Here is a 230,686-nt window from a genome sequence, read left to right on the forward strand (position 1 = left end):
TGGGCGCGCCCGCCACTTTGCGCGCCCCCCACAACACCACGCCATGTCCAAGAAAACCGCCGCCAAGCCCAGCCTGCACCGCAAACACAGCGCCATCGTCGTTGATGGCGTGGAACGCGCGCCAAGCCGCGCCATGCTGCAAGCCGTGGGCTTCAAGCGCTAGGACTTCAAGAAGTCGCAGATCGGCATCGCCAGCCTGTGGAGCATGGTGACGCCGTGCAACATGCACATCGACCGTCTCGCCAAAGAGGCCGCCAAGGGTGCGGACGCCGCAGGCGGCAAGAGCATCATTTTCAACACCATCACCATTTCCGACGGCATCTCGATGGGCACGGAGGGCATGAAGTACTCGCTCGTGTCGCGCGAGGTCATCGCGGACTCGATTGAGACGGTGGTTGGCTGCGAGGGCATGGACGGGTTTGTCGCCATCGGCGGTTGTGACAAGAACATGCCCGGCTGCCTGATGGCGATGGCGCGTTTGAACCGTCCGAGCGTCTTTGTCTATGGCGGCACCATTTTGCCAGGATGCGTTGGTTTGGAGAAGAAAGACGCGGACATCGTCACGGTGTTTGAAGCGGTCGGCAAACACGCCAACTGTCAGATCACCAACAAACAGCTCGTGGACATCGAAGAGCACTCCATTCCCGGCGAGGGAAGCTGCGGCGGCATGTACACCGCCAACACGATGGCCAGCGCCATCGAAGCGCTCGGCATGTCTCTGCCGAACAGCGGTGCGCAAGCCGCCGTGTCGAACGAAAAACTCATGGACTGCTTCGATGCCGGCGCCGCCGTGGTGAACATGATCAAAAAAGGCATCACACCACGCCACATCATGACGAAGGAGGCCTTCGAAAATGCCATCACACTCATCATCACCCTCGGCGGTTCGACGAACGCCGTGCTGCACCTCATGGCGATGGCGCACAGCGCGGGAGTGAAGCTGGGCATCGAGGACTTTACCCGCATCGGCAAGAAAACGCCCGTGCTCGCGGACCTCAAACCAAGCGGCAAATATCTGATGAACGACCTCGTCAAAATCGGCGGCACCGTGCCGCTGATGCGCATGCTGGTCGCGGAAGGTCTCATGCACGGCGACTGCCTCACCGTCACCGGCAAAACGATGAAGGAGAACGTCAATAACTCCAAAATCGTGTGGCCGAAAGATCAGCAGATCGTGCGTCCGCTGAGCAATCCGCTCAAGAAGGACAGCCACCTTGTCATCTTCAGGGGCAATCTCTGCCCCGAAGGTGCCGTGGGCAAGATCAGCGGCAAGGAAGGCCTCAAGTTCACCGGCAAGGCCATCGTGTTCGAGTCCGAGGAGACCGCGCTGCAGGCCATCCTGCACGGCAAGGTCAAAAAAGGTCACGTCATCGTCATCCGCATGGAAGGACCAAAAGGCGGCCCCGGCATGCGTGAGATGCTCTCGCCGACCAGCGCCATCATGGGCAAGGGATTGGGCAAAGACGTGGCGCTGATCACCGACGGACGCTTCAGCGGCGGCAGCCACGGTTTCGTCGTCGGCCATGTCACGCCAGAGGCCTTCGTCGGCGGCCCGATTGCGGTCATCAAGAATGGCGACGCCATCACCATCGACGCCGAGAAGCGCCAGATCACGCTCGGCATTCCTGCTGCGGAACTCAAAGAGCGCCTTGCCAAATGGAAGCAGCCAAAACCACGCTACACGCGTGGTGTGCTGGCGAAGTATGCCAAGCTCACGAGCAATGCGAGTCACGGGGCGGTGACGGACTTGGGACTGTAAGGCAGCTCCAAGGCGTCAAATGATCTTCAAGAAGTGGTCAAAAGGTGTGTCATGGACCTCCTTGATCACGCGCTGATGAATTGGCCTTCATCTCCTTGAACTTTCCGACGCGTCCTGCGTCTGAAGTATGCCATGCGTGTCCTGTTTTGTCTGCTGCTCCTGCTCCGCCCGATTCAGGCGGAGCAGTGCCTCGTGCTCGGGGACAGCCTGACAAAGGAGTATGAGGCGGAATTTCCGGGCTTGTATCCGCAGAATCCGGCTGCCTGGCAGGCGCGGAATTGGATTGAAATCCTGCATCAGCACCGCACGGACTGGTTCGACACCGGAACGTGGGATGTCTATGCCGATGCGCGCGCCACCGGCCATGCTCATAACTGGGCCTTGCCCGGAGCGACGACTGGCGAGATCAAATCCATCCTCACCAATTTCTTCAACCAGTGGTGGGTCAACTCGCTGAAAAACCACATCCGCTATGATGTGGAACGCGTGGTCATCTTTGCCGGTGGCAATGATGCCGACAGCTATTACGCGAACCTTTACAACGGACTCGTCGGTCCCGAGGTAACGAACCCGACGCTGAGCAATCTGCAATGGCTCGTGGGCTGGGTACGTGACCTGAATGCCACAGTTCCCATTATGCTCGTGAGCATACCGCATGTCGGTTGCACGCCGAAGATCCAGCAAGGCTACCCGACTGATGTTGTGAAGACCGCACGCGTCTCTACTGCCATGGATGCGCTGAATGCCAGCCTCGCCAGCTACGCACAGTCACAGGGCATCGGTTTCGCGCCAGGTGTGTATGAATTCACGAAGGCGCTGATCACACAGCCCTTCCGCATCAAGGGCATCGAGTTTTATCGTGTGGCGGATGCGGATGCCGGCACGCGTTATGCCTTTAGCGGCGACGGCTTTCATCCCAACACCTGTGCGCACACGAAGATCGCGCAGTTGATCGTGGAAGCCTTCAATTCCAAGTATCCTAGCACACCGATTTCGCCGCTGGATGACGACTACATCATCACGAACGTACTGGGGCTCGATCCCAACATCCCTTTCAACGAGTGGATGATCTCGCAAGGATCTACCGGTGCCTTCCATGACGATTCTGATGGCGATGGTGTGCCTAATTTATTGGAATTCGCGCTCGAAGGGTTCGCCGCTGACCACGCTGACACCGCAAACCTGCCTCAGCCGGTCATGCAAAGCGGCGCATTGACCCTAACCTACCGTCCGCGGGTGGTGTTCACCGAATGGGGCAGCCTGAAAGCTCAATCATCCCCCGATCTGGCCACATGGACCGACGTACCCGCCGCTCAAACCATGACGAATCCCGATGGAACTATCACGGTGAACGCCGCCTTCATCAACCGGGGCTTTGTCCGCCTGAAGGCAGTGAAGTGATGCTGCCATGGCCTCACTCCGGCACGATGATCTGATCTTCGGGCTGGAGCTTGATGTCGCGCGCTGGATTGGCGCTGATGTCCTTGAGGTTGACCTCGGTGGTGACACCGTCGCGAATCAGTTTGGTGCGGCTGGGGTGGGCAAAGTCAGAGAAACCTTTCGCTACACTCACGGCTTTCATAATGGTCATACCAGAGTTGTAAGGCACCGGGCCGTTCTGTTTACAGCCGCTGACGACATAGACCATTCGGGACGGAGCCTCGCCACCATCAATCGAAATGGTGACGGTAGGACGCGTGTAAACTTCGCGCTCGATGTAGGCTTGCTCAATGGCACGTTGAAGCACGGAAGGCTTGAGACCAGCGGCTCGAACCTCGCCGATATGCACCAGATTGATGGTGCCACCATCACTGACGCTGTACACCTTGCTGATCTGGGTGACGTCAGCGTCGGGAATCCTGCCGATGGAGAGGGCGATCCGATCACCAGATTTGAGCGCGAGTTCGCTGTTCTGTCCCTGAACAGAATTCAGCACAAGCGTAGAGGCAGCAAGAATGCAAAGGAGAAGTCGCGTGTTCATTGCCGTATCATTGGTTGTAATCAAAATCACTCCGGCACGATAATCTGATCTTCGGGCTGGAGCTTGATGTCACGCGCTGGATTGGCGCTGATGTCCTTGAGATTGACCTCGGTAGTGACGCCGTCGCGGATGAGTTTGGTCTTGCTGGGCTTGGCGAAGGGGGTGAAACCGCCTGCGGCGCCGACGGCCTTGAGGATGGTCATGCCGGAATTCCACGGAATGGGACCGTTCTTGCCACAGCCGCTGATGACATAGACCATGCGGGCGGTGGCCGCGCTGTCATCGGTGGAGACAGTGACAGTGGGACGTGTGTATATTTCGCGGGCAACGTAGGTCTGCTCGATGGTGCGCTGAAGCGTGGAGGGCTTGAGACCGGCGGCACGAACTTCGCCGATATGGAGGAGATTGACGGTGCCGCTGTCGCTGATGGTGTACACCTTGCTGATCTGCGGCACTTCGTTGTCGGGAATACCGCCGATGGAGATGGTCACGCGGTCGTTGGCCTTGAGGGCGAGTTCGCCGTTCTGGGCGTGTGCCGGAGCCAACACGAATGCGCATGCGGCGAGGATGCAGGAGAAAAGGTGTGTTTTCATAACGGTGGTGGTGATTGAGGAGGGTCTAAAAAACATCGTCGCCATCCAAACGCGCGAGCGGCTGTGGAGTGCCCAGAGCGGGAGCGGTGGTTTCGGTGCGGATCTTGCGGCGACGTGACTTGCCGCTCTGGCCGCTGCCAGGGGTGTTGGTAGGCGAGTAGTAAGTGTAGTAGCTGGTGTAGTACTGGTATTGGGCGTCGCTGCGGAGATCGACGTTGTTGAGGACGACACCGATGACCTTGCCGCCGACGTTTTCGACACTCTGTTTGACGCGCATGAGCATATGGCGAGGCAGCTTGCGGTGCTGTACAACGATCATGGTCATGTCGGCCATGTTGGCGAGCACGGAGGCGTCGCTAACACCGAGGATGGGCGGCGAGTCGATCAAAACGAGGTCGAAGCGGCTTTTCACATCGGCGATGAGATCGACCATGCGCTGGGAGTTGAGCAGACCAGCGCTGTCGGCGGGCAACAGGCCACTGGGAAGAAAGAACAAGTTTTCGACTTGGGTGCGAATAACGACATCTTCGAGGCGGATGTCGGTGGTGAGGTAATTCGTAAGGCCGGTGGCATGGCTGACATCGAAATACGTGTGCATGCTGGGGCGGCGCAGATCGGCATCAATGAGCAGGACATTGTAGCCGCCTTGGGCGCAGACGTAGGCGAGATTCACCATGGTGGTGGATTTCCCCTCCCCTGCCCCGCCACTGACGACGCTGAGGCAGTTGGCGTCGGCTGACTTGCGGTTGAATTCGATGTTCGTGCGCAGAATCCGGTAGGCCTCGGCATCGGGATTGAAGCCACTGGAACGATGCAGCACACCGACCCCCTTTGGCACCACGGCAAGCACGGGAACGCCGAGGAAGCGCTCGACATCATCAAGATTCTTCACCGTGGTGTCCATGTACTCGAGGAAGAAGGCGAGACCGAGGCCGAACATGAGACCAAGCACTCCACCCAGCGCGAGGTGCAGCGGCACATTCGGCTTGGCGGGTTTTCCCTCGGGTTCCGCCTCTGAGTAGATGGTGGCAGGGGATTTCACGAGTTCGATGCCCGCCTTTTCCTCGAAGAAGCGCGAGCGCATCTTGACGAGCAGGTCTTCGAGATAAGTGACCTCGTCCTTGGCAGTCTTGTACTCGTTGTAGAGCGACTGCATGTTCATGATCTCCTCTTTGGCGTCGTCGTTGTAGGTCTGGAGCGACTGGCGCTTCTTTTTGGCACCATCGAGCCGGTTTTGGAGCCCCGCGACGTGCGCCTTGGCCGCTCCTAGAATGAGAGCCTTGTATTGGGTGACCTGGCTGTCCACGCTGAGCACTTGGGGATGCATGCGACCACGGCCCTCGTTGATCAGCCCCTCACGGGCCACTTGCAGTTCCTGGAGCTTCGAGGTCATCGTCGCGATGTTTTGATTCTCCAGTTTGAGGCCGGAAGCCTGGGCAATCAGATCATCGGAGCTGAGATTGGCAATCTGGTCGATCTCGGTCTGCAAGGTGAGGATGTCCTGATCAGACTGCATGAGCAATTGCTCGCGTGACATCTGCATGTTTTCTTCCGAGGTGCGAATGTCGCTGCCTGGATTGAGCGAACTGCCGCCGCCGACGATCCAATCGCCGACGATGCCGGCTTTGCGCTTGGCTTCTTGTGAGCGCAACTGGGCCTGACGTCGCAGATCTTCCTGATCAGAGATTTGCTGCTGAAGAACCGTGAGAGCTTTCTGCTTTTTTTCGCCCTCGATGTTGTTGCGCTGCGCCATGTAACTTTTAGCAATTTCATTGGCAATGGTGGCCGCGAGTTGAGAATCCTGGTCGTAATAATCAATAATAACAAAGTCCGAACGCAGCATGGACTGCGTCTCAAGGTTGGCGCGCAGACGGGCCAGCGCGGCCTGGCGGTTGGGCAGCTCCCAGCGCTTGGCGAGTTCGAGTTTTTCGATAACCGGATAGAGCGTGGTGGGCTTGGTGATCGTCTCAAACTGCGTTTTGATATATTCTTGGGTGAAGGCAAGACTGTCTCCACGGTTTTTGTCGAACACATTGATATCCTGCGTGATGCGCTCGATGGTCATCTCGACATGTCCGCGATACTTGCGCGGCATGATGTAAGTGAGCACTGCGGCAGCAGCAAAAATGAGGAGGAAGGAAAGCGAGATGAGTCCAAACCGATTTTTGACCACCTGCCAGGTGTCCATCGCATGCTTTTGCAGTTCTGTGCCTGACTCGTTCATGCCTGCTTGGGTGAAAGTAGTTTGGAGAGGTTAAGAAAGTGGTCTGGAAATGCCGCCAGCGGGAGATTCGTGGTGTCCGAAACTGCCCGCCGGCGGATTGGGTGTCTGGCTGTTGGGGGGACTTAGAAAGTGGCCGTGGCGCCGAGTGAGACGCGATGGCGGTCAAATTCACGCAACGCGTCGTCCGACTGTAGCGTGGAGAAGGAGTAGTTGGCGTTCAGATTGAGGTTTTCGAGGAGTTGATAGCCAATCCCAGTGGAGAGCAGCGCAGAGTGTTCGTTCACGTCTGTTCCGGTGGTGCCGTTGTCGAACTGGCTGAACGCGTAGGATGCGCTTGCGTTGGCACTAAGCCGCTTGGTGAAGTAGTGGCTTATCTGAAGACCCGTGTTCAAGCCATAGCGGCTGTTGAAGGCGGCGAGTTCGGCCCCATTGAAGCCAAGCGCCGCAAACCAGCGCACCATGGTCTGTCGTGCAACCGCGTAATTGAGGGCGGCTTCTGCATAAGGAGCCGTCTTGCTCACGCGGTCTGAATCGTAGAACTCAGCACCACCACGCACTGACCCAGACATGCGCTCACTCCAGGCGTGATCGACTCCGAGCAAGGCAAACTGGGAGGTGTAGTTCTTGTCCGCTCGCGTGGCATAAGTGGCCATGCGATAGCGATATTCCGCCGTCAGACTCGTGCGTTTGGAAATAGCATAAGCGAACTGCTGGGCGAACAGATGCGTGTAGCGATCCTCAGGATCGGCCACCAAATCGTCCTGGTAGCCGATGCCATCAAGCGTATACGAGGTTGTGGTGGAGAGGCGTGGAGACCAAGCATAGCTGACGTTGAAATTGTTGTAGCCATACAGGTACTGTCCGTTCCAAAGCGTCGTGGACGCACCATACCCAAAAGCCGTGCCAGGATCCACGCCGTAGGTGGCATAGAAGTTATTGCTGATCTTGAGACGCTCAGAGAACCGGTGCTCAAAATTGAAGGTTCCACGGGCATTGTAAAATGTGCCGCCAAAGCGTGGCACGCCGTCAATGTAATGGATGACACTGGTGTCGAGATTAAAACTCCAAGGTGTCGTGCGGTCAGGATTCGTATAAGCCGCTCCCACGCCACCCTGCACATACCAAGACTCAATGTCTTGCACGAGCGGAGAATTCACTCTGTATTTGAGGAAGTCATATCCACCCTGCCCTGTGAATGAAAATGTGAGCGGCTGTTCAGTCTTGAAATCCGCCGAGTAGTTCTGAATCGCCACCAACCCCTGGCCCCTAAGTGCGGCAGGGCTGAGCACAGCGGCTGCCAGAATCAGCATTGCAAATCGGAAGTTCATGGTGGTGAAGATCGGCGGTGGGTATGAGGAACAGTGGAGGAATTACCCCGCAGTTTCGTCATGGAGTGGCTGCAGCCGGCGACACCGGATCACAGCAGCAGCGGTAGGTGGGATCACACGGAAGCGGACCAGAGGAAGGTGGCTGGATGAGGTACACACCTCGGATGCTGGCCGGGATGAAGAAATCCTCTTCCTGAACCGGAATAACAGGATTTTTGCTTGGGTTTTTGTCCGCGACAGTCACTGGACGCACAACCTCATCGACAGGAGCCACGGCTGCCAGTCCTGGAACCACCGAGATTGCAGCCTCGTTGATAACCGCAGCCATTTTGGGTGCCACTGAAACAGCGGTTTGAACGATCTGACCCGCAAGCGTCGCATCTGCCTTGGAGGCAGTGATTGCCGCTTTCACGATGTCAGCCGCGCAGCCTTCGTTAATAACAAGAGCGTCTTCGACGACCATTAGGACCTTGGAGGGGTCTTTTTCGACAGCGACCCGGACGTCGTTGGAGATTTCCGTGCAGTTGCCCGTTGATTGCGCCGTGCCAACGGGGGCAAAGGCAAGCATAAACATGCAGGTAAAAGCACTCGCAATGCGAGAAATGAATACAGCTTTCATAAGCGGCTTTGAATTTTAGATTTACAGGAATGAACGTGTTCTCAGAGCGGGTAGTGGGAATCGAACCCACATGGCCAGCGTGGAAGGCTGGAACTTTACCATTAAGCTATACCCGCAATTAATGTTATAGTAACACGTAACATCCTGCTGCCGCAAGATATTTTTAGAATTAACAGGAAGTTTTTGAAATTTCAGAATGACTGATGGATTCAGAACTCGGAATTTTCAGATCCTTCGCTTTTTAACTCTATCTGGTTAATTAGCACGCCTGAGCGAGCTGGCAAGTGTCGTCATGAGGGGATTTTCCGAACCCATTCACGCGCCCCCTCTTCGTATGCCATTCATTTGTAATTACTTAAGCTGCTTCACTGTAGCTTTGACAGGCTCATAATCCTCGCCATTCAGGCTCCGAACCACGTTTTCGAGCCAATCTTCGAGGCTTTTCTGCATTTCAGGCACCCGCTCCGGCTGCTCAGCCAAAAGAACGGTGCTTTCGTCGGGGTCATTCGCAAGGTTGTAGAGTTCCCAACTCAGTTCATGAGTCTGCTTGTTCTCGATACGGTGCAGTTTCCAAGGCCAATCAAGCCAGGCGGCATGGCCGGGAAAAGTGTTCAGCGGGACAGGATCGCCGATTTTCCCAGCATCTGGGCGGACACGTGCTGGATCGTTGGGCTCCTCACCCCGGGATTGAGCGGCAAGAAGCTCGTCCATCCAAGCCTTGGAAGGCGTGCCAATGCCTTTGGTGCCCGATTCCCAAAAACCGATCGGACGACTGCGCTGCTGCTCCTGACCTGTCAGTAGCGGCATGAGGTCGATGCCATCCAACAGCGGCTGCCTTTCTATGGCCACTCCAGTGATTCCAAGTACGGTGGGATAGATGTCGGAAGTGACACAAGGGGCTTTGATGACTTTGGGTTCACGAAAGGCAGCCGGCCATTCAAGCAAAGCGGGAACTGCAAGGCCCCCCTCGTAGATCTGTCCTTTGAAACCGCGACGCCCACCAGCAGATCCCACCTTCGGCAATGCACCATTGTCGCTGCAATACCACAACAGTGTGTCTTCACGCAGATCGAGTTCACGCAGCTCGGTCCTCAATCTGCCAAAGGCGCGATCCATGGCCGTGATCTCGCCATAGAAGTTCTGCTGTTTCTCGGGAAGTCCCGCATAGTGCGCCTTGTCTGCTTCCAAAGCCTGATGCGGATCATGCGGCGACCCAAACCAGACCACGGCGAGAAAACGCTGCTTCTGACCCGCACAGCGACGGATGAATTTCAATGCTTCCTCCACGGTGACGTCGGAGCTGTCGCCTTTGAACGGCACCGCCCTGCCCTCCACGCTGAGCACCGGATCAAGGTCGAAAAAATTGGGAGAGGAAACCCATTCATCGAATCCGCTGGCTCCAGGGCTGACCGGACTGGCTTTTTGCACGGAACCCAGGTGCCATTTGCCGAAATGCCCCGTCGCATAACCCGCTGTCTTCAGCGCCTCCGCGATCGTGGTCTCCTGTGGCCGCAATGAATGCCCCCAGGAGAAGCAGCCGAAGCGATTTGGCGTGCGTCCTGTCATCACGCTTCCACGCGTCGGTGAGCAAACCGGTGCCGCGGCGTGAAACTGGTCAAATCGGATGCCCTCTTTTGCCATCGCATCAAAATTCGGCGTCTTGAGATGCGGATGACCGTTGTAAGCCATGTCACCCCAACCTTGATCATCCGCCATCACGAGCACGATGTTCGGCGCACCGGCCGCGGCGGCATGACAAGTGACTAAGAGCCAAAAACAGCCGCCCCAGATCAAAAAACATTTCATGACCAGATGATAACCAGGGTCCCGGTCGCTCTGAAATCAAAAAATCAAAGCCACTTCACTTCATGGGAAAGCATCGTGTCATCATCAAACACGAAGCGCCCCATGAAACGGCGGCGTTCCACCAGCGTCTGCGCGAGCCAGTGAATGTCATCGGCCCACATTTGATCAAAAGGCAGGACATCAAGCGAAGTCCAGAGCGGCACGGCCTCGGGAGTTTCAATTGCCTCGCCTTCATGCTCGGTGGCGACGAAGACATCGACGTGCATGCACAGGCCATCGACAAACTGAAACCAAAGCTCGCCATGGTGAACCGGGTTCAGGGCGGTGACGCCGAGTTCCTCCTGTGTTTCGCGAACGGCGCATTCGGTGGAAGTTTCGCCGGGATCGATCTTGCCTCCGGGCCCGTTGATCTTGCCGGCACCGAGCCCGCGTTTTTTGCGGATGAGCAGCACTTCACGCTTTGCCTCGTCGATGACGAACATCAGCGTCGCACGAACCCCGGGCTGCCAGTTGTGCCAGTCGATGATCACCGTGGTTCAGCGTTTTTTCCACGGCAGGGCGCGCAGCCAGCGTTTGCCGCTCTTGATGTCCATCGACTGCGCGAGGATCTCGGTGTCTCCAGCGTCGAAGTCCTCCGCACGCGGCAGGCCTGCGGGCAGATCCATCGCCGGTTCGGGCACTGGCAGAGACTCCGGCAAAGGCGCGACAACAGGCTTTTGATTGAGCGGCACCACGGAATTAAGCGGCACCACCAGACCGCCGGAGATGATCATCTTCATCGCCTCTTCGATGGTGATCGGCGCATCGCTGACCTTGTCAGAGTCAACGACGAGCAAAAAGCCCGTCATCGGGCTGGGCGCGGTGGGCAGCAGCACGCAGGTCATCGCCTTGCCGTTCTGCGGATCGCAGTACTGGCCGGTGGCAAAGCCGATCATGCGCATCCCGGGCACGGGATAGTCGATGTAAACGACGCGCTTGAAGCTCTGCTTGGCGCCACCGAGACCGCGAAAGGCGTCGATCACCTGCTTGAGCGGCCTGTAGATGACCGCCACCAGCGGGATGCGCAGCAGCAATTTATCAACGACGGTGACGAAGTGGACGCCGATGACGTTGGTGGCCATGAAGCCGAGGCCCAGAATGGCCAGCAGCGAAAACAGGAAGCCGATGAAGTTGGTGACGTTTTCGAGCTTCGGATCCTCGATGTTCAAGACTGTTTCCTCGGAGAGTTCGTTGACGAGGCTCACCACCTGGGCCAGCAGCGGTTTGCTCCAGCCGTGCAGCAGGTCGTAGATCGAGAACAGAATCCAGAAGGTGATGATCAACGGCAGCGCCAGCGCGAGCCCGGCCAGGAACTTGTTGCGCAGCCAGACGCCCCAGCCTTTTGGCGCAGGTGCCTCGGGCATTGGAATTGGGCTGGGTGTTTCGAGTGCCATGTCAATAAGCTTCAGTGCGTGGATGAGAACGCACGGTGACCGCTTTGTTCAGCATTATTCTGCGGTCATGCCTAATTACGCGCCCACCAGCATTCTGGCCGGGTTCTCGATGCAGTCCTTCACGCGGATGAGGAAAGTGACGGCCTCCTTGCCATCGACGACACGGTGGTCGTAGCTGAGAGCGAGATACATCATCGGGCGGATAACGACCTGGCCATCCACCGCCACAGGGCGCTGCTGAATGCTGTGCATGCCAAGAATCGCGCTTTGCGGCGGATTGAGGATCGGTGTGCTGAGCAGGGAGCCATAAACGCCGCCATTGGAGATCGTGAAAACGCCGCCGGTGAGGTCACTGACCTGAATTTTGCCTTCCTTGGCCTTCGCGGCGTAGCCGAGAATGTCTTTTTCGAGATCAGCGAAGCTCTTCTGATCCGCATCACGCAGCACGGGCACGATCAAACCACGCTCGGTGCCGACGGCGACTCCAATGTCGTAATAGTGCTGCTGCACGATCTCATCACCTTCCAAGCGCACATTGATCTGCGGCACGGCTTTGAGGGCTTCAACAACGGCTTTGATGAAGAAACTCATGAAGCCGAGTTTGATGCCATTTTTTGCGACAAAGCTGTCCTGCAGCTTGGAACGCAGCGCCATGACGTTGCTCATGTCGCATTCGTTGAAGGTCGTCAAAATGGCAGCCGTGCGTTGCGCGCTGACGAGCTGATCGGCGATCTTTTTGCGCAACGGAGTCATCTTCTTGCGCGTCACGCGGCCATCGGATGAAGCGGGCGCTTTCGCAGCCGGCGCGGGAGCTGGTTCCGGCTTTGGCACGACCTTGAATTCGGTGACGTTGCTCGGTTTCGGCTCAGGCTTCGGTTCTGGTGCCGGCTTGGGTGCTTCCACCGCCTTGGCAGCAGGAGCGGCGACGCTTTCATCGATCTGGCCCACAACCGCGCCGACTTCCACATCGTCACCCGGTTGCTTGCCAATGTGCAGCGCTCCGCTGGCCTCGGCGGTCACTTCAGCGGCGACCTTGTCTGTTTCGAGCGTGAGCAGGATGTCGCCGACTTTCACGAAGTCGCCTTCTTTGAAGTGCCATTTGGCGATTTGACCACCGGCGACGGATTCGCCGAGTGCGGGTATTTTGATGTCGGAGGGCATGACGGGGTGTTTTGGAAAATGATCAAGCGTTGAAGGCGGCCTCGACCAGGTTTTCCTGTTCGAGCGTGTGGATGGCCTTTGATCCGGCGGCGGGGCTGGAACTGCGCTCGCGGCCAGCGTAGCGGAGCTTGTGGTTGGAGAGCTCTTCGAGGCGCGGGCGGATGTAGTAGTGGGCGCCCATGTTGCGCGGCTCCTCCTGGCACCAGATCCATTTTTTCTGCGCACGCGGATACTTGGCGACGATCTCCTTCAGCATCTCGTAGTTCAGCGGGTAAAGCTGCTCGATGCGGATGATGGCGGCGTTCTTGATCTTGTTCTCGGCGCGGAATTCAAGCAGATCATAATAGACCTTGCCGCTGCACAGGATCAGGCGCGTGATGCGTTCCGGCGGGGCGAGGAGCTGGTCGTCATCGAGCACTTCCTTGAAGGTGGTGCCTTCGGCCATGTCGCTGAGCTTGGAGACGCACTTCGGATGGCGCAGCAGGCTTTTGGGCGTCATGACGACGAGCGGCTTGCGCGTGCTGCGCTTGAGCTGGCGGCGCAGCGCATGGAAATACTGCGCGGGCGTGGTGAAATTGCAGACCTGCATGTTACCGCCGGCGCAGAGCTGCAGGAAGCGTTCCAGCCGCGCGCTGGAGTGCTCGGGGCCCTGGCCTTCGTAACCGTGCGGCAGCAGAAGCGTCAGGTGACAGGGGCGCTGCCATTTGCTTTCGGCGCTGGCGATGAACTGGTCGATGATGACCTGCGCTCCGTTCACGAAGTCGCCGAACTGCGCTTCCCAGCAGACGAGCAGATTGCTGGTGAGCAGCGAGTAGCCGTAATCAAAACCGAGCACGGCGGCCTCGGACAGAAGACTGTTGTACACGCAGTAGCGGCCTTGCTCGGCGGCCAGGTTGTTCAGCGGGATATGGCGCTCACGTGTCTGCGAATCATAAAACACGCTGTGGCGCTGGCTGAAGGTGCCGCGTCGCACGTCCTGGCCGCTGAGGCGGACGCCATGGCCTTCGGTGAGAAGCGTGCCAAAGGCCAGGGACTCGGCATAGGCCCAGTCGATTCCTTCTCCAGCCTCCAATGCTTTCTTGCGGGCAGCGAGGAAGCGTTTGGCGATGGTGGGATGCAGATTGAAGCCCTCCGGCACTTCCAGAAGACGCTCGCCCACTTTTTTCAGGTCCTTGAGTTCGACGCCGGTCTTCACCGGATGGTAGTCATATGCCGCCTGCGGCATCGCCATGCTGCCTTCAAATGGATTGCCGCCATCGGCGTGCTTGTCACGATCAGCGAGCGTGGTGATGCCCTGTTCGAGTTCGTCTTCCAGCTCGCGCTGCAGCGCGGCGGAACCGGCTTCGTCAAGCACACCCGCCGAAGCGAGGTCGAGACGGAACAAGGTCGCGGTGGAAGGATGCTCGGCGATGGAGCGGGCCATGTTCGGCTGGGTGAAGCCGGGCTCGTCCGTCTCGTTGTGGCCATGTCGGCGGTAGCACACGATGTCGAGGATCACATCCAGGCCAAAGGTCTGGCGGAATTCGAGCGCGAGCTTCGTCGCATGCACGACTTCCATCGGGCAGTCGCCATTCACATGGAGCACAGGCGCCTCGATCATCTTCGCCACGTCGGTGCAGTAATGCGAGCTGCGGGCGTCCTCCGGCATCGTGGTGAAGCCGATCTGGTTGTTCACGATGACGTGGATCGTGCCGCCGGTCTGGTAGCCGGGGAGCTGCGAGAGATTGAGCACTTCCGCCACGAGACCCTGGCCGGCGAAGGCCGCGTCACCGTGGATGAGCACGGGGATGACTTTTTTGCGGTCCTTCGTGTCGCCCAGCGCGCGCTGGCGGGCACGGGCCATGCCTTCGACGACGGGATCCACCGCTTCCAGATGGCTCGGGTTCGGCGCGAGCATCACGCCGATGGAATCTCCGCCGCTGGTCTGGCGCACGGTTTCAAAGCCCAGGTGATACTTCACGTCACCATCGCCACTGACCATGTTCGGCACATAGTTTTCGCTGAACTCGTAAAAGAGATACTCCAGCGGTTTGCGCAGGAAATTCGCCAGCACGCTGAGACGGCCGCGGTGCGCCATGCCGAGGATGATTTCCTTGCCGCCGTAGGCCGGCATGCCTTCGAGAATGGTCTCCAGCGCCACGAGCATCGACTCCCCACCTTCCACCGAGAAACGCTTCTGCCCGACGAAGCGGCGGTGCAGGAAGCGCTCAAAGGTCTCCGCCTCCAGCAGCCAGCGCAGCGCGTCGATCTGCGCCTTTGCCTCCGGTTTGGCGTCCAGATCGCGGCCTTCGATGCGCTCCAGCAGCCAGGTGCGCACCTCCGGGTTGTGGATGTGCATGAACTCGAAGCCCGTGCGTCCGCAATAAATGCGCTGCAGGTCCGCCAGCATCGTCTTGAGCTTCATCGGCTGCCCGCCGCGGAACAGATGCGTCTGCACATCCTCTTCGAGCTCGTCCGCCGTGAAGCCGAGGCCCGCCAGCGTGAGCGAGGGAATCTCCGGCCCTTCCTTGTCCAGCGGGTCGAGATGCGCGGCCGTGTGGCCGAGTTCGCGGAAGGCATACAGCGCGTTCGACACACGCATGCGGAAGTTCAGCGTCTTCTCGGAGAGCGGTGTGCCTGCCCCGGCGGCCGACTCCGCGCCTTTCGTGGCCAGACGGGCCATGCCCAGTTCAAAACCTTCAAAAAACGATGACCACAGCGGTTCGACGGAACCAGGGTCTTTTTTCCAGTCCACATACTTGGACTCAAGGAAATCCGCATTGGCGCGGTACGGCAAAGTGGCACTCATGATAGGGGGCGTGGAGAATGCGCCCTTTCGTTCCGAGTGCAAATGCGGAAAGGCAGGATTTGCCGCTCTTTTCGTGGGTAAACCGCCATCCCCAACAACGGCGCGTTTGCGGGCAACGCACCCCGCCTGCCTCACGCTCCCGCCAGCTCGGAAACGCTCCATCCCAACTCGGAGAAGCTCGATACGAACTCAAAAAAACCTTTTCCGAGCCGGAAAACGCTCAATCCGAGTTCGGAAATGCCCGGCCCGGGCGCGGAACAGGTCGGCCACCGTTCGGAAACATGCAGACCGAGTCCGGTGACGTTCGACCCCGATTCGGAAAAGGTCGGCTACCGTTGGGAAAGACTCGATCCGCGATCGGAAATGCCCAACCCGAGTCCGGGGAAACTCGACCCCGATTCGGTCCTGCATGATCCGAGTCAGGAAAAGTTCAGCCGCCGTTGGGAAAGCCTCGATCCGAGTCCGGGGAAGCTCAACCCGAGTTCGGAAACGCTCAATCCGCGCTCGGAAAAGCCTTTCCCGAGTCGGGAAAAGCTCAACCCGAGGAGGGGTGTGGGGTTCAACGCTTTGATTTCCAATGGGTCATCGGATTTCTTTCCTGATTCCCTCCCCTTGGTTTACCACTCCTGGGGTTACTGCCACCAACTCCATGTTTGGCCGGACGAAATCGTGATTTGCCGCCACCCATTCGCGATTTGGCGGCACGCAAAGCCGGGATGACGGCTGTTGGGCCGGGATCGACTGATGGAAATCGGCTCCTGGACGAACCCATCCGCGCAGGACGAGCGAACCGGTGTCAGGGTGCGAAAGCGGGACGGGCATCCATTCTCTTTGGCATGGATGGCGGGCGTGGCGGGTCTTCAAGTCCCCATCCAACGTGCTTGCGACCCCATCTTGGTTTGGGCAGAATGGCCGGAAACATGAGTGCTTTGCAGCCCCCAGCCATGCCGTCTTCCGAATCATGAGCACCGTGACCACTGTCAAGAATTTGCACCCGCCTTGACGGATGCGCTGCGGAGCGGGATGATGGGTTGAAATGAGTTCCAGATGGAAAACTGCGGCGCGAATCCTGGTGGCGTTTTTGTTACTCATGGGCACGTGGTGGCTGTGGGTGATGCGGGGGCATGAGGGCCGCACTTTGGGCCGCCTGATCGATGCCCGGGTGATTTCGCAGGCTCATCACTGCCGGCTGCTGTTTTCGACGGGGCATTTCCGGGAGAACAGGCATGTTTTTGAGTGCGCGGCCGGAGACATCCTGGATGCTGACAAGGGAGGTGTGGCTTTTCATCCGGTTGACTTTGAGAATGAAAATCATGCCAGATTCTTTGCAGAGCGCATCCGCCCGCTGATGGACGGCTGCATTCAGCCGCCGGTGGACTGGAAGAATGCCGTGGTCTGCAATGGCGAAGGCAAGGGCCTGCTGACTGAAGTGTTCACGGTGAAGGCCGGAAGCCGATGCTTTGTGGTGCTGGATGTGTTTTAGAAAAGGAAATGGGAAAACGGGGTCGGTGTGCAACTGGCTGACAAACCAAATCGAGAAGAACGCAAGCGGCCGGGTTCCCCATGGGAGGCGGGGCCGAATGATCTGAGATCATCCGCAGCGGCGTGCGCCCTCTTTTTTCTTGTATCAACAGCGGTTTTTTGCCACAAACACACTTCACCCAGGCCCGTTTCACCCCGTTTCCTTGAGTGGAGGCTTGCGATGTTCTTGAAACACACATATTCTCTTTTATTGCTGCTCATTTTTTCGGGCACCGCTAATGAATGCATTGCGGAGAATGAAAAACGCATTGTGGTAATGTCTCCACACCGGCGAGTACTACCACATACCTCGCTCGCTGATTTGTCCGCAAAGCTGGATGCCGATTCCGTCTATTCACTACAAGTCGTTGCACTCACATTGCCCATTGGAAGCGATTGGGTAGTGCTTCAAGGGTTGCCGTTCAGGAAACTCAACGAACTATTCCTCTGGATTTCATGTGAAGAGGTCAAAGCTGGTGCTTTGAGCTCCCTAGCCCACCTGCCTCTTGCCACGCTCTCAATTTTTGCCAACACATCTGGAGCGACAATCGACGTTTTGCCAATCATGGGATTAGCCGAGCGATTGGAGATAGGTGATCCAGATGCTTTTTTCGGGAGGAAGCGCGAAATTGATATGGCGAAAATACATCTAAAGTTTCCCACGCTAAATACGCTTGGGTTGCCGAAGGAGTGGATCGACGCACATCCTCAGCAAGTCATCGTGCTCAAGGCTAGCTTCATTATTGTGAATGTTGACATTGGTGCAAAAATGAAATCAGCAATCGAGTTGCTCGAAAAAAACGGAGCAGATCTATTCATTCAAACTGAAAAATGAACCCGTACGCCAACCAATAGCGGGAAGCGGCAGATGTCACCGGATGCCAACCAATGGCAGATGAACCCACGAGCCAACCAATAGCGCGGGACGTGCCAGCCAATTTGGGAAAATGAAGTTATGACCGCCGCTTCGTCTGAGCTATGAACATCAACCCACCGTCAAGAATTTGCACCCGGACCCCGTTTCCCCTCTGAAATAGCTATGAAGACGTCACTTGTATTGGCCGGCATTGCAATGTGTTCTCTATTTGTCGACTGTGGGCGTCGGGGAAGTGGAAGCACGGTTCGGAAGGCCTCGGCCTTGGATAATGTGAGAATCGCCCTCTTACGAGAGGTGAACGAACATATTTTGAGCAAAGGTATCGAAGAAAAAGTGCCAGTAGATAAAGCAGTTTATGAGCTGGTAGCGCACCACCAAGAAAGGGTCGGATTTTGGGTTTCTATTCAAGGGCCAAAAAATCGAGTATGGATCGTAGAAGACGAGAAGGCAGCGTTGTTGTCTGATCCACAAGATATATATTATAAAAGAATACTTGGTGTTAAAAAAGATGGTGCTGTAGTTGCGACTGACGCTGGGCTCTTAAAAAGAGAGTTTCCATTTGATGGTGCCAAACACTTTTTCATCGAACCAAAAAATGAAAAATGAACCCGCGCGCCACCAATAGGGGAAACGGGGTCGGGCTGCAACTGGCTGACAACCCAAATCGCGAAGAACACAAGCAGCCGGGTTGAGCATTGGAGGCGTGGCCGAATGACCTGAGATCATCCGCAGCGGCATGCAGGCTCGGTTGATCCCGAAGCCGTCAGGCACTTGCCTTCACTCCGGCCAGGTAGCGCAGCACCTTCGCCAGCGTGGGGCGCATGTCCTTGCGGTCCACGATCATATCGACGAGGCCGTGCTGCATCATGAACTCGGCGGTCTGGAAGCCGGGAGGGAGGTCGGCATGGGTGGTTTCCTTCACCACACGCGGTCCGGCGAAGCCGATCATGCACTTCGGCTCGGCGATGATGATGTCGCCGAGGGTGGCGAAGCTGGCGGTGACGCCGCCGGTGGTCGGGTGCGTGAGCACGGAGATGTAGGGCAGGCGGGCTTCCGAGTGGCGGGCGAGGGCACCGCTGGTCTTGGCCATCTGCATGAGGCTGAGGATGCCCTCGTGCATGCGGGCGCCGCCGGAGGCGGAGAAGACGATGACCGGCTTGCGCTCGGCGGTGGCGGCCTCGATGGCGCGGGTGATTTTTTCCCCCACGACGCTGCCCATGCTGGCACCGAGGAAGCGGAAGTCCATGATGGCGACCAGGACGGCGATGCCCTCGATGGTGGCGTGGCCGGTGACGACGGCCTCGGTGAGCCCGGTCTTGGCCTGGTAGGCCTTCACCTTGTCGAGGTAGCCTTTGAAGCCGAGGGCGTTCACAGAATCGAGATGCTTGTCCATCTCGACGAAGCTGCCCTCGTCCACCAGGCTGGCGATGCGCTCGTCGGAGCCGATGGTGAAATGATAGCCGCAGTTCGTGCAGACGCGGAGGTTTTTGGAGAGCGCCTGCTCAAACAGGCTTTCGTTGCACGAGGGGCACTTCGTCCAGAGGCCTTCCGGCATGTCGCGTTTCTTCTCGCCTAAATCGTCAACAGAGCGTTTTTTGAAAAATCCCATGGTAGGTCAATCGGTGTGGACGTCCTGCGATGACGGACCTGATAGAGCGTCTCCCCGAGTGGCATGTCGCAGGAGTTGCCGGAAGGAAAACCACCCGGCGTTCGCACTGTCAGGCCCGGCGAGAGCCGGACGCGGGGCCGATCCTAGCCGCGTGCCGCGGTGATGACCACCACTTTTTCTACCCCGCCCTCACGTCGCAAAATTCGGGCGCACTCGCTGGTCGTCGCTCCCGTGGTGAAAACATCGTCCACCAGGAGAATGCGGCGGCCCTGAAGGTCGGTTGGGCGCTGCCAAGGCCGTGGTTTGGGCAAAGCAAATGCCCCGCGCAGGTTCCGCAGCCGCTCGTCGCGATCCAGATTCGCCTGCGTCTCGGTCGCACGGACGCGCACCAGCGCTTTCGCAGCAGGAATACCGGTCAACTGCGAGAGCCGCTGGCACAGCTCCCAGCTTTGGTTGAACTCCCGGTCCAGCTCGCGGCTGCGATGCAGCGGCACCGGCACCAGCAGCCAATCCGCGAGATTTTCCCGCGCCAGCCGGGGCTCCTCCAGCACCCGCAGCATCAGCGTGGCCAGCGCCCCACGCAGATGCAGGCGGCGGTCATACTTGAACTGATGAATCAGCTCCCGCATCGCCTCCTCGGCACGACAGGCCGCCACGGCGAACTCAAACTCCAATTTCCGCCCGCTACAGTTCATGCAGCGGAACTCGTTCGTAAAAGCTCCGTCATACACCTCGCCGCATACCTTGCAGTAAGGCGGCTCCACCAGCGGCAGCGATTCCTCACAACTGCGGCAAAACCAGGCCTGTGCACCAGAACGCGGTGTCTCCTGCGGCAGTGGTATGCGGCAAACGCTGCACAAACGCGGATAAACCAGATCCACCACGGCCGCCCACGCCGTCTGCAACATTCGTTGCAGACGTGATTCGGCGGGTGGGCCAGGAAAGGGCATGGCTGAAGTTAATGGCGATTTGCAGCAAGCCAACTGCGAGCCTAATTGCCCGCATGGCACGCATCGGCACCCCCCTCTCCTCCACCGCAACGAAAGTCATGCTCCTCGGCTCCGGCGAGCTGGGCAAGGAAGTCGTCATCGAACTGCAACGCCTCGGCTGCGAGGTGATCGCCGTGGACCGTTATGCCAACGCCCCGGCCATGCAGGTGGCCCACCGCAGCCACATCGTTTCGATGCTCGATGGCGAGGCGCTGCGCCGCCTCGTGGAAGTCGAAAAGCCCAACTGCATCGTCCCCGAGATCGAGGCCATCGCCACCGACACGCTGCTGGAACTGGAACAGGAAGGCTATCGCGTCGTCCCCACCGCCCGTGCGGCCAAACTCACGATGAACCGTGAAGGCATTCGCCGTCTTGCCGCTGAAGAACTCGGCCTCAAGACCTCGCCGTATGTGTTTGCGGCCACTGAAGAGGAGTTCCGGGCGGCGATTGAAAAAATCGGCATGCCCTGCGTCGTGAAGCCGATCATGAGCAGTTCCGGCAAGGGCCAGAGCGTGGTGAAAAAGAAGAGCGACATCGCCAAGGCCTGGAAATACGCCCAGGAAGGCGGACGCGCGGGCAAGGGCAAAGTCATCGTCGAAGGCTTCGTCGAGTTCGACTACGAGATCACCATGCTGACCGTGCGCCACGTCGGCGGCACGTCGTTCTGCGCCCCCGTGGGCCACACGCAGATCAAAGGCGACTACCGCGAGTCCTGGCAGCCGCATCCGATGTCCAAAAAAGCGCTCAAAGCCGCCGAACAGATGGCCGGGGCGATCACGGAGGCGCTCGGCGGCCGCGGGCTCTTCGGCGTCGAGATGTTCATCAAAGGCGACCATGTCATCTTCAGCGAAGTCTCCCCGCGTCCGCATGACACCGGCCTCGTCACGCTCATCTCGCAGGACTTGAGCGAGTTCGCGCTCCATGTGCGCGCCATCCTCGGTCTTCCCATTCCCAACATCCACCAGCACGGCCCCAGCGCGAGCTGCGCTGTGCTCGTCGCGGGTGAATCATCCCAGGTTCAGTTCGGCAAGCTCGACAAAGTCCTCGCCGAGCCCGACACCCAGATCCGCCTCTTCGGCAAACCGAACGTCAGCGGCCAGCGCCGCATGGCCGTGACCCTCGCCCGTGCCAAGACCATCAACGAAGCCCGCGCCAAGGCCCACCGAGCGGCGAAAGCGATGCAAATCCGGCTGTGATGCAATTCATGATTGCGCCCGATGGGCGGGTCATGTTAACACCGTGCCATGCCTGCCACCGCTCATCTGAGCCACCTGATCAAACTGCTCGACGACGAGTCGGAGGTGGTGCGTCAGGCAGTGAAGCAGGAGCTGACCGGCATGCGGCGGGAACTGCCGCAACACATTGAGACGCTGGAGACGCCGCTCACCGCCGATGAAGAGCGACTTGTGGCGCAAATGCTCGAACCGGCACGCCGCACCGAGTTGGAAGAAACCTGGATGCGCTGGCGCTGGATGGAAGGCCCGGACGCGCAGCTTGAGGAGGGCCTGAGCCAGCTTTCCGCCTTCCTGAACGGTTGGAAGACGCAATCCTCCAACCTGGCGAAACGTCTCGACGCGATGGCCGAGGAGGGGTTTGCCGAGCAGGGTCGCATGGATGCGCACGAACTCTCGCAATGGCTGTTCGCGCCGCATGGCGGCATCACGCGTTTCCGAGGCAACAGCAAAGACTACTACTCGCCCGCGAACAGCAACCTGTTCTGGGTGCTGGACACCGGCCTGGGCAATCCGATCAGCCTGTGCTGTCTCTACCGCCTGCTGGGGCAGCGTTTTGGCCTCGAAGTCGAAGGCTGCAACTTCCCCGGCCATTTCCTCTCCCGTGTCACCTACCGCGAACAAACGTGGCTGGTGGATTGTTTCAACCGCGGCCGCTTCATGCTGGCCGCCGACGTGGCCAAACACCATCCCGCCGCCAATCCCGGCATGGAAGACCTGATCCGGGAATCCGCCACCGCCGACGGCACCCTGCTGCGCATCCTGCGCAACCTTGATGAAGCTTACGAACGCCTCGGCCTCCTCCATGAGCGCCAGTTCATGCGCCGTCTTGCCGTGAAGCTGATGGAAGATTAAGGCGCGGCGAGTTCCTTTTCCCAAGCGGCGAATTCGGGCGAGGCAAGGAACTCGGCGTATTGGGCGTCATCGGCCAGCGCTTTGCGGTCAAGCACCTGGCCGAAGTTACGCTTGAACGCGCGCAGCTCATCCGCCAGCGCCTTGTAGTCCTTGCGGGCGAGATGCACGGTGATGCGTAAATCGACGATCTCCGCCATCTTGGGATCCTCCTTGGCGGCCTGATCCGCCAGTTCCAATGCCCCCGGATAATCCTTCATCTGCAACCGTGTGCCACCACGCAGGTATTTGAGATAAGGATCGCCACCGACGACCGCCTCCACCCGTTTCAGACATTCTTCCGCACCCTTGAGATCGTTTTCCATGTACAACAGATCCACCATGAGGAGATCCGTGGTGCTGTCTTTGCCGAGAATGTCCGGAGCCGCGCGCAGGGCCTCCTTGTACTGCGTCTCGACCTTGTCGGAGGAACTCAGCGACATGAGCGCCTGCAGGCGCAGGATGAAGAAGATGCGCTGGGTTTTGAGTTCCTGGGGCAGTCCGTCGCAGATGCGCAACACCTCGGCCATGTTTCCAGAACGCATGGCCTCGTTGATGCTGACAAGGTAACCCGACACCGCCTCGTCCATCTTCGGCATGCCCAGCAAGGCCGCCAGACCGCCCCCCGCCGATTTGGAAACCATCGCCGCGAGCGCGTTACGCGACTCCTCGGACGCCGTGGTGGCAAAGATGTAATTGAACATGTCCACGGCACGGAAGCTGTCGCCCTCAGGCCTGGCCATGATGTCGATGTAGTTCACCGCGCCCTCGGCCGATTTCACCCGCAGCAGCACGGCGGGGAAGCCCTGACGCTCACGTGCCCGCAGAAAACGCACCTCTCCACCCAGCACGCTCCACATCCAGCCGCCTTCGCGCTTTTTGATTCCCTGCATGAATCCGGCGCGCATCTCGGTGCTGTTCGGAATCCCTGTGGGGAGCTTTCCAAAGACCCGTGCGGTCAGTCCCTCGGCGTCCTGCAAGGACATCACCCTGGCCGAGTCTTTCTTGCTGAGTGCCTCAGCCAGCTCGACCCCGAACCGTTCCAGCGCCTGCTTTTGCGCGGCAGTCAGCGGCGGCGGCGGATTGAGCGCCGGCGTTTGCTTGTTCTTAATCTCCTGAGCCATTGCCTGCACGCGGCGGAAGGTCGGAATCGCCAGCGCGGCCAGTACGCCGACCACCAACACCACCACCCCGACAACGATGACCACGATCACGCCGGTGCTCATGCCTTTCCGTGGAGGAACGGGCAATAGCGGCAGATTCGGAACAGGCGGCAGGAGGTCAGGCGGATTCATTTTCGCAGTCTGCGACAACCAACGCCGATTTGGCAAGCCTCGCGGTTTTCCGCCTCGAAAAAATCACAGAAACCGCAGCAAAATCGGCAGCAAGTCTTCCACCGTCTGCTCCGGCCACAGTTTGCGGTCGGTCATCAGAGCGGTGTCGAGCGAGCGATGCTCAGGCCAGTTCGGTTCAGTGGGAATCTGCGGAATGACCTGAGCGAGGATGGCTTTCGCGGCAGCGACATTCGCGTGGAGGTGGCCGATGACGGATTCGGCGGTCACAGCTTCCTCCTCGACTTTCCAGCAGTCGTAATCCGTGATCATCGCCAGCGTGGCGAGAGCGATCTCGGCCTCGCGGGCGAGCTTGGCCTCGGGCAGGTTCGTCATGCCGATGACATCAAAGCCGAGCTGGCGGTGCGCGTTGGATTCCGCCCGCGTGGAGAAGGCGGGACCGTCCATGCAGACGTAGGTGCCGCCATTATGGACGCGGCGTCCCTGCGCCACGGCGGCGTCATGCAACAACACCCGCAGCTTGTCGGAAATGGGATCACCAAAAGCAACGTGCGCTACGATGCCACGGCCAAAGAACGTGTGCTGGTCACGGCGGCTGGTGCGGTCGAAGAACTGGTCCGGCAGCACGATGTCACGCGGATGATACTGCTCCTGCAGGCTGCCGACTGCGGTGACGGCGATGATCCAGCGCACGTTCAGGCTGCGCAGCGCCCAGAGGTTGGCGCGATGATTCAGCTCCGTAGGCAGGAGGCGATGACCTTTGGCATGCCGTGGCAGGAAATAAACGCGACGCCCGTTCAGCGCGCCCGTCACCAGCGCGTCCGAAGGGTGTCCAAACGGCGTTTCCACGGTGATTTCCTCGCGATTTTCGAGACCTTCAAGGTCGTACAAACCGGAACCGCCGATGATGCCGATGGCTGGAGGGAGATTTTGACTCATGCGGGCAGGGTAAAAGGCACGGAGCTTGCTTCAACTGGCATCAATCCATGACATTGAAAATGTCACCTGTTGAAGGATGAACAGAATCGTCGAAAGTCGCGTCTGAATAGTGCCGTTTAAATCCAAGTCTGCTGTCATGAACGTTCCACGTCTCCCACTGCTGCTCCTGCCCGTCATCGTGCTCACCTCCTGCTCGATGCCTGACATGTTTGCGTCCACCACACCGCACAAGATCAAGCTCAAGGACGGGCGCGAGGTGCCTTGCAAGGGGGCGCCGCAGTATCAGGAAAAGACCGGCTACTACCGCTATCGCACACCCGACAAACGTGATGCCGTCATCCGGGCGGATGAGGTCGCGACCATCGTGGAGCAGCGTGCGTGAGCATGCGCCCGCTCGTGCTCGCCTCAGCCTCCCCGCGTCGTGTCGAACTGCTGAGCCAGGCGGGTTTTGATTTTGAAATCGTCGTGCCGCAGGTCGAGGAAGCCCACGATGCTTCGCTGACGCCGGAACAGCTCACGATTGAAAACGCCCGACGCAAAGCGCTTGCCGGCAGTCTCCAGAAACCCGGAGCTCTCGTGCTCGGCGCTGACACACTGGTTTACGTGGATGGCGACCCGCTGGCCAAGCCTGCCGACATGGACGAAGCGCTGCGCATGGTGCGCCGTCTCTCAGGCCGCACTCACGAAGTCTGCACCGGTGTGGTGTTTGCCTGCGATGGTCAGGTGGAGCGTGAACTGCATGTGATCACGCATGTCACCTTCAAGTCGCTCTCCGAAGCGATCATCCGCGACTATCATTCCCAAGTGAACCCGCTCGACAAAGCAGGTGCCTATGGCATCCAGGCATGCACAGACATGCTCCTCGACCGCATGGAGGGATCGTTCACCAACGTCGTCGGTCTGCCAGTGGATGAAGTCATGACGGCGCTGTGTGCACTTCAAAGCTGACCCAAGGGCCTCAGCGCAACAGGTCCTTCCCTTGCACGATCTTTCCGTCCGCCATGACGACAGTGAATTTACCACCGTTGCGCCTGGCCATTTCATCAAGATCCCTGGCCGCGTCCGGCGTTCCCAGCGCCGTGGTGTGGATGATGGTGCGCTTGCCGCGGCTGTTTTCGGTGGTGACGGCATTGATCCAGCCTTGTTCGTCGCTGCGGTTCCCGTCCGTCATGAAAAAGATCACATCCGGCTTGGGGCTGCCCTTCAAGGCCATCAGCAGGCCGCTGCCCCAGTTGGTGCCGCCGGGATTGTTCGATTCGGCGATGATTTTCTTGCTCTTGCCGATGTTTGCCGGGTTCGTGGCGAGGTAGCTGAAGCGCGGGATGCTCACATTCCGGCTCGTCGCCGTGATCTTCCACTCGTAGTTGCTCAGCGCCCGCATGTCGTTGCTGTCCACCATGTCATGTGGCCAGGCAAAGTCGGAGAAGAAAAGGATCTGGTAGGCCGTGCCGGCCGCCATCGCGCTGATGCTTTTCGCCAGTTCCTTCTTGAGCAGGTCAAAGCGCGTCATCATCCCGCTCCCCTCCACGTTCATCGAGGCGGACATCGAGCCGGACACGTCCACCACGAACACCACATGCTTCGCCGTCGCGGTGTTGCCCAGGAAGGAGATCTTTCCTCCCGCTCCACCCGTGGTGACGCCAGAGCCGAACGATCCAAACGAGGTGCCGAGATTCAGATCGCTCGCCGTCGCCGAGAAATCGACCGCCGGCATGGCGATGTCGCTGACACCGGTGGACAGCAGCGGTGAAACCGAAGCCGCCATCGGACTCGTCTGCGGTGCTGCCGAGGTGACCTTCTTCCACGATTCATTCTCCAGTTCCTCCACCGCGCTCGTCGCCACGATCTCCGGCGGCGTGAAGTCCATCATCGGCACATGCATCAGCAGCAGGATGAAGGCGACGACCACATGCACGCCGACAGTCATCAAAATGGCCCGCTTCTTGGCGTTCTTGATTTCGTTGGTGTTGTCCGCAGGCGCGGCCTCTGGATCTGCGGCCACCCCCGTGTGAACCGCCGGTGCCTCTTGTTTCGGCGCGGGCGCTGGCCCCTGCGGCAACGGTGGCGGCCCTTCCGTGCGCGATTGCTTCATCGTCAGCGGTGCTGGTGCCGCCGGGGTGAATTTTTTCTCCTCCTTGGCAAAGGAAACCTTGGGCGTCGCGCGCGGCTCCGCACGCCGTGGCACCACCGGCTCAATCGTCTCTTCCGCAGCTGCAGCAGCCCGTGCTTTCGGCGTGAGGATGGTCGGCGCGTCATCAAAACCCTGCTCCGAGGCAAACGCCCTCCACATGGCGCCTCCATCCTGCGCTGCTTCGGCGAGAGCCGGTGGATGATCCGCGTCTGGTTCAAACACGCGCACCTTATTGACTGCCGTCGGTGCTTTCACCGGAACTGGCGGCGCCGAAACCACCGGCGGAGGCGTGTAAGCCTCCTCATGCACCGGTTCAGGTGTCTCCACCGGCTCTTCCTCATGGGCTTCTGGCTCCGCAGCGGCAGGCTGCGGTGGTTTTGCACCCCACAGCTCTTCCTTGACCACATGCTTCTCGTCCGCCGAATCGACGGTGGGCAGGAAACTGAAATCATCGTGAACGTGCCGGGCCATGGGTGGGTGATTCTCGCGGTAAACTTACGCCATTCAAGGAAGTTCCGCCCAAGTTCCGCGCGTCACGCCGAGCTGGCTTTGGGCCTTCAGATCGCGCCAGATCTCCTCGCCATCGCGCTGGCCGGCCAAAAGCTCCTGATAGGTGCGCAGGACGATCATCGCCTCATCCGCGTCCTCTTCGAGCAGCTCCACGCGGAAGCAGCGCAGGCCGTGCTCGCGGAGTTCGGCAAAGAATTCCGCGCCGGTTTGAGCGACGGCGTTGAACAGCGTGTTCCGACAGCCCACGTCGGCTTTCAGCGGGTGATTCATGCCCACGCGGTCACGCAGATGGACGCGGTGTTTGTCACAGGGGCGACCGCAGTTGGTGAAATCGGTGCCGTTGCTCAGGAACGCCGCAAAGACGCAGTGCTCCATGTGAAACATCGGCATGTGCTGATGCAGCGTGAGCTCAAACCACGAGGGCGGCGCGGCGGCGAGCAAATCGACAACCTGCTCGATATTGAGGTCGTAGCTGATCGTGAGGCGCTCCAGGCCGGTCTTTTTCAAGATCTCGGCGGTGAGCGGATTGGCGACATTGAGCGAAAAATCGCCCGTCATCGGGATGCCGTTGTCTTTGAAGTAAGCGATGGCTCCGAGATTGCGAATGAGCACGCCATGCGGTTCCGCACGCTCGATAAGCTTGAAGAAGCCTGCCTCGCCGGATTTTTGGATGCGTGGTGTTGCCAGCCAGACCTGCGCAGTATCGCTGGCGGCCTTGATGTGCTTCACCGCGTCCGCGTAACGACGGATGTCCTCGAAGTCGAGGTAGAGACGCGGGATGCCGAGCACCAGCGCGGCGTCGATGTGCGCCGGCGTGCGACACAACGCGAATAATTGCGGAATGTGGATCGCGGATTGCGGATTGGAGGCGCGAACAGACTCCAGCATGCTTTCGAGCGTGGTCGCAGGCTGCGATTTGGGCGATTCCGAATTCCGAATTCCACATTCCGCAATCAACTCACGTCGCATGCGGTTCAGCTCGCTGATCGGCAGCATCACCTCGCCTTCGACATCGAATTGCACACTGCCGAGTTCGAACTCGGTGCCGCCGAGGCGGCTGAATTGCTCGATGAAGGCGGACGGCGTCAGCGGTCGCTTCATCGCGGCCTGCAACGCCATGGTGGACGCCATGCTGTGAGCACCGCTGCGCACGACGAGCGGCTCCCCGACTTTGCCCGTGACATGAAGATCGAGCTGGCGCTGCTTCCGAATCGGGATGTCTCCCTCAAACGACTGCCGCAGCGCACGATTGAGCGCGGGATCACTCGTTTTGAAGACTCGCATGCCGATCTGGACGTCTTCCATGCGCAGATGACCGTGGCGGAAGCTCAGGGCGCTGCCGCGCATCTCATAGACGCTGCCGCCTTGCTCGTAGTTGGTGTCGGCAAGGTTTTCAAAGACGACGCCATCGCCAGGCTTCATGGCGATGTGCAATTCATCGAGTTCGAGCGTGTCCGCACCGAGGATGCGTGTGACCTGGCCGACATACGGACCGCGCTTCTTGCCGTAGTAAGCGCCAACGAGTTCCTGATGGTTCACGCCATGCATCCAGCCGGGATAGAGTCCGCGCGAGAAGGTCATTTCGAGCGCATATCGGTCTGCGTCGCTCGCAGGAGCCGGTTGATTGGCCAAGGCACGATCAATCGCCGCACGATACACTTGCGTGACACCGGCGACGTATTCCGGCGTCTTGAGACGGCCTTCGATTTTGAAACTGCGGATACCGAGTTCGATCAGGCGCGGGATTTCATCCACGGCGGCGAGATCCTGCGGCGAGAGCAGGTAGCGCTTGTCGCCAAGATCGCGCTGTTCGCCATCGACAATCATTTCATACGGCATGCGACAGGCCTGCGCGCATTCGCCACGATTCGCGCTACGGCGGCCCAGCGATTCGCTGGTGAGGCACTGCCCGGAGTAAGCAACGCATAACGCTCCATGCACAAAGACTTCGAGTGGCACATGCGCGTCCTTGAAACGTTCCAGCTCGCGCATGGAAAGCTCACGCGCCAGCACCGCCTGGTCGATGTCGAGCTGCTTGGCGAATTCGAGGCCCTCGGGTGAGGTGATCGTCATCTGCGTGCTCGCATGCAGCCGCAGCTTCGGCGTGAGCGCCTTCACCATGCGTGCGAGGCCAAGATCCTGCACGATCACCGCATCCACACCGCTGTTTTCGAGCAAACGAAGCTGCGTTTCGGCATCCGGCAGTTCCTTGGTGAAGATGAGCGTGTTGAAAGCCACGTAGCCCTTCACGCCATGCTCATGGAGGAACTTCATCAGCTCCGGCAGGTCTTCCGCAGTGAAGTTGTCCGCCCGCAACCGCGCATTGAAGCGCGGCATGCCGAAGTAAATCGCATCCGCGCCGTTTGCGACGGCTGCACGCGCACAGTCCCAATTACCGGCGGGAGAGAGAAGTTCGGGACGTGGCAAAGTGGAGGACGGCATGCGGCCTATGGATACAGGCGCGCGGCCATACACTCAACCGACGATGATGCCCTTCGCTTTGCGTTCTTTCTCGCGCTCAAGGAGCGGGATTTTCTCAGCGGTTTCGAGGACTTGAACACCCTGGTCACCGATCTTGGCGAAGGTGAGGCCATTGAGGGCGGGGACTTCGGTGGTGAGGCGTTTGAAGACGTCTTCGACGGTGTGGATGCCGTTGGAGCCGCCGAGGGCGACGATGAGGTCGCGGAGGATTTCCCAGGTGTCGTGGGCGTTGCCGGGGGCTTTGACGGCCTTGTTGAGGCGTTGGAGGCGGCCGGTGACGTTGATCATGCTGCCGCGTTTCTCGGCGTAGGCGGTGCCGGGGAGGACGACATCGCTGAGTTCGGCGCTGGCATTGGCCAAGATGTGAAGCGATGCGATGAACGGCACTTTTTCGAGATCGCGCTGCGTAAAACCAACTTTGAGGAGGTTTTCACCGAGGGCGAGCACGGCGCGGAGGCGGCCACGGCTCATTTGTTCGGTGATTTCAGCGAGTTTGGCTCCGGGTTCGATGCCGAGGATGAGTTTCGCGCCGTTGGTGTTCGGATTGAGGTCGTCGGCGCGGAGGTAGTTGTCAGAACCACCAGTGCGCGGGATGACATCGACGTTGGTGGTGCCGAGTTGGGCGGCGAGGTGCTTCACGAAGAACAATTCTTCATTTGTCATGCGGGCGCTGGCGATGATGGCGATTTCCTCGCCCTTCTTGCCGGCCAAAGCGGTGGCGATGTTGCTCAGCGCGGCCTTCCAGGTGGCGATGTTGTGTTTGCCGCCGGTCTTGATCATCGGATCGGTGAGGCGGAACTCGCTGTTCACGAAGTGGAAGTCGAGACGGCCTTGGTCACACATCCACGAGGAGTTCACGTCGTTGTTGTCGCGCGGAGTCTGGCGATAGACGGTATCGCCGCGTGCGCCGATCTCCATGTTGCAACCGCGGCCGCAGCCGGTGCAGATGCTATTTGTCTCGCTGAGGAACCACACGCGCTGCTGGAAGCGGAAGTCGTTGCTCGTGAGAGCGCCGACGGGGCAAATATCGACGGTGTTGAGCGAGTAGTTGTTTTCGAGGCGCTTGCCAGGATGCACGGCGAGTGTCGTGTGGCTGCCGCGTTCGGTGAAGCCGAGCACGGGATCGTCGGCGATCTCGGCGGTGAAGCGGATGCAGCGGCTGCACATGATGCAGCGCTCGTCATCGAGGCGGACGCGGGGGCCGATGTCCACGTTCTTCGGCTTCTTGACCTTGTCTTCGCGGAAGCGGCTCTCGCCTTTGCCGTGCTCGACGCTGAATTCTTGGAGACGGCACTCACCAGCCTGGTCGCAAATCGGGCAGTCGAGCGGGTGATTGATGAGGAGGAACTCCATCACGCCTTTGCGGCATTCCTGCGTGAGCAGCGAGTCGGTGCGGATGCCCATGCCTTCGGCGACGGTGTTGGCGCAGGCGATGACCGCGCGGGGCATCCAGCCGATCTTTGGCATGCCGTGCTCGTCTTTTTCAGGCTCGGTGCCGGGCGCGGGACGCGGCGGCATGCCCATCTCGACAAGGCACATGCGACAGTTGCCGGGGGAGGACAGTTTCGGGTGGTAGCAGTAGTGGGGGACTTCCGCTTTGGCCTGCTTGCAGGCCTCGATCATGCGCGTGCCTTTGGGGAATTTGAGCCAGACGCCGTCGATCTGCACGTTCACCAGATCGGCAGGCGGTGGTGGGGCGGGAGTAGCGGCAGGGGCTTCAGCAGGGGCAGGCATGAGCAAAAATGGGGACTGGCGTCGATTATCGGAGCCGCATGGAGTGCGGCAACCCGATTTTGTGAAAAGTTTCACAAGCGCCCAGGCATGAGTCTTTGCCAAGCGGCTGGCGCGTGCCATTCATGCGCCCCGCCATGCCCATCCCGGTCATTTTGAATCCCGCCGCACGCAGCACGAAGGCCGCCGCGCTCGAACATGCCCTGCGCAAGCTCACTCCTGAGCCGGAGCTGCATCTGACCAAGGGTCCGGGCGATGCCGCCGTCATCGCCGAATGGCTGGCGACCGAGGGCCACGAACTCGTCGTTTCCGCCGGTGGCGACGGGACGATGAACGAGGTGCTGCAAGGCATCTGCCGGGCGAATGCCCGCCGCAAGCCGGGCGAAAAGCACACGGCACTCGGGGTTTTACCGCTCGGCACGATGAATGTGTTCTCCGTGGAGCTGAAGCTGCCAGGCCGAGACATCGAAGGCTGCTGGCGGAAGATCACGAGCGGAACGCGGCAGGAAATCGATCTCTGGATGGCGAACGAGCATTACTTCGTGCAACTCGGCGGCGTGGGTCTCGACGCGCAAATCGTGCAGGACACGTCGTGGGAACAGAAGAAGAAATATGGCCCGCTCAGCTATGTGCTGAGCGCCGTGAACGTGCTGATGCAAACGCCGCCGACGCTCAGTGTACAAATCGACGGCAAAGCACCACTTCTAGGCACCGTGGTGCTGATTGGCAACGGCAGGCACTACGGCGGACCGTTTCCACTGTTCCGCGATGCCTCAAACACGGACGGCCTGCTCGATTTGATCATCTTTCGCGGTCTGGGCGGCATGGAATTCATCCAACTGCTGCGCGGCATGCTGCTCGATGGTTACCAAGAGTGCGAGTACCTGGACTACATCCAGGCGAGCGAGTTCACCGTGACGTCGGACCGCGGCGAGGCCCCCGTGGAGCTGGACGGCGAGCTGGCGGACCTGAGCGCCCCCGTGGTTTTTCGTCCCGCGCCGTTCCGCTTGAGCGTGATCGCGGGCTGAACGAGTCGCGCTTCGGTTTGAAGCGGGAAGGCTTGTCTTCGGCATCACCACGACGCGGCGGACCGCTCTTTTTGCCGCCACGCGTCGGTTTGAAGCTGCGTGGTTCGCGCGCTTCGGGTTCGCGTTCGCTAAGGTCACGCCCCCTTGGTGGGCCGCCCGCTCTGCCGCGAGTAGGTTTGGAACGCCGCTCGCCATCCTTGGAGCCTTTTCCACGAGCCGGTGGCCGGCCTTCGGATTCGCCTTCTGCCTCCGCGGCGGGATTGCGCTCGAGACGCGGCTTGGCGGGCTCTTCTTTGAAGAAGCGCTCGACCTCCGTCGGTGTGAGTTCTTTGTAGGCGCCTTTGGCCAGACCGTGAAGCTTCATCCAGCCGATGCGGATGCGCGTGAGACGTGTGACCTCGTAGCCGAGGTAGTAGAGCATCATGCGAATCTGACGCTTGAGGCCCATCTTCAAAACGATGTGAGCCCGGTAGCCGGTGTCCACCCAGGCGCGTTCAGCACGGGCGAAACCTTCCTCGGTCATCATGCCTTTGACGAGTTTCGCCATCACTTCCGCGTTCAGCGGCTGATCGACGACGACTTCGTATTCCTTTTCTGCTCCCTGGCTCGGATGAATGATCCGGTGGGAAAGATCACCTCGATTGGTGAGGAGAATGAGGCCTTCACTTTCTTTGTCGAGACGGCCGACGTGATGCAGGTTCTGATACTTGAGCGGCAGCAGATCGTAGATCGTCATGCGCTCATGCGTGTCGCCACGGGAGCAGAGATAGCCCTTCGGTTTGTTCAGTGCGAGGACGACCGGCGTCTCGGTGCGCACTGGAGAGCCATCGACAACGACCTTGTCGTCAGGCTGCACCTGGGTGGCGAGTTCCTTGATGATGTGGCCGTTGATCGACACACGCCCGCCGAGGATGATTTCCTCCGCGCCACGCCGTGAGGCCACGCCGCACTGGCTGAGATAACGATTGAGGCGCACGGGAAAGCCTTATTCCGGCTTGGTCTTCGGCAGGTTCGTCGGGAGACGGCCTTCCTTCCAAAGTCCACGGGATTTGAGCAGCTTGACGCGCTCGCCGCGCTTCAAAACACTGCGCTTGGTGCCGACGGAGCCGGAAGTCTTGAGGCTGCTATGCTGGGACATGGTGAATAAAGGGGCTGGGGGTAGTCTGAAAAAGGGCGCGGAGAATAGCCGCCCGCTCCCAAGGTGCAAGGGGTTTGTGCAGGGGAGAACCGCCTCAGTAAAAGCTGCCAAAAACCGGCGGAATCTCGCGCACGACCACCCGCAGGCTCAGCCCATGGCGGCTCAGTTCTTCATCAAGGGCATCATCCGTCTCCGGTCCGGCCTCCAGCACCTTCTCCACCCAAGGACGGTAGGTTTTGGAAAAACGGGAAGCATAGGGATGTCGTTCGTCGTTCCAATGCTTGAGCAGCCGCTTTTTGGCGGAGGGCCGCTTCCACAACAAGCGACCATACTCCAACCGCGCCTGATCATGCAGGAGCAGGGGCCAGCGGTCATGGATGGAAGGGTTCATGGAACTCACGAAGCATGCCACATACCGGCAGCACTGCAATGATGCTCAAATCAGACCCAGGCTGGCGGCGAAAGCCTCATGCGCCCGGTCCCGAGCTTCATTTCGCGCGATTTTGGGCGCCAGCAGATCGGCAACCGCAGGGACGATCACTGTCAGTGTGTCGCGATACGTTTGAGAAAAGGCACGATCTCGCCATCCCACCGGCAGATGATCCAAAACCATGCGCGGCATCAGATTCACATGCCAACCGTGTGTCTGCTCAAATTCGCTGCCGATCAGGGCATCGTAGGCCAGTTCGGCGACTGCATCACTTTCTGTCACCGGATCGGCATCCATGCTGTTTTCAGGCAGCGGGTCGTCGCGGCCAATCCTCGCCACATGCCAGAGAATGGCCGCCGAACCGATCAAAATCATCTCCGCAGGTTCTGTCAGCCGTTCCCCCCATTCGTTGAGCCAATCGGTGACCTGATGCGGATGGCTCAATTCTCGCTTCGGCATGGTTGTGTCAGTTTGAAGTTACCCCAGAACCTTCTTGCGCACGATCTCCGTGACCATCTTCGGGTTCGCTTTCCCTTGGCTGGCTTTCATGGCCTGGCCGGTGAACCAGTTCATGGCCTTTTCGTTGCCAGCCTGGACTTCGGCGACTTTGTCGGGGTTGGCAGCGAGGATCTGCTCCACGATGGCCTCCAGGGCGCCGGTGTCGCTGACTTGCTCGAAGCCTTTGGCCTTGATGATCTCAGCGGCGGGTATGCCGGTCTCAAACATCTCTGTGAAGACCTCCTTGGCCTGATTGTTGGAGATTTTGCCAGCTTCGACAGTAGCGACGAGCGCACTGAGCGCCTCTGGCTTCACCGGGCATTCAGAAAGGCTGAGCGAGCGGTCGTTGAGAGCACCTAGGAGGTCGTTGATGACCCAGTTGGCTATCTTTTTGGCCGGAACGACCTTGTCGGCGGCCACAGCGGCCTCGTACCAAGCGGCCAGTTCTTTCTCGCTCGCGAGCACCCCGGCGTCGTAAGCACTGCAACCGTAGTCCTGCTCAAAACGGGCGCGTTTTTCGTGCGGCAGCTCGGGAACCTGAGGTTTCATCTTGGCGACGAGTTCGGCCGTGCGCACCGGGAGCAAATCGGGATCAGGGAAGTAGCGGTAGTCGTGCGCGTCCTCCTTGGTGCGCATGAGCGTGGTCTCGCCACGGTCATCGTCCCAACGGCGGGTGCTTTGGAGGAGTTTTTCGCCGCGATCGAGAGCCTCGGCCTGCCTCTCGGTTTCAAACTTGATCGCGCGACGCACAGCGGACATCGAGTTGAGGTTTTTGAGCTCGATCTTCGCTCCGAGTTCCTTCTGGCCTTCGGGGCGCAGGGAAATGTTCACGTCGCAGCGCAGGTTGCCCTTCTCCATGTCGGCATCGCTCACGCCGCCGTAGATCAAGATCTGCCGCAGGCTGGTCAGGTAGGCGAAGGCCTCCTCGGCGCTGTCGATGTCCGGTTCGCTGACGATTTCCATCAGCGGGGTGCCGGCGCGATTAAAGTCGAGCGTGGTGAACTTGTCGTAGTGCGTGGACTTGCCCACGTCCTCCTCCAGATGAATGCGCGTGAGCTTCACCACCTTGCCCGGATTGGTGATGCTCTTCTGCGCGTCCTTCGGATATGCGAGATCATACAGCGGCACGCCACCGCCAAGGCACAGCGGCATGTCGAACTGAGTGATCTGGTAGTTCTTCGGCATGTCGGGGTAGAAGTAGTTTTTGCGATCCCACTTCACCACGGGCGGCGTTTCGCAGCCCAGCATCATCCCGGTGAGGATCGTCTTTTCGATGGCGGCCTGATTCAACACCGGCAGCGCTCCGGGCAGACCGAGGCAGGTGGGACAGGTATGCGTGTTCGGCTCCGCTCCATACTCGGCAGGGCAGGCGCAGAACATCTTGCTGCGCGTCGTGAGCTGCGCGTGAACTTCGAGACCGATAGTGAGGATGTACTTGGGCATGACAGGCAATGAGCCAAGCCAAAGCCGAAATCTCAGGCGGATGCAAGGGCGAAGCGGGCAAGCGGGCGAGGAAACCTCTTGGACACAACGATGCTAAAGGCTATTTTCAGACCATGCCTGCCGTCGCCACCCGTGATCTCGCCAGCCTCATCGCCGAGGAAGCCGCCACGCTTCCGGCGGAGAAGCTGTCCTCCGTGCTCGATTATGTGCTGTTCATCAAACAGCAACATACCAAAAACGAAAACGGTGATGCGGCGTGGGAGCGCATCATCAATGATCCACGGCCCCGCCCCAAGTTGCAGGCATTCATGCAGGCCGCGCTGGCGGAAGGCAGCGAACCCTTGGATTTGTCCCGGTTGTGATTTCACGCGCCACACCTGCATTCTGGCGTTGTCTGAATGCGCTCTCGCCGCAGGATCAACAGGCAGCCAGGAAAGCTTATGACCTGTTCATGGAGGATTGCGGCCACCGTTCCCTGCGCTTCAAGAAGCTGGAGGGAGAAGCAGATGTGTGGTCCGTACGTGTGAATCTCAATCTGCGAGCCGTCGCGCAGCGCTCAGGTGACACTGTGACGTGGTTCTGGATCGGCACGCACAAGGAGTTCGACCATCTCTTTGCCTGATCCACGTCTCAATTCAAACGCACCGGCTGCGGGCGCTGATAAACGACGGAATCCATCGCTTGTTCAAGCGCCAATCCGCCCAGCACCGGCTGCAAATCGGGATGATTGGCAGTCTCCTCGACTTTTCTCATCTGCATCAGCCCGGCAAAGTCCCGGTTGTCGATCGCCTTGCGCACGGCCGGGTCGTAGCCGAGTTCGACGATGCGGGGATGATTGAGAGCCTGGGCGGCAGCGGGATTTTGCGCGGCAAGCTGCTGCCACATGCTGCCCTCGGGCCAGAGGATCAGCAGACGGGCGAGATTCGCGGTGGGCTTGATGTCGTAGGGATCGAGCCTTTTCGCCACACCGCCGAGGAAGCTGTTGTCGATGCGCTGGCTGAGGCTGTACCAGAAGGATTTGGCCTGGCTTCCCACCTCGCCGCCCTTCTTTACGATCTCGGCGGCGTTTTCCATGCCATACAGGCTGCCGACGAGCCGCAGCACCATGCTGCCGATCCACAACAGCGCTCCCGAAGGAAGGAAGCTGATGATCAGCCCTTTCCACCCATCCAGGCCACCGAGCATTTTCAGCAGGCCGAAAGCGGCAAGAAAGTACGTTCCCATTTTGCAGAGGAAGTAGGTCAGCAAGCCGGCCGCGACGGACAGCATCAGCAGGCGATCCGTGGTGATGTTGATACCTGCCGCGCCAAAAATCTGCACCCGATGACGGAACACATACCACGCCGCGCCCACAGAAACCGCCAGTGTCACCGCGCCGAGCAACTGCTTCACCACGCCACGTGAAAAGGCCAGTCCGGCGGCGAAAGCAATGAAGCCCACGATGCCGATGGTGGCCCACATGCTGGAGGGCACCTTCTGGACGGTCTGGAGCACTTCACTGGGATTCGGCATGGATGCGGTGGGATGGGACGCGCGCCATCGTAACATCTCCCGCCGCGCTGTCTCGCACGAAAATGGCTCAGCACAGATCCTGCATTTCCCGCATCTTCACATGCGCGGCTCCGCGATTGAGGAGTTCCTCCGCCAAAGCCTTGCCCGCAGCCAGATCCGCCGCCATGCCGGTGATCACGAAACCCGCCGCCGCGTTCAGCACGGCGATGTCGCGCTTCGCCCCCTTGATCGTGCCTGCCAGCACGCCTTCAAGAATCATCGCATTCTCCGCCGCATCGCCGCCCACCAGTTCATCCAGCGCTGCCTTGCCAAAGCCGAGCGTTTTCGGGTCGATCTTCATCTCGCTGAGTTTGCCACCCGCTATCTGGCAGACTTCGTTCACGTCCAGCGTGGAAAGCTCATCCATCCCCTGCCCTGCCCCGGCGCTGCCATGCACCACCCACGCTCCCTTGCGTCCGAGCTTGAGCAGGATTTCGCCAAAAGCCCGCGTCAGCTTCGGATCGAACACGCCGATGAGCTGGTAGTCCGGCCTGCCGGGATTCAGCAGCGGCCCCAGCACGTTGAAAATCGAGCGCTGGCCTTCGGCGGCGAGCAGCTTGCGCGCCTCCGCCACCGCCTTGAAGGCCGGATGATACAGCGGCGCAAAAAAGAACCCGAGGCCGATGGTCTCGATGCCATGCACGACTTTCTCCACCGGCAGTTCGATCTTGATGCCCAGCGCCTCCAGCACATCCGCACCGCCCGCCTTCGAGGTGATGCCACGATTGCCATGCTTCGTCACACACACACCGCCTGCGGCCAAAATGAACATCGCTGTGCTCGACACATTGAATAGATGCAGTTTGTCGCCACCCGTGCCGACGACATCCAGCATCGGTCCCGGCAATTTGGCGCGATCAATCCCCGGATCGACCGCCAGCTTGAGGAATTCATTCACAAAGGCCGCGATCTCCTCCGGCGTCTCGCCTTTATGCGCCAGCGCCCGCAAAAAGTCCGCCTTCGTCATCGCCGTCACCGCCGGATCGACCAGGCACGCCGCAGCCTCCGCGATCTGGGCCTCGGTGAGATTTGTTCCCTGGGTCAGGCTGGTGGTCAGTGATTCCATGATTTGATTTTGACCAAAGCGCAGTGTTTAGCAAGCCCACCTGCATGAACCTTCCGAAACGTTGAATCCAAATTCCCCCATCCTCGGCATCGACCTCGGCACCACGAACTCCCTCGTCGGCGTCGTGGACAGCGGTTTTCCCATTCTGCTGGCCGATGAAAACGGCAGTCGCAGCACGCCAAGCGCCGTCTGCATCGCTGAAGACGGGACAATCACCGTCGGAGCCGTGGCTTTAAGACAACGGGCGCTGCATCCCACACGCACCATCACCTCGGTGAAGCGTCTCATCGGACGCCGTCCCGGAGAAGGCGGCTGGGTGCCGCCGTATGTCTTGAGCGATTTGCAAACCACGCCCGTCGAGGTTTCAGCGGAGATTTTGAAGCATCTCAAGGCCGTCGCCGAACGGGCGTTGGAGCAAAGCGTGTCACAGGCCGTCATCACGGTGCCTGCTTATTTCAACGATGCGCAGCGCAATGCCACGAAGCGTGCCGGTGAACTCGCCGGACTCGAAGTCGTGCGCATTTTGAGCGAGCCGACTGCCGCAGCGCTCGCCTACGGTCTCGACAAACTCGGCGAGCATCAAAAAGTGGCCGTCTATGACCTCGGCGGCGGCACCTTTGACATCTCCGTGCTCGAAATGCGCGATGGTGCCTTCCAAGTGCTCTCCACCGCCGGCGACACGCAACTCGGTGGCGATGATCTCGACCGCATGCTCGCCGGATTCATCGCTGAGAAGCTCAATTTGTCCGCCAAAGACATCCGCGTGCTCGAAGCGGCGGAATCCGTCAAAAAACGGCTTTCAGTCGATGAAGCAGCCTCGTTCGATGGTTTGGACATCACACGTGCCGAACTCGAAAAAATAGCCCGTCCCTGGATCGAGTGCACGCGCCTCCACTGCCTGCGTGCTTTGAGCGATGCGAACCTCAAAGCGGAGCAGCTTGATGAAATCATCCTTGTCGGCGGAAGTACGCGCATGCCGCTGGTGCGCGAATATGTGCGCGAACTCTTTGGACGTGAGCCGAACACCTCGCAGAATCCTGATGAGGCCATCGCGCTCGGTGCCACGATCCAGGCAGGCATCTTGAGTGGCAGCTTGCGTCAGGTGTTGCTTCTCGATGTCACGCCGCTCTCGCTCGGCATCGAAACCTTCGGCGGCTTGATGAACATCATCATCCCGCGCAACACGACGATTCCCGCCAAGGCGGGTGAGATGTTCACCAACGCCGTCGCCAATCAAGACAGCATGCTCATCCGCATCCTGCAGGGCGAGCGTGAACTGGCGAAGGACAACTGGGAGCTCGGCCGCATCGAGGTGCCGTTTCCGCCCGGCCCAAAAGGCAGCGCGCGCGTGGGTGTGCAGTTCAGTTTGGACGCGGATGGCATTTTGAATGTCCTCGCTCGCGATACCGCGACGAATCAGGACACCACGCTCGAAATCAGCGGCACCGCGATCGACGTGGAAGACGAACGCGTGGAGCAGATGATCGCCGAAAGCGTCGATTTAGCCTTCGAGGACATGAACGAACGCATCTGGACCGAGGCAAAACTCAAAGCTGAGGAACTGCTCCCCGCCGTCGATGCCGCGCTGGCCCAGCTCGGTGAGTCCGTCGAAGTCCGCGCCTGCGCCGCCGAAGTGCGCCGCCTGCTCGATTTGCCGGAACATGATGCGCGTGCGCTCAAAGCAGCAAATCAGCAGCTCGACGATGCCACGCAATCACTCGCCGTGATGCTGATCGAGCGTGCGATGGAGGAATCCTTGGCACGGCGCGGGCTGGTGTGATTTTCTTATTCCTTTTCCAGCACCCTGCCGCTAGCATCCGGCGCAAATGAGCGAGGAAAATCCCGGCCCACGTTCCACAGCAGGCATGAGCCGCTGGACGCCGCCTGCATCAGAACACATGCAGGCCATGCTGCCGCAGTATGATGAGTGGTCGCTGCTGGGCTGTGGCGGCATGGGCGCTGTTTACAAGGCCAGGCAGGTTTCATTGGACCGCACGGTCGCCATCAAGGTGCTGCCGCCGCAGGTTGCAGAAGACGAGGCGGAATTCGTCGAGCGCTTCAAGAACGAGGCGCGCACGATGGCGAAGCTGAACCACCCGGCCATCGTGGCCGTGCATGATTTCGGCGAGACCAGCGACGGGCTGCTCTACATCGTCATGGAGTTCATCGACGGCACGGACGTGTCAAAGATGATCCAGGCGCAGCGCAAGCTGCCGGTGGACCACGCGCTGGCCATCACGGCGCATGTTTGTGATGCGCTGGCCTATGCGCACGAGCATGGTGTCATCCACCGCGACATCAAGCCCGCCAACATCCTCATCAACATGGAGGGCGCGGTGAAGGTGGCCGACTTCGGCCTGGCCCGCATGCATGATCCAAGCCAGACCAGCGGCCTGACGCAGGGCGGCATGACGATGGGCACGCCGGACTACGTGGCGCCGGAAGCACTGATCACCGGTGTGATGGTGGACGGACGCGCCGACCTCTACGCCGTGGGCGTGATGCTCTACAACATGCTCACCGGCGAGATCCCACGCGGTTTCTTCCAACTGCCGAGCGAAAAAACCAACTGCGACACACGCTTCGACGTCATCGTGCGCAAAGCGATGGAGCAAGATGTGGTGAAGCGCTACCAGACCTCGCGTGAAATCCGGCGTGACCTCGATCAAATCCTCACCGTGCCGGTGGCGAAGGCAAAAACCGCCGCGAAAGCAGCCGGCGGCATGCCGCCACGCCAGCGCCAGCACGTTCTGCCGCCACCACCGCCAAAAAGCACGCCCTGGGGCCTGATCGCCGCCGCCGTGATCGTGCTGGGTGGTGTGGCATTCTTTGTAATGAAGTCCGGCGATTCCAAATCGCCGTCCCAGGAGATCGCGAGGGCAACGCCCAGGCCAGAAATGACAAAAACAGCTCCTGAGCCGAAAAAGCCTGAAGCACCGAAAAGAACGGAGCCAGCGTCGATGCCCGTCGTCGTGCGGACCGATCCCGACGCACCCAAAGGCAGTCCGCTGTCGGAGCTTCCAGTGCTCAGCCATGCGGGGCACCATTATCAGGTGGTTGGGAAAGAAACGAGCCAGGCCGCGGCACAGAAACACGCGGAGAGCCTCGGCGCGCATCTGCTCACGATCACAAGCCAGGCGGAGATGGACTGGCTGGACCAGACGCTGCCGCCTTTCTTGAAACAGGTGCCGCAGTGGATGGCCACCATTGGGGGCAGACGTGAGGGCGGCGTTTGGAAGTGGATCACTGGCGAACCTTTTGAGTACACACGCTGGGACGGCGCGCTGTCAGCGCCCGATGTGGAGCCTGAGAAGAAATTCGCACTCAAGCTCACCGCCAAGAACGGCACAGCGACGCTGGTCTGGGGCAACGGCCACTTCGACGGCAACCGTGCCTTCATCCTCGAATGGGACAGCACACCGAAGACTGTTCCCGCGCCAACACCGCCAACGATGCCGCCCGTCACCGAAAGCGAGGCTGCTAAACGGCTGCGAGAGCTGGAAACCAGCTTCCGCGCGGCGCTGGAGCGCGATGTGTTGAGCAAACACCGCGAGAAGCTGGCTGATTTGAACGGCAAGTATCTCGCCGCACTCGACCGCTCGCTCGCCACTGCCACGGCGGCTTCAGCCTTGCCGGAGGCGCTCGCCTTGCGCGATGAGAAACAGCGCATCGAGACCCAGGGCCCGCTGCCCACCGATGATGCGCCCACGCTGCCCGCTCCTCTGAAAACATTGCGCTCCACTTACCGCACGAGCTTGAAGCCCATCGAGATTGAACAACACAACAACCGGATCACGCTGTTTTTGAAGTATGAGGAGGTGCTGAAGGCCTTGCAGACAGAGTTGACCCAGTCTGGCAAGCTCGATGATGCGAAGCTGGTGAGCGAGCGCATGAGCGACATCGCCCGCGAGCGCACCGCCGGAATCAGCGAGGCCAAAGAACTGCTGCCAGGAGGTGGTGAACTCATGCTGAAGAAATCCGAGCGCTTCACCTCCACGGAGAAATTCACGCCACCTGTGGAGTTCACCATCGTGGCCAAAACGCAGAAGAACGACCTGCGCCTGGCCTACTCCGCGAAGCAGTTGATCTTCAACTGGGAGTTACGCCCTGATGAGCTGCGTCTCGACAGCGATCCCGGCGGAGGCCGACATGCCCTGGGCAAAGGCCGCATTCCGGAGGACACTTTCGTCACGATCCACTGGCGCGTGTATCCCCACATGCAGAGCATCAGCGTCGATGGTGAGCGGCGCTATCTCCACTTTGGCGACTACACGAAGGTGGACCAGCCACTGGAGATTTTCCCGCTGAACTCCATCGTCACGGTGAAATCGGTCAAGACTCGTGTCATCGACATCAAAACACTCGAAGAGCGTGTCTCCAGCGTGCCGGAGATGAGGGAAAGCCTGCTCAACAAGACCGAGTGGGCCGGCAAGCTCACCATCCCCGCCGGTGTTTACCGACCCATCCGCCGCATCGACATCGGCGCTCCCGGCAAGAAAGATCCAAAAGCGCAATACGACGAGCAGCGCTGTGATGTGACGAGCCTGCCCGGCATGCGCATCGAGAACGTGCGCTTCCACATGCGTGAAGGCTCGTGGAAAGTCGCAGGCGGTCACTTTCGTGATGTGAAGATCACCGCCGACCTGGGTGGCAGCTTCGAGGCACGCGACAGTTTGTTTCAAGACTGTGCTTTTTCCAAGGAAGGTGCCTGGTATGTTGCGTGGTTCAGCAGCAAGTGGAACTTCACTAACTGCGTCTTCTCCGGCTCCTTCATGCAGAACTGGAAGCTGGGTGATGTGGGCGTGAAGCTCGACGGCTGCACCTTCCACGGCGTGGATTTGATCCCCATCGGGATCAAGGAGGACGCGGGAACGGAAATGACCAAAGACTGGCTCAGCATCCAGAACTGCCGCTTCATCAACTGTCGCGTGCCGGAGAGCTTTGCGCTCGCCACAAAGAACTGCGTCTTTGAAAAATGCACCTTCGGCGAGCCGGAGGAGAAACTGCCGGTCAAATCACCGCTGAATACCGTCATCTACATCCAGGACTGTGCCAACACACCCAAGGCAGGTCCCGGACGCTCCATTGAGGCGAAACCCGCCACTCAACTGGGCGGCAAGGCCGGTGCCGCGCTGCCCTATGTGTTCACGAACGAGCGACTCGACTTCCAAAGCCCGCCACCTTGAGCTGCGGTCTTCTGTGGTCACCGCACGGCACCTGTGCCGTTCTCTTTGAAATAAGCGTCACGCATGCGGCGGAGTTCCTCGAGGCGTGAAGAGATGGCGGTATGTTCGCGCTCCTTCTCGACCTTCTGCTGGCGGACGAAATGATTGTTGTCGCCAATGTTACGCCAAGGACCGGCGGGGACCTCGCTCACATCGACAAAGCGCCAGTCACAACGGGACATGCTTTTCAGCCCGAGGTAATCACGAATGGCAGGGGAGATGTCGATACCCGCGCCATTGTTGCTGTTGTTTTTCGGGCGGGCGTTGCCAAAGACATAATCGTAGTCATCGGTAACAAAGGGTCCACAGTCCTCCCACTGGGCATAGCAGACGCGGTTGCCATGCTTGATGGCCACCCACTGGCCCTTGAGAACAGTCCTGCCGGAGCGGGTGTAGCGTAGCTTGAACCACGGGATGACCTTGGAGGCCTCGGGCTTGTGCGAGTTGTAATCAATGCAGTCGTTGTAGGGCAGCGCCACATAAAACGGGTTCTGCCTCGGTGTGAAGCCCACCGGCGTGAAATTGTCGGTGCGCTTGGTGGGATCGGGGTCGTCATAGCCGCCGAAATTATCCATCCACTTCGTATCCCATGAGCTTTTGTCGTTCGGTGTGGGATTGTTCTCCGTCGGCTCCTCACCCACCCAGAACACAGTGGCGACAATGTCGATTTTCCACGGATACCTCGCGTACTCCAGGTGTGGCATGGGAGGCGAGCTGAAATTGGGCAACGAGGAAGCGATGCTCCGGGGCGGCGGCGGGGCAACCGGCCTCGATACCGGGACGGCGGGCGATTTGCTTTTCAGCGCCACCGGCGCGGTGTCACGCTTGTTGAGCGCCGCCACGGCTCCGGTCGCTGAAACTGATGATGCCCCCTGGCTGAATGCCGATGCCGCCGTCACGAGAGACGCGGCGACGATCATAGAACTGATTGAGCGTTGGACAGGCATTGGGGGTGGTCCGAATTGGCGAAAATGTAGCAGGTTCACCTGGTAAACCGCAATCTGTAATTCACCAAGCGAGGCGATGCTGCCCGGAGAACCAGATTGTTGTGGTCTGCGAAGCATCAACGCCAAAGGATGGACAAACCCTGCATGCGGCTGTTCAAAGCGCTGTCTCGGACCTCTTCCGCACCACAGCCGCAATAATCTCAATAGCGCCGCAGCGTGGAGTCCTGCGGCGCGCGTGACTTGTCTGTCTCAGGATAATCCAGCGTGTAGTGCAGCCCCCGGCTCTCATGACGGCGAATGGCGCATTCGACGATGAGGGAGGCGGTTTCGACGAGGTTGCGCAGTTCGAGAATTTCGCTGGTGACGCGGTTGTTCCAGTAAAACTCCTGCACCTCGCGCTTGAGGTTCCGCAAGCGGGCGGCGGCACGCTGGAGACGCTTGTTCGTGCGAACGATGGAAACGTAGTCCCACATCAGCCGGCGGATTTCATCCCAGTTGTGGTAGATGACGACGATCTCGTCATTCTCCACCACGCCGCTGGTCTGCCACGGGCGCAGTTCGTAACTCTGCTCCGCCTGTTTGCCCGGCGGGATCTTCTTGAGCAGGTGCGCCACAGCCCGCTGCGCGGTGACGCAGCATTCGAGGAGCGAATTGCTGGCCAGTCGGTTCGCACCGTGCAGTCCGGTGCAGCCGACCTCTCCCACGGCGCACAAACCACGCACGCTGGTGGCTCCGTTCACATCGGTGAGCACACCACCGCACTGGTAATGAGCGGCGGGCACCACGGGGATCGGCTCCTTGGTGATGTCGATGCCGACTTCGACACAGGCCTTCTGGATGTTCGGAAAATGATGCGCGATGAAGTCAGCCGGCTTGTGACTGATGTCGAGATACACGCAGGGGCCGCCAGTGCGTTTGATTTCATGATCGATGGCACGGGCGACGACATCACGCGGAGCCAGCGAACCCCGCTGATCGTAACGCTGCATGAATTCCTCGCCGTCCTTGCCAATCAAGCGTGCCCCTTCGCCACGCATGGCCTCGGTGATCAAAAACGACCGCTTCTGAGGATGGTAGAGACAGGTCGGGTGGAACTGGATGAACTCCATGTTCGAGATGGTCGCCCCCGCACGCCAGGCCATCGCCACGCCGTCGCCCGTCGCGACACGAGGATTCGTCGTGTACAAATACACACGTCCGCAGCCACCGGTGGCAAGGATCACGCGATCCGAGCGGAAGGTGTGCACCTCTCCGCTGGTTTCATCGAGCACATACAGTCCAAGCACGCGGTCTTCGGAGACGAGGCCAAGCTTGGCCGTCGTGATGATGTCTATGGCGTAATGATTTTCGTGGATCGTGATGTTCGGCTTCGCACGCACGGCAGCGAGCAGCTTTTCGGTGATCTCACGCCCCGTGGCGTCCGCAGCATGGAGCACACGACGGGCGGTGTGGCCGCCTTCCCTGGTGAGATCGAACTCCAGATGCCCGCCGGGAGACTCACGCTGGTCAAAATGCACACCCCACTTCACCAGATCGGCGATGCGTGCCGGGCCTTCGCTCACAATCGTGCGCACGGCCTGTTCTTTGCACAAATCGGCTCCGGCAATGAGTGTGTCGCTGACGTGTTTCTCAATCGAATCGTTTTCTGCCGTGACGCAGGCGATGCCGCCCTGCGCCCAGTTGGAATTCGAGTCCAGCGCACCGCGTTTGGTGATCATCACCACACTGCCATGCTCCGAGGCGTGCAGGGCGGCCACGAGACCACCCGCGCCAGTTCCAACGATGATAAAATCCGCCTCAATCATGGGTGATGCCTATCAGCGTGGAACAGCGAAGATGCAAATGCGCTACCACGCCGTGCCAAGATCCCAGCGCGATGCCAGGGCAAGCAGATCGGGACGCATCGGCCATTCGTCCGCACGCGGTTCCTGGCCTTCGTGGCGCTGGCTGGCGCCTTTCAGCGCCATGCAGCCGGTGTTGTCACCGATCTGGCGAATCGTTTCGACTTCCTCGGCGCTGAGCACGTTTCCCGCAGGCAGGGCGGCCAGTTCGTCGAGTTTGCTCTCGATGCTGCGGGCCTCTGCGCCGGCTTCCTGGATCAAGGTCGGCACCACGCTTTTCACGGGTGCGTTGGCCAAAGTCCACTGGCAGGCCAGTTGGATCATGGTGAGGCCATGCTTTTCGGCGATGGGGCGGATTTTTTCGATCTTCTCGTAGCCGTGTTCAACCCAGCCCGCCGGCCGGAAAGCACGGTGGTCGCCATCGCGGAACTTGTGGCCGGGTTTCACGTCATCATGGAACAAGCCGCCGTAATCGACGACTCGCGCGAGAATATCGACGCCGTTCTTCTTCGCCGCCGGCAGCACATGCTGACCGGGCCAAGGCTCGAACGGGTTCAAAATGATCATCGCCCAGTCCATGCGATCGCCGAAACGCTCGAAGCAGTCGATCATGTCGAGCGTGAAACCATTGGCCGGTCCGGGCGCAATGCCGAGGCGATCCGTGAGACCTTTGTTCTTCAGTGCGGTGAGACCGTTCCAGACATCTTCGCTGGTGTAACCGACCGTGTCGGGGTTGTGCAGCATGAGGCAGTCAAACTTGGCCACGCCGCAGCGTTTCAGCGATTCCTCCGCCGCCATCGTGAGATAGCTGCCGTACTGCTCCGGCTTATGCAGTCCGGCGTCAGTGAAGCGCGGGTAGCCCTTCGATCCGGCACGCAGTCCGGTGTAGAAATCATGACCAACAATGCCCACGAGACAGTATTCATCTCGAGGCAGGCCTTTCAAAGCCTCGCCCAGCATCGAATCGGCACGTCCGGCGCCGTAAACGTCGGCCGTCACGAAGGTGCGCACACCTTTCTCGAAGGCGCTGCGAATCATGGCGATATAGCGCTCGTCATCGAGCATTTCACCGAAGTGCATGAATTTGCCGCCGCTCCAAGTTCCGTAGGCCGTCCGTGTCAGGTTCATAAAGTATCTAGTTGGGTTTTAGGGGCGGATACATACTGAGTCCGCCCGGCCTTTCAAACAGGGATCGCACCATCACCGGGGATGAACGCAGGATTTGGCAAAATCGGCCCAGTCACACGGAATTGGGTTACCGCCCCACCTCTTTGACCAGCAGATCGGCAATCTTCTCCGCCGAATTCTTCACCGCGAGCTTTTGCGCCGCTTTCTTCATTTCTCCGGCCTTGCGGGGATCGTTGAAGACGCTGCGCACGGCATCGGCGAGGGTGTCGGCGTTGAGATCCTTTTCAGGCATCAGGCGTGCGGCGCCGGCCTTGTCGAAGATCTCCGCGTTGCGGGTTTGATGATCCTCGGCGGCGAAAGGATAGGGCACGAGCAGGCTCGGAACACCGAAGTAAGCGAGTTCCGCCATGGATGAGGCGCCTGATCTTGCGATGGCGAGATCAGCGGCACGGTAGGCGAGATCCATGCGGTGGCAAAACGCGGCCACGTGCTGCTTGAGCAGCGGCACCTTCGCGTAAACATCACGCACCTCCTCGTAATCGGTCGGTCCGGCGATGTGCAGCACCTGGATGCCCATTTTCTCAAATTGATCGAGTGCCTGGCCCACAGCTCGATTCACACCACGTGCGCCCTGGCTGCCGCCCATGACGAGCAGCGTGCGCCTGTCCTTGTCGAGTTTGAAGAAGGCGCGTGGATCGTCGCTGTTTTGTTTGCGCATGCTGCTGCGGATCGGTGTGCCGACGACACGCACATCTTCATGCTTGGGGAAGTGTTGTTTGCAGGCGTCGAGGCCGCACAAGACGATGTCGCTGTAGCGTGCGTTAAGCTTGTTGGCCTTGCCGGGGATGGCGTTGCTTTCGTGGATGAGTGTGGTGCAGCCTTCTTTACGCCCGGCATACAACGGCGCAAACGAGGTGAATCCGCCCATTCCGAGCACAACATCCACCTTGTGGTCGCGGATGAGCTTGCGGCAGGCCTTGGTGCCCTGCCAGAGACCTTTGAGGAAGCCGATCATCTTTGGCGACCACGGTTTCGGCATGGCGAGAAACGGCATTTTCTCAAACCGCAGTTCCTTGTGCCCGGAAGCGGCCAGGGAGTCGATTTTCTTTTCGCTGATGAGCAGGGTCACGTCGTGACCGCGTGAGGCCAAAACCTCACCGACGGCAATGCCAGGGAACAAATGCCCCCCGGTGCCACCACACGCGATAAGCACGTGGACGGACTTCGAATTTTTCTGTTTCACTGAGATTCAAAAGGCTAAAGCTGTGGAGTCCAGCGGCGCTTTCTGCGGATCACGGGGAGTTGATCCCAGGTCAGATGCACGCCCTGGCGATGGATGTTGATCAGGATGCCCACCGCGACCATCGCGGCAACAAGACTGGACCCTCCGTAACTTACGAAAGGCAGCGGCAACCCCTTGTTCGGCAGCAAAGCAGTGGTCACGCCCATGTTCAAGAGCGCTTCCATTCCGAGCAAAAATGTCACTCCAGCGCCCAAAAGCTTGCCAAACCGGTTCGGCGCATAGGCCGAAACGACCATCCCGGCCATCACCAGCACCGCGAAGGCGAGTACGACCGCCGCCGTGCCACGCAGGCCCAGTTCCTCGCCCACCATGGGGAAAATGAAGTCCGTGTGCGCCTCGGGCAGGTAGGACAGCTTCATGCGTCCTTCTCCGAGACCGCGACCTTCGATGCCACCGGAGCCAAAGGCCAGCTTCGACACCCATTGCTGCAAACCGAGGCCCTCCTTGTGCTTTTCGAGGTCGAAAACGACCATCACGCGCTCAAGCCGGTTCGGCAGATACTTGATCCCCGCCCACAAACCACCGGCACACATCAAAACAATCAGCGCGAGATAGCGCATCTTCGTCCCGGCCACAAACATCACCCCCAGGCCGACGACTGAAGCCAGCAAGGCACTGCCAAGGTCGAACTCGCAGCCGATCAGCGCCACAATGCCGGTCAGCATCAACCCCGGGAGCAGGAAACCCCGCACGAACGTCCGCGTCAGCGCCTCATGGGTCGCAAACCAGCCCGCCAGCGCGATGATGAGCGCAATTTTCGCGAATTCGGACGGCTGCACTCGGAAACTGCCCACGCCAAGCGCCTGCAAACCAATCCAGCGTTTCGAGCCATTGATCTTCACGCCAATCATCGGCACGTAGCACAGCGCCAGCAGCACTGCGGCGGCGATCAAAATATGCCAGCGCCAGCGCATCCATGCATTGTAATCAATCACAGCGGCAAACACACACGCGACAGTCGCCACGCCCAGCCAGGCAAGCTGCCGCCACAGCGTCACATAGTCTTCACCACCCTCCTGCGCGATCTCAAACGTCGTGCTCGCCAGCATGGTGATGCCCAGCGCGATCAACGACAGCGCCGCAAGAATGAGCAGGATGACGGAATGTCTGGCCATGGAGCCGGGAACGAAAGTTTACTTCGCAGGGATCACCAGCTTCATCCCGTCACGCATGGCGTTGGGATTCTTGATGTTATTCGCCTTCTGAATGGTGGCGACAGAGACACCGTACTTGGACGAGAGGCGGTAAAGCGTCTCACCCGACTTCAGTATGTGCGTGCGGGCCGGAGTGGCTTTCGCCGCAGATTTGGGCGGAGCGTCAGCGGTCGTTTTTTTCGTCGGCTCGGTTTTCTTCGTCGCCGGAGGTGTGTCGGCGATCTTTTTCAGCATCTGCGTCGGCGACGGCACGGGATTCGGTTTCACAAGCGGCTTCGGCTCCGCCTTGGCGACCAGTTTCGGCTCTTCCGTGGGCTTGGAAACCGCCGGCTTGCTCGCCTTCACCGTCGGCGCGTCTTCCTTCAGGAGTGAAACGGGATGCGGATTGGAGGGTGGGGGAAGCGGTGCTGTTTTGGTTTCCGGTGCAGGCGCAATCGCCGGCATGTCAGCCGCGGATGCGAGTGATGGTGTGGCAGGCGGAGCTTCGCTCGGTGCCACGAGGGACATCGGCGTCATGGCGGCGGCGGAAAGGCTCGCTGGCGCATCGGCAGGCTTCACGGCTTCGCTGGGAACTTTCGTCGCAGGCGGCTGATCCTGGAGGGGAAGAGCCTTCGACACCTCCTCCGTGGCCGCCAGCGGTTTCAGCGTCTTCGGATCCACTGGAATCGCGCTCGGCACAGCCTGCTTCGGCACGCGCAGCATCGTTCCAGGACCGATTTGCAGCCCTTTGTCGATCATGTTCATCTTGGTGATCTCCTCTTCCGTGGAGCCGAACTTGGCCGCGATGGATTTGATCGAATCCCCCGAACGCATCTCGTAGTTGTCATGCTGCTGCGTGTCCGCCGCAGCCTGTGCCTGGGCGCTGACAATTTCAGGCGCGGCCTGTGGCAGACCCGAGGCGGCACCCATTGCGCGCGCTGCCTGCGTGACGGACTGCTGCGGCGTCTTCTCGTCGTCCATGTAATCATAAAAAATGATGCCGCTGATGAGGACGACATGAATCAACAGCATGACGACAAACATGCGCGCCATGCCGGAATTCGGCTCGTGCTGGTTCCATTCTCCCTCTTCCGTCACGAGCGCCACGCGATGGCGGTGCCGCTCACCATCCATCAGGTTGAGCAGCAGTTTGGATTCTTTGGTCTTGGGTTTCGTCTTCATGGGACCTTGGGTTGGTGGGAGTTTGTATTTCAAAATTTCATTTCAAGGCGTTTACGGCGTCACGAAACACCTCGCCGCGCTGGGCATAGCCGGTGTACATGTCAAAGGAGGAGGTGCCGGGACTGAGGATGATCGCATCGCCGGCCTGCGAAGCTGCGGTGGCCAGGCGCACGGCGTCGGTCATGTCCGTGGCACGCTGGCAGGGCAGCAGATCGCCAAACGTGCGCTCAAGCTGCGGCGCGATCTCGCCGATGAACACCATCGCGCGCACCTGGCCATTCAACTCGGCGCGCAGCGGCGTGTAATCGAGCTCCTTGTCCTTGCCACCGGCGATCAGCACAATCGGACGCTCCTGCGAACGCAGACAGGCTTCCAGCGCGTGCAGGTTCGTGGCCTTCGAGTCGTTGATGTATTCACGGTTGTGCAAGGTGCGCACCAGTTCGCAACGATGCCGCGGCGGCTCGTAGCTCTCCAGCGCATGCAGCATGCTGGAGTACTGAAGACCAAACACGCGACCGGTCATGAGCGCAGCGAGCACGTTCTCCATGTTGTGCTTCCCGCGCAGTTTCAAACCGGCCGCGCCGCCGATTTCCTGGTCGTGATAATAAAATTTGCCCGCGTTGTAGGTGTAACCGGCCTCGGCGCCATAGGCGGAGAACGTCCAGCGCTGCGCCTTGCCGGAGGAGACGCTTTCACCTGCTCGCACGATGGCGACATCATCTGTCCTGACGTTTTCAAAGATGCGGGCCTTCGCGGCGAAGTACGCCTCCATGTTTGGATAGCGGTCCAGATGATCGGGCGCGAAGTTGAGCCACAGGCTGGCCTTCGCACGGAAGTTGCGGATCGTTTCAAGCTGGAAGCTGCTGATCTCAAGCGCCAGCACGTCGTAACGCGCGCCGCTGGCGACGACCTCGCTCAAGGACACGCCGTGATTGCCGCAGGGCAGCGATTTCATGCCGCAGCCATTAAACAGCGTCGCGATCAGCTCCGTGCAGGTGCTCTTGCCGTTGGTGCCGGTGATCGCCGCCATCGGCATGTTCGTGAGATTAAAGGCAAACTCGGTCTCGCCGACGAGCGGGGTGCCTACATCGGTGAACTTCTTCGGCAGCGGCCAGTGTTCGTCCAGACCAGGGCTGATGATGACCTGCTGAAATTCACCGGGTTTCACCTCGAGATCACGCGCGGCCTGGCCAGTGACCGATTGGAAGCCTTCGGCTTCGAGCTTGTCGGTTTTGACCGCGTCACCCTCGTCAAACACCGTCACCACCGCGCCATGCTGGCGCGCCAGAAGCGCGGCACCGAGGCCGCTGCGCCCGGCGCCGAGAATGGCGAGGTGTTGTGAGGCGAATTTCATGAATCAACGAAGCTTGAGCGTGGCGAGGCCGAGCATGGCAAAGAGCAACGAGAGCACCCAGAAGCGCACGATGACCTGGTTCTCGTGCCAGCCGCCGAGCTCGAAATGATGATGGATCGGAGCCATGCGGAAGATGCGCTTACCGCGCTTCTTGAAGCTCCAGACCTGGAGGATGACGCTCATCGCCTCCATCACAAACACGCCGCCAACGAGCGCGAGCACGATCTCCTGCTTGCAGCCGATGGCGAGCGTCGCGATGCAGCCGCCAAGCGCGAGCGAACCGGTGTCGCCCATGAACATTTTGGCGGGATGCGCGTTGAACCAAAGGAAGCCAAGGCACGCGCCAGCCAGCGCCATCGCGATGATGGGCAGTTCATTGGCGAGGCTGTTGTGCGCCACGCCGAGGTAGTCCGAATAGCGCGCGTTGCCGCAGATGTAGCCGAACCCGGCATAGGCGAGCGCCGTGGTCAGTGAGCAACCGGTGGCGAGGCCGTCGAGACCGTCCGTGAGATTCACTGCGTTCGACGCGCCGACGATGATGAGCGTGAACAGCGCTACGGCAAAGAGGTGCATGTCCGCAATGACGGCGTCCTTCACGAACGGCAGGTATAGAGCACGCAGGGTGATGCCGTTGTCGCCAGGAACCACGTAGGCGAACAAAACACCCGCCAAAAGCGCCACCGAGGTCTGCCAGACAAGCTTGGTGCGCGCGCTGACACCTTTGGAGTTCTTCTTGCTGATCTTGAGGTAGTCGTCGCGAAAACCGAGCGCACCGAGGCCGATGGTGGTGAACAGGACGATCCACACCATGATGTTGTCCCATTTCGCCCACATCAGTGTCGAGATGACGATGGCACCAAGGATCAAAATGCCGCCCATCGTCGGCGTGCCGGCCTTCTTGCCGTGCAGTTCATAGAGTTTGTGCACTTCCTCGGCGGAGCGGATCGGCTGGCCGATCTTGAGCGAGATCAGTTTGCGGATCAGGCGCTCGCCATACAGCAGCGAAAGCACAAAAGCCGTGATGGCGGCCCCGCCGGCACGGAAGGTGTGGTACTTGAACAGGTTGAGCACCTTGTACAGGGCGGCATCATCGCTGATCCACTGATGAGCGAAGAGCCATTCCCTGAGTTCGTAGAGCCAGTACATCATGATGCGGAGAAGTGCGTGAGAACCTGTTCCATGCGCGCGGAGCGGCTGCCTTTGAGCAGCACCACGTCTCCCTCGCGCAACCACTCGCGCAGACGAGCCGCACAGGAGGCGTGATCGGGAAAATGGCGGGACTGCAGCGTGCTGTTCGTCCGTGCGGCGGCGGCACTGATGAGCGCAGCCTCGTCACCGCCCACCGTGAAAACAGCGGTGAGGCCGAGAGAGCCGGCAAACTCACCGACGCGACGATGTTCGGCCTGCGCAATCGTTCCAAGCTCGCCCATGCGGCCCAGTACGGCCACGCGGCGGCTGTTCTCACCGCCCAACGTGCTGAGCGTCCGCAACCCGGCGATCATGCTGTCAGGATTGGCGTTGTACGAATCATCAATGAACTGGATGCCGTTGACGACCTTCGGTTCGACACGACCGCCGGTGAGTTTCGCGTGATTCAAGGCATCAGCGATGTCCGCGGGGGCAATGCCCTGCCGCCAGCCCATGCACGCGGCGAGCGCGGCATTGCCGACCATGTGCTCTCCGAGAACGGGCAGCCGCGTTTCGACTTTTTCGCCGCCGAAATCGAGCGTGAAGGTGGTTCCAGTCGCATCGGCGCGCAGGTTGCTGGCGAAAACATCCCCGCAGCCGACTCCAGCCGTCGAAACGCTGGCCTGGCAGTGGCGGGCGATGGTCTCACTGTATTTGTCGTTCGCATTGAGCACGACGACACCACTGCGCTTCACCTGCGCTGGCAGCGTGGCTTTTTCCCACGCAATCGCATCCTGCGTGCCCATGTGCTCGATATGGGCCATGCCGACATTCGTGAGGATGCCGGCGTCCGGATCGGCGATGTCGGTGAGCACCTTGATCTCACCAGCGTGGTTCATGCCCATCTCCGTGACGCAGCATTGATCGCCCTCGCGCAATGAAAGCAGCGTGAGCGGCACGCCGATGTGGTTGTTCAAGTTGCCAAAGGTGGCGCGGGTCCGCAGTTTTTTCGCCATCACGATGGCGGCAAGGTCTTTGGTCGATGTTTTGCCATTGCTGCCGGTCAAACCGATGATCAGCGGCGCGTGATGCTGGCGATAGCCACGCGCCATGTTTTGCAGGGCGATCAAGGTGTCGCCCACCTCGATCACGGCGCAGGGCAGCGAGCCCCAGGCCGGATTGATCTTGCTGACGACGACTACAGCGACGCCGGCGGCGGCAGCCTGCGGGATGAAATCGTGCGCGTCGAATTTGTCGCCAACCAAGGCGACGAACACGTCCCCTGCAATGATCTTGCGCGTGTCGGTGCTCACATTCTTCACCAGACGCGATCCATCACCACGCAGCGTGCCTGCGGTGAATTGGGCGAGAATCTGGAGTGGAATCGGAATCATCGGTCGTGGTCGCGGAAACCACGCTGGGCTTCACGTTCGGCGGCTTTATCCTCGCGATCCTGGGCGCGGGTGGCTTTGAGATCGTGCAGGAACTGGCGGGCGATCTTGCGGTCGTCGAAGGGATGCTTCTTGCCCTGGATGTCCTGGTAGTCTTCGTGGCCTTTGCCGGCGATGAGCACGAGATCGCCCTCCCAGGCGTTTTCGAGCGCCACGCGAATGGCTTCGCGGCGGTCGGCGATGATGGCGTGTTTTTGCGGGCGGGTAAAACCAGCCTTCGCGTCATTCAAAATCTGCTCGGGATCTTCGGTGCGCGGATTGTCGGAGGTGAGCACGCAGATGTCGCTGCCTGCCTCGGCGGCGGCGGCCATCTTCGAACGCTTGGTGCGGTCGCGATCGCCACCGCAGCCAAATACGGTGATGAGACGGCGCGGACGCAGCGCACGGGCGGTGCGCAGGGCGTTTTCGAGGCCGTCGGGCGTGTGCGCGTAATCGACGAAGACCTGGAAACGTGAGTTTTCAGAGACACGCTCCATGCGTCCCGGCACCTGCGGCGCGTTGTGCAGGCTTTTGACGGCCTCGCGCAGATTCAAGCCGACGCCATGCGCGGCAGCGAGAGCGCCGAGGGCGTTGTACACATTGAAATCGCCGATGAGCGGCAGACGCACGAGGAAACTGCGGCCCTTGGCCTCTAGCTCGAAAGTGGTTCCGGTGAGATCGTAGCGCACGTTGATGGCGCGGAACTCACAACCGACGCCGAAGCCAAAACGCGTGACGCAGCCGGTGTGCTCAAAGCGCTGCGCGAGTTTGCGACCCCAGGAGTCATCACCATTGATGATGAGCGCCGAGCGCGGCGATGCGGCCGTGATTTCAAACAGACGCACCTTGGCCTCAAAGTACTTCTCCATCGTGCCGTGGTAATCGAGATGGTCCTGCGTGAGGTTGGTGAAGATGGCGGCGGCGAAGGGCAGGCCGAAGACGCGTTCCTGATCGAGCGCGTGGGAGGAGACCTCCATGGCGCAGGCGCGGCAGCCGTTGTCACGCATGGAGGCGAGCAGGCCCTGGATTTCGAGCGATTCGGGCGTGGTGTGCGTGGCGGGCAGTTGCTCACCGTTGCCAAGATCGTAAAACACGGTGCCGAGCAGGCCGCTGCGCATCTGCGCTGCATTGAACAGATGATGCAGGAGGAAGGCCGTGGTGGTCTTGCCGTTGGTTCCAGTGACACCGGCGATGATCAGTGCTTTGGCCGGGTGCCCGTTCAAGGCCGCCGCCGCCTGCGCGAGCGCGATGCGCGAGTGACGCACATGCACCCAGGGCACGGTGACATCGTCCGGCGGAGCCTGCTCGGCGATAATCGCGGCAGCGCCGAGTTCAATGGCCTTCGGAATGAACGCGTGACCGTCCGCGTGCGTGCCACGCAGCGCGACGAAAGCAATGCTTGGACCCGATTTGCGCGAATCATAAGCGAAGCCAGCGATCTCAGTATCGAGGTTGCCGGAGACGGCGGGTTTGTCGAGATGCGGAATGAGATCACGCAGTTTCATTGCGCACCTCCTTTCGAGGCAACTTTGATCGGACGTTCGTTGCGGATGGAGAGATGATCGAGCGTCTCGCGCACGACTTCGGCGAAGATGGGCGCGGCAACGCGGCCGCCGCGGATCATTTTTTCGCTCTCAGCCTTCGGATCGTCGAGCATGACGAGGCAGACGACCTGCGGCTTTTCCATCGGGGCCATGCCAATGAAGGAAGTGAGGTAGGAGCCCTCGATGTAGCGCTTCTTTTCAGGATCGTAACGACGGGTGGTGCCGGTTTTGCCACCAACGCGGACCTCGGGCATGGCGGCACGGCTGCCAGTGCCTTCGAGCACGACGCCTTCGAGGAAATCGCGTAGCGAAGCAGCCGTTTTGGCGGTGCAGACCTGCCAGACGGGCTGCGGCGGAGTGATTTCGTTTTCGCCGGTGGCTTTGACGACACGGTCGACGAGGCGCGGTTTCATGAGCACGCCACCGTTGGCGATGACGCCGTAGGCCATGCACATCTGCAAGGGTGTGACGGAGACCTCATAGCCGATGGGCATGCGTGAATAGGTGGTGTTGCTCCATTTGCCGGTGTTCATGTAGCCGGCCTTTTCGCCCAGAAGGCCGATGCCGGTGACGCTGCCGAAGCCGAAACGCGAAGCGTAGTCGAGCATCATGTCCTGGCCGACGCGCTTGCTGATTTTGTACATGCCGATGTTACTGGAGTGGACGAGGACGCCTTTGACGGTCTGCATGCCGAGCGGCTCGTCGTCGCTGAGCTTCACTTTCCGGACTGGATCTTCGTAGAACATGTTGCCGCAGTCGATCTTCTCGCCGGGAGTGACCTTGTTATTGTCGAGCGCGGCGGCCAGGGTGATGACCTTGAAGATGGAGCCGGGTTCGTAGGGTTCCGCGATGACGTGATTGGTCCAGGTGCTGACATCGGGATTGCTCACATCACGATGCGGACGCGCAGCCATAGCGAGGACGGTGCCGGTGGCGGGCTCGGTAACGACGATGACAACGCGGCGGGCATTGTTGGCCTTCCAGGCGCGTTCGCAGATCGCCTCGATGTTGTCCTGAAGCTGCATGTCGATGGTGAGATGCACGTCGTTGCCGTGTTGCGGCTCGACGACCTGACCACGATAAGCGGGAAGCTCGTGGCCAGACTTGTCACGCTCGATGAACTGCTCGCCGGGGGTGCCGGTGAGTTTGGCATCCATGAGCTTTTCAACACCCCAGCGGCCTTTGTTGCCGGTGTCGGTATCGCCAAGCACGAGAGATAGGCGGTCCTTCGCAGGGAAACGGCGCGCGACGGCGGGACGCAGGTGGATGCCGAAAAGGTGTTCGGCTTTGAACAGGATACCCCACTGTTTCGCGGTTTCTTCATCCACCTGTTTGGCAAGGACGATCTCTGGCTTGTCCGATGCTATTTGCGCGCGGAGCTCTTTTTCCGGCAGCGGCAGAATGCCCGAGAGCACCCTGGCGACATGGTCATGGTAGGCGGCGAGGGTGCCGGCCTCATCGAGCTGTTCTCGCAATTCAATTGCCCGCACCCCGCGCACAGCGGCAAGATGATGGCGCACGGTGATGATCTCGCGCAGATGTGTGCGGTCCGTGTAAAGCTCGCTCACGTCTTCATCATGCGCGAGGTATTCGCCGTTAAGATCTTTGATGGCACCACGATGCGCAGGCAGGACGATGTGGCGCTGGTATTTCTGCGCGGCGAGGGCTGCAAGACGCGGCGATTCCTTGATCTGAATGACCGCGAGCCGCCAGGTCACGAGCGAAAAGCCCGCCAGCAGCACAAACAGCAGCAGCAGCATGCGGCGGCACACCGGGCGGTCACGACGGAGCTGGGTTTGATTTGGAAGAGGCTGGCTCACGGATTCTGGGGTGTAGTTTGAGCAAAGGAAGGATCCAGCGAGGGTGCCGAGGCAGTTTCTTCAACAGGCTGCGGCGGCAGCGGTTTGAGCATGATCAGACTGCGCTTCGTGATCTGACGCAGCAAGGTGCCCGCACCGGTGAGACGCGGCTGCACGCGATCACGCGTGAGCAGTGTTTCAATGCGGTTGTTCAGGGCGAGGATCTCTGCCTGCAGCAGGCGCATGTCGGACTCGACCTTGCGCTGCTCCTCACCGAGGGCACGCACACGGTTTTTGCTCACCACGATGCCGAGACCCACGAGCGCCAGCGAGGCGACGACGATCAGGATCGCCGTGATCGTGGGCAGGCCGAGGCTGTTGCGGTAGCGGTTGCGCTGGCGAGGTTTCATACGGGAAGACGTTCGGCGACGCGCAGCACGGCGCTGCGTGCACGCGGGTTCATTTCGATCTCGTGCGGAGTGGCCTGCACAGGCTTGCGTGTGATAAGTTTGAGCACGCAATCAGGATTTTTACGCGGCTCCGGCCATTCCGGCCGGTCGAGAAATGGGGCGGAGAGATGCTGCAGCGTCTGTTTAACGATGCGGTCCTCCAACGAATGGAAAGAGATCACCGCCAGCCTGCCTCCGGGTTTCAACCAGCGCGGGGCGGCGGCGAGAAAGTCGTGCAGCGCGGCGAGTTCGTCATTCACGGCGATGCGCAGGGCCTGAAACACAAGTGTGGCCGGGTGACGTTTCCCACGCTTCGGCGATGCGGCGGCGACGATGTCGGCAAACTGGAGTGTGGTTTTGATGCGACACGCCGCGCGCGCCTTGATGATCGCCCGGGCGATGCGACGGGCATTGGGCTCCTCGCCATATTCAAAGAAGAGTCGCGTGAGCTCAGGCTCGTCCGCCGTGTTCACGATGTCCGCCGCCGTGCGTGGCGATTCGGTGTCCATGCGCAGATCGAGCGGGCCGTCTCTCATGAAGGAGAAACCACGGGCGGCATCGTCGAGTTGATGACTCGACACGCCAATATCGACCAGCATACCGTCAAAGCCGGAGACGCCGGTCTCTTCAACGATCTGCGGGAAATGACGGAAATTGCCGCGCAGCGCGCAGAACTGTGCCGCATAAGACTTCAAACGCTCTGTGGCATGCTTGAGCGCATTCACATCCTGGTCCATCGCGACAACACGTGCGCCATGCTGCAGGAGCGCTTCGGAATGCCCGCCACCACCGAGCGTACCGTCGAAAAAAAGCTTCCCTGGAGCCGGCTGGAGCAGTGAGACCACCTCGGCAAGCAGCACGGGTGCATGATAGAAAGGCAGATTGCGCGTGGGTGATTCGGGCGGGGCAGGTTCCAACGAATCTCCCCCTCCCCCACCGCCAGGTCGTGTTACCAAAGTTCCACGCCCCCAAGGCATCAGGTCGTCCATCGCATCGGTCGCACCAAACCACGGCCACCCGCCCACTTGAGAAAATCCAATCAGTCTGGAAATCCCAACAAGCAATGGCCACGCAGGCAACCGCCTCCATCGGCTTGACCGATGCGAGAGGCGCGGCAGAGGGAATCCAATTGCAGCAGGTGCGTTCATAAAAGAAGCTGAACATCAAACTGCCTACCCATGTGAAAGAGTGGCATAAATGTCATAAGACTAAAATTCTAACTAATCCTTATAATCGAGAGATCATATTCTTGGCAATCGTCTATTTTCAGAATTTTTGCTTTCAGGCAGAATTACTCCAATACTGTTCATTCGATCAACTGGAGATTTTAGAGATATCCTCAATTGGGCCAACTGAGATCACCCTCCAAACAGCCTTCCATGGGCATGAATACAGCCAAGTTTGCCCGTCTCGACAACGATTAGAGGCGCCAACCGCCTTCTCCCGCTTGGCACTTCTTTTACAATTTGCACCAGAATACCAAGAGGAATCTCGACAGATGACCGGAAGTATTGCTAGCCTCGCAGAAATTGAAACAATTCCGACCCACTAATCACCATGGCCAAGAAACCTGCTCCCAAAAAGGCACCCGCTAAAAAGAAGCCCGCCGCTAAAAAGAACAAGCCGACGCCAGTGAAGAAAGCGGCCAAAAAAGCAGTTCCGGTAAAGAAAAAATCAATTCCGGCAAAGAAGCCGGTGAAAGTGAAGTCAAAAGCACCTGCCAAGCCCATGCCCGCCGCGCCTGCAAAGAAGCCTGACCCGGCACCAGTGCTGAAACCCGTCTTTGAAGTCCCGGCACCGAAGCCACCCGTACCGCCCGCGCCTGTGGCACCGAAGATCGTCATGAAAACAGGCGCAGGTGGTGCCACCTCATTGACCGTCGCCGGGCAGGCCTCCGCAGGTTCTGCGGCCAGTGGCAACACGCATCCTGCCAACATCATGGTGCTCGTCAGCAGCGGTGGCTGGCCTGTGACCGATCTGACAAAAGATCACTTCACGTTGATGGAATACTTCGAGGTGCCCGGTCAGCAATCCCCTTTCAGCAACAACATCACCTCCTTCCGCAATGTCGGCACGGGAGCCTATCTGCTCCAGGTGAAGCCGATCAATGGCACTCCTTGGCGCAGCGGTCATCATCTCGCCCAAATTCTCGTCTCCTCCGCTGATGATCGTCAGGGCCAGGGCGGGGTGAAGCTGATCATCCGCTGATCAGCCACACGCGAGATTCGTTATCGACAGCAGAATCGACTCCGCTAGCATGGCAGAATGAACCGCCGTTCCTTTCTTGCGCAATCTCTCGCCGCCACCGCTGCGGCATCGTTCTCCCGAGCCGGTACCGGCTCAAAGCTGGCCATTGGCCTCGATCACTTTTCTGTCCGCGCCACCGGCTGGAAAGCCGCAGATCACATCAACTACGCGGCCTCGCTCAAGCTCAACACCATCTTCCTCTCCGAACTCGGCGTTTTTGAAAACTTCGAGGAAGGCTACTTGAAAAGCCTCAAAGAGCAGGCTCATCGCGTGGACCTGCAAATCTACGTCGGCACCGGCAGCGTGTGTGAAAGCTCCAATACTTGGAAGACCGCCAACGGCACCGGTGCGGAACACCTCGCCCACACCATCCGTGTCGCCAAGATGCTCGGTTCCCCCGTCGCCCGCTGCTACCTAGGCAATCAAAAAGACCGCTCCACCGACGGTGGCATCGACAAGCACATCGAAAACACCATCAAGGCCATCAAGGCCAACCAGTCCCTTGCCGAGGCCGAGGGCATCAAGATCGCCATCGAAAATCACGCGGGCGACATGCAGTCCCACGAACTCAAGGCGCTCATCGATGCCGCCGGCAAAGGCTATGTCGGTGCCAACATCGACCCCGGCAACGCCGTCTGGGCGCTGGAGGAGCCTTTGAAGCACCTCGAAATCCTCGGCCCGCTCACCATTTGCAGCAGCGTGCGAGACAGCATGCTCTGGGAAGATGAAAAAGGCGCGGTCGTCGTGCAATGGACCGCCATTGGCGAAGGCCTTGTCGATTTCAAAGCCTACGCCAAACGCTTTGCCGAACTCGCCCCCGGTGTCCCGCTGCAAGTCGAAACCATCTCCGGCTTCGCCCGCCCCTTCGAGCACCAGAAGGACGAGTTCTGGAAGATCTTTCCAAATCACCGCGACACCGACATGTTCAAGGCCTGGCTCGCCATGGCCAAGCGTGGCAAAAAAATCGACAGCTTCAAAGCACCCGACGGTCCTGGCAAAAAAGACGCCGAAATCGCCTACCAAAAAGGCGAGTGCGAACGCAGTTTTGCCTGGCTGCGCGCAAATGCGTGATTGCACATCGCCCCGCTTCGCGATACATCGCCGCACGTCCGATGCGTGGATAGCTCAGTGGTAGAGCGGCTCGTTTACACCGAGTTGGTCGGGGGTTCGAATCCCTCTCCGCGCACCACCCCTGTTCCGTCATGCCCACCTGCCAGATCGAGGAGTATCAAGACAGCCAGCAGGCGCGTGCCGAACTCATCCCGTGGCTCATCGCCAGCGACCCACAGCCGCTCTCCATCGAAATCTGGCAGCGCCGCCTTTCCCACTGGTGGGATCAAAACCCCTTCGCCAGCCTGCGAGCCGAGCGCGGCTGGCTGCTGCGACACGAAGACAAAATCGGCGGTTTCCTGGGCCTCATTCCCACCTGCTATGCGGTAAACGGAAGGCCTGTCCCCGCCTTCATCGCCTCCACCTGGCGTGTCGATGAGGCACATCGCAACGCCAGCCTGCCCATGCTCATGAAATTTCGGCGGATGGCTGCCGAAACGCTCACCGCCGACACCACGCCAACACCCAAGGTGCAGGCGCTTCTTCAACGCAGTGGCTGGAGCTGCCTGACGGACATACAGCGCCGATTTGTCCCGCTCGGTCTGATTCAAAAAATCCTCCAGCACCGCTCCTGGCCGCTTTTGCCCTCTGGGCGGCGGATCTCTCGCGATCCCTCCGAGGTTCAACGCATCGCCGCATCCTGCATGTCATCCGCAGGCATCGAAAAATGGATCACGCCGGAATATCTTCGCTGGTTCGCCGCCTCACCGATGCGCAGGCACGAGTTCATCGGAGTCATCGACGCCTCCGACTGCCTCAGCAGCTATATTTTCATCACGCCAAAACGCATTCGAGGTCTCCCCGCATGGATGGAGATCGATCACTTCTCCGTTTCGTCCGACTCCGAAGAGCTGCATGCCCTCGTCGGCGAAATCGTGCGAAATCCATCCCTGCTTGGCAACGAACGCCTGCTCTCGCTCGCCGCGTTCCCTGGTGATACCTCATGGGATGTCACTCCCGTTTTGCACCAGCGCACCGAACACGTCTGCCACTGCTTCGCAATTCCAGAGGCTCTCGAAACACTCCCCAAACGCACCGTCCTCGCCGAGGGCGACTGGGGCTTGTGACCCAGCCTCAGACCAGCTTCTCAATCACCGCCAGCAGATGATTGCCCGTGGCAAACGTGTCCACCGTCATCATCTCGTCGGGAATCTGCACACCGAGCTGGCTTTCAATGTCCATCAGCAGGTCGATCGAGGCCATTGAATCCAGCCCGAACCTGCCCAGATCTTCGTCCATCGGCACCGCTTGATCCGCGCCAACAAAGCGCAGATGCGGGCGGAGGATTTCCTGGAGCTTGGGGGCGAGGTCAGTGGCGGTCATGTCCACACGGCCATAACAAAGGTTCACTCCACGCGCAAGTTCGCGTGCCAGCACGGCAGGAACCACGTCTCCACCACCTCCGTGCCGCGATAAGCCACTTCGGCGGGCGTTTCGTGGCTGAGGAAACCGATCAGGCTGGCCGTCAGCCCATACGCGCCCACATTCGGCACCGCCAGCACATCCCCCACCTCCACGGGAGCCATCTTCTGACCTCGGGCCAGGCTGTCCAGCGGACTGCACAATGGGCCCACCACATCCGCCACGATCTCACCCTCGCGTTGCGCCGTGAGATTCTGTAACGTGATCGCCGCACGAGGAATACGCCCCAGGCCCGACATGCCGCCCAGGTGATGAATCCCCGTGTCCAGCACCACAAACGTCTTTGTCCCCGCCTGCTTCACGTCCAAAACCGTCGTGATCAATGTCCCGCTGCCCGCGCACAAATAACGGCCTGATTCAAAGCAAAGCTGCGCCTTTCCATGCAGAGGCGAAGCCTCCCACGCCGCATCCAAAGCCACACGCAAAGCACTCAAATCAAGTGCGTCAGCGTCACTCGCATACGGCCACGGAAAACCGCCACCCGCGTTCACCACGCTGCATTCAAAGCCCAGCGCGCGCGAAACACGCTCCGCCGTCTCCAGCGCGCACTGCGTGTTCTTCACCAGCGCCTCCACCGAGGCCACCTGCGTGCCGAAATACACATGCACACCGTTCAGCGTCACATTTGGCAGACGCAGTTTTTCCGACGCGCCGTCCGCCAGCAGCAGCGCCTCCTCGAAGCCGAACTGACTCTCCACCCCGCTCATCGCCAAACGTGCATCGGGAACCTGTTGTGGGTTCACCCTCACCATCGCGGTGATCTCCACCCCCGCGCTCACCGCCATCTTGGAAAGCCGAGCCGCGTCTGTGAAGCTCTCGCAGGAAAAATGCCTCACACCTTGGTCTAACGCCGTTTGAATCACCCTCTCCGTCTTCCCAGGTCCACCGAGCACGATACCGTCGCTGTAACCCGCGCTCTGCGCCGCCATCAATTCGCCCTCCGACGTGATTTCCGCGCACACACCCTGCGCGCGCAGCTCGCGTGCGATCGCAGGCAGAGGGTTCGCCTTGAACGAGTAAAACAATCGCGATCCCTCCGGCAACGCCGCGATCAGTATTCGCGCCCTCTCTGCGACCACGTCGAGATCATACGCAAACAGCGGAGAACCGTGTTTTTCGAGGAGTTGCCGGGCAAAATCAGCGTTCATGAAATCGACGTTTGAAATAGCAAGCAACTCCAGCAGACAAAGCTGAAGCAATGAACAAGTGAAGCACCAAAATTCGTTGGTCCAAGCGAACATACCACGCCTCTTGACCAATGTCCTGGTCGTGAACGAGCCATGGAAACACCAGACCGTACTCGGTGCGTGTTCCACGGAAGAGCCTCGAAGGGTCGGCTCTCTTGCTCCACTGTCCACGCGCTGTCCAAAGATTCTCTGGATACGCTCCAATCGGGTTGGAACGCCAAGGCAGCAGCAACACGAGGGCGATGAAGAGAATGGTGATGCTGAGAAAGAAGGTCTTCATGCTACTTCAACAACCCCCGCAGCGCCTTCCGGTCCACCTTCTGGTTTCCCGTCTTTGGCAGTTCCGGCAGAAAGATCACACGGTTCGGCACCTTCGCCGACTCGAGCTTCGAGCTTAGCGCCATGACGATGGCCTTTTCGTCCAATCCCTCGCGCGAGACAGAAACAAACAGGCACAACTGATCCCGCGCCTCGTCCTTCACGCAACCGGCCGCCACCACATCCAGAATCCGGCAGGCCTCCTCCTCCACCTCCGCCGGGCTCATGCGATGCCCCTTGTGCTTGATCAGGAAATCGCTGCGCCCGTGGAAATGCAGAAAACCCTCCGCATCCACGCTGCCGTAGTCACCGCTCACCAGCACGCGCGTGCGCCCTTCGCCGATGAAACGGTAGCGCTTTTCCGTCTCCTCCGGTGCTCGCCAGTAGCCGAGCGCCAGATGCCGTCCGCGCACGCACAACTCGCCCGTCTCACCCGCCGGCAGGCGATTTCCGTTCGTATCCATGGCAAACACCTCCGTGCCATCCAGCGCACGTCCTACCGACTCCGGCTTCGTCTCCAGCTCCTCCGGCAGCAGGATTGACACCCGTTTGCACTCCGTCAGCCCATACATCGGAAACACCCCCGCCTGCGGAAACAACTCCCTCAGGCTTTGAATATAACTCTGCGGCAGATGATCGCCCGTGTTCGTGATCACACGCAGCTTCGGCAGCGGCACAGGCCGGTAGCGCTGCATCTTGATCAAACCACCAAACAACGTCGGCACGCCCGGCAGCACCGTGATCTCCTGCGCCGCCAGAATGCGTGGCAGTTCCGGCCCCGCCATCTCCGGCCGGCCGATGAACACGCTCGCGCCCACCATCGCCGCGTAAAAAAGCTGGTACAGCCCGTAATCGAACGACAGCGGCAGAAAAATCGCCACGCGGTCCTCCACACGATACCGCAACCGCGCCTGGATCGCCGCTGAGACGAAGCGCACATTGTCATGCGTCAAAATCACCCCACGCGGCGTGCCCGTCGATCCCGACGTGAACACCAGAAACGCCGGATCTTGATCAATCCCCGGGAACGGCACTGGCGCAGGGTCGGAATTCGCGGTCAGTGCGTCAAACAACACATCATCGTCACGCTTTGCCGCGTTCGCCTCCGTCCAAATCACCGGCACATCGCTGATTTCATCTCGCAGCGCCGCCGTAACTGAGTCGAGCAGCACAAGCTTGGGCTCCGTCTGGTCCAGAATGCGGCGCAGGCCCTCAGCCTTGATCTGCGGATTCAAAATCGCCGAGATTGCTCCGATCTGCGCTGTCGCGAAGAATATCAGGATCGTCTCGATACAGTTCTCCGTCACCATCACCACACGATCGCCCTGTTTCACTCCCCGCACATCCAGCCAAGCCGCGATACTCGTGATCCGCCGCCACGCCTCCGTATACGTCAGCGCTTCATCTCCATGCCTCAGATACTCTCGCTCCGGCCACTGCCTCGCCGCCTCGCGCACATACGCCGCCATCGTCCAGCCGACTTGCTGTCCGTCAGGTAGAAAGGTGTGGTTTTCGAGCATCGTCATTCAAACAGATAAAAACGCTACGGTCCCGTCCGTACGAAATCAACCGCCGGGGACTCATTTTCCCGATTACCCTCAGGTTGGCCTGGCTGTGACTATCAGATGTCGTCCGCGCACGGCCATGTCTGACCCTGCGGTCTCCCAGAATCCACGCTCCTCGTCCGTCCGTGCCTTGCGCACGCGACGGCGAGCGTAGAGCAGCGCCGGCAGGGACAAGATTTTCTCATGCAGATGTTTCGCCACCGATAACGGCTCGGAAACGATTTGGATCTGATCAAATCCTGCCAGTTTCAAGTAGAGGTAAAGCTGCGGCCAGTTCCACGGCATGATGTGCATGTGGCTGCCATAAACGATCTTGCCAGCCAAACATGGGAACGAAGGAAAAAAACCGCGCGCCAGATACTGCAAGCGGGCCTGCGGATACCAGACATTCGGAGTCGTGACCACCAGATGCCCGCCTGGAGTGATGCAACGCTTGAACGCTTGAAACAGTAGCAGCGGGTTGCCCACATGCTCGATCCCCTCGCAGCAGCAGACGAGGTCATAGGTGCTGCAGTCGGCAGGCAGACCTTCATTGAGATCATGTTTCCAAACACGTCTGTAGCCCTCGGCAGCGGCTTCATACAGATCGATGCCATCGAACTCTTCCCCATGCCCTTGGGCCTTCAATCCCTTGACCAGCCAGCCATCCCCTGATGGGGCATCCAAAACGGTGGTGAACTTCTTATCTTTGAGCCATGCAAGGACGGCTTCTTGGCTGGAGGGAGGCATTGATAGAGTAGGAGAACAGCCTTTTGCCACGGCAGTACGCTGCCGTCAATCAATGCTCATCTCCCCACCCGCATCCACTTCACCGCCTGCATCCCGCTCGCCAGCTCCTTCACGCGGATCTCCCAGGTTCCGGGATCTTCATTCGGCGCAAGGCTAAGGTCGAGTTCGACGATGCCATTCTCAGCGGCGTAAAAGCCGCTGCCTTCGGCCGATGTGCCATTCGCATCGCGGATGTCCACACGCACCGGGATCACCGCTTTTGTCGGTGCCTCCTGCGTGGTGGTGATGCGTGCGCTCACTTTGGCCGTGTTGCCCAAGGTGGCGTTTTCCGGCACGGTAAGCTGAATGCCGAGCAACGGCTTCGGCATCACCATGAAGATTTTGCCGTCGCAGGGGCCGAGTTCGACGGGCCAGCTCATCACGCCCTCCTCGCCGCGCTTCGGCACAATGAATTGCGTGCCGGTCAGCTCATACACATTGGCCGATTCGGCCTTCAGGCTCACGATTCCCTTCGAAGGGAGCCCGTTCTCCATCACGAGGCCGTGCTGGCCGACGTAGCTGCCGGCCTCGCGATGGTCGTTCACGACGAACACATACAGCGCATCGCCAAACCTCCGTGTGCGCACGATGATCTCGGGATTGTCGCAGTTCGCACGCTGTGGCAGCGCAAAGCCGCCGAGCGTCTTCGCAAGCGTCAGCACCTTGGTTTTGTCCTCAGCGGCCTTTTTCTCGCGTTTGAAGGTCTGAATCGTAAAGTCGGCCTTCAAGCCGGGGCAGAGAAACTCATCGGCCACGATCTTGCCGCCCTTCTTCTGCCAATCGGCAATGCGGGCGACGACGGACTTCGTCAGCACATCACAAAACGGCATGACGAGCACCTTGCGACCGCTGAGGCCGCTTTTGAGCAGCGTTTCCTCATAAAGGATGTCCGTCTGCACATGCGCATGCTGAAGCGCGAGCCACACGTCCGCCTCCCAGCCGTTGTTAGAGCCGTAACCGCCGCGTCGCGCGAACATCTGCGAGGTGAAGCTCTCCAGAAACGCGACTTCGCTCCTTTCGTCAGGAATCGCCATCAGCGTCGGTCCCAGCGGCTCGATCACGTCATGGATGAGCTGCTTCAAAACGGGCGCGGTGTTCGGATTCGTGAAGCGATAGCCGCCGGGGCTGTCCGTCTGCACCAGTGACTGCCAACCGTGATACATGATGCCCTGGATGGGCCGCGCGATCTTCGTCCAAAGCGCCTCTTTCAAATGCATCGGTGCGATTGTGATGTAGGCGGCCTCGGGATCGTGATCCTGCCACGCCACGACATCACCCGGTTCCTTGCTGCCGATGGGCGCGGTCTGCGAGCGATACCAGATGAGCTGCGTCATCTTCATCACACGCTGGTTCTTGCCGCTCGCGGCGCTCATCGCGAAAAGCTGATCTGCGCACATGCCGATCTTTTGCGGATCAGGATAGGTGTAGGTCCAGTGCGAGATCACATCCACTCCACCGCCCGCGCCGCTGATGCTCGGTTGCCGCACGGCGGGATCAAAAAAAGTCCACACCTTGCCGCTGCTCTTCACGCCCTTGTGCAGCGACGTGTGCAGGCCATTCCAGCCATCGCCGACGGTCCAGAACCAGCGCAGGTATTTCAAAATCGGATGATCATCCGCGATCACATGATCCGCTGGAAAATCCTTCAGCTTTGTCCAGTCCACGCCCCACTTCGCAGAGACTTCCGCAGGGATGTCCGCCCCGGCGAACTTCTTGTAAGCCTCCACATCCACCGCATTGAAGCTTACCTGATTGTTGTCACGCACCTCCGTGTCGATCAGCGCCGTGGTGAATGCCGGATGATCGCCGTAGGCCTTCGCCACGCTCATGCCCACCACTTGGAAAAAGGGTGCGAACTCCGGCGTCGATGCCGCGATGTCCTGCCGCGCATACGGCTTCCCGGCGCGATCCACGCGCAGATTTTTCGGATCGCTCTCCAAAGCGCGGCTCGGCGAGAGGCTGGCGACGACTTCGAGGCCGTTTTTCAGCGCATCATCGAGCATCTCGCGATTCTTCGCGATCACCTCCGGTCTCGCGGGCGGTGCGATGGCCCTGTTCTGCCACAGGGTGCCGTAATCCGCGCCGAGGCCGATGAAGTGGGTGAATCCAATGTCTTTGAGTCGCGGAATCTCGCCGCCACCCGCACCCCACATGATCACCGGCATGCGTGGCGGCATGCGCGCCACGATTTGCAGCGTCGTGGACTGCTCGGTGGCGTAGTCGCCGATCTCAAACCTCGCCCGCAGGACGTATTCTGCGGCTTTGAGCGCCGTGTTGAGCACATACTTCGCCGTGAAGCTCTTTCCGGCCGCGAGATCGGGCACGATGAAGTTTTCGTCCTTCGCACCCAGATTCACCGACAGCTTTGCGCCTGTCATTGTTTCGCGCCGCAGATTGGTCACCACGATCTCAACCGGCTTTGCCGTCTCCAGGCGCCGCCACACCTGCCGGGTGCTCGTGATCTGCATCTGCACACGCTCAAAACTCAGCACACCCTCGCAGATGCGCGCCTCGTCGATCAAACCGGGAAAGCCGCCGTAGTTGCTGCCCAGCCGGTCACCGATGCTCAGACCCTTCGGCCCTGGCGTCACCGCGCCGTAGCCTTCGAGCTTCGAACCGCCTGCCGCCGTACCATTGCGATAAAACTTCCCTTCGCCCGCACCATCGTAAGTGAAGGCCACATGCTGCCACACGTCCGTCTCGGGCTTGAACGGCAGCGAGTAAATCACCTTCGACTCCGCACCGAAGCCCAGAGTCACAAACATGCGCCGCAAGCCGCCTTTGTCCGCCTCGCCGATCTGCCACTGGTAGTCCGTGTGATCGACATATTTCTTGTCGAGCAGATAGCAGCGCAGCTCCGGTTTGAACTCCGCCTTCGCCTTGATCCACATCTCCAGCGTGAAGGAACCTTTGACCGCCTTCACCTCCACCAGCGCCGCGTGGCGCTTGTCCTGCACTGGAAATCCCGGGAATGACTCCAACGCGCTGCCGAATTTGCCCTTCGGATTCAATGCCGCGCCTTGCAGTTTCAGGCCGTCCTCTTTTTCAAACGACCAGTGCCCGAGGATGTGCTTCCCGGTTGCATCATCCTTCGTGTAACCTGTCTCCCAGGTTTCCTGAAGAGCATGTGATGCCCATGGAAAACAAAGAACGCTGAGGAAAAGCAAACGAGACGGTTGGAACATGGCTCACAGATACGAAGCTGAATGCGGCCTTTGCTCAGCTAACACAGTCACGATCACGCTTTCACCGCCCACCGCAGCTTCGCCGGACCCGCACGCGGATTGTCGCGCGTTTCCTGCGATGACGGACGGATGACCTCGTCATTGGCGGCTCTGAAGAGGCCGCTGCGCAGGCCGTCGCGGAAGAGGTGTTTCACGCGGCGATCTTCGCCGGAATGGAAGGTCAAAATGGCCACGCGGCCGCCAGGGCGCAGGCAGTTCGTCAATTGATGCAGGAAGGTGTCCAAAGCCGTGAATTCCTCGTTAACGGCGATGCGCAGGGCCTGAAACACGCGGCGCACGGTGGTCTCGCGTTCTTCTTCATCGACGCGGCGTGGCAAGGCATGGCGCACGGCCTCGGCCAGCGAGCGGGTGGTGGCGTGGTCGGTGCCAGCGAGTGCATCGGCCAGCAAAGCGGCGTGACGTTCGTCGGCGTTTTCTTCGAGAATCGTCTTCAGTTTCGCTGCGGAGAGCTTGAGCAGCAGGTCACGGGCAGCGACTCCGCGCTGCGGATTCATGCGCATGTCGAGCGGGCCGTCGTGTTTGAAGCTGAATCCGCGGGCGGGATTGTCGAACTGCATTGAGGAGCAGCCGAGATCGGCCAGCAGCAAGTCCACGCCATCGCTCCAGTCCAATTCAGCGAGCGCACGCGGCAATCCGGCGAAGTTCATGCGTTTCACGACGAGCGCAGACTCCTCGCAGCCGTCGGCTCGCAGCCGTGCCTCGGTGCGCACGATCTCGATCGGGTCTTGATCGAGCGCGAGCAGCGTTCCGCCTGGCTGCACGGCTTTCAGCAACGCACTGGCGTGTCCGCCGTAGCCGAGCGTGCAGTCCACGGCGCGTTCGCCGGGCTGCGGGGCGAGAATATGCATGATTTCGTTCAAGAGGATCGGCACATGCTGACCGGCGGGCGTTTTGCCAGAGGCACGCACCTTGGCGATGGTCTCGGCGTAGCGCTCGGGGTTCAGCTCCTTGTATTTGTCCTCGAAACGACGCGGATTCTTGCCCGAGTAGCGCGGACGACGGCGATGCGGTGTTGGAACCTCGGCTTCGCTCACAACTCGTTGTATTTGGCGTTGGAACCGCGTGCTTTCGACACGGGATAGCGCGTTTCATTGCGCTCCACCTTGTCGAGCATCGCCTGACCGAGATCGACACCGAGGTTGTGAGCGAGTTCGAAGAGCAGAATGCCCACATCGGCCATTTCATCCTTCAGTTCCGGCATCTTGTCCTTCACGCGCTGCTCGATCTGGTCCGGCTGCTGCCAGACGAAGTGCTGCAGCAGCTCCCCCGCCTCGGCGGTGATGGCGATGGCGAGCTCCTTGGGGCTGTGAAACTGCATCCAGTCCCGGGCGTCGCGAAACGCGCAGATGCGCGCGGTGATTTGTTCGATGCTCATGGGTGCATGATGCGACGCGCACCCGCAGGAGCAACCGCGAAGGCGACAAGATGCGCACAGTTAGTCACAAGGGAAGGATTGACGCGCAGGAGCGTATCAAGGATGCTTCACCATGAATATGAAACACATCACCGCTCTCGCCGCCTGCCTTTCTCTCACCACCGCCCTGCATGCCGCCGAGGATCCACCGGTGGACTTCGTGAAGCAGATCAAGCCGATCCTGGCCGACCGCTGCGTCGAGTGCCACAACTCAGAGACGCTTCTCGGTGAGCTCAATCTGCAAAATCGCGAACTCGCCTTTCGCAAACGCAAGCCAGGGCCGGCCATCGTTCCCGGAGAACCGGAAAAGAGCATGCTCTACCTCGCGCTCACGCTGCCGCCGAAGGACAAGAAGGCCATGCCCGCCACAGGCCACCGCATTCCGAAAGACGAGGTGAACACCATCCGCCAATGGATCAAGGAAGGTGCCAAATGGCCGGAAGGCAAAGACGGTGCCGTGGCGGCGCAGCGCAAGAAGTCATAAAACGACGCACGGCGCTGCGGCGGATGTCATTCTGTGGGATTTCGCATCGCGATAATCCCTTGAGCAATTCGATGGCTGTCGGGGCTTGTAACTCGTTAGAGAGGCGGGAGGATGTGTGTCCGCAGCCATGAAACACCCCGGTCTTCTTTCTCTCTTCTTTTTCGCGACGCTAGGCCAACTGTCAGCCGTCGAGATTCCACCGGGTGGCAGCGATGTGCGTGGAGAGGCGGCATTGCAGGCGAACTCGTCCCCTGAAGCTGGAAAGGTGGAGTCGCTCGCGATTGGGAAACGCATCACCATCACCAAGCCGGATTCGGCCAAGGCTTACTCAGCGCAGTTCACGGCTCCGATTTCCACCGGCATCGCGAAAAACGAGCGCGTGCTGGCGATCATCAAGGCGCGGGTAGTTGGCAGCACGGAGTCCGGGGAGGTGTTGGCAAAATTGCAGCTTCGTGGCGCGCCCTACACCGCGTTTGGCGACGCCATCGGTGTCGGCATCCAGCGCGAGTGGACGGAGCAGCCCGTGGTGTTCATCACCGATGACGTGGTGCCAGCGGACAAGGCCGCCGTGGTGCTCCTGTGCGGGCAGAAGGAGCAGAGCATCGAGGTGGAGAGCGTCCGCGTGCTGAAGTATCCGGCCACGACGGATGTGAGCAGCCTCCCGCGAGCCAAGCTGGTCAAACGCAGCTATGCAGGCCGCGAACCGGATGCGCCGTGGCGCAAGGCGGCGCTGGAACGCATCGAGCAGCATCGGAAGGCGGATCTGTCGATGATCGTGAAGGGCGAAGATGGCAAGCCGCTGGCGGGGACGGAGGTAAAGCTCTCGTTGCGCCGCCATGCCTTCGGATTTGGCTCTGCGGTAGTGGCGAAACGCTTCAGCGGCGAAAGTGAAGATGACCGGCGCTACCGCGAGATCGTGGACAAGCTCTTCAGCATCGTGGTTTTTGAGAATGACCTGAAGGATGGCAATTGGTCGCCGGATTTTGATGCCGCGCGCAAATCGAGCCGTAACGCGGAGCTGGACAAGGCCTTCGCCTGGTTCGCCGAGCGGCACATCGACGTGCGAGGTCATTACCTCATGCAGGTGGCCACGCCGTTCAATCTGCACGGCATCAAGGACAACGCGGTAATTCGCGAGCGCACGCTCGACAGTGTGCGAGAGCGCCTGGCCTTTGTGAAGGATCGCGTCGTCGAGTGGGACGTGATCAATCATCCCATCGCCTGGGATGGCGCGGACATGCTGAACAAGCGCCCCGGCCTGGAAAAGCTCGACCGCGAGGTCTTCACGCTGGCAAGATCGCTCACGAAGCTGCCTTTCTTCATCAATGAGGATCAGGTCTTCCGACCAGGGCCGCAGCATGACGACACTTTTGCCTACATCGAGGCGCTGAACGCCGACGGCTTCACGGTCGCGGGTCTCGGCAACCAGGCGCACTTCCATGAGAGCTACCTGCCGTCCCCGGAGCATCTGCTGGCGGTGACGGATCGTTTCGCGAGGATCGTGCCGCATCAGTCCATCACGGAATACGACATCGTGACCACCGAGGACGAGGAACTGGCGGCGGACTACACGCGTGATGTGCTCATCGCCGTCTTCAGCCATCCGGCTTACACGAGTTTTCTTCTCTGGGGCTTCTGGGAAGGCTCGCACTGGATACCAGAGGCGGCCTCATGGAACAAGGACTGGAGCATCCGCAAGCGTGGTGAGGTGCTGGAGGAATGGATCGGTCGAAAATGGCGCACCGAGGTGACATTGATGACCGACGCGAACGGCATGGTGAAATGGCGCGGCTTCCCCGGCTGGTATGAGGTGCATGCGGCGGGCCAAAAGCCGGTCGTTTTGAAACCACAGTGGTGAGGAAACCCCGAAACCACATCCGACAATCAAAGTTGAAGCAAGGAACACCATGAACACGACCTTCTTCCACATTCCGCAAAGCCGCCGCGCCCTTCTCCGCAGCCTGCTTCTCACCACTGGCGGCATCATCACGAGCGATCTTTACGCCGAGGCGCTCGCACTCACGCCGCGTGCGACGGAGGGGCCGTATTATCCCGACCATCTACCGCTGGATCAGGACAACGATTTAACGCAGATCATCGGCGGCAAAGCGCCCGCAGGCGGCATCGTGACGGAGTTTGGCGGGCGTTTGCTGAATGCGGATGGCAAGCCGCTTTCCAATCACGTCATCGAACTCTGGCAGGCAGACACGAACGGCTGCTACATCCACAGCCGTGGCACGCAGAAGGGCAAGGAGCGCGATCCACAGTTTCAGGGCTTTGGCAAGATCACCACGAACGCGAAGGGCGAGTACCGCTTCCGCACGATCAAACCCGGCCTCTACACGGGCCGCACGATTCACTGGCACATCGCGGTGAAACAAGGCGACAAGCGCATGCTGACCACCCAGTTGTTCATCGCCGGTGTGCCGCAGAATGACCGCGATGGCATCCTGCGTGGCATGGGCACCGATGCGCAGCGCCTTTCGGTGATTCGTGAGTTCAAACCGGTCAGCAAGGAGAGCCAGGAACTCGTCGGCACTTGGGACATCGTGCTCGGCAAGACTCCGGAGGAGCCGGAGCAGCGCCGTGGAGGTCCGGGACCACCGCCGCCTCGTGGTCGCCGTGACAGCGCGTCTGTGGGCGATCAAGACATCAAAGACCTACTGTTTGGGCCTGCGCCGTTTTGATCTGAGTTTTTAGCCGGTCACTCCAGAGCCGCCTAAAGGCGGGACTACAATACTCAGAGGCTTCACTTCTTCGGCTGTCGCTGGCGCACGCACTCAAACAAGCACACGCCGGTGGCGACGGAGACGTTGAGACATTCGACTTTGCCTGCCATGGGGATCTTAACGAGGAAGTCGCAGTGCTCCCCGGTGAGGCGGCGCATGCCGGGGCCTTCCGCGCCCATGACGATGCCGATGCCGCCTTTGAGGTCGATGTCGTAGAGGCTCTGCGTGGCTTCATCGCCTGTGCCGACGAGCCAGATGCCGAGTTCCTTGAGCTTGTCCATCGCGCGGACGAGATTGGTCACGCGGATGAGCGGGATGTTCTCCGCCCCGCCGCAGGCCACGCGCACGACGGTTTCACTGATCGGCGCGGATTTGTCCTTCGGCATGATGACAGCACAGACACCGGCCGCGTCAGCGGTGCGCAGGCAGGCACCGAGATTATGCGGGTCCTGCACGCAGTCGAGAATGAGCACCAGCGGACTTTCCTTGCCTTCGAGCAACGTGGCGATGTCGCCCTCCTCATAGATGCGCACCTTGTTGTCGGAGCTGGAGTGGCGGTTCTGACGGGCGATGGGTTGTTGGGGACGCATGAGATTCAGTGGATAGTGGGCCGTGAATGGGATTTGGCAAAATGATAGAAGCGCGGGCTTGAAGGCTGTGTGAAGTGACGGGAGGAGTTTGAGATGAAGGCATCTCTCAAGCGTTGGTGGTCGCGAATCGCCGTTTTGGCGGCGCTGGGTGTCGCATTCGTGTTTGGGTGCGAGTGGTGGGTCGCGAGAACGGCGAAAGGGAGCTGTTTCGATGACATGAAAGCGGTGCCAGAGGCTCCGGTGGCGGTTGTTTTGGGCACTTCACCGCGCTTGGCCGATGGAAGGGCCAATTTGTTCTTCCTCCCGCGCATGGAAGCGGCTGCCGCGTTGTTCAAGGCGGGCAAGGTGAAGGCGTTGATCGTCAGCGGAGACAATGGCACGCGGGGTTACGATGAACCGACGGAGATGAAGCGCGTGCTGGTGCAGATGGGCGTGCCTGAGTCGCGGATTGTGTGTGATTACGCAGGTTTCCGCACTCTGGACTCGGTGGTGCGGGCCAAGGAAGTGTTCGGGCAGCAGCGGCTGATTTTTGTTTCACAGGGATTTCATAATGCGCGGGCGATCTATCTGGCTCGGGCATTTGAGATCGAAGCGTGGGGCTTGAACGCGAAGGCCGTGCCGGTGACACTGTCGGTGAAGACGTTCCTACGCGAGAAACTGGCCTGCGTGAAGGCGGTGCTGGATGTGAACGTGCTCGGCACACGGCCGAAGTTTCTCGGCGAGAAGGTCGCGGTGCCGGTGGAGTGACCTACAACCAAACTGTTAGCGCACGGCGCAGATCAGGGCTGGGGGTGACACGCAGTTCCTCGCCCACTTCCAAACGGGCCTTGTGGCCGTTTTGACTGATCTCGAGGAAGACGGGAAGAGTGCCGGGGAATTGAGAGAGAACCTCGTGGATGCGTTCGAGATCGGTCTCATCGTGCTGGCGGGTGTTAAGGCGCAGGACAATCGGTTTGGGCGGCGCGGGCGGCTTCGGTGGCGCGGGCAGCGACGGATCGGGATCGTTCGCGTTGCGGGGTTTGGCGGCTTTGGGCTTGAGCGGCTTTGCGTCGTTGCAGGTGACGCGATTGCCGTCGGTCTTTTGATCCTTGCTGACACGAATGCGGAAGGCCATCACGGCACCATCGGCGAGCACGTCCTTGAGCTTCTCGTAGTCGTCGCTCCAGCACATCATCTCCTGCACGCCGGTGAAGTCTTCCACTTTGAAGGTGGCAAAGGCCCGGTTGTCCTTTTTCGAGTAGCGCACCTCAAGCTGGCTCAAAATGCCGGCGATGGTGTGGGTACTGGCTTTTTCCTTCGTGTCGATCTCCTCAATGGCGGCGATCTTGGTGAGCTTCACCGAGTCGAAATGGCCGCGGTAGCTGTCGAGCGGATGGCCGCTGACATAGAAGCCGAGCAGTTCTTTTTCAAAGGCGAGCACCTCGTCCGTGCTCCACACAATGGAAGGCGTCTCAAGTTCGTTTTTCTTCGATTTGGGCTTCGCCAGATCGAAATCATCGAAGAGACCGCCTTGTCCGGATTTTTTGTCCTTCTGCATCGACGCGGCGGAGGCCAGCACCTGCTCCAATTTGGCAAACATGACGGCGCGCAGCTCGCCGGTGAAGTCGAAGGCTCCCGATTTCACAAGCGCTTCCATGAGCTTCTTGTTCACAGCGCGGTTGTCGAGTCGCGCGGCGAAGTCTTCGAGACTGGTGAAGGGGCCGTTTTTGGTTCGCTCCTCGATGGCGGCCTCCATGGCGCCTTCACCAACGTTTTTGATGGCGCTGAGACCATAGCGGATGGCGTTGGGATTTTCCTCCTCGGTCTCGAAGCGTTCGGGCGCGAACTTGAGCGCGGATTTGTTGATGTCGGGCGGCAACACCTTGATGCCCATCTCAAAGCACTCGCTGACGAAGTTCGCTATCTTGTCGGGATTGCTGATTTCGTAGCTCAGCACCGCCGCCATGAACTCGACGGGGTAGTTCGCCTTCAAGTAGGCCGTGCGATACGTCACGATGCCGTAGGCAGCGGAGTGCGACTTGTTGAAGCCGTATTGCGCGAATTTTTCGAGCAAGTCGAAGACGGCGTTGGCCTGCTTGTCAGAGATGTTGTTCGTCTTGAGGCAGCCTTCGACGAAGATGAGGCGCTGGCGGGCCATTTCGGCGGCGTCCTTCTTGCCCATGGCACGACGGAGCAAGTCCGCTTGTCCGAGCGAAAAGCCAGCGAGCACGTTGGCGGCCTGCATGACCTGCTCCTGATAAACCAGGATGCCGTAGGTCTCCTTGGCGATCTTTTCGAGCAGCGGATGCGGATACTCGACCTTCTCCTCGCCCTTTTTGCGTTTGATGTAGTCCGGAATGAACTGCATCGGGCCCGGGCGATACAGTGCGAGGATAGCGATGATTTCCTCGATGGTATCCGGGCCGAGCTGCTTGCAGGTGTTGACCATGCCACCAGATTCCATCTGGAACACGGCGACCGTTTCGCCGCGTTTGATGAGATCGAAGGTCTTGGTGTCTTCGAGAGGCACATCGGCCACTTTGAAGCCGGGAACGCGCTTGTTGATCCAATACTCGGCCTCGTGGATCACCGTCAGCGTTTTGAGGCCGAGGAAGTCCATCTTGAGCATGCCGAGCTCGGTGAGCGGCTTCATCGCGTATTGCGAGAGGATGGCGTCTTCCTTGTCCCGCGTGAGGGCGATGAAGTTGTCCAGTCTGCGGTCGCCAATGACGACGCCGGCGGCGTGAACACCGACACCGCGTGTGAGACCTTCGAGGAAGGTGGCGTGCCGCCAAAGCTCCTGCGCGTTGGTGTCGGCTTCGAGCTTCGCGGCGAGTTCGGGGTTTTTCTTCACCGATTCCTCCAGGTCGATGTTCAGCTCGTTCGGGATCATCTTTGACAGCGTATCGCTGTCGCCGTAGCTCCAGCCGAGCACGCGACCCACGTCGCGGATGACCGATTTGGCACCCATCGTGCCGAAGGTGATGATGTGGCAGACGCTGAGATCGCCGTACTTCTCGCGAACGTATTGGATGACTTCCGGGCGGCGTGTCTGGCAGAAGTCGATATCGATGTCGGGCGGGCTGACACGCTCGGGATTGAGGAATCGCTCGAACACCAGTTCGAAGCGCAACGGGTCAATGTCAGTGATGGCGAGGCAGAAGGCGACGAGCGATCCGGCGGCGGAACCGCGGCCCGGGCCGACGGGAATGTCGTGCTCGCGCGCCCAGTTGATGAAGTCCCAGACGATGAGGAAGTAGCTGGTGAAGTTTTTTTCCTTCAACAAGGCGAGTTCGACCTCCATGCGCTCGTGCAGCACCTCGTCATTGAGCGCACGATCACGGCCATAGCGGCGCTCCAGGCCTTCCATCGTGAGCTTGCGCAGGTATTCATTGCGATCGCCGCCGTCAGGCATCGGATACTGCGGGTAGCGTTCGATGGAGGTGGAATCGAGATGGATCTTGAGATCGCAGCGCTCGGCGATCTCCAGCGTGGCGTCGCAGGCCTCGGGCACCTCGGAAAAAAGCGCGCGCATTTCCTCGGCAGTCTTGAAATAGACCTCCGGGGAGTAGGTCATGCGGTTCTGATCGTAGATGCTCGCACCGGTGCCGATGCAGATCATGATGTCGTGGGACTCGTGATCGTTGCGGTTCAAAAAATGGACGTCGTTGGTGGCGACGGTTTTGAGGCCGTACTGCTTTCCCCACTCGACCATCTGCCGGGCGCTTTTGCGCTGGGCCTCCATGTTGTGGTCCTGGATTTCGAGGTAGAAGTTCTCGGGACCGAAAATGTCACGGAACTCCTGCAGGCTCTTTTCGGCCTCGTCCTTGCGGTCGGAGAGCAGCAATTCGTTGATCTCGCCGTTGATGCAGCCGCTGAGGCAGATGAGGCCCTTGGAATGTTCGCGCAGGGCATCTTTGTCCACGCGGGGCTTGTACCACTGGCCTTCGAGATGGCCTTTGGTGATGAGTTTGGAGAGATTGTCGAAGCCCTCGTTGCTTGAAGCGAGCAACGTGAGGTGGGAGGAGCGTTTGCGGCCAGGAACCTCGTTTTTGTCCATCATCGAGCCTGGCGCGAGATAGGCCTCGCAGCCGAGGATGCTCTTCACCTTGGCCTTCTTGGCGGCCATGTAGAAATCGATCGCCCCATACAAATTGCCGTGGTCGGTCATGGCAACGGCGGGCATTTCCAGCTCCTTCACACGCTTCATGAGCGTGTCGATGCGCACGGCTCCGTCGAGGAGCGAGTATTCGGTGTGCAGGTGGAGATGGACGAAGGAATCGGGCATGCGGCGGGGGGCAGGACTAACCCCGTTTCGGAGAGGTGAACAAGAGGGAGTTGTTCACAATGGGCCATCGCTACGCGGCCTTCGGTGGAGCCGGTGATGGTGGCGATAACGCTTCAACAACTGCCAGCCGACAGTGACGATGATGCAGGCAACGGAGAGCGCGATGATGAGGTAAAGACGATTGGAGTTGGAAGGCGGAAGTGGTGCCGGGGATGCGGGAGGAGGTTCGGCAGCCTGGGTGAACTGAAAAGCCCGGCTAGTTTCACCCGGAAAAATCACCTGCGGACGCAGTTCGGCTTTCCCCGCCTGGGTGTGCAGCAGGATCAGGCTGGTGTTGGCGTCTTTGGCAAACTCGATCTGGAATGTGGCCGCCCCTGTTGGCACCCGCCCTTTGACGGTGGCGAGCAAATGCACCTCCTGAGTGTCCTCTTTGAACGGCGTGTTGTCGGCTCCGTCGATGGCCTGGACCTCACAGGCGGGCAGGACGCTTTTTTGACCTCCAAACAGCACGCCGAGCGCACTGGAGAGGTATTCCTGCGCTTTCTGATGCGTGGCGGCCATCTGATCCGGTGTCTGCTCCCGGTACCATGAGGCGGGGACGGGGGGCAGCGTTGTGGGATCAGCGGCCAGGAAGGTTCGTGGATCCACATTGATGCGCAGAACGTAGCTCTGATCGGCGGCAAAATCCGCTTCGACGGTCATGCTGGGAACCACATGGGCTCGTGCCATGCCTGTGGCGGCCGTGACGACCGGAAAGACGATTCTTAGGAGTCGTCTGCGGAAAATTCGAAGAAGCATGGGCACATGGTGGAGATGCTCGCGCCAAATGGCAAATGCATCGTGGTCACAGGTTTCGATCCGATTGGAGGGTTGTTTTTCCAGCCAACGATTTTTCTCCAAGAAAGAAGCTGCGAAAAACCTTGTAGCTAGAGCATGACCGCGCTTGACTAATGGTGCGCAAATTGCTTCAAAAAGATATTCAGCAACCAACCCGCATGGGAGCCACACTCAAATCAGTCGAGAAAGGTCAGGAGATTGTCCTGGAGGACTTCAACCTGATCGGTCGCAGCCCGGATGCTTCCATCCGGTTGCTGGACGGCGGTGTGTCGCGCCAGCATGCCACGATCCGGCGTGATGGGCAGTTGTTCTGGGTCTCTGACCTTGGCAGCGCGAACGGCAGCTTCGTCAATGACGTGGCCGTGACCACCGCGCGCGCGCTGCGCCATGGTGACCGCGTGCAGTTCGGCACCAGCATTTTTGTTTTCGACAGCCAGGATGAAGAGCGCCCCCCGAGCGAGTCCAGCAACGTCAGCACTCAATCGCTCCACACCATCGCCCTGCCGGTGAAGACCGTGAAGGCCACGCTGCTGGTCGGCGACCTGCGCAATTTCACCTCCATCTCCGCCCAGCTCAGTGCCGAAGAAGTCGCCGCCATGCTACGTGAATGGTATGCGCAGTGTGAGCAGGTGCTGAAATCTCGCGATGCCATCATCGACAAATTCATCGGCGACGGTGTCTTTGCCTACTGGCCCGGTGACGACCACACCACCCGCGTCAGGGCCACCGAGGCCGCCAAGCTGCTCAGCAGTCCCGACGCTGGCAACTCGCCCAAGCGCAAATGGCTGCGGGAGAACATGAATCTGGAAGTTCACTGTCACGTCGGGTTGAACATCGGTGATGTGGCGCTCGGCGCGATGGGTCGCGGGGTGAACACTGCCGTGGGTGAGGCGGTGAACGTGACCTTCCGTATCGAAAGCCTGACCCGCAAACTCCAGGTGCCCGTGCTCGCCGGTGCCCCATTCCTGCATGGCTGGCCCGAAGGACAGCAGCTTTATCAAAACGCAGGCGTGCATCCCGTCAAAGGACAACCGGAACCCGTCGAAGTTTACTCGCTGCTGGATTTCCCGACGGTGTCGCTCTGACCGCTGCCGGCGGCCAGATACGAGGCCATGTCATCCCGCGTCATTCGGTAGAGCAGCCACTCGCCCATGCGCTTCGCGCCAAGACGTTGCTCATAGACCTGCTGCGCGTTCACATTCCAGTCCAGGGCTGTCCACTCCATGCGGCCACAACCGCGCTCATGCGCGAGGCACACGGCTTTTTTTAGCAAAGTGCCACCCACACCGGCTTTACGCCGCTCCGGCAGCACAAACAGGTCTTCGAGATACAATGTCGGAAGCGCTAGAAAGCTCGAATACGTCTCCACGAGGATCATGTAGCCGCAAGGCTCAGCATCCTCGCTCACAAACGCCAGCCACACTTCAATACGAGGCTTCGCCCCCAGCGCATCTTCGATTAATCTCGCCTGAGCTGCTTCTTCCGGCGGCGGAAGTTTTTCAAACTCCGCCAACGCCACCACCAGCCGGCAAAACGACGCCACATGCTCTCGCGAGAGCGGCTGCAGCTCGATTTGAAGCTTCGCACTCATGCCAATAACGCCGGATCACCAAACAAGGTGAAATTGGCCGCCTCCGTGATGCGCACGTTGAAAATCTCGCCCACATGGCGATCACGATTGCCTTCAAAGACCACGATACGATTGGAACCCGTGCGACCGGTGAGCCGCGCCTCATTCGTCTTGCTCGGCCCTTCGCATAAAATCTCGACATCCTTGCCCACGAGCGCGTCATACATCGGCAGTGCGATGCTATTCACCAGCGACAGCAAATCCTGGTTTCGCTCCTCTTTCACGCGCTCAGGCACCTGCATCGCCTCTTCCATCTCCGCCGCAGGCGTGCCACGGCGTTTCGAGTAACGAAACACGAAGGCATTGTCGAAACGGATGTCTTCAAAGAGTTTTCGCGTCTCCAGATAGTGCTCCTCCGTCTCACCGGGGAAGCCCACGATCACATCCGTCGTCACCGCGATGTCTGGACGCGCCGCGCGAATGCGCTGCACGAGTTCGGTAAACTTCGCTGTCGTGTAAGGCCGGTGCATGCGCTTCAAAATGGCATCGCTGCCGCTTTGCACCGGCAGATGCACATGCTCGGCCAGTTTCGGCAGGTAAGTGAATGCCTCGATCAAATCCTTCTTGTAGCCAATCGGATGCGGACTCGTGAAACGAATGCGCTGGATGCCCGGAACCTCATGCACGGCCTCCAAGAGCTGCACAAACGGGCTTTTGCCATCGACGGTCGGAAACTCGTGCCGGCCATAGAGATTCACGATCTGCCCCAGCAATGTCACTTCCTTCACGCCACGGTCTGCGAGCCGCCGCACTTCCTCCAAGATGTCCGTGATGGGCCTGCCGCGTTCCTCGCCACGCGTGTATGGCACGATGCAGAAGGTACACTTCATGTTGCACCCCTGCATGATGCTCACGAAGGCGCTTGCTTGCTTCTCCTTCAGCGTGTGGTCACGGATCGTGTTTTGCGAGGCTTCTTCCTCATCCACATCGACAATGGAGAAGCGCTCCTCGTCCATCTGCCGCGCTTCCTTGGCCCGGATGATTTCATCCACATAATCCACCACGCGATGATACTTCTGCGTGCCGACCACGAGATCGACCTTGGCCTTGCCCACCAGCTCGCTGCCGCGGCTCTGCGCCATGCAGCCCATGAATCCAGTCACCAGCGGCACCTTGCGCCGCCGCACCATGCCCATCTTGCCCAGTGCCTTCTGCTCCGCCTGGTCACGCACGGAGCAGGTGTTGATCAACACCACATCCGCATCCAGATCCGTCCCCGTCATGGTATAGCCGCGCTCGACGAACATCTGCGACACCTGCTCGGTGTCGCGCTCGTTCATCTGGCATCCGTAAGTCTTGATATGGACGCGTGGCATGTCTGCGGGGCGCGGAGAATACCCACGCCCGCCCCAAAAACAACCTCCTACGCCTTGATCTCAAAGATCGCCTCGACTTCCACCGCCGCACCCGTGGGGAGCTGCGCAAAGCCAAGAGCGCTGCGGGCGTGGTAGCCGTCGCCTTCTTTGCCGAAAATCTCATGCAGCAGGTCGGAGCAGCCGTTGATCACCAAATGCTGGTCGCTGTATTCCAGCGTCGAGTTCACGCAGCCGAGCACTTTGATGACCTTCAGACCATCCAGCGTTCCATGCGTGTCCCAGACGGAGCGCAGCACCTTCTCCGCGCAGTTCTTCGCCGCCTTGTAGCCGTCCTCGGTCGAGACGCCTGCACCCAGCTTGCCCTTGAGATCGCTGACGTGACCGGAGGTGAGGAGCTGATTGCCGCTGCGGATGCAGAGGTTCAGGTAGCCGGGGGCTTGTTTCGTGAAAGTGAGGCCGAGGGATTCTGCTTTTTGCTGGGGAGTCATGGTGGGAGTGAGAAGTGGATGCAGAATACGATTTGGAAAACGAAAACTGGCAAACCACCGCATTCAAACTCCCCCAGCCTTCACCTCGCGGCCCATCTGCCACATCAGCTTGTCTAGCGCCCCACCTAGACCCTCCTTGCGGCCATTGAGCAAACCGGCCCAGCAGAGGCCTTTGGCGGTGTGGACCATGATCGTGCTCGTGCCGGGCAACGAGCCGCCATGCCACCAGTTCGGCACCTTGTTCACGCTCCAGCCGCGCGCATAGCTTCCTCCCACGCCAGCCGTCGTCATCGTGCGGATTGAGTCCGGTTTCAGCAGCTTCGGCAACTGCGATGCGAAGCGCACCAGATCGCCCGCTGTGGCGATCCATCCGCCGTGCGAATCCATACGCACCACGTTCATGCCATAGGCCGCTCCCGGCTTCTCCGCGTGATACATGACCTCCTTCGACTGACGCTCCGCCAGCGTGTTTCCGGCGATCTTCATGCTCGTGACACCACATTTCGCCAGCACTTGCTGCGTGATCAGCGCCTCGTAGGGTAACTTCGTCACCTTCTCCAGCACACGGCCCAGCACGCAGTAGCCGAAGTTCGAATACGCGTAGTGCTCACCCGGCTTGTGCGTCTGTTTTTGGTTCGCCAGCGTCCACGCGATGAGTTCATCGTGCTTCATCGCCGTGTTCTTGAACATGGGGTCGTTCTTGTCGTTCGCCCAACCGCCGCTCGTGTGCGTGAGCAGATGATCGACCGTCATCGAGGCCACATCGCCGCTGTGATCGCCACCGAGGATGCCCTGCGGGCCAAAAACCTTGGTGTCGAGTTTGAGCAGCCCTTTTTCGACGCACATCATGATCGCCGTGGCCGTGATCGGCTTCGAGATGCTGGCTATACGGAAGCGGTGCTCCGGCGTGACCGCTTCCTTGCCTTCTGAATCCGCAAAGCCGTAGCCTTGCTCGAATTCAATCTTTCCATCCCGGCCATAGGCGATGCTCATGCCCTGGATGCCATGCTCGCGAAGAAATCCCTCCGCGATGCCGCGAATCGTCGCCTCCTCGGATTTCTCCGGCGTGACCGCAAAGACCGGCCATGCGGCCAGCGAACCCACAAATGCGCGTCGTTTCATACGGGCAGCATCACACCTTGACGTCTCCCGTCCGTCAATGAAAACATCCGCATGGTCAAATCCCTCGCGTTGCTTTCCTTGCTCACCTGCTGCGTTCACGCCCAGGTCGTCGATACCAGCACGCTCATCGGCAAAGTCGTCTGCGGTTATCAGGGCTGGTTCCGCTGCGAAGGCGATGGCAGCAACAACGGCTGGCATCACTACGCCGCTGGCGGAAAATTCGAACCCGGACACGCGCACATCGAGATGTGGCCGGATGTGAGCGAGCTGCCGCCGCAGGACCGCTTCGCCACGCCGTTCAAGCATGCCGACGGTCGCACCGCCGAGGTCTTCAGCTCCGTGCGCGAATCCGTCGCGCAGCTTCATTTCAAATGGATGCGTGACTACGGCATCGACGGTGCCTTCGTGCAACGCTTCGCCACCACCACACGCGACAAGCACTTCCGCGAGCCGATGGACCAGGTGCTCTCACACTGCCAGGCCGCCGCGAAAGCCAACGGACGCGGCTGGACGCTCATGTATGACCTCAGCGGCATCAAAGAAGACAGCATTCAACTCGTGATAGACGACTGGAAACGCCTCATCACCGAAAAACGCCTCGACCGCGATGGTTCCGCTTACTTCCATCATCACGGCAAGCCGCTTGTCGCCCTCTGGGGCCTCGGCTTCAACGACCGTGCGCCGATGCTCGATGAATGGTCACGCCTGATCACCTTCCTGCGCGATGATCCCGTGTTCGGCGGCTGCGCCATCATGCTCGGCGTGCCCTACTACTGGCGCACGCTCGATCGCGACTGCGTCAAAGACCCCAGGCTCCACGAACTCATCTCCCGCGCCGACATCGTCAGCCCGTGGGCCGTGGGAAGGCTCGGCACGCCGCAGGATGCCGCCAATCGGATCGAGAAAACCTTGAAGCCGGACGTTGCGTGGTGTGCGGAGCGCAAGCTCGACTACCTGCCCGTGATCTTCCCCGGCTTTAGCTGGCAGAACCTCTCCAAGTCACGCGGCCAGGAAGCCAAGTTTGATGCCATTCCACGTCTTGGCGGCCAGTTCCTCTGGTCACAGGCGCTCGCGGCCAAGCAGGCCGGTGCGCAGATGCTTTACGTCGCCATGTTTGACGAGCTGGATGAAGGCACCTCCATTTTCAAAACCATGAATCAGCCACCTGTGGGCGACAGTCGATTCCTCGCCGAGCCTGATCTGCCGAACGATCATTATCTCTGGCTCACCGGCATGCTCGGCAAGCTGCTGCGTGGTGAAGAATCGGCTGAAATGCCAGCACGTTGAATCGTGGAGCGCGAGTATGGCGAAGCCTACTCGCCACTTGTCTTGCTCAGCGCTGTCAAACAGGCCACGCCGTTCCCTTTTCCACCTTTTGGCAGCCTTCCACGCGGCAGGAAGGTCAGGCGAGTAGAATACTCGCGCTCCCTCACGACAAGTCCGACGCCAGCACCGAATTCGCGGCACGCAGCGCCAGTTCCTTCGCCTGTGCGATCACGCGCACCGGCGTGTTGTCGAACAGGTAGGCATGGCAGCTCGGGCAGGTCACGGCACGCGTCACCACGATGGAACCACAGCCTTCGCAGACTTTGTACTGCTCGGGATGGGTGGCGATCTTCTCCGCCTGCTTCAGACGTGAATCGGGTTTGTGCTCGTGCGCGCTCATGAGACGTGCGCATGCTACGACGCACTCCGCCACGTGCAACCTTCGCGATGCCAAACTTGCGCTGATTTTTGCTCTTGCTTTGTGAATGTTAAGCACCCGTTCAACCCAACCCTTCGACACTCCATCCGTCGCGATACTTCCGTGTGAGCTGGGCATTCAGCTCGGGCTTGTTGGTGACTTTGCCTGCTGCGGCGTCCCATTCGATCCAACCGCCGGGATTGCGCTCGGCAAGCACACCGAGAAGCACAGCCTCCGTCACAGGGCAGCCGTAGGTCGGCAGATCGGTGCTGGCTTTCGCGCCTTTCATGCAAGCATCGACCCAGTCGGTGTAGTGATTGGCGATGCGCGTCTTCGGATAGGTGTGGCCGGTGAAATTCGCCTCGGGCACAAGCCACGGGCGCTGGCTGTGCGGTTTGAAGATGCCGCCGTTCTCGCCGATGAAGAAAATGCCGCTCGGGGTGTCCTTGGTGAGAACGCTGGGCTTGATGACGCGGCTGTCATACGGATAACCGCCATCGCTCCAGGTCATCTTGATCTTGTCACCCGCAGTGAGTGGTGTGCCGGGGAATTCGAGTTCGAGATGGCGCTTCTGCGCGTAGAGATCACCCTTGCTGCCTTCGTCGAGGCAACGAACGCGTGTCGGAGCGGCGAGACCGAGACAGGCGAAGACGACATCGAAGTAGTGGCAGCCCATGTCGCCCATCATGCCGACACCGAAATCGACCCACGAGCGCCACATGGACGGATGATACGCGCCTTCGAGGAACGGCACTTCGTTCGCGACGCCGAGCCACAGGTTCCAGTCGATGTGCTCCGGCACGGTATCGGCCTGCCCTTTACGTTCGGTGACTTTCGGCCACCAATTCGCCTTCTTGTTCTCCCAGCAGATGATTTCCTTCACCTTGCCGATGGCCCCGCTCTTGATGAGATCGACCGCCAGCGAGGTTTCGATGCTGGAGTGCCCCTGGGTGCCCATCTGCGTCGTCACGCCGGCCTTCGCCGCCTCAGCGCCGAGAATCCGCGCCTCGTGGATGTGATGCGTGAGCGGTTTCTGCAAATAGACATGCTTCTTCGCCCGCAACGCCGTCACCGCCTGCGCCGCATGCATGTGATCCGGCGTGCCGATGGTGATCGCATCGACCGTGTCGCCAAGCTTGGCAATCATCTCGCGATAATCACGAAACGTTGCCGCCTCGTCGAGCCGTTCCTTTGCCTCTGAGCCTTGATGCTCCTTCCGCCGCGAACTCTCGCCACGCTGCGCCAGTGCCAGCGTCTTCGCATCCACATCGCACATGCCCACGATGCGCACTTTCGCATGCTGCAGCACGCTCATCATCGTGTTCCCGCCCATGCCACCGACGCCGATGGACGCGACCTGGAACATCGAATTCGGCGACTTCGCGCTCAGGATGGAGGGTGCGGAGACATAAGCGGCGGTTTGTTTGAAGAAGGAGCGTCGGTTCATGAGGCCGTGTGAACGTGATTTCATGGGGTGCTCTCTCACGCGACAGCGTCCTGGAGTGCTCCAGTCCTCTGGAGCTTTCCGAACGCCAAGGGACATTCGAAAAACGCCGGAGGACCGGCGCACTCCAAAACGCTGACGCGCTTGCCAAGCCCGTCCATTTTCGACAACCTGCCCTCATGCCCAAGACCATCGACTGGCCTCACGCACCTCCGCACCGACTGACAGAGCGCGGCACCTACTTCGTGACAGCCGCAACCTATCTGAAAGCCCATCACTTTCGCAGCCCACAACGCCTCGAAGTCGTGCAGCGCGGTCTTTTGACGGTCACCAAAGAATATGGTTGGAATCTGGAAGCGTGGGCGATCTTCTCCAACCACTACCACTTCATCGCCAAATCACCGGCTGATCCAGGCTCGCTGTCAGAAATGCTCAGTGTGTTGCATGTGAAACTCAGCGGCTGGGTGAACAAGCTCGACAAGATGCCCGGTAGAAACGTGTGGCATAACTTCCGCGAGACTCAGCTTACACACCCTACGTCGTATTTCGCCCGCTTGAACTACACGCACGGCAACGCGGTTCACCACGGCTTGGTCGCCATAGCCAAAGGCTACCCTTGGTGCTCAGCCGCGTGGTTTGAGGAAACCACAAGTCCCGCGATGGTGAAATCCATCCGCCGCTTCAAGACCGACAAGGTGAAGGTGGAGGATGAATTCGATGTCGATCCAGACTGGTGAACCGTATGGAGCGACAGCGTCCTGGAGTGCGCCGGTCCTCCGGCGCTTTCGAGAGCCGAGTGGCAAACATCAGCACCCACAACTCCGAAGGCCAATCTTCGTCTCGCCGCTTCTCGAAAGGTGTTGATCCAACGCTTCGTCGGAAAGCTCCAGAGGGCTGGAGCACTCCAGGACGCTACCGCGCTCATCGCACGCCTCACTTCACCGCCACGCCCGCCACCTTCCGAATCTTCAGCAACATCGGAAAGCACGTCTGCAAGCCAGCGCTGTCGTGCTCATTCCTCGCGGAGCTGAGGGCGGCGTGGACGAGTTTGTCCTGATCCTGGACCCAGTTGGCGGCGCGGAAGAAGATGGGGCGTTCGTTTTCTTTCTCGCGGATTTGCACGCCGTTGAGGCCGATGTCATCGACGATGACGCCGTGTGGCAGGCCATGCACGTCGAGGTTGATGAGGCCGTCGTTGCCCTGGCGCACGGCGCGAATCCAGGCCTTCACGGTCTGGCCGGGGACGAGGGTGATTTCGAGGGGCTTGGTTTCGTCTTTGATCTCGCGCATGACGGCTTTGCCGCCGTTGTCGGGCTCCATGACGATGATGAACTTCGGCACAGCACCGAGCGTGACTTTGCCGAAAGTTCCGGCGTCGTGCGTGATGCCTTTGCCCTTCGCGGTGATCTTGAGCTGGCTCCAATTGGCATCCGCTTTGGCATCGGGCGCGGCGTGGAGTGATCCGCTGATCAAATCGTGCCCGGCTTCGATGAGGAGCGGCGAGGAGGCGAAATAACCCTGCGGCAGGCCGGTGATGTCGATCTGGATGGGATCGTCGAAATCATCGACACGATCCGCGCGGAAGGAGAAGCCGATGGAGGCTCCGGGCATGACGGTGGGGTTCGCGCCAGCGAGTTTGACGGTGAAGTCGGGCTTCGGCTCGCGGATGGTGAGGGCATAGACGAAGCGCTCGCCGTTCCATCCGCGTGTGTCGGTGACTTTGACGATGTAACGGCCATCAGCAGGCGCGGTGAAGGTGAGGCGCGAATCGCTGCCGAGCTTGCGGTCGTCGCTGTCGTCGTTGGCGTAGTTGAGCGTGAAGACGGGCAGTCCGTTCGGCACGATTTGGCTGCCGATGGGGCGTGGCTCGACGACGTAGCAGGGTTCGTCGAGCGAGTGGGAGGTGGCGCTGGTGTCGAAGTAGGCGCGGCGTTTGCCGCCGTTGATGTAGAAGAAGCAGCCGCCATCCGGCCCACGCGGCATGCGCACGATCTTCATCACGTCGCCATTGAAATAGACGAACTCGTTGAGCTCCATCTCCTCCCAATTTTGCAGGCGGATGTCCGGGTTGTTGGCATCGACGCTGCGGAAGTTGTTGTAGCTGTCGCGCACGGCCTGGAGCATCACGCGCGGCACCGGCTGGCCGTCAGCGTGGAGGATGTCGAGCTTTGTGTCGGCAGGAGAACCGGCTTGGGCGGCGAGCGTCTCGATGATCCACGTCTGGCCTTTTTTAGCGGTGAAGTAGAACGAGTTTTCCAACTCGTTCGGGAACTCCGGAGAACGAGTTGGAAAACTCGTTTTACGTCCAAGCACGCCATTCACCGTCACGGGAGCGGTCACCTCATGCGTGGTTGTGCCATCGACATGCATGCGAGCACTCGCACGCAGCACCGGCATCGAGCGGAAGCGCAGCGTCTTCGCATCGAGCGGCACGTTCATCAGGCCTTCTTTGTCGGCCTTCATCATCACGCTGGCTTTGTCGCCGAGGTGATGGCCGATGAGCGTGACTTTCGTGTCCTTACCGACCTGCGCGGCGAGCGGTGACCACGCGGTGACATATGGCAGTGCGCCAATGGTGAGGCGATACGCATGATCGGCGCTGCCATCCATCGTGGTGTTGCTCACGAGCACGATGTAGTCGCCATCGGCAGGCGCTTTCCAGGCGAGGAAAGGATCGCTGCCGCTGTCGAGGCCGCGATTCACGGCGAGCACGGTGCGGTTCGTGTCCATGATCTCCAGCGTGGGGGATTTCGCCGTGCTGCCGATCTGCGCCACGGCCAGATCGAGCACGAGTTCCTCGCCTGCCTTCGCGGTGAAACGATACGCGTCGTGCTGGCCGATCTCCGTGAGCGTGCCCCACAGACTCGCGGGCAGGTTGGCGACAACGACCGGCGCGGCTTTGAAATCAGCGGCGGTGGAGGTCGTGGGAGCGATGTCATCGGCAAAGAGTTTCACTTTCGCCGTCTCGCCCTGAGCGGTGCGGGCGGAGACTTCATAACCGCCACGCGGGAGGTCAGCGGGCACTTTGACTTTGAACACGAGCTTCGTCGGCGAACTGGCGGCGGCATCGACGGCAGGTTTGAGACGTGCATCGGCGAACTGCACCGTGGCGTTCGCGAGTTCTTTGCCCGTGATGACCAACTGCTGCTCCATGCCGTTGTGCAAACCGCGTGGCGTGATGGTTGTGATGGTTGGTTTGGCTGCCATCGCGGCTTTGGCGGCGGCTTTTTTCGCGACTGCGGGCTTGGCAGGCGCGGGAGCCATCACGGTCTTGCCGGTGGTGGATTCATAGACGCTGAGAGTGCCGTCGATGCGGCCGGCGACGAGTTGCGCTTTGTCGGTGAAGGCGAGGGCCGAGGACCAGTCCGGCTGTTTTTCGAGCGGGAGTTTTTCGGTGAGATCGGCCGTGCTCCAGAGCTTGAGCGACTTGTCGGTCGAGGTGGAGGCGAGCAGTTTGCCGTCGAGGGACAGCGCGAGCCGCAAGATGCCACCTTCATGTGCAAAACGGCTGGTGACGATCTTGTTCGTACCTTCCTTGGCATCGGCGCTGATGTTCCAAAGGCGGATGCGATTGTCGGAACCGGCGGCGAAGAGCTGTTTGCCATCGGCGCTGAAAACAACGCTGGTTTGCTCCTTCGTCGGCTGCGAGAGCGTTTCGAGCCGCTGACCGGTCGGAATGGCCCACAGCTTCACCGTGCGGTCCGCGCTGGCGCTGGCGAGCACCTTGCCATCGGGGCGGAACGAGAGGCCGTTCACCGCGCCGTTGTGGCCTTTGAGCAGCGCGACTTCCTTGCCCGTCGCCGTGTCCCAGAGGCGGATTTTTTGATCGTAGGCTCCTGTTGCGATCAATTTGCCATCCGGCGAAACCGCGAGCGCATACGCGGCATCGAGATGTCCATCAAACGACTGCTGCAAGGTGCCGTCGCTCGTCTTCCAGCGCTTCACCTCGCCCACGATGCCCGCTTCGCCGCCTGCGGCATACACGGCGTCGCCATCCGGCGAAAACGCGACCGCGTTGGCCTTGCCCTTGATGCCGGTGAGCTTGCGAATCACCGCCCGCGTGACCGGATTGAGCAGCTCAACCTCGCCATAACGTCCCACCGCGATGAGCTGCACCTTCGACGAGAAAGCCACCGCCTGAATCGAACGCTTCGGCGGCACCGTTGGCATGATTTTCGGCGTGATGACCTCCTTCGGCATCGGTTTGCCTTCCGCGATGATTGGACCTTTCGCGCCTGCATCGATCCACGCTTTGATCAGTGCGATTTCCTCCGGCTTGAGCTTCTCGCGCTTCCCCGGCGGCATGAATTCATTCTTTCCACCGCGTCCTGAGCGGCCTTCGAGGAATTTCACCAGCATGCTCTCGTTGCCTTTGCCCGCGACGATGGCGGCGCCTTCCTTCCCGCCTTTCATTAGCGCCGCGAAGGTGTCCAAGACGAATTCGCCATCCGCGTCGTCGGCGCTATGGCAGTCGATGCAGTAGGTGTCCCACAGCGGGGCGATCTGCTTCGTGTAGTCCACGGTTTGGGCGTGGGAGGTGGCGAGAGACAGCACGAGAAGGAGGATGGAACGCAGGAGGTTCATGAGGCAAAGGGGTGATGAGAGCGGGGTTGCAAAAAGGCAGGCGGCTTGGATAATTGCGTCATGAATCCAGCAGATGTCCGCAAATTGCAGGCGCTTCCCGTGAGCGAGAAGCTGCTCATGGTTGAAGTGCTCTGGCAGTCGATTGGTGATGCCAATGATGAGTTGGAAGTCAGTGAAGCAGAAAAGCGGGAACTCGACTCTCGTTGGGCGCGATTTGAACGTGACCCTTCGCGAGCACTGACGCTGGAACAATTCGATGCCTTGGTGAAAGCTAAACGCGGATGAAACAGCTTCGCATCCTCCCGGAAGCTTGGGAAGACGCTGATGAAGCGGCGGCGTGGTATGACAAGAAAGGCGGGCGCGAACTTGGCGACCGATTTTTGGCAGCGTTCCGCGCTCAACTGCCGGAGATTGTCCGTTTCGCGGGGACTTACCGAAAGGTTTACAAGGAGTTCAGCCGCGTCTTCGCCAAGCCCTTCCCGTATGCGATCTACTTTCGCATTCATCAGGACTGGGTGGTTGTGACGTTGCTGTGGCATACGGCGAGGAATCCCGAGGATTTGAGGACCACGCTAACGGAGCGTGATCCAGGCGATCAGTGATTAAACAAAAATTCCTTCGATCCCATCAGGCTCCAGAAGATGTCTTCCAGCGTGGTGCGGCGGTCTTCGGGTTTGGCGGTGGCGAGGAGTTGGGTGGCTTTCGCGATTTCACGGTCAGTGGGCTGGCGAGTCAGCGTCACAAGATAGGCTTCTTCGATGATTTTGGCGTCGGGTTGCTTGCTGGCGAGGAGGGCATCGAGGCGGTTGTCTTTCTGCGAGAGTTTCAGGTTCAGGGTCTCGCCATTCGCGATGTGGAGGGCCTGGGCCATGCTGGGTTCGTTGGTGCGCTCGCATTCGCAGGTGGCGACGCGGTCGGCGCGGCCGAAACTCTTGAGGAAGTAGCTGGCGATGTTGCTGTCGGGCAGTTGCAGGGCGCGGAAGCCCATGGGGTAGCTTTCGCTGGTGCCTTTGTTGGCGTTGCGTTTGTCGATCTTGAAGGTCGTGGGCGCGGCGGTGACCTGCGAGATGGTGTCGAGGAGGATTTCGGCTTTGAGGCGACGCGGGACGTAGTGCGAGCCGTAGCGGAGGTCGGTGATGTTTTCGGGCAACGTGATGCTGCTGCGCTGGTAGGTCTCGCTTTGCAGAATGGTGCGCATGAGGGCCTTCAAATCGAATTTGTGCTGCACGAGATGCGCGCAGGCGGTGGCGAACAGTTCTTCGTTGCTGGCGGCGTTGGTGACGCGGAGGTCATCGACGGCTTCGACGAGGCCGGCGCCGAAGAAATTGGCCCACACGCGATTCACGATGGCGCGCTGGAACAGTTTGTTGTCGGCACCGGTGAGCCAATTGGCGAGCACGATGCGGCGGTCCTCGGTGGAGGTCATCGAGATGGGCGTGGTGACATCGAGCGGACGCGGCGGCGGCGGTTTGCCGGTGAGCGGGGCGACGAGATCGCCCTGCGTGTCAGAGAACAGCACGCGCTCATCGGCCCGCGTGCCGTTCTTGGTGCGGACGCGGGCGAACAGATTGGCGAAGCCGTAATACTGCTCGTTGGTCCATTTCTCCATCGGGTGGTTGTGGCATTTCGCGCAGCCGATGGAGGTGCCGAGGAAGGCGATGCTGACGGTTTCGGCGCACTTGGTGGGTTCGTCGTTGAGGACGAAAAAGTTCACGCCGCCATGCTCCAGCGTGCTGCCGGTGGCGGTGAGGAGATCGCGCACCATGGCGTCCCAAGGTGTGTTCGCGGCGACGTGACGGCGGATCCAGTTGTAATACGACCACATCGCCTCGGGCATGAGTTTGTCGCCATTGACGAGCAACAGATCGCTCCAGCGATGCGACCAATAATCGACGAACTCAGGCCGCTGGAGCAGCGAGTCGATGAGGCGGTCACGTTTGTCAGCGGTCTTGTCGGCGAGAAAGGTGCGGGTTTCATCGAGCGTGGGCAACACGCCGATGGTGTCGAGAAACGCGCGGCGCAGGAACTCGTGATCCTCGGCGCGGACGGACGGCGGGATGTTCAGCTCGCGCAGTTTTTTCAGCGTGAGTTCGTCGATGAAGTTGCGTGGCTTCAGCGCGGCGAAGGCGGCGGGATCGACGTTGCTGGCGTTCGGAATCGTGATGGTGGCGAGCGCGAGGCGGCTCAGATACCACGCGCTGACGCTGCCTTCGCCACTGCCGGTGGTTTTGATGAGGCCGGTGTCATCCACCGTGGCCACGCTGGCGTTGGTGGCGTTGTATTTGGTCCAGCGCGTGACGTCCTCGCTGCGGCCGTCGCTAAACTTCGCCGTGACCTTGAGCTGCACCGTTTTGCCCGCCTGCGTGACGAGATGCGGGTGCGAGACTTCGAGCGAAACGATGCGCGGATCATCCGCCTTTGGCCCCGGCGCACCGGCGGCGATCCAGTCGGATATGGCTTTGTATTCCGGTGAGTTCACTTCAAAGCGCTTGTCACCTTTGTGTGGCACTGCTTTGACGGTCTTCAGCAAAATCAAACTGCGCGCCGGATCTTCCATCGTGAGGCGGCGACCATTCGCGCTGCGCGTGATCGAGATCCAATCGCCCTCGTCATCGAATCCACGCAGCGAAAGGCGAAAGCCGCCCTGACCTGCGGCTGCGCCGTGACACGCGCCCATCGCGCAACCGTAGCGTGTGAGGATGGGCTGGATGGTGTTGCGGAAGGACGGGGCTTCGGCGGCGTGAAGGGACGAAGCAAGCGTTGCCAAGAGAAGGATATGACGGGTAACTGTCATGGGATTCAACCGTTGTGATCTTTGAGTGCCAGTCGCTTGATGACGGGCTGTTTGGTGTTGGTGAGGTCGATGATTGCCTCGTATTCGAACCAGCGGCGGCTTTCTTCGGGTTTGAGACCTGGGAGATCGCAATCACCTTCCAGTTTGAGGACAACCGTTGAGTCATTTACCCAGCGAAGAGGTGAAGTGAACGCACGGCGATAGATGGAAGAGACGCCGATGTTTTTGAGGACAACAGGATATAGGTCGGGCAGTTTGATCTCGACAAAACTGCCTTTATCAAAGCGCAGTAGAGTTACCTCGGTGCTCCATTTGGTTCCGCGCTGCTTCAAAAGAACTTGTTTGGAGTCTGGACTCCAAACTGCGGCGGTATTGAACTCATCGGCCACCGCTTCGAGGTTCAATCCATACCCTCCAGTGATTTGATCACCCAAAATCGTCTTGGTTTTGGCGTCCCTAAGCTGGATCGCGGGCAAGCCCTCGCCGTCATGAGCCAAGACGACCTCAAAGCGATCATCTGGTGACCTACAGACGACGATCTGGCGCTCCGCAGCGCTGAACGAAGCGGCAGTCAGAAGCATCAGCAATGGGCGGATAAATTGCATCAGTAATCTAGTGGGCTATTTTGGAGAATGACTGTCGAAGAAATAATCAAAGCACTGCGAGGGCTAAATGAGCGAGAACGACGCGCGGTTAGCTATGAACTGTGGCTTTTGGACCACGAAGACCAGCGTGAAGATATTGAACTCGCTGAAGCATGCGGTTTGGAGATGTTCAAGATGCTGGACCAGCTCGAGGCGGAGGACGAAGCGGTGAAGGCTACGCAAACAGCTCCTTGATCGCCTGCGTGCCGAAATCGACGACGGGATACGGTCTGCCCTGCGGGCCGGGGAGTTCGGTGTGGAGATCGACGCCGAGGGCTTGGTAGATGGTGGCAACGATTTCCTTCGGCGCGACGGGGCGCTCGGTGGGGTAGCCGCCGATATCGTCGGACTTGCCGATGACTTCGCCGCCTTTGACGCCGCCGCCGGCGAAGTTCACGGTCCAGCAGTTCGGCCAGTGGTCTCGACCACCGGCGGGATTGATCTTTGGCGTGCGGCCGAATTCGGCGAGGCAGGTGACCATGGTGTCATCCAACATGCCGCGCTGGAACAGATCCTCGATGAGGGCGCTGTAGCCCTGGTCATACATCGGCGCGACGATGTCTCTCATGCCTTCGATGCTGGTGAAGGGTTTGGAGCCGTGGATGTCCCAGGTGATCTCGCCAAACACGGTGATGAAGGTGTTCACGGTCACAAAGCGCACACCACGCTCGACGAGTCGGCGGGCGAGGAGGCAGCTCTGGCCGAAGCGGTTCAAACCGTAGCGCTCGCGCACCTTGAGCGGCTCCTTCGTCAGATCGAAGGCCTCGCGGGCTTGCGTGCTGGTCATGATGCGGTAGGCGGACTCGAAATTGCTGTCCATGAGCTTCGCCTGCTCGCTGTATTCGAAATTCCGCACGCTGCTGTCCACCAGTTCGCGCATTTCACGACGGCGTTCCATTCGCACTTCGCTGATTTCTTTCGGTGGGAGCAGATCGGGCACCTTGAAGTCCTTCTCCGACGGATTCGCGTTCAGGACGAAGGGATCATACGCTTTGCCGAGGAAACCCGCGTCCTGGCCATGCGGCATGTTGCCGCCGGTGGGTCCCATCGTCTCCGGGAGGATGATGTGCGCGGGCAGATCGCTGCGGCGGCCTTGGAGAAACTCCAGCGCACTGCCGACGTGCGGCGTGTTCACACCACCGGTGAAGAGACGGCCCGTCTGCATCATCTGATGCCCCGTGTCATGCACGGCGGCGGCGGTGTGGTAGCAGGAGCGCACGAGGCTGAATTTGTCCGCGATCTTCGCGTGCAGCGGCAGGATCTCGGAGATCTCGAAGGCGTTGCTCTTCGTGCGGATGGGTTTGAAGGGGCCACGGATCTCGCTCGGCGCATCCGGCTTCATGTCCCACAGATCCTGCTGGCTCGGCGCACCGAGATTGAAGATCATGATGCAGGCCTTGTTGCTCTTCTTGGGGTCCACCTTTCCCTCCGCCTTCAATTTGGCGAAACCAGGCATGGTGAGGCCAATCGCGCTGAGAGTCCCAGCGGAGAGGAAATCGCGACGTGTTACACCATCGCAGGTGGTGACGGAGCCTTTGTCAGTGAATTTGAACATGATGGTGCGCGTTGAGGATTGGACTGCTGATTAATACGCCAGCCGCGACGACATCTAAATGGACGATGCCACTTTGGCTTTGGCTGCTTCGTGCAGCAGGGTGGATTGCCATGAGCGCTGAGCGCCGGTATTCTCGGCTCCATGAATGCTCATCATTGCCAGAGCTGCGGTGTGGATTGGTCTGCCGGCCAGTTCTCCCAAGACTGTGCCGAATGCGGCGGCGGCGCGATGGACATCGCGTGCCTGCGCTGCGGTGGAAAATGCGGCGAACGTTGGAAGCGCGCGGTGATGGACTCGCACGACAGTGGTTTGGCGCATTGGATTGGAAAATGCACGTCAGTGGCTTTGAACCGCGATTCCGCTGCGGGCGGCGATTTCGTCGATGCGGGCTGACGGGGGCGATACGACGCACAGCGAGCCGGATTCGAGGTCTTCGAGCACCGCGGCAGGAAGAACCGCGTTCACGCCGAACCCTTGGTAATGCCGCATGTGAAGCCGAAAGCGCGCAGGCTGTGATTGGACGTACGCTTCGAGATTCCAGGGATGAATCCGCTTTTCGAAGCGACGCACCCAGACGCGAAGCTGAAAGGCGTTCACCACGTCAATGACGAGCATCGGCACAGCGAGCCAAAGCACCAAAGCCAGTGCGCTCATGCCGATCCAGCGCCAATGCGACCACGTCAGGGCCGCAATCAACGCACACAAAGCCACCGCAGGCAGGCGATGCGTCACGCGATAGCGGCCGAACACGGGAAACTGGAGCGTCTCCACCGTCATGGTCGGCCACTCTCCACCGGCCAGGCAGGAAAAGAAGCGCAACGTCTTCATAAAAAATGGTTGTTCAACCAGTCGCGGCGCATGCTAGTCTCTGCCGCCCCTCATCAACAAGCACTATTCTGTCACATGAAAGCCATTGCCGCCACCTTCGCACTGCTGCTCTCCACGTCTCTTCACGCCTACGCCCAAACCGCTCCGACTCAGAATCCCAGTGGACAAGGCGGCCAGCAAGGGCAGCAGGATGAAGTGACTCGTGATGGTCTGTGGGATGGCCGCTTGCAGGGTGGCAACTACATCGTGCGCTGCAATTCGATCATCGCCCTCTCGAAGCACGAGTACATCTCTGATGGCGTGGCACGCGTGGTCGAGGTGAACCTGACGCTGAATTCAGCGCAGGTGATCCGCTTCTACTTTCTGGAGCCGGTGAAGGTGGAAGGCAGCAGCATGATCACCGCGGGCCAGCAGGCGCTGGATCGTGCGCGTGGAGCGGTGGAGCAGGCGGCGGGACGGGTTTCAAACACGCTGACGGAGCCGAAGGTGGTGAAGAATTATCCAGCGTCCACGCATGCACACACGGTTGAGTTTGTGCTGAAGGAGGAGGCAAAATTGAATGCCTTGTTCGGCAGCCTGGAGCGCTCCTTGCGCACGGGTCAGGGGCGTATTTGGAAAGAGTGACAGAGCGGAGAAAAGTGTCCGCGCTCCTCTCATTCACACGTTGAAGCGGAACTCCACCACGTCGCCGTCACGCATGACGTATTCTTTGCCTTCAATGCGCCATTTGCCCTTTTCCTTGGCCTTGGCGTTGGAGCCAAGTTCGACGAGATCGTTGTAATGCACCACTTCGGCGGCGATGAAGCCGCGCTCGAAGTCGGTGTGAATGACGCCCGCAGCCTGCGGAGCTTTCATACCCTTCACAATGGTCCAAGCGCGGGTTTCCTTCTCGCCCGTGGTCAGGTAAGTCTGGAGGCCGAGGAGGGCATAGACGCCTTTGATGAAGAGCGAGACACCGCTGTCATCGACACCGATGTCCGCGAGGTAGGCTTTGGCATCTTCAGGTGAGAGATCGGTCAGTTCACTCTCGATGGCGGCGCTGACAACGACGGCACTGGCTTCGTGGGCGTGCTTCACATACTCACGCACCTTGCCGACGAAACGATGCCCGTCGGGGTCGTTGGTGGCTGCGGCGAGTTCGGATTCGGCGACGTTGCAGGCAAAGATGCAGGGCTTGGAACTGAGGAGGAAGAAGCTTTTGAGCATCTTCAGTTCGTCATCACTGCATTCGAGCGTGACGGCAGGTTTGCCGGCATCGAAATGTGGGATCAGGCGATCGCACAGCGCAATCTCTGCCCTGGCCTCTTTGTCGCCGCTGCGGGCCTTCTTTTCGCTCTTGTCCTTGCGGCGCTGGATGGCGTCCATGTCAGCAAGAATCAGCTCGGTGTTGATGACCTCGATGTCACGCACGGGATCAATGGTGCCGCTGACGTGGGTGATGTCGCCATCTTCAAAGCAGCGCACGACATGCACGATGGCGTCCACTTCACGGATGTGGCTGAGAAATTTGTTGCCAAGGCCCTCGCCCTGGCTCGCGCCTTTCACGAGACCGGCAATGTCCACGAATTCAATCGCAGCGGGGACGAGCTTCGAGGAGCCGGAGATCTTCGAAAGAACGGCGAGACGTTCATCCGGCACGGTGACGACGCCGGTGTTCGGCTCGATGGTGCAGAAGGGATAGTTGGCAGCCTCCGCCTTGCGGGTGCGGGTGACTGCGTTAAAAAGGGTGGATTTGCCAACGTTTGGAAGGCCAACGATACCGGCTCTGAGCATAAGGGCGGCGAGAGTAGGGCGGATTGAGAAATGAGCAAGGCGGCGTTGCGTCTTGGGAGCACATCGGCGAGACTCCGCGCCCTTTTTCCGGCCACTGCATGTCTTTTGAACTTCTCACCACTGATTCATCGTCTCTCGCCCGTCGCGGGCGGCTGACGACGCCGCATGGCGTGGTGGAGACGCCGGTGTTCATGCCGGTGGGCACTCAGGGCACGGTGAAGGCCATGCATCCGGATGAATTGCGGGCGCTGAACTCGCAGATCATTCTCGGCAATACGTACCACCTGTTTGTGCGGCCGGGGATGGAGATCATGAAAGAGGCGGGAGGGCTGCATGCCTTCGCGAACTGGGACCGGCCCATTTTGACCGACAGCGGCGGCTTCCAAGTCTTCTCGCTGGCGAAACTGCGCAAAATCAAAGAGGAGGGCTGCCACTTCCAAAACCACCTCGACGGCACGCCGATGTTCATCGGACCGGAAACATCGATGGAGATCCAGGCGACGCTTGGATCGGACATCGCGATGCTGTTTGATGAATGCACGCCCTACCCCTGCGAGGCCAAAGAAGCTGAGAAGAGCCTCGATTTGACCCTACGCTGGGCAAAACGCTGCCGGGCGTGGATTGACGAAAACAGGCCGCAGACCGGCGGCGGGGCGCAGCAGCACTTCGGCATCGTGCAGGGCAGTGTGTATGAGGATTTGCGCAAAAAATCGGCCCAGGAGCTCGTGGCGATGGGTTTTGACGGCTACGCCATCGGCGGGCTGAGCGTCGGAGAGCCTGAAGAGGACATGATGCGCATCGCCGAGTGGGTGACACCGCTGCTTCCCGCGAATCAGGCCCGCTACGCGATGGGACTGGGCACGCCGCCGCAGGTGATCGAGCTGATCGCCCGCGGAATCGACATGTTTGACTGCGTGCTGCCCACCCGGCTGGCCCGGAACGGCACGGCTTTCACGCATGAGGGCCTGATGAACCTGCGAAACGCCTGCTACGCGAAGGATTTCCGCGACCTCGCCGAGGACACGCACCCGCTCTGCCAGGGCTTTTCACGGGCCTACATCCGGCATCTCGTTCAGGCTCAGGAGATTCTGGGTTTGCGGTTGATTTCTCTGCATAACCTGCATTTCTACGCGTCCCTCACGTCCAGGGCACGTCAAGCGATCGAACAGGGTTGTTTCGCCGAGTTCCGGGCTGAGGTCGTCGCGAAATACAAGCCCAACACCGCAGCCTCCGAATCATGATCAACATATCCCTCGAAAACTCCCTCCTTCTGGCCCAAGCCGCACCCGCCGGAGGCCAGGGTGGCATCCTTGGCAGCCCCATGATGCTGCCCATCCTCATGATCGTGGTGATGTATTTCGTCATCTTCCGCCCGCAGCAGAAGCGCATGAAGGAGCACCGGCTGCTCATCGCTGGCGTGAAAGTGGGCGACCATGTCATCATGGAAGGCGGCGAGCACGGCATCATCACCAGCGTCAAGGACCGCACCGCCATGGTCAAGATCGCGGACAACGTCAAAGTCGAGTACGAGCGCTCCAAGATCGCCGCTGTGACGAAAAAATCCGAGGTCGTCGAAGCCACCGAGGCTTGAATAACCCCCCCCGCCTAATTTTCCCAACCTCCTGCCAACCTGTCCATGAATCCGTTCGCCACCTTCTTTGTCGGAGCCTCCATCCTGCTGATGCTCCTGGTTTACATCGGCACCGCCGTACACAAGACCAAGCGCTGGGTGGGAACGATCCTCGTCGCGCTGACCGCCTTCTCGGCCATTTACACGGCGAAAACGATGGGCCTCCAGCTTGGCATCGACCTTCGAGGCGGCAGCGAGTTTATCGTGCAGCTTCAACCCGGCGAAAATGACGACGGCACCAAGAGGGCTGTCACCAGCGCCGATGTGCAGCAAGCCATCGACATTCTGCAGAAGCGCCTGAGCCCGGGCGGTGAAAAAGATCTCACGCTGCAACCGGAAGGCACCGACCGCGTGGTGATCCAGATGCCCGGCATCACCGACGAGGAAATCGCCGGCGTGCGCACAACCATTCAAACCGTCGCGCATCTCGAATTCCGCCGGGTGCATCCCGACAGCCGGACAAAACTGGAGCAGATCAAGGCCCGTGGCGGCATCAAGGAGCCCGGCTGGGTGGAAATGAAGTACCGCGAGCCGGTCACCGCGAAGGATGGCACGGTCATCTCCACTTCTGAGCTCGTCCGTGACACAGCAGAAATCGAGGGTAAATACGTCTCCAAAGCCTTCCGCACCGTGGATGCCGAGGGCAACAAGGTGGCGCTCGAATTCAACAGCGAGGGTGCCAAGCTCTTCGACGAACTGGCCGCAGTTCACTTCCGCAACAGCATGGCCATCATCGTGGATGGCGAGATCCATTCCGCGCCGCAGCTCAATGCCAAGCAATATGGCGGCAGGGCGGAAATCTCCGGCGGCAGCGGCAGTGGTTTCAGCGAGCAGGAGGCCGAGACGCTGTCCACCCTGCTGAGCAATCCGCTGCAGAACCCGATGAAGATTCTCTCCGAAAGCTCCGTGTCCTCCGCCTACGGCCAGTCTTCGATCGAGCAGGGCAAGTGGATCGGCATCGCCGCTCTCGGCATTACCACGCTGTTCATGCTGTTCATCTACCGTCTCGCCGGCATCGTGGCGATCGTCGGCCTGATCATCAACATCGCCATTCTCTTCGGCTCCATGGCCTTGTTTGGCTTCACGCTTACCATGCCGGGCATCGCCGGTGTTGTGCTGACCATCGGCATGGCCGTGGATGCGAACGTGCTCATTTATGAACGATTGCGCGAGGAAATGGAGGCGGGGAAGACGCTCGTCGGAGCGCTGGAAGCCGCGTATGAGAAGGCCTTCTCCGCCATCGCCGACTCGAACATCACCACGCTCATCTCGGCCGTGATTCTCTTCGTCATCGCCGGCGGCCTGGTCAAAGGCTTCGCCGTCACCCTGATGATTGGTATTCTTTCGTCGATGATCGGTGCCCTGATCGTCACCCGCGTGATTTTCATGTGGATCGTGGACAAGAACATCCTGACCCGCATTCACACCACGCGCATCATCCCGGACAAGGTCTTCGACATCCTCTCCTCCGCTCCGAAGTTCATCATCGCTTCGCTCATCGTCACGGCAGTCTCTTTCGGCACCATCGCCTACAAGGGCGGCCAGAGCTTTGGCATCGACTTCCGTGGCGGCGGTCGCGTGGATGTGGCGCTCAAGGAAGGCAAAAACATCCCGGACGCAGAGTTCGAAGCCTTGTTCAAAACACTCAAGCAGCCTGGGGGCAAGGATCTCGGCACCACTTACATCCAGCGCAAGAACGACCCCACCACCGGCATCCTGAACGTCAGCATCCGCTGCGAGGAGCTGAGCGGGCCGGTCATCCAGTCCGCCATCAACGGCAAATGGAACAACGAAACCCTCGCAGGCACCAGCATCGCCACTGTCGGTTCCGTCATTGGCGATGAGTTGGCCAAGACATCGTTGTGGGCCATGGGCATCGCCCTGCTGGCGATTTTCGCCTACCTGATGATGCGCTTCGAATTCGCCTTCGCCCTGGGTGCGATTGTTGCGCTGGCTCATGACGTGCTCATGGTGCCCGGCCTGTGCGTGCTGTTCGGCCAGGAACTCAGCGTCATCCACGTCGGCGCGCTGCTCACCATCGCCGGTTACTCGATCAACGACACCATCGTCGTCTTCGACCGCATCCGCGAAACGATCCAGCGCGGCACCGGCGGCAGCATGCGTGACATGATGAACGAGGCCATCTGCAAAACACTCTCCCGCACGCTCCTCACCGGTCCCACGGCCCTCGCACCGATGGTCGTGCTGCTTTTCCTCGGCAATCCGGCCATGCTCGAGTTCGCCATGCCGATCACCATCGGTGTGCTGCTCGGCACCTACTCCTCCATCTTCATCGCCTCCCCTCTCGTGCTGTGGTATGCGAAGAAGACCGGCACCAGCCTCAAGCGCCAGGTGCTCGACGCGCAGGTCGAGCAGCTCAAAGCCCAGCAGGCCGTCGCTGCTGCGGCCGTTGCCGGTGGCACCAAGCTTTAAACACAAACCCGTGGCCTACGACCTCACCGGTCAAAAGTGGCTCGCACTTACACTTTCATTTCCGACACCTCGCTTGGCCTTGGTGGGCATTTTGTGCTCACCATGGCCAAAACAGAAGTAGATTTGATCATCCACAGCGCATGCTAGATCCGCTATTCGGCTGAACGAAGTCACACATCTGATCACCGGCCAGCGCCAGCCCGTCGATAATGGCATTTTTGTTGGTGCGACGGAAGCCTTGCCGAAGAAATAAAAAGGCGGGCATTGCTGCCCGCCTTCCAGTGACGACTCGATTGATTCGTGCTCGTTATTGTGCCGTTCCTGGCGCAGGCGCAGGCGTCGGATTCGCAGGCACTGCCGGTTTCACTTCTTCAGGAGGTGCGGCGGGGGCGGGAGTTCCTGGAGGCGGGGTGGTGGTGCCCGGTGGCGTTGCCGCAGGAGGCGTTCCTGTCGGAGGAGTCCCCGCAGCAGGAGTTCCTGCAGGGGGAGTGCTGCCGCCTGCAGGCGTGGGACCGTTCGGATCGCCCGGTGGTAATGCAACCGCAGCGGCGGCGGCCTCATCCGACTTTTTCTTCGCTGCCGCATACTTCGCAGCGTTCGCATTGGCTTTTGCCGCCGATTGTTTGAGATAAGTCGAATACTCCGGGCCGTTACCGGTGATCGTCACCGGCGTGCCGATGGAAGTGTGCGTGAAGAGAATTGGCGCCATTTTGGACGGCAGGCGGATGCAGCCATGCGAGGCACGGCGGCCTGGCCGCGGAATCGGACCGATGTGCATGCCCACACCGTCGCCGGTCAGGCGCATGAAATAGGTCATCTTCGCCGGCACAAACTTGCCACCGGGCGGCAGCAGATCACGGCCCTGTTTGAAGTCCGAATTGACCAGGTCGCCTTTGGCATTGTAGCCCTTGCCGTAGAGGTTGGAGACCTTGTCCTTGATCTTCTCCAGAATCTTAAACTCACCGGTCGGCGTCGGGAAACTCGGGATGCCGCTGGCGAGATACGTCCAGCCAACGACTTCGTCGCCGTTGTAGAGCGTCGCCCGTTGCACATCCACATTGATCACAATGCTGGTGATGGGTTTGTCACCGCCGGACCATTCACCGGGGTATTTCCATTCCTCCTTCACCGGTTCCGGCGGCGGCTTGGGCTTTTTGCGGAACAACTGGCAGGAGGCCAGCAGCACCGTACCGATCACAAGACCGGCACGCAGAAGAGCAAGGGAGGATTTGGGTTTCACAGCGCGCCGATTCTAAGTGCCGTGTTTACGCCGCTCAAGTCGTGCGTGAGAGATTATTTTCAGCAAAGATCGAACAATTCCGCCGGACGTGTGATGAGCACGTCCGCGCCGCACTCAATAAGTTCCGCCTCGCCGCGGAAACCCCAGCGCACACCGACCGCACGCATGCCGCTGCTTTTCGCAAACTGCATGTCGATGCCCGAATCACCCACATAGGCCATTTCCGCCGTCTCCAGGCCCAAATAGGCCGCCATTTCGTGCGCCCCCGCGGCATCCGGCTTGCGCGGCACCTCCGCACGCTGACCCAGGATGTGATCAAACACCGCCGTGCCAAAAAAATGCGCCGTCATCGGCACTGTGAAGCGATGCGCCTTGTTCGAGATCACGCCCAGTTTCACTCCCCTGCCCTTCAACTCCGCCAGCATCTCCACAATGCCCGGATACGGCCGCGTCTGCGCCTGCCAGAGCGTGTCATAGTGAGCCCGATACTCCTCCACGCACAATTTGATCAGTTCGTCGCTGCGCACGCCTTCCGGCAGCGCCCGCTCGACGAGCTTCTCCATCCCATCCCCCACCATCTGCTTGAACACCTCCTGCTCGCAACGCGGATAGCCGCGCGCATCCAGCATGCGGTTGATCGACTCCGCGATGTCCGCGAGCGAGTCGATCAAGGTGCCGTCGAGGTCGAAGATGAAGGCTTTGAGGATGGGCATGCCGCCCTGTGGCGTCAGACCGCCCGCAATTCAAGCTTCGTGACCGTCCTCCGCCTTCTCATCACCAACCCCGCCATGCCAGCCATGAGCAAAACCACGCGTGATGGCTCCGGAGCGCCCGTGATCACCAGCGAGTTGGGGTCAAAGATGCTGCCTGCGCCATACCATACATCAAAGCCCACATGAGTGTTGGTCCAGACCCGGCTGCCGCTGGCCACGTTGCTGAACGATCCCAAGATTGGCGAGTTCGCCGTCGCAAGCGTGAACACATCACTCGACGTCACAAGATTCTCGAAACCGTTGAGCATGTCTAAATCCAGAATGCCAGCCAACGTGAGTACGCCGTTCACATCGAGATAGTCGTAGAGTGTACCTTGGCCCAGGCCGCCGATCTCCATCGCCAGCGTGCTGGTGCTGCTCAGGGTGACATTGCCGTTCACGGTGAGGACACCGGGGGAAAAACCGGGGTCGATGGTGTTCACGCCCGCACCGGCGATCACGCTGCCTTGCACGGTGCCATTGCCCTTCAAGGTGCCGCCGTTGAGGTTGAGGGAGGAGGTGGCCAGCACGGTGCCGCTTTCGAGGATGGTGAAGCTGCTCGGGCCGCTTTGGTTGTAGGGTGCGCTGCCGCCCCCCATCGACAGCGTGCCGGTGGCCACATGCACGGTGCCTGTATTGCTGAAGGTCACGCCGCCGCCGATGATCGTCGAGCCTGTGCCGCCGTTCTTGGCGAAGGTGCCCGAGTTGCTGAATGCTCCTTGGGAGCCCAGCGTGCCGTCCGCCGTGGCCGTGAAGGTGCCTCCAGCCAGGTTGTTGATCGCCGTGCTGGCCCCGACGAAGAGGGCGATGTTTCCGGCGCTCCAGGTCGAAGTGCCGCTCATGTTCAGCACCCGGTCGTTCCGAATGTGCTTGGTGTCGGTGCCGCTAAAGACCACCCCGGCGTTGGCGTTCACCGTTCCCGCGTCCGTTATTTCGCCGCTGGTGAAGCTCAGCGGGCTGTTCAGGTCGAGCTGCCCGGCTCCGCGCAGATTGCCGCCGGAGATTTGGAAGGGGGTGCTGGTGGTCACGGCCGTGTTGAAATAGAGATTGCCGCTGGTCAGTTTCACCGTCCCAGCGCCAGTGATGGAGGTGCCTGTGTTCAGATGGTTTGTGCCGGTGGTGAACTCGATAGTGTTGCCCGCGCCAATCGCAAAAGACCCGGTATGCGAGCCGCTGCTGTTCACGAGGAGCGTGCCGCTGTCCACATTCACCGCGCCGGTGTTATTGAAGGTGAGGCCTCCGGAGAGAGTGGTGTTTCCAGTGCCGCCGCTCTTGGTGAAGGTGCCCGCGTTGTTGAATGTTCCTACAGATTCCAGCGTGCCGTCAAAGGTGGTCGTAAAGGTGCTGCCAGTCAGGTTGTTGAGTGCCGTGGTGGTCCCGAAGAACAAGTTGATGTTTCCGCCGCTCCAGGTCGAGGTGCCGCTCATGTTCAGCACCCGGTCCTGCTGGATGTGCTTGGTGCTGGCACCGCTGAAGACCACCCCGGCGTTGGCGTTCACCGTTCCCGCGCCGGTCATGGTGCCGCTGGTGAAGCTCAGCGGGCTGTTCAGGTCGAGCTGCCCGGCACCGCGCAGCGTGCCCCCTGTGAGTTGGATGGGGGTGCTGGTGGCAACTGCCGTATTGAAATAGAGATGGCCGCTGGTCAGTTTCACCGTCCCCGCGCCAGTGATGGAGGCGCCTGTGTTCAGATGGTTTGTGCCGGTGGTGAACTCGATGGTGCTGCCCGTGCCAATCGCGAAGGCACCGGTGTGGGAGCCGCTGCTGTTCACAAGGAGCGTGCCGCTGTTCACATTCACCACGCCGGTGTTATTGAAGGTGAGACCTCCGGAGAGAGTGGTGTTTCCCGTGCCGCCGCTCTTGGTGAAGGTGCCCGCGTTGTTGAATGTTCCTATAGATTCCAGCGTGCCGTCAAAGGTAGTCGTGAAGGTGCCGCCAGCCAGGTTGTTGAGCGCCGTGGTGGTCCCGTAGAACAGATTGATCGTCCCGTTGCTCCACGTCGAGGTGCCGCTCATGTTCAGCACCCGGTCCTGCTGGATGTACTTGTAGCTTTCGCCGCTGAAAGTCACCCCGGCGGTGGCATTCACCGTTCCCGCGCCGGTCATGTTGCCGCCCGTGAAGGTCAGCAGGTCGTTTAACTGAAGTGTCGTTGTGCCACGCAGGGTGCCGTCTGTGAAAGTGAATTTTTCAATCGTGATGGCCTGGTCCATCGTTAGATCCCCGCCGTTCTGGATGGCGTCAAAGGTAAAGCCACCGTTGCCGTTGTTCGGGAAGAGCGGGTTGCTGCTCCACTTGCCGGAATTGGTCCAGACGCCGGTGGAATTATCCCAAGTGGCGGTCTGGTCGGCGGCGGTGGCTGTGGTGTTGAGGATGACGCCGAGCAGGAGCGCGGCGAGGAGGAGGATGCGGGTGGGATGTGTTTTCATGTGATGGATTTCAGAGGAGGCGTGTGTGTTTTCAGGCAGCATTTCGTGGCGAAGCTAAGCAGGCCGCTGATTTTCCGGTATTACCCTTTCGGGTAGGCCGTCGGTGTGGTGGGCATGGCGGATGTGGGCACGGTAGGCGCAGGCAGCGGCGGCGGTGCGGCTATGCAGGCCGAGGCGCTGGAAGATCTCCTTCAAGTGCGCCTTCACCGTGTTTGCGGAACAACCCAGGATGGTGGCGATCTCGGCATTGGATTTCCCCTCAGCCACCCAGTGCAGCACCTCGGCCTGGCGCTGTGTGAGGTGCAGTTCGGAGACGAGCACGCCCATGGCCTCCTGTTTTTCCTTCTCGCCGATGTCACTGTTGCTTCCCATCCGTGCCCATAGGCTGGTTGGAAAAAGATCACCATTACCCGAGTGGGTAGGGAGATGGACGGAAATACCGTTGAGATGCGGGTGCGATGACATGGATTCACCGCGCCTCTTCGGGAGTGCTCCGGGCCGATTACAGGCGGCGTGAAATTTTTTTCAGGGCCGTGCTGCCGATGACGGCTTGGTGCCGTCCAATTCGCCGTATTCCACTTTTCGGATGCGGGGTGCCAGCTCGGGGTGCGCCTTGGCGGTCCACAGGTTCAGGTAGATGGAACCCTCGGGAATGGCGCTGTCGCGCTGGGTCAGCAGGGTGCGGCCATCAAGCCAGAGGGTGATCTGGTCGCCTTTGATGGCGAGGGCCAGCTCGTGCTCGGCTTTCCATTCAAAGTCGGCGTCGAGGCGTCTTTCGAGGTCGGGAAAGCAGGCGAACCTTTGTTTGGCATGGTGCCAGCCAAAAAGTCTCACGATGGGTGCGGGACCCAACTGACCCTGGTAGCTGACTCTGGCGATGCTGTCTTGGACATTGGCGCTGCGCACGCCGATGGCAGCAGCGCCGGTGAAACGCATCCGCACGATGACATCGCGAAAGCGTTTCTGATCTGCGAGGTCAATGTTCAACGACTTGGGCACCAGCAGGTGCTCTCCCTCCAGCCTGCCGGCTCCGGCGGCGATGACACGATCTCGCAGCTCGGCGGTGGCATCTACCCATGTAGCGGGCTCGGGCATGGTGAGCTGCGCTGTCTCGGTGACGATGACGGGCTTGGCATTGGCTTCGATGAGGGGTGGCTGCGCGATTCGGGCCGGCGCATCTGCAGGATCAGGGACGGCCCCCTGTGCTTCTTTCTGCGAGCCGTATGAGGTGACGAGCACGAGGCGCAGACCTTGATGCGGCTGGCGCTCCGCGGGTGGGATTCCGTCACGGGCGAAGGAATGCGCACCGAAGCGGGAGCCGAGCTGCCAGGAGCCGCCGCGCACCACGCGCTTGGAGTGTGAGACATCGAACCAGGTCGATATCCACTCCAGGACGTTGCCGCCCATGTCATAAAGTCCGATGGCATTCGGCGCGAAAGAACCCACCGGCGCGGTATGCACGAAGCCGTCGCGGTAGCCTTCGATCACGCCGGTGAAGGCGCTGCTTGCGAGACCACCAGTGGCCGTCAGGCATTCTTCGCCAGCATAGTTGCCCCCACCAGAGGGAGGTGGCCATGCGTTGCCCCAGGGGAAGACGTAACGGTGTTCCATGATTTTGTCGGCGGCTGACGGACCCAGATACTCCAGGTTGCCGATTCCAGCCGCGCAGCTCCACTGGAGATCTTCGGGCAGGCCATAGATCTCGTTGGGAGACAGGACACCGGCCTGGCGATCTCGTGCGGTCAGCCACTCCGCAAAGGCCACGCCGTCGTCCCAGGTGAGATTCACCGCCGGGTGATCCGGCCCCTGCGGGAAATCGGGCTTCGGCCACTCGCACCCGGTTTCCTTCACAAAGACTTCATAGTCCCGCACCCGCGTCTCCCAAATGCTGTAGAGCACAAACCTGCCGGGGACTGGACCGATGATGACCTCTACGGGGACGAACTTCATGCCGAGGCTGTTGACGAAGGGCGCGCCCTTGGTGGCCTTGGCGACCGGGTCGCTGAACCGGCTCACGGATGGCAGCGCGGGCTGTTTTGCTTTGGTGGCATCGGCTGCCAGCTTTTTGCTGGCCTCGAAGGGGTACGGGATGGTTGGATCTGTGCCTTTTTTGGGCACACGACGGATCTGCCAGAGATCCATGCCGCCGACACCGCCGGGGCCATCCCACGAAAACCAGAGCGTGCGCCCATCCGGCGAAAGCCATGGGGTGGCAAAGAGTCCCTTCAGAGGCCAGTCGAGCGCCCGTGCATGAAAGCGGCCCTGCGCATCAGCGATACCGATGAAAATCTCTGACGTGGTCCAGGTGTCGTACATCTTGCGGGTGAAAAGCAGGGTGGTGCCATCCGTCGAAAGCAGGGGGTCGTAATCGTGGACCACGCTGTTGACGCCAGGGTTGACGAGTTCCGGCAGGTCAAAGCGGGAAGTCACGGATCGGCGGTGTGCCCGCCAGATGTCATGGCCCTGTATCCCGCCTTCATGCTTGCCGGTGTAGAGCATGGTGAGGCCATCGGCAGAGAGCCATGTGGCCTCCCGGAATCCGGGGGTGGATTCTGGATGCTCGATCTCCAACGGTGGCCCCCAAGGCGCGTCGAGAGCGGGACGCTGCCGCTGGACGATGGCGGTGGTTGTCACGGGATGAAGCACGACATAGAGCAGGGTGAGTCCATCCGGTGTGAGCGCGCAGCGATGACACCAGGCAGTCGGGAGCGCATCCGCCAAAGGGCGCGGCTCACCGAAGGGCTCCGTCAGGCTTTTCCGCCTGAATTCGACGAGCTTCATGTGCTCGGTCGGGTCCGTGCTCACGATGAGGCGGAGCCCGTCGGCGGTCATGGACGGTCCGGTGTCGTATTTCGCGCTGTTCACTAGGGGGCCGAGGTTCACAGGGGCCGACCACTCGTAGTCGGCGGAGGTGAGAATATCGGCGGTGCTGCCCGGTGGTGGCGTGGGGGCTGGCTCGGGGGCGTTGTCATCAGGTGTTTCGCCGAGGTCGGCGTATTCGATGGATTTGAAGACCTGCGCGGCGGGTGTGTTGGCTTTGATGCCCCAGCAACTGACGAAAAAGAAACCTTTGCTAAGAGCTTTGTCATGCACGCTGGCAATCAGGCAGCGATCGACCCAAAGCGAGATCACGCCGCCCTTTGCGACAAAGACAAACTCGCGGTCCTGAGTGGAATCAAAGGCTGGATCGAGCAGGATGGGCTCGGCGGGTTGTTTGCCTGACTGAGTGGATACCCGGATGCCAGCCAGACCATTCTCCTCGACGATGCCTCGATATGTATTCTCGGCGAGCGTCGGTTCACAAAAGCGGACTTCAAGCCTGCCCCTCCCAACGATGCGAACCGCTGCAGCAGTGAATTTATGTCCATCGGCCACGGTCAGGCCGCTGCTGCGTGTCATGTGCAGCCGCCCGTCCCGCATTTCCCCGCATTTGAAGACGCGGGCGGTCTCGCTGATACGCGGCAGGTCATCCACCCAGCGTTTTGGATTGGGATAGGACTGGGGCTCGGTCACGTCGCCTCTCAGCGGTAGGCCGGGAGCCACGGGTTGAAGTTTCTGCCAATACAGCAGGCAGCCCATGACGAGGATGGCGAGTGCTCCGACCACCGCGAGCACACGGCGCAGTGGTTTAGAATCGGGGCAGGCCGCCGCTGGCACAGGCGGGGTGTAGGCCGTCGTGCGAATCTCATCGAGCGCCTCGCGGATTTCCGTGGTGCTGGTGTAGCGCCGCGCCGGGTCAGCCTGCATGGCGCGCTGAATGATGGCGTCCCAGCGTGGATCGCAGCCGGTGCGGGTCGAAGGCGGCACGAAGGTGCCCGCAGGCCGCTCATGACACAGCATTTCATAAAACACGGCACCGAGGGAAAAGATGTCCGCGCGATGATCCACCGCATCTCCCCGCCGCTGCTCCGGGGAGATGTAGCCCGGCGTGCCCATGACCGCGCCGGGAGTCGTGATCGCACTGGCATCGAGATCCGCATCCGCGATCCGGGCTAGGCCAAAGTCCGCCACCTTCACGCGTCCCTGGGTATCGACGAGCACATTGGCGGGCTTGATGTCGCGATGGATGACACCTTCGCCATGAGCGTAGGCCAGCGCATCGCAGATCTGCCCGCCGATGGCCAGTGGATCGAGCTGGTCCGCCGCACCGGCGCGGATGAGCGCCGCCAGATCGGTGCCGTCCACATATTCCATCGTGAGGTAGAGCCGGTCTCCGCCAGTCCTGCCGGAATCGTAGGCAGTGACGATGTTCGGATGCGAGAGCCGCGCCATGGCCCGTGCCTCGCGCTCAAACCGCGCCACCGCCTCGGCTTCGCGCCCGTATTTCGCCGACAGGAGCTTCAGCGCTTCGAGCCGCTTGTGTCGCCTGTGCCGTGCCAGATAGACGACGCCCATGCCACCCTCGCCGAGCACTCGCACGATCTCATGCTCGGGAAAAAGCGCGGCGACTTCCTCCGCACCCGTGACAGGCGGCGGATTAAATGTTGGCGCTGTTGGTTCGTCGGGCATCGGGTGGGATTCGTCTATTCCGCCAGCTCAAGCACGCAGCGAAAACCGTAATCGGTGAAGCCGGAGCTGGGTTCGACGGAATGGCGGTAGTTCGCGAGCACCTGGGTCCGCTCACCCGTGGTCCACGAACCGCCGCGCAGCACGCGCCTAGTTTTCTGCGGGTCGAGCCAGTCGTCGCACCACTCCCACACATTGCCGCCGAGGTCATAAAGTCCGAACTCATTGGCCGGATAATTGCCCACGGAATAGGTACCTATGCCGGAATCGCTGTGATTTGGCAGCACGCTCCGCAGGTGACGGTAGGTGCCGTTCTCGATCGGCTGGCGCATCTCCGTCCCGGCATAGTTTCCGGGCAGCGCTTGATCCGGCCAGGCATCACCCCACGGATAGACCTCCACCAGCAGGCCATGTTTCTCCAAAGGTGCCTTCGCAGCATGCTCGCGCCGTCCAAGATCGACAGCGCAGCTCCACTCGTGATCGGTCGGCAGGCGGTAGCGATCCCGCACCCCAATCTTGCCCGCCTTGCGATCCTGTTCCGTCAGCCACGCGCAGAAGTCCTGCATCGCATTCCAGTCCTTCACGATGGCCGGGTGGACGATCTCCTGCCTGAAGGAAGTGGGCTCCCGCGCGTGCTTCGGCTGTTGCTCCCGAAAGCGGTCGAAATCCACCACGCGCGTCTCCCAAATGCTGAAGAGCACGCGCTTCCCGTTCGTCGGCCCTCCCGTGATCGGCACGGGCGCGAACTTCATGTCGATGCTGTTCAGGAAAGGGAGAGCCTTCGTAGCTTCAGCGGGAGTGGCGGCACCTGTTTCCAAGGGAGGCGGCGCAGCGGCGAAAAATCTTCCCGATGCGGAAACGGGTGCCCATTCGCCCCATGCCAGCCATCCACCCGCCGCAATCAGAGCCGCGATGGATAAGGCACGAATGCGCCTCCCCCGGCGGGCCAACTGTTCCGCATCAATGAACGGAGTCGCGAGCGCTTCGAGAGCCGCGCGGACCTCCGCCGCACTCGCGAAACGCGCCGCCGGATCAGGCTGCATCGCACGGCTCACGATCTCATCCCAGCGCGGATCACAGCCGGTACGCTTCGACGGTGGATCAAAGATACCTTCCGCACGGTCGCCGCAGAGCATCTCATAAAAGATCGCGCCGAGGGCAAAAAGATCGGCGCGATGATCCACCTCGGCACCACGCAACTGCTCCGGCGCCATGTAGCCCAGCGTGCCCATGACCCTGCCAGAGACGGTCAATGCGCTCACATCCAGATCAGAATCCATCAGCCGCGCCAGCCCGAAGTCCGCCACCTTCACGCGCCCTTTTGCACCCATCAGCACATTGGCCGGCTTGATGTCCCGATGCACCACGCCCTCGCCATGCGCATAAGCCAGCGCATCACAGATCTGCATGCCGATGAGCCGCGCATCCATGCCTGCGGCCCCCGCCTTGATCAAGTCCGCCAGACTCACGCCGTCCACATGCTCCATCACAAAGTAAAGCAAGCCGCCAGGCATCTGCCCCGAATCATAAAAGGCCACGACATTCGAATGACTCAGCCTCGCCATCGCCCGCGCCTCCCGCTCGAAGCGCCTCTTGAATTCATCGTCCGCGCCTCTGTCCTGGCGCATGATCTTGATCGCCACCGGACGTTTCAATGAGAGCTGCGTGCCTTTGTAAACCGCGCCCATGCCACCACGACCGATGAAGCTCTCCACGCTGTAAAACCCGCGCGGCAGCAGCGCCGCCACTTCCTCCGCCGTGGGCGGCTCCCAGCCCGCACTCCGACGTGTCACGCGGGATTCCGGCATTGAATCACCCGGCAGCGTCGGCTCCGCGAGCGCCACTTTCTTCAAGCACACCGGACACTTGCCGCCCAGCACCTCCGCCGTGATCGGCGTACCGCAAGTTAGGCAGGAGGTGGGGTCGGCATTCATGCGATCAAATCCCGAACAAATGCTTCATCTCCGCCGCCGCCTCAGCGGGATCGAGAACCGTCATCTCGACCTGCTCGCGCACACAAGCCCGAAAACGCCGCCGCACCCGATGCACGGCGACGGCGAAAGCCTGGGAGTTCAGGCCGATCTGATCACAGACATCCTCGTAGCCGTCCGCGCCTGAGTCTGCGGTCAGAAACGGCTCCACCGCCGTGAACACCTCGCCGCGCCCCGTGACCCGATACTCATCCCGCAGCGCCTCCAGCGCGCAATCCATCAGCACCACGGCCCATTGTTGATCAAAGGCCTCCGCAGGCGTGCTGCCATACGCAGGCTGCTCGCGAAACCAGTTCTCCCCTTCCTGCGCGACGAACGGCAGCATGATCTCACCGCCACCGCGCTTCAGCGCCTGCCTGCTTCTCAAATGATCGATGAGAAAGAAATCCAGCGCACCGAGCAAAAAGGTGCGGAAGCGCCCTTTTTCGCGATCCGCCCGGCCAAAAGCCTCATGACGCAGCAGCCGGGCAAAAAACTCCTGCGTCAGATCCTGCGCATCCACAGCCTGATGCCCGCGTCGGCGAATCTCCGCATAGATCGGTCGCCAGTACGCGCGACACAGTTCATTGAGCGCCTCTCTCACCTCCTGCGACTGATCCCCGCCCGCCATCGCGACCAGACTCCAGCGCGTGGTGTCAAACCGCGCACGCGAGGGATGCGATGCAAAACTGCCTGCCGCTGCCATGCTGTCGTTTTAGCCAACGACGGAACTTAATTCAACTGCGGACGACGGCGGCAATTCAAAATTCCACTTTGCATCGCCTGCCGCCCCATGCTTCGGAACGCCATGCTCACCGATTACCACACGCACACCCCGCTCTGCCTGCACGCGGAGGGGAATCCGGTCGATTATGCGCGGCATGCGCGGAAGATCGGCCTCGCGGAGATCGGGCTGTCGGACCACAACCCGATGCCGGAGCACTTTGACGACTGGCGCATGCCGCTCTCGGACCTGCCACGCTACTTTGAACTGGTGAACGAAGCCCGCGAAGCACTGCCGGACTTCCCCATCCGCCTAGCGCTCGAATGCGACCATCTCGAAGGCCGGGAGAAGTGGATCGATGAGACGGCGGGCATGGCGGACTGGGATTACCTCATCGGCAGTGTGCATTACATCCATGACGGCATCGCGGTGGATGATCCGAAGCATGTGTCACGCTGGAAGACCGCCAACGACATCGAGCACATGTGGGGCATGTACTGGAAGCTCTACGAGCAGATGATCCGCACGCGGCAGTTCGATTTCTTCGCGCATCCCGATCTGGCGAAACGTTTCGCTCTCCGACCGGAGGGCGACTTGCGGCCCTACTACGCGCCAGTGATCCAAGCACTCCTCGATACGAGCGGCGTTCTTGAAGTCAGCACCGCCGGCCTGCGCAAGGATGTGCGGGAGATTTATCCGGCGCGCGAGATGCTGGAGATGGCCTTCAGTGCGCAGGTTCCCATCGTCATCAATTCAGACGCCCATGTTCCCACGGATGTCGGTGTGGACTTTGACAAGGCGCTCGAACTCGTCCGCAGCGTTGGTTACACAACGACGGTGCGATTTGAGAACCGTCAGCGCAAAGTCGTGCCATTGCCGGAAAAGTGGCCTCTGGCGTGATCACGGACGTGTGACCTTGAGCCATGCGAAACGCCGGCCGGAGGTGCCCGCAGGAAATGTGGCCCTCACTTGCTGGATGAGACCGTTGTCGCTCAGGATGGTCTCGACGACGCCGGCGCTGCTCCATGGGCCGAGAAGATTGTCGGCCCACTCGACCTGGAAGGTGAGTTCCGCCATGGCGAGCTTGTTCCGCGTGTAGAGAAACTCCACGAGGCCGCCTTCCGGCGGCTCGATGTTTTCCGTGGCAGAACTGGCCGTGTTCGGCCCGGCACCCGTGGCAAATTCGAGCAGGTTCGATTTGCCGTCGTGATCGGGATCGGCATCATCGGCCGCGTCACCGGTGTTGGCGGTGGTGAGGAAATGCTGCTGCCGCCAGGAGGTCACCGGCACGCCACCGCTGCCCATGAGATTGATGTCAAAGGTGTTTTCATCCGCATCGTTGCTTTGGATGTGCAGGGCAGCGGTGCGCGCATCCGAGGCGCCGGGCGTGAAGGTGACGGTGAAGGTGGTGAAGTCGCCGGGATTGAGGGAGGTCTGGCCGAGGCTGCCGAGAGCGAAGTCCGTGTCGTTTGTGCCGTTTCTTGTCACCACGAGGCCGTTGAGCTGGGCATTGCCAGTGTTACGAATGGTGAAGGTGCGCACGGTGTTGTTTCCGGGCAGCGCGGTGCCGAAATCGACGGTGGAAGCGTTGTCGGTGAGGCCGTTGCTGGCGGGTTGTTCGACGACGATTTCGGGGCCGCCTGAACCACCGGCAAAGACGACTTGATCGACCCAGACGCGGTCCTGGCCGCCCGCGAAGAAGGAATCCTTCTCGTAAGACCAGCGAATGACGTGCGTGCCGGCGCTGATGGGCCGGACGATTTCCGTCCAGTCCACTTCGCCGCTGGCAGAGCCGTAGGGTGCGCCATCGACGGTGAGTTTGAGCGAGTCGAAGCCCGATTCGGAAGACACTTTCCACCAGAAACTGAGCGTGCCAGGGCCGGTGACGGTGGTTTCGATGAAGGACTGCTCGCTGTTGCCGACGGTGCCGCTGGTGGCGCTGTCCACACCATCATGCGAGGGCGAGGTGACGCCGGTCCAGGCCAGCGCGTCCGCGCTGGTGGTCCAGGTGAGGCCGGTGGTGTCGAGCGCGTCGGCGAGCGGCACGCTGGTGGTGCCAGCGATGACGACTTGATCGAGAAAAACGGTGTTACTGGTGCCGACGGTGGAGGGGGAGGACTTGCTCAAGGTCCAGCGCAGCGTGTGGTCGCCCGCGCCAAGGGCGTGCTGGAAGAAAGTCCAGTCCTCATCACCACCGATGTGGTTAACGGAGTCACCATCCACAGAAAAGTCGAAGAAGTCGCTGAAGCTAGGGTTGGAGGACTTCCACCAGAAGGAGACGGTGACGGGGCCGGTGACGGTGGTTTCGAGCCACGAACTCTCACCCTGGCCGAGGTTGTTGGGCATGGCGGCGTCCACGTTGTCATGGGACGGGGCGGGGGCAAAGCCGACCCATGATCGTTGGCCGCCGGTGGTCCAGGTACGGCCCGGGGTGTCGAGCCCGACATCCAGCGCCACGGGAGCGAGCACGGTGACGGTGGCGGTGCGGCTGGTGACGGCATCGACGGAGTTGGCGACGACGACGCTGTATTCGCCGGCATCGGCGGTGGTGGTGCTGTTGAAGATGAGGCGGTCGAGTGTGGCACCGGGGATGTTCTGAGGCACGCCGAGACCGTCTTTTTTACGCCATTGGTAGGTGGCGGCGCTGCCGCGGTTGATGACGCGGAGCTGGGCCGCGCTGCCTTCCACGGCGAGCAGGTCAGCGGGATGATTCGGGTCCAGCGTGACGGGGACGAGCTGGTTGGCGGGATTGTCGAGGAGCACGGTGTTGTAGAGGTCATCCGGCGGCGGCAGGTTGTTCCCCACCAGGTTGAGCGCGAGCATCTGCGTGCCTTGATACAGCGTGGTGGCATGCGGGAAGAACTCAGCCAGGGAACCCATGGCCTTGATGAACTGGAGATCGCCGGCGGAGGAAATTTTGCCGTAATTAAACCAGCCGCCGTTCATGGGCTCGTTGAAGACGGCGAGGAAGAGCACATTGCCGCTGGCATCCACCTCCATGTTCTGGATGGAGTCGCCAGCCAGGACGGTGGCCTGCGTGCCTGCGATGCCGCGTGTCCAGAGCAGATCACCGCTGGTGGAGAAGCGCGCGATCTCGCCGTGCTCGTAGGGCAGCTCGGAGTAGTAGCCTTGGCCGGGGCTGCCGTAGCTCAGCGTGATGCCATGCGTGCCGACATGGATTTGCGGCATCCAGGCGGTGACCGGGTTGTAGGAGAGGCTGTTCGCCGGGCCAAAGGCACGCCATTGGAGCTGCAGCGTGCTGTTGTAGCGGCTGAGGCAGATGCGGCGGTCGGTTTCGGACACGTCGAACATGCTGGCGACATACAAATCGCCCGCGGTGTCGGTTTTCATCGTCAGCCATTGCTCGGGCGTCTCGCCGGGATCGACTTCGAGCTTGGCGAGCTGCGCACCGGAGGCGTTGTGCTTGTAGAGCACCTGGACGGGGCCGGTGCCGCCGATGATGTCCTCGGTGACGGCGTGGAAGATGTCGCCCGCAGCGTCCACTTCGGAAAAGAGATGCGTGGCCCAGACGGCGGGGTCGAAGTCGCCGCCATCGAGCTGGCCGTGTACGACGATGGGGCCGAAGGAGCCGCTGGAGGAGACTTTCACCACCTCCACCATCGAGAACCCATACTGAATGCTTTGCAGATAGGAATGGGAGAGCACGAGGTAGGCGCCGCCATCGGGCGTCGGCATCAGGCGTCCGGCCGTGGAGGGACTCTCGAGCACGCTGCGCCAGAGCAGGTTCCCGGCGGCATCGAATTTCACCATGAGAATGCCGTAATGGGTCCGCGTGACGCCGTTCGTATGATCGAGGTTGTACACCACCTGGGTGTTCCCGGCGGCATCCACACTGCCTGCGGCGAAATCACAGATCGCATAGCCTTGCTGCGCGGGGATGCTGGTGTTGTTCACGCCATCCCAGCTCTCCGTGTAGGTCCACGGATCAAACTGACCCGGCCCTGGAGTGCCGGTGACCGTGCGCTCCCGCCGCCAGCCTCCCGCGCCGAGACGCTGGAAAATGCCGCTGGCACTCTGGCCATCAAACGAGTGGCTGAAGACATAGGTGTTACCCGCGGCATCCAGGCCAAAGGAGGTCGGCGTGAAGTTGCGCACGTTGTCGGACGGCCCGGCACGCGGCGAATAGGTCTGATGCGCGCCGCTGCCCACCGTGCCGCCGGCGATGGGCGGCGTCTGCGTCGCTCTTCGCTCGACCAGATGATCCTGTGGCCGCAGCCACACGGGGTTCCAGTCCACGGTGAAGGTGCTGGTGGCGGTGCTTTCATTGCCTGCGGCATCGCGGGCCACGGCGGTGACCTCGTAGCTGCCGTTTTTCAGGCTGCCTTCGCGAATGCCGAGACGTGGCAGCCTCAGCGAGCACTTCCAATCCGTCTGTGAACCCAGATCGTCCCCGCCGAAGTGGCCGGGAATCACGGCCTGCGCCGAATTGGTGAACCAGTTCATTCCGGACCAGTACTTGTCGTCCGCCACGCGTTTGAGATGGAGCGTCACCTCCGGGCGGCCGGAGCTGTCATGCGCGGAGCCGTGGATGAGCGCCGAGGAGTCGGGCAAAGGCGGCCCGGTGATGACCGTCGGCGGCGTGGTGGTGGGGGATTCGATGACGAGCAGCGGCGGCACGGTATCGACGACGAAACTCGCCGTCGTATTGCCGCTGAGGCCGGGCAGCACGGGCAAGGACACGCGCCCGAGGCTGTCCGTGGCCGTCACGGTGACGGTGAAGCCGCCGTCGCCAGTGGGAGCCTGCGCCACGGCATCCGAGGAGGTCGTGGGATACGACCAGGTGCCGCCGCTGACATCCGCATGCACTTCCGCGAGAGAATTTTCCCACGAATCCCCGTCCCACCACTGCGAGCCGCGTTGAATGACGAGCGTGACGCGGTTCAGGACGAGCGTGGCACCCGCGCCGGGCTGCGCGGTGCCCTCGATGACCGGCGCGGAGTTCCGGTAGCTGCCGTGCAGCGGCCCGGTGAGGGCCACTTTCGGTGCCACCTGTAGCGTGAAGTGAATGTCCCGCCAACCGGAGGACTGGTTCGTGGTATCGATGGCTTCGACAAAGAACTGGTAGTCGCCATTCGGCAGCAGCGGAGGCAAAGCGACCGTCCAGGGTGAGGTGCCGTTATTCTGCGTCAGGATGTGGTCCGCAGGCGAAAACGTGCCGCTGTCCAGCGCACCGGGCGCGGGCGACCATTTCAGCCATTTCCCCTGGGTGTGGGAGTAGAGGCTGAATCGCTTCTCCTGGATCGCCACATTGTCCGTCGCAGTGCCGGTCATGGTCGGCACGGCGCTCAGCGGCGACGCACCAGGGGAGGAAATGGTCGCCTCCGGCGCGGTCATGTCCCGCTGGATGCGGAACTGGCGCATCACAAACGGCCCCACCAGCCCGGCCATGTCCACAGAGCGTGCTTTGACCTCATACACGCCGTCCGTGAGCGCCGGGTCGTGCATGGGCCGTGCCCAGTTCAGCCCGCCGGTGCCGGCGGCCACGCCTTTCTGCTGCTGCTCGCTGTAGGTGCTCTGCCATTCGTTGGTGGTGAATTTCCAATAGCGCCCGTCCGGCTTCAGCTCGCGCAGATAGACCTGCACCTCCCACACGCCGGTGCCCCACGCGTCATCATCATACGCTGTGCCCTCAAACTGCGTCATCGTCTGGTACACCGGGATCACGTCGCCCACCGGCTCCGTGGGCACCGTGATGGTGGTCACGGCAAACTCGTTGCTGGAGACGATGAGGTCCGCCGTGATCGAGCGGTCGCCGCTGTCTGGGTTGCTGATGTTGCGTACCGCCACGGATGTCTCATCCCCTTCCCCTGGGGTGGTTCCGATGTTGTATTTGCGGGAGCTCGGCACGGTGGTGGCATCGAAAACCTGACCGTTGACCCACGCATCCGCGCCATCCCCCTGGTTGGTGCCCTCCCCGGTTGCCGGATCCCATTTCGCCACGCGTTCCAAGTTAAATTTCCCGTCCGCCTGCTCCAAGGCCACTTTGTAATGCCCCTTGGTCGTGCGGTTGCCAGCCCCGCCGGGGCCCCGGTAGATCCATTCGTTTTTGTTGTCATCAGTCCCCACCGCCTCATCCACATGGTAGATCAAGAGGCCGCTGCCTGGCAGTCCGGAGTCAAATCCCACCGCTCTCCGGTTCTCCACCAAAAAGTACTGCTGGCCGGGGTTCCCATTGGTCCACATGCGGTAGATCGTCGGGCTGTCCGAAACCGTCGGAATGACCACGTTCATCGTGTTGGTGGTGACATTGACCACCGTGGCCCAGCCCAGTTTTTTGCGTGACCAGGCGTCCATCCAGGTCGGGCGCTCCCCCTCGGTGGACCCCACCAGGCATCCTCTCGCCATCAGGCTCCACTGCCCCAGACCGGCGGAGACGGGATTTCCTTTCGTGTCATAGAGGTCCGGCACGCCCAGAGCGTGAGCATACTCGTGGCAGAAAACCCCGACGTTGCTTGTCACGGTCACGGTCTCGTCCGCAGGCGTCGCTGGATCGTCTGGCTGCGTGCGGAGCAGCTCGCTGGTGATGAAGTAAAGGGACACATACACAGGCTCTCCCTCCGCGTTGAGATCATTCGTCAGAAACGGGGTGATGGAACTCTGGTGCGGCCAGAAGGCGTTCGGCCCGCCGCCACCATCTTCTCCCAGCCCCTGTGCGATCAGGGCCAGACAGTCCACATAGCCGTCGTTGTTGGTGTCGTAGGGGCCAAAGTCGAAACCATTGCCATCCGCCTGCGTCACAGCATCCCTCACAAACGTGACCCTGTTCTGATCAAGGTCCGTGGCATCGTTCGGATTGGGCGCGGCATAGGAGGCGCGTGTGCCGGGCACCGTGTACCAGCCTACCACTCCATGCGGACCTCCCGTCACCCGGAATGTCGCACGAGAAACCTTCCAGTAGTAGTCAGTCATCGTCGTATCCTCGCCTGCGGTGATGTTGAACAGACGGGATTGAAACTCGCTGACGGCTTTCACTGGCTGGGCTGCCATGTCCGCGAACTTCACACACATCGTCGCCATCATACCGGTGCCGAAGGGATTTGGAGGTGTTGCGGCATCGTCTGGCGGTGGCGGTGCCTGCGAATCACGCGGGAAAATGCCCTGGTCCATCGGCAGCGGCACGCGTGGCGGCTCAAACACTGGCCCTTCTTCAGCAGGGGCCGCGTTCTCCATCTCCTCCGCAGGTTCCGCAGGCGACCACGGGCCTCCCGGCGGCGGCTCCTCGTGCGCAGGCAGGCTGGTCAGGTGACTCGTTTGCGTGTCCGCACCCGCCGGGTCCAGGTAACGCCACTCACCCGTCACGGGGTCTTGGTTGATCGGATAGCCCGCGAGGGTTTCATACCACGAGAAAACGTCGCTGCCCCGGACCCGCACGCTAAAAGCGGTCCCGTCCGGCTGCTTCAAAACAAAAGGCAGGGCCGAAGCCGGCACGGCCTCCGTGATCTGCGGCCAGCCTATGGCCAGCAAAAGGAAAAGAAGGCGGATCAGAACGAAAAAGGGCGATTTCATGTCAGAACAAGGTGTGAGTTGCCTTCCTTTCCCGCCGGGCGCAGGATTGTTTCCAAGAAACGCCGGATTATTGCCCCCGATGAGCCAGTCTGACAAGACATCCATTTCCCCTTTCCCCACCACGCGCTGGACGCTGATCCGCCGCGCGCAGAAGGGCGGCGAGACCGAGGCCGCGCGGGCGATGGAGGAAATCTGCCGCCAGTACTGGTATCCCATCTATGCCTTCGCCCGCCGCGGCGGCTTCAGCGCGGCGGACGCGGAGGATCTCACCCAGACCTTCTTTCAGCGCCTGATCGCCAGCGAGACGATCCAGGCCGCACGGCAGGAAAAGGGCCACCTGCGCACCTTCATGCTCGCGCTGCTCAAACGCGTCATCGCCAACTACTTCCGTCACGCCAGCGCCGAAAAACGTGGCGGCTCCCCCGCCGCCACGCTCTCCCTCGACGACGAAAACGCCGAGGACCGCTACATTCGCGAGCCAGCGGACATTCACGACCCCGACCTGCTCTTTGACCGCACCTGGGCTCAGGGCGTGCTCGACGCGGCGGAGAAAAAACTGCGCCAGGACTTCGCCAAGGCCGACAACCTCGACTCCTTCACCCAGCTCCGCGAATTCCTCCCCCTCGGCGACAACGCCACACCCTACGCTGCCGTGGCAAAAAAACTCGGCATCGCCGAGACCGCCCTGCGCCTGCAAATCCACCGCATGCGCAAGCGCTACGGCAAGCTCATCGAGGAAGAGATCGCCCAGACAGTGCACGAGCCCGCTGAGATCAAAGCCGAACTGGCGCATCTCATGGCCGCCATCGGCCGCTAGCCGCCGCGTTCTTCATTGTGTCACCTGGCACTGCGGCAGGGCTCGTTTGATCGCATCCACGCCCTCGGCGGTGATCTTCGTGCCTGTCAGAGTGAGGGACTTCAAGCAACGCAGCTCTTTGATCGCAGGAATGCACGCGTCGGTCAGTCTCAAACCAGAAAGCTCGAGCGCGGTCAGATTCACCAGCGGCTTGAGGTGGGCGAGACCCGCGTCCGTCACGTCTGATCCGATCAGTCCCAGCGTCTGCACATTCGTCAGAGTGGCGATGAGTGGCATTTCATCATCCTTGAACCGATGGCCCAGATATAGGCGGCGGAGATTCTTCAGACCACGCAGTGCCTCCACCATGACCGGCGTGGCGAAGGTGGGATGATTCCGGGAAATCGTCAGCGCCTCCAGATTCGGGATGCCGCTGGTGATGGCGCGGATGCCCTCGTCCGTGATGCGACAGTCCTCGACATGCAGGTTGAGCGCATTGTTGAAGTCCTTGAAGGAGGCGAACCCTGTGCCGGTGATGCGCGTGTCGTCCAAACGAAGAAGCGTGAGTTTTTTCAGAGAAGCAAGTCCGGCGAGATTCGCGTCGATGATCACCGTGTTCCGGGAGAGATAGAGCCGGTCAAGGCTGGCCAGCCTGCCGACGTGCTTCAATGCGGAGCCGGGGAAGGTGGTGCTGACCCGCAGAGTCTTGAGCGTGGAAATCCCGCCGAGGGCCTCGATGCCGGAGCCGTCGAATCGTCCGCTGGCATCGCAGCCAAGGGCCAATTCCGCCAGGCTCGTCAGGGTGGCGAGCCGTCGCAGCCCGGCATCGGTGAAACCGCCACAGCGGTGCAGGCTGAGCAACTTCAAGCTGGTGAAGCGTGCGATGGCGGCGAGACCTTCATCGCTCAGATTCGGGCAATCATCGAGTGCCAGGGTGGTGAGCTTGCGCTTCTCTGCGAGCGCGGCAAGCCCCTCGCCCGTGAAGTCCGTCCAGCCTTCGAGATTCAGCGAAGTCAGCTCTGACAGCCGGGCGAGATGGACCAGCAGCGCGTCTGGCATCTGCTGCGGGTTCAACTCGGGAGCGTTGAAGCGCAGGCCTTTCAGCCCGGTCAGGTTGCGCACGCAGGCGATGGCTGAGGCGTCGTTCACGGAGAAGAACATCAGCTCCTTCACGCCTTGCATGCGTGCGATGATGTCCAGATGCCGCTTGGCCGTGTCATCCATGAGAAGCTGTGGCATCTCCAGCCGGGAAACATCCAGTGGCCCGGCAGGCAGCTCTTTTTGCGTGCGTACGAGTTTTTTCCCACCGAGGTGGACCTCGGCCTTGCGTGCGACAGCGGATCCTTGATCCCACATCGGCGGCAGGCCGAGCACCCACTCCGCCACGGTGCGGATTTCCATCTCGCTCGCGGGCGGCGGTTTGCCAGACTCGTCATCGAGAGAATCCCACTCGACCAAAAAGCCGCCCAGCCTGGCCGACGGCTCGGAGGACCAGGCACAGTCGGCTCCATCACCACGGTCATGCAGCCACAGCCGGTGCGGGCCCTGGCCGGTGATGTCCGGCTGGCCACCGCCCCAATGGGTGAACTCAAATGTTTCTCCCGTGAACCAATGCCACTGGTCGCGTTCGCTCGGCTGCCACCCGCCCAGCCACCAGCCGCGCGTCTTGATGGTGAGCAGCGCCCGTGCGGGAAGGTATTTTGCAAACGTCTGCCAGGCCCAGTCCTGCTCCTCCTGCGTGGTCAGTGTCGCGAGGTGACCGCCCATGCGCGCGGCGAGCAGGCTGGCTGTGTTCCAAGGATGCGCGCCGGGCACAAGCTGGTAGCGGTGGCCTTTGAACACCAGCGGCACCGTGGGCGGCCGGATCGTGAGCGGATCATAGCCCAGCCTGAGCGGAGCCGGCGGCAACAGTTTGCCCTCGCTTTCATCCACGGGCAGCAGCGCCGCCGAGCGGACCACAATGCGCGCATTGTAGCAGCCCACCGCAAAAACCGGCCTGCCGAGCGACTCCGGAAACAGCACCTTCAACTGGCCGGCACGCTTCCAGTCGCCCTTCCAACGGTAAACCTCCTCACCATTGAGCAGCACCGCAAGGCCCTCGTCACGCACACGGATCACGACCTCATGCTCCTCGCCCGGAGTGATGAACACCAGTGGGCGCTCCAGCACCCAGTTGCTGGTCCGCTCCGCTCCTTTGCCATCGAGATAAGTCACCCCCACAAACGATCGTCCGCTGTTCGCCACACCACGGTCGTTGAAGACCACACCACCGCCGCCCGCACCTTTGCGGAAGCCGAAGTGAATGTACCCGTCATCGCCCTCGATCTTCGTGAAACGCACGCGCAGATCATGGCTGCCCGTGTGCTGGACCGGCAGCTCGCAGAGCGACTGTTTGCCGCGCACATGCACGTTGAACAGCTCGGCATTCACCATCTTCCAAGTCCCAACCAGCGAGTGTGCGGACAGATTCACCAAAGGCAGAAGTTCCTGCCAATCAGCAGGCGTGGGAGGGTTCTTGATCTGTGCTCCCCCTTCATGCAGTTCGATCGAATGAATGGCCATTCTGCCCATGTGGCAGCCGATGCCGGTCGCGGGCTGGCCATCGAAATCGTTGAGGACTCCGGGGCCGCTTTGTGAGACGCGCGACCAGTCGCCGTGCCAGCGGAAAATCTCCAATTCACCTGCTTTCAAGACGATACCGCTGTCATCCACGGCAAGCAGCAGTTCCTGCATCTGGCCGATGGGCAAAAAGGGCGCTTTGCGGGTAACGCCTGATCCGTTGTTGGACAGCGGCTTCCCATCAATCGAAGCCAGGCCCACATACGGCGTGGGGCTGTCATCCATGATAAGAGCGGCAGCGTGTTCCCTGAATCGAAATGCGATGACCACATAGCCGCCTGCATCCGACAGCCTCGTCAATCGCAGGCGCAAGGAGTAGCTGCCTTCGGGCTGGACGGGCAGCTTGAGGAGCGAATTGCTCGACTCCGTGTGGTTCGCCAGCACGCCATTCAGATGCCGCCACTGCCCGCCCATGCTATCTCGCGTCAAATCCAGCCTTGCCATCACATCCAGCCACCCTGTGTTCTCGGAGGCCAGAGGCGGTGATCCGGGCTGCTTGGACTGGTCTAAGGCAAACCAAACGGCTGCGACGACAACCGCTGCAGCCGTTGTTCCCGCCAGCACCACACGCCGCCAGTTCAAACGTCGCCCCATTCGTGAGATCACTGCTGGCGACAGATCACGCTCATGAGATTTCCCGGCGGCTCGAACGAGTGACAGCTCGAGCGGCACATGAATGGCCGCCAGCTCCTCACGCAGTTCCCGTACGCTCTGCTGCCGCTCCTCCCGCTCCTCTTCCATCGCCTTGCAAATGAGCGCATCAAAGCGCGGATCGAGGCCCGGCACCTTTTCCGAGGGCAGCTTGAACATCCCGCGCGGCAGATCACCCGTCAGCATCTCGTAAATCAGCACAGCCAGCGAATAAATGTCCGCGCGATGATCCGCCGTGCCCGCCTTGGAAAAAACCTCCGGCGCGGCATAGCCCTGGCTGCCCATCGAGGTGTTGGAAAGCGTCAGCGACGCCGTCGCCGGATCATCAATCTTCGCCAGGCCGAAATCCGCCACCTTCACATGTCCGTCACGACCCACGAGAATGTTCGAGGGCTTGATGTCCCGATGCACCACTCCCTGCCCATGCGCACAGACCAGCGCATCACACACTGCCAGTGCGATTCGCAGCGCCTCCTCCGGCGGCAATTTCCCTCCAGCCTCGATCCGCTTCGCCAGATCATCGCCCTCGATGAACTCCATCACGTAAAAAAGCTGTCCGTCGCCCGTCTCACCGAAATCATGCACCGGCACGATGTTCGGGTGTGAAAGCCGCGCCATCGCCTGCGCCTCCACCTTGAACCGCGCAGCAAAATCCAGCCCGCCGGCCGTTTCATGCACCGAAAGCAGCTTCACCGCCACCACCCGGTCCAGCGACCGCTGCCGCGCCTTGTACACCGCCCCCATTCCGCCGCGCCCGATGAAGTCCAGCACCTCATACTGCGGCAGGATCTCCCGCAGGTCGGGCACCTGCCCGCCTCTCGGCGGGGAAATCATGCCCGGCCCCTCGACGGGTCCGATGACTGAGTCAGCCTGGTTGTCAGAAGACATTGTTTGGACAAGGTCGAAGCGCTGGCCAATCAGAGGGCAGGTTGGAGAAAATCCAAGCAAATTACCGGCAAACATCCAAAGTCCCCGCCCTTCATGATCTTGCGCGCACGTCAGCACCTCATCGAATTTCCCCGCCGGCCGCTGGTGATGGGGGTCGTGAACATCAACGACGACTCATTCTGCGGCGACGGCACGCTCGACCCTGCGGTCGCACTGGCCCAGGCAAAAGCCCAGCTCCAGGACGGTGCGGACATCATCGACATCGGTGCGGAAAGCGCGCGCACGAACCGCGAACCGATCAGCGTGTCGGAGGAGATCGACCGGCTGCTGCCTTTTCTCGAAAAGTGGCCGGAGCTCAGCTCACGCTTCAACGCACCGCTGCTTTCCATCAACACCTGGCGCAGTGATGTTATCGCCGGGGTGCTGCCACATGGCGGCGATCTCATCAACGACATCAGCGGCCTGCCGGATGCCTTCAACGCGAAGCTCTGTGCCGAGCACAATGCCGGCCTGCTCATCATGCACAGTGTGGGCCAGCCGAAGGTGCCGCACACGCATGTGAAGTATGAGAGTATCATGGACACGCTGGACCGCTTCTTTGAGCAACGTCTCGTGCTGGCGGAAAGCGTGGGTCTGCCGCGTGAGAACATCCTGCTCGATCCCGGCATCGACTTCGCGAAGCAGCAGGATGACAATCTGACGATCTACCGCGATCTGGAACGCCTGCATCGCTTCGAGCGCCCGATTTTACTTCCCGTTTCACGCAAAACCGTGATCGGCGATGTGCTGGACGTTCCGGCGCTGGAACGTGATCCTGGAACCATCGCCTGCATCGCTGCCGGCATGACACGCGGCGCGCATCTTTTCCGTGTTCACAACGTCAAAGCCGCCGTGCAGGCCGTGAAGATGCTCTGGGCGGTGCAAAACAACCGCTGAACGGTTCAGCGCAGCACTTCGCCCTTGGTCACATCGCCGGGATCATCGAGAGCCATGATCTGGTTGATCGTCTTGAAGCGGCCCTTGTCCTCAAAGGCCCAGACGACTTTCTTGTCAGGCGTGATCTCGAAAAACTGCGGCTGTTCGCCCAGATGACCGTGCCCGAGGTAATTGGCGAAAATCGTATTGCCATTCGGCAGACGATGGCAGCCGGCCATGAGACGCAGCGTGTTGCCAGGAAGATCGTTTTCGTTGAGTTCCCACACGGTTTTGCCAGCAGGATCAACTTCAACGACCTTGTGGCCGTCGCCACAGGTGATGAGCAGATTTTTGTTCGGCAGTTGCACAACTTCGTGTGGATCGCCCGCGACCGGCACCTCACGCAGCACTTTGCCGCTGGCGTCGAGCTCCACGATTTTGCTCTCACCTTTGAAACAGACGAGATAGTGGCCATCGGTGGTCTTGCGGGTGCCACGGAACTGGTTGTGTAGCTTCACCGTATCCTTGGTGACGAGTTTGATCTCCTTGGCGATCTTCCCCGCGCGATCGACCTCGATGATGCGGCTGGTGCCGCACTCAACGACGAGCACGTTGCCATCTGGCAGCGGCTGACATGCATGGCACTCGACTTTTTCCGGTGCCAGGTATTCCCAGACGACCTTTTGGTCGCGTGTGACTTCCTTGGCTCCGCCATGGTAGGCAAAGAGGATGTTCCCGTTCGGCAGCCGCCAGCAGTCCTGCGGATGCTTGGCCTCCACCTGCCACTCGATTTCGCCGGTGGCGGACAGAATGGTCACACGATCACCGCCGTAGTCGCAGCAGAGGATGGGACGTGCGGCCAACAGGCCGGCAACGGACCCGGCAAGGAAGGCAGCAGCCAGAAGAACAGATGAGAGCTTCATGAAGATCAGTCTTCACCTTCTTTTTCTGAGACGGCAGCGACCGGGGCTTCCTCGGGAACATCCGAGACCGGTTCATCTGCGGGCGTCTCCTCGCTAACTTCTTCGGCAGCAGGCTCTTCAGTGGCGGCTTCAGCATCAGGCGCTTCTTCAGCAGTCTCTTCCACGACAGGTTCCTCCGCTGCGACTTCCTCAACGGACTCTGTCGTCACCGCTTCAGCAGCAGGGGCGGCTTCATCTCCAGCAGAAACTTTGGCCACAGGTGCTTCTTTTTTGGCGGCGGGTTCGCCCTGAACGCCGAGGAAGACCATGCCGTCGCTGTATTCGATGACGTAACCTTCGTTCGCGAGCCAGCGGATGTCCTTGATGACGGCGATCTGCTCCTCGGTGGGATGCTTCGGCGCGTTTGGATCGGTTCCTTCCGGCAATGCGGGTGACGGAACGACCGCCTCCACGAGCTTCTGCATCGGCATGCCATGATTGGCTTTGAGCAGCTCCACGATCTGCGCCAGACGGTCCGAAAACACCATGCCAGCCTCGATCGCACGCGGCTTCACACGGCAGACGAACTGCTTGCCAGCACGGCGTTTGAACAGCTTCATGCCGCGGCGCTCCAGGCCGGCACCAAGTTTTTGCGAGAGCTCAAAGAGATGCTTCCGCGCCGCATCCACCGACTGACGCAGCATGATGAAGAGCACATGCGAGAGCTTCTGCTTGTCGATGTTGCCATGAACCGTGGCATCACGCACCTCGATGACGGCGTCGTTGCCAAAGGTGCGGCGGAAATGCGCCTCCATGTCACCGCGGGAGTTGAGCGCGAGCGGTTCGCCTCCTTCAGGCACTTCACCTTTCAGGCATACCCAGCGGCGGCCTTTGCTCATGTTTCCCTTCCACTTCGCGACGAGTTCAGGATTCGACTCCACACGGATGCGGCGTTTGAAATCCTCAATCGGCATGTTTGAAAAACGCTCGCGATGCAGGCGAATGACGCCGGTTTGATAGCTGTGATGGCTCGGCGGAGCAATGAGTTCGCCGCTCATGCCGCACACGGCCACGGAGGCGAATTCACCTTTCGGCGCTTCGAGCTCGATCTCCTCGACGCGATAAAACTCATCCTGCGCCGAACTGTGCAGCACATGCGCGAGCGCTTCATCACGCGACAGGAAGAGGCTGCCGTCCGCAGGCACATGGTAGAAGCCGGCGGCACGCTCTTCCGCGCAGCGGAAGCGCACCATGAAGCGGTCTCCTCCCGCCAGCACGAGGCGCGCGGCGTCAAACATGCTGAACGCATGGCCGGTCTGGCGCACATGCGCGGCGAGGGCGTCCACGGCCTTGTCGTCCGGGAAGATCGTGATTTGCACGTCCCTTGGAATCTCCACCCACTCACGCTGCGGCGGCCCGCCACGATCACGATCACCAAAACGACGCGGCGGACCACGACGGTCATCGCCATCACGGCGAGGTGGGCCGCCTTCACGCGGCCGGAACCCGCCAGGACCATCGCGGCGCGGCGGAGCACCGCCGCCAGGGCCGTCACGACGTGGCGGAGGTCCGCCACTGCGACCACGATCTCCGAAACCACCGCCACGGCGGTCATCACGACCTCCGCGCTGCGGACGGTCATCGCCAGAGTCGGCGTAGCGTTTTTTGATCTTCTCTTCCTTGCCGAACTCACCCACCCACGCAGGCATCAATTTCAAATCGGAAAGGTCCACCAGTGCGCTGGGCTGCTGCGGCTGGTTCTCGGTGCTGGCTTCGGGTTCGGTCATACGCTCGGTCTGGAAAGGGCCGCGACTATGCCTCGAAACGCCGTTGTCGCCAGCTTTGTTCGTGTGGCGTTTTCTTGGCGTGACGCTATGTGAATAACCACATGCCCGCCGAACCCATCACCTTTTTCAACCGCCTAACCCGGCGCATCGAGACCGAGGCGGTCTATGGCGAGGGATTTCTGCGCTTCACGTATGAGAGCACGCCCGGCCGGCTGCCGCTGCACGCCATGGTGAAACGTGCCGCCTTTTCACACTGGTATGGCCGCCGCATGGACGCTCCGTCCAGCAGGGCCAAGATCGCCCCGTTCCTCGCCACCTATGGCGTGGACACCACCGAATTCGCCGACGCGCCCGGCTCATTTCGCACCTTCAACGAGTTCTTCTACCGCAAACTCAAGCCCCAGGCGCGGCCGATTGCCGCGGGCCAAAACGAAATTGTCTTCCCGGCAGACGGCAGGCATCTCGTCCTCCCCGACATCGCCGCCTGTGACGATTTCTTCATCAAAGGCACCCGCTTTGAGCTCACCACCCTGCTGCGCAACACCTCGCTCGCCGCACGCTTCACACACGGCAGCATGCTGATCTCCCGCTTGTGCCCCGTGGACTACCACCGCTTCCACTTTCCCTGCGCCGGCACGCCTGCGGTTTCACACCCGATCAAGGGCCCGCTTTATTCCGTGAATCCCATCGCCCTGCGCAAACGCCCCTCGATCCTCTGGGAAAACAAGCGTGCGATCACCCCGCTGCACACACCGAACCTCGGCGAGGTGCTGCTGCTCGAAGTCGGTGCCACCTGCGTCGGCTCCATCGTGCAAACCTTCAAATCAGGCGATCCCATCACTAAGGGCGCTGAAAAAGGCTATTTCCGCTTCGGCGGCTCCTGCGTCATCACGATCTTCGAGCCGGGCCGCATCCGCTTCGCCGATGATTTGATCGAGCACAGCCGCGCCGGCCGCGAAGTTTATGCCCGCATGGGCGATGTGGCGGCCTACGCTCTCGGGTGAAACCGCCGGTGTACGTCCTTCAGCCGCGCCTGATCGACGTGCGTGTAGATCTGCGTCGTCGAGATGTCCGCATGGCCCAGCATTTCCTGGATCACGCGCAGGTCCGCGCCGTTGTTCAGCAGATGCGTGGCAAAACTGTGCCGCAGCAAGTGCGGATGGACGCGGGCCGGATCAAGGCCGCACATGGCCGCCCGCTCTTTGACGATCTGCTGGATGCGTGTCGTCGTCAGCCGTGTGCCGTTGTGTGAGATGAAGATGTGGCTCTGCGTTTTTGGCTTCACCAGCGCCGGACGTCCGTGTTCGAGCCATGCGGCGATGGCTTCACGCGCCGCGACACCCACGGGCGCAAGACGCGTCTTCGAGCCTTTGCCCGTCACGCGAATCCAGCCTTCCTCCAAGCTCAGATTCTCCAGCTTCGCATTCATCAGTTCCGACAACCGCACCCCGCTGGCATAAAACAGCTCCAGAATCGCCCGGTCGCGCCGGTCCAGCGGCTTCGTGCCGTTCACGGACTCGATCAGCTTCTGCACATCGCTTTCGTTCAACGAATCCGGCAGGTGCTTCTCCTGCCGCGGTGGCAAGATCGGGTCGGCAGGATCGAAGGCGATGTGTTTGCGTGCTGTGAGCCAGCGAAAGAAAATTTTCAGCGCGATGAGCTCGATGCGCGCCGATGACGCGGCGATGCCGTCCTTCTTCCGCTGGGAAAGAAACCCACCCAGATGGTCCGTCGTCACCGCCGCCGCAGTCTCCGACTGGTGTTTCATTTTGAACCACGACGCGAACGCCTCCAGAAACCGGCGCACGAGGATCTGGTAATTCACGGACAGGCCGCGCTCGGTCGCCAGGTGTTGAATGAAGCCGTCGATGAGTTCCAGCACGCCGCAGCATGCCACGGCATCGGTTGATGACAAAAAAACATTGCCGGGACGCACACCCCCCGGCAACGTCTGCCGCCAGACACAGCCCCAGCACTCCACCACTCCTCGTTTTATGGCCTCCTACAACAAAGTCATGCTCATCGGCAATCTCACCCGCGACCCGGAAGTGCGTTACACGCCCAAAGGCAGCGCCGTCTGCGACATCGGTCTCGCCGTGAACCGCGTGTACACCTCCGACAGCGGTGAGAAGGTGGAGGAAGTGACCTTTGTCGATGTCGTGCTGTGGGCGAAGATGGCCGAACTCGCCGGCAAATACCTGCACAAAGGTCGCCCCGTCTTCATCGAGGGCCGTTTGCAGATGGATTCCTGGGAAGACAAGCAGACCGGCCAGAAGCGCACCCGCATGCGCGTGGTGGGCGAGCAGATGCAGTTCCTCGGCAGTCCACAGGGCGGTGATCGTGCTCCCGCCGGTGGTGGCGATGAAGAAGGTGGCTCCAGCGGTGGAGGTGGCGGCGGTTACAATCGTCCCGCCGCCCGCCCAGCCCAGCGCCCCGCTGCTGCACAACAGCGTCCGGCTCAACGTCCCGCCCCTGCCCAGCAGAACGACGAATTTGGCGAAGGCCCGATCACCGAGGGCATGGAAGAAGACGACATTCCGTTTTGATTAAATGGGACTCGATTGGAATCCAGGCCCCAAAGCCAAGCCCGGCTTTGAAGCCGAGTTCGAATCTTTGTGGCGAAAGCTGCTCTCCAAAAGGTGGTGTTGGAATCGTGCAGGTAAATCGCGACGTTTTGATGCGATCACCCAGTCTGCGTTCGACACACTCAAGACCCCGACTGTTGGAGTTGAGGACGAGGCAACGGCGTGGGCTCACCAGCAGTTCGAGCAGCGAGTCGACAAATCTTTGACGGAGGAACTTTTTGTGAGCCGCCTCACAGGTTTCCGGGTGCTCCCGCTGATCCCTCGTTGTGACGGTCTCCCTCGATACACAAACGGTAGCCCGGGCGGCTACGTCGAAGCCTATGCTTTCCGCGGCCAATTTTTGAAGGATTGCGAATACATCATCGGCGCAGAACTGCTCAATGCTGCATGGGAGTCCAAGCTATCGAATGAGACGATCAAATACGGTAAGGAGCTTCTGCGTCACTCCGCGTACTATGCTAAGACACATCAAATTGACTTGGCCACAGTTCATCTGGCTGAAGATCCTGAATCTGTCGAGTTCCACCTAGATGTTGTCGAATCCGCAGGACGTTGGTGTGTGTTCTGGGGAAAGCATGGCCATTGGCTGGAAGCCTATTTTTGAGTGACTGCCACTTCTGTTGCTACCGGAAGATGGCGCTGAATTGATGCGTTACTTTCCGCCCCGAATGCCCTCGAAAACCGTCATCACGGCCATCCTGGTCGCCAACATCATCTCCGCGTCTGCGGAGGTGTCGTTTCGCAATGACGTGATGGCCGCCATCTCGAAAGCGGGCTGCAATCTGGGCACCTGTCATGGCAATGCGACGGGCAAAGGCGGCTTCAAGCTCTCCTTGCGCGGTCAGGATGCCGATTTCGACTTCAAGGCGCTCGCTCGCGATGCCTCAGGGCGTCGTGTGAACGCCTTCGCCGCTGAAAAAAGCCTCCTGCTGGTCAAAGCGTCGAACAAAATCGCGCACGAGGGCGGCAAGAAGCTCGATCTCCAAGGCTGGGAGTATCAGGTGCTGCGCGATTGGATCGCCGCCGGCATGCTGCGAGACGATGCGACCGCGCCGAAAGTCACAAAACTCGCCGTGACGCCTACGGAGTCCGTTTTGGACGAACCCGCGAGCACCGTGCAGATCAAGGTGCAGGCCACCTTTGCCGACGGCGTGCAACGCGATGTCACCGAACGCGCCATTTACGAGCCGCTGCAAAACGGCCTCGTCGAAGTGAGCAAGAGCGGCCTCGTGAAGCGCCTGCAATTTGGCGAGCCATCCATCCTGGTGCGTTTCCTGAATCAATCCGTGCCCGTTCGACTCACGTTTGTGAAGGCGAATCCTGCTTTCGCCTGGAGCCAGCCGCGCCGCAACAGCAAGATCGACGCGCACGTCTTCAACAAACTCAAGACCCTGCGCATGAACCCCAGCGCCGTGTGCGGCGACGATGTCTTCATCCGCCGTGCCTGGCTCGATCTCTGCGGCATGATTCCGCCTGCCGATGCCGCACGCGCCTTCGCTGCTGACAAATCACCCGACAAACGCGCCCGTTTGATCGACCAACTGCTCGTGCGGCCCGAGTTCGCCGATTTTTGGGCGCTGAAGTGGGCCGACGTGCTCAAGGTCGAAAGCCGCACGCTCGACAAGACCGGCATGCAGGCCTTCCACGACTGGATTCGCGCTGCCATCGCGCAAAACCGGCCCGTGAACGAGCTCGTGCGCGACATGATCGCCTCACGCGGCAGCACGTATCATGAACCCGCGTCGAACTTCTACCGCGCCAACCGCACGCCCGAGGCCCGCGCTGTCGCCGCCGCGCAGGTCTTCCTCGGCACGCGTTTGCAGTGCGCCCAGTGCCACAACCATCCCTTCGACCGCTGGACGCAGGACGATTACTACAACTGGTCCGCTGTCTTCGCCCGTGTGGATTACAAGATCATCGGCGACAACAAGCGCCGCGATAAGAGCGACAAGCACGAGTTCAATGGCGAGCAGATCGTCTTCTTGAACGCCAAGCTCAGTGTCGAAAATCCGCGCACCGGCGACACCGCGAAGGCCAAATTCCTCGGTGGTGATCTCGCCAGGCCTGCGGACAAGGAAGACGAGCTGCAAGCCGCCGCAAACTGGCTCACCAGCGGCCAGCATCCGCTCTTTGCCAAATCACAGGTGAACCGCATCTGGTATCACCTCATGGGCCGTGGCCTTGTCGATCCCGTCGATGACATGCGCCTCACCAATCCCGCCAGCCATCCCAAACTGCTCGAAGAACTCGCGCAGGACTTCATCCGCAGCGGCTTCGACCTGCGCCACGTCATTCGCAGCATCATGCTGAGCAAAACCTATCAGCTTGAGGCCGCGCCGAACGACACCAACGCCGCTGACACGATCAACTACTCCCACCGCATCCCGCGCCGCCTCAGCGCCGAGCAATTGATCGACTCGCTCTATGCATCGCTGCGCGTAACCCCAAGCTTCGACGAGTGGAAACCCGGCACCCGCGCCAGCCAGATGCCCGGCCCCATGAACGGTCGTGGCAGCCCCAATCCGATGTCCCCCGAGGCCTTCCTCGTGCAGTTCGGCCGCCCCAAGCGCGAACTCACCTGCGAATGCGAACGCGGCAGCGACACCTCGCTCGGCCAGATCTTCCAATTCATCGGCGGCCCCACCATCACCCGCGTCATCACCGACAAACACAACCGCCTCGGCTCTCTCACCAAACAGCCCGACAACGGCGCTGCCGTGCGTGATTTATTTTGGGCGTTGCTCACCCGCGCTCCCACCCCTGACGAGGCAAAGGTGATGGAAGCCCTGCTCGCCAGCGCGAAAGACCGCCGCCTCGCCTTGGAGGACATCGCGTGGAGCTTGGTGAACGCGAAGGAGTTTTTGCTTTGTCGGTGAGGCTGGAGAGCCGCTGTCGTCGTCGCGACAGTAGCAGGACGCGGCTTTTCGGCTTGGACGCTCACAAACGCACCGTTTAAGCTGCTGCTGTGAAAGCGCAGTTCAGCACCCAAAATCTCGCCTCCTGCACGTTGCTGGGAGGGCTGACTTCCACCACGACTGCCATCCAAAACATTCAAAAAACAAACTGCTTATGAGCGACGACTGGAACTTCCATGATGCGGTTGAGGACGGCATTCGCGACAACGCGGGACACTTGGCTCTGGCCGGTGTTCTGTCTGCCCACTCCCAACGTCAGAGACAGTTGCAGGCTCTGGAGGCGGCACGCAAGCAACAGGCGGAAATGGCAAAGACGGAGCAGGAACGCCTTGCCGTGGAGAAACAGCGCCTGGAACTCGAGCTGCTGAAACAGCAGGCCGAGAAAGAGGAAAAAGAAGCGGTCCGCCTGCTGCGTGTGATGATGGCTGGGATGGGGCCGGAGTTTGACGCGCTGAGCAGTCGCGGCGTGCTGGCCGCATCTCCAGCGGGAATTCGGCAGGACTACCGGATGGCAGTGCTGCTCACGAAGATCGCCGTGGTACGCTCACGCAGCAGCGTGCTGAGTGAATTGAGCGATTTGAAGGAGCTGTCCCGCCTGGAGAGCCAGGCGCAGGATTTGGCAGCCCGGCACTTTGAGGGCCGCGATCCTTTGGAGATCACCCGCGCCAAATGGAAAGAGTTGGAGGCATGGATGGCAGCTGTGCAGGAATTGGGAAAAGTGGTGAAGGACCATTTGGCGGCGGTACCGCCAGATGGCTCCACGAAAATAGCCGGGCTCGGCGAACTTCAGGAGATCCACGCCCAACTGTCATCACTGCGTGATGACCTTTCCGCGAGAGTGCGTGAGTTTGTCAAGGCATTGCCCGACGATGCCATGGACGCTAAGGGTCTCTTTCCTGAATTGGCGGAACAGGCGCAGTATGACGACATGCAGAAGGAGCGAGATGCCATGCGGCTGGACACATTGGCGGCCTGCTGGGACAAGGTGGCAGACGGGAGTGAACCCCCGGGATTGATCACGGAGTGTGACGCGGCCCTGGCTAGGCTCCAGGATTGGTTTGCGAAACATGCGTTGCATCAGACGTTGCTCGCATCTGCGGCGACGTCGCTGCAGCAGGGCGATCTGGCAGATGCAGAGCGCGATGTCGCGGTCCTCGGGGAAGCGCGGTTTGAGGACTTGAGCTATGCGTCACTTGAGGAGATCGCCGCCGTTCAAGCTTCTCTGGCGAAGCTGCAAACAGTCAGGCGTGCTGATGCCATCAGGCAGGCGGAAGAGCTTCTCAAAGGCTATCCAAAATCAACAGCTTTGAGCCAGCTTCGGCAGACAGCCATGCTGCACATGACACGCGGGGGGCGAGAAAAACGCAATGCGTTGGTTGTTATGGCAGCCGGGTTGGTGCTGGTGGTCTCTATGGGCCTAAGCCATCTTTACAATCAGAAAAAACAAGAGCGATTGGTCGCAGAGGCGGAAGAGATGGTTGCGGAAGCCATAGAGCGCCTGCCTCAACAAATCTCGGAGGAGTCAGTTGGCAGCACCCTGGTCGTGCCAATTGCCTTACAGACAGTGGTGAAGTTCAGCTACATACCATCCGGTGCTTTCACAATTGGCAGCCCGGAGAGTGAATCTGGGAGATCAAGTGACGAGAAACAAGCGGAGGTGACCTTGACCAACTCCTTCTGGCTGGCGCAGCTCGAGATAACGCAGGGGCAGTGGCAGGCAGTGATGGGCAGCAATCCGAGCTATATCCAAGGGAGCGGCCAACTACCATTAGAGAACGTAAGCTGGAACGAAGCGCAGGCGTTCATCGCCAAGCTCAATGCCATCAACATTCTTCCAGATGGATGGCGCTTCACCTTGCCTACTGAGGCGCAATGGGAGTATGCGTGCCGAGCAGGAGACGCCGGACCATATCACGGCAGCGACTTGAATGAGATCGGATGGCATGATGGCAACAGCGGGGGTAAATCGCATGAAGTGGGCGGCAAGAAGGCCAATGCGTGGGGCCTGTATGACATGCACGGGAACGTCTGGGAGTGGTGCCTTGATGCATGGGATAATACTGCGAAGTACATAGGTGGCAAGGACCCTGCGGGCAGCCTTGGCTCCCTTCGGGCATATCGGGGCGGTTCATGGTTTAACCATGCCATCCACTGCCGCGCCGCCCGCCGATACTTCACTGGGCCAAGTTCCTGCAACGACATCATTGGCTTACGCCCCGCCATTATTCCAGTCGGGCCGTAACCCACGAGAAGCGAGTGTGTCAGTGCTCGAGAGACGGGCGACCGACAGGGAAAACATCTCGGCTAATTCGAGACTTCCGTCGTGAGCGGGCATGTTTCTCGTAGATTTTCGAGTCGTTTTGCTTCTGGGCATTACTATTTTGCATGGCAGTAAAACGCAAACTTTTGACCCAACAGCAATTCAACCAAATCGCTAAATCTTCCGAATGGAAGATCGAAGAACTTGCGCCTTGGCATCTGTCAGACCTCCCCGGAATACAGCGAAAAGAGGGCATTGTGGGTGCCTTTGTGAGCGGTGACTCGACAGCCACCAAGTTCCTCAATCAAAGGCATGCGGTGCTGGGAATCGATGTGATTTGTCATGAGCTGAACCCGCAAACAGCCAACGGAGAGGGGCCGATCAATGTTTACCACTATGTCGTCACGAAAACGCATGATGAAAGGTTCCCATATTGCCTGTATGGCAAGTTCAGGGAAGAGACTCTAATGGGGCATTGGCCTTCTGACCTCGACCTCAGTGTTTATGGGCTCAGTTGAGGGAGCGGCTTGGTGAATGCTGAGGAATTTTTGCTGTGCCGGTAATCAATCCGCTCCGGGTGGATCGAGCAGCCTTCGCGGCAGATCGCGCATGCCGTGGAGGACGCGGAAGACGTAGAGGGTGTCGCCAATCACGCGATAAAAGACGAGGTGTTTGCCAAAGGCCTCTTCCATGCGGAAGCAGCGTAGGTTCGCGAGCTTGCGGCTGCGGAAATGGCAGATGCGGCCGAGATCAGGCTGTTTGCCGAGAGAACGCGCCGTTTCCATGAATGACGACACATAACGTTCGGCGATTTCCTTGCCTGCGTGTTCGTCATACCAGATCGTCTGGAGACGGATGTCCTCCGTGGCATCTGGAGAACGCTGAATGTTCAGGCCTGGCATTGGCTGCCTTTTTGATTGGAAGGCCAGCTTTGGCGGATGGATTCCCAAAAAGCGTCGTCCACTGGAAGCCAAGGTCCGTCCGCCGCCTTGAGCAGTTCCGCCTCCAGTTCAGGGGATTCGTATTTGATCCCATCCTCTGAGGCATAATCCACACGCTGGTTCATTCGGTCCAGCAGCGACAGGAACTGCTCCTGAGGCAGGGCGAAGACGGCGTCTTCGATTTGGGCGACGGTGCTCATGTCAGGAGAATACGATTTCGCTCACGAGATGCAAGCAAAGCGCTAGTTGCGCAGACTGGGGGCCGTTTGGATAGCTCTCCACAGGCCAAGCCCGAACTACGAACCATGAAACCAGCCATCCTCCTCGCCTTCCTCGTCAGCGCCTCGCTGCTTGCTCAAACCGCCGCGCCCAAGGCTCCGGCCAAACCGAAGGGGCCGACGGTTCCTGCCGATGCGCAATGGCATGATGTGACGACCTGGGGAGTCGAGGGCCGTGGCTGGGGGGATCAGGAGCGGAAGCGCTGGTTTGATCGTTTCCCGGCGAAGGCGGAGAAGACGGTGACGCCCGCCGTTTGGGGGCTTAGTCGTGACAGCGCGGGCATGATGGTGCGCTTCAAGACAGACGCGAAGGCGATTTACTGCCGCTATGACCTCGCCAAGGCCAGTCTGGCCCTGCCTGCGATGCCTGCGACGGGTGTGAGCGGTCTTGATTTGTATGCGCGTGATGACAAAGGCCAGTGGCGCTGGGTCGCCTGCCCGAAACCGGCGGCGCAGCATGTGGAAGCCGTTTTGATCAGCGATCTGGCTCCCGGCGAGCATGAATTCGCCGCCTACCTGCCGCTCTACAACGGCATCGAAAAACTCGAAATCGGCGTGCCTGCGGGTGCGAAGTTTGAAGGGTTGAAGCCACGCGAGAAGCCCATCGTATTCTACGGCACTTCGATCACGCACGGCGCGAACGCCTCGCGCCCCGGCATGGTTCACACGGCCATTTTGGGCCGCCGTTTGGATCGTCCCGTCATCAACATCGGTTTCTCCGGCAACGGACGCATGGACGCCGCCGTGGGTGATCTGATCAACGAACTCGATGCCGCCGCCATCGTCATCGACTGCTGCCCGAACATGGGCCCTGCCGATGTGTCGGCCAAATGCGTGCCGCTGGTGAAGCAACTGCGCTCCAAACATGCCACCACGCCGATCATCCTTGTCGAAGACCGCCGTTTCACGAACGCCTGGATCACTCCGGCCAAGGCGAAGTTCCACGACGACAATCACGCCGCGCTCAAAGCCGCCTACGAGCAGCTCAAGGCCGAAAACGTCGCCAACCTGAGCTACATCAGCGGAGACGCGCTCTACGGCACCGACGCCGAAGGCTCCAACGACGCCTCTCACGGCACTGACCTCGGCTTCCTGCGCCAGGCGGACATCTTCGAGCCGGTGCTGCGTGCGGCGCTGAAGCATTGATACACGACAGGCTCGTTTTGTAGTCCCGCCTTTAGGCGGTTCTGAGCCGGCTAAAGCCGGGACTACGGAACAGCGCTGGAATTGAGATGGATCACTTCCCAATCTTGTACAGCGCCTTGTCCGTGCGGAGGAACAGGGCGCTGCCATCGGCGATGGGACTGGCCATGAGGGAGCCTTCGAGAGTGTTTTGGGCGAGGATTTTGAATTCCTTGACGGCTGCGATGACGGTGACGACACCTTCGCGGCTGCTGAAGTAGAGTTTGCCGTCGGCAAGGATCGGCGAGGCGCTGAACTTGCCGCCGATGCGTTCGCGGTAGAAGGCCTCGCCGGTTTTCACGTCCACACAGCTTACGATGCCGCCGTCATCGACGTAGAAGAGCAATCCGTTGTGCAACACGGGCGAGCACATCTTCGGAGCATTCTTGTTGTTACGCCAAGCGATCTCGGGCGTCTTCACTCCGGCGAACTTGAGCGCGATGATGGCCGATTTGCCAAAGGCAGTGCTGAAGTAGATCTGCTGGTCGTCGGCGACGGGAACGGTGGACATGGAGAAGCCGAGTTCGCCGTAATGGATCTTCCACAGCTCTTTGCCGGTGGCGGGTTCGTAGCCGTAGATGTTGTTGGCAGCAGAACTGACAACGACGGGCAGTCCGTTGATCGTGACGACGAGCGGCGTGCCGTACGCTTTGCGCTGCTGGGCACGCGGGTCCATCTCGCCGCTGCGGGGCGTCTTCCACGCCAGCTTGCCGGTGCTTTTGTCCAAGGCGGCGATGAACTGTTGGTCACTGCCGTCGAAGTGGGCGATCAAGCGATCGCCATGCAGCACAGCGGTGGAACCAGGACCATTTTCGTGCATGACGTTCAGTTCCTCATTCTTCCAGAGCACCTTCAGCGTTTTCGTGTCGAGGGCGACCGTACCGAAGGAGCCGAAGTGTGCGTAGAGGCGGCCTTCTTCGAGCACGGGCGTGGGTGAGGCGTAACTGTTAAGCTGATGCGCCCACTGCGGGTCTTTGACGTTCAGCAGTTCGATGTCGTGAAGGATCTTGCCACTGTTTCGGTCCACGCAGACAGCTCGCAGGCTCACGGAGGAGAGGACGACGAGCGGTTGGTCGCCGGTGTTCGATTCGAGGCGGCGTTTGGCCTCTTCAGGTGTCGCGGCTTTCTCGATGGCGGTGGTGAGCCAGATGTGATCGCCCCACATCACGGGTGTGGAGTGGCCGCGGCCGGGCAGCGGCGTTTTCCAGGCAACGTTGCTTGTCTCGCTCCAGGTTTCAGGCAGGCCGGAGGCATTGGCCTGGCCTTGGGCCGAGGGGCCGCGCCATTCAGGCCAGTTGCCGGCGTTTGAAACGGAGGTCAGAACAAGAAGCGGAAGAAGAATGCGGAGGATCATGAGCGAGAAAAAACGTGACAAGCGGCGGCGAACTGTCTTTCACTGCGAATCATCATGCGCACGCTGTTTTTTCATCTGTTTGTGGCCGCCACGCTTCACGCGCAGACGCCCTCGCTTGAACAACTCATTGAAGTGCGCTCCGGCACGCTGCCGATCATCCTCACGGTGCCGCACGGCGGTACGCTGAAGCCGGACAACGTGCTGGCGCGACGCTACGGCGTCACAGGCATGGATGCCAACACCGCGCCGCTGTCCGAGATGATCATTGAGGAACTGCAAGCGCGCTACGGTGGCAAACCGCATGCGATTTTTGCCCGCTTGCATCGCTCACGGCTCGATCCCAACCGTGACCTCAAAGAGGCGGCGCAAGGCGAGCCGACGGCGGAGGCGGCATGGCACCGCTTTCATGATGGCGCCAAGAAAGCCTGTGATGCGGTGATGAAAAAGCACGGCTACGGTCTGTTGCTGGACATTCACGGTCACCGCCACATCGACCAGCGGGTGGAGCTGGGCTATTTGGTCACGGGCGAGCAATTGAAGGCGAGCGACGCCGAATTGAATGCGAATGCAATGCTGATCGCCAGCACGAGCATTCGCGAACTCGACAAGCGCTCGCCGCAGAGCTTCGCGGAGTTGCTGCGCGGCCCGCAGAGCCTTGGCGGCTTGCTGGAGTTTCGTGGTTTTCGCTGCCTGCCGAGCCCGACGAAGTCATATCCCGGCGTTCTGGCGGGCTATTTCAGCGGTGCCTACGATGTGCTGGCGCACGGCTCACGCGATGGCGGCACAGTGAGCGCGATCCAGGTGGAATGCCCATGGAACAATGTGCGCGACCGGCCGGAAGACCAACGCCGCTTCGCGCAGGCGCTGGCAGACTCACTCGGCGTGTACTTTGAGGTTCACTTTGGCCGGAAGCTGAGGTGAGGATCCGGCATCCCGCCGCACCAGGAAGGCACCTGTCTCAGCAGGTGTGGTGGCGGTCCAATCAAGGGGGACGCGCTCGTCGCGCAGACCTTTGCGATGAAGCCAGCCAAAAAAGGCGATGCTGCCGAGCAGCGCGAGATTGAAAGGCAGCCAAAGCGGGAGAAGGCCGAGGCGCAGCAGCGCCTCACTGAGCGGCGTGTGCAAGATCGCGAGAGCCGTCGTGACGAGCAGCGTCCAGGCGAATGTTTTGGTACTCAGGCGCAGGTAATGGCCGCCAAGAGCCAGAAAGATGACAATGGCGTTCATGGCGAATGCCGGATCGCCAAAGCTGGGCAGCCAGAATGAACCTCCGAGGCACAAGGCCACGGCGGCCAGCGCCATGAACGCCGAAGTCCGCGAGTGCCCGAGCACGCCGATGAAGAACCACATCCAGCACAGCAACATGCGTGAAGAGGTGAATTGAGCGCCGGAGCTGACGTTTTGCGCCAGCACCCGGCTCCAGGATGTGGCGAGGCTCTTCGAACGACCCTCCGGCAGCGTGGCGGCGAGACCGGTGAAGGCATCTGCAAACAACGGGGCGCACAAGGCCGCCGCGGTGAAATGACGGCGGGCTTCTTCGGTGTTGCCGGCCTGCATCGCGCACCAGCCGAGGCCATCCCACGAATCCGCGAAGAAGGAATCGAGCGCGACGGCCCGCTGAAAGGCCAGGCGCGCGTCCTCGTGCCGCCCCTGACGAAAGCGGCTCCAGCCGAGACCATCGTAAGCGTCAGCAACTCCGGTTTTGAGCGAGAGCACTCGTGAGAAGGCGGTCTGCGCGCCGGCTTGATCGCCACGCCGGTACAAACTCCAGCCAAGGCCGGCACAGCGGTAGGCCTCGGCCATGTCGGTGCTGACCTCGGTGTTGAGGAAGTGTTTCTCAGCCTTCTCAAAACGATTCGCCAGCAGCGCACGCCAGCCGCGCGTGAGTTCGGCGTCATGGACGCCAAAAAAGATCAGCGCGAGCAGCGCGGCCCACGCGGCGGCGACATACGGCAGGCTGAAGAGCACATACGGAGATCGCCGCGCATGCATGCGCTCCACGACGGGCACGAAGAAGAACGCCATCGCCGCGCAACCAAGCGCGGTGGCGACGATCTGCGCCCACAGCGGCACCTGCGGAAACAACAGCCACAGCGCGCCAAGCAAAGCACCATTCACACTGAACAGGCCCGTTTTGAGCACCGTGTCATCGTGCGCACGCCATCTGGCGAGCGCGGAGACCAGCAGCGCGCCACCAAGGCTCATCAGGGCGGATTCGATGGAGAGACAAAAAAGACCGATGAGCACACACGCTCCAGTGAAGCGATTATTGGCCACGAGCATCTGGCCGAAACCGCGGAGCGTGTGGTCAAAAAGGGATTTCATGTGGCGGGCGGCAGGTCGGAGATCACGAGCGGCACTCTAGGCGATCCTGCGTGCGCGGCAATCTTTGAGACGGCACGCCCTGAACATGCTCCAGTCGCATGGCCCGACGACTTGAGTAAGTGCGGCATGGGAGCGGTCAGCGCGGACGCGGAGGTGGTCCTCCGGGTCCGCCAGGGCCACCCTGAGGCGGGGCGTGGGTGACGGCGAATCCGTCGCGCACGAGATAGCCGTCAGGATTGATCTGCATGAGTTTCTCAAACGTGGGCGCGGCGAGCTTGGGCTGCCCCGCACCGATCTGGCTCCAGCCGAGCCAGCTCATGGCGATGGGATCTTCCGGTTGGAGATGATGCGCACGATCGAAGTAGGTCTCGGCCTTCCGATAATCACCTTGATTGAAGAGCAACTCACCGGCGATGAGCAGCAACTTGAAATGGTACTGGTCGATGTTGAGGCCGTTACGGGCGGCGGCCAGCGCCTCCTTGGGCTTCTGCTGCGCCAGAAACGTGTAGGTGAGGCCGAGATGCGGCGTGATGGCGCGTGGCTCCTGCTTGGCGGCGGCAGTGTAGAACTGGACGGCTTTATCGTAGTCTTTGGCGAGATAGGAGAGCCATGCGGCGCGAATCGTGGCGAGGTAGGTCTCACCACCGGCGGCTTTGAAGTCGAACACGTTTTTGAGCGCGGCGGCGTAGTCCTGGTTGGATTCGTCGGTGAGTGACTGCTGCCAGAGTTCGGCGGCTTTTTGCGGATCAGCCGCGCGCAAGAACGACACGGAGAGCAGGAGGATGGCGATGGTTGTCTTCATGGTGGGAGGAGTTATTCGGCGGTGCCGTCGGGCAGTGTCGGGGTGAATGAGGTTTGCGTGAAGGTGAGGGTGTGATTTTGAAAGCGTGCGATGATGCTGGTGAGGCCAAGAACTGGTTCGAGGGTGAGCTCGATCTCCTGCGGGAGATCAGCCGGAGCATCCGGCAGCGTGGTGATGAGCTGGAGGCGCCCTCGGGTGGGATGCAGCGCGTGGCGCGTGATGACGCGCTGGGTCTTGTGCCCGAGGTAAGGTGCAAAAGCGCCCGCCAATGCCCGACCGTACTGCTTTGCGTGCAAAGCGACACAATCCTCCCAGTTCATGCCGCTTTGATAAGCGAAGGGCACGGTGGGCATGGCGAACGAAAGAAGACGCAGGAGCTGCGAAGCGCCGCTAAGGCGGCTTTGTGTGATTTGGAACGCGTGCAGGCCGAGGACGGCGGTGAGGCTGTCTGGGCCGCTTTGGAAGATGTAGCGACCGGATTCATCAAGCGTGATGCGGAGATCCGTGCGGTCTGCCTGATCCGACCGATAGCTGGCCGTTCCCGGCGCAAAATGGGCCAGCGTGCCCAGCACGGTGCTGGAGACCGTCGCGGGTGCGATGCGGGCTCCAACTTTGGGCACGCTGGCAAAATTCCACTGCAAACCGGTTTCGGTGCGCGTGAAGAAGTTCGTGAGGCAGAAGGGCAAGGTGGGCGCGCCGGTCTCAGCGCTGGCCTGCGTGTGCAGATGGATATGCGGCACCGGTGAACGACCCGAATTGCCGCAGTAGCCGAGCAGATCGCCGGCGGTGACGCGCTGGCCGACTTTGACGGCGATGCCGTTCTTCATGAAGTGCGCGAGTTTCACCACGCCACCGTAGTCGAGGCGAAGGAGGAGATGATTGCCCCAGTTGTGGGCGAAGTTGCAGCCGCCAGGGGCGTTGTCGGCCACGCTGTCGATGACACGGATGATCTCGCCGCTGCCAGGAGCGCGGACTTCGAGGCCCTGCGTGTAATAGCGGCTCAAATCATCGTCGCAGCCGGGCGGGCAGGCGTTGTCGGCGGCATCGTGGACTTCAAAGTCGAGTGCGTGCTGCCAATCGCCGCGATGGCTGAGCTTGTCGTCGAAGCCCTGCGTGACGATAACCTCGCGTGAGGTCGGAAGCAGGACGTGTGTTTCGTTGCGATGCGGAAAGCGCGCGTTGGCGAGAGCGATGGAGGCCGCAGCGGCTTCAGGATTGTCAAAGGTGCCGATGGTGGGCAGGAGCGAACCGGATTTCTCGCGCAAACGCAGGCAGCAGAGCATGCTCCAGATAGTGAGCAAATAAGGCAGCGGCAGGTATTCCCAGCCGGAGCCGAGCAGGAAGTGCTGCACGGCGGCGACGTGCAATGCGGCGACTGATCCGCCGATGAAAGCGAGCGCGAGGCTGCTCCATGATGGAATGAAATACACCGCGCCAAGCGCCATGCCGGCGAGCAGGTAATTGTGGCCTGCAAACCAGCCAAACCACTGCAAGCCGCAGGCTTCGAGCAGTTTCACGATCACGATGCCGCCCGCGTAACCAGCGACGGCATTGATCATCGCCACGCGTGACCACACGAGGATCGCGAGCGTGACGGCGAGGCCGGCCCACACGTTTGGCAGGAAGAGAATCGTGCCCATGCTGCGCAGAAACGCGGCAACGATGAACGGCAGCGCCGGTTCCGCCGGAAGCGCGAACGGCAGCATGGCGGAGGCAGCGGCGGCGAGCGGGAAGAAGGTCAGCAGCGTACCGAACGTGATGACGAAGGCCACGCTGAGCGGCGGCAGGCCCGCACGCAGCGGAAACCAGTGCCATAATGCCGCAGAGAGAAGCAGCGTGTAAACAGTGACGATGACGAGCATGCCGTAGATCGCGACCGGCGGCAGCGTGGTGTTCCGCGTGATCCAGGCGACGGCAAGGGCGCTGAGGAAGACGTTGTAGAGCAGCGTGCCGTCCTTCCGCATCGCGGCGGGCAGATGCATCAGCTTCGCCAAACCGCTGCCGAGCAACGTGGCGATGATGGCGAAGACGAAGTAGCGTGGCTCCAGCAGCAGCGAAGAGCAAAGTAGGGCTCCGGCCTTCCAGCTTCCGCAAAGGAAGATGGAACTGGCAGCACGAGCGACATCGAGAAAAGGAGACGCAAGCTTTTGGAGGAGTGGACGCAGTGAGATCAACTGCGCTTTGAGGCGACCCAGCACGCTGCTGGATGGCGGGGCTTCCGTGAAGTCCATCAGGGAGGTTGATGGGATTGGGTTCATGGCTTTGGGGTGGAAAAGGGTATGTTTCAGTTCATACGGCGCGGTTCGTTGCCAGCAGGTGATCCGGCACACGCTCAAGGCGCTGCACATAGTCGAGGTCTTCACGTCCGCGGATGACATCGACGCGGCCGTCCATGCCGATCATGACTACCGCAGGCCGATAGGTGATGAACTGCATGCTCTGGGTGATGTTGTAGGCACCGACAGGATGCATGACGAGGTGATCGCCCGTGGTCATCGCAGGCAGGGAGACCTGCTCGCGGATGACGTCGATGTTCATGCAGAGGCAGCCGTAAAGTTTGACGGGCTGCGGGGCGGCTTCGCGGATGGCTTTGGAGGGTTTGACATCAAAGCGATACCAGTTGCCGCTGTAGAGCATGTTAATGCCTGCATCGACGACATAAGCGGTCCCGGCGGTCTCGTAGGCATGCGCAGGAGCTTTGGCGGCTTTGCCTGCGAGCGTGATGGCACCCTGCACGGTGGTTTGTTTCACGGCGACGACGCTGGTGATGAGATAACCGGCTTCATCGACGAGCGCACGGCCGCTTTCGAGGTAGAGGCGCGGACGTCGGTCGCGTGGGAGCGTGTTGAGCACGCTGGTGATGGCCTCGGCGTATTTTTCGATGGGCGGGACGATCTGCTCAGCGGGCTGATACGAGTAATGCAGCGTACTGAGGGATGGGAAGCCGCCGCCCAGGTTGAGGTAGCGCAAGTTCCAGCCGTAGCTCTCGCGGCAGCGCTCCATGAGCGTGACGAGCTTTTCAGCGGCGGTTTTGTAGGCGTTGGGTTCGAGAATGTAGGTGCCGATGTGCGTGTGCAGGCCTTGGAGGCGGAGGCGGCCCTTGCTTTCGGCGATGCGGCGAATCGCACGCCAAGCCTCACCGTTTTCGACTCCGAAACCGAACTTGCTCCACACCGGCTGGATGCCGGCATCGAGCCAGCAGCGGATGGCGATGTCGATGCTGCGGTTTTGTTCCTTGGCGATGGTGTCGAGCAGCAATAGCTCGTCCCAATTATCGACCTGGATCATCGCACCTTCAGTCACGGCGAGTTCGAGGCCGGCGCGGGATTTGTGCGGGCCATTGAAGATGATGTCGCGGCCGGCAATACCGTTGCGCCGTGCTTTTTCATACTCAAACTCGCTCACCACTTCGGCGATGGAGCCTTCACTGTGGAAGACGCGGCAGATGGCGTTGAGGTAGTTCGTTTTGTAGCTCCAAGCGAAGCGGGTGTTCGGATAGCGGCTCTCGAAGGCTTCACGAGCACGGCGGATCTTGTCGCGCAGCGTGCGTTCGGAAAACACGAACAGCGGGGAGCCGAAACGGGCCGCGAGATCGGCCACGGGCACGCCGTCGATGCGCTCGCAGACGTTGTTGTTCAGACCATGCGCGTTGCGATTGCGGTTTGCGGCGCTGTTTTGGCCACTGAGGTGACGGGTGATGGTTGGCGGGGAATAGGGGAGGAGCGTTTGCATGGGAGGATGCAGTGAAGAGTTATGAGTTATGAGTGAAGGCGGCGTGTGTGATGGCTTCACTGGGCTGGCGGATGAGCTGGCCGGTGGTGGTGAGGGCGGCGAGGTCGCGGATGTCGCCAGTCATGTCGATCGCGTGACGGATGAAGAACTTGCCGGGCGTGGCGCGGCTCAACGGCTCGCGGGGCTGCCAGCCGAGGGCGAGCTCGAGCGCAGCGGCGGGCAGGTTGCAGTTCAGCGTGGAAGGGAAATCGCACCAAGCGGGGAAGCGCGGATTGATCTCGATGAGGTTGTAGTCACTGCGTGGACCGTCGGGTTTGACGAATTCGAGTTCAAAGGGGCCGTTCCAGCGCAGTTCGGCGATGAGTGACTGCGCGATGGCATCGAGCTGCAGATCGCGCACGACCATGCCGCCGAAGCCTTTGCCGTTGGAGGTGCGCAGCATCTTGCGCATGGAGCAGGAGCCGAGGATGTGGCCGCGACCGTCGCCGAGGCCGATGACGTTGTATTCCTCGCCTTCGATCCGCTCCTGCACGAGCACAGGAGCGCCCCATTGCTCGATCATGTGCCAGTAGGCGGCTTCACGGGCGGCGGGGGTGGATGCGAGCTGCGCCTCGTAGTAGCGCCCTTTGACGAAGACACTGCCACCGAACGTCGCCGCAGCCTGATGCAGCGAGTTCACATCGTTCACGGCGATGGTTTGCGGCGTGCGGCAGTGTGTGCGTTCGCAAAGTTCGGTGAGCTTCGATTTGTCGCGGGCCTGAAAACTCTGCGAGCAAGGCAAACAGGCGTGGATGCCGCGTTCGCGTAGTTTTTCCGGCGATTCGACCAGCGGAGCCATTTCGGCGTCGAGGCAGGGAATCAAAACGTCAAAACGCTCGGTCTCGCGAATCGCATCGAGACGATTCCAGAAGGCCTCGATGCCTGCGGATGGGTAAGAAAGCGTGAAAGCGGCATCGGGGGCGTCTTCCTCGCTGTAGAGGCCGCTTTCGAGTGTGTCGTAGCACAGGCCGATGATGCGCAGCTCGGGATAGACACGACGCAGGCTGCGGATGACGGCGGAACCGGGCTGGGGATTTTCACCGCGATGAAGGCCGGTGACGGCGATGACTGGGGAGGAGTGCATAAATTTGAAATCAGACGGCGGAGTCGTCTGCGAGGCCAAGGTGAGCGAGTTCGGCCAGGAAAGACTCGAGATCGCGTTCGGCGGTGCTGCGGGTGACTTCGAAGGTCGAAGTGAGGCGTTCGAGGATCTGGTGGCGGGCGAGGCCGTCACTCAGCGCCTGCATGACCACCAACGCGGTGGGGCTGGCGGTGAAAAATTCGCCCGTAGTGGCATCGAAGCCGAAACCATCGGCCTGCCAGGTGACGGTGTGAAAATCAAACGCCGCACTCTGAGCAACAGGTGTGGCGGTCTGGAGGGCGGAAATCTCGAAATCGTACTTTTGGCCGTTTGGTTGAAGCAGCGTGGGAGGAAGAGCGAGTTTCATGACTGGGTGTATTGGATTTACACCACATAGAAACCCGGCCGGTTAACACCACCGTGGGGGCGAAGATGAATTCCCGTTTATTTTTGACCGCCCGCAGACGCAGGACGCCTATCTGTCCAGGGCAGGCAGATCGTAGCGGAGCATCAGCTCGCCCGCCCGCTGGCGCTGCTGGTGCCAGACCTCGTCAGGATCGGTGGGATCCTTCCACGGGTCGTGCGGCCGCTGTAGTTTGCGGACGAACTCGATGGAACTTTCGGAGGGAACGACCGGTCGAGACTGGGGCGTTTCCGGCCTGTAGAGTTCCTTCTTCAGCTCTGCGATGACTTTTTCAGATACCGGATCGGTCTCCGGCCGCTTGCTTGCCCGCCATGCTTGCGAGAGAACCAGCAGGCTGACCGCGATGATCACCCCCCTGGTCAAATGTGAGGATGTCGTTTTCATGGGGAAAATGAATGCCCATTTTTGTGCTCTGCAAGCCCTGCTTTGGCGGCTTCTGCAAGGGGCCCGGAAGCAGAGTTGACGCCCCGCCGCCGAGCGCGTAGCCATCGCGCCCATGAGCACCACACGCGCGCAGGGCATCTCACTGATCACGGCCACGGCAGTGGTGGTGGCCAACATGATTGGCACCGGGGTGTTCACCTCGCTGGGCTTCCAGGTCGGCGATCTGCCATCCGGCTTCACGATCATGATGCTCTGGCTGGTCGGCGGAGTGTGCGCGTTTTGCGGCGCGGTGTGCTATGGCGAGCTGGCGGCGGCGTTGCCGCGCTCCGGCGGCGAGTATCATTTCCTCTCGCGCATTTTTCATCCTGCGGTCGGGTTTCTCTCCGGCTGGCTCTCCATCACCGTTGGTTTCGCCGCCCCCATCGCGCTGGCGGCGATGGCCTTCGGCAAATACTTCTCCACCATCTTTCCGCATGCGCCGGCGACGACGTGGTCGCTCGTCATGGTGTGGATCATCACGCTGGTGCATGTGGGCGGCGTGCATGTTGCCGCCCGGTTTCAAAACACGGCGACGTGGCTCAAGGTGACGCTCATCTGTGTGTTCATCGGCGCGGGATACTGGCTGGCGACGGGGCAGCCAGTGCGCTTCACGCCCGCTGCGGATGATGTGAAGCTCATCACCAGCAGGCCTTTCGCGGTGAGCTTGGTCTATGTCATGTACTCGTATGCCGGCTGGAACGCGGCCACTTACATCGTCGGCGAGATCCGCAATCCACAGCGCAACGTGCCGAAGGCCATCGCGCTGGGCACGCTGCTCGTCACCGTGCTTTACCTCGCGCTGAACGCGACGTTTCTGAATGCCGCGCCGATGAGCGAACTGGCCGGGAAGCTGGATGTGGGCCACGTCGCTGCCGAGCACATCTTTGGCATCACCGGTGGCAAGATCATGTCCGGGCTTATCTGCCTGGGCCTCGCCTCCAGCATCAGCGCGATGACGTGGCTGGGGCCGCGTGTGCTGCACACCATGGGTGAAGACATGAAGATTCTCGGCCCACTGGCGGAATGTGATCAACGCGGCGTGCCCGTCACCGGTCTTTTCGTGCAGCTTGCCATCGTCATCACGCTGCTGCTCACGGCCAGCTTCAACACGGTGCTCACGGCGGTGCAGTTCAGCATCCAGCTCGGTTCGTTTGCCACCGTGGTCGGCCTCATCGTGCTGCGCATCAAGCAGCCCGATCTGCCGCGCCCGTATCGCTGCTGGGGCTATCCGTTCACACCGCTGCTATTTCTGGCCATCAGCCTGTGGATGATGGTGTTTCTCATGCTCGACACCGTGACGCGGGAGGCCTCGCTCTACGGTCTGGCATTGATTTTGCTCGGCTGGATCATTTACCTCGTCTCACCGCGTACTCCACGTGCCGCATGAAAAAATCCCTCGTTGCCCTGCTCGTTCTCGTTCAAACCGCATTCGCGGAACCGCCCACGCCGAATGATCAGGCACGCTTCCTCGCCGGTCTGCCGCAGGAAGGCTCACCGCTCGCGAATCTGGCCACACGAGGCGAGTTCAACTCGCATGCGAAAGAACTCGACGCGTCCTGGGCGGACGCGGAAGAACGCCAGCTCCGGCCGATTCGCGAATGGGCGTCACTGGGCCTCCCGGAAGCCGTCAGCGACACCGCACCGTTGCTCTATGTCTTCAGCGGGCCGGATTTTCTGCATGCGCACACGTTCTTCCCGAACGCCTCCACCTACGTGCTGGCCGCAGTGGAACCCGTGGGCCTGCCGCCAGACGTGACAAAGCTCAGCGAGGGCGAACTCGGTGCCTCACTGCGCAATCTGCGCAACACGCTCAACGCCTCGCTCAGCTTCAGCTTCTTCATCACTGCCGACATGAAGAGGGATCTGCAGGCCACGAAACTCACCGGCACGCTGCCGGTGCTCTACGTCTTCCTCGCCCGCTGCGGCTGCCACATTCAAAGCGTCGAAAACGTGTGGCTTGATGCCGAGGGCAAGGTGCTGACTGACAAGGAAACCAAAACCCCCGGCGCGCGCATCACCTTCCTCGGCACCAAGGGCCAGCCGCAGACGCTCTACTACTTCGCCGCCAACATCGCGAGCTGGGCGCTCAAGCAGGACGCCTCCTTCCTGCGCTTCTGTGATTCCCTCGGCATGGTGAACGGCTTCACCAAGTCTGCTTCGTATCTCATGCATCTCAGCGAGTTCACCACGATCCGCGATTACCTCCTCACCCACTGCCACACCATCACCCAGGACGATTCCGGCATCCCTTGGAGCGATTTCCCGCGCGACACCTGGGACGTACGCGCCTTCGGCTGGTATCCGGGGCCGATCGCTCTCTTCAAGCAGCACTACCAGCCCGACCTCGCCGAGTACTACCGTCACAACGAGGTGCCCATGATCCCCTTCGGCATCGGCTACCAATGGCGCCCGAAACAGAGCACGCTGATCTATGGCGTCTCGAAGATGGTCGTGCGCAAGGCGATTCCGGTGGTGGAGGGTGCTTTACAGACTCAGCCTGCCAAGGAATAAGCCAGCTTGACGCTGCTTTTTATTCTTTCCGTTTCTTGTCGAAAACCTTGGGTGAAACGATCCCCGCAGTGCTTAACAAAAAAGTTAAGTCTTTTGTTTTGTAGATGTGCTTGTCATTAAAGATCAACGTGTCGCCATCAATGATAACGGCATGACCCAGTTCCTTCCTGTCTTTGTTCAGCCATGTAAAATCAAAATAAGCCGAATACATGGAAACAGGCTTGTTGTCTGGATCTATGAGGCCCGCGAACTCCGGTTTCTCATGCGAGAAAACATCTTTTAATCTGCTCAACTGCCGCTTGTCTTCAGTCTTAAAATTGGCTTCGTGAATGTCACCTTTCCAGACGAACTGGCCTTTAACTAGACAGGTCTTTGATTCATCAAAAAGCATATCGACCATCTTTTCATAGTTTGTCTTGGCGGCTGGTTCTGCGCCAACGAGCAGGGTAATTTGGATCCAACCGAGAATTAAGAGCCAATATGTTTTCATGTTAGTTTTTCACGTTTGCAAACAACAGCCTCAGCATCTGCGCATCATTCGGCTTCGAATCCTTCGCCAGTCGCACGATGACGAGCTTCCGCGACGGCACGATGTAGAGACGCTGGCCGTAGGAGCCGATGCAGGCGATCAAATCGGCGGGGGCGGAGCGGCAGAGGCAGGCGTTGCGCCAGGATTGGGCGGACCATTTCTTGTCGAGCATCGATTCCACATCGACTTCGCGGGCGGATTTGCTTTCAGCGGCGTGGTTGTTCCAGAAGCCGAAGGCGAAGGCGCTGTTGGTGCCGCTGCTGCGGAGAGCGTTTTGAGTTTCAGGGTGCTTGAGCAGCCAGGTGCCGAGCTCGGACCACTGGCGGGCGGTCTGCATGAAGCCGGAAGCAAGCAAGGGCGCGCCGTGCTGATCCGGCAGGCAGCGCTGGGCGCCGAGATCAAGCGGGCCGAGCACTTTGCGCTCCAAATAGCGGGTGGGCGTCTGCTTTTTCTCCTTCAGCTTTCGTGCGAGCAGCTCGTGATACACCTGCAAGGCCGCCGGGCCGTAGATGAAGGACTTGCCGGTTGTGCCGACGAGGGAGGCCTTCAGCGCCGAGGCGGTGCGGTTTTTGAAGTCGTTCTCATGCAGGCCGAACAGCGGCTCCATCCCGCTGCTGAAGTCGAGAAGCTGCCGCACGGTGATCTTGCTGCGGCGCTTGTCGCTTTGCCACTCGGTGATCGTGTCCGCCACATGTTCATCGAGTTTCAACAGCTCGTCTTTCTCCGCGGCGAACGCCGTGAGGCACCAGAAGGCCTTGGTGCCGCTGTAGATGCGGTGCGGCTCGTTCTTGGTATGACCATTGGTATAGGACTCGTGCAGGATTTTGCCGTTCTGTTTGATCAGCAGCGCGTGACCACCATGCGCCGCCGAATAGGCAGCGGCAGCCTGGATGCGCTCCGCAGGCAGCGTTGCCGCGGAGGGTGAGGCCTTGAAGAAAAACAAAATGGCCAGCAGGGGCGTCATTGGGAAAACATAGACCAGTACGCACGTCTTGGCATCTCCGGCCTTGTTATCTTGAGGCCAGGCCCTCACCTGAGTGCTGGCTGACATGTGGCAGTGGACAATCCGCCTTTGCATCCCATCATCCGCACGCATGCGCATCCTCCTCGTCGAAGACCAGGCCAAACTGCTGTCCTTTGCCAAAAAGGGGCTGGAGGAGCAAGGCATCCAGGTGGACGCGGTCAGCGATGGCGATGAAGCCTGGGAAATGGCCACCACGGTGCCGTATGACGCGCTGGTGCTCGACATCATGGTGCCGGGCCGCGACGGCCTGAGCATCCTGCGCGGCCTGCGCGAGAAGCGCAACACGGTGCCGGTGATCCTGCTCACCGCACGCACGACACTGCCGGAAAAAATCGAGGGCCTGAACCTCGGCGCGGATGATTACATGACAAAGCCGTTCTTCGTCGAGGAACTGGCCGCGCGCCTGCGCACCGTCGTGCGCCGGCAGGCCGGTGAGACCAGCCATCTGCTGCGTGTCGAGGATCTCTGCATGAACCTGCTCGAACGCAAAGTCAGCCGCGACAGCGCCGACATCGAGCTGAGCACACGCGAGTTCGAGCTGCTGGAGCACCTGATGCGCAGCCCCGGCCGCGTGTTTGGCCGCATGCAGATCTATGAACATGTCTGGGGCTACAACATGGACCCGGAGACAAACCTCGTGGAAGTGTACATCCAGCGCCTGCGATCCAAGATCGACAAGGACCACGACAAGAAGCTCATCCGCACCGTGCGCGGCGTCGGTTATGCGCTGGGCGGATCTTGAGGAAGCGAAAGCCGCTGCGGGTCGATGCCGTTGTGATTTCATGCGCCGATTCCATCGCTCCTTCCTCGCCTCGCTCCTGCTCGGTTCGTTCGCGCAGGCACAAACATCGCCAGAGCCTCTCGCCTGGCCGCCCGGCTACTTCAATGCGCGCACCGCTACGGATTCAGCGAAACCGCAGCCTGTGATGACCGCCAAAGAGCTGCATCTGGCGCGTACGCATCACAGCCTCAGCATCGAGTGGCACATCGACGGCGACACGGATCACGACGCGGCCTGCAAGGTGAGTTACAAGCGCGAGGACGAGTCCACATGGCATGAAGCGATGCCGCTGATGCGGGTGGATTACTTTGGCTGGTATGACACCAAGCCTGCGGAGCGGCCCTTCAACATGCTCGCGGGCAGTATTCTGTTTTTGCGACCGGGCGCGGTGTATCAGGTGCGGCTCACGCTCAGCGATCCTGACAGCGCAACACCAGTGGAGGAGACGAAACATATTCAGACGAAGCCGTGGCCGAGTTTTGCCAAGCCTGCGCGCACGCTGCATGTCGTGCCACTGGATCAAAGCGGTGTCAGCGGCGATGGCTCGGTGGAGAAGCCATTTCGTGGCCTCAAACCGGCCTTGGCAGCCGCGAAGCCGGGTGATTTGTTCCTGCTGCATGCCGGTGACTACGGTGGAATGGAAATCAATGTCAGCGGCGAGCAAGGCAGCACCGAGGCCGCCACCGATCAGACGCGCTACATCGGCTTCAAGACAGCGGGCGATGGTGAGGCGGTGTTTCGTCAGTTGCGGGCTGGCGGCAGCCATTTGTGGTTCGAGGGTCTTTCCTTCAAGCGTGGCGACTCGCCCAATGGCCTGAAAGGCGGCGACGGTTGCGAAAACGTGGTCGTGCAGGGCTGCACGTTTCGTGACTTCCACTACTCCGTGTTCCTCACCAAAAGCTGCTCCGGCTGGCACATCGCCAACAACGACATTCTGGGCGACACGGAGAAAGGAATCTCCGGCGAAGGGGTGGAGCTGAACCACTCCTCCGACCACACCGTATGCTACAACCGCATCGGCCGCAGCGCCGACGGCATCTCGTATCCGCACACGAACTGCGATCTGTTCGGCAACGACATCTTCGACATGTCGGACGATCCCATCGAGCCGGACTACGGTTACGCGAACATCCGCATCTGGGGCAATCGCCTGCACGGCCACACCGGCATCACGTTTCAGCCGATGTACTGCGGCCCGTGGTATCTCGTGCGCAATCACGCCATCTCAAAGGGCAACGTCTTCAAGCTGCGCGTGCAGGACCGCTTCGTCTGCGTGAACAACACCTTTGCCGCCTGGACCACGCCCGTGCCGCATGCGCATGGCCTGCTCACCGCGTTCTGCCGCAACAACATCTGGATGCACCTCGGCGGCTCCGAGTTCATCTGGGCTTCCAATGCGCCAGAGGCGGAGAAATACCGCAGCTACAACATCAAATACGTGCTCTACGACTCGCCCGTCGCCAACTGGAAGACCGATGTCGATTACGACGGCTTCGAATTCAGCGCCGCCAAGCCGATGAAAGGCAAAATGAATCCGTGGATGCTGCACAACCAGCGCTTCTTCGACCTGCCCTCACTGAGCGCCGCCATCGGCATCGAGTCCCATGGCCGCGTGCTGGACCGCGCAAAGGACTTTGAAGCCTTTACCGTGACCCAGGAGATGCCGGGCAAGGATGCACCGCTGATCAAACTCAGCGCGCAAAGCCAGGTCAAAGACGCCGGTGTCATGCTCCCCAACATCGCGGAGGAATTCGATGGCAAATCGCCTGATCTGGGAGCCTTCGAATCTGCGGTGCCACATTTCGGCCCGCGAGACGATCCCGCTACGGCGCCGATGGAGTGGGTGCTCAAACACCAGCGCTGATCTCACCGCTCGTATGTCTTGGCTCGGTCCGTGAAGTTCTTCACCTGGGTTCCGCTTAAACCGGGGAACGCTTCGAACTTCAGCTTCTGGTTTGGCAGCACCTGACAGAGCACGGTGCCCTGCACTTGGTCGCCGTCCTGCCGCATTTGAACCTGACCTGAGCTGCCGAGCTGGCCGTAGATCAGCTCGTATTTCACGATGCCATCCTTCTCGCCGATGCCTGCGGGATCGGGCTGGTTGCCTTTGACCCAGAATTGCTGTGCGCGGCCGTCGTAGCTGCCGATGGAGATGACGATGATCTTCGGATCAAGGTGGTGATAGACAATGGACAGATGGCCGACCCAGTAGTCGATGCGGCGGTTGAGGCCGGCGTAGCCGCCGGTGCCCTGCTCATACCAGTTGCCAATGAGCCTGCCGTCGATGTCGTAGTCGATGCGGCCACCGAACGGCGGCACTTTGCGGGCGCATTTGGCGATCAATGGAGCGCGCACCGATTCGTCGAGATAATCGAAGGGATCCACGACGTGGGGCTTCTGCGGATCACGCAACAGGAACCGCTCGGGCTTCACAAAGCCTTTGCGCGTGGTGCTGGTGTCGATCAGCGCGAAGTCGAACGTCTGGTTGCCAATTTTACCGATGACCTGGCCCGCTTTGACCGGAATGCGCACGTTCACGGGCCGTCCTGGTTGCACACCACCAGGAACGTCCTTCATGATGGCTGGATCGACCTCGATGAGGTGATCGACGTAGCTCCACACATGCGCGGAGTGCTCGATGAACACTTTCAAATCGACTTCACGATCAAACACACTGGGATCATACTTCGCCTGCCCGCCCTGCGGATTGGGCCGCCATTGCAGCATGACGATGAATCCATCGGCAACCGCGACCACATCATAGAGCTGGCTGAAGTCGCGATCGTCCATGCGCTGGCCTTGCGGGCCGTTGCGCTGGCCGCCGCTACGATTCGCGGCGCCTTTCGGCACAAGATACAGGTGATCACTCGGCGTGGTGTGCCCGCTCTGCATGTTTCCCAGCGGGATGATGTAACCAATGTCATCGAGCCGCAGCGGAAAGCTTTTCAGCCTCACCGGGCCTTCGCCCTTGGCCTGACCACGGCTCCACATCTGGTTGATCTGCTCCGCTGTCGTGCTGGCGGCCGCGTCCGGGCTTTGTCGCTCGAAAAATCGCATCTCCTCGGCCCAGTCGAACAACCAGCGATCTTCGGGAGCAATGGTGGGCTGCTGATTGCGCGGCGGACCGGTGACAACGACGATCCAGCCACCATCTTTGGCCGCCACTGCACCTGGATCGGCCCCCATAATGCGGAAGGTGTCGCCGAGCTGCCAGTTCGCTCCATCGCTGCTCGTGGCGGTGAAAACGCCTTCGCCCGTGCCGAAGAAGGTGATCGTTTTGTCATCCGACTGCGCATTGCCGAGCCAGCGGCGGCGGCCTTCGACTTTCACATCGTCTGCGCGCACAAAGTTGAGGCCGTCCGTGCTGGTGGCGTGGTAACCGATGCCGTCGGTGGGCTGCATCTGCGGGCCGTTGTTGGGGCGCTGGCCGGGCTCGGGCTGTTTGCCGTTGTCAGGCGAGTAGAGATGAAATACACCCTGATGCAACGCGACGGCGCAGTCGATCACCGAGCGGCCTTCGATGCTGAAGCGCACACCTGGCTCGTAGGTGTACTCGATGCCATCAGTCGAGATGGCTGAGTGGATGCGTGGCAGGTCTTCATCGAACTGGCGGCCTCGCAACGAGGTGAAATACATCCGCACGCGGCCATCTGGCAGTGTCACGAGCGTGGGATCGAACGGGAAACGCATGCCTTCGGGCAGGCCGTTGAGCTTCATCACGATGGCATCCGTCCATGTTTTGCCCTCATCGGAGGAGAAATGAACCGCCACTTTGTCGAAGGACGCGGGATCATTCTCCGGGAAGTGCTGATGCGCGGCAATGAGGCGGCCATCCTGCATGCGATTGATGGTGGGAACGCCCGCACGAGGGAATGTCGCCAGCTTTTCCACGTCGCCACCCGCTTTGGCGTGATACACGAGCACGTCGTTGTTCCAGGGGCCGTTTTGCGGCTGCATGCCGGGCTGCGGCTGATTCAGCGGCGGGAACGGCACGAGCGGATTGAACAGCTCGGAGAAAATATCCTGCGCTGATGCGGACGCGAGGCCGCACAGCGCGAACAGCAGGGAGCGCGTGGCATTCATGGGAGCGGGAGGTGAATGGTCGCGGGCACTCACCCGCCGGGTGCCTAACGCCGCCCCAGCATGATTTTGTGTGCCAGCCCTCAGCGCATCGGCATGGACAGCGGCCCAACGCCGGGCATCTCAGGACGCGGATCACGAATGCTGTCCGGAACCTTGCCGGCGCGGGCCTCCGCCTCGATTTCCTGTGTGGTTTTGGGTGGTTCCGTTGCGCATCCTGATAAAGAGGCTGCGACGAGGGCTATCGAGAGGCCGGTAAACAATGTCTTCATGAGGTGGTGGTGTTGGGCGTGGTTCCTTTAATGCAAAAATCACTTCGGCAGCCTGGCGTTCAAATCATCGACATATTTGCGGTCGTCCTCGCTGAGCAGTTCCATTGACACTTCGACGGGCTTCTTGTTCACCATCAGGCGCACCTTGCCCTCGCGGATGAGCGTGGGCTTCTCCGGCAGTTTGGCAGGCGGAGCTTTCTCCACCGCCTCACGCGCGGCGGCAGGATTGGCGGCGTCGAATTCGATCACCGAATCCTCGAAGGCGATGATGGCCCCCAGCAGTGACCTGCCATCCTTGCTCTTCCACTGTCGCTGATCACCGAGAATGAAGTAGGAGGTGAGCTTGGTCTTGGTGGGCGGGGCAGGCTTCGTGGCGGCATTGATGCTGACCCCGCCGCTGCCACCGCTGCCGTTGAGGTCGCGCGTTTCAAATTTCTTGCCGGTGGTGGGATTGATCACCTGCGCACTGAGCGGCAACGCCACCGCGAAGATGAGGAGAAACGTCTTCATGCCATGAGACTACCATGACAGCCCGGCGGACTGCAATGACGATCACGCGTCCAGCAGGGCGTAGTCGATGGCCTTGAGGCGCGGCTGCTTGGCACCCATGCGCGGCACGCAGGCGAGCAGGGCCTTGGTGTAGGCGTGCTGGGGATTGCGCAGGATGTCATCCACAGGGCCGGTCTCGACGATCTGACCGCGGAACATGACGGCGACGCGGTCGGCGACGTCGCGGATGATGCCGAAGTTGTGCGTGATGAGGATGATGCTCATGTCGAGATCGCGGCGGAGCTGGGCCAGCAGGTCCATGATCTGCTTTTGGATGGTGACATCGAGCGCGGTGGTGGGCTCGTCGGCGATGAGAAGCTTCGGCTGGGTGCAAAGGGCCATGGCGATCATGACGCGCTGCTGCATGCCGCCGCTGAGTTCGTGCGGGTAGGCATGGAGACGTTTGCGCGAATCGACGATGCCTACTTTGTCGAGCCACTTCACGATTTCGTCGTCACGCTCAGCCTTCGAGACATCAGGACGATGCAGCGCAAGCGCCTCAGCGATCTGCGTGCGGATGGTGAGCACCGGATTGAGCGAAGTCGTCGGCTCCTGGAAGATGTAGGCGATTTCTTTGCCGCGAATGCTGCGCAGTTCGCGCTCGTTCATCTTGAGGATCTCGTGGCCGTTCAAGGTCATCTCCGCCGCGGAGATGCTGGCGGGTGGTTCGGGCAGCAGACGTGCCAAAGCGAGCGCGGTGGCGCTTTTGCCACTGCCGCTTTCGCCGACGAGGGCGATGGACTCGCCGCGCTTCAACTCAAGGCTGATGCCTTTGACGGCTTTCACCGGCTCGGCGTCATGGCGGCCGAATTCGATCTGCAAATCGCGAATGCGCAGCAGCGGGACGTCTTTCTTGGAAATGGATGCGTCGGACATGAGGCTCAGGAGGGTCGAGGTTGAACGATGCGGCTGACTTGGATCAAACACAAGGCGGCAAGCGCGATGCCTCCGCCAGTTTGGAGCAATGCGGAGGGATCGGTGAGGATGAGCGAGGTGTCCTGCGGCGAATCGACCGTCAGGGGATCGAACCACGCTGCCACCGGCGCGGCCAGTTCCTGCACCAGACGCGGCTGCACGGCGCAGGCAGCGGCGATCCACAGCAGCGTCTGCGCAAAAACGGTGCAGATCCATGCCGCGAGCATGCGGAACTGCACCGCCGCGATGTGCGTGCGCCAGATCCAGCCCTCCGAGGCACCGAGGGAGAGCGAGGCCTCCAGTGGCAACTGTTTCTCGACACTGGTCCAGGCATGGTGCCATGCCGCGCTGCCAAAAATCAGCACCGCGAACCAGAGCACGAGCCACGGCGACGAAGAAACCGGCGGCAGCGCCATCAGCCCCAGCGCCCAAAGCGCCCAGGGATGCCATGCGAGCGCGGTCAGACGATTGCGGGACGGTCGCAGTTTTCCACGCAGCAGATTCAGGCTCCCGCACAGCAGCGCCATCATCGCGCCGCCAGTGATGAAGCCGAGTGCGATGCCATTCACATCCCCGGAACGAATGGAACGCGCCAGCCAGCCACCCCAGCCCATGAAACGCAGCACGTCCTCGATGATGATCAGATAAACCGGTGCCACGAGGCAGAGCAACTGCACGCGCACGCGCAGCAGCGGCAGCAACTGGCGCAGATGATGCCGCCAGAGCCGCGAACCGGCCGGCACGCCGCGCACACGCAGTGAGAAATCGAGATTCACTGTCGCCGTGGCATCGGTGACCACCGCATGCATGACTTCACCGGTCAGCGGTACCGCCAGCAGAAGCACCGGGGCCAGAAATTCCCACAGCAGGCGTGCCGCCGTGATCTGCCATACGCTTTGCACCATGGGCAGTTCCGCTGGCATCAGGGTCTCGACCGGCAGACCGAATCTGCCGGTCCAGATGCCAACAAAACCCCACGCCAGCGCCACAACCGGCAGGCAGGCAAGCCCACGACCCAAAAACGCGGCACACGCCTCCACACGCGGCCCCATGCGTCGCGCGATCATGCCGATCGCAAGGCCGAGGCTCATCGCCAGCAGCACGGCGATGACGAGTACGATCAAACTGGAGCCGCAGCGCATCCACAAACCCGGCGCGGGCACCTCAAACGCCAGCAAACTTTCCAACGGTCGCTTTTGCACCAGCAGCAACATCACGGCGGCCAGCACGCTGCCGCCAAACAAACGAAGCGGCAGCCAGCGTGGCGGTTGAGAGAGATCTGGCGCGCCCGTCATTTGTCGGTGCGCGGTTTGAGTTGGAGGACCGGTAGCGGTGCGGCCAGGGTGCGCAGCGTCCAGTCCGGCACGGGCGCGCCCGCATTGGCACTGCCCGGCAAACCGGGCACGGCGGCGGCCTCGTCGTGGGTGGTGAAAAGTGTGAGCAGGGGATGCAACGGCAGCAGCTTTGCCTCCAGCTCACGCACGCGTGCTGGCACATGCACGGGATCAAACTCGCCGGCCAGCGCCTCAAGCTGGAGATCGATCTGCGGATCGGCGATGCCGCAGAAGTTCGTGCCGCCGGGGCTGGCCTGGGAAGAATGCCACCACGGCAGTTGATCCCATGAAACTTCGAAGCGCTGGTCCACCAGCACCGCATCGAAACGATGCTCGCGCAGACGTTGCGCGAGCGTCTGCTCCTCGCTGATGGGTTCCAGAGTCACCTGCGCGCCGAGTTTGCGCCATTGCTCCACCAGAAGCTCCGCCGCCCGCCGGTGCAACGTGTCTCCAGCAGGCGTGAGCAGCGTGAATCGAAAGGAGCGATCCGCCCTGCGTGCGAGGCCTTCCACATCTCGCGGCCAGCCCTCATCAGCGAGAATCGTCCGCGCCTTTTCGAGATCGAAAGGCATCTGCTGCGCCCGTGTGCTGAACCACAGACCCGGCGCGAACAGGCTCGCATCTGCGTGGCCGAGACGTCCGGGAAGCGCGCGAATGAGAGCGCTCGTGTCAACGGCCAGACCCAGCGCCTCCCGGAACCGCGTGTTTTGCAAGATCTCATGCCGCGTGTTCCAGAGCACGACGAGGCGCTGGCGTGGCGGTGTGAAGCGCATCTGCGTGAAATGCGCGCGGTCCGCCGCTGTAGCGGGCCAGACGAGATCCACCGTGTGCGTGCGCATGCCGATCTGCGTCATCAGCGGTGAGACGGAGAAGTTGAACAGAAAGCGTGGCGCTTCCAGATCGTGACTCGCAGGCGTCAGAATGAGCGAGCGGGCATTACGGGTGGCGATGCGGTGGTTTCCCGCCCCTGGCGGAGAATCCCGGCTGAAATCAGCCTTCGTCGCAGCGGGATGATGATGCCACCACGCGGCGGGCAGCATGGGCAGATCGGCAAATGCGGCCAGGGCCGGGCCGTAACGCTTGCGGAAGGTCACATGCAGGCGTGATCCATCGTTTTGCACCTGCATGGACTGGATGTGCCGCAACGCGTCACGATTGGGCAGCGGCCAGTCGCTTGTGCGCAAAAATTCGAGTGTGGCACGCGCATCTTCGGCGGTCACAAGCTTGCCGTCATGCCAGAAGCGACCGGGACGAATGTCGAGATCAAGCACCGGTTCGACCAGCGCGCCGACCTCTCCCAACAGCGTGAGCGTGCATGGCTGCTGCGGGCCGGAATCAAGCGTGACACGTAATTCATCCAGCAAACGCTGTGCCGGGCCGCTCACGACGAACTCGCACGCGTTCGGGCCGTCGAACCACACGCGCTGAATTTGTCCGACCAATGTCGAGGCGGCGGTGAAGCGGTCCCAGTCTTCCCGCAAGGGTGTTTGACGCTCGATACGCCAGAACGCGGCAGGCTGCGGTTGCAGATCCGCGATGACCTCCAGCGCCTGCTGAACACCGGTGATGGCAGTCTCGCTGAAGCTCAGCAGCAACGCGTTCCCCTTCACATGTGCCGTAGCGGGGCGCCCTTGCGCCTGGAGACGCACCAGCGCGCGTTTCGCCGTCGCTTCATCAGTGAACCAGCAGGTCACGTCCTGGCTCCATCTCCACGAGTCTGCCAGCGCCGGCTGCAAAGCGCCCTCCGCGCCGATTCGGAGCAGCGGTTCATGCACGAGGTCGGAAATCTGGCGTTCGACCTCAGTCTCCGGCAGAAACGGGTTCAATGCGGGGACGTTCTGCGGCAGCATGACGACGATGCCGTCCTTGCCCTGCACATGGCTGTGCCTGGAGGTTTCCGCCGACCACCACGCCAGCGCCGCGATGAGCAGCGGGAAGCCAAGGATGAGCGTGCGGGCCAGGATCATGCGCGCAGGAGGTTAGAGCGTGCGCATGGCGGGGGCAAGACATCGCTAGATGCCGCTCATGATGCCTTCGTCCGTGACCTGGATGCGTTCGGCGGCGGGCACCTTCGGCAGCGCGGGCATGCGCATCATGGTCCCGGTCAAAGCGACGAGGAAACCAGCGCCGTTGGCGATTTCAAAGTCGCGCACCGTGATGGTGAAACCACGCGGGCGTCCGCGCTTCTTCGCATCGTCGGAGAGCGAGTCCTGCGTCTTGGCCATGCAGAGCGGCAGCTTGTCGAATCCGCTGCGGGCAAAGAGCGCGAGCCTGGCTTTCGCTTCATCGGTGAGCTGCACACCATCAGCGCCATAAATCTTCGTGGCGATGGCGGTGAGCTTTGTTTCAACGCTGTCGTCAGGTTGATAAAGAAAGGGCAGCGGCGCGGACTCCTGGGGCAATGCGGCGAGCACTTTTTCCGCGAGCTGCATGGCTCCGTCACCGCCATGAGAGAACACATCGGCGGTGGCGCTGGGCACACCACGCGCGGCACAGAACTCATGCACAAGGGCGAGTTCTTCCTCAGAGTCGTTGGTGAAACGATTGACTGCCACGATGACCGGACGCTGGAACTGAGCGGCGCTGTCGAGATGCGCGGCGAGATTGTCGAGACCACGCCGCAGTGCCTCCGTGTCGGTCTGCGTGAGCTGGTCCAACGCCACGCCACCATGCATTTTCAAAGCGCGAATGGTTGCCACGATGACGATCGCCGCAGGTGCGAGACCGGCCTGCCGGCATTTGATGTGCATGAACTTTTCACCGCCGAGATCGAAGGCGAATCCGGCTTCGGTCACGGCAAAATCGGCATAGGCGAGCGCCATGCGCGTCGCCAGCACCGAGTTGCAGCCATGCGCGATGTTCGCAAACGGCCCGCCGTGCAGGAAGGCAGGCACACCTTCCATGCTCTGCACGAGATTCGGCATCAGCGCTTCGCGCAACAATGCCATCATGGCTCCGGTGACGCGGAACTCTTTGGCGAAGACCGGCTCGCCCTCCGGTGTGAAGCCGACGACGATGCGTTCGAGACGTTTGCGCAGATCCAGCAGCGATTCAGAGAGGCAGAGGATCGCCATGATCTCGGAAGCCGCAGTGATGTCGAAACCTGTGACGCGCTCGGTCGGTTTGCCGACGGCGGTGCGCACGATGCGCAGGGCACGGTCGTTCATGTCCATCACGCGTTTCCACAGCACGTGCTCCGGCTTCAGAGGCGCGTCGCCGAGGAAGAGATGGTTGTCGATGACGGCGGAGAGCAGGTTGTGCGCGCAGGTGATGGCGTGGAAGTCGCCGGTGAAATGCAGATTGATCGCATGCGCGGGCCGCACGCTGCTTTTGCCACCACCCGTCGCGCCGCCCTTGCGGCCAAACACCGGTCCCATCGACGGCTGACGCAATGCGAGCGCGACGCTCTGCCCGATCTTTTTCAAACCCTGCGCCAGACCGATGGAGACGGTCGTTTTGCCTTCACCCGCCGGTGTCGGCGTGATGGCGGAGACGAGGATCAGCTTCCCGCGCGCCGGTTTTTCCTGGAGGGCTTTGAGGCTGATCTTGGCCATGTCCCGCCCATGAAGAATGAGGTGCTCGGGTGAGATGCCGAGTCCGGCGGCAATGGGGGAGATCTCCGGGTGCATGGCGATGGAAGCGCGCATGATGGCAAGGCATGCTGCGAAGCAAAGGCTTTTCCAAGGACAAAAAGCCGCCTTTCGTGCTGATGCAAAGTTCCTTCGGGCCGATGTGCAAATCTCCACAATCGCGTCGGACTGTCCGCCGTGCCGTTCCGCTCGGATGTGACTGCCAGTCGAATCTACGAAATGCGGCTTCTGGCACTGCGTTCTTCATGCGCATGAAATCCCCGCATCTGTTTTCGGCCTTCGCTTTGATGTTCGGTGCGTTATCGCACGGCGCGGATTTGCCTGCGCTCTACGAAAGCGATTTCAAAAGCACGCGCTATGGACGCATCCCGGATGGCTGGCGGGATGAGATCGCGGAGCGGCCGAGCCGGGGCTGGGTGGTGGATGGGAAGGGGTTGGTGCGGCCGGTGCTGAAGCTGCACACGGGACTGCTCGTGTATGACGGCTACACCGCGAATGTGAAACCGGCGCGAGTGCTGGCGGATGCGCGGCTGGTGGCGGAGTTTCAAAAGACGGAGGACGAGGCGGTGGCGTTTGGCATCGCAGGACGCGTGGTGGATGCGCGGAACTATTACCTCGCTCGGTTCAGCGGCACGGACCGGCTGGAGTTGGTGAAGGTGAAGGATGGCATGGAGACAGCGCTGGATTTTCGCAAGCCGGTCACGGAGGTCGCGTCGCGTCCGACGGGCATCGTGACGTTGCGGTGCTATCGCGAAGGCGAGCGCTGGACGCTTTCGTTCTCGTTGGAAGGTGATCACCTCTCCGCCGTCGTGAGCGATGCCAAAGGAAACGAGCAGGCGCGAATCGCGGCGGTTGATGGCAACTTCAAACAAGGTCGGCCGGGATTGTGTGCCACGACTTTTGCGGCAGCGGCGTCATTTCGCGTCGAGGCGCTGGCACCGTTTGAAGCGAAGGCGGACGCGGCGCGATTGGCGAAGCGGAACGCGGTCATTGCGTCGGAGCAGCCAGATTATCCGGTCGTGCAGCCGCTTTGGAAGAGCATCGACACGCCACGCGCGAAGATCGCGGCGGAATACGATGTCGTCATCGCGGGCGCGGGCACCGGTGGCTGGGCGGCGGCGGTGCAGGCGTCGCGCATGGGGGCGCGTGTGCTCTTGCTCGATGAGACGGACTGGATCGGCGGGCAGATGAGTTGTGCAGCGGTCACGACGATGGATGAGGACAGCGTGTGGATGAAGTTCCCCGTGCGCGAGCGCGGGCTGTATCGCGAGTTTCACGAGAGCATGGTCACGCATTACCAGACGCTCGATAAAGACCCCTTCGTCGCCTATTACGGCTATCCCGAGCAGCATGAGGGCGGCTATGAGCCGAAGGCCGCGCGAGCCGTGCTTTACGGTTTCATCCAAGAGGCGCGTGAGCGGAAGGCGGTGCTGGATGTGAGCCTGCGCACGCGCGTTGCTGCCGTGAAAAAGTCAGGCGACACTGTGACGGGTGCGACGTTGGTTTTCGCCGATGCGGCGAAGCAAGACATCACATGCAAGGTGCTCATCGACGCCACGGAATACGGCGATGTCATCCCGCTCACCGGCGCTCGCTATCGCGTGGGCAACAGCACGAGCGACAAGATCGATCCCGCCACGCTCGTGCAGGATCACACCTGGACCTGCGTCGTGCGCGAGTATCCCGAGGGCGTGCCGGAGCATCTCCAAATCAAAGCGCCGCCTCCCGGCTACGAGACCGGCAGCGGCAAGCGCTACCGCAAATTCACCAACGACGGCATGATGCTCTGGGGTGCCGCGGGCAAGGGCATCAAAGCCAATCGTCACTGGCGCGTGTTCTTCGCGTGGCGCGGCATGGCGGACGCGGACAGCCCGCTCACCGGCCTGCGCAGCGCCGCGTTGCACACGCAATGCGGATTCAACGGCGGCAACGATTACCCGGTGACCGCTGCCACCATCGAAGATCCCGCGCAGCGCCTGCGCGATGAGCGCGAGGGCATCTACAAGACTCTCGGCGCGCTTTATTACTTCCAGCACGAGCTTGGCGTGAACTGGGCGCTCGCCGAGGACGAGGGCTACGCCACGCCTTACAACCACGCGAAGATGAAGGCGCTCGATCTGCGGTCCGATCTCGAAAGGATCGCCGTTCATCTGCCGCAGCAGCCGTATGTGCGCGAGTGCCGACGCATCATCGGCGTGCAGACACTCACGGCGCATGATCTCGGACGTTTTGAAAACGCGAAGCACGTCAGCACCGCCGTGGCGATGGGTGATTACTTCATGGACCTCGACCACGGCAAGACCGCGCACGCCATCGAGCCTGATCTCGACGCAGGCGAGCTGCCTCAAGGCGGCGGGCCGTTTCAGATTCCTTTCGAGGTCTTCATCCCTGAAAAAATCGACGGCTTTGTGCCTGCGGAGAAAAACATCTCGCAGTCGCGCCTAGCCAATGGTGCCACACGCCTGCAACCCGTCACCATGCTCACCGGTCAAGCTGCGGGCACCATTGCCGCGCTCGCGGTGAAGCAAGGTGTGCAGCCACGCGCCTTGCATCCCATCCGCGTGCAGGCCGCGCTGCTTGATGCGGGATGCACCTTGATCCAGCGCTGGCATGCCGATGTGCCGTGGGGCACGGAAATCTGGCGCGCCACACAGCTCCTCGCGCTGCATCAGCTCATGGATCGCCCCGGCGAGATCGACCGCGACAACACCGTGCCGCTCGCTGCGAAGGCCAAGTGGGGCGTGGATGATGCATTGAGCGATGAGGAACGAAATCGCGTGCTGGAACGGCTCCAAAAACTCGTTGGAGAAAAGTCCGCCATCCCGGCTGAAAAGATCACGCTGGGCGTGAAGGCCGGAGACTTTGCCATTTTGATCGCCCGCGCTTTGATTCAGTCCACCCAGCCATGAAACACCTCCTCACCCTCGCGCTGCTATTCAGCGCCATCCACGCCTTTGCCGTCGAACCACTCACCGACGCCGAAAAGAAGCGTCTCGCCGACACCGAACTCGCCGCGAAGCGCACGCCTGCCATGCGCGAAGTGGCGAAGACTCACAGCGCGGCTCGCAAAGCCTACACCGACGACCGGCGGAAGTTTGCGGCGGAGCGCGACAAGAACGCGGGCAAAGTTTATCGCGAGGCGACTGCTGTTTATGACACAGCGCTGCGCAAGGCGATTCTCGGCATCGATTCCACCATCGAGCCGCTTTTGGCTAAACAGGCCGAATTGAAAAAGCTCGGTCTCGACAAGGCGAACGAAGGCGAGTCGGTCGCGGACTCCGATTCAGCTAAGAATGACGCGATGAAGCCGCCGAAGGACGAGCCGGGGCTGCCGCGCGTGCTTTTGATCGGCGATTCCATTTCCATTGGCTACACGCTGCCGGTGCGCGCCTTGTTGAAGGGCAAGGCCAACGTTCATCGCATCCCGCAAAACGGCGGCGCGACTGAGGTGGGCCTCGAAAAAATGAAAAGCTGGCTCGGTGACGGCAAATGGGATGTGATCCATTTCAACTTCGGCCTGCATGACGCGAAATACGCCTCCGAGACGACGCAACGCGCCACCCGCGAGCAATACGCCGCGAATCTGCGCACGCTCATCACGCAGATGAAGGCCACCGGCGCGAAACTCATCTTCGCCACCACCACGCCCGTGCCGAAAGGTGGCGTGCTCTCGCCCACGCGGAAGTTCGACAGCATCGAGGAGCGCAACAAGATCGCCACGCAGCTCATGCAGGAGCAGGGCGTCGCCATTGATGATCTTTACTCCGTCATGCTGCCCGTCATGGCCAAAGTGGGCCGCGAGAACGACGTTCACTTCGCCCCCGAAGGCTACGAGGTGCTTGCCAAAGCCGTCGTGGCGAGCATCGAGACGCAGTTGAAGTAGATTCGATTGGCAATCGAATCGGTTTTAGACAGAGGAATGGGAGACAAAGGAATGGATCAGAAAGGAGCCTTCAGATCATTCCTCTGTCTTTAATTCCTTTGTCCAGGGATTGGGGATTCGACTGCCAGTCGAATCTACGAAACAGCAACACCGCAGTGCATGGTGACGTTCTTTGTGCATGAGACGCGCACTCCTACTCGCCACCTTCCTGGCATTATGCAGCCATGCAGTCGCGGACCAAGCAACGCCAGCACTCGCGAATCCGGCTGAGGAAGCCAAGAACGCCAAGCCAAAGGCTGCTCCTCCCGTCAAGCCGCCAACCGAAACGGAACTCCGCGCCGTGATCACCAAGGGACTCGGCTTTCTCGGAGCGGCGGGTGACAAGTGGATGGAGGACAAGAACTGCAACAGTTGTCACCACATGCCCTTGCTGCTTTGGGGGAATCGCGAGGCCAAGGCGCGTGGCTTTGCGGTTGATCCCAAGAAATACGACGAATGGTTCGCGTGGGCCGTCGAGCGCGAGGCGGACAAGAAACCAGGGCTGGAAGAAATCGCGCTCATGATTCTCGCCCTGCCGGATCGACCCGTGCCTGAACTGACCAAGCTGCTGGCTGCGGAACAGAAAGCCGATGGTTCATGGACTCCGGCGGGGCAGTTCGCCACGATGCAAAAGCGTGGTGCCCAGGATGCGCAGGCGAACTCGACGCGGCTCAGTCTCCTCGCGCTCGGCACGGCACAGCCGATGAAGTTTGAGGCTGATGGCTCGAAGCTGAAGGCCAGCGCCATGCTCCAGAAGAAAGACACGCCCACATCCATGGAGTCGCTCGTCTTCCGCACTCTTTACGCAAGGCTCTTTGGCAAGCCCGAGGAGACCACGGCGCTGATCAAAGACATCCTGAAACACCAGCGCAGCGATGGCGGTTGGAGTTCGTTCATCGGCGAAAACATGAGCGATCCACTCGCCACCGGCCAGGCGCTTCATGCTCTGCAACCCGCGTCATCTGATCCGCCCACTGCCGCCGCCATTGCCCGCGCCCAGCACTGGCTCATCAAGACGCAGCGTGCCGATGGAAGCTGGCTCAGCGACATCACACACATCAGCAAGCTCGACCGCAGTGGTGACGCGAAGGCCAAGTCCTTCCAGGCCGCCACCGACATCTACACCTACTGGGGCAGCGCCTGGGCGGTGATCGGTTTGCTGCAGAGCGTGCCGGTGAAGTAGTGTTGGCTCGATTGCTTTGTTCGCCAGGCGAAGCACCGTCAGACATATCTGTGACGGAATAAAATAATAGACATCTCAAGCGCAGCATGACTTTCGGACAACCAACAGACTTCTCTATTGAGGTGTATCACGAACCCTCCGGCCCCGAGTGGGGCGGCTTCGGTCGCATGGCAATCGTCGTCCAAGGCGTCGAACTCGGCGATATTCGCGAGAACCACTGTTCACTTTTCCATGCAGCAGATCGCCTTAGAGAGCTGCCTCCGATCATTGGAAACTTTTGGGATGAGTCTTTCGATGGGTTATCCGATGCCGAGATATTTGCCGTTGTGGATCAGGCACTATATGGCTCGGATGATTCTAATGCGGAGCGTTATCGTCGTTTCGACTTTCTAACGAATACCGGAGAGCAGTTTGACGACTCCAAGACATTCATTGTCTGCCGTCCAGACGGACGTGTCCACATCCTCTACCAGTTACGAGATGACACATCAGGGTCAGCTTGCTGCCTCGCTCAGACCTTCCGCCAAGCAGCCGAGTCTTTCGTGTGCTGGTTCGATGAACAAGTGAGGACTACAGCGCCTCCATATTATCCGGTTGAGCCATTCCTTTCTCCCTGACACCGAAATCTTCCGTTCTTCATGATTCGCCTCACCACAGTTCTTGGTTGTCTCCTGTTGCTCCAAGATCTGTGAGCAGAAGCCGCAGGGACACGGAAATCATCTGCGCTTCGCTGGAAGCAGGGCCGTGAAATCACTCGCGTCAGGCCTTCGGTGCATGAGTCCAGTCAGTCCAGGCCATGCATGGGCCGGCAGTCTTCTTGCGCGATGTTGCACTCGACATGTGCTGGCTGAGAATCAAAAATCTTCGTGGGTTTACGAACCCGCTGTCGTGATACGGGATGAAGTCCATCAAGCCCAATCCACACTAATCATGAAACTGCATTCTCTCATCACGACCTTCGTGCTCGGCATGACGGTACTTGTTCATGCTCAAGACAAGCCCGTGCTTCAAAGCGCCGCCGCAGGTGTGACGAAGAATCCGAATCCAAATCCCGACGGCAGCATGGGTCTTGGTGCGGGAACGTTGGTGAACATCGTGGCTGAAATCGAGCGTCGTATTCCCTATTGGCCTCGGGAAGAAGGGGCGGAGCAGTCGGAGATGCCAAACCTTGTTTTTGCGAAGGAAACCCGCGATGCCGTGGTGCCGGGTGACCTGGTGCTGCGGCGTGTCACTCCCTTGCAGGCGCTGACACTGGCGGCGGCGGCGGCGGATTGCATGTTGGAGCCCATTTTTAGTCCGGCGGGAGAGGAAGATGAGGGAGGCGGTTTTGGCGGAGCCAGCAGCGACATCAAGTCACCGCCGATCATCGGCTATCGCATCGTGCTGGCCTCTGCGCTCAATCGCGGAGCGTCGCCGGTTGCGCAGCAGCTTGCGGAGCTGGCTCGACAACTTGCGGCGATGCATTCGTCACTCGGGGAGAACCACCCAAGCGTGGTCGCGCTTCGCGAGCGCATCAGGCATCTGGAGGTGGAGAGTGGGGAGGAGCCGGGCGCGCTCAGCGGAGTAGGGCTTGTGCTCTCAAAGAAGGATGACGGCATCGTGGTCGGGCAGGTCGTTCCCGGTTCGCCGGCCTCGCTCTCGCCAGCCATCCAGCCCGGCCAGCGCCTTTTGAGCGTGGCTGAAGCGGGCAAGGAGGATGTGGATGTCACCGGCCTCGCCTTGGAGAAGGTGGTGCAACTGGTTCGGGGTCCGCCCGGAACGTCGGTGACGATCACGTTCGGAACTGATACGGACAAAGGCCCGACCAAGCAGGCGATCTCGCTGGTGCGGGCGAACATTCCGCTTCCGCCTTCCGAGAGGATGCTGACGCAGGTGAAGGCGGTGGATAACAATACTGTCAGTTTTAAGCCGTTGATCTTCAATGCCAATGCAGCTCTTGCGGAGACTCCCAAGGAGAACCATCGGCCCTTCGTGAAAGTCTATGCGCTTGGGACCATTTTCACCGGCAACATTCAGGAGATCGGGGAGAAGCAGCACCGTTTTGAAAACCTGGTGCGTGACGCCCTCGGGCAGTCAGAACCGGAAGGCGATGTCTTGTCCCATGATAAGTCCTCAGCCAAGGCAGGCGCATCCAATGGGCCATTCACTGCCGTGAAACAGGCGGCGACGCAGCCGGAGTTTTCCTACCACTATGAAACGCGGGCACTCGTGGTGAAAGCGACCACCGCGCAGCATGAAATCGTCGAACAAGTCATCAAAGCCCTGAAGGAGAACGCGGCGCAACCGGCCGTCCCCGGACGTTAGCCGCACGCAGCAGACGCAACGTGTCACATCAGCCACCAGACTCGATCCCCGCACCACCGTTCCGATTTCTCATGGATCAAGCGGAGCCACTTATCCCTGCGACGTTTCCGGTCACGGAATCGTTCGCCTTTGGTGATGTGCCCCGGCTGACCACGGCGCTGAAGCGTGGTGACGAATCGGCCTTCGCGTGGCTGCATGGCGAGTGGAGCGTGCGCATCAATCGCTACTGCTTCGCGCTTGCCGCAGGTGATGAGACTTTCGCGGGCGAGATCGCGCAGGCGACGTGGCTGCGTCTCATGCGGCACGTCCGCGTGATGAATGATGAGCCTGCGCTCTGGAGTTGGATCGCGTGTGCTGCGCGTCACGCCGCGTCGGACCTGCGGCGCAAAGGCGGACGCTATCTGCGTGCGCTCAGTCGTTTCGCCGAATGGTGGCAGCCCGCCGTCACCGACATTGAAGACGATAATCGTCTGCCTGCCGCTTTGGAGTCCGCGCTCAGCACACTCACTCCCGATGAAAGAGCGCTCATTGAAGGCCGCTACTTTGCCAGCGAATCGCTGGAAGTCATCGCCACGCGTCACGCACTCACCGTTCGTGCGGTGGAGGGCAGGCTGGCCCGATTACGCACACGGCTGCGCGAACTCATCGCCGAAGAACTCCGATCCTCACTTCCATGAACCCTGATCCAGAAAAACTCCGCGTCCTGCTCGACGACGTGCTGCCATCGTCGAGCGAACACTGCGGCCCATCGAGCGCCGAGCTTCTCTCGATGCTGCGCAACGAACGCCATCGACGTCATCGTCGGCACACCGGCGCTGCACTGCTGGCGATCATCGCAGTGGCCGCTGGCGCACTGTTTTGGCAAAACGAGCCAACGGTCGTGGCTCCAGTCGTCCAAGCACCAGCCAAACCTGCGCCCATCACGATCCGCCGCGTGAATGACGAGGAACTCTTCGCCCTATTGCAAGGAACGCCCACCGCCGTGATGAAGCTGCCAGACGGCGGGCGCAGGCTGCTGGTCATCTCAGAACCATTTCCCTCGCCACGCTGACCTCATCATGAAAATCACCCTCACTCTCGGTGTCGCCATCATGCTCGCGTGCATCGTTTGGTATGCATGGCCGAAACCCGCCGCGCCGCTGCAACCAGCCGCTGCGGCCAAGGCGGTTTCTATTCCCAAGAAAATGCCAAACGCCCCCGCAAAGGAGCAGGATGCAGAGACAAAACATTACCGTCCCGCTCCCGTTTCAGCCCAGGTGCAGCAAAAGGTCGAGGCCATCCTGCGTCGTCACCAAGGAATGACCAAAGAGCAACTGCAACGCAGCGCCGAACTCAACAAGCTCATGGATCGCTTCATCGCCGTGCTGGGGACACCTGAGATGCAGGTGAAGATGGAACAGCGCATCGCGGCCATTCCGCCCGTGAAGGGTGCCGAGCATGGCACTCTGAAGATGGACTTCGACATGCTGGACGATGCCCATGGCAGAGCCTGGCTGGAGGCCGCCGTTTCTGATGACACTCAACGCATCGAGGACTGGGTGCTCAACACGCTTGATGGAGCCATTTTCGAGTTCGCCTTTGATCCTGCATTGGAGAGGACGAGCAATGGCGTGAGCGTGCAACCCGGCACCACCGCGAAGCCTGAACCGTCAGCTGATGACAAAGCGAAGGACTGACCCTGGCTGCCGGTCGTCGAAAGATCGAAGACTTGATCACATCGCAGTTGGCGAAGTGACGCGCATGTACGCCATGCTCGTAGCGTGGTTCATTTGGCCCCGCCGCCGATTTGCACCGGCCAGAACAGCTCCTCGGGCAGCGCGTAGGTGGCCGCAAGCTCGTCGTGAACTGGCGATGTGCCTTCCTGATACAGTTCGATCACAGCGCGCTTCGTTGCCAGTTCGGTCTTGCTCAACGAAACACGCCGGCCCGGTGATTCCGGCGGCGGACGGCCGTGGACGACATAGGTGAACAGGGTGCCCCGATAACCGGCGGCCTTTGCGGCATCACGCACAAACCAACCGGCTGCCCGGTGATCACCGTGGCTGTCGGCGTCATTGGTGACGTAGATCTCCTGCGGCTGGCAGCGCTGAATGATCTCCGCGATGTCCGCGATGACAGCCCCCTTGGTGTAGGGCGCGGGTTTGCCGTGCGCCAGCGAGTGATAATCGCGTACCACGCTGCCGTAGGTCTCGCGCTTGTGCGTGAAGCGCTGGCGAAACGGAGTCGTCCCTTCCTTCTGGTAGATGCGATCCAATCCGCCATCTGGGTAGCCCAGAAAAATGAGATTCTCCGCCGGGACACCGATCCGCGCCATGCCACGCAGCGAATGCCGCTGCCGCAGTGCCGCCAGCTTGAGGAAATCCTCAGGCACCAGCTTGTCGATGTCTTTGCCAGCCACGGCGGCGGCAGCCCGATCAAAACCATCTCCCGCCGTGATGACCACGACGCCAACCCGCTGCTTCCGCTCCATAGCTTGTAGCATGACACCCGTGCAACCAATGGCCTCGTCGTCCGAATGCGGCGCGAACACCAGCACATCAAAGGTGCCAAGTTTCCACCCACTGGATGCCTGCCCTGGCTCCGACAGCGGAGCATCGGGCGAGCAGCCAACGACCGCGATGACGAACAATGTGGCGGCGCATCGAATGAGTTTCATCATGGCTCGTAACTCCACCCAGCCGCACGGATCGCACGGCGCGCGTCGGGATCCCACGAGTGCAGCGTGGACTCATACAGGCCGAACGAAGCGACGCCGCGTCCGCTGTATGCCTTCGCCAGCGCCTCGACCGTTTCCGGCCTGAGGAACCCTTTGCGTCGCGCCCAGTTGTTCTTGGGATCGGCGTCGTCGAAGTGATCGGCGCCGGCGAACGCCTTCCCCTTGGTGCCGACGGCGGCCACCGTCGCGTCCATGGTCGGGCGCGGACCGTTGCCGCTATACCAGTGCGCGTCCACGATGGTGTTCACGAGCCCGGCTTCGATGAACTCCTTGCCGCGAAAACCGAACGCCTCGGGGCCGCTGGTGCGCACGGAGATTTCGATCTCATTGCCGATTGCCTGGCGCAGTTCGACGAGGAAGGCGTGCAGGTATTCCGAGAACAGCTCCTGGATTTGCGGATCGTGATACACATCCAACGGCTCCATATCCTTGCCGAACTTCTTCTTGAACGCCTCAGCTACGATCGGCTCGAAGCCGGCGATCGGCGGATGCCGCAGAAAGTCGAGCATGATGCCTTTCGTGCCGGTCGAGGCGATCTGCTTCATAAAGCTGACGTAAAACGTGCGCACCTCGGGATACGCGAAGCTCAGCACGCGCTGGTAGGGCCTGAGCGTGTAGGGCAGTGTGGGAATGCGTTTACCGGCCTCGTTCTTTTTATACGCGAGCATCTGCGCGCGGAACTCGGGATGGTCGTGCCAGAAGTTCGCATACGGCGGGCGGTTGAAATTGGTCATCCGCACCATCGCGTGAACGTCCGTGCCGATCGTGCGACCGTAATCGACGGCGACCTTCAGCGGATCGAAGCGTTTCGCGAGGCCGAAGAATTCGTTCCATCCGCCCAGGCAGTTGTTGTTCTTCTTCTTGAAGTCCGCTTCGTCTTGCTCGCTCCAGCGCGGCGCGGCGGCGGGCACGGCGAGCGAGTTGTCCAGGCACGTGCCGAACGTGCGCCAGTAAATGCGCCCAAAGCCCGCCTGCTGGTGCCGCCAGATGATCGCGTGAATGTCTTCCTCGCTCTCCACGGTGCCGTTCCAAAAGATTTCGTCCACCGTGTCGAGCATCGCGAACAGCCTCTGATCAGGCGGCGGCAATTCGATCTCGTGCTTTGCCGCGGCGACTTCCTGCTCGCTCATCGGCACGAGGCGCAGGTGCGAGATGCCGCCCATCCAGCCCGCGCCCGGATGCTGCATCGGCGCGGGCGGCTGGAGAATGTGGATCTTCTTCCCCGTGAGGTCCGCGGCTTTCCAATACGCCTCGCCCACGCGGCCGGTCGTGACGCGCGGCGCCTGCAAAAACTCGGGGAACTTCTCGCCGGAAATTTTCCCGAAGAGGTGCGGCAGGCTCCAGACCTCGATGGTGTCGTAATACAGGCCGGCGTAGATGCGATACCAGCCCTTCACCTTCGGATCGACGACCAGCTCCGGCACGCGCTTCGGCGTGAAGCGATACATCGGGATCACCTGCCAGAGGCTGTCCGGGTTGTGCGGCTTCTCGCTCGGCTCGCCCGCCATGAGGATCGCGCCCTCCGGCGCGCCCCATTCCTTCGCATTGCGATTGAGCCACCACTTGCCCGGCGTCGGCGCATCGGCCATTTGCTCCGCAGTTGCCAGCTTTGCGGCGGGGATGACGATCTCGCTGCGCTGAGCCAGCGAAGGTGTCGCCAAAGCAACGGCGATGATGCAGACAACATGGATAAAAAGCGGCGTGTTCATGCAGGGATCAGGTGTTCGCTACGGGTTGACTGCAAGGATACGATGCCCGGTCCTGTTTCTTGATGGTTCGATTGGAATAACCACGATCATGCAACGCGTCATCCCAACCCTGCGAGCAACTTGTCTTGTCATCGCGATCATCACGACCTTGATGGCGAATGCAGACGACTGGCCGCAGTTTCGCGGAATGAATCGTGATGCGGTGTGGAATGAAACGGGCATCATGCAGACCTTTCCGCCGGAGGGATTGGCGGTGCGCTGGCGTGCAGCGGCTGGAGGTGGATTCTCGAGTCCGGTGGTGGCGCAGGGTCGTGTTTACCTTGCTGACTCGGCTCTGCAAAAGCCGAAGGCACAGGAGCGTGTGCGTTGCTGGGACGAGAAGACGGGGCAGATTCTCTGGACGCATCTTTATGACGTGAGCTATCCCGACAACGCCTTCAATCCACCGCAAGGACCTGGTTCCACACCCATTGTCGAGGCGGGCAAACTGTTTGCTCTCGGCATCACCGGCCATCTTCATTGCCTCGATGCGGTCAAGGGCGAGGTGCTGTGGAAACGAAATCTGACTGCGGACTACGGGCTGGCGGAGTTCTCGGGCACCACGCCGAGCCCGTTGATCGAAGGCGACCTCATCATTTTGGTCATCGGCGGCAAACCGAGTGCGTGTGTCGTGGCGCTCGACAAGAACACCGGCAACGAAGTCTGGCGCGCGCTGGATGACAAATGGACTTACAGCTCGCCCATCGTCATCAGCGCCGGAGGTCAAAGACAGCTCATCGTGTGGACACCGGATGCGGTCACGTCCTTGAATCCCGTCAACGGCAAGACGTGGTGGCGGGAGGAACTCAACACGCCCGGAACACTTGCCACCGTGCCCACGCCGGTGCTCAAAGGCGACCTGCTGCTCTTTAGCGGTTTGATGTTTCAACTCGATCCTGCCAAGCCCGCCGCATCGGCGCTCTGGCCGGAGTCGAAAAACGGGACGAAGCGAATCCTGAGCCAGACTTCCATCCCATTGATTCTCGGCGATCATGTGTTCAGCGGCAAAATGCCGGGCAAGCTGGTCTGCCTCGAAGCACGCACCGGCAACCAAGTCTGGGAGACTGACAAGGTGACGGTCAAAAGCTCGGGATCGATCATTCATCTGACTCCCAATGGCCACTCCGTCCTGATCTTCACTGACGAGGGCAATCTGATCCGCGCGCGCCTGACACCGAAAGGCTATGAGGAACTCAGCCGCGTTCACGTCATCAATCCGACCTGCGCGTTCGGCGGCAGGAAAGTCGTGTGGCCGCCGCCCGCGTATGCCAACCAGCACATCTTTGCGCGCAATGAGGAGGAACTGATCTGCGCGTCATTGGCGGCAAAGCCGTGAAATACAGGTGAAGGGCGAAACACAGATAAGTGCGCATCCTTGAGTCTGCTGGAGGCTTTCCCTGGAGCGGTTCATAGCGTCGTCATCTTGCTGATGGCGCGCACACAGCAAGATGGCCTGCAAAGGCAAGCCGTCGGCTGCGTTGAGAGAGGTGCTGCCAGCGCCCAACCATGAAATCCACACTCACACTCCTCACCGCCCTGCTGCTCGCATCTGGGGCCGCTCTGCATGCTGCCGAGGATGCGAAGTCGGCGCGCAATGCCGCATGGCCGCCCGCGCACATGAAGGCTTTGCCTGCCGATTATCTCGAGCGCCTGCATCGGGCACTGGTGGCGCTGTTGGAGTCGGACAAGAAGCCCACGCCGGAGGCGAATCCGGTTCTGTGGGTGCGCTTTGGGATCGCGGGGCTGACGCTTGGGCAGCAGGTGGATCGCATCAACGGCTACCTTGAGGCTGACGGGTTCAAGTATCAGCCGAGCGACAAGTTTGGTTTCAGCCTCTTCTCCCTGCCGTATGTGAGACTCTACGCGCTCTTCAATGATCGCACGGGCACCATGAAAGGCCGGCTTTCGGCCAAGGCGCAGGCGAACCTGGAGAAGACGCTCTGGGATTGCGCCAAGGCGAACAGCAAACTCGCCGAGGCAAAGCGCGGCGTGTGGGACATGGACGGCTCCGAGAATCACCATGTGACGAGCAAGGTTTCCGATTTTCTCGTTGCCCAGTTCCTCAAAGACATCCCGGCTTATGCCGATTTGAAATACGATGACGGCTCGACGCTGCGGGAGCAGTATGCGTCTCGCCTCGCGTATTGGAGTCAGTGGATCGACTCGCGAGTTCGGCGCGGCCAGTTCATGGAGGACGGGGGTTCGAGTTATCAGAACTACACCATCGAGGCCTTGCTCAACCTCCGCGATTTTGCCGGGGACACCGTGTTGCGACGGAAGGCGGATATGTTTCTCGATTTGGTATTCGCGAACATCGCCGAGGAGACGCTGGGCGTTCAGCGCGGCGGCGCGAAGACGCGCACCAAGGACGAAAGCTTTCGCGACCGTGTTTACGATCTTCTGTTCGATTCGCCAGGCGCGTCCTTCGACCTCTCCAACTACCAGCTGGCCACGAGTGATTACTACCCGGCCCCGGCCATCGTCGCGCTGGCCAAAGAGTTTAAGAATCGCGGCGTCTATTCCTTTGCCAAAACCGCTCCTGGAGCCGTGGCCCCCGGAACCTCAGACACGGGATCGAAATGGCGAACGATGGACAGAGACAACCTGATGGTGCGAAATGGATTCGGCACCGCGCACTACATCATGGGTTCGCACGGCATGGACACCACCGCCAAAACCGGCCCGTATCGCGCCCAGCGCTGGCAGGGCCTTGTCTTCGCCAACGATCCCATGGCGTGCATCGGCATGGACGGCAAAAGCGGTGTGACGAAGGGCGGCTATATCAGCAACCCCTTCAAGACCATCCAGGATCGCAACGTGATGGTGACCATGAAATGGGGACCGGTGATCGACAAGGGCACCGATACGCTCCTGTGGATCTATCTCAGCAGCGTGCTGGATGCCGTGGAGGAAGAGGGAGGATGGATATTCGTTCGATCCGGCGGCGCCTATGCCGCCATCAGGATCGTGGAAGGCGGCTACAAGTGGTCGAGACCATGGCAGCACAGCGCGACTTTCAGTGTCAAAGAGAAGAGCTATGTCACGCCGACTTCAGCCGACACGCCGATCATCTCTGTGGCCAGCGATGCGGCCGATTACGGCAACGACTTCGCTGCCTTCAAGCGCTCTTTGGTCGCCCAGCCCATTGGCTGGAAAGGCGGCGTATTGACCTTCGCGACGATCATTCACGAAGGCCCGTTGAAACCTGGCACGGTGAATGGCGAGCCCGTCAATCTCAGGCCTTCGCGGGTCAATGATTCGCCGTTCATCCGATCCGATGCGGACAGCGGCATCGTCTATCTCCGCAAAGGCGAGGAGACGCTGAAGCTCGACTTCCGTGATGCGCAGAACCCCGTGAAGACCGTTGGCCTGCCCGTGACACCCGAGTTCCCGTCGGGCATGGGCACCGCGAAGCCCATCGTCTTTGGCAAAACGGATTAGAGGTCCCGGTGAACGAAAAGATGATGTGCTCCATTTTTGAGATTCACGGAATGCGGAGACAAGCCGTAGATCGACTCGTCATCTTGCTCCTGCTGCTCAGCACCGCCCGCGTATGCCAACCAGCACATCTTTGTGCGCAATGAGGAGGAGCTAATCTGAGCGTCGTTGGCGGCGAAGCCGTGAAAGGACTCTGCGGGAGCCAATCCCGCCGAGTTCAAGATTCCGCCGCGTCCCGTGCCAAATCCGGGAGGCGGGAAGTTCACGTCGCTGCCACCATTGATCGTGAAGTGAGAGCTGCTAATCGAATGAGCAGCGCAGGCGCGGAGACCTTGTGAGGATGCTGTTTGGGGTGAAGACCCCATGGTGTCGTAATGTCTTCCGGCTCAACCTCGGGACAGCAAATCAACGCACTCTCCTGCAAGGAGGCGGCCAATCGCATGAGCATCTGCGAACGTGCATGTTCATGAACCCACAAACCTATGAATCCACTCCGCATGAAAGTCTGGTCGCCGTATCTCGTCGGCGCGGGCATTGGGGTGTTGAACTGGCTGACGTTCGCCACGGTGGACAAGCCTATCGGCATCACCACGGCCTTTGAATACAGTGCCGCGCTCACCGAGCAGGAGGTCGCCCCACATATAGCGCAGCCCTATCTTGAGGCGAAGGCGAAGGACGGCAAGGTGCCGAAGATCGACTGGGAATGGATGCTGGTGCTCGGTGTGTTCATCGGGGCTTACGCCAGCGCGAAGATGTCGGGAGATCGGGCACCGGAGGAGAAGGTGCCGCCGCTCTGGCGATGGCGCTTCGGGTATTCGCCAGGCAAACGCTATGCCGGGGCTTTTCTCGGCGGGCTGATCATGATGCTCGGTGCGCGCATCGCGCAGGGCTGCACCAGCGGCCATGCGATCAGCGGCATCCTGCAACTCGCGCTTTCGAGCTGGATATTTGCGCCAGTCATGGGTTTGGCGGGCATGGCCGTGGCGTTCCTGATCTACGGGAAGGAGGGCCGGAGCCATGTTTGATGAGCCGCTCAAACTCGTGCTCGGTCTTGTCACCGGCATCCTCTTCGGCGTGCTGCTGCAAAAGGGGCAGGTCGCCAAATTTCAAAAGCTCATGGGGCAGTTTCTGCTCAAGGATTTCACAGTGGTGAAGATCATGGCGACGGCCATCGCGGTGGGCACCGTCGGCGTGCATGCGCTGGTGGCGATGGGCTTGGCGGAGATTCACATTCAAACCGCTTCGCTGGCGCGTGTGATCGTCGGCGGAGTGTTGTTCGGCACTGGCCTCGCGATCTTCGGGCTTTGTCCCGGCACGAGCGTCGCGGCGTGCGGCGAAGGCCGGCGCGATGCGATGGTCGGCGTGTTCGGGATGTTCATTGGCGCGGGCGTCTATGTCGCGGCGTTTCCGGCGTTGCTGCCGATGATCAAAGCAATGGTGGACTATGGAAAAGTGACGCTGCCACAACTCAGCGGCACCTCGCCGTGGCTATGGGTGGGAGCACTGGTGGCTCTTATCGTCATCGCTCTCGCGATGATCGAGCGCATTTATCCCCGAAAACTAGATGCCAACCTTTAACCAAAACCCAAAACTCCATGGCACTTGTCTTTGAACGCATCCAAACCGAAGGCATCGCGGAGCTTTCTTATCTCCTCGGCGATGACAGCGACGGCGTTGCCGCCGTTTTCGACCCGACTCCAGACGTGGACAAATACGTCACCTTGGCGCGCGAGAAGAAGGTTTCCATCACCCACATCTTCGAGACGCACATTCATGCGGATCTGGTGAGCGGTGCGCTGGAGCTGTGTGCTCGTGTCGAGTCGGCCAAAGTGTTTTGCAGCCATGAAGGCGATGCGCGCTATGGCTTTGATCACGAAAAGTTGAAGGCTGGTGACAAGTTTACACTCGGCAAGTCGATCGTCACGGTGCGCCACACGCCAGGACACACGCCCGAGCATGTGAGCTACGAGCTGGCCGAGAAAGATCACCCCGAGACTCCATGGGGCGTGCTGACGGGTGATTCGCTGTTTGTCAATTCGGCGGGCCGGCCCGATCTGCTCGGTTCCAGCGAGACCGAGGAACTCACCAAGAAGCTGTTTGAAACACTGCGCGGGTATTTTATCGCGCTGCCTGACAGCGTCGTGATTCACCCCGCGCATGCCCACGGCTCACCGTGCGGCGCGGACATCGGCGACCGGCTGGAGAGCACCATAGGCTACGAGCGGAAGTTCAATCCTTACCTCCAGTTCACTGACTTCGAGAAGTTCAAGGAACATGCCCTGAGCAGCGCGCCGCCGGTGCCGAAGTATTACCCGCTGATGAAGAAGCTGAACGCCAAAGGGCCGGAGGTGCTCGGCAATCTGCCGCGTGTGCCAGGCCTGCCGGCAAAGACCTTCAACGAGGCGGTGGAGAAGAAAGCGGGGGTGCTCGTGGATACGCGGCTGATGCTGGCTTTCGGCGGCGGTCACATCAGGGGCGCGCTGAGCATTGGTGCCACGCCCATGCTCTCGATCTGGGCGGGCTGGTTGCTCGAACCGGACAAGCCGATCCTCCTCGTGCTCGATAGCGACAGCAAAGTGGATGAGGTGGTGAAGCTCTTCATCCGCACCGGTTACAACAAGTTCGCGGGCTATCTCGTCGGCGGGATGACGGCATGGGACAATGCCGGACTGCCGCTGGAGGACGTCGGCCAGATGACCGTGCATGAAATCAAGGACGCCGGAACGGGCTTGCAGATCGTGGACGTGCGTTCGCCTGACGAATGGCAGAAAGGCCACGTGCCGGGAGCAGTTCACATGTTCCTGCCGGAACTACGCAAGCAGTCCGTCGCGCTCGACAAGGAAAAGCCAGTCGCGGTGTATTGCGACAGCGGCTATCGCGCGAGCATCGGCACGAGCATTCTCAAGCAGGAAGGTTTTGGCTGCGTCTGCAACGTGCCCGGAAGCTGGCAGGCGTGGAAGAAGGCGGGATTTCCAATCGAAGGAAAAAGCGAATGAAGAACTTTCTGACCATTTTGTTGTTGCTGCCATCGCTTGCGAGCGCGGCGGACTTTGGCGTGAACGCCACGGACTATGACGGTGGCGCGTGGTCGCCTTATCTCGTCGGCGCGGGCATCGGCGTGTTGTCGTGGCTGACGTTCTACTTCGCCGACAAACCCATCGGTGCGTCGTCATTTTACGCGATGGTCGCGGGCCTCATCGGCAAGAGCGTCGCGCGCAAGCACACGGAGTCGCTGAAGTATTACCAGACCAATCCGCCAGCGGTGGACTACGGCTTCGTGTTCGTCACCTGCACCATTCTCGGGGGCTTCATCTCGGCGTGGACTGGCGATGAGATTCGCAATGAATGGCTGCACCCGATGTGGGTGGATCGCTTCGGCGACAGCATCGCGTTGCGGGGGATCGTCGGCTTCATCGGCGGTGTGCTGATGGCCTTTGGCTCGCGGCTTGCGGGCGGTTGCACCAGTGGTCACGGCATCAGCGGCACGTTCCAGCTTAATGCCGGCTCGTGGCTCACGGTCATCTTCATGTTCGTCGGTGGCATTGCCACCGCCATGCTCCTCTACACCACGTTATGATCGATCCCGGCAAAGCAGTGAAGGAATCCAGCGCGCCGCCTCCGGGGGTGCCCGCAGGCAAGAAGCTTGTGGCCGCGATCATCTTCGGCACCGCCTTCGGTTTCCTTTTGCAAAAAGGCGGCGTCGGCAAATACAACGTCCTCATCGGCCAGCTCCTGCTCCAAGACTTTACCGTCGCCAAGGTCATGATGACCGCCGTCGTCGTGGGAATGATCGGCGTGTTCACGCTGCATCATTTTGCCAAGGTGAATCTGGACATTCATCCGACTAGGATCGGCGCGCAGATCATCGGCGGCGCGTTGTTTGGTATTGGCTTTGCGCTCATCGCCTACTGCCCCGGCACCGGCACGGCGGCGCTTGGACAAGGGAGCTGGGACGTGCTCTTCGGCATGGCTGGTTTGATTGCCGGCTCCTACCTGTTTGCCGAAATGTCTGCGTGGTTGAAGCGCACGGTCGAAACGTGGGGCGACAAAGGCAAAGTCATGCTGCCCGATCTGCTGCACATCCCGCGTGGCGTGTTCGTGCCCGCCTTCGCGCTGATCATGATCATCGCACTCTACGCGATGGAACGCTTTACCATCCTCTGATGCCATGACGACTCCGACTGCCCATGCATTCTCGCCGGGAGGCATGATCGTGCGCGAGATGGAGCCGTTGAATCTCGAGATGCCGTTCGGCTCGCTCGACGGATTCATCACGCCAGTGGAGCTGTTTTTTGTGCGCAGCCACTTTGCAATCCCGGACATCGACATGAAGACATGGCGTTTGAAGATCGAGGGCGAGGTCGAGACGCCGTTTGAACTGACCTATGATGAACTGAGGGAGATGGAGCCGCACACGATTCCCGTGACGCTGGAATGCGCGGGCAATGGACGCGCATTCCTCACGCCCCAGGCCAAAGGCGCGCAGTGGGAGCGCGGCGCGGTCAGCAACGCGGAGTGGACCGGAGTACGGCTCGCCGACGTGCTGCGGCTCGCTGGCGTGAAGGCCTCCGCCTCCGAAGCGATCTTTGAGGGTGCTGACGAGGGCGAGATCAAGGAGCCGCCTGGACCTGCGGGCAAGATTCATTACACGCGCAGCATGCCGTTGAAGAAGGCAAAGGACGATGTGCTGCTCGCTTTCAAAATGAACGGTGAGGAGCTGACGCCCGCGCATGGCGCGCCGCTGCGTGTGATTGTGCCCGGCTGGTATGGCATGGCCTCGGTCAAATGGCTGACGCGGATCATTGCCAGCGACAAGCCGTTCAACGGTTACTATCAGACCATCGACTACGCATACTGGGAACGCGGCACAAGCGCGCCGACACTCATTCCCATCACCGAGATGCAAGTGAAGGCGCAAATCGCGCGGCCCGGATTTGCCGACGCCGTGCGCGCCGGGGAGATGTATCAAGTCACGGGTGCCGCGTGGACCACCGAGGCTGAGATTACGAAGGTGGAAATCAGCACGGATGGCGGCGCGACGTGGGATGACGCGCGCCTGCTCAGAGAGCCGGTCCGCAACGCCTGGCGGCTGTGGGAATATGATTGGCAGGTGCCGTTCAAACCAGGAAAGGCAACGCTCATGGCTCGCGCGACGGACTCGGAAGGCCGCACGCAGCCAGCGAAACGGGACGACGACCGTGGCAGCTACATCGTGAACCACTGTCTGCCCATTGAGGTCAATGTGCGGTGACGTCAGGTTTCAGCTAGCCGCCTGCGGCTGATGATGTCCCGCTCGATTCATTCGGTCTGAATCATCAATCGCCGGGTTATGCAAGGGACAATGCGATGTCACAAGCTATGCAACAAAGGCAGAAGGAGCTGCTTATTCTGAAACAAATCCTCCTTCCCCCATGAAACGCTTCACTCTCTTGCTCCTGCTCTTCATCGGAAGCGCTCACGCGGCGGAGCCGGACACGCGCATCGCCGCACGGCAGATCGACACGCTGCTCGCCCAGGATTGGCAGAAGCATTCACTGAAAGGCAACGCACCCGCGAGTGACGAAATCTTCGTCCGCCGCATCCATCTTGATCTCGTGGGGCGCATCCCGACGCATCAGGAGACGGTTTCGTTTCTGAGCGCCACGGACAAAGACAAGCGCGCAAAACTCATCGACCAGTTGCTCGCGAGCGAGGGCTTCACGATGCATCAGTTTCACTTCTATGCGGATCTGCTGCGGGTGCTGAGCAAGGGCACTTACAATGGCGATGCGGGCCGCGTCACGGGCATGGCGTATGCGGAGTTCATCAAAGACAGCGTGCGGACGAACAAGCCGTATGACCAGCTCGTGCGCGAGCTGGTCAGCGCGCAGGGCAAGGTGTGGGAGAACGGTGCGGTGGGCTATTACCAGCGGGATCGCGGCATGCCGTTGGACAACCTTTCCCTCACCATGCGCATCTTCACCGGCACGCGCATTGAGTGCGCGCAGTGTCACAATCATCCCTTCGACAAATGGACGCAGATGCAGTTTCACCAGATGGCGGCCTATACTTACGGCGTGCAGACGGTGATGGGCATCTACAGCCCTTCGTTCTTCGGGATGCTCGCGCTGCAAAAGGAACGCCGCGAGAAGAACGGCACATCAATGGACGACGAGATCCATCTGCGGCAGGCCTTCAATGAGATGATCGTGCCGATCAAGCACGCCTGGGTCAGTCGCAATCCGCAGCAGCTCCGCCTGCCGCATGATTACCAATACGACGACGCCAAGCCGAAGTCGCTGGTGAAAGCCGCCACGCTCATGGGAGCGCCCGCTGAGTATGATCCGAAGGGCAATCCGCTGGAGTCATTCGCTGCATGGATGACCTCGCCGGAGCATCCGCGCTTCACCGTGGTCATCGCGAATCGTTTGTGGAGGAAGCTCTTCGGCATCGGCCTCATCGAACCGGCGGATGAGATCATGGACACGACCGTGGCGGCGAATCCAGCGCTCATGGAGCATCTGCGGCGGCTCATGATTGCGCAGCGTTATGATGTGAAGGCCTTCCTGCGCGTGCTGTGCAACACGCAGGCTTATCAACGCGAAGTCACGCGCACGGAACTCGCCCTGGGCGAGGTTTATCACTTCACCGGCCCGCTGCTGCGCCGCATGACGCCGGAGCAGATGTGGGACAGCTTCACCACGCTCATCCACACCGCACCCGACCTGCCGAATGTGCCGCTGCGCGAGGCGACGGACACATTTCTCGCGAATGCGCGCAAGCTCGGTGAGGCGCTGGAACATCTCACGCCTGCCGAGCTGCTCCAGCGCGCCGACATCACCAGTGAGGTTTTCCGCAAGAACGCGGCGCAGTTCAAAGTGCTGCAACAAGGCATCGCCGAGGCGCAAAAGCGCGAGGACAAGGCAACGGTGAAGGCACTGGCGGGTGAACTCGGTGTCTTGCGCAAAGCAGCGATCCAAACCGCCGACGAACAAATCTACATCCCCGCCGTGATGAAACTCTCGGCTCAAAGCAAGCAAACCGGCGAGAGCTACAAGGGCATCGAAGTCCCCGGCTACCAGCCACCTGACCGCAGCGCCGAAACTGCCGCGCAAACGCAGCTTTTCCTCGCCGATGCCGCGCGTGTCGGCATCCCACCTGCCCAGCACGCCATCTATCTCAAACATCGCCAGTCCATGATGCGCCTTTGGCCCCGCGCCGCTGAGATCGACAGCCCCGCGCCTGCCGGACACGCATTACGCGAGTTCGGCCAGAGCGACCGCGAGTTCGTCGAGAACGCCAACCACGACGCCAGCGTGCCGCAGGCACTCGTGTTAATGAACGGCCAGATGCTGCCCAACATCCTGAACTCATGGTCGCAGGTCATGCTCGCCGTGAAGCAAGCCCGCTATCCCGACGACAAGATCGAAGCCGTCTATCTCGCCCTTCTCTCACGCAAGCCCACCGCCGAGGAAATGGCCGCCTGGGCAAAAGCGCAGTCGCATGGCTTGAACACGATCCAAGACCTGGTCTATGCGTTGCTGAACTCGCAGCAGTTCATCTTTATCCAGTAGGTAACGACAACCATGAAGACGAACCCGCTCACCCGCCGCCACTTCCTCCGCGCCGCTGGCACGGTCATCGCGTTGCCCGCGCTGGAGTCCATCGGCTTTCGCCGCTTTGCGTCCGCAGCAGCGGTTGTGGCGAGACCAAAGCGTGTGGTGTTTCTCGGCTTTGGCTGGGGCGTGACGGAGGAGTCGTGGTATCCAGATGCTAAGGTGACTGGTGCGCAATACAAACTGCCGCCGGGGCTTGCACCGCTCGCGCGACATCAGTCGGACTTCACCGTCGTGCAGGGGTTGACGAACAAATTCGCGAACGAGGCACATTGGGGCAGCACGTTCTGGCTCACGGGCGCGAATCGCTATGCGGAGCCGGGACAGAGCTTTCATAACAGCATCTCCGCCGATCAGGTCGCAGCGGCGGCACTCGGAAAAGACACGCGCTTCACCTCCATCCAGCTCGGCAGCCCGGATGCCACGAACAACGGTCACGGCCCCGGCCTCTCGCTGGCCTGGGATCAGCGTGGCAAGCCGCTCGCGGGCATGGACAACCCCGTGCTTGCCTATCATCGCCTGTTCTCGGATGACGCGATGCCCCTCGCACAACGACAGGCAATGCTCGCGCAAAAGCGCAGCGTGCTCGACGCCGTGAGGACCGATGCGAAGCGAGTGCAGCGCGGCCTGAGCAAGGCCGACACCGACAAGCTCGACGAATACTTCCAGGGCGTGCGCGACATCGAGACGCGTCTGTCCAAGGACGAGCAATGGCTCAACGTGCCGAAACAAAAAGCGCCGTTCGACGAACCGAAGCCAGGTCTCGCCGGACGCGATGAGATCAAGCTCATGTATGACCTCATCGTCGCCGCGCTCCAGACCGACGCCACGCGTGTCATCACCTACCGGCAGCCGGTCGGCACGCTGATCAACAGTCTGGGGCTAAAAATCGCGCCACACGACATGAGCCACTACACCACCGGCGACCGCCTGGAGGCATCGCAACGCCGCGACGTGACGCAAAGCGAACTGCTCGCCGGCCTGCTCGACAAGTTGAAGGCGGTGAAGGAACCCGACGGCACGAGCCTCTTCGATCACACTGCGCTCGCCTACGGCAGCAACATCCGCACGAGCCATTACCTCGACAACTGCCCCACCATCCTCGCCGGAGGAGGTGCGCGCCTGAAATTGGGCCAGCACCTCGTCCTGCCGCGCAACACGCCTTTGTGCAATGCCTGGCTAACCATGCTGCACGGCCTCGGCATCGAAGCCGAGCGCCACGGCGACAGTTCGGGCGTGGTGAAGGCGCTCATGATTTGACTCAACCTGCTGGTAAAAGATTGGGGGTAAAAAATTCAAGAAGCCATTTTCATCTTTTACCAGCCATCGCCTGCCATGCCGATTCATTGCCCCATCGTCACGAAGCGCATCTCGCAGCAAGAGTTCAAGCTCCTTGCGAGCGAGGTGATGGGGCACGTCTTCGACATTCACAATGATTTTGGCCGCTTTTTCGATGAGGTTGTTTACAAGAAGGAGCTTGCTGATCGCATGAGTGGAGTTGTGCTCGAGTTGGAGGTCATCGTCACTCACGGCACTTTTTCCAAGACCTACTATGTGGACGTTCTGATCAACAGCAGCGGCCTGTTTGAATTCAAGGCGGCAGACGCCATTCATCCCCGCCATCGTGGACAGACTCTCAACTACCTCCTGCTTCTGGATCTAGCCCACGGCAAAGTGATCAACATGCGCCCCGAATCCGTGGGACATGAGTTTGTGAACTGCCCCGCCAGATTGGCCGACCTCAGAAATCCTCAAGTCGTGGATCGACGCTGGCTGCCACAATCCGCCGGAGCCAGCGCACTGCGCGACATCCTCATGCCGCTCATCGCTGACTGGGGAGCAGGTCTGGAGACGAGTTTGTATGAAGAGGCATTGACGCACTTTCTCGGCGGCGATGACAAGGTGCTCGTTCCTGTGCCGGTTATTGGTAACAAGGGTCATCTCGCAGACCAGCGGATGCGTTTGTTAGCTCCCAACGTGGCTTTTAAGTTCACCGCCTTGCAGGAACGGCTTGATGAGTTTGAGAGCCAGGCAAGGAGACTCCTTCGGCATACTTCGCTGCAAACGATTCATTGGGTCAACATCACGCAGACCACCGTTCAATTCGTCACTCTGACTTAACCAACATGTCCCGACTGCTATCACATATTGGATTAGCTGGTAAAAGATTGGGGGTAAAAGATGGGAAAGCCCTTCTGAATCTTTTACCCCCAATCTTTTACCAGCAAAAAGTCAGACTCCTCTCCGTCAGTCTGCTTGTCTGCCCGCTATTCTCTTCCTCTGCCGCCGAACCTCCGCATGCGCAGCTCGATGAAAAACACCGGGCGTTTTTCAAAGACTACTGCGTCGAGTGCCACAACGCGGAGAAGCAGAAGGGCAAGCTGCGGTTGGATGACATTTCGTTCGCCATCGAGTCGGTGGAGAACGCGGACCGCTGGCAGAAGATTCTCAACCAACTGAACTCTGGCGAGATGCCGCCGGAGGACGAGAAGCAGCCGGAGGCGAGTGCGAAGACGGAGTTCCTCGACGCTCTCGCAGGCACGATGGTCACTGCGCGCAAGGGCATCGGCGATCAGGGCGGGCAGATCGTCATGCGGCGGCTGAACCGGCGCGAATACAAGAACACCATTCGCGATTTGCTGGGCGTGGAGATCGATGTGCGAGATCTGCCAGCGGATGGCGGCACGGGCGGCTTCGACACGGTGGGCGCGTCGCTTTTCATGTCGGGCGACCAGATCGAGCAATATCTCGCGCTGGGCCGCCGCGCGCTGGACGAGCATTTCGAACGCAGCAGTTCCCTCGTCGCGAAGCAGCCGCTCAAAGCGCGCACGGAGGCGGAGAAAATGGGCAACCAGCGCATGGACGGCCTCTTCAAACGCACCCAGGAGCAGCACGACAACTATGTGCGCTGGACGACGGAGGTGGATGCTGCGGCGAAGCGACCTGAGAATGTGGCGATCGCCGAAAAGCTGCGGAAGGACGCGGAGAAACCCCGTCCGTCCTCCGGTGTGCCGTATGCCACGCCGATGCTGTTCTATCACGGCTGGGACCAGATCAGCGGCGCGCCATCGCCGGTGAAGTTTGGGTTTCAGGACGCGCAGGCGGCGTTCTTTGAGGAACTGCAATACAAGGGCCACTTCGACTACTATGCCGATTATCAAAAGCTGCCGGGCCGCGACACGGGCGCGTGGCTGCTCTTTTACCAGGCCTATCGCGAGACCTATGTCGAAGCGGACGCGAAGTGGCCTGCCGGGCGCTATACGCTGCGGATGCGCGTCGCCGCGAACGAGACTGTGCCGAAGGAGCGCCGCTTCATCGAGGTCGGCCAGCGGGGCGAGGACGTCAGTGCCTTCACCGTGCTCAGCGCTCATCAGATCACAGGCACATTGACGCAACCCCAAGTGATCGAGCTGAATGTGGAGGTGAACACACAGGGGAAGCGTGAATTTGCCCTCCGCGAGCGGCGGCCCAATTCGCGCGAGGCGGAGATCCGCAGCTATTACGATGCGAAGGAAAAGACCGGGAAAGCCCCGGTGCCTGCGATCTGGATCGACTGGGTGGAGATCGAAGGACCGGTCAGCGCGACGCCCGCCGTGGCGCAGGAGCCATTTCGCGCGCGCACGGAGGCCGAAGTGCTCGGCAACCAGCGCATGAACAACAACCTGAAGCGCCTCAAGGAAGGGCATGAGCAATACGCGCGCTGGATGGCCGCCGTGGAGGCAGCCGCGAAGCTGCCGGAGAATGTGAAGCTCGCTGCCGAGCTGCGCGAGAGCACGAAAATCCCCTCCATGAACCCCTTTGACGGACGCCGCGTGGGGCTGCTGTTTAACAACAAGTGGGAGGTGATCAAGGGCGCGCCCGCGCCGCAGACCTTCGGCCTGGGTGATGCTGAAACAGCGCGCGTGCAGGAGTTGGAGCACATTTACCAGTTCCAATATTTCACCGACTACATGAAGCTGCCCGCACGCGACACCGGCGCGTGGCTGGGCTTTTACTTCGCGTATCGCGAGACCTATGTGGCCGCTGACGCGAAGTGGCCGCCGGGGCGCTACACGCTGCGCATGAGAGTGTCGGCGAACGAGGCGGCACCGAAGGAGCGACGCTTCATCGAGATCGGCCAGCGCACGCCTGACCCCAAGGACGTCACCACCTTCACCGTCGTCAGCGCGCATCAGGTCACGGGCACGCTGAATGAGCCGCAGATCATCGAGCTGGACGTGAATGTGAGCGCCGATGGCTTCCGCGAGTTCGCACTGCGTGAAAAGCGCCCGAACTCGCGCACGGCGGAGATGGGCCTGTTCCACGATCACTTTGCCAAAACCGGCACCGGTCCGGTTCCGGCAGTGTGGGTGGACTGGTTTGAGATCGAGGGGCCGCATGAAGCACCCCGCGTTGTCACATCGTTTGTTCCCCGCACGCAGGACCGCGCCGGAGTGAGCGAGGTGATCGAGCGCTTCGCCACGCGCGCCTTTCGCGGCCAGAAGCCGGACGCGGAATACATTGACAAGCTCCTGCTTCTCGCCGTGACGCGGGGCAAGGCAGGTGATTCGCTCGAAGACGCGCTGAAGGAGTCATTCAGCGTCGTGCTCTCCTCACCGGGCTTTCTCTACCTTCAAGAAACTGGCTCCCCATCTTTTACCCGCAATCTTTTACCAAAAGAAGAGGCTGGTAAAAGATTGGGGATAAAAGATGAAAATCGAAAAGCACTGACTCCGCTCGAACTCGCCTCGCGCCTCTCTTATTTCCTCTGGAGCGCACCGCCAGACGATGAACTGCTCAAAGCCGACCTCACCAATCCCCAAGTCCTCGCCGCGCAGGTTGACCGCATGATCGCCAGTAAGAAGGCCGATGAGTTTGTCAGCGGCTTTGCGCATCAATGGCTCGGCCTCGACCGGCTCGATTTCTTCCAGTTCGACTTCCGCAAGCATCGCGCCTTCGACGACAGCGCGAAGGCCCACGCACGAGAAGAAGTGTATCAAACGCTCGCCACTTTGCTGCGCGAGAATCTCAGCCTGCGCTGCCTGCTCAAATCCGACTTCGTCGTCATCAACGGCCTGCTCGCCGACTACTACGGGCTCGACGGCATCACAGGCGACGAGTTTCGCAAGGTCTCGCTGCCCGCCGGATCGCCACGCGGCGGGCTGCTCGGCATGGCCGCCATACTCGCCATGGGCAGCAATGGCGATCACACCAGTCCCGTGGAGCGTGGCGCGTGGGTGCTGCGCAAGCTGCTCCACGATCCGCCACCGCCCGCGCCGCCGAATGTCCCACAGCTCGACCGCCTCAAAGGCAAGGTGCTCACCGTGCGCGAGCGCATGACCGCGCACCAGGAGGAGCCGCAATGCGCAAGCTGCCACCGCAAGATCGACCCCATCGGCTTCGGTCTCGAAAACTTCGACGCCGCCGGCAAATGGCGCATCGAGGACAGCTACCAGCTCGGCACCGGCCCCAAGAAAACCTGGCCCGTCAATCCCGCCGCCGCCTTCCACCACGGCCCCGCCTTCAAAGACTACTTCGAGCTGCGCGACCTCATCACCGCGAAGTCCGATCAGTTTGCCCGAGGCTTCACTGAAGCCCTCATCGAATACGCCCTCGGCAGACCCTTCGGCTTCACCGACGAAGACCTCGCCGTTCGTGTCGTGCAGCAGGCGCAGCAAAAAGACTTCGCCTTGCGTGAGTTCATCCACGCCCTCGTCGCCAGCGACACCTTCCACATGAAATAGGCCGCGCATCACAGCCATGCTGCGTAGCCCGACAGAAGAACACCTGTGTTCAGGTCGTTTCATGGAACGCCTTTCCATGCCATGAAACTTCTTCGCGCATCCATCTTCCTTGCCTATGCCTCACATCTGGCCTGCCACGCGCAGGAAAAGACGAAGGAGGATTTTCTCCAGAATGACTCACGCAGATTGTCGCAGCTAGAAAAGGCCGTGGTGCTCACGGATTTGTCGAAGATGGAACCGGCTGCGGCGCTCATCACTGGAAAGCGCCAGAAAGGGAAGTGGAAGATGATTCCCTTCACCACGGCGGAGATGAAAGGCACAGCGCTCTCGATCTACAGCGCCACGAATCCGCCGGTGGTGAAGCTGCCGCTGACACAGCGCGGCTGGCATGGCGTGTATGTCGGACTCGCGACGACCTCGGGCGGCTTCAACATCGGCGGGAACGGCATCAAGGCGAAGCTGAGCGATGAGCCGGTGTTCCGACGTATGGCGAACAATCTTGCGCTACTGGAAAACCGGCGCGCGGTCATTCAAGAGTGCTTTGTCACTGTGGCGGATTTGAAGGGGCAGTCCGTCGAGATCGCGCCGATGCCGGGACTGCCTGCGACGGTTTGTTATGTGAAAGTGGTGCCGATGACCGACGCGGAGGTGAAGGCGAGCCAGACGAAATCGAAGCATCGCACCTCCATCGCCACATTTGACGGTCATAGCTGGATCTGGCCCTTCAAACCAACGACGGCGGAGGAGCTGGCAGAGGAGTTTCGTGGCTATGAAGGCACAGACATCGGCAAGTGGTGGTTTCAGGTCACGGGCAGCGATCTGGTGTGCTATCCGAGCAAGGTGGGCACTTATCCAGGCGAAGGCACCATCGACTTCCCCACTGGTGCGTACATGGTTTATACGAAGTCGCTGGAAGCGCTGTTCAAGAAGGGCATCAACCCGCTCAAAGTCGCGCGTGATGCCGCGAAGGCACAGGGCGCGGAATTTCATGTGATGCTGCGGCCCGCTGGCTGGGTCGGCTCGATGCCATATGAGGAGACCTTCAACAGCAAATTCTTCTACCAGCATCCCGAATGGCGCTGCATCGACCGCGACGGTACGCCGACGTTTTACATGAGCTACGCCAATCCCGAAGTGCGGAAGCAGTTGATCGAGATTTTCCGCGAGATGTTGGAGCTACAGCCAGAGGGTGTGGGCTTCGTCTTCAATCGCGGCATGCCGCTCATGCTGTGGGAGGACGCGTTTTGCGAGCGCTTCAAAAAGATGCACAACGCCGATGCCAAATCAGTCGAGGACGACGATCCCCGCATCCATGCCACGCGCGCAGCCATCATGACGGACTTCTTGATGGAGGTGCGTGCCCTCCTGGATGAAACAGCGACCAAACAAGGCCGCAAAGAGCGCTACAAGATCTCGCTCGGCACCTTCGCCAAAGAAGCGGATAACCAACGTTGGGGCCTCGACCTGCCGAACTGGATTCAGCGCGGCCTCGTGGATGACATCGCGACAACGTGGTTCGCCTACCACACCTCCTTCACCAAGACTCCCGGCCAGGTGGACATGGACTACTACCGTCGCATCACCAAAGGCACGAACACGAAGGCCTACCCGATGGTCATCGCCTGGAAAACCGGCAAGCCAACAGAACTCTGCAAAAACGTCGCCGCCTATCTCATTAAAGGCGATCCAGGCGTTGCCATCTGGGACCCGCAGGTGATGAAAGGCTGGCCAGACAACTATCCCGGCAACGTCTTCGACATCCTCGGCAAACTCGGCCATCGCGATGACCTGCTGCGCTGGGCAAAAAGCGGCATTCCACAGCCACTGACGATCCCGCTCACGCGATTGGACGAGAACTACTTCAGCCGCTGGTTTCCGAACACAGGTTTTTGAAAGCGCGCTTGTTGGAATCTGAATTTCCAGTTTAGGATCCAATCATGTCTCCAACCCGCCGCTCATTCCTCAAGCACGCCAGTTTCGCGTCCTTCAGCCTGTGGATCCCCAAAACCTTCGCCGAGGCGACAGCCACCAAGCTCGCACGCAGCATGCCGGAAGCGGAAGGCGTGTCATCGAAAGCGATCCTCGATTTCCTGGATGCTGTGGCGCGTGAGAAGTTCGAACTGCACAGCTTCATGATGCTGCGGCATGGCAAAGTGATCGCGGAAGGCTGGTGGGAACCGTATGGGCCGGAGCTGGTGCATACGATGTACTCGATGAGCAAGAGCTTCACCTCGACGGCGGTCGGTTTTGCCGTCGCGGAAGGCAAGATGAGCGTCGAAGACAAGGTGGTGTCGTTTTTCCCGGATGATCTACCCGCGAAGGTCAGTGAGAACCTCGCGGCGATGCGTGTGAAGGATCTGCTCACGATGTCCACGGGTAACGAAAAGGAGCCGACGCAGACCTGCGTGAAAGAGGAGAACTGGGTGCGAACGTTTCTGGCGCAGAACATCGCGCACCAGCCGGGCGCGCAGTTCATGTACAACAGCGCGGCCACTTACATGTGCTCCGCCATTGTGCAGAAGGTCACAGGCAAGACGGTGCTCGAATACCTCACGCCGCGTTTGTTCGAACCGCTGGGCATTTCCGGCATGCGCTGGGAGACCTGCCCGCGTGGCATCAACACAGGAGGCTGGGGGCTGAGCATTCAGAGCGAGGGTCTCGCTAAATTTGGTCAATTGCTGCTTCAGAAAGGCCAGTGGAACGACAAGCAACTTCTTCCCGCCGCGTGGATCGAGGAAGCGACGCGTTTCCACATCCAGCAGCCCGGCGAGGACAAAAAAGACCGCCCGAAGGCGAAGAACGACTGGCTGCAAGGCTACGGCTATCAGTTCTGGCGCTGCCAGAACAAGGCGTTTCGTGGCGACGGCGCCTTCGGCCAGTTCACCATCGTTTTGCCCGAGCAGGACGCGGTGATCGTGATGACCAGCGAAAACAAAAACATGCAGGGCCAGCTCGATCTCGTGTGGAACCATCTGCTGCCTGCTTTGGATGCCAAATCGCCGCAGGCAGCCGATTTGAGCAGACTCAAAACGCTCCTGCTCGCGCCGCCGAAGGGGCGCAAGACCTTGCCGGACATCACGAACAAGTCCTACAAACTCGAAACGAACGATCTCGGCCTCAAAACCGCCTCGTTTGCATTTGAGGGTGGTCAATGCGTGTTCAAAGCCGATGAGCACACGATCACGTGCGGCCTCGAATCGTGGCTTCGTGGAGAAGCCGCCTTTCCCGGCACGCCGCCACGTCTGATCTCCGGTGGCAAGCCGAGGAGCGCCGTGCCTTCCAAAATCGCCGCCAGCGCGACGTGGATGGATGACAGCACGCTCGTCATGACCTGGCGCTACTACGAAACGCCGCACAGCGACACGCTGACCTGCAAGTTCGACGGCGAACAAGTCACGATCAGCTTCCTCAACAGCATCACCGCGATGAATCCGAAGGCCAAGGATGCGCGTGTGCCGTTGAAGGGACGAATTGCCTGACGAGAGTCATTGTCTCCGTCTTCCCGAGGTCTAAACAGTCCCCGCCAGTGTTGGAGGTTCGGGGCGGTTTTGGCCTGTTGTGTGCTGCAACAAATGGCGGTTTCCCTTCGTTCCCTCGGTCCCCATATTCCCCTCATGAATCGTCGTCGTTTTCTTCTTTCATCCCTCGGCTCCACCCTCGCGCTGCCGGGAATGTCCTCGCTCATGGCCAAGACCGTGGGCGGCTCCGTCCAGGCGGCAAAAGGTGCGGGAATGGGCGCACGGCGCTTTGTGGCGATTGGGAACCTGCTCGGCTACCAGACGAAGAGCCTGTTCCCCACGACGCAGGGCCGGAACTACGAGAAGACGACGCTGCTGGAGCCAGTTTGGGATATTCGCGACGAGATGACGGTTTTGCGCGGTCTCGATCATGGCGTGAAGGGCGGGCATTTCGCGGTGCATTCGTTCCTTTCGGGCGTGCTGAACTCTGAGGCGCAAAATCGGCCGGATGGGAATGTGACCATTGACCAGTTCCTCGCGGACGAGGTGGGCTTTGAGACGCGGTTTCCATCGCTCACGGTCGGTTCGGAAGGCGGCATCCATGGCGGTTGCCAGATCGCGTGGACGAAGTCTGGCGTGCGTGTGCCGCCAGTCACGAATCCAGCCGAGTTGTTCGAGAAACTCTTCGTCACCGACTCGAAGGAGCGTCAGGCTCGTCGGGCGGAGGAGAACCAGGTGCAGGCTTCCATCCTCGATTCCGTATTGGATGAGGCGAACCGTCTCTCGAAGCAGGTGAACAAGGAGGACAAGGACAAGCTCGACGAATACCTCACCTCCGTCCGTGATGTGGAAAAGCGCTTGGAACTGCGTCAGCGCTGGACGAATCAGCCGAAGCCGAAAGCGCCCTTCGACAAGCCCGCGAACCGCAACGCCGTGGAAGATCTGCCGCTGCTGTATGAGATGATCGCGCTCGCCTTGCAGTCGGACAGCACGCGCATCGCCACGCTGGAGATCGGCGGTGATTTCATGCCACAGCATCTCGGCATCAAAAAAGACTGGCACGGTCTCTCGCATCACGGCAATGCCCCCGAAGCCATCGCGGACCTCATCACGCTGGAGAAGTATCAGATCGAGCACTACGGCAAATTCGTCGCCCGACTCGCGAAGATGAACGACGGCGAGCGCACGCTGCTCGACTCGACGACGGTGCTTTTCGGCAGCGGCATGGGCGATGGCAATTCACACAAGAACTCCGACCTGCCCATCCTCCTCGCTGGGGGCGGCTACAAGCACGGCGAATTCCGCGAAGTGCCGCGTGAAGGCATCAACAAGGTGCCGCTGTGCAACCTCTTCGTGGACATCGCGCAGAAGATGGGTGTGGAGACCGATTCGTTCGGCAGCAGCACGGGGCGGTTTGCTTGAACGGAGGATTTTAACCGCTGATTAGACGCTAATGGGACGCTGATAACAGAAATCAGAATTCAGATCATTAGCGTCATGTCAGCGTCCAATTAGCGGTTTTTAAACTGGCCGCCCACACGCTCAAACGCTTTCGATCTTGAACTCAAAGAACCTCATTCAGAACCTCCTCTTCACGTCAGCGGTTTTCGCGGCATCATCTGCGCACGCCGCCGATACCCCACCGAAGGTCGTGCAGCAGTTCCTTGGCAAATACTGCCTGGAGTGCCATGACGCGGATGTGCAGAAGGGCGACCGCGCTTTTGATGCGTTCGCGCTGCCACTGAAGTCGGTGAACGAGCTCATTGAGGCACGCGACATCATCGACCAGCTCACTTTGAAGGAGATGCCGCCGAAGAAGGCAGATCAGCCGAAGGACGACGAGCGCATCGCGATGATCCGGGCGCTGCGTGATGGCACGGTGGCGGCGCATGCGAAATTTCAGACCACGGGCAGCCGCACGGTGATGCGCCGCCTTTCCAGCCGCGAGTATGAAAACACGCTCGCCGTGCTGTTTGGCCGCCGCGTGGACACGCTGGGCCTCACGGCGGATTTTCCGAAGGAGAAGACCACCGAGCACATGGACACCATCGGCAAGTCGCTGGTGACCTCCGGCTTCCTCGTGGATCAATACTTTCAGTCCGCGAACCGCCTCGTCGAAACACGCCTCGGCAAACCGGCGATGGAACCGAAGGATTGGAAATTTAACAGCCACTTCGTGCAATACGAGGAACTCAGCGGCTCACACAAATCCGCCTTCAACTACCGCTACCTGAATCTCTACGAGCAGCCGAACACCGACACGCGCCAGGGAGGTTACGGCCACATCGAGGACTTCCTCAAAGGCGTGCCCGTCTCCGGCCTCTACGACCTCGAAGTCGAGGCCACGGCGCTGCATCGCGACACGCATTACGACCCTGCCATCTTTGGCATCGACTTCTCCGAGCCCTTCATCCTCGGCGTCGTGCCGGGCGATGTCACGAAAGGACACATCCACTACCCGCAGGCCATCGAGCCGTTGCTCGCCAGCGCCGTGGTGCCGGACAACACGCCCACCTGGTTCAAATTCCGCGTGTGGCTCGAAGCGGGGCAAACACCGCGCTTCATCTTCCCGAACGGCCCCTTTGAATCCCGCGCCTCCGTCGTCACGATCAACAAACGCTACAAGGATGAGTTCAAAGACGATGTCGGCTCCTCCGGCGTCGGTCGTGCGCACATCTTGAAGGAAGGCAAGCTCCCGCACATCCGCATCAGCGAGATCAAGATCCACGGCCCCGTGCCCGAAAAGCCCGGCAGCGCCGAGGAAGTGGCCGTTTTCGGCAAGGACGGCTTCCAGGAAACTCGTGCGCTCGATCAACTTCATGCCTTCGCTGAGAAAGCCTACCGTCGACCGCTCACCGATGCGGATCGCCAGCCCATCCATGTGCTTTATGACAAGCGCATTGCTGAAAAGGCCTCGCCACGACAGGCCGCGCTCGATGCCGTGAAGCTCATCCTTTGCTCTCCGAGCTTCCTCTACCTAAGCGAGATCACCGACGAGTCCGCGAAGGCTCTCAAGCCCCACGATCTCACCACACGCCTCTCCTTTGCCCTCTGGGCCACACCGCCCGATGAAGCGCTGCTCGCCTCAGCCAAGTCCAGCAAACTCACGCAGGATGCCGAACTAAAAAAGCAGATCGAACGCATGCTCGCCGATGAACGCCTCAGCGGCTTCGTGAACGGCTTCCTCGACAGTTGGCTGAACCTCCGCGACCTCGGCGGCATGCCACCACCGCGTGAGAACTACCGCGCCTACTATGCCGAGGACCTGCCCACCTCGATGAAGACCGAGGCGCGGCTCTTTTTCCGCGACCTGCTCAAGAACAACGGCTCCGTCGCCCAGTTCATCGACTGCGAGCACACCTTCGTGGACAAGAAACTCGCCAAACTCTACGAGCTGCCCGAGGCGAAGACCCTGCGCCTCGCCGATGGCTTCAAGAAGGTCAACCTCAAAGGCAACACGCATCGCGGCGGTCTGCTCGGCATGGCCGCCGTGCTCACCGTCAGCGCCAACGGCGTCGAGACCTCGCCCGTCACGCGCGGCGTGTGGGTCAGTGAAAACATCCTCGGCATCCCGCCGCCCCCGCCGCCGGATGTCGTGCCCGCCATTGATCCCGATGTCAGCGGTGCCACCACCATCCGCGACCGACTCGCCAAACACCGCGCCGACGCCGCCTGCGCCGAGTGCCATCGCAAGATCGACCCGCTCGGCTTCAGCCTGGAGACCTTCGACCCCATCGGTCACTGGCGCAGCACCTACCCGAAGCCGAAAAAAGCCAAAGACGCTCCGAAGATCGACACCACCGGCGAATTCACCTCTGGCGAAACGTATGCGGACTTCGCCAGCTTCAAAAAAATCATCCACGAGACCCGCGCCGATCACTTCACCCGCCACCTCATCCGCCAGCTCCTCACCTACACCACCGGCCGCACCATGGAGCTCAACGACGACTTCATCATCGACCAGCTCCACGAAAAGGTGAAGACGCGGGGCCTCGGTCTGAAAACGCTGATGGTCGAGTGTTTGATGAGCGAGGTTTTTCGATCGAGGTGAGGTGTCCGCTACAAAAAGCAAAACGCGGCTGAAGTCATACAGCGTCTAATTGACGTTCCAGTTGACGCGCGCGCTGCTGAAAGGACGCGCAATCGCATGACATCCGGGTGAAACGCGGCGACAGGAAAGTGGCGTTATTCCTGCTTTATCTTCTTCATGCAACGATTCACCTGTGACTGCGGCAATGTGCTTTTCTTCGGCAGTTCCAAATGCCTGAAGTGCGGCGGAGATGTGGGCTATGATCCGGTGCAGGGATTGATGGTGCGGCTGCGGCCCGGCGGGAAGATGAAGCGCTGCGCCAATGGCGTGAAGCATGGCGTGTGCAACTGGACGCTGCCTGCGGAGGTCAAAGAGACGCTGTGTGTGGCCTGCAGCATGAACCGTACGATCCCGGACCTGAGCACGGGACGAAATCTGATGCTGTGGGGGCGCATGGAGATGGCGAAGCGGCGGCTCATTTACACCATGCTGCGTCTGGGCATCACGCTGCCGTCAAAATCGGTGAATGCGCAGGCGGGCCTGGCGTTTGACATTGTGAGCACGCTGTCGAACCCCAACGTGACAACGGGACATCTCAATGGTGTGATCACCGTGAACCTGGAAGAAGCGGATGACACGTATCGACAGATCAACCGGCAGCAACTGGGCGAGAACAGCCGCACGTTGCTCGGTCACTTCCGCCATGAGAGCGCGCACTATCTCTGGCAGCGCTGTTTGTCGGATCTCAACTGGGATGATCCGCTGCGGCTGGCGTTTCGGGAACGTTTTGGCGATGAATGGCTGGACTACTCCACGGCGCTCAACACGCACTACCAACGCGGCGTTCAAGCAGGTTGGGAGCAGAGCTTCATCACCGGTTACGCGGCGTCACATCCGTGGGAGGACTGGGCGGAGACGTGGGCGCACTACTTGCAGATCGTGGACGGTCTGGAGACCTGCGAGAGCCTGGGCATTCATGTGAAACACATCGCACTGCCGCTGGTGATGCTGCCGGGCGAGGCGGGCACACTGCCAGCGATGCTGCCACAAAACGGGATCACGGATGGTGAATTCCTGGCGTGGCTGCAGCGTTGGATGTGTCTTTCCACGGTGCTGAACGAGATCTCCCACAGCATCGGTGAAGCGCCGCTGTATCCGTTTGTCATCTCGGTGCGTGTGGCGCAGAAACTGCGTCTGGCGCATCATTTCGCCCAGGTGTGGGCACTCAGGACTTCCTGAGCGCCTTCGCCGGTGCTGATCGCGGATGATTAGAATGAGCGATAAGACGTCCTCGATGAACCGTAGGGACTGACAACATTCCGTTGCTGGCCATGGTTGTGACCGTCGCCCGGGTAGTGGGCGTGAGAGCCGCCGTAGTAGTACTGTCCGTTGTGTTGGTACCGGTTGGTGTAGGTTCTGCCTTGGTAGCTGTACCTGCCGGTTTGATAATTCCCGCCGGAGTAATAACGACCCCCGAGATAGTAGGCGGACCCAGAGTAGTTGGGGGGCAGTGTCGAGTAAGTGTTGTAACCGCTGCGGTAGTTGTTGCCGTAGCCGCCGCCAGCATAACCTGGATCGACGACACAGGAGGTGATGGACAGAGCGGCGAGAAGCGGGAGGAAGAGCAAGGAACGAGTGTATTTCATGGGTTTGAGGGGTTTAGGGGCGGGTTGAGCGGACGATTGGCTGCGAAAATAGGAAAGAGGAGGGAGACTAAATCCGCCCGGTGGCGAGCAGGACGATGAGAATGATGACAATGAGGCCTGCACCGCCTCCCAAGAGGTGGTTGCCGGAACGGAATCCATATCCACCACCACCGAGCAGCAGGAGAATGAGAAGAATGACGATGATGTTCATGGATGTCTGAGTTTGGGGTTGGTGGCCGACCGATTTACGAGGTGCCAGGTTCAAGCCGCCTTCTTGTGGGTCTTCATGAGTTGAGCATAGGCCCGCGCACCTCCCGAGTGCCATGGGGTGTTCACCCCATGGCTTCAACAACGTGTCCGAGCCTATCATCTGCATCAAGATGCCGCGTGGCCGCCGTAATGAGTGACGCAACCTCACGGGGCTTCGTTCAGGCACAAGATAGCAACTTTATGAAACTTAAATCACTACTGACCACCATCGCCCTCGCCGCCTCATCTCTCTGTCTGCAGGCCCGGGGGCCTGCGCCAGCCAATGTGGATGTCTTTCGCGCCACGGAAGATGTCACCGAACTCATCGGTCTGGAAGTTTGGAACCTCCAGAATGTCAGGCTGGGCAAAATCAAATTCATCACCGCTGACCTGCTCAATGCGCGCCTGGTTGAGGTGGTCGTGACCACGAGCGGTGGTTTTTTGGGTTTTGGCGGAAAGACAACGTCCGTGCCACCCCGCTCGCTCACGCTCGACAAAGCCGCGCAGGTGGCACGACTAGACATGAGCAAGGCAAAATTCAACGCCGCGCCCAAGTTCATCACGTCCGATGTGGCGGCTTATTCCGACCGCAGACGTCTGGCCACGATGATGCGCTATTATGGTCTGGAGCCCTGGTTCTACCTTGAAGGTCAGGCCGTCCAAAAAAACGCCCGGATTTTGCAACTGGGCTATGTCCACAGAACGGACTTTCTGCTCAATCTCCAAATCAAGAACCAAAGCGGGCAATACTTGGGGAAAGTGGGAAGCCTGATGATGGATCTCCCCAAGGGGCAGATCGTCCATGTCATTGCCTCCACGGCGGCCATGGGCGGAGCCAAAAACGCTGTCATCCAGGCAAGGGACTTGCAGTTCAATGCGGCACACAATGGCCTCGTGCTGGACCGCACCCTGGCAGAATTTGCCGGCGAACCGCAGTTGAAATGGCATGGTGACCGCAAAGAATCCTTTCAACAGGAGTCCTATGTGAACCGGGAGGTGCAGGCCGACAAAGGCCTCCATTCCCGGCAGAGCGCGCAGGAAGGCATCGTCAGAAACGCCACCGTGATGGAGGAGGGCGAGAGCTTTCGCGACGAGCAGAAAACCCGCCTCATCAAACAACGCATCCAGGCCGATCCCGCCCTCTCAGCGCATGCGAAGAATGTGGAAGTCGTCACGCTGCACGCCCAGACCACGCTGCGCGGCCATGTGAACACCATTGAAGGCAAGCGCCGGATCGGTGAGATCGCCGCCAAGGCCGGACGTCCGGAAAACGTGAGCAATCTCATCGAAATCAGGCCGCATTGAAGTGTTTTAAGGCGGGCGTTGCTTCAGCGCCCGCCGTGAGGCCTGCGTTCTTTTGGAAACACCTCCGGGCCACGCCGCCTGATCTACTCGTTCGTCAGGATGACTTTCAAAGCGCGTTCGCGCGCCGCATTGCCAAAGGTGTCGTAAGCACTGATGACCTCGCTCAGCGGGAAGTGATGCGTGACAAGCTGCTTCGGCAGCAGTCTGCCAGACATGACAGTCTTCAGCAGCAAGGGGGTCGTCACAGCATCGACGAGGCGTGTGGTGATGGTGATGTTCTGCGACCAGAGTGTTTCGAGATGCAGCGGCACGCTTTCACCATGCACGCCGACGTTGGCGATGTGCCCGCCGGGGGCGATGATGGCCTGACAGATCTCAAAGGTGGCCGGCACACCGACCGCTTCGATGGCCACGTCCACACCTCTGCCAAAAGTCATGGCCATGATTTTCGCCAAGGCTTTGCCATCGCTGTTGTTGATCAGCTTGGTAGCCCCCAGCTTTTTGGCGACATCGAGACGATGGTCGTCACGATCAATCATGATGATGTCCGCCGGAGAATAGAACCTGGCCGTCAGCAGCGCGGCAAGTCCGACGGGACCGGCACCGATGATGGCTACGATGTCACCGGGCTTCACGCAGCCGTTGAGCACGCCGCACTCATAGCCGGTGGGCAGAATGTCACTGAGCATGACCATGGCTTCTTCGTCCGCATTTTCAGGGATGTGATGCAGGCTCGTGTCCGCCCAGGGAATGCGCACGTATTCGGCCTGCGTACCATCAATCGTGTTGCCCAGGATCCAGCCACCCTGCTCGCAGTGAGAGCACATGCCACGTCGGCAGTATTCGCACTTTCCGCAGGCCGTGATGCAGGAAATCAGCACCCGGTCGCCTTGATGGAAGCGTGTGACGCCTGTGCCGGCTTCCTCAATGATGCCAATGCCTTCGTGACCCAAGATGCGCCCTTCAGACACGGTGGGGACATCACCTTTGAGAATGTGCAGGTCCGTGCCGCAGATGGTGGTCTTGGTGATGCGTACCACGGCATCGGTCGCCTCTTTCAACACCGGTCTGGGCATGTCCTGCAGGCCTTTCCTGCCTGGACTGTGATAAACGAGAGCTTTCATAAGGTGTTCCGGGTGTGCCTGAGCTTGTTTTCCATGGCTCAAGCGATAGGCGATGAAGAAACACGCCCGCCATGGGGTGAGCACCCCAAACGGCGCTCCGTTCAATGAGACGGCCTGACAGACTCCTCTGTCAGGCGCAACGCCACCTGCTCTTCAAACCAGCGCTGCACATCAAGACCGGGATACGTCAGAAAAAGGGCATTCATGGCCAGCACCGATTCCGCTGGCCAGAAATCCCTGGTTTCCATGGGTGCTGCCGCAGGCATGAGGTGTGTTTTCATGCACATCTTTTCGGGCTACTTCGGGGCGATCGCCGGAGCGTCATGCTTGAAGTGATCACGGACGCGAGCAGCGATCTGCCGGTCTGTCATCTTGTCAGCCGTCTCAACGACAACGACGCAGCCTTTGGGCAGGGCTTTTTCGAGTTCTTTGTGCAACTCGCCCTTGGCCTCGCCAGGGCCGAAAATGAAAATTTCTTCCGCCTCGCGAACACAGGCAATGACCTCCTCATAGTAGCGATGCAACTGCGCGGTGAACTTCCGTTGGCTCACATCATCCGCCTCGGTCAGTTGTGCTTCAAATGGGGTGGTGGAGCGTTCGCCATGGATGCGCCCCGGCTGCCGGTCCGCATCGGACAAAATCACTTTGATTTCCTCTCCGGCACTGGATTCCGAAACGATGACTGCTCTCCGATGGTCGATCCACAGACCGATGTTTGTTTTCATGAGGGTTGTTGGTTCAGGCGAAGCTCAGGCGTGACGCAGAGGGATGCTCCTCCTGCAACGTGGTCATTGAGCTGTCAGGTTGCGAAGATTCATAAGTCGCGCAGAAATCGCTCCCGCCGGCTTTGCTGAGGACTTCCTTCGCCAGCGTGACGGCGTCATCACTCTCTGCCACCACCGAAACCAGAAGTCGCCCGTCTTTCATTCTGTCTGCATAGAGCCGGGCCTTCGCCCAAGGCACTCCCTGATTTTGCAGGCCGCCCACGAGATCGCCCAGGGCGGCCATCATTGGCCCGGTGCCCGAAAGGACCGAAATGTCACGGATGGAAAACGCCTCACTCTTCAATCGCTGCACCATCTGGTCAGCTTGAAGACGGGAGAAGGCGATGCAGAAGACGGAGTCCTGTTTCATATGATTGGGGAGTGCGGTTGGGCTGATCCTAGACGCGCACCTCCTGGCATCACCATGGGGTGTTCACCCCAAATGGGCGGCATGGGTCGAACGTGGCGTGTCATCGTTCATGGCGGCCATCTCCGACCTCACAGGGTCATGGTGAGATGATGTTCAGCGATCAATTCCGCCTGTGCACCGAACCAGTCTTTCACATCATGGCCGTCCACTCCGCCGTGATTCTGATAGTTGAGATAGGCCCGGTACGCGACTTCATCAGTTGATGGGGCGAACGATGTCAGCGTGTGATTCTGCGGTGCGGCGGCACCTGGTTTGAAGACTGTGAGGTGTGTCATGGAAGCAAGATCATCCACCTGCCACGCCCTGTTTGCGATGGGGTGTAAACCTGCTTTGTGCTGGAAGCCGCCCTCGCCCTTTCTGCGACCACCCCGGGCCTTTATTTCAAAGCAGGGCCGCTCTCGGCGAATTCCAGCGCCACGTTGAGGGTCTCCATGAATTCGTTCACTTTGATAGGCTTGGTGAGATAGCGGAAGAAGCCGGCTTCGAGGCCTTTGGCGATGTCGCTGGGGATGGCGTTGGCGCTAACGGCGACGATGGGGATGTGCGCGGTGGTGGGATCGAGGCGGATGAGCTTCATGGCGTCAATGCCGCTGATGCCTGGGAGATTGATGTCCATCAGGATGACATCCGGCAGGTAGCCGTGGGCGAGACTGATGCCGTCCTTGCCATTCTGTGCGGTCAGCAGTCGCAGATCGGGCCGGCGGGAGATCAACTGCTCGATGAGCTTCAGGTTCGCGGGATTGTCTTCAATGTAGAGCAATAGGCGTGTCCGCGTGCCTGCCTCGCTGGGTGCCGCGATCAGCGTGGTGCTGACGGCTTTGATAAAATCCGCATGGGGATCCAGATCGGCGCCGAGTTCGATCCAGAACACGCTGCCAACGCCGACAGTGCTCTGCGCGCCGATGGTGCCCTCCATGAGTTCCACCAAGCGTTTGCTGACAACGAGGCCGATGCCGGTGCCTTCTTCGCCCGTGGCTTCTTTGCCCAGGCGATTGAAGGCTTGGAAAAGCTGCGCCAGCAGTTCGGGAGTCAGCCCCGCGCCGGTGTCCCTGACGCTGATGCGCAGGCGGTCGGCGGGGGTCAAATCGCAGTCCACCACGACCGTTCCTCCGGCCTGGTTGTATTTGATCGCATTGGACAGCAGATTGATGAGCACCTGCTTCAGGCGTGTGCGGTCCGCCTTGATGAAACATGGATGCTCGAATTTCGGAAACGACATGCTGATGCCGCGCTTCTGCGCCTGCGGCTCGATCATGGCCTGGCATTCGATCATGACCTCGGGCAGCGAGACGGCCTCCAGCGAAAGCGACAGCCGGCCGGACTCGATCACGGCGAGGTCGAGGATGTCATTGATCAGTTCCAGGAGAAACCAGCCGGCGTGAAGGATCTGCTCGATGCTGGCCTTCTGCGCGGGCGTGGGCCCCGGCGCGTCGGACTCCATGAGCTGGGCAAAGCCGAGGATGGCATTGAGCGGAGAGCGCAGCTCGTGGCTCATGCTGGAAAGGAAGTCGGACTTCGCGAGGTTGGCCTTCTCGGCAATGGCCTTGGCCTTTTCCAACTCGACGGTGTTTTCCTGGAGCACCTTGTCCCAGCGTTTGCGCTCGGTGACATCACGCGCAGCGGCGAAGACGCCTTGCAGGACACCATCGCGATTATGGAAGGTGGTGGCGTTGTAGGAGACCACGGTTTCCTTGCCGTCCTTGGCCCGCGCCGTGAGTTCATAATCGGTGACCTTGCCTTCGCTGAGCACGCGTTTGATGCCGGCCTTCGCCAGCACCGGGTCGGTGAAGTAGTTTTTGAACAGCTCTCCAATCAGCTCCTCGCGCGAGCGGCCGGTCAGTGTTTCCATCTGATTGTTCACGTCGGTGATGATGCCGGCCGGATCGGTGGTCATCAGCGCGTCGATGTTGGATTCGATGAGCGAGCGCGTGTAGAACTGCTGGTCGCGCAGACGCTGGTCGAGTTTCTTCTGCTCCTCCTCAACCTGCTTGCGAGCGGTGTTGTCCGTGCCGATCAGGAGATAGCCGATGATGGTATTTCGGGCGTCTCGCAGCGCCGTGACCGACACCACCGCCGGGAAGCGGCTGCCATCCTTGCGGATGTAGGTCAGTTCATAGATATCCTCGATGCCGCGTGAGGCTTTGAAGACCAAGGCCTCGAACCCAGGTGCGATCGTGGTGGCAAGTTCGATGCTCAAGGCCCTCGCACGCGCGACCACTTCCTGCGGGTCTGAAATCTCGGCCGGGGTGATCTTGTTCACCACTTCGGCGGCGGCATAGCCCAGCATGCGTTCGGCACCGACGTTGAAGATCTGGATGACGCCCTTCTCGTCGGTGGCGATGCTGGAGAAGTTGGCGCTGTTGAAAATGGCGTTCTGCAGGGCGCCCGCTTGAAGCAACGCCTCCTCCGCCTGCTTGCGCGCGGTGTTGTCCGTGCCGATTAAAAGATAGCCGATGATGCCGTTGTGATCGTGGACATCACGCAGCGCGGTGACCGACACCACCGCCGGAAAGCGGCTGCCGTCCTTGCGGATGTAGGTCAGTTCATAGATGTCCTCGATGCCGCGTGAGGCCTTGAACACGAGCGCCTCGAAACCGGGGGCGATGGTGGTTCCCAGTTCCAGGCTCAAGGCTTCGGCGCGCGCGATGACTTCCCGCGGATCGGAAATCTCCGCCGGGGTGATCTTGTTCAGCACATCGGCGGCGGTGTAGCCCAGCATGCGCTCGGCACCGACATTGAAGATCTGGATGACGCCTTTTTCATCCGTGGCGATGCTGGAAAAATTGGCGCTGTTCAGGATTGCATCCTGCAGGGCGCCCGTTTTCAGGAAGGTGTCGTTGCGCAGGTTGTCAGTGAGACTTCCTGACGTTGCCCCATCTGCAGGATCGTTGTCTGAATGGCGTCGTGATGGTGGTGTCATTGCGGTGGTTCCCAAATGACATCCGTTTGGCCGGGTTTGTCGCGGTTGGCACAGTCGGGGCAACACCTTGGAGATGTTATGGGGTCTTCACCCCATACGAAGGCCGCCGGTTTAGGCGATGTCACCTGCCGCTGTTCTCGCTTCACTCTTTGCCAGGACCAATCAATTCGATCAGCATGGGAGCAATCTCGCTCAGCGGCAGGATAAAATCGACATCGCCGGTCTTGATCGAAGTGTGCGGCATGCTGAAATCTTGGGATGAGGGCCGGTCCTGGGCGATGACCATGCCGCCCTGGTCCTTGATGATGCTCACCCCGAATGAGCCATCGCCATCGCCACCCGTGAGCACCACGGCAATGGCCTTCTTTTGGTACACTTCGGCCACCGAAGCAAACAGCGGCTCGGCCGACGGGCGCGCATAATGAACTTTTTCCGCCGAGGAGGAGGACAACTCAAGGATGCCGCCTTCGACCACGGACAAGTGGTGATTGGGCGGAGCGACAAAAACACTCGAATGGCAGAGGATGTCGCCAGTTTTCGCCTGCCTGACCTCCAATAGAGAACGGCTGCTTAAAATCTCAGCCAGGAGACTCTCATGACACGGGGAAAGATGCATCACGATGGCAATGGCGGCGGGGAAGTCCGCCGGCAAGCCGCCTAGAATGACGGACAAGGCTTTCAAGCCACCCGCAGACGCCGCCATGGCGATGACGCAACGGGCCGGATCGCATGGAGTCTCATTCATGAAGCATGCTGTGGCTGGGTTTCGTTGATCTGTCTGGCGCTAGACGAGGGTCACCTGCACGCTGCTCTCGATGATGCCGGTGGCGATGAGCCGGGGTGCCTTCATCTCTCATCGCTGTGAGCGGAGAACTCGCCTCCGGTGGGTTCATTTTCACCTGCCTGGAATCGTTCTGCTGTCTGTATGCTGCCGGCCTCGGTTGACCAAAAGGCTGAACCTAACGTGCCACGGACGCAGGGAGGCAAAGCATTTTCTCCATAGACATGATTGAGGCCAATGTGCAGGCCAAGGCTGATGGGAGCATTCTCACCTGCCAGCGTGATGAGATTGCCCACGCATAGCGGTCCGTCGTGATGTGAACATCGCAACGGGCAGTTTGGGCAGGGTCTGAGGTTGTTCATCGCCGTGGAATGTGGGTTGGGGGCAGGTCATCGCCGGCCTCACATCGTCACGCTGAAATGATGTTCTGCGACTTCAAGGCATTGGAAGCTTTGGAGACTTTCATGGGGCTGACATCATGCCAAGGCACGGTGTTGTTACCATGGGGTGTTCACCCCAGATGCAGCCATGACTGGCCCCGCTACACGATGGTCACCTGCACGCTGCTCTCGATGATGCCGGCGGCGATGGCGTGGCGGGTCAGGCCGGCGGTGTCGTGGATGTTGAGCTTGTCCATGAGGCTCTGGCGGTGCTTTTCGACCGTTTTGACGCTGATTTTAAGCTCGTCGGCGGTTTCCTTGTTGGCTTTGCCTTCCGCGATGAGCTGGAGCACCTCCATCTCGCGTGAACTCAGTTTGGTGGGGTCTTTGTCCGTGCTCAGTTCACCACGGTCATGGGATTTCTGCTTCTGATGGTTGCGGCGCTTGGAAATGACCGGGCTGAAGCAGGTTTTCCCCTCCTGAACGCGGCGGATCGCCTCCGGCAGCGTATGGGCGGCCGTTTGCTTGATGAGATAACCCACAGCGCCGATCGCCATGACCTTGGCGACGTAGGCGTCATCGCTGTGGGCGGAGAGGATGAGCACCTTGGTGTCCGGGGCGGCATGGAGGATCTGCCGCGTGGCTTCCATGCCGTTGAGCAGCGGCATGGCGATGTCCATGACCACCACCTGAGGATGAAGCTTGGCCACGAGTTCCACGGCCTGGCGGCCATTCTCGGCCTCACCGACGACCTCGATGTCGGTCTCCAGTTTCAGCAAGGCCCGCAGGCCTTCGCGGACGATCATGTGGTCTTCAGCCAGCAGGACGGTGATGGGTTTCATGGGCATTGCAGGGATACGGGTTTGATGGGCTTAAAGTAAACACGGCCTTGATGAATCTCACGGATCGCCACAGCCAGGATGTGAGCGTCACTTTGCTTGACCAGGTAGCCTGATGCACCCAGCGCCCTGGCCTGCTGGGCATAGGCTTCCTCGTCGTAGGAGGAGAGCACCAGCACCTTGGTGGACGCCGGTGTGCTCGCCCGAATCCGTTTGAGGGCCTCCAGCCCGTTGAGCAGCGGCATGGCCAGGTCCATGACCACGACATCCGGCACCAGTTTGCTGGCGAAGGCGACGGCTTGATGCCCGTTGCAGGCTTCACCGACGACTTCCATGTCGGCTTCCAACTGGAGCAGGGCACGCAGCCCCTCACGGACGATCGTGTGATCATCGGCGAGCAGAACGGTGATGCGTTTCATGGGCATTCGAGGGGTGAAGATTCGGATGATTTTTCCGGCGGGCACTTTTCCGCAGCGGCCACCACCGGCGGTGGAATTTCCACGCGGACGGTGGTGCCTGCGCCAGGAGCGGACTCCACGCAGAACGTACCGCCGACCATCTCGACGCGCTCGCGCATGCCGAGCAGTCCCAGGCGGTTGTTCTTGGTTTTTGCCTGCGTGGTGCCATCCACCTCGAAGCCCTGGCCGTCGTCTTTGATTTCCATGCGGATGAGGCCCTCGATCTCCTGGATGCTCACTTCGGCATTATTGGCTTTCGCGTGACGTGACACGTTGGTGAGCGCCTCCTGGGCGATGCGGTAGAACACCGTGCGGATGTCGCTGTCGGATTGCTCAATGCCGGCAAACACCGTGAGCGTGACACGGATGCCCGTGTCCGCCATGTAGCCCTTGAGGAAGGACTGAAGGGCGGGGATCAAACCGAGATCATCCAGCACGGCGGGGCGCAGCTCGCGCGCGAAGCGGTGCACGATGTCCACCGACTTCTCCACCAGCAGTTGCGTGCTGCTGATCTTGCTTTGCAGATCCTTGATGCTGTCCATGGACTCGCCCTTCAAGGCCGCCAGCCGCACATTGATGCCCGTGAGCGTCTGGGCGATGACGTCATGCAGCTCACGGCTGATCTTCCGGCGCTCCTCCTCCTGTGCCGACAAAAGCTGGCGGGAGAGATGCCGCAGTTCCTCCTGCATCTGCCGGGATTTCTCCAGCAGCCGGCTGGAAGTCTGCTCGCTGGAGCGGAGGGATTCCTCCACCGCCTTCCGCTGCACGATCTCCTGTTTCAAATCCGCCACCGAAGCCGCCAGCTCCAGCGTACGCTGGCTCAGCGCCTTGATCATTTGATTCAGGTGCGTGTTCGCCTCCCGCGCCCCGCGATGCGTTTCCTCGATGGGGGTGAGCGCTTCGGCGAAAAACATGCCCGCCCGTCCCATCAGGCCATCACTGGTGCTGGAGGAATAACCGGGCAGCACCAGCGCCACCAGGGCGATCTCGTGCATCCGCGCCAGATCCAGCGTCTCCAGCCCGAGGCTCATGGCATGACGTCCCAGCGCACGCACCGGCTCCAAGTCTGCCTTGGGGTCCGCCTTGAGATAGGTCTGCAAGGCCGCGAGGTAGAGCCGCGACATCTCGCCGAGATTAGGTTTTATGGGGCGTGCCGAACTCATGGGCGAAGCGGTTGATGGTTTCCACGGAGGCTTCCACCAGCCGTTGGGTGGTGGCGATTTCTTTGGCGAGGCCCAGATGCTGGGCGGCGGCCTCTTTCTTCAAGGACAGCAGTTTCACATGGATGCCGAGCAGGGTCTGGCCGATCTCGTCATGGAGCTGGAGGCTCATCTTTTTCCGCTCCTCCTCATTCGCCGCCAGAATCTTGCGCGTCATGTCCAGCAGGTTCTTCTCCAGCAGCAGGGATTCCTTGAGCAACAGGTCGAAGGCCCGTTCACTCGTCTCGAGAGCGGCTTCCGCCGTCTTGCGCGCGGTGATGCCCCGCTGCAGTTCACGGTTGGTGTCCGTCAGCTCCTGCGTGCGCTCACTCAGGGTGACATTCAGTTGTTTCAAGTCCACGCTGGCCTCCAGCGCGATGCGGTGCGTCTCCTCGATGGGCACGATGGCTTCGGTGAAAAACAGCACCGCGCGCGCGGTCATGGCCTTGCGCACGGCGGCGGAAGAGTCCGGCAGCAGCAGCGCCGCCAGCGCCAGCTCATGAATCTTGGCCAGATCCAGCGTCTCCAGACCGAGGGCCACGGTCAGGCTTCCCAGCGCATGCGCCGCCGGCAAGGCCACCGGCGGGTCTTGCTCGAATTGCCTGCGCAGAGCCGCCAGATACTGATCTGACAGCCGGCTCAACTGGGACGTCTTCATGGGTGTTTCCAAATTCAACCCCCCCCCGCAGCATGGCCTGCTCCCTGGTGGGTGGATCAATCACGATCAAAGTCCGCCACTTGCAGCCAAGCGTCCATGGGGTGAAACCCTACCATGGCCCAGCGCTCCCCAAGGAGCGGGGACATCCTGTCCCCGTCGATCCCAGCCGCCGTTCCGACCTCCGCGTGGGCCAGCTTCCACCCTGCCGGTGGCCGCACATGACCCGCCGGGTGGCTGCGCCGTACCCGCTGGGTGGGAGTGACGCCCCGGGCGGGTGGTTCATCGGCACCCGGCCACTGGCGCGCACGCACTGGCGGGGTGGTTGAGCGTGACCCAGTGGGTGGCGGAGTCACACCCGCTGGGTGGCAGGCAGCCACTGGCCGGGTGGCTGTTAACCACTGGCTGGGTACGAGCTGGCCACTGGCCGGGTGCGTGGCGCGCACCCGGCGGGTGGGAGAGCGGCACTGGCGGGGTGGGAGCCCGGCACCCAGGGGGTGCGAGGGGCGCACTGGCTGGGTACGGCGCGATTTGGCTGCCGGTGAGGGCCAAAAAGGGCGTTTTGGCTCTGTTTCGCCCTCCGGGCAGTCCTTTTCGCCCCTCAACCCGTGAGGGGAGATCATAGGGTGATGAGGTTCGTGCAGGTGTAGCTGCGCATGCTGCCATTCCCGCCGGAAAAGGCGGGTTTCACCCCATTTTATATGCGCCGAGCGCCACCCATGGTGCCGCCCGCTCAGTGAGCCAATGATCAGATCATTGAGCCAACCCCCAAATAAACCAACGCACCCAACCCATGAAAATCAAACTCCACACCCTCGCCTTCGCGCTCATCGCTTCCTCCGCAGTACTCGCGGCGGACGTCACCACCAAGACCACCACGGTCAAGGCGGACGGCTCCACCGAAACCACCATCAAGACCACCACGGGCACCGGCACCCTCACGGAATACATTCCTGGCACCACCTTCATCCTGAAGGAAGTCACCGGTCCGGTGACCTATCTCTATGGCAAGACGGTGGCCTACGTCACCAAGAGCGGCAAGGTGATCACGCAAGACATGCTGAACACGCGCATCCGCGTGGGCAGCCCGGTGAGCGTGCAGTATGTCACCGACGGCAACAACCGCGTGATCAGCCGCGTCGTCGTTGACGATTGATCCCCCTTTCATCTGTCCAAGGCCTTCACAGCAGGCCGTGACCGTTGATGTCGGCACCTCATTTTGAGGTGCCGCTTTTTTGTGCCGGCTTCGATCCTGCGGACAAGAGGGCCGGGGGAGACAGGCGCAGACAATGCGCTCCTAAATATCCAGCTTCGGCGGCCCAGAGGTTGGCTTGTGGAGCGCGGACTTTAGTCCGCAGCATGTCGTCGAAGCAATGACCTTTGGAAGAATCTACGGCGACATGAGTGTTGGCGGAGTGCTGCGGGCTGAAGCCCGCGCTCCTCTCGATCAAATCTGCGGCGCTACGATACAGCAGGTCGTGATGGAGGCGGAGTGCTCCTCCGGCGGCAGCAGTGTTTCCAGCGCGGGTGTTGTCACCCGCCTGGATGGAGGCCATCACTTCGTCTTGTCACCGGCTGTGACTTCTTTTTTATGCGCTGCGAAGGCCGCGAGGACTTCGCCCTTCTCACGCGCGGGCACTTTGGCGAAGTCAAGGCTGCGCCCCAGCTCGGCCGCCACCTCGTCGAATTCTTCTGGCGAGATCTTGAGGTCACGATGTGCCTCCTCAAGGCCCAAATGAGTTTTACCCGGCTGTGTTGCCGAGAACTTGAACGGCCCGCCCGTGACCTCGCAGACCCACAGGGTTCGCATGAACTTGAGGCCCGGCAATCTGTCCAGGCTCTTCGTGTGCCATTCCCTGAGGGCTGGATTCTTGGAAGTCTTCCCCACGATCGGGTTCTCCACAATCGCGTCGCTAAAGTGGTTCACGACCGCGGCGAGGGCGAAGACGCCGCCAAGCCGTTCATACAGGCTCTTCTCGCTGTCTGGTGCGGCTTGCACCGCAGTCGCGACGAGAATGGCTGCGAGAGCCATCGCTATCGCGAGTGGTTGGATGAATGAAGTGAGTGTTTTCATGTTCGATTGGTTGTTTGTGGTTTGTTTTGTCGCTGACAGTCCTGGGGTCGCGCTTCGATCACGCCGCCTCCTGATAGCTGTGCGCGAAACTGCGGCTGCCGAATGACCGGCGGAGCTTCTTCAAGCCCAGCTCCATGCGTGTTTTCACCGTGCCGAGCGGCGAGCGGGTGGCCTGCGCGATCTCGCGCTGGCTCATGCCTTGGAGAAAGGCCAGCGCGATGACGCGCTGCTGCGGTTCGGAAAGCCGCTCGAGGTGAGCGCTGAGGACATGGCGCAGATCCGTCTGCTCGCCTGATGCGGTGGGAGCAAGTGAGACGGGAAGGGCCCTGGTCTCGTCCTCATAGCGGGTGCAGGCCCTGCCATACGCCTGCGAGCGGCGGACGTGATCAATGGCACGGCGGCGGGCGACCGTGAGCAGCCAGGCCAAGGGTGAGCCTTTTGCCGCTGAATAGTGGTGCGAACGCCGCCACAACTCCAGCAGGCACTCCTGCGTGACGTCCTGGATGGAACAATCATCACTGACGATGCGCCTGACGATGCCCCTCAGCATGACTTGGTGACGCTGGAACAGTGTTTGCAGCGCGTCGGTGTCACCCGCCTGGATGGCGGTCATGAGAACGACATCCGAGGGCAGGGGTGACTCAGCCTGACCAAGATCAGGATGCAGGGGCGAGGTATTGGCGGTGATGGACTCGCCTGACGGCAGCGTGGTGTTCCGGGGAAGGGTCTGCATTTTCATGGCAGGAGCATGGCAGCGGCAGGCCCGCCGGTGCCATGGGGTGTTTTCCCCGTTTTGCAGCCACGCTCCTTGGACTGCTGAAGCGGCGGCGGCCATGCAGTTCAGATGGCCTCAGGGCTATCGGCGGAGGTTCTGCCGCGCCACCGCCAGCAGCTTCACGCGGCCTTCCTGCGGCGGCACGACGGATTGAGCCAGGCCTACCACCATGCTGATGACGGCGAGGGAGATGTTCGCATATTCCTTCGCCAGTTCGTCACGCACGAACTGCAATTCGTGCTTCTGGTGCGTCTTTGATGGTGTTTTCTGCTTTCTGGCGGGTGGCATCCTCCTGACGCTCTGTTTGCTGGCATCGGCACCGCGAGGACGCCATGAGCCTGCTGTTGGTGTGGCGCACAGCGGCTGACGATGGCTGGCGATGGTCCTCAACTGAAGGTGGACTCCTTCACGCCTCACGCTCGTGTCGGGCTGCGCTGAACGCATGGCGTTGCCTCTCTTGCGGCACGCCACGCCATCCGGCTCATCGGCTGCTTAGCCGAATCTGGGGCCATTTTGAGGTGGCAGGTTGCCGGTAGGACAAGCCCTGGAAAGACGGTGGGGTGACCGCCTGCACCATGGGGAGGGGCCTGGGTGCTGCTCTCGCCGCCATTTCTTGCCCGAGCTGATGCATCCAGAAGCCATACGCACCCATCATGAAAATCGAAAGGACCGCCACCGCACCCAGCGGTGAAGCTGAATAGGACGGCTTGGGCACCGGCGCTTTTTCCCGCCAGATGCCATACGGCATCTCCCCGCCATGAACGCCGCCGTGGTGCCCCACGGGCAGGGTGTGCTTCAGCATCTCAATCGATTCAGTGGCATCCACCCCCAGCCAACGGCTGTAGGTTCGCAAAAAACTGCAGGCATAGGTGGGGCTGCCGAGACCGTCGAAGTCGGCGGTTTCAAGGCAGCGGAGCGAAGCGGCAGGAATGCGCGTCCGGTGCGCCACATCGCGCAGCGTGAGACCCAGTTGCTCACGCCGCGCTCGAAGGGTTTGACCAAAGGGAAAGATCATGGCGGGATGAAAATGAAATGTGCGAACACCGGATCAATCGCTGGAGAGCGCGCCAGCGCGCTCATCAAAAACCGGCTCGTTCGCAGTTGAGGGCACCCATGGTGCAGTCCGCTCCATGACCCGATGCTTGAATCATGGAGCAACCAACCCACACACCCCAACAGGAAGACATTCCCGGCACCACCTGCATCATGAAGGAAGTCACCAAGAGAAGGTGAAGAACAAACGTGCATCCACCGCCCGAACCGCAGGCGATGGATGTGGGCATGGAAATGAAAACCCACAAGGTCTGGCTCTCGATCGGCCTGCACACACTCGTGGAGGCCCAGCGCTGGGCCCACGAGGACGGCGAAATCGTTTTCTACCGAGGGGATTGCATCATCGCCAGATACCCCAAGGGTTTGGTGCTCAAGATCGCGGTGGGCGAGGCCGTGGCATACGAGCGCGCCCACGCCGAGAACGGTTAGCGCCCAGAGGCCCAAAAAGGAGGCGCGAAGTTTGTGCAACTTCGCGCCTGACGGTCCTGTCGTCTTTCTTCGGTATAAACGGAAGATTGCTTCTGGGACCACGGATGAATCGCAGGACGCCGCGCAAGCGGATGTATGCCGTGAAATTTATTTCAGCGGTGGAGAGCCGTTCGAATGCGGCCCATGGGCTGAACACTCAAAGGCGATGGCAGGCGGTGGACTGGCTGCCGACGAGACCCGACGGCTTCAGGGGCCATCCAAACCCATCCACAACCGGGTGCAGCCACGTAGATGAGATGACCCTGGCTGCGCTGAACCCAACCCACCTCATGAACGAAGACACCCCACGCTTCCTGAACCGACTGGAAAGCGGACTCCGCCTGGCTGCCGCGCACCTGCAAGAACTGGTGGATGAACTGGCCGCGACGCTGCCCTGCGCCCGGGCTTTTGACCGCCTGCCGGACACCGCCGACGAGTGGCACGCGGACTGGCAGCAGCATTGGGACATCTTTGAAGCGGTGCTGCGCCGGATCAGCGAACTGGCGAAGGAAGCGAGCGGCGGCCGCGCCAGGAGCGCCGAGGACCAACGCTCGCAGGCGTTGGCCGCAGCGCAGGCGCTTCCGACCGAGGCGGTCAAACTGAGTGAGCTATGGGGCACCCTCCAGACGCAGGCGGGCGGGCTCAAGGAGGAAGCGGTTCGCAAACAGTGGGGGGTGCTGGCGCGTCTGCTGGAGTCGGATGCGGCGGCTCTCCACGCCGGTGCCCAGGCGGTGCGCAGCAAGCTGGAGCTGCTGGTGGAGCATGTGACGGAACAGGCCTATCAGAAGGATTTAGCCAAGGCCGCCATCGACATCGAGCGGGAGCAGCACCGGCCCGGCCATGTGCTCGAAGCCATGTTTATGTGGGTGGAAACGGATGAGGAACGGGTGCGCAAAGAGCGTGCCCTGGAGGGAAGGCAGGCAGGAGCTTAGCGCCGGCAGGGGCTGATAACTCAACTTTGATTGTTCGTCCGACGCGCTCACCGCGATCAACAGCCTCTTCAAGCAGGCCAAGCGTGTCATCATCCCCATGGGGTGAACACTCCATACTTTCCGCCGCTGTCTCCCGCTAAGGTCAGGGGTGATCCACCCTTCCCTGCCCTGTTGTTCCCGCCTGCTCGCCACCACGTCCTTCCTCTGCCTTCTGCTCTGCTCCGGCTGCATCTCCCTGCCACCCGCGCCGCAGGCCAGGTACGGGGCACCGGTGGATGATGTGTCGCATTGGGATGGCGATCACCTGACGGGCAGCCCGTCGGTGCGCATCAGCCTGTCAGAGCAGCGGGCGTATTTGTACAAAGGCGACCAGCTCGCCGGGGTGTCGCTCATTTCATCCGGCCGTGAAGGGCTGGGCACCGTGACGGGGAGCTATCGCATTCTCACCAAAGAGCGGGAGCACCGGTCTTCTCTGTTTGGTGCTTACATGGATGCCAACGGTGAGGTGATGCAGCGGGATGTGGACACCCGCAAAGATCCCAAGCCACCCGGCGCGATTTACCAGGGGGCTGACATGCCGAACTGGATGCGCATCACCGGCGGCACGGGCATGCACGCGGGCTTCCTGCCCGGCTATCCTGCCTCACATGGCTGCATCCGCATGCCCGGCTTCATGGCGGAGCACTTTTTCCACGCGGTGGCGGTGGGCACGCCGGTGCGCATCGAGCGGTGAGCGCTCCGGGGCAGAAGTCGGGTTATACCCCATGGCGTTTCCAGCGCTGCCGGGCTGACGCTGCGCGTATTCCAGAAAACCACCTCAAACCTCATGCATCGCCCACTTTCATCCCTCCTCAGCATCGTCTCGCTCGTGACATGCGCCGCCTCAGCTCAAGAGCCCGCCGCACTCAAACCAGAGCCATCGAGCACTATGGCCAAGACCAGCGAGATCATCGGCCTGACGGTCAAAAACAAGCAGGACGAAACGCTCGGCAAGGTGGACAACATCGTGCTGGACCTGGCCTCGGGCCGCGTGGTGGCGGTCATTGTTTCCTCCGGCGGCTTTCTCGGCCTGGGAGATGAACTCAGCGCCGTGCCGCCCGCCGCGCTGCGCTTCACGCCCGACCGCAGCACCCTTCTGCTCGACGCCTCCAAGGAACGGCTGGGCAGCGCGCCGCATTTCAAGCCCGCCGCCTGGCCGGACTTCGCCCACACCGGCTACACCGGCGGCGTTTACCGCGCCTACCAGGTGACCCCATACTTCGCCACCGCCGCAGACAACACCGCGCGCAATGCACGCGACCGCGACACGGCGGACACGCTCACGCCGATCGACCAGGGCAGCAGCAAGGCGGACACCTCCATCACAGCGCAGATCCGCCGGGATGTGACCGCGCTGAACAACATCTCGGTGAACGCCCAGAACGTGAAGATCATCACCCTGAACGGCCGCGTCACCTTGCGCGGGCCGGTCAACACCGCCGATGAGCGGCAGCTCATCGGCTCCATCGCCGAGCGGATCGTGCGCGCCAAGAACGTGGACAACCAACTGGAAGTGAAATCCGCCACCGCCGCCAGCAACTGATTCGATCTCGCCACCCCCAACCTGAAAACCCCACCACCATGCACTCAAAATCTGTCTTCTGCATCGCCACCTCCCGCACCCAGGCTGATCAAATCGTCGATCAGCTCAAGGCCGCCGATTTTTCCAACAACGACATCTCCGCGCTGTTCGCCGACACGCACACGAGCCACGACTTCGCGCACGAGAAGCACACCAAGGCTCCTGAAGGCGCCGTCACCGGGGCAGGCACCGGCGGTGTCATCGGCGGTGCGCTGGGCTGGATCGCCGGCATCGGCGTGCTGGCCATTCCGGGCTTCGGCCCCTTCATCGCCGCCGGTCCCATCATGGCCGCGCTCAGCGGCGCGGCCATCGGCGCCGCCGTCGGCGGCATCACCGGCGGTTTGATCGGCCTCGGCATCCCTGAGTTCGAAGCCCGGCGTTACGAAGGCAAGCTGAAGGACGGCAACATCCTCATCTCCGTTCACACCGAGAGCTCCGAGGAGATCACTCAGGCGGAGGACATCTTCACCCGTGCCGGAGCGCAGGACATCTGCACCACCGGCGAGACGACCGCCCCCGATGAGGGCCCGGCCACGGAGGTCATCATCTACCCGCCCCAGAGCATGACCGGCACCCGGGCGGCATAAACGCAACAACCCCCAACACAACCTTGATGAAAACAGCCGTAACTCACCCACGCGCGGACGGCAAAATTGGCTGGGCGCTCCTGTGGCTGCTCGGCATTCCCCTGCCCGTCCTCTTCATCGTCTTCCTGCTGCGCGGCTGCACCTGACTTCCAGCCCGTCACACCGGCAACGAGCGAAACGTGCGGTGCGACAGTGAAACAATCGGGGGATTTGCAAATAGTTGATCCCCCTCGTCAGCACGGGCCGCCAGCGCACCGGCACGTGCTCACAAAAACGGCCCTGCAACCAGTGACACGGTTGCAGGGCTTTCTTCCACCCTGATCCAGCTCATCTCAGACACACTTTAACACCATGACATCCGAAGCCGATCCCAACAGCATCAACGGCGGTCTTGCCGACCATCTCTGCACGCACAAGGAGGCGATCCTCACCGAGTGGCGGAAGCGTGTGCGCGACGACACGGCGATCGTTGTGACGAAGTCCTTGAACACGACCGCTCTCACGAACCACCTGCCCGAAATTTTTGATGACCTGATCGCCACGCTACGCCGCTACGGCAGCGAGACCGTGGCCGAGCAGACCACCAAAGACGCCGAGGAACACGGTGCCACGCGGCGGCAGCAGGGCTATGAGCTCCCTGAGATGCTGCGTGAACTCATGCACCTTCGCGCCATTCTCATCTACCACCTGCGTCAATTTGAGGATCTGCATCCCGATTTCGGCCTGGCCTCAAGGCTGTTCGTTTCCACCACCCTGCACCGCTTCGTCGATGAGATGGCGATCCATGCCACCGAGGAATACCTCTGGTCGCAGATGTGCCTGCAAGACCAGATCCTCAGGGGCGCGCACCACACGTAAATGAGGCTAGCACCATCAGGAACCGTCATGCCACAAGCCCGCAAGCATCACGCCGCCTGCGGAAAGAAAAAGTCGGGTTTCACCCCATGGCGAATGCTCGGAGCGACACATAACGATGCGGCCTGTGAAACCAACCACAACCGCACAGGCAAACCAAACACCCCCACCCATGAAAGCCAACACCATCACCCGCTTCTCCACCACCACGCTCGCCTTGTGCGGCCTGTTCCTGCTCGGCTCCCACAGCCAGGCGGCCGAGAAAGACACCCTGAACTCCGCCGATGTGAAATTCGTCAAGCATGAAGCCGCCGCTGGCATGGCTGTCGTCAAACTGGCCGGACTCAGTGCGCAGAAAGCCAGTCGGGCCGACGTCAAGGCCTTCGCCGAGATGCTCGTCACCGAGCATACCAAGGCCAACGAGGAGCTGACCAAACTGGCGTCCACCAAGGGCGTGGAACTCTCCGCCGTCATCGACCCCAAGCATGCCGAGACCTTCCAGAAGCTGGAAAAGACCGAAAGCGCTGACTTCGACAAAGCATTCCTCGCTGAAATGACCAGCGGTCACAAAAAGTGCGTCAGCAACTTTGAAGACGCCGCCAAGGACTCCAAGGACAGCGATCTGAAAATGTGGGCGGAGAAGATGCTCCCCACGCTCAAAACCCATCTCGAACAGGCCAAGGAACTCGCTTCCAAGTAACCTGGCAGGAAGCGCGGTTGCGCAGCACGTGGTCCGGGAGGCCGCGACTGCGCAACCCACTTCGCCTGACATTCACCCCCCAAAACCGAACAGGCCGGTCTAAACCTCCGGTCTGGCTGTGACAGTCGCGGCTCACTGAGCCCGACTGTCACTTTTTTGGTGGAGATCCCAAGAGAACCGCAACGCCCGACAACTCAGCTTTCCCCTTCCTTCCATGACCGCCACAGACCAGACCATCGACACCTGCAACGCGCTGCTGCGCGATGAAATCACCGCCGTCGAGACTTACACCCAGGCGATCGAAAAATTCGACTCCGACGCCACCGACGCTGTGCTGGAGAGCATCCGTAATGATCATCGGGTCAATGCCTTCGAGCTGCACAAGCTCGTGTCTGACAGCGGCGCGGAACCTTCCGGCAGCTCCGGCGCATGGGGCGGTTTTGTTCAGGCGCTGGAGAATGCGACCACACTCCTCGGCGAATCTCCGGCCTTGAAAGCTCTGCAAGCCGGCGAGGAGAACGGCATCAGCCAGTATGAAAACGCGCTTGCCAACGCGGACGTCTCCGAGGCGGCCAAAATGCTGATCAAACGCACCTTGCTCCCCTCGCTCTCAGGCCACCTGATCGAACTGCAGCAGCGCCGGGATCGTGCTGCATAACGACCTGATCCAAGCTCACTGAGGGTCGGGTTTCACCCCATGGAGAATGCCTCCGGTGCGGCCTAGCCTGATGAGCTGGAACCCACCGCTTGCAGCAAACATCATGTGGCCGGTCATTCTTATCACCATCGTGATCACGATTGTGCTCACGATCGTGTTTCTCAATCTGCGCACGGGCGAGAAACAGATCCGCTATGCGGTTCAGCATGAATTCACGGTGACGGACCCGCAGTTCCTCCGCAGCATGGGTCAGTTGCTTGGGCCGGCCATCCTGCCCGGCAACCGCATCAGGGCCCTGCACAATGGCGATCAAATTTTCCCCGCGATGCTGGCCGCCATTCGCGGCGCCCGGCAAACCATCACCCTTGAAACCTACATCTACTGGTCGGGTGAGATTGGCGGGAAGTTTTCCGACGCCTTGAGCGAACGCGCCCGCTCCGGTGTGAAAGTCCATGTGATGCTCGATTGGGCAGGCTGCAGCCGAATCAAAGCGAAATACCTGGAGGAAATGAAAGCCGCCGGAGTCGAGGTGGAGCGTTATCATCCGATCCACTGGCATACGCTGGCACGCATCAACAACCGCACGCACCGCAAACTGCTCGTGGTGGACGGCCTGATGGGCTTCGCCGGCGGCATCGGCATCGCCGACCAGTGGACGGGCCACGCCGAATCCAAAGACCACTGGCGTGATTCCCACTTCCAACTCGAAGGCCCGGCGGTGGCACAGATGCAGGCCGCTTTCACCGACAACTGGATCAAGACCCGTGCCAGGGTGCTGTTTGGCCCTGAATACTTTCCTGAGCTGTCACCTGTGGGCGACAGCCTCGCGCAGGTCTTCAAAAGCTCGCGCGGGGAAGGCAGCGAAAGTGTGCGCCTGATGTATCTGCTTTCCATTGCCTCGGCGGCGCGCAGCATCCGCCTCCAGGCCGCTTATTTTGTGCCGGATGACCTGACCATCGCGACGTTCATCAGCGCGCGCCGCCGCGGCGTGAAGATTGAGATCATCCTGCCTGGTCTGCATACCGACGAGCACTGGGTGCAGCACGCCTCCCACCATCTATGGAACGACCTGCTGGATGCCGGGATCGAGATCTATGAATACCAGCCCACCATGTATCACTGCAAGGTCTTCATCGTGGATGAGATCTGGGTTTCCGTTGGCTCCACCAATTTCGATGACCGTTCCTTCCGGCTGAACGACGAGGTGAACCTGAACATCTACGATGCCGCCTTTGCCGCTGAGCAGGTCCAGATCTTCGAGCAGGACCTCGGCAAATCACGCCGGGTGACCCGTGCGGAGTTCAAGAACCGTTCCGCCACAGGAAAAATCTGCGACCGGCTCGCACTCACGCTGCGACGTCAGTTGTGAGATCCCATCCACAAACCCTCATGAAAACCCACACATTCAACATCATGGCGACAGTCTCCCTGCTCGCCCTCGTCAACAGCTTCACCCTGGCCGGAGAGCCGGAGAAAAAGGACGCCGTCCCGCGCACCAAGGCAGAGATGGAGGCTGCCACGCGTCTCCAGATTTTTCTCGACCGCGCGGAGTTCGCCCCGGGCAAGATCGACGGCCACTACGGTCAGTTCACCGTGAAGGCACTGGCGTTGTTCCGCCAGTCACGTGGAGAGAAAGCGGCACCACCTCCAGAAAAGCCTGACACAGCACCTGATGTGAGTGGAATCGACCTCAGCAGTGTAGATCCGCTCTTTCTGGCCTACACGGTGACTGAGGCCGACCTGAAAAACCTCGGGAACGTGCCGGATGAGGTGCCAGCACAGGCAAAGCTCAAGATGCTGACCTATCAAACCGCCGCTGAGGCCATCGCGGAGAAATTTCACACCGATGTGGATTTCCTGACGGAGCTCAATCCTGGCAAAACCAAGGAGATCCAAGCTGGTGACACACTCAGCGTGCCCAATGTCGAACCCTTTGATCTCACCACGGTGAAGGATTTGAAACCCGGCGGCGAACTAGCGGCCAATGATCTCGACGATGAGGCCGAAGCCAAGGATGAGCCCACGGAGACCAAGACCGCGGTAAAAATCGACACGCAGACCAGCATGTTGACGGTGCATGAGGAAGGGAAGCTCATCGCCGCCTATCCCGTGACGATCGGGTCTGAGCAGACCGAGTCACCTTTGGGCGACTGGAAAGTACGCGGTGTCGCGAAGATGCCGAATTTCCGCCATGACAAGGCGATGCTGAACAAAGGCGAGCGCAGCGATGAGTTTCACATTCTCCCGCCCGGTCCGAACAATCCGGCGGGTGTCATCTGGATCGCGCTGAACAAGAAAGGCATGGGCCTGCATGGCACCAGTGACCCCGACAGCATCGGCCGCTCCGCCAGTCACGGCTGTGTGCGGCTGGCAAACTGGGACGTGACCAGGCTCGCAGGCAAAATCAAAGCTGGTGTGCCGGTGGCAATTCACTAAAGCGCCAAACACCGAATCATGGAGAACAACGCACCACCACCACCCAGCAGCCAGGCAGCGGATGAAGAAATCCCACCGCAGCAGGTGGAACTGCACATTCCCTGGATCACCTTCGTCAAGGTGGCCGCCGCCTTGCTGGCCGCCTATGCCGTGTATGTGCTGTGGTCGCTGCTGCTGCTCGTTTTCCTGGCCCTGTTTCTGGCGGTGACTCTGCACGCCTTTGTGGACTGGCTGGATGCCAGGGGCATGAAGCACTGGGGCAGCCTGCTGATCGTGATCGGCGGACTCCTGACGGTGCTTGGCATCGGCATCGCGCTCATCATTCCCGCGTTGATCGAGCAGGCGGATGCCTTCAGCAAAAATCTCCCGCAACTGCACGAGGATGCGCTCAACCAGCTTCCCGTGGGCAGCGGC

General features: G+C 60.6%; 197 protein-coding genes, 2 tRNA genes and 1 pseudogene (1 of these 200 cut by a window edge). 87 read left to right on the plus strand and 113 right to left on the minus strand.

What is annotated here, in order from left to right; all coding sequences use genetic code 11:
* The first annotated feature begins 43 nt into the window (after window positions 1-43).
* Together ilvD and U1A53_RS02835 are read left to right on the plus strand one after the other, a co-directional pair.
* Window positions 44-1,759, plus strand: a pseudogene (gene ilvD / locus U1A53_RS02830) (dihydroxy-acid dehydratase).
* A gap of 132 nt (window positions 1,760-1,891) precedes the next feature.
* The gene (locus tag U1A53_RS02835; protein ID WP_322278852.1) at window positions 1,892-3,160 is read left to right on the plus strand and encodes a GDSL-type esterase/lipase family protein; all 1,269 of its coding nucleotides are present in this window, start codon (window positions 1,892-1,894) and stop codon (window positions 3,158-3,160) included.
* Between the two features lie 13 nt (window positions 3,161-3,173).
* On the opposite strand, the gene U1A53_RS02840 is transcribed toward U1A53_RS02835, so the two are convergent.
* The 11 genes from U1A53_RS02840 to U1A53_RS02890 form a co-directional block, all read right to left on the minus strand.
* Entirely contained in the window at window positions 3,174-3,770 is a 597-nt protein-coding gene (locus tag U1A53_RS02840) for a polysaccharide biosynthesis/export family protein (protein WP_322278853.1), read from the minus strand.
* Window positions 3,767-4,333 carry a polysaccharide biosynthesis/export family protein gene (locus U1A53_RS02845; RefSeq protein ID WP_322278854.1) on the minus strand — a complete coding sequence of 189 codons (567 nt, stop codon included), beginning with the start codon at window positions 4,331-4,333 and terminating at the stop codon, window positions 3,767-3,769. Before U1A53_RS02845 ends, U1A53_RS02840 begins: the two co-directional genes overlap by 4 nt.
* A gap of 25 nt (window positions 4,334-4,358) precedes the next feature.
* A complete protein-coding gene (locus tag U1A53_RS02850; protein WP_322278855.1) occupies window positions 4,359-6,557 on the minus strand; it encodes a polysaccharide biosynthesis tyrosine autokinase in 2,199 nt (732 codons plus the stop codon).
* A 122-nt stretch (window positions 6,558-6,679) separates the two neighbouring features.
* Window positions 6,680-7,885 carry an outer membrane beta-barrel protein gene (locus U1A53_RS02855; RefSeq protein ID WP_322278856.1) on the minus strand — a complete coding sequence of 402 codons (1,206 nt, stop codon included), beginning with the start codon at window positions 7,883-7,885 and terminating at the stop codon, window positions 6,680-6,682.
* Between the two features lie 58 nt (window positions 7,886-7,943).
* Window positions 7,944-8,504, minus strand: a complete 561-nt coding sequence (locus U1A53_RS02860; protein WP_322278857.1) for a hypothetical protein — start codon at window positions 8,502-8,504, stop codon at window positions 7,944-7,946.
* A 45-nt stretch (window positions 8,505-8,549) separates the two neighbouring features.
* Window positions 8,550-8,620: transfer RNA gene (locus U1A53_RS02865), tRNA-Gly, on the minus strand.
* Window positions 8,621-8,855: 235 nt separating this feature from the next.
* Window positions 8,856-10,310, minus strand: a complete 1,455-nt coding sequence (locus U1A53_RS02870; RefSeq protein WP_322278858.1) for a sulfatase-like hydrolase/transferase — start codon at window positions 10,308-10,310, stop codon at window positions 8,856-8,858.
* Between the two features lie 44 nt (window positions 10,311-10,354).
* Complete coding sequence (locus U1A53_RS02875; RefSeq protein WP_322278859.1) at window positions 10,355-10,840, minus strand: 8-oxo-dGTP diphosphatase; 486 nt, start codon at window positions 10,838-10,840, stop codon at window positions 10,355-10,357.
* 6 nt (window positions 10,841-10,846) lie between these two features.
* Complete coding sequence (locus tag U1A53_RS02880) at window positions 10,847-11,713, minus strand: DUF502 domain-containing protein (protein WP_322278861.1); 867 nt, start codon at window positions 11,711-11,713, stop codon at window positions 10,847-10,849.
* A 105-nt stretch (window positions 11,714-11,818) separates the two neighbouring features.
* Window positions 11,819-12,904 (minus strand): dihydrolipoyllysine-residue succinyltransferase, encoded by a 1,086-nt coding sequence (gene sucB, locus U1A53_RS02885; RefSeq protein ID WP_322278862.1) that lies wholly within the window; start codon window positions 12,902-12,904, stop codon window positions 11,819-11,821.
* A gap of 22 nt (window positions 12,905-12,926) precedes the next feature.
* Entirely contained in the window at window positions 12,927-15,692 is a 2,766-nt protein-coding gene (locus U1A53_RS02890) for a 2-oxoglutarate dehydrogenase E1 component (protein WP_322278863.1), read from the minus strand.
* Between the two features lie 297 nt (window positions 15,693-15,989).
* On the opposite strand from U1A53_RS02890, the gene U1A53_RS02895 reads away from it, so the two are divergent.
* The 4 genes from U1A53_RS02895 (at window position 15,990) to U1A53_RS02910 (ending at window position 18,696) form a co-directional block, all read left to right on the plus strand.
* On the plus strand, window positions 15,990-16,412 hold the full coding sequence (locus tag U1A53_RS02895) for a hypothetical protein (RefSeq protein WP_322278864.1): 423 nt from the start codon (window positions 15,990-15,992) through the stop codon (window positions 16,410-16,412).
* Between the two features lie 316 nt (window positions 16,413-16,728).
* Window positions 16,729-17,175 (plus strand): hypothetical protein, encoded by a 447-nt coding sequence (locus tag U1A53_RS02900; RefSeq protein ID WP_322278866.1) that lies wholly within the window; start codon window positions 16,729-16,731, stop codon window positions 17,173-17,175.
* A 225-nt stretch (window positions 17,176-17,400) separates the two neighbouring features.
* Window positions 17,401-18,048, plus strand: coding sequence for a hypothetical protein (locus U1A53_RS02905; protein WP_322278867.1), 648 nt, complete (start codon window positions 17,401-17,403; stop codon window positions 18,046-18,048).
* Between the two features lie 204 nt (window positions 18,049-18,252).
* Window positions 18,253-18,696 carry a hypothetical protein gene (locus tag U1A53_RS02910; RefSeq protein ID WP_322278868.1) on the plus strand — a complete coding sequence of 148 codons (444 nt, stop codon included), beginning with the start codon at window positions 18,253-18,255 and terminating at the stop codon, window positions 18,694-18,696.
* Window positions 18,697-18,853: 157 nt separating this feature from the next.
* Here the strand turns inward: U1A53_RS02910 and accD are convergent, their stop codons facing one another.
* The gene (gene accD, locus U1A53_RS02915; protein WP_322278869.1) at window positions 18,854-19,699 is read right to left on the minus strand and encodes an acetyl-CoA carboxylase, carboxyltransferase subunit beta; all 846 of its coding nucleotides are present in this window, start codon (window positions 19,697-19,699) and stop codon (window positions 18,854-18,856) included.
* A 143-nt stretch (window positions 19,700-19,842) separates the two neighbouring features.
* Window positions 19,843-20,649 carry a ComF family protein gene (locus tag U1A53_RS02920; protein WP_322278870.1) on the minus strand — a complete coding sequence of 269 codons (807 nt, stop codon included), beginning with the start codon at window positions 20,647-20,649 and terminating at the stop codon, window positions 19,843-19,845.
* 53 nt (window positions 20,650-20,702) lie between these two features.
* Here U1A53_RS02920 and purT point away from each other — a divergent pair, with 53 nt between their 5' ends.
* Window positions 20,703-21,884, plus strand: a complete 1,182-nt coding sequence (gene purT, locus U1A53_RS02925) for a formate-dependent phosphoribosylglycinamide formyltransferase (protein ID WP_322278872.1) — start codon at window positions 20,703-20,705, stop codon at window positions 21,882-21,884.
* Window positions 21,885-21,932: 48 nt separating this feature from the next.
* The gene (locus U1A53_RS02930; protein WP_322278873.1) at window positions 21,933-22,775 is read left to right on the plus strand and encodes a transglutaminase-like domain-containing protein; all 843 of its coding nucleotides are present in this window, start codon (window positions 21,933-21,935) and stop codon (window positions 22,773-22,775) included.
* Here U1A53_RS02930 and U1A53_RS02935 read toward each other — a convergent pair.
* Both U1A53_RS02935 and mtnP read right to left on the minus strand, forming a co-directional pair.
* A complete protein-coding gene (locus U1A53_RS02935; RefSeq protein ID WP_322278875.1) occupies window positions 22,772-24,106 on the minus strand; it encodes a hypothetical protein in 1,335 nt (444 codons plus the stop codon). The genes U1A53_RS02930 and U1A53_RS02935 overlap by 4 nt on opposite strands.
* A 63-nt stretch (window positions 24,107-24,169) precedes the next feature.
* Complete coding sequence (gene mtnP, locus U1A53_RS02940) at window positions 24,170-25,042, minus strand: S-methyl-5'-thioadenosine phosphorylase (RefSeq protein ID WP_322278877.1); 873 nt, start codon at window positions 25,040-25,042, stop codon at window positions 24,170-24,172.
* A 136-nt stretch (window positions 25,043-25,178) separates the two neighbouring features.
* Here mtnP and U1A53_RS02945 point away from each other — a divergent pair, with 136 nt between their 5' ends.
* Window positions 25,179-25,424, plus strand: coding sequence for a YgdI/YgdR family lipoprotein (locus U1A53_RS02945; protein ID WP_322278878.1), 246 nt, complete (start codon window positions 25,179-25,181; stop codon window positions 25,422-25,424).
* Window positions 25,425-25,426: 2 nt separating this feature from the next.
* Window positions 25,427-25,990: a Maf family protein gene (locus U1A53_RS02950; RefSeq protein WP_322280122.1), complete on the plus strand. Its 564-nt coding sequence runs from the start codon at window positions 25,427-25,429 to the stop codon at window positions 25,988-25,990.
* Between the two features lie 10 nt (window positions 25,991-26,000).
* Here U1A53_RS02950 and U1A53_RS02955 read toward each other — a convergent pair whose 3' ends face one another.
* From U1A53_RS02955 to U1A53_RS02965, 3 genes are read right to left on the minus strand one after another with little or no spacing between them, the layout of a single operon-like run.
* Window positions 26,001-27,644 carry a hypothetical protein gene (locus tag U1A53_RS02955; RefSeq protein ID WP_322278879.1) on the minus strand — a complete coding sequence of 548 codons (1,644 nt, stop codon included), beginning with the start codon at window positions 27,642-27,644 and terminating at the stop codon, window positions 26,001-26,003.
* Between the two features lie 33 nt (window positions 27,645-27,677).
* Complete coding sequence (locus tag U1A53_RS02960) at window positions 27,678-30,125, minus strand: U32 family peptidase (RefSeq protein ID WP_322278880.1); 2,448 nt, start codon at window positions 30,123-30,125, stop codon at window positions 27,678-27,680.
* Between the two features lie 33 nt (window positions 30,126-30,158).
* On the minus strand, window positions 30,159-31,898 hold the full coding sequence (locus U1A53_RS02965; RefSeq protein WP_322278881.1) for a molybdopterin-dependent oxidoreductase: 1,740 nt from the start codon (window positions 31,896-31,898) through the stop codon (window positions 30,159-30,161).
* Window positions 31,899-32,032: 134 nt separating this feature from the next.
* Between U1A53_RS02965 and U1A53_RS02970 the strand changes: the two genes are divergently transcribed.
* Window positions 32,033-32,923, plus strand: a complete 891-nt coding sequence (locus U1A53_RS02970; protein ID WP_322278882.1) for a diacylglycerol kinase family protein — start codon at window positions 32,033-32,035, stop codon at window positions 32,921-32,923.
* Here the strand turns inward: U1A53_RS02970 and U1A53_RS02975 are convergent.
* The 5 genes from U1A53_RS02975 to gatB all read right to left on the minus strand — a co-directional run bounded on the left by U1A53_RS02975 (window position 32,805) and on the right by gatB (window position 36,432).
* Entirely contained in the window at window positions 32,805-33,899 is a 1,095-nt protein-coding gene (locus U1A53_RS02975) for a pseudouridine synthase (RefSeq protein ID WP_322278883.1), read from the minus strand. The two genes, U1A53_RS02970 and U1A53_RS02975, sit on opposite strands and share 119 nt — an antisense overlap.
* A gap of 9 nt (window positions 33,900-33,908) precedes the next feature.
* Entirely contained in the window at window positions 33,909-34,061 is a 153-nt protein-coding gene (locus U1A53_RS02980; RefSeq protein WP_322278884.1) for a small basic protein, read from the minus strand.
* 94 nt (window positions 34,062-34,155) lie between these two features.
* Window positions 34,156-34,452: a hypothetical protein gene (locus U1A53_RS02985; protein ID WP_322278885.1), complete on the minus strand. Its 297-nt coding sequence runs from the start codon at window positions 34,450-34,452 to the stop codon at window positions 34,156-34,158.
* Window positions 34,453-34,497: 45 nt separating this feature from the next.
* On the minus strand, window positions 34,498-34,950 hold the full coding sequence (locus U1A53_RS02990) for a hypothetical protein (RefSeq protein ID WP_322278887.1): 453 nt from the start codon (window positions 34,948-34,950) through the stop codon (window positions 34,498-34,500).
* 18 nt (window positions 34,951-34,968) lie between these two features.
* Window positions 34,969-36,432: an Asp-tRNA(Asn)/Glu-tRNA(Gln) amidotransferase subunit GatB gene (gatB, locus tag U1A53_RS02995; protein ID WP_322278888.1), complete on the minus strand. Its 1,464-nt coding sequence runs from the start codon at window positions 36,430-36,432 to the stop codon at window positions 34,969-34,971.
* 113 nt (window positions 36,433-36,545) lie between these two features.
* Between gatB and U1A53_RS03000 the strand changes: the two genes are divergently transcribed.
* Window positions 36,546-36,794, plus strand: coding sequence for a hypothetical protein (locus U1A53_RS03000; protein WP_322278889.1), 249 nt, complete (start codon window positions 36,546-36,548; stop codon window positions 36,792-36,794).
* A complete protein-coding gene (locus U1A53_RS03005) occupies window positions 36,791-37,054 on the plus strand; it encodes a hypothetical protein (protein WP_322278890.1) in 264 nt (87 codons plus the stop codon). Before U1A53_RS03000 ends, U1A53_RS03005 begins: the two co-directional genes overlap by 4 nt.
* A gap of 8 nt (window positions 37,055-37,062) precedes the next feature.
* On the opposite strand, the gene U1A53_RS03010 is transcribed toward U1A53_RS03005, so the two are convergent.
* Together U1A53_RS03010 and trpD are read right to left on the minus strand one after the other, a co-directional pair.
* A complete protein-coding gene (locus U1A53_RS03010; protein WP_322278891.1) occupies window positions 37,063-37,944 on the minus strand; it encodes a CvpA family protein in 882 nt (293 codons plus the stop codon).
* A 67-nt stretch (window positions 37,945-38,011) separates the two neighbouring features.
* A complete protein-coding gene (gene trpD, locus U1A53_RS03015; protein WP_322278892.1) occupies window positions 38,012-39,049 on the minus strand; it encodes an anthranilate phosphoribosyltransferase in 1,038 nt (345 codons plus the stop codon).
* Window positions 39,050-39,110: 61 nt separating this feature from the next.
* On the opposite strand from trpD, the gene U1A53_RS03020 reads away from it, so the two are divergent.
* Together U1A53_RS03020 and U1A53_RS03025 are read left to right on the plus strand one after the other, a co-directional pair.
* A complete protein-coding gene (locus U1A53_RS03020) occupies window positions 39,111-40,829 on the plus strand; it encodes an Hsp70 family protein (protein ID WP_322278893.1) in 1,719 nt (572 codons plus the stop codon).
* Between the two features lie 46 nt (window positions 40,830-40,875).
* A complete protein-coding gene (locus tag U1A53_RS03025; RefSeq protein WP_322278894.1) occupies window positions 40,876-44,235 on the plus strand; it encodes a protein kinase in 3,360 nt (1,119 codons plus the stop codon).
* Between the two features lie 17 nt (window positions 44,236-44,252).
* On the opposite strand, the gene U1A53_RS03030 is transcribed toward U1A53_RS03025, so the two are convergent.
* Entirely contained in the window at window positions 44,253-44,978 is a 726-nt protein-coding gene (locus U1A53_RS03030) for a hypothetical protein (RefSeq protein ID WP_322278895.1), read from the minus strand.
* Here U1A53_RS03030 and U1A53_RS03035 point away from each other — a divergent pair.
* Window positions 44,977-45,267: a hypothetical protein gene (locus U1A53_RS03035; protein ID WP_322278897.1), complete on the plus strand. Its 291-nt coding sequence runs from the start codon at window positions 44,977-44,979 to the stop codon at window positions 45,265-45,267. The two genes, U1A53_RS03030 and U1A53_RS03035, sit on opposite strands and share 2 nt — an antisense overlap.
* A 154-nt stretch (window positions 45,268-45,421) precedes the next feature.
* On the opposite strand, the gene nadB is transcribed toward U1A53_RS03035, so the two are convergent.
* The 13 genes from nadB to U1A53_RS03100 form a co-directional block, all read right to left on the minus strand.
* On the minus strand, window positions 45,422-47,026 hold the full coding sequence (gene nadB / locus U1A53_RS03040) for an L-aspartate oxidase (RefSeq protein WP_322278898.1): 1,605 nt from the start codon (window positions 47,024-47,026) through the stop codon (window positions 45,422-45,424).
* A gap of 42 nt (window positions 47,027-47,068) precedes the next feature.
* Window positions 47,069-48,190 (minus strand): aldo/keto reductase, encoded by a 1,122-nt coding sequence (locus U1A53_RS03045; RefSeq protein ID WP_322278899.1) that lies wholly within the window; start codon window positions 48,188-48,190, stop codon window positions 47,069-47,071.
* A gap of 127 nt (window positions 48,191-48,317) precedes the next feature.
* On the minus strand, window positions 48,318-49,433 hold the full coding sequence (gene murG, locus U1A53_RS03050; RefSeq protein ID WP_322278901.1) for an undecaprenyldiphospho-muramoylpentapeptide beta-N-acetylglucosaminyltransferase: 1,116 nt from the start codon (window positions 49,431-49,433) through the stop codon (window positions 48,318-48,320).
* A 14-nt stretch (window positions 49,434-49,447) separates the two neighbouring features.
* Entirely contained in the window at window positions 49,448-50,608 is a 1,161-nt protein-coding gene (locus U1A53_RS03055) for a putative peptidoglycan glycosyltransferase FtsW (RefSeq protein WP_322278902.1), read from the minus strand.
* Window positions 50,609-50,626: 18 nt separating this feature from the next.
* Complete coding sequence (locus tag U1A53_RS03060; protein WP_322278904.1) at window positions 50,627-51,808, minus strand: LysM peptidoglycan-binding domain-containing protein; 1,182 nt, start codon at window positions 51,806-51,808, stop codon at window positions 50,627-50,629.
* 37 nt (window positions 51,809-51,845) lie between these two features.
* Window positions 51,846-53,162, minus strand: a complete 1,317-nt coding sequence (gene murD / locus U1A53_RS03065; RefSeq protein ID WP_322278905.1) for a UDP-N-acetylmuramoyl-L-alanine--D-glutamate ligase — start codon at window positions 53,160-53,162, stop codon at window positions 51,846-51,848.
* Window positions 53,163-53,165: 3 nt separating this feature from the next.
* On the minus strand, window positions 53,166-54,311 hold the full coding sequence (gene mraY, locus U1A53_RS03070; protein ID WP_322278907.1) for a phospho-N-acetylmuramoyl-pentapeptide-transferase: 1,146 nt from the start codon (window positions 54,309-54,311) through the stop codon (window positions 53,166-53,168).
* Window positions 54,308-55,684 carry a UDP-N-acetylmuramoyl-tripeptide--D-alanyl-D-alanine ligase gene (gene murF / locus U1A53_RS03075; RefSeq protein WP_322278908.1) on the minus strand — a complete coding sequence of 459 codons (1,377 nt, stop codon included), beginning with the start codon at window positions 55,682-55,684 and terminating at the stop codon, window positions 54,308-54,310. Before murF ends, mraY begins: the two co-directional genes overlap by 4 nt.
* A complete protein-coding gene (locus U1A53_RS03080; protein WP_322278910.1) occupies window positions 55,681-57,225 on the minus strand; it encodes a UDP-N-acetylmuramoyl-L-alanyl-D-glutamate--2,6-diaminopimelate ligase in 1,545 nt (514 codons plus the stop codon). Before U1A53_RS03080 ends, murF begins: the two co-directional genes overlap by 4 nt.
* Window positions 57,222-59,084 carry a penicillin-binding protein 2 gene (locus tag U1A53_RS03085; protein WP_322278911.1) on the minus strand — a complete coding sequence of 621 codons (1,863 nt, stop codon included), beginning with the start codon at window positions 59,082-59,084 and terminating at the stop codon, window positions 57,222-57,224. Before U1A53_RS03085 ends, U1A53_RS03080 begins: the two co-directional genes overlap by 4 nt.
* Complete coding sequence (locus U1A53_RS03090) at window positions 59,081-59,473, minus strand: hypothetical protein (RefSeq protein WP_322278912.1); 393 nt, start codon at window positions 59,471-59,473, stop codon at window positions 59,081-59,083. The genes U1A53_RS03085 and U1A53_RS03090 overlap by 4 nt, the downstream gene beginning before the upstream one ends.
* Entirely contained in the window at window positions 59,470-60,393 is a 924-nt protein-coding gene (rsmH, locus tag U1A53_RS03095) for a 16S rRNA (cytosine(1402)-N(4))-methyltransferase RsmH (RefSeq protein ID WP_345786480.1), read from the minus strand. Before rsmH (U1A53_RS03095) ends, U1A53_RS03090 begins: the two co-directional genes overlap by 4 nt.
* Window positions 60,394-61,026: 633 nt before the next feature.
* Window positions 61,027-61,356, minus strand: a complete 330-nt coding sequence (locus U1A53_RS03100) for a hypothetical protein (RefSeq protein ID WP_322278915.1) — start codon at window positions 61,354-61,356, stop codon at window positions 61,027-61,029.
* On the opposite strand from U1A53_RS03100, the gene U1A53_RS03105 reads away from it, so the two are divergent.
* The 4 genes from U1A53_RS03105 (at window position 61,355) to U1A53_RS03120 (ending at window position 63,936) form a co-directional block, all read left to right on the plus strand.
* Window positions 61,355-61,720 (plus strand): hypothetical protein, encoded by a 366-nt coding sequence (locus U1A53_RS03105; protein ID WP_322278917.1) that lies wholly within the window; start codon window positions 61,355-61,357, stop codon window positions 61,718-61,720. The genes U1A53_RS03100 and U1A53_RS03105 overlap by 2 nt on opposite strands.
* Window positions 61,721-61,777: 57 nt before the next feature.
* Window positions 61,778-62,830 carry a sugar phosphate isomerase/epimerase gene (locus U1A53_RS03110; protein WP_322278918.1) on the plus strand — a complete coding sequence of 351 codons (1,053 nt, stop codon included), beginning with the start codon at window positions 61,778-61,780 and terminating at the stop codon, window positions 62,828-62,830.
* 43 nt (window positions 62,831-62,873) lie between these two features.
* Window positions 62,874-62,948, plus strand: a tRNA-Val gene (locus U1A53_RS03115).
* Between the two features lie 13 nt (window positions 62,949-62,961).
* Complete coding sequence (locus U1A53_RS03120) at window positions 62,962-63,936, plus strand: hypothetical protein (protein ID WP_322278920.1); 975 nt, start codon at window positions 62,962-62,964, stop codon at window positions 63,934-63,936.
* A 7-nt stretch (window positions 63,937-63,943) separates the two neighbouring features.
* Here the strand turns inward: U1A53_RS03120 and U1A53_RS03125 are convergent, their stop codons facing one another.
* From U1A53_RS03125 to U1A53_RS03160, 8 genes are all read right to left on the minus strand, one after another.
* Complete coding sequence (locus tag U1A53_RS03125; RefSeq protein WP_322278921.1) at window positions 63,944-64,192, minus strand: phosphopantetheine-binding protein; 249 nt, start codon at window positions 64,190-64,192, stop codon at window positions 63,944-63,946.
* 23 nt (window positions 64,193-64,215) lie between these two features.
* Window positions 64,216-65,439 (minus strand): hypothetical protein, encoded by a 1,224-nt coding sequence (locus tag U1A53_RS03130; RefSeq protein WP_322278922.1) that lies wholly within the window; start codon window positions 65,437-65,439, stop codon window positions 64,216-64,218.
* A complete protein-coding gene (locus tag U1A53_RS03135) occupies window positions 65,429-65,758 on the minus strand; it encodes a hypothetical protein (protein WP_322278923.1) in 330 nt (109 codons plus the stop codon). The genes U1A53_RS03130 and U1A53_RS03135 overlap by 11 nt, the downstream gene beginning before the upstream one ends.
* 1 nt (window position 65,759) lies before the next feature.
* Window positions 65,760-67,322 carry a class I adenylate-forming enzyme family protein gene (locus tag U1A53_RS03140; protein ID WP_322278924.1) on the minus strand — a complete coding sequence of 521 codons (1,563 nt, stop codon included), beginning with the start codon at window positions 67,320-67,322 and terminating at the stop codon, window positions 65,760-65,762.
* A 72-nt stretch (window positions 67,323-67,394) separates the two neighbouring features.
* The gene (locus U1A53_RS03145; protein WP_322278926.1) at window positions 67,395-68,090 is read right to left on the minus strand and encodes a class I SAM-dependent methyltransferase; all 696 of its coding nucleotides are present in this window, start codon (window positions 68,088-68,090) and stop codon (window positions 67,395-67,397) included.
* A gap of 56 nt (window positions 68,091-68,146) precedes the next feature.
* A complete protein-coding gene (locus U1A53_RS03150; protein WP_322278927.1) occupies window positions 68,147-71,314 on the minus strand; it encodes a LamG-like jellyroll fold domain-containing protein in 3,168 nt (1,055 codons plus the stop codon).
* 53 nt (window positions 71,315-71,367) lie between these two features.
* Entirely contained in the window at window positions 71,368-72,408 is a 1,041-nt protein-coding gene (rsmH, locus tag U1A53_RS03155; RefSeq protein ID WP_322278928.1) for a 16S rRNA (cytosine(1402)-N(4))-methyltransferase RsmH, read from the minus strand.
* Window positions 72,405-72,749 carry a nucleotide pyrophosphohydrolase gene (locus tag U1A53_RS03160; protein WP_322278929.1) on the minus strand — a complete coding sequence of 115 codons (345 nt, stop codon included), beginning with the start codon at window positions 72,747-72,749 and terminating at the stop codon, window positions 72,405-72,407. The genes rsmH (U1A53_RS03155) and U1A53_RS03160 overlap by 4 nt, the downstream gene beginning before the upstream one ends.
* Window positions 72,750-72,867: 118 nt before the next feature.
* Between U1A53_RS03160 and U1A53_RS03165 the strand changes: the two genes are divergently transcribed.
* From U1A53_RS03165 to U1A53_RS03175, 3 genes are all read left to right on the plus strand, one after another.
* Complete coding sequence (locus U1A53_RS03165; RefSeq protein WP_322278930.1) at window positions 72,868-73,272, plus strand: c-type cytochrome domain-containing protein; 405 nt, start codon at window positions 72,868-72,870, stop codon at window positions 73,270-73,272.
* Window positions 73,273-73,399: 127 nt separating this feature from the next.
* Window positions 73,400-75,130 (plus strand): endo-1,4-beta-xylanase, encoded by a 1,731-nt coding sequence (locus tag U1A53_RS03170; protein ID WP_322278931.1) that lies wholly within the window; start codon window positions 73,400-73,402, stop codon window positions 75,128-75,130.
* Window positions 75,131-75,179: 49 nt separating this feature from the next.
* The gene (locus U1A53_RS03175; RefSeq protein WP_322278932.1) at window positions 75,180-75,959 is read left to right on the plus strand and encodes a hypothetical protein; all 780 of its coding nucleotides are present in this window, start codon (window positions 75,180-75,182) and stop codon (window positions 75,957-75,959) included.
* A gap of 62 nt (window positions 75,960-76,021) precedes the next feature.
* Here the strand turns inward: U1A53_RS03175 and rlmB are convergent, their stop codons facing one another.
* Window positions 76,022-76,591, minus strand: coding sequence for a 23S rRNA (guanosine(2251)-2'-O)-methyltransferase RlmB (rlmB, locus tag U1A53_RS03180; RefSeq protein ID WP_322278933.1), 570 nt, complete (start codon window positions 76,589-76,591; stop codon window positions 76,022-76,024).
* A 216-nt stretch (window positions 76,592-76,807) separates the two neighbouring features.
* Between rlmB and U1A53_RS03185 the strand changes: the two genes are divergently transcribed.
* On the plus strand, window positions 76,808-77,338 hold the full coding sequence (locus tag U1A53_RS03185) for an ElyC/SanA/YdcF family protein (protein WP_322278934.1): 531 nt from the start codon (window positions 76,808-76,810) through the stop codon (window positions 77,336-77,338).
* Window position 77,339: 1 nt separating this feature from the next.
* Here the strand turns inward: U1A53_RS03185 and dnaE are convergent, their stop codons facing one another.
* Together dnaE and U1A53_RS03195 are read right to left on the minus strand one after the other, a co-directional pair.
* The gene (dnaE, locus tag U1A53_RS03190; RefSeq protein WP_322278935.1) at window positions 77,340-80,858 is read right to left on the minus strand and encodes a DNA polymerase III subunit alpha; all 3,519 of its coding nucleotides are present in this window, start codon (window positions 80,856-80,858) and stop codon (window positions 77,340-77,342) included.
* Window positions 80,859-80,912: 54 nt separating this feature from the next.
* Window positions 80,913-81,587: a hypothetical protein gene (locus U1A53_RS03195; protein WP_322278937.1), complete on the minus strand. Its 675-nt coding sequence runs from the start codon at window positions 81,585-81,587 to the stop codon at window positions 80,913-80,915.
* 266 nt (window positions 81,588-81,853) lie between these two features.
* Between U1A53_RS03195 and U1A53_RS03200 the strand changes: the two genes are divergently transcribed.
* Window positions 81,854-82,780 carry an adenylate/guanylate cyclase domain-containing protein gene (locus U1A53_RS03200; RefSeq protein ID WP_322278938.1) on the plus strand — a complete coding sequence of 309 codons (927 nt, stop codon included), beginning with the start codon at window positions 81,854-81,856 and terminating at the stop codon, window positions 82,778-82,780.
* On the opposite strand, the gene U1A53_RS03205 is transcribed toward U1A53_RS03200, so the two are convergent.
* The 4 genes from U1A53_RS03205 to U1A53_RS03220 form a co-directional block, all read right to left on the minus strand.
* The gene (locus U1A53_RS03205) at window positions 82,744-83,286 is read right to left on the minus strand and encodes a GNAT family N-acetyltransferase (protein WP_322278939.1); all 543 of its coding nucleotides are present in this window, start codon (window positions 83,284-83,286) and stop codon (window positions 82,744-82,746) included. The genes U1A53_RS03200 and U1A53_RS03205 overlap by 37 nt on opposite strands.
* Window positions 83,283-84,641, minus strand: coding sequence for a tRNA (N6-isopentenyl adenosine(37)-C2)-methylthiotransferase MiaB (gene miaB / locus U1A53_RS03210; protein ID WP_322278940.1), 1,359 nt, complete (start codon window positions 84,639-84,641; stop codon window positions 83,283-83,285). The genes U1A53_RS03205 and miaB overlap by 4 nt, the downstream gene beginning before the upstream one ends.
* A gap of 47 nt (window positions 84,642-84,688) precedes the next feature.
* The gene (locus U1A53_RS03215; protein ID WP_322278941.1) at window positions 84,689-85,129 is read right to left on the minus strand and encodes a RidA family protein; all 441 of its coding nucleotides are present in this window, start codon (window positions 85,127-85,129) and stop codon (window positions 84,689-84,691) included.
* A gap of 63 nt (window positions 85,130-85,192) precedes the next feature.
* Window positions 85,193-86,251: a serine hydrolase domain-containing protein gene (locus U1A53_RS03220; protein WP_322278943.1), complete on the minus strand. Its 1,059-nt coding sequence runs from the start codon at window positions 86,249-86,251 to the stop codon at window positions 85,193-85,195.
* A gap of 51 nt (window positions 86,252-86,302) precedes the next feature.
* Here U1A53_RS03220 and U1A53_RS03225 point away from each other — a divergent pair, with 51 nt between their 5' ends.
* The gene (locus tag U1A53_RS03225; protein WP_322278945.1) at window positions 86,303-87,538 is read left to right on the plus strand and encodes a glycoside hydrolase family 71/99-like protein; all 1,236 of its coding nucleotides are present in this window, start codon (window positions 86,303-86,305) and stop codon (window positions 87,536-87,538) included.
* A gap of 142 nt (window positions 87,539-87,680) precedes the next feature.
* On the opposite strand, the gene U1A53_RS03230 is transcribed toward U1A53_RS03225, so the two are convergent.
* Together U1A53_RS03230 and U1A53_RS03235 are read right to left on the minus strand one after the other, a co-directional pair.
* A complete protein-coding gene (locus U1A53_RS03230) occupies window positions 87,681-87,917 on the minus strand; it encodes a hypothetical protein (RefSeq protein WP_322278946.1) in 237 nt (78 codons plus the stop codon).
* 100 nt (window positions 87,918-88,017) lie between these two features.
* Window positions 88,018-89,382, minus strand: a complete 1,365-nt coding sequence (locus tag U1A53_RS03235) for a Gfo/Idh/MocA family oxidoreductase (RefSeq protein WP_322278948.1) — start codon at window positions 89,380-89,382, stop codon at window positions 88,018-88,020.
* 176 nt (window positions 89,383-89,558) lie between these two features.
* On the opposite strand from U1A53_RS03235, the gene U1A53_RS03240 reads away from it, so the two are divergent.
* Window positions 89,559-90,116 carry a hypothetical protein gene (locus U1A53_RS03240; RefSeq protein WP_322278950.1) on the plus strand — a complete coding sequence of 186 codons (558 nt, stop codon included), beginning with the start codon at window positions 89,559-89,561 and terminating at the stop codon, window positions 90,114-90,116.
* A gap of 196 nt (window positions 90,117-90,312) precedes the next feature.
* On the opposite strand, the gene U1A53_RS03245 is transcribed toward U1A53_RS03240, so the two are convergent.
* A complete protein-coding gene (locus U1A53_RS03245) occupies window positions 90,313-93,963 on the minus strand; it encodes a c-type cytochrome domain-containing protein (protein ID WP_322278951.1) in 3,651 nt (1,216 codons plus the stop codon).
* 60 nt (window positions 93,964-94,023) lie between these two features.
* Here U1A53_RS03245 and U1A53_RS03250 point away from each other — a divergent pair, with 60 nt between their 5' ends.
* Window positions 94,024-94,248: an addiction module protein gene (locus U1A53_RS03250; RefSeq protein ID WP_322278953.1), complete on the plus strand. Its 225-nt coding sequence runs from the start codon at window positions 94,024-94,026 to the stop codon at window positions 94,246-94,248.
* On the plus strand, window positions 94,245-94,565 hold the full coding sequence (locus U1A53_RS03255) for a hypothetical protein (protein WP_322278954.1): 321 nt from the start codon (window positions 94,245-94,247) through the stop codon (window positions 94,563-94,565). Before U1A53_RS03250 ends, U1A53_RS03255 begins: the two co-directional genes overlap by 4 nt.
* Here U1A53_RS03255 and U1A53_RS03260 read toward each other — a convergent pair.
* Together U1A53_RS03260 and U1A53_RS03265 are read right to left on the minus strand one after the other, a co-directional pair.
* Window positions 94,559-96,730: a DUF1549 domain-containing protein gene (locus U1A53_RS03260; protein ID WP_322278955.1), complete on the minus strand. Its 2,172-nt coding sequence runs from the start codon at window positions 96,728-96,730 to the stop codon at window positions 94,559-94,561. The genes U1A53_RS03255 and U1A53_RS03260 overlap by 7 nt on opposite strands.
* A gap of 32 nt (window positions 96,731-96,762) precedes the next feature.
* Window positions 96,763-97,362, minus strand: coding sequence for a hypothetical protein (locus U1A53_RS03265; protein ID WP_322278956.1), 600 nt, complete (start codon window positions 97,360-97,362; stop codon window positions 96,763-96,765).
* Between the two features lie 27 nt (window positions 97,363-97,389).
* Between U1A53_RS03265 and U1A53_RS03270 the strand changes: the two genes are divergently transcribed.
* Window positions 97,390-97,596 (plus strand): hypothetical protein, encoded by a 207-nt coding sequence (locus U1A53_RS03270; RefSeq protein WP_322278957.1) that lies wholly within the window; start codon window positions 97,390-97,392, stop codon window positions 97,594-97,596.
* Here the strand turns inward: U1A53_RS03270 and U1A53_RS03275 are convergent.
* From U1A53_RS03275 to U1A53_RS03285, 3 genes are read right to left on the minus strand one after another with little or no spacing between them, the layout of a single operon-like run.
* Window positions 97,577-98,956 (minus strand): DUF1501 domain-containing protein, encoded by a 1,380-nt coding sequence (locus U1A53_RS03275; RefSeq protein WP_322278959.1) that lies wholly within the window; start codon window positions 98,954-98,956, stop codon window positions 97,577-97,579. The two genes, U1A53_RS03270 and U1A53_RS03275, sit on opposite strands and share 20 nt — an antisense overlap.
* A gap of 54 nt (window positions 98,957-99,010) precedes the next feature.
* Window positions 99,011-99,274 carry a hypothetical protein gene (locus U1A53_RS03280; protein WP_322278960.1) on the minus strand — a complete coding sequence of 88 codons (264 nt, stop codon included), beginning with the start codon at window positions 99,272-99,274 and terminating at the stop codon, window positions 99,011-99,013.
* Between the two features lie 18 nt (window positions 99,275-99,292).
* Window positions 99,293-99,784, minus strand: coding sequence for a hypothetical protein (locus tag U1A53_RS03285; RefSeq protein ID WP_322278962.1), 492 nt, complete (start codon window positions 99,782-99,784; stop codon window positions 99,293-99,295).
* 75 nt (window positions 99,785-99,859) lie between these two features.
* On the opposite strand from U1A53_RS03285, the gene U1A53_RS03290 reads away from it, so the two are divergent.
* Window positions 99,860-100,408: a hypothetical protein gene (locus U1A53_RS03290; protein ID WP_322278963.1), complete on the plus strand. Its 549-nt coding sequence runs from the start codon at window positions 99,860-99,862 to the stop codon at window positions 100,406-100,408.
* Window positions 100,409-100,441: 33 nt separating this feature from the next.
* On the opposite strand, the gene ychF is transcribed toward U1A53_RS03290, so the two are convergent.
* Window positions 100,442-101,557, minus strand: a complete 1,116-nt coding sequence (gene ychF / locus U1A53_RS03295) for a redox-regulated ATPase YchF (RefSeq protein WP_322278965.1) — start codon at window positions 101,555-101,557, stop codon at window positions 100,442-100,444.
* A gap of 98 nt (window positions 101,558-101,655) precedes the next feature.
* Between ychF and tgt the strand changes: the two genes are divergently transcribed.
* The 3 genes from tgt to secD are packed head-to-tail and all read left to right on the plus strand — an operon-like array spanning window position 101,656 to window position 105,620.
* Entirely contained in the window at window positions 101,656-102,798 is a 1,143-nt protein-coding gene (gene tgt / locus U1A53_RS03300) for a tRNA guanosine(34) transglycosylase Tgt (protein WP_322278966.1), read from the plus strand.
* Window positions 102,795-103,148 carry a preprotein translocase subunit YajC gene (gene yajC / locus U1A53_RS03305; RefSeq protein WP_322278968.1) on the plus strand — a complete coding sequence of 118 codons (354 nt, stop codon included), beginning with the start codon at window positions 102,795-102,797 and terminating at the stop codon, window positions 103,146-103,148. Before tgt ends, yajC begins: the two co-directional genes overlap by 4 nt.
* A gap of 45 nt (window positions 103,149-103,193) precedes the next feature.
* On the plus strand, window positions 103,194-105,620 hold the full coding sequence (gene secD / locus U1A53_RS03310; RefSeq protein ID WP_322278969.1) for a protein translocase subunit SecD: 2,427 nt from the start codon (window positions 103,194-103,196) through the stop codon (window positions 105,618-105,620).
* A gap of 307 nt (window positions 105,621-105,927) precedes the next feature.
* Here secD and U1A53_RS03315 read toward each other — a convergent pair whose 3' ends face one another.
* From U1A53_RS03315 to U1A53_RS03345, 7 genes are all read right to left on the minus strand, one after another.
* The gene (locus tag U1A53_RS03315) at window positions 105,928-106,860 is read right to left on the minus strand and encodes a L,D-transpeptidase (protein WP_322278970.1); all 933 of its coding nucleotides are present in this window, start codon (window positions 106,858-106,860) and stop codon (window positions 105,928-105,930) included.
* Between the two features lie 59 nt (window positions 106,861-106,919).
* Window positions 106,920-107,573 carry an HAD family hydrolase gene (locus tag U1A53_RS03320; protein WP_322278971.1) on the minus strand — a complete coding sequence of 218 codons (654 nt, stop codon included), beginning with the start codon at window positions 107,571-107,573 and terminating at the stop codon, window positions 106,920-106,922.
* Window positions 107,574-107,587: 14 nt separating this feature from the next.
* Window positions 107,588-110,035, minus strand: a complete 2,448-nt coding sequence (locus U1A53_RS03325; RefSeq protein WP_322278972.1) for a PEP-CTERM sorting domain-containing protein — start codon at window positions 110,033-110,035, stop codon at window positions 107,588-107,590.
* A 54-nt stretch (window positions 110,036-110,089) separates the two neighbouring features.
* Complete coding sequence (locus tag U1A53_RS03330; protein ID WP_322278973.1) at window positions 110,090-110,407, minus strand: helix-turn-helix transcriptional regulator; 318 nt, start codon at window positions 110,405-110,407, stop codon at window positions 110,090-110,092.
* A 153-nt stretch (window positions 110,408-110,560) separates the two neighbouring features.
* Window positions 110,561-114,544 (minus strand): bifunctional serine/threonine-protein kinase/formylglycine-generating enzyme family protein, encoded by a 3,984-nt coding sequence (locus U1A53_RS03335; RefSeq protein ID WP_322278974.1) that lies wholly within the window; start codon window positions 114,542-114,544, stop codon window positions 110,561-110,563.
* Between the two features lie 14 nt (window positions 114,545-114,558).
* Complete coding sequence (locus U1A53_RS03340) at window positions 114,559-116,475, minus strand: bifunctional serine/threonine-protein kinase/formylglycine-generating enzyme family protein (RefSeq protein ID WP_322278975.1); 1,917 nt, start codon at window positions 116,473-116,475, stop codon at window positions 114,559-114,561.
* A 4-nt stretch (window positions 116,476-116,479) separates the two neighbouring features.
* Window positions 116,480-117,217, minus strand: a complete 738-nt coding sequence (locus U1A53_RS03345; RefSeq protein WP_322278976.1) for a sigma-70 family RNA polymerase sigma factor — start codon at window positions 117,215-117,217, stop codon at window positions 116,480-116,482.
* Window positions 117,218-117,304: 87 nt separating this feature from the next.
* Here U1A53_RS03345 and U1A53_RS03350 point away from each other — a divergent pair, with 87 nt between their 5' ends.
* Window positions 117,305-118,135 (plus strand): histidinol-phosphatase HisJ family protein, encoded by an 831-nt coding sequence (locus U1A53_RS03350; protein ID WP_322278977.1) that lies wholly within the window; start codon window positions 117,305-117,307, stop codon window positions 118,133-118,135.
* Here U1A53_RS03350 and U1A53_RS03355 read toward each other — a convergent pair whose 3' ends face one another.
* Window positions 118,136-124,762 (minus strand): M6 family metalloprotease domain-containing protein, encoded by a 6,627-nt coding sequence (locus tag U1A53_RS03355; RefSeq protein WP_322278978.1) that lies wholly within the window; start codon window positions 124,760-124,762, stop codon window positions 118,136-118,138.
* A 79-nt stretch (window positions 124,763-124,841) separates the two neighbouring features.
* On the opposite strand from U1A53_RS03355, the gene U1A53_RS03360 reads away from it, so the two are divergent.
* On the plus strand, window positions 124,842-125,579 hold the full coding sequence (locus tag U1A53_RS03360; protein WP_322278979.1) for a sigma factor: 738 nt from the start codon (window positions 124,842-124,844) through the stop codon (window positions 125,577-125,579).
* A 12-nt stretch (window positions 125,580-125,591) separates the two neighbouring features.
* Here the strand turns inward: U1A53_RS03360 and U1A53_RS03365 are convergent, their stop codons facing one another.
* Window positions 125,592-129,716, minus strand: a complete 4,125-nt coding sequence (locus U1A53_RS03365; RefSeq protein ID WP_322278980.1) for a protein kinase — start codon at window positions 129,714-129,716, stop codon at window positions 125,592-125,594.
* 93 nt (window positions 129,717-129,809) lie between these two features.
* Between U1A53_RS03365 and folP the strand changes: the two genes are divergently transcribed.
* The gene (gene folP / locus U1A53_RS03370) at window positions 129,810-130,652 is read left to right on the plus strand and encodes a dihydropteroate synthase (protein WP_322278981.1); all 843 of its coding nucleotides are present in this window, start codon (window positions 129,810-129,812) and stop codon (window positions 130,650-130,652) included.
* Window positions 130,653-130,657: 5 nt separating this feature from the next.
* On the opposite strand, the gene U1A53_RS03375 is transcribed toward folP, so the two are convergent.
* Together U1A53_RS03375 and U1A53_RS03380 are read right to left on the minus strand one after the other, a co-directional pair.
* Window positions 130,658-131,554: a PQQ-binding-like beta-propeller repeat protein gene (locus tag U1A53_RS03375; protein WP_322278982.1), complete on the minus strand. Its 897-nt coding sequence runs from the start codon at window positions 131,552-131,554 to the stop codon at window positions 130,658-130,660.
* A 5-nt stretch (window positions 131,555-131,559) separates the two neighbouring features.
* Complete coding sequence (locus tag U1A53_RS03380; RefSeq protein ID WP_322278983.1) at window positions 131,560-133,320, minus strand: hypothetical protein; 1,761 nt, start codon at window positions 133,318-133,320, stop codon at window positions 131,560-131,562.
* A 101-nt stretch (window positions 133,321-133,421) separates the two neighbouring features.
* Between U1A53_RS03380 and U1A53_RS03385 the strand changes: the two genes are divergently transcribed.
* Entirely contained in the window at window positions 133,422-134,324 is a 903-nt protein-coding gene (locus tag U1A53_RS03385; RefSeq protein WP_322278984.1) for a phosphatidylserine decarboxylase, read from the plus strand.
* On the opposite strand, the gene U1A53_RS03390 is transcribed toward U1A53_RS03385, so the two are convergent.
* The gene (locus U1A53_RS03390) at window positions 134,309-135,235 is read right to left on the minus strand and encodes a site-specific tyrosine recombinase XerD (protein WP_322278986.1); all 927 of its coding nucleotides are present in this window, start codon (window positions 135,233-135,235) and stop codon (window positions 134,309-134,311) included. The genes U1A53_RS03385 and U1A53_RS03390 overlap by 16 nt on opposite strands.
* Window positions 135,236-135,314: 79 nt before the next feature.
* Between U1A53_RS03390 and ssb the strand changes: the two genes are divergently transcribed.
* From ssb to U1A53_RS03415, 5 genes are all read left to right on the plus strand, one after another.
* Window positions 135,315-135,866: a single-stranded DNA-binding protein gene (gene ssb, locus U1A53_RS03395; protein WP_322278987.1), complete on the plus strand. Its 552-nt coding sequence runs from the start codon at window positions 135,315-135,317 to the stop codon at window positions 135,864-135,866.
* A gap of 4 nt (window positions 135,867-135,870) precedes the next feature.
* Window positions 135,871-136,509 (plus strand): hypothetical protein, encoded by a 639-nt coding sequence (locus U1A53_RS03400; protein WP_322278988.1) that lies wholly within the window; start codon window positions 135,871-135,873, stop codon window positions 136,507-136,509.
* 64 nt (window positions 136,510-136,573) lie between these two features.
* Entirely contained in the window at window positions 136,574-138,781 is a 2,208-nt protein-coding gene (locus U1A53_RS03405; RefSeq protein WP_322278990.1) for a DUF1549 and DUF1553 domain-containing protein, read from the plus strand.
* A 193-nt stretch (window positions 138,782-138,974) separates the two neighbouring features.
* On the plus strand, window positions 138,975-141,062 hold the full coding sequence (locus tag U1A53_RS03410) for an SUMF1/EgtB/PvdO family nonheme iron enzyme (protein ID WP_322278991.1): 2,088 nt from the start codon (window positions 138,975-138,977) through the stop codon (window positions 141,060-141,062).
* Window positions 141,063-141,205: 143 nt separating this feature from the next.
* On the plus strand, window positions 141,206-141,598 hold the full coding sequence (locus tag U1A53_RS03415; RefSeq protein WP_322278993.1) for a hypothetical protein: 393 nt from the start codon (window positions 141,206-141,208) through the stop codon (window positions 141,596-141,598).
* 45 nt (window positions 141,599-141,643) lie between these two features.
* Here U1A53_RS03415 and U1A53_RS03420 read toward each other — a convergent pair whose 3' ends face one another.
* Together U1A53_RS03420 and U1A53_RS03425 are read right to left on the minus strand one after the other, a co-directional pair.
* Window positions 141,644-141,982 (minus strand): type II toxin-antitoxin system RelE/ParE family toxin, encoded by a 339-nt coding sequence (locus tag U1A53_RS03420; protein WP_322278994.1) that lies wholly within the window; start codon window positions 141,980-141,982, stop codon window positions 141,644-141,646.
* A complete protein-coding gene (locus U1A53_RS03425; RefSeq protein WP_322278995.1) occupies window positions 141,970-142,221 on the minus strand; it encodes a hypothetical protein in 252 nt (83 codons plus the stop codon). Before U1A53_RS03425 ends, U1A53_RS03420 begins: the two co-directional genes overlap by 13 nt.
* Window positions 142,222-142,326: 105 nt before the next feature.
* Here U1A53_RS03425 and U1A53_RS03430 point away from each other — a divergent pair, with 105 nt between their 5' ends.
* Window positions 142,327-143,445, plus strand: a complete 1,119-nt coding sequence (locus U1A53_RS03430; protein ID WP_322278996.1) for an SGNH/GDSL hydrolase family protein — start codon at window positions 142,327-142,329, stop codon at window positions 143,443-143,445.
* Between the two features lie 91 nt (window positions 143,446-143,536).
* Here the strand turns inward: U1A53_RS03430 and U1A53_RS03435 are convergent, their stop codons facing one another.
* Window positions 143,537-144,835, minus strand: coding sequence for a PQQ-binding-like beta-propeller repeat protein (locus tag U1A53_RS03435; RefSeq protein WP_322278997.1), 1,299 nt, complete (start codon window positions 144,833-144,835; stop codon window positions 143,537-143,539).
* Between the two features lie 54 nt (window positions 144,836-144,889).
* Here U1A53_RS03435 and U1A53_RS03440 point away from each other — a divergent pair, with 54 nt between their 5' ends.
* Window positions 144,890-145,756: a hypothetical protein gene (locus U1A53_RS03440; protein ID WP_322278998.1), complete on the plus strand. Its 867-nt coding sequence runs from the start codon at window positions 144,890-144,892 to the stop codon at window positions 145,754-145,756.
* Here U1A53_RS03440 and U1A53_RS03445 read toward each other — a convergent pair.
* The 7 genes from U1A53_RS03445 to U1A53_RS03475 form a co-directional block, all read right to left on the minus strand.
* Window positions 145,709-147,160, minus strand: a complete 1,452-nt coding sequence (locus U1A53_RS03445; RefSeq protein WP_322278999.1) for an urea transporter — start codon at window positions 147,158-147,160, stop codon at window positions 145,709-145,711. The two genes, U1A53_RS03440 and U1A53_RS03445, sit on opposite strands and share 48 nt — an antisense overlap.
* Window positions 147,161-147,296: 136 nt before the next feature.
* A complete protein-coding gene (locus U1A53_RS03450) occupies window positions 147,297-147,962 on the minus strand; it encodes a tetratricopeptide repeat protein (RefSeq protein WP_322279000.1) in 666 nt (221 codons plus the stop codon).
* Between the two features lie 11 nt (window positions 147,963-147,973).
* Entirely contained in the window at window positions 147,974-150,220 is a 2,247-nt protein-coding gene (locus U1A53_RS03455; RefSeq protein ID WP_322279001.1) for an urea transporter, read from the minus strand.
* Between the two features lie 31 nt (window positions 150,221-150,251).
* Window positions 150,252-151,694, minus strand: a complete 1,443-nt coding sequence (locus U1A53_RS03460) for an alanine racemase (protein WP_322279002.1) — start codon at window positions 151,692-151,694, stop codon at window positions 150,252-150,254.
* A gap of 19 nt (window positions 151,695-151,713) precedes the next feature.
* Window positions 151,714-152,817: a hypothetical protein gene (locus tag U1A53_RS03465; protein WP_322279003.1), complete on the minus strand. Its 1,104-nt coding sequence runs from the start codon at window positions 152,815-152,817 to the stop codon at window positions 151,714-151,716.
* A gap of 10 nt (window positions 152,818-152,827) precedes the next feature.
* Window positions 152,828-153,181: a PqqD family protein gene (locus U1A53_RS03470; protein ID WP_322279004.1), complete on the minus strand. Its 354-nt coding sequence runs from the start codon at window positions 153,179-153,181 to the stop codon at window positions 152,828-152,830.
* Between the two features lie 108 nt (window positions 153,182-153,289).
* Window positions 153,290-153,622 (minus strand): hypothetical protein, encoded by a 333-nt coding sequence (locus U1A53_RS03475; protein ID WP_322279005.1) that lies wholly within the window; start codon window positions 153,620-153,622, stop codon window positions 153,290-153,292.
* 112 nt (window positions 153,623-153,734) lie between these two features.
* Between U1A53_RS03475 and U1A53_RS03480 the strand changes: the two genes are divergently transcribed.
* Window positions 153,735-155,048 carry an amino acid permease gene (locus U1A53_RS03480; RefSeq protein ID WP_322279006.1) on the plus strand — a complete coding sequence of 438 codons (1,314 nt, stop codon included), beginning with the start codon at window positions 153,735-153,737 and terminating at the stop codon, window positions 155,046-155,048.
* Window positions 155,045-156,172: a hypothetical protein gene (locus tag U1A53_RS03485; RefSeq protein WP_322279007.1), complete on the plus strand. Its 1,128-nt coding sequence runs from the start codon at window positions 155,045-155,047 to the stop codon at window positions 156,170-156,172. Before U1A53_RS03480 ends, U1A53_RS03485 begins: the two co-directional genes overlap by 4 nt.
* A gap of 19 nt (window positions 156,173-156,191) precedes the next feature.
* On the opposite strand, the gene U1A53_RS03490 is transcribed toward U1A53_RS03485, so the two are convergent.
* Together U1A53_RS03490 and U1A53_RS03495 are read right to left on the minus strand one after the other, a co-directional pair.
* The gene (locus U1A53_RS03490; protein ID WP_322279008.1) at window positions 156,192-156,662 is read right to left on the minus strand and encodes a hypothetical protein; all 471 of its coding nucleotides are present in this window, start codon (window positions 156,660-156,662) and stop codon (window positions 156,192-156,194) included.
* A 1-nt stretch (window position 156,663) separates the two neighbouring features.
* Window positions 156,664-157,665 (minus strand): serine hydrolase domain-containing protein, encoded by a 1,002-nt coding sequence (locus U1A53_RS03495; RefSeq protein WP_322279009.1) that lies wholly within the window; start codon window positions 157,663-157,665, stop codon window positions 156,664-156,666.
* A gap of 130 nt (window positions 157,666-157,795) precedes the next feature.
* On the opposite strand from U1A53_RS03495, the gene U1A53_RS03500 reads away from it, so the two are divergent.
* Together U1A53_RS03500 and U1A53_RS03505 are read left to right on the plus strand one after the other, a co-directional pair.
* Window positions 157,796-158,467 (plus strand): response regulator transcription factor, encoded by a 672-nt coding sequence (locus U1A53_RS03500; protein WP_322279010.1) that lies wholly within the window; start codon window positions 157,796-157,798, stop codon window positions 158,465-158,467.
* A 40-nt stretch (window positions 158,468-158,507) separates the two neighbouring features.
* Window positions 158,508-160,370: a NosD domain-containing protein gene (locus U1A53_RS03505; protein ID WP_322279011.1), complete on the plus strand. Its 1,863-nt coding sequence runs from the start codon at window positions 158,508-158,510 to the stop codon at window positions 160,368-160,370.
* Window positions 160,371-160,372: 2 nt separating this feature from the next.
* Here U1A53_RS03505 and U1A53_RS03510 read toward each other — a convergent pair whose 3' ends face one another.
* From U1A53_RS03510 to U1A53_RS03540, 7 genes are all read right to left on the minus strand, one after another.
* Window positions 160,373-162,589, minus strand: a complete 2,217-nt coding sequence (locus U1A53_RS03510; protein WP_322279012.1) for an exo-alpha-sialidase — start codon at window positions 162,587-162,589, stop codon at window positions 160,373-160,375.
* 80 nt (window positions 162,590-162,669) lie between these two features.
* Window positions 162,670-162,858 (minus strand): hypothetical protein, encoded by a 189-nt coding sequence (locus U1A53_RS03515; RefSeq protein WP_322279013.1) that lies wholly within the window; start codon window positions 162,856-162,858, stop codon window positions 162,670-162,672.
* A 39-nt stretch (window positions 162,859-162,897) separates the two neighbouring features.
* Window positions 162,898-163,368, minus strand: a complete 471-nt coding sequence (locus U1A53_RS03520; RefSeq protein ID WP_322279014.1) for a hypothetical protein — start codon at window positions 163,366-163,368, stop codon at window positions 162,898-162,900.
* A gap of 42 nt (window positions 163,369-163,410) precedes the next feature.
* Window positions 163,411-164,283 (minus strand): ABC transporter ATP-binding protein, encoded by an 873-nt coding sequence (locus U1A53_RS03525; protein ID WP_322279016.1) that lies wholly within the window; start codon window positions 164,281-164,283, stop codon window positions 163,411-163,413.
* Between the two features lie 5 nt (window positions 164,284-164,288).
* Window positions 164,289-165,617 (minus strand): hypothetical protein, encoded by a 1,329-nt coding sequence (locus U1A53_RS03530; RefSeq protein WP_322279018.1) that lies wholly within the window; start codon window positions 165,615-165,617, stop codon window positions 164,289-164,291.
* Window positions 165,614-167,623 (minus strand): ABC transporter substrate-binding protein, encoded by a 2,010-nt coding sequence (locus tag U1A53_RS03535; RefSeq protein WP_322279019.1) that lies wholly within the window; start codon window positions 167,621-167,623, stop codon window positions 165,614-165,616. The genes U1A53_RS03530 and U1A53_RS03535 overlap by 4 nt, the downstream gene beginning before the upstream one ends.
* A gap of 45 nt (window positions 167,624-167,668) precedes the next feature.
* Complete coding sequence (locus U1A53_RS03540; RefSeq protein ID WP_322279020.1) at window positions 167,669-169,303, minus strand: formate--tetrahydrofolate ligase; 1,635 nt, start codon at window positions 169,301-169,303, stop codon at window positions 167,669-167,671.
* Window positions 169,304-169,497: 194 nt separating this feature from the next.
* On the opposite strand from U1A53_RS03540, the gene U1A53_RS03545 reads away from it, so the two are divergent.
* From U1A53_RS03545 to U1A53_RS03580, 8 genes are all read left to right on the plus strand, one after another.
* Complete coding sequence (locus U1A53_RS03545; protein ID WP_322279021.1) at window positions 169,498-172,155, plus strand: FAD-dependent oxidoreductase; 2,658 nt, start codon at window positions 169,498-169,500, stop codon at window positions 172,153-172,155.
* The gene (locus U1A53_RS03550) at window positions 172,152-173,129 is read left to right on the plus strand and encodes an SGNH/GDSL hydrolase family protein (RefSeq protein WP_322279022.1); all 978 of its coding nucleotides are present in this window, start codon (window positions 172,152-172,154) and stop codon (window positions 173,127-173,129) included. The genes U1A53_RS03545 and U1A53_RS03550 overlap by 4 nt, the downstream gene beginning before the upstream one ends.
* A gap of 178 nt (window positions 173,130-173,307) precedes the next feature.
* Window positions 173,308-174,351, plus strand: a complete 1,044-nt coding sequence (locus U1A53_RS03555; protein ID WP_322279023.1) for a prenyltransferase/squalene oxidase repeat-containing protein — start codon at window positions 173,308-173,310, stop codon at window positions 174,349-174,351.
* An 86-nt stretch (window positions 174,352-174,437) separates the two neighbouring features.
* Window positions 174,438-174,968: a hypothetical protein gene (locus U1A53_RS03560; RefSeq protein WP_322279024.1), complete on the plus strand. Its 531-nt coding sequence runs from the start codon at window positions 174,438-174,440 to the stop codon at window positions 174,966-174,968.
* 313 nt (window positions 174,969-175,281) lie between these two features.
* Window positions 175,282-176,655, plus strand: coding sequence for a PDZ domain-containing protein (locus tag U1A53_RS03565; RefSeq protein WP_322279025.1), 1,374 nt, complete (start codon window positions 175,282-175,284; stop codon window positions 176,653-176,655).
* Between the two features lie 71 nt (window positions 176,656-176,726).
* Window positions 176,727-177,332 (plus strand): sigma-70 family RNA polymerase sigma factor, encoded by a 606-nt coding sequence (locus U1A53_RS03570; protein WP_322279026.1) that lies wholly within the window; start codon window positions 176,727-176,729, stop codon window positions 177,330-177,332.
* On the plus strand, window positions 177,329-177,706 hold the full coding sequence (locus tag U1A53_RS03575; protein WP_322279028.1) for a hypothetical protein: 378 nt from the start codon (window positions 177,329-177,331) through the stop codon (window positions 177,704-177,706). The genes U1A53_RS03570 and U1A53_RS03575 overlap by 4 nt, the downstream gene beginning before the upstream one ends.
* Window positions 177,707-177,713: 7 nt before the next feature.
* A complete protein-coding gene (locus U1A53_RS03580) occupies window positions 177,714-178,331 on the plus strand; it encodes a hypothetical protein (protein ID WP_322279029.1) in 618 nt (205 codons plus the stop codon).
* Window positions 178,332-178,420: 89 nt separating this feature from the next.
* Here U1A53_RS03580 and U1A53_RS03585 read toward each other — a convergent pair whose 3' ends face one another.
* Both U1A53_RS03585 and U1A53_RS03590 read right to left on the minus strand, forming a co-directional pair.
* Window positions 178,421-179,314 carry a PIG-L family deacetylase gene (locus U1A53_RS03585; RefSeq protein ID WP_322279030.1) on the minus strand — a complete coding sequence of 298 codons (894 nt, stop codon included), beginning with the start codon at window positions 179,312-179,314 and terminating at the stop codon, window positions 178,421-178,423.
* Window positions 179,311-181,080, minus strand: coding sequence for a hypothetical protein (locus tag U1A53_RS03590; RefSeq protein WP_322279032.1), 1,770 nt, complete (start codon window positions 181,078-181,080; stop codon window positions 179,311-179,313). Before U1A53_RS03590 ends, U1A53_RS03585 begins: the two co-directional genes overlap by 4 nt.
* Before the next feature lie 88 nt (window positions 181,081-181,168).
* Between U1A53_RS03590 and U1A53_RS03595 the strand changes: the two genes are divergently transcribed.
* The 17 genes from U1A53_RS03595 to U1A53_RS03675 all read left to right on the plus strand — a co-directional run bounded on the left by U1A53_RS03595 (window position 181,169) and on the right by U1A53_RS03675 (window position 206,602).
* Window positions 181,169-182,455 (plus strand): PQQ-binding-like beta-propeller repeat protein, encoded by a 1,287-nt coding sequence (locus U1A53_RS03595; RefSeq protein ID WP_322279034.1) that lies wholly within the window; start codon window positions 181,169-181,171, stop codon window positions 182,453-182,455.
* Window positions 182,456-182,625: 170 nt separating this feature from the next.
* Entirely contained in the window at window positions 182,626-184,560 is a 1,935-nt protein-coding gene (locus U1A53_RS03600; protein WP_322279035.1) for a hypothetical protein, read from the plus strand.
* 479 nt (window positions 184,561-185,039) lie between these two features.
* Window positions 185,040-185,582, plus strand: a complete 543-nt coding sequence (locus U1A53_RS03605; protein WP_322279036.1) for a YeeE/YedE thiosulfate transporter family protein — start codon at window positions 185,040-185,042, stop codon at window positions 185,580-185,582.
* Entirely contained in the window at window positions 185,575-186,135 is a 561-nt protein-coding gene (locus tag U1A53_RS03610) for a YeeE/YedE thiosulfate transporter family protein (protein ID WP_322279037.1), read from the plus strand. Before U1A53_RS03605 ends, U1A53_RS03610 begins: the two co-directional genes overlap by 8 nt.
* 17 nt (window positions 186,136-186,152) lie before the next feature.
* On the plus strand, window positions 186,153-187,553 hold the full coding sequence (locus U1A53_RS03615; RefSeq protein ID WP_322279038.1) for an MBL fold metallo-hydrolase: 1,401 nt from the start codon (window positions 186,153-186,155) through the stop codon (window positions 187,551-187,553).
* A complete protein-coding gene (locus tag U1A53_RS03620; RefSeq protein WP_322279039.1) occupies window positions 187,550-188,134 on the plus strand; it encodes a YeeE/YedE thiosulfate transporter family protein in 585 nt (194 codons plus the stop codon). Before U1A53_RS03615 ends, U1A53_RS03620 begins: the two co-directional genes overlap by 4 nt.
* Complete coding sequence (locus U1A53_RS03625) at window positions 188,131-188,721, plus strand: YeeE/YedE thiosulfate transporter family protein (protein WP_322279040.1); 591 nt, start codon at window positions 188,131-188,133, stop codon at window positions 188,719-188,721. The genes U1A53_RS03620 and U1A53_RS03625 overlap by 4 nt, the downstream gene beginning before the upstream one ends.
* Window positions 188,722-188,725: 4 nt before the next feature.
* Window positions 188,726-189,808, plus strand: coding sequence for a sulfite oxidase (locus tag U1A53_RS03630; protein ID WP_322279042.1), 1,083 nt, complete (start codon window positions 188,726-188,728; stop codon window positions 189,806-189,808).
* A gap of 160 nt (window positions 189,809-189,968) precedes the next feature.
* Window positions 189,969-192,110, plus strand: coding sequence for a DUF1549 domain-containing protein (locus tag U1A53_RS03635; RefSeq protein WP_322279044.1), 2,142 nt, complete (start codon window positions 189,969-189,971; stop codon window positions 192,108-192,110).
* 12 nt (window positions 192,111-192,122) lie between these two features.
* On the plus strand, window positions 192,123-193,412 hold the full coding sequence (locus U1A53_RS03640) for a DUF1552 domain-containing protein (RefSeq protein ID WP_322279046.1): 1,290 nt from the start codon (window positions 192,123-192,125) through the stop codon (window positions 193,410-193,412).
* Window positions 193,413-193,487: 75 nt separating this feature from the next.
* A complete protein-coding gene (locus U1A53_RS03645) occupies window positions 193,488-194,273 on the plus strand; it encodes a GxxExxY protein (RefSeq protein ID WP_322279047.1) in 786 nt (261 codons plus the stop codon).
* Window positions 194,274-194,278: 5 nt separating this feature from the next.
* Window positions 194,279-197,875, plus strand: coding sequence for a DUF1588 domain-containing protein (locus U1A53_RS03650; RefSeq protein ID WP_322279049.1), 3,597 nt, complete (start codon window positions 194,279-194,281; stop codon window positions 197,873-197,875).
* 81 nt (window positions 197,876-197,956) lie between these two features.
* A complete protein-coding gene (locus U1A53_RS03655) occupies window positions 197,957-199,768 on the plus strand; it encodes a hypothetical protein (protein WP_322279050.1) in 1,812 nt (603 codons plus the stop codon).
* A gap of 44 nt (window positions 199,769-199,812) precedes the next feature.
* Window positions 199,813-201,354 carry a serine hydrolase gene (locus tag U1A53_RS03660; RefSeq protein WP_322279051.1) on the plus strand — a complete coding sequence of 514 codons (1,542 nt, stop codon included), beginning with the start codon at window positions 199,813-199,815 and terminating at the stop codon, window positions 201,352-201,354.
* Window positions 201,355-201,489: 135 nt separating this feature from the next.
* The gene (locus U1A53_RS03665; protein WP_322279053.1) at window positions 201,490-202,755 is read left to right on the plus strand and encodes a DUF1552 domain-containing protein; all 1,266 of its coding nucleotides are present in this window, start codon (window positions 201,490-201,492) and stop codon (window positions 202,753-202,755) included.
* A 136-nt stretch (window positions 202,756-202,891) separates the two neighbouring features.
* Window positions 202,892-205,384: a DUF1592 domain-containing protein gene (locus U1A53_RS03670; protein ID WP_322279054.1), complete on the plus strand. Its 2,493-nt coding sequence runs from the start codon at window positions 202,892-202,894 to the stop codon at window positions 205,382-205,384.
* Between the two features lie 156 nt (window positions 205,385-205,540).
* Window positions 205,541-206,602 carry a putative zinc-binding metallopeptidase gene (locus tag U1A53_RS03675; protein ID WP_322279055.1) on the plus strand — a complete coding sequence of 354 codons (1,062 nt, stop codon included), beginning with the start codon at window positions 205,541-205,543 and terminating at the stop codon, window positions 206,600-206,602.
* Between the two features lie 29 nt (window positions 206,603-206,631).
* Here the strand turns inward: U1A53_RS03675 and U1A53_RS03680 are convergent, their stop codons facing one another.
* Together U1A53_RS03680 and U1A53_RS03685 are read right to left on the minus strand one after the other, a co-directional pair.
* Window positions 206,632-207,009 carry a hypothetical protein gene (locus U1A53_RS03680; RefSeq protein ID WP_322279056.1) on the minus strand — a complete coding sequence of 126 codons (378 nt, stop codon included), beginning with the start codon at window positions 207,007-207,009 and terminating at the stop codon, window positions 206,632-206,634.
* A gap of 67 nt (window positions 207,010-207,076) precedes the next feature.
* The gene (locus tag U1A53_RS03685; RefSeq protein ID WP_322279058.1) at window positions 207,077-207,220 is read right to left on the minus strand and encodes a hypothetical protein; all 144 of its coding nucleotides are present in this window, start codon (window positions 207,218-207,220) and stop codon (window positions 207,077-207,079) included.
* A gap of 239 nt (window positions 207,221-207,459) precedes the next feature.
* On the opposite strand from U1A53_RS03685, the gene U1A53_RS03690 reads away from it, so the two are divergent.
* Window positions 207,460-208,563: a BON domain-containing protein gene (locus U1A53_RS03690; RefSeq protein ID WP_322279059.1), complete on the plus strand. Its 1,104-nt coding sequence runs from the start codon at window positions 207,460-207,462 to the stop codon at window positions 208,561-208,563.
* Window positions 208,564-208,646: 83 nt separating this feature from the next.
* Here the strand turns inward: U1A53_RS03690 and U1A53_RS03695 are convergent, their stop codons facing one another.
* From U1A53_RS03695 to U1A53_RS03745, 11 genes are all read right to left on the minus strand, one after another.
* Entirely contained in the window at window positions 208,647-209,687 is a 1,041-nt protein-coding gene (locus U1A53_RS03695) for a zinc-dependent alcohol dehydrogenase family protein (protein WP_322279060.1), read from the minus strand.
* A gap of 101 nt (window positions 209,688-209,788) precedes the next feature.
* Window positions 209,789-209,968 carry a hypothetical protein gene (locus U1A53_RS03700; protein WP_322279062.1) on the minus strand — a complete coding sequence of 60 codons (180 nt, stop codon included), beginning with the start codon at window positions 209,966-209,968 and terminating at the stop codon, window positions 209,789-209,791.
* 15 nt (window positions 209,969-209,983) lie between these two features.
* Window positions 209,984-210,412 (minus strand): hypothetical protein, encoded by a 429-nt coding sequence (locus U1A53_RS03705; protein ID WP_322279064.1) that lies wholly within the window; start codon window positions 210,410-210,412, stop codon window positions 209,984-209,986.
* A gap of 13 nt (window positions 210,413-210,425) precedes the next feature.
* Window positions 210,426-210,821 carry a hypothetical protein gene (locus U1A53_RS03710; RefSeq protein ID WP_322279065.1) on the minus strand — a complete coding sequence of 132 codons (396 nt, stop codon included), beginning with the start codon at window positions 210,819-210,821 and terminating at the stop codon, window positions 210,426-210,428.
* Between the two features lie 128 nt (window positions 210,822-210,949).
* Window positions 210,950-211,156: a DUF2934 domain-containing protein gene (locus U1A53_RS03715; RefSeq protein ID WP_322279066.1), complete on the minus strand. Its 207-nt coding sequence runs from the start codon at window positions 211,154-211,156 to the stop codon at window positions 210,950-210,952.
* Between the two features lie 101 nt (window positions 211,157-211,257).
* On the minus strand, window positions 211,258-213,801 hold the full coding sequence (locus U1A53_RS03720) for a PAS domain S-box protein (RefSeq protein WP_322279067.1): 2,544 nt from the start codon (window positions 213,799-213,801) through the stop codon (window positions 211,258-211,260).
* Between the two features lie 142 nt (window positions 213,802-213,943).
* Window positions 213,944-214,546: a chemotaxis protein CheB gene (locus tag U1A53_RS03725; RefSeq protein WP_322279068.1), complete on the minus strand. Its 603-nt coding sequence runs from the start codon at window positions 214,544-214,546 to the stop codon at window positions 213,944-213,946.
* Between the two features lie 577 nt (window positions 214,547-215,123).
* Window positions 215,124-215,804, minus strand: a complete 681-nt coding sequence (locus U1A53_RS03730; RefSeq protein WP_322279069.1) for a response regulator transcription factor — start codon at window positions 215,802-215,804, stop codon at window positions 215,124-215,126.
* Window positions 215,801-216,220, minus strand: a complete 420-nt coding sequence (locus U1A53_RS03735) for a response regulator transcription factor (protein ID WP_322279070.1) — start codon at window positions 216,218-216,220, stop codon at window positions 215,801-215,803. Before U1A53_RS03735 ends, U1A53_RS03730 begins: the two co-directional genes overlap by 4 nt.
* The gene (locus tag U1A53_RS03740; RefSeq protein WP_322279071.1) at window positions 216,217-217,422 is read right to left on the minus strand and encodes a sensor histidine kinase; all 1,206 of its coding nucleotides are present in this window, start codon (window positions 217,420-217,422) and stop codon (window positions 216,217-216,219) included. The genes U1A53_RS03735 and U1A53_RS03740 overlap by 4 nt, the downstream gene beginning before the upstream one ends.
* Entirely contained in the window at window positions 217,394-218,116 is a 723-nt protein-coding gene (locus tag U1A53_RS03745) for a histidine kinase (RefSeq protein WP_322279072.1), read from the minus strand. Before U1A53_RS03745 ends, U1A53_RS03740 begins: the two co-directional genes overlap by 29 nt.
* Before the next feature lie 790 nt (window positions 218,117-218,906).
* Here U1A53_RS03745 and U1A53_RS03750 point away from each other — a divergent pair.
* Window positions 218,907-219,269: a hypothetical protein gene (locus tag U1A53_RS03750; protein WP_322279074.1), complete on the plus strand. Its 363-nt coding sequence runs from the start codon at window positions 218,907-218,909 to the stop codon at window positions 219,267-219,269.
* Window positions 219,270-219,668: 399 nt separating this feature from the next.
* Here U1A53_RS03750 and U1A53_RS03755 read toward each other — a convergent pair whose 3' ends face one another.
* From U1A53_RS03755 to U1A53_RS03770, 4 genes are all read right to left on the minus strand, one after another.
* Window positions 219,669-220,145: a group 1 truncated hemoglobin gene (locus U1A53_RS03755; RefSeq protein WP_322279075.1), complete on the minus strand. Its 477-nt coding sequence runs from the start codon at window positions 220,143-220,145 to the stop codon at window positions 219,669-219,671.
* Window positions 220,146-220,245: 100 nt separating this feature from the next.
* Entirely contained in the window at window positions 220,246-220,926 is a 681-nt protein-coding gene (locus U1A53_RS03760; RefSeq protein WP_322279076.1) for a sigma-70 family RNA polymerase sigma factor, read from the minus strand.
* 117 nt (window positions 220,927-221,043) lie between these two features.
* Window positions 221,044-221,406 (minus strand): hypothetical protein, encoded by a 363-nt coding sequence (locus U1A53_RS03765; RefSeq protein WP_322279077.1) that lies wholly within the window; start codon window positions 221,404-221,406, stop codon window positions 221,044-221,046.
* Between the two features lie 37 nt (window positions 221,407-221,443).
* The gene (locus tag U1A53_RS03770) at window positions 221,444-221,977 is read right to left on the minus strand and encodes a helix-turn-helix domain-containing protein (protein ID WP_322279079.1); all 534 of its coding nucleotides are present in this window, start codon (window positions 221,975-221,977) and stop codon (window positions 221,444-221,446) included.
* Between the two features lie 266 nt (window positions 221,978-222,243).
* On the opposite strand from U1A53_RS03770, the gene U1A53_RS03775 reads away from it, so the two are divergent.
* The 11 genes from U1A53_RS03775 to U1A53_RS03825 form a co-directional block, all read left to right on the plus strand.
* Complete coding sequence (locus tag U1A53_RS03775) at window positions 222,244-222,444, plus strand: hypothetical protein (protein WP_322279080.1); 201 nt, start codon at window positions 222,244-222,246, stop codon at window positions 222,442-222,444.
* A 329-nt stretch (window positions 222,445-222,773) separates the two neighbouring features.
* Window positions 222,774-223,415 (plus strand): hypothetical protein, encoded by a 642-nt coding sequence (locus U1A53_RS03780; RefSeq protein WP_322279081.1) that lies wholly within the window; start codon window positions 222,774-222,776, stop codon window positions 223,413-223,415.
* Between the two features lie 148 nt (window positions 223,416-223,563).
* Window positions 223,564-224,148 (plus strand): L,D-transpeptidase family protein, encoded by a 585-nt coding sequence (locus U1A53_RS03785; RefSeq protein ID WP_322279082.1) that lies wholly within the window; start codon window positions 223,564-223,566, stop codon window positions 224,146-224,148.
* 93 nt (window positions 224,149-224,241) lie between these two features.
* Window positions 224,242-224,997, plus strand: coding sequence for a PRC-barrel domain-containing protein (locus U1A53_RS03790; RefSeq protein ID WP_322279084.1), 756 nt, complete (start codon window positions 224,242-224,244; stop codon window positions 224,995-224,997).
* A gap of 38 nt (window positions 224,998-225,035) precedes the next feature.
* The gene (locus U1A53_RS03795; protein ID WP_322279085.1) at window positions 225,036-225,623 is read left to right on the plus strand and encodes a hypothetical protein; all 588 of its coding nucleotides are present in this window, start codon (window positions 225,036-225,038) and stop codon (window positions 225,621-225,623) included.
* A 351-nt stretch (window positions 225,624-225,974) separates the two neighbouring features.
* Window positions 225,975-226,481, plus strand: coding sequence for an RsbRD N-terminal domain-containing protein (locus U1A53_RS03800; RefSeq protein ID WP_322279086.1), 507 nt, complete (start codon window positions 225,975-225,977; stop codon window positions 226,479-226,481).
* 169 nt (window positions 226,482-226,650) lie between these two features.
* Window positions 226,651-227,178: a DUF4142 domain-containing protein gene (locus U1A53_RS03805; protein WP_322279087.1), complete on the plus strand. Its 528-nt coding sequence runs from the start codon at window positions 226,651-226,653 to the stop codon at window positions 227,176-227,178.
* Window positions 227,179-227,392: 214 nt separating this feature from the next.
* A complete protein-coding gene (locus U1A53_RS03810; protein ID WP_322279088.1) occupies window positions 227,393-227,836 on the plus strand; it encodes a DUF2383 domain-containing protein in 444 nt (147 codons plus the stop codon).
* A 103-nt stretch (window positions 227,837-227,939) separates the two neighbouring features.
* The gene (locus U1A53_RS03815) at window positions 227,940-229,205 is read left to right on the plus strand and encodes a phospholipase D-like domain-containing protein (RefSeq protein ID WP_322279090.1); all 1,266 of its coding nucleotides are present in this window, start codon (window positions 227,940-227,942) and stop codon (window positions 229,203-229,205) included.
* A gap of 20 nt (window positions 229,206-229,225) precedes the next feature.
* Window positions 229,226-230,272, plus strand: coding sequence for a L,D-transpeptidase family protein (locus tag U1A53_RS03820; RefSeq protein WP_322279091.1), 1,047 nt, complete (start codon window positions 229,226-229,228; stop codon window positions 230,270-230,272).
* An 18-nt stretch (window positions 230,273-230,290) separates the two neighbouring features.
* Window positions 230,291-230,686, plus strand: the beginning of a protein-coding gene (locus U1A53_RS03825; protein ID WP_322279092.1) for an AI-2E family transporter. 726 nt of this gene lie beyond the right edge of the window; the window shows 396 of its 1,122 coding nt (coding positions 1-396); its start codon is at window positions 230,291-230,293; the stop codon falls past the right edge of the window.

The sequence above is a fragment of the Prosthecobacter sp. genome (assembly GCF_034366625.1).
Classification (GTDB): Bacteria; Verrucomicrobiota; Verrucomicrobiia; order Verrucomicrobiales; family Verrucomicrobiaceae; genus Prosthecobacter.

Bases quoted from the DNA above. Each gene is read 5' to 3' on its own strand.
- U1A53_RS02835 (WP_322278852.1), top strand. From the start codon at position 1,892: ATGCGTGTCCTGTTTTGTCTGCTGCTCCTGCTCCGCCCGATTCAGGCG.
- U1A53_RS02845 (WP_322278854.1), bottom strand. From the start codon at position 4,333: ATGAAAACACACCTTTTCTCCTGCATCCTCGCCGCATGCGCATTCGTG.
- U1A53_RS02850 (WP_322278855.1), bottom strand. From the start codon at position 6,557: ATGAACGAGTCAGGCACAGAACTGCAAAAGCATGCGATGGACACCTGG.
- U1A53_RS02855 (WP_322278856.1), bottom strand. From the start codon at position 7,885: ATGAACTTCCGATTTGCAATGCTGATTCTGGCAGCCGCTGTGCTCAGC.
- U1A53_RS02860 (WP_322278857.1), bottom strand. From the start codon at position 8,504: ATGAAAGCTGTATTCATTTCTCGCATTGCGAGTGCTTTTACCTGCATG.
- U1A53_RS02870 (WP_322278858.1), bottom strand. From the start codon at position 10,310: ATGAAATGTTTTTTGATCTGGGGCGGCTGTTTTTGGCTCTTAGTCACT.
- U1A53_RS02880 (WP_322278861.1), bottom strand. From the start codon at position 11,713: ATGCCCGAGGCACCTGCGCCAAAAGGCTGGGGCGTCTGGCTGCGCAAC.
- sucB (WP_322278862.1), bottom strand. From the start codon at position 12,904: ATGCCCTCCGACATCAAAATACCCGCACTCGGCGAATCCGTCGCCGGT.
- U1A53_RS02890 (WP_322278863.1), bottom strand. From the start codon at position 15,692: ATGAGTGCCACTTTGCCGTACCGCGCCAATGCGGATTTCCTTGAGTCC.
- U1A53_RS02900 (WP_322278866.1), top strand. From the start codon at position 16,729: ATGAGTTCCAGATGGAAAACTGCGGCGCGAATCCTGGTGGCGTTTTTG.
- U1A53_RS02910 (WP_322278868.1), top strand. From the start codon at position 18,253: ATGAAGACGTCACTTGTATTGGCCGGCATTGCAATGTGTTCTCTATTT.
- accD (WP_322278869.1), bottom strand. From the start codon at position 19,699: ATGGGATTTTTCAAAAAACGCTCTGTTGACGATTTAGGCGAGAAGAAA.
- U1A53_RS02920 (WP_322278870.1), bottom strand. From the start codon at position 20,649: ATGCCCTTTCCTGGCCCACCCGCCGAATCACGTCTGCAACGAATGTTG.
- purT (WP_322278872.1), top strand. From the start codon at position 20,703: ATGGCACGCATCGGCACCCCCCTCTCCTCCACCGCAACGAAAGTCATG.
- U1A53_RS02930 (WP_322278873.1), top strand. From the start codon at position 21,933: ATGCCTGCCACCGCTCATCTGAGCCACCTGATCAAACTGCTCGACGAC.
- U1A53_RS02935 (WP_322278875.1), bottom strand. From the start codon at position 24,106: ATGAATCCGCCTGACCTCCTGCCGCCTGTTCCGAATCTGCCGCTATTG.
- mtnP (WP_322278877.1), bottom strand. From the start codon at position 25,042: ATGAGTCAAAATCTCCCTCCAGCCATCGGCATCATCGGCGGTTCCGGT.
- U1A53_RS02945 (WP_322278878.1), top strand. From the start codon at position 25,179: ATGAACGTTCCACGTCTCCCACTGCTGCTCCTGCCCGTCATCGTGCTC.
- U1A53_RS02950 (WP_322280122.1), top strand. From the start codon at position 25,427: ATGCGCCCGCTCGTGCTCGCCTCAGCCTCCCCGCGTCGTGTCGAACTG.
- U1A53_RS02955 (WP_322278879.1), bottom strand. From the start codon at position 27,644: ATGGCCCGGCACGTTCACGATGATTTCAGTTTCCTGCCCACCGTCGAT.
- U1A53_RS02960 (WP_322278880.1), bottom strand. From the start codon at position 30,125: ATGCCGTCCTCCACTTTGCCACGTCCCGAACTTCTCTCTCCCGCCGGT.
- U1A53_RS02965 (WP_322278881.1), bottom strand. From the start codon at position 31,898: ATGCCTGCCCCTGCTGAAGCCCCTGCCGCTACTCCCGCCCCACCACCG.
- U1A53_RS02970 (WP_322278882.1), top strand. From the start codon at position 32,033: ATGCCCATCCCGGTCATTTTGAATCCCGCCGCACGCAGCACGAAGGCC.
- U1A53_RS02980 (WP_322278884.1), bottom strand. From the start codon at position 34,061: ATGTCCCAGCATAGCAGCCTCAAGACTTCCGGCTCCGTCGGCACCAAG.
- U1A53_RS02985 (WP_322278885.1), bottom strand. From the start codon at position 34,452: ATGAACCCTTCCATCCATGACCGCTGGCCCCTGCTCCTGCATGATCAG.
- U1A53_RS02990 (WP_322278887.1), bottom strand. From the start codon at position 34,950: ATGCCGAAGCGAGAATTGAGCCATCCGCATCAGGTCACCGATTGGCTC.
- gatB (WP_322278888.1), bottom strand. From the start codon at position 36,432: ATGCCCAAGTACATCCTCACTATCGGTCTCGAAGTTCACGCGCAGCTC.
- U1A53_RS03000 (WP_322278889.1), top strand. From the start codon at position 36,546: ATGCCTGCCGTCGCCACCCGTGATCTCGCCAGCCTCATCGCCGAGGAA.
- U1A53_RS03010 (WP_322278891.1), bottom strand. From the start codon at position 37,944: ATGCCGAATCCCAGTGAAGTGCTCCAGACCGTCCAGAAGGTGCCCTCC.
- trpD (WP_322278892.1), bottom strand. From the start codon at position 39,049: ATGGAATCACTGACCACCAGCCTGACCCAGGGAACAAATCTCACCGAG.
- U1A53_RS03025 (WP_322278894.1), top strand. From the start codon at position 40,876: ATGAGCGAGGAAAATCCCGGCCCACGTTCCACAGCAGGCATGAGCCGC.
- U1A53_RS03035 (WP_322278897.1), top strand. From the start codon at position 44,977: ATGGGAGGCGAGCTGAAATTGGGCAACGAGGAAGCGATGCTCCGGGGC.
- U1A53_RS03030 (WP_322278895.1), bottom strand. From the start codon at position 44,978: ATGCCACACCTGGAGTACGCGAGGTATCCGTGGAAAATCGACATTGTC.
- nadB (WP_322278898.1), bottom strand. From the start codon at position 47,026: ATGATTGAGGCGGATTTTATCATCGTTGGAACTGGCGCGGGTGGTCTC.
- U1A53_RS03045 (WP_322278899.1), bottom strand. From the start codon at position 48,190: ATGAACCTGACACGGACGGCCTACGGAACTTGGAGCGGCGGCAAATTC.
- U1A53_RS03055 (WP_322278902.1), bottom strand. From the start codon at position 50,608: ATGGCCAGACATTCCGTCATCCTGCTCATTCTTGCGGCGCTGTCGTTG.
- U1A53_RS03060 (WP_322278904.1), bottom strand. From the start codon at position 51,808: ATGAAGACGAAACCCAAGACCAAAGAATCCAAACTGCTGCTCAACCTG.
- murD (WP_322278905.1), bottom strand. From the start codon at position 53,162: ATGAAATTCGCCTCACAACACCTCGCCATTCTCGGCGCCGGGCGCAGC.
- mraY (WP_322278907.1), bottom strand. From the start codon at position 54,311: ATGATGTACTGGCTCTACGAACTCAGGGAATGGCTCTTCGCTCATCAG.
- murF (WP_322278908.1), bottom strand. From the start codon at position 55,684: ATGATTCCGATTCCACTCCAGATTCTCGCCCAATTCACCGCAGGCACG.
- U1A53_RS03080 (WP_322278910.1), bottom strand. From the start codon at position 57,225: ATGAAACTGCGTGATCTCATTCCGCATCTCGACAAACCCGCCGTCTCC.
- U1A53_RS03090 (WP_322278912.1), bottom strand. From the start codon at position 59,473: ATGAAACCTCGCCAGCGCAACCGCTACCGCAACAGCCTCGGCCTGCCC.
- U1A53_RS03105 (WP_322278917.1), top strand. From the start codon at position 61,355: ATGAAAACAGGCGCAGGTGGTGCCACCTCATTGACCGTCGCCGGGCAG.
- U1A53_RS03100 (WP_322278915.1), bottom strand. From the start codon at position 61,356: ATGACGATCTTCGGTGCCACAGGCGCGGGCGGTACGGGTGGCTTCGGT.
- U1A53_RS03110 (WP_322278918.1), top strand. From the start codon at position 61,778: ATGAACCGCCGTTCCTTTCTTGCGCAATCTCTCGCCGCCACCGCTGCG.
- U1A53_RS03120 (WP_322278920.1), top strand. From the start codon at position 62,962: ATGCCCACCTGCCAGATCGAGGAGTATCAAGACAGCCAGCAGGCGCGT.
- U1A53_RS03125 (WP_322278921.1), bottom strand. From the start codon at position 64,192: ATGACCGCCACTGACCTCGCCCCCAAGCTCCAGGAAATCCTCCGCCCG.
- U1A53_RS03130 (WP_322278922.1), bottom strand. From the start codon at position 65,439: ATGAACGCTGATTTTGCCCGGCAACTCCTCGAAAAACACGGTTCTCCG.
- U1A53_RS03135 (WP_322278923.1), bottom strand. From the start codon at position 65,758: ATGAAGACCTTCTTTCTCAGCATCACCATTCTCTTCATCGCCCTCGTG.
- U1A53_RS03140 (WP_322278924.1), bottom strand. From the start codon at position 67,322: ATGACGATGCTCGAAAACCACACCTTTCTACCTGACGGACAGCAAGTC.
- U1A53_RS03145 (WP_322278926.1), bottom strand. From the start codon at position 68,090: ATGCCTCCCTCCAGCCAAGAAGCCGTCCTTGCATGGCTCAAAGATAAG.
- U1A53_RS03150 (WP_322278927.1), bottom strand. From the start codon at position 71,314: ATGTTCCAACCGTCTCGTTTGCTTTTCCTCAGCGTTCTTTGTTTTCCA.
- U1A53_RS03160 (WP_322278929.1), bottom strand. From the start codon at position 72,749: ATGAGCATCGAACAAATCACCGCGCGCATCTGCGCGTTTCGCGACGCC.
- U1A53_RS03165 (WP_322278930.1), top strand. From the start codon at position 72,868: ATGAAACACATCACCGCTCTCGCCGCCTGCCTTTCTCTCACCACCGCC.
- U1A53_RS03170 (WP_322278931.1), top strand. From the start codon at position 73,400: ATGAAACACCCCGGTCTTCTTTCTCTCTTCTTTTTCGCGACGCTAGGC.
- U1A53_RS03175 (WP_322278932.1), top strand. From the start codon at position 75,180: ATGAACACGACCTTCTTCCACATTCCGCAAAGCCGCCGCGCCCTTCTC.
- rlmB (WP_322278933.1), bottom strand. From the start codon at position 76,591: ATGCGTCCCCAACAACCCATCGCCCGTCAGAACCGCCACTCCAGCTCC.
- U1A53_RS03185 (WP_322278934.1), top strand. From the start codon at position 76,808: ATGAAAGCGGTGCCAGAGGCTCCGGTGGCGGTTGTTTTGGGCACTTCA.
- dnaE (WP_322278935.1), bottom strand. From the start codon at position 80,858: ATGCCCGATTCCTTCGTCCATCTCCACCTGCACACCGAATACTCGCTC.
- U1A53_RS03195 (WP_322278937.1), bottom strand. From the start codon at position 81,587: ATGGCACGAGCCCATGTGGTTCCCAGCATGACCGTCGAAGCGGATTTT.
- U1A53_RS03200 (WP_322278938.1), top strand. From the start codon at position 81,854: ATGGGAGCCACACTCAAATCAGTCGAGAAAGGTCAGGAGATTGTCCTG.
- U1A53_RS03205 (WP_322278939.1), bottom strand. From the start codon at position 83,286: ATGAGTGCGAAGCTTCAAATCGAGCTGCAGCCGCTCTCGCGAGAGCAT.
- miaB (WP_322278940.1), bottom strand. From the start codon at position 84,641: ATGCCACGCGTCCATATCAAGACTTACGGATGCCAGATGAACGAGCGC.
- U1A53_RS03215 (WP_322278941.1), bottom strand. From the start codon at position 85,129: ATGACTCCCCAGCAAAAAGCAGAATCCCTCGGCCTCACTTTCACGAAA.
- U1A53_RS03220 (WP_322278943.1), bottom strand. From the start codon at position 86,251: ATGAAACGACGCGCATTTGTGGGTTCGCTGGCCGCATGGCCGGTCTTT.
- U1A53_RS03225 (WP_322278945.1), top strand. From the start codon at position 86,303: ATGGTCAAATCCCTCGCGTTGCTTTCCTTGCTCACCTGCTGCGTTCAC.
- U1A53_RS03230 (WP_322278946.1), bottom strand. From the start codon at position 87,917: ATGAGCGCGCACGAGCACAAACCCGATTCACGTCTGAAGCAGGCGGAG.
- U1A53_RS03235 (WP_322278948.1), bottom strand. From the start codon at position 89,382: ATGAACCGACGCTCCTTCTTCAAACAAACCGCCGCTTATGTCTCCGCA.
- U1A53_RS03240 (WP_322278950.1), top strand. From the start codon at position 89,559: ATGCCCAAGACCATCGACTGGCCTCACGCACCTCCGCACCGACTGACA.
- U1A53_RS03245 (WP_322278951.1), bottom strand. From the start codon at position 93,963: ATGAACCTCCTGCGTTCCATCCTCCTTCTCGTGCTGTCTCTCGCCACC.
- U1A53_RS03250 (WP_322278953.1), top strand. From the start codon at position 94,024: ATGAATCCAGCAGATGTCCGCAAATTGCAGGCGCTTCCCGTGAGCGAG.
- U1A53_RS03255 (WP_322278954.1), top strand. From the start codon at position 94,245: ATGAAACAGCTTCGCATCCTCCCGGAAGCTTGGGAAGACGCTGATGAA.
- U1A53_RS03265 (WP_322278956.1), bottom strand. From the start codon at position 97,362: ATGCAATTTATCCGCCCATTGCTGATGCTTCTGACTGCCGCTTCGTTC.
- U1A53_RS03270 (WP_322278957.1), top strand. From the start codon at position 97,390: ATGACTGTCGAAGAAATAATCAAAGCACTGCGAGGGCTAAATGAGCGA.
- U1A53_RS03275 (WP_322278959.1), bottom strand. From the start codon at position 98,956: ATGTTCAAATTCACTGACAAAGGCTCCGTCACCACCTGCGATGGTGTA.
- U1A53_RS03280 (WP_322278960.1), bottom strand. From the start codon at position 99,274: ATGCGCCAAACCACTGTCGTGCGAGTCCATCACCGCGCGCTTCCAACG.
- U1A53_RS03285 (WP_322278962.1), bottom strand. From the start codon at position 99,784: ATGAAGACGTTGCGCTTCTTTTCCTGCCTGGCCGGTGGAGAGTGGCCG.
- U1A53_RS03290 (WP_322278963.1), top strand. From the start codon at position 99,860: ATGAAAGCCATTGCCGCCACCTTCGCACTGCTGCTCTCCACGTCTCTT.
- ychF (WP_322278965.1), bottom strand. From the start codon at position 101,557: ATGCTCAGAGCCGGTATCGTTGGCCTTCCAAACGTTGGCAAATCCACC.
- tgt (WP_322278966.1), top strand. From the start codon at position 101,656: ATGTCTTTTGAACTTCTCACCACTGATTCATCGTCTCTCGCCCGTCGC.
- yajC (WP_322278968.1), top strand. From the start codon at position 102,795: ATGATCAACATATCCCTCGAAAACTCCCTCCTTCTGGCCCAAGCCGCA.
- secD (WP_322278969.1), top strand. From the start codon at position 103,194: ATGAATCCGTTCGCCACCTTCTTTGTCGGAGCCTCCATCCTGCTGATG.
- U1A53_RS03320 (WP_322278971.1), bottom strand. From the start codon at position 107,573: ATGCCCATCCTCAAAGCCTTCATCTTCGACCTCGACGGCACCTTGATC.
- U1A53_RS03325 (WP_322278972.1), bottom strand. From the start codon at position 110,035: ATGAAAACACATCCCACCCGCATCCTCCTCCTCGCCGCGCTCCTGCTC.
- U1A53_RS03330 (WP_322278973.1), bottom strand. From the start codon at position 110,407: ATGGGAAGCAACAGTGACATCGGCGAGAAGGAAAAACAGGAGGCCATG.
- U1A53_RS03335 (WP_322278974.1), bottom strand. From the start codon at position 114,544: ATGCCCGACGAACCAACAGCGCCAACATTTAATCCGCCGCCTGTCACG.
- U1A53_RS03340 (WP_322278975.1), bottom strand. From the start codon at position 116,475: ATGAATGCCGACCCCACCTCCTGCCTAACTTGCGGTACGCCGATCACG.
- U1A53_RS03345 (WP_322278976.1), bottom strand. From the start codon at position 117,217: ATGGCAGCGGCAGGCAGTTTTGCATCGCATCCCTCGCGTGCGCGGTTT.
- U1A53_RS03350 (WP_322278977.1), top strand. From the start codon at position 117,305: ATGCTTCGGAACGCCATGCTCACCGATTACCACACGCACACCCCGCTC.
- U1A53_RS03355 (WP_322278978.1), bottom strand. From the start codon at position 124,762: ATGAAATCGCCCTTTTTCGTTCTGATCCGCCTTCTTTTCCTTTTGCTG.
- U1A53_RS03360 (WP_322278979.1), top strand. From the start codon at position 124,842: ATGAGCCAGTCTGACAAGACATCCATTTCCCCTTTCCCCACCACGCGC.
- U1A53_RS03365 (WP_322278980.1), bottom strand. From the start codon at position 129,716: ATGTCTTCTGACAACCAGGCTGACTCAGTCATCGGACCCGTCGAGGGG.
- folP (WP_322278981.1), top strand. From the start codon at position 129,810: ATGATCTTGCGCGCACGTCAGCACCTCATCGAATTTCCCCGCCGGCCG.
- U1A53_RS03375 (WP_322278982.1), bottom strand. From the start codon at position 131,554: ATGAAGCTCTCATCTGTTCTTCTGGCTGCTGCCTTCCTTGCCGGGTCC.
- U1A53_RS03380 (WP_322278983.1), bottom strand. From the start codon at position 133,320: ATGACCGAACCCGAAGCCAGCACCGAGAACCAGCCGCAGCAGCCCAGC.
- U1A53_RS03385 (WP_322278984.1), top strand. From the start codon at position 133,422: ATGCCCGCCGAACCCATCACCTTTTTCAACCGCCTAACCCGGCGCATC.
- ssb (WP_322278987.1), top strand. From the start codon at position 135,315: ATGGCCTCCTACAACAAAGTCATGCTCATCGGCAATCTCACCCGCGAC.
- U1A53_RS03400 (WP_322278988.1), top strand. From the start codon at position 135,871: ATGGGACTCGATTGGAATCCAGGCCCCAAAGCCAAGCCCGGCTTTGAA.
- U1A53_RS03405 (WP_322278990.1), top strand. From the start codon at position 136,574: ATGCCCTCGAAAACCGTCATCACGGCCATCCTGGTCGCCAACATCATC.
- U1A53_RS03410 (WP_322278991.1), top strand. From the start codon at position 138,975: ATGAGCGACGACTGGAACTTCCATGATGCGGTTGAGGACGGCATTCGC.
- U1A53_RS03415 (WP_322278993.1), top strand. From the start codon at position 141,206: ATGGCAGTAAAACGCAAACTTTTGACCCAACAGCAATTCAACCAAATC.
- U1A53_RS03420 (WP_322278994.1), bottom strand. From the start codon at position 141,982: ATGCCAGGCCTGAACATTCAGCGTTCTCCAGATGCCACGGAGGACATC.
- U1A53_RS03425 (WP_322278995.1), bottom strand. From the start codon at position 142,221: ATGAGCACCGTCGCCCAAATCGAAGACGCCGTCTTCGCCCTGCCTCAG.
- U1A53_RS03430 (WP_322278996.1), top strand. From the start codon at position 142,327: ATGAAACCAGCCATCCTCCTCGCCTTCCTCGTCAGCGCCTCGCTGCTT.
- U1A53_RS03435 (WP_322278997.1), bottom strand. From the start codon at position 144,835: ATGATCCTCCGCATTCTTCTTCCGCTTCTTGTTCTGACCTCCGTTTCA.
- U1A53_RS03440 (WP_322278998.1), top strand. From the start codon at position 144,890: ATGCGCACGCTGTTTTTTCATCTGTTTGTGGCCGCCACGCTTCACGCG.
- U1A53_RS03445 (WP_322278999.1), bottom strand. From the start codon at position 147,160: ATGAAATCCCTTTTTGACCACACGCTCCGCGGTTTCGGCCAGATGCTC.
- U1A53_RS03450 (WP_322279000.1), bottom strand. From the start codon at position 147,962: ATGAAGACAACCATCGCCATCCTCCTGCTCTCCGTGTCGTTCTTGCGC.
- U1A53_RS03455 (WP_322279001.1), bottom strand. From the start codon at position 150,220: ATGAACCCAATCCCATCAACCTCCCTGATGGACTTCACGGAAGCCCCG.
- U1A53_RS03460 (WP_322279002.1), bottom strand. From the start codon at position 151,694: ATGCAAACGCTCCTCCCCTATTCCCCGCCAACCATCACCCGTCACCTC.
- U1A53_RS03465 (WP_322279003.1), bottom strand. From the start codon at position 152,817: ATGCACTCCTCCCCAGTCATCGCCGTCACCGGCCTTCATCGCGGTGAA.
- U1A53_RS03470 (WP_322279004.1), bottom strand. From the start codon at position 153,181: ATGAAACTCGCTCTTCCTCCCACGCTGCTTCAACCAAACGGCCAAAAG.
- U1A53_RS03475 (WP_322279005.1), bottom strand. From the start codon at position 153,622: ATGAAAACGACATCCTCACATTTGACCAGGGGGGTGATCATCGCGGTC.
- U1A53_RS03480 (WP_322279006.1), top strand. From the start codon at position 153,735: ATGAGCACCACACGCGCGCAGGGCATCTCACTGATCACGGCCACGGCA.
- U1A53_RS03485 (WP_322279007.1), top strand. From the start codon at position 155,045: ATGAAAAAATCCCTCGTTGCCCTGCTCGTTCTCGTTCAAACCGCATTC.
- U1A53_RS03490 (WP_322279008.1), bottom strand. From the start codon at position 156,662: ATGAAAACATATTGGCTCTTAATTCTCGGTTGGATCCAAATTACCCTG.
- U1A53_RS03495 (WP_322279009.1), bottom strand. From the start codon at position 157,665: ATGACGCCCCTGCTGGCCATTTTGTTTTTCTTCAAGGCCTCACCCTCC.
- U1A53_RS03500 (WP_322279010.1), top strand. From the start codon at position 157,796: ATGCGCATCCTCCTCGTCGAAGACCAGGCCAAACTGCTGTCCTTTGCC.
- U1A53_RS03505 (WP_322279011.1), top strand. From the start codon at position 158,508: ATGCGCCGATTCCATCGCTCCTTCCTCGCCTCGCTCCTGCTCGGTTCG.
- U1A53_RS03510 (WP_322279012.1), bottom strand. From the start codon at position 162,589: ATGAATGCCACGCGCTCCCTGCTGTTCGCGCTGTGCGGCCTCGCGTCC.
- U1A53_RS03515 (WP_322279013.1), bottom strand. From the start codon at position 162,858: ATGAAGACATTGTTTACCGGCCTCTCGATAGCCCTCGTCGCAGCCTCT.
- U1A53_RS03520 (WP_322279014.1), bottom strand. From the start codon at position 163,368: ATGAAGACGTTTCTCCTCATCTTCGCGGTGGCGTTGCCGCTCAGTGCG.
- U1A53_RS03525 (WP_322279016.1), bottom strand. From the start codon at position 164,283: ATGTCCGACGCATCCATTTCCAAGAAAGACGTCCCGCTGCTGCGCATT.
- U1A53_RS03530 (WP_322279018.1), bottom strand. From the start codon at position 165,617: ATGACGGGCGCGCCAGATCTCTCTCAACCGCCACGCTGGCTGCCGCTT.
- U1A53_RS03535 (WP_322279019.1), bottom strand. From the start codon at position 167,623: ATGATCCTGGCCCGCACGCTCATCCTTGGCTTCCCGCTGCTCATCGCG.
- U1A53_RS03540 (WP_322279020.1), bottom strand. From the start codon at position 169,303: ATGCGCGCTTCCATCGCCATGCACCCGGAGATCTCCCCCATTGCCGCC.
- U1A53_RS03545 (WP_322279021.1), top strand. From the start codon at position 169,498: ATGAAATCCCCGCATCTGTTTTCGGCCTTCGCTTTGATGTTCGGTGCG.
- U1A53_RS03550 (WP_322279022.1), top strand. From the start codon at position 172,152: ATGAAACACCTCCTCACCCTCGCGCTGCTATTCAGCGCCATCCACGCC.
- U1A53_RS03555 (WP_322279023.1), top strand. From the start codon at position 173,308: ATGAGACGCGCACTCCTACTCGCCACCTTCCTGGCATTATGCAGCCAT.
- U1A53_RS03560 (WP_322279024.1), top strand. From the start codon at position 174,438: ATGACTTTCGGACAACCAACAGACTTCTCTATTGAGGTGTATCACGAA.
- U1A53_RS03565 (WP_322279025.1), top strand. From the start codon at position 175,282: ATGAAACTGCATTCTCTCATCACGACCTTCGTGCTCGGCATGACGGTA.
- U1A53_RS03570 (WP_322279026.1), top strand. From the start codon at position 176,727: ATGGATCAAGCGGAGCCACTTATCCCTGCGACGTTTCCGGTCACGGAA.
- U1A53_RS03575 (WP_322279028.1), top strand. From the start codon at position 177,329: ATGAACCCTGATCCAGAAAAACTCCGCGTCCTGCTCGACGACGTGCTG.
- U1A53_RS03580 (WP_322279029.1), top strand. From the start codon at position 177,714: ATGAAAATCACCCTCACTCTCGGTGTCGCCATCATGCTCGCGTGCATC.
- U1A53_RS03585 (WP_322279030.1), bottom strand. From the start codon at position 179,314: ATGATGAAACTCATTCGATGCGCCGCCACATTGTTCGTCATCGCGGTC.
- U1A53_RS03590 (WP_322279032.1), bottom strand. From the start codon at position 181,080: ATGAACACGCCGCTTTTTATCCATGTTGTCTGCATCATCGCCGTTGCT.
- U1A53_RS03595 (WP_322279034.1), top strand. From the start codon at position 181,169: ATGCAACGCGTCATCCCAACCCTGCGAGCAACTTGTCTTGTCATCGCG.
- U1A53_RS03600 (WP_322279035.1), top strand. From the start codon at position 182,626: ATGAAATCCACACTCACACTCCTCACCGCCCTGCTGCTCGCATCTGGG.
- U1A53_RS03605 (WP_322279036.1), top strand. From the start codon at position 185,040: ATGAATCCACTCCGCATGAAAGTCTGGTCGCCGTATCTCGTCGGCGCG.
- U1A53_RS03610 (WP_322279037.1), top strand. From the start codon at position 185,575: ATGTTTGATGAGCCGCTCAAACTCGTGCTCGGTCTTGTCACCGGCATC.
- U1A53_RS03615 (WP_322279038.1), top strand. From the start codon at position 186,153: ATGGCACTTGTCTTTGAACGCATCCAAACCGAAGGCATCGCGGAGCTT.
- U1A53_RS03620 (WP_322279039.1), top strand. From the start codon at position 187,550: ATGAAGAACTTTCTGACCATTTTGTTGTTGCTGCCATCGCTTGCGAGC.
- U1A53_RS03625 (WP_322279040.1), top strand. From the start codon at position 188,131: ATGATCGATCCCGGCAAAGCAGTGAAGGAATCCAGCGCGCCGCCTCCG.
- U1A53_RS03630 (WP_322279042.1), top strand. From the start codon at position 188,726: ATGACGACTCCGACTGCCCATGCATTCTCGCCGGGAGGCATGATCGTG.
- U1A53_RS03635 (WP_322279044.1), top strand. From the start codon at position 189,969: ATGAAACGCTTCACTCTCTTGCTCCTGCTCTTCATCGGAAGCGCTCAC.
- U1A53_RS03640 (WP_322279046.1), top strand. From the start codon at position 192,123: ATGAAGACGAACCCGCTCACCCGCCGCCACTTCCTCCGCGCCGCTGGC.
- U1A53_RS03645 (WP_322279047.1), top strand. From the start codon at position 193,488: ATGCCGATTCATTGCCCCATCGTCACGAAGCGCATCTCGCAGCAAGAG.
- U1A53_RS03650 (WP_322279049.1), top strand. From the start codon at position 194,279: ATGTCCCGACTGCTATCACATATTGGATTAGCTGGTAAAAGATTGGGG.
- U1A53_RS03655 (WP_322279050.1), top strand. From the start codon at position 197,957: ATGAAACTTCTTCGCGCATCCATCTTCCTTGCCTATGCCTCACATCTG.
- U1A53_RS03660 (WP_322279051.1), top strand. From the start codon at position 199,813: ATGTCTCCAACCCGCCGCTCATTCCTCAAGCACGCCAGTTTCGCGTCC.
- U1A53_RS03665 (WP_322279053.1), top strand. From the start codon at position 201,490: ATGAATCGTCGTCGTTTTCTTCTTTCATCCCTCGGCTCCACCCTCGCG.
- U1A53_RS03675 (WP_322279055.1), top strand. From the start codon at position 205,541: ATGCAACGATTCACCTGTGACTGCGGCAATGTGCTTTTCTTCGGCAGT.
- U1A53_RS03680 (WP_322279056.1), bottom strand. From the start codon at position 207,009: ATGAAATACACTCGTTCCTTGCTCTTCCTCCCGCTTCTCGCCGCTCTG.
- U1A53_RS03685 (WP_322279058.1), bottom strand. From the start codon at position 207,220: ATGAACATCATCGTCATTCTTCTCATTCTCCTGCTGCTCGGTGGTGGT.
- U1A53_RS03690 (WP_322279059.1), top strand. From the start codon at position 207,460: ATGAAACTTAAATCACTACTGACCACCATCGCCCTCGCCGCCTCATCT.
- U1A53_RS03695 (WP_322279060.1), bottom strand. From the start codon at position 209,687: ATGAAAGCTCTCGTTTATCACAGTCCAGGCAGGAAAGGCCTGCAGGAC.
- U1A53_RS03700 (WP_322279062.1), bottom strand. From the start codon at position 209,968: ATGAAAACACACCTCATGCCTGCGGCAGCACCCATGGAAACCAGGGAT.
- U1A53_RS03705 (WP_322279064.1), bottom strand. From the start codon at position 210,412: ATGAAAACAAACATCGGTCTGTGGATCGACCATCGGAGAGCAGTCATC.
- U1A53_RS03710 (WP_322279065.1), bottom strand. From the start codon at position 210,821: ATGAAACAGGACTCCGTCTTCTGCATCGCCTTCTCCCGTCTTCAAGCT.
- U1A53_RS03715 (WP_322279066.1), bottom strand. From the start codon at position 211,156: ATGACACACCTCACAGTCTTCAAACCAGGTGCCGCCGCACCGCAGAAT.
- U1A53_RS03720 (WP_322279067.1), bottom strand. From the start codon at position 213,801: ATGACACCACCATCACGACGCCATTCAGACAACGATCCTGCAGATGGG.
- U1A53_RS03725 (WP_322279068.1), bottom strand. From the start codon at position 214,546: ATGAATGAGACTCCATGCGATCCGGCCCGTTGCGTCATCGCCATGGCG.
- U1A53_RS03730 (WP_322279069.1), bottom strand. From the start codon at position 215,804: ATGAAACCCATCACCGTCCTGCTGGCTGAAGACCACATGATCGTCCGC.
- U1A53_RS03735 (WP_322279070.1), bottom strand. From the start codon at position 216,220: ATGAAACGCATCACCGTTCTGCTCGCCGATGATCACACGATCGTCCGT.
- U1A53_RS03740 (WP_322279071.1), bottom strand. From the start codon at position 217,422: ATGAGTTCGGCACGCCCCATAAAACCTAATCTCGGCGAGATGTCGCGG.
- U1A53_RS03745 (WP_322279072.1), bottom strand. From the start codon at position 218,116: ATGAAGACGTCCCAGTTGAGCCGGCTGTCAGATCAGTATCTGGCGGCT.
- U1A53_RS03750 (WP_322279074.1), top strand. From the start codon at position 218,907: ATGAAAATCAAACTCCACACCCTCGCCTTCGCGCTCATCGCTTCCTCC.
- U1A53_RS03755 (WP_322279075.1), bottom strand. From the start codon at position 220,145: ATGGCTCTCGCAGCCATTCTCGTCGCGACTGCGGTGCAAGCCGCACCA.
- U1A53_RS03760 (WP_322279076.1), bottom strand. From the start codon at position 220,926: ATGAAAATGCAGACCCTTCCCCGGAACACCACGCTGCCGTCAGGCGAG.
- U1A53_RS03765 (WP_322279077.1), bottom strand. From the start codon at position 221,406: ATGCGTTCAGCGCAGCCCGACACGAGCGTGAGGCGTGAAGGAGTCCAC.
- U1A53_RS03770 (WP_322279079.1), bottom strand. From the start codon at position 221,977: ATGATCTTTCCCTTTGGTCAAACCCTTCGAGCGCGGCGTGAGCAACTG.
- U1A53_RS03775 (WP_322279080.1), top strand. From the start codon at position 222,244: ATGGAAATGAAAACCCACAAGGTCTGGCTCTCGATCGGCCTGCACACA.
- U1A53_RS03780 (WP_322279081.1), top strand. From the start codon at position 222,774: ATGAACGAAGACACCCCACGCTTCCTGAACCGACTGGAAAGCGGACTC.
- U1A53_RS03790 (WP_322279084.1), top strand. From the start codon at position 224,242: ATGCATCGCCCACTTTCATCCCTCCTCAGCATCGTCTCGCTCGTGACA.
- U1A53_RS03795 (WP_322279085.1), top strand. From the start codon at position 225,036: ATGCACTCAAAATCTGTCTTCTGCATCGCCACCTCCCGCACCCAGGCT.
- U1A53_RS03800 (WP_322279086.1), top strand. From the start codon at position 225,975: ATGACATCCGAAGCCGATCCCAACAGCATCAACGGCGGTCTTGCCGAC.
- U1A53_RS03805 (WP_322279087.1), top strand. From the start codon at position 226,651: ATGAAAGCCAACACCATCACCCGCTTCTCCACCACCACGCTCGCCTTG.
- U1A53_RS03810 (WP_322279088.1), top strand. From the start codon at position 227,393: ATGACCGCCACAGACCAGACCATCGACACCTGCAACGCGCTGCTGCGC.
- U1A53_RS03815 (WP_322279090.1), top strand. From the start codon at position 227,940: ATGTGGCCGGTCATTCTTATCACCATCGTGATCACGATTGTGCTCACG.
- U1A53_RS03820 (WP_322279091.1), top strand. From the start codon at position 229,226: ATGAAAACCCACACATTCAACATCATGGCGACAGTCTCCCTGCTCGCC.